The 230,686-nt window shown below is 69.5% G+C and carries 197 protein-coding genes, 2 pseudogenes and 2 riboswitches (1 of these 201 only partly in view); of the genes and pseudogenes, 109 read left to right on the forward strand and 90 right to left on the reverse strand.

Going from position 1 to position 230,686, the window contains the following annotated elements; all coding sequences use genetic code 11:
* Positions 1-673 carry the 5' portion of a dienelactone hydrolase family protein gene (locus DKM19_RS23260; RefSeq protein ID WP_110698325.1) on the reverse strand. The gene continues 62 nt to the left of window position 1, outside the view, so only the first 673 of its 735 coding nucleotides appear in the window; its start codon is at positions 671-673; its stop codon lies beyond the left edge, outside the window.
* Between the two features lie 440 nt (positions 674-1,113).
* Between DKM19_RS23260 and DKM19_RS23265 the strand changes: the two genes are divergently transcribed.
* On the forward strand, positions 1,114-2,049 hold the full coding sequence (locus DKM19_RS23265) for a patatin family protein (protein WP_110698327.1): 936 nt from the start codon (positions 1,114-1,116) through the stop codon (positions 2,047-2,049).
* 268 nt (positions 2,050-2,317) lie between these two features.
* Positions 2,318-2,851 carry a PaaI family thioesterase gene (locus DKM19_RS23270; RefSeq protein ID WP_110698329.1) on the forward strand — a complete coding sequence of 178 codons (534 nt, stop codon included), beginning with the start codon at positions 2,318-2,320 and terminating at the stop codon, positions 2,849-2,851.
* Between the two features lie 78 nt (positions 2,852-2,929).
* On the opposite strand, the gene DKM19_RS23275 is transcribed toward DKM19_RS23270, so the two are convergent.
* The gene (locus DKM19_RS23275; RefSeq protein ID WP_110698331.1) at positions 2,930-4,390 is read right to left on the reverse strand and encodes a PLP-dependent aminotransferase family protein; all 1,461 of its coding nucleotides are present in this window, start codon (positions 4,388-4,390) and stop codon (positions 2,930-2,932) included.
* Between the two features lie 427 nt (positions 4,391-4,817).
* Between DKM19_RS23275 and DKM19_RS23280 the strand changes: the two genes are divergently transcribed.
* Complete coding sequence (locus tag DKM19_RS23280; RefSeq protein ID WP_110705911.1) at positions 4,818-5,774, forward strand: PLP-dependent cysteine synthase family protein; 957 nt, start codon at positions 4,818-4,820, stop codon at positions 5,772-5,774.
* Positions 5,775-5,833: 59 nt separating this feature from the next.
* Here DKM19_RS23280 and DKM19_RS23285 read toward each other — a convergent pair whose 3' ends face one another.
* On the reverse strand, positions 5,834-6,664 hold the full coding sequence (locus tag DKM19_RS23285; protein ID WP_110705912.1) for a hypothetical protein: 831 nt from the start codon (positions 6,662-6,664) through the stop codon (positions 5,834-5,836).
* 146 nt (positions 6,665-6,810) lie between these two features.
* Here DKM19_RS23285 and DKM19_RS23290 point away from each other — a divergent pair, with 146 nt between their 5' ends.
* The 4 genes from DKM19_RS23290 (at position 6,811) to DKM19_RS23305 (ending at position 11,455) form a co-directional block, all read left to right on the forward strand.
* Positions 6,811-7,509 carry a GntR family transcriptional regulator gene (locus DKM19_RS23290; protein WP_110698333.1) on the forward strand — a complete coding sequence of 233 codons (699 nt, stop codon included), beginning with the start codon at positions 6,811-6,813 and terminating at the stop codon, positions 7,507-7,509.
* A 243-nt stretch (positions 7,510-7,752) separates the two neighbouring features.
* Positions 7,753-8,262, forward strand: coding sequence for a PadR family transcriptional regulator (locus DKM19_RS23295; protein ID WP_110698335.1), 510 nt, complete (start codon positions 7,753-7,755; stop codon positions 8,260-8,262).
* A complete protein-coding gene (locus tag DKM19_RS23300; RefSeq protein ID WP_110698337.1) occupies positions 8,259-8,951 on the forward strand; it encodes an ABC transporter ATP-binding protein in 693 nt (230 codons plus the stop codon). Before DKM19_RS23295 ends, DKM19_RS23300 begins: the two co-directional genes overlap by 4 nt.
* On the forward strand, positions 8,948-11,455 hold the full coding sequence (locus DKM19_RS23305) for an ABC transporter permease (protein WP_110698339.1): 2,508 nt from the start codon (positions 8,948-8,950) through the stop codon (positions 11,453-11,455). The genes DKM19_RS23300 and DKM19_RS23305 overlap by 4 nt, the downstream gene beginning before the upstream one ends.
* 33 nt (positions 11,456-11,488) lie before the next feature.
* Here DKM19_RS23305 and DKM19_RS49690 read toward each other — a convergent pair whose 3' ends face one another.
* From DKM19_RS49690 to DKM19_RS23315, 3 genes are all read right to left on the reverse strand, one after another.
* Positions 11,489-11,626, reverse strand: a complete 138-nt coding sequence (locus DKM19_RS49690; protein ID WP_162641694.1) for a hypothetical protein — start codon at positions 11,624-11,626, stop codon at positions 11,489-11,491.
* A 365-nt stretch (positions 11,627-11,991) separates the two neighbouring features.
* Complete coding sequence (locus DKM19_RS23310) at positions 11,992-12,381, reverse strand: cupin (protein ID WP_110698341.1); 390 nt, start codon at positions 12,379-12,381, stop codon at positions 11,992-11,994.
* A gap of 64 nt (positions 12,382-12,445) precedes the next feature.
* Complete coding sequence (locus DKM19_RS23315; RefSeq protein ID WP_110698343.1) at positions 12,446-13,921, reverse strand: MFS transporter; 1,476 nt, start codon at positions 13,919-13,921, stop codon at positions 12,446-12,448.
* A 290-nt stretch (positions 13,922-14,211) separates the two neighbouring features.
* On the opposite strand from DKM19_RS23315, the gene DKM19_RS52770 reads away from it, so the two are divergent.
* Both DKM19_RS52770 and DKM19_RS23325 read left to right on the forward strand, forming a co-directional pair.
* Positions 14,212-15,345, forward strand: a complete 1,134-nt coding sequence (locus DKM19_RS52770) for a sensor histidine kinase (protein ID WP_305000323.1) — start codon at positions 14,212-14,214, stop codon at positions 15,343-15,345.
* Positions 15,342-16,001, forward strand: coding sequence for a response regulator transcription factor (locus DKM19_RS23325; protein WP_110698347.1), 660 nt, complete (start codon positions 15,342-15,344; stop codon positions 15,999-16,001). The genes DKM19_RS52770 and DKM19_RS23325 overlap by 4 nt, the downstream gene beginning before the upstream one ends.
* Positions 16,002-16,156: 155 nt before the next feature.
* Here the strand turns inward: DKM19_RS23325 and DKM19_RS23330 are convergent, their stop codons facing one another.
* Positions 16,157-17,065, reverse strand: coding sequence for an SDR family NAD(P)-dependent oxidoreductase (locus DKM19_RS23330; RefSeq protein ID WP_110705913.1), 909 nt, complete (start codon positions 17,063-17,065; stop codon positions 16,157-16,159).
* Between the two features lie 60 nt (positions 17,066-17,125).
* Between DKM19_RS23330 and DKM19_RS23335 the strand changes: the two genes are divergently transcribed.
* Positions 17,126-18,049 carry an AraC family transcriptional regulator gene (locus DKM19_RS23335; RefSeq protein ID WP_110698349.1) on the forward strand — a complete coding sequence of 308 codons (924 nt, stop codon included), beginning with the start codon at positions 17,126-17,128 and terminating at the stop codon, positions 18,047-18,049.
* Positions 18,050-18,301: 252 nt separating this feature from the next.
* On the opposite strand, the gene DKM19_RS23340 is transcribed toward DKM19_RS23335, so the two are convergent.
* Positions 18,302-18,778, reverse strand: coding sequence for a nuclear transport factor 2 family protein (locus tag DKM19_RS23340; protein WP_162641695.1), 477 nt, complete (start codon positions 18,776-18,778; stop codon positions 18,302-18,304).
* A 13-nt stretch (positions 18,779-18,791) separates the two neighbouring features.
* On the reverse strand, positions 18,792-20,123 hold the full coding sequence (locus tag DKM19_RS23345) for a homogentisate 1,2-dioxygenase (RefSeq protein ID WP_110698353.1): 1,332 nt from the start codon (positions 20,121-20,123) through the stop codon (positions 18,792-18,794).
* A 315-nt stretch (positions 20,124-20,438) separates the two neighbouring features.
* Here DKM19_RS23345 and DKM19_RS23350 point away from each other — a divergent pair, with 315 nt between their 5' ends.
* A complete protein-coding gene (locus DKM19_RS23350; protein ID WP_110698355.1) occupies positions 20,439-21,077 on the forward strand; it encodes a TetR/AcrR family transcriptional regulator in 639 nt (212 codons plus the stop codon).
* 203 nt (positions 21,078-21,280) lie between these two features.
* On the opposite strand, the gene DKM19_RS23355 is transcribed toward DKM19_RS23350, so the two are convergent.
* Positions 21,281-22,759: a GntP family permease gene (locus DKM19_RS23355; protein ID WP_110698357.1), complete on the reverse strand. Its 1,479-nt coding sequence runs from the start codon at positions 22,757-22,759 to the stop codon at positions 21,281-21,283.
* A 262-nt stretch (positions 22,760-23,021) separates the two neighbouring features.
* Between DKM19_RS23355 and DKM19_RS23360 the strand changes: the two genes are divergently transcribed.
* The 3 genes from DKM19_RS23360 to DKM19_RS23370 are packed head-to-tail and all read left to right on the forward strand — an operon-like array spanning position 23,022 to position 26,045.
* Positions 23,022-24,251 carry a CaiB/BaiF CoA-transferase family protein gene (locus DKM19_RS23360; protein ID WP_110698359.1) on the forward strand — a complete coding sequence of 410 codons (1,230 nt, stop codon included), beginning with the start codon at positions 23,022-23,024 and terminating at the stop codon, positions 24,249-24,251.
* Positions 24,252-25,205 (forward strand): hydroxymethylglutaryl-CoA lyase, encoded by a 954-nt coding sequence (locus DKM19_RS23365; RefSeq protein WP_110698361.1) that lies wholly within the window; start codon positions 24,252-24,254, stop codon positions 25,203-25,205. It abuts the gene before it with no gap.
* A gap of 30 nt (positions 25,206-25,235) precedes the next feature.
* Positions 25,236-26,045: an IclR family transcriptional regulator gene (locus DKM19_RS23370; protein WP_110698363.1), complete on the forward strand. Its 810-nt coding sequence runs from the start codon at positions 25,236-25,238 to the stop codon at positions 26,043-26,045.
* A 43-nt stretch (positions 26,046-26,088) separates the two neighbouring features.
* Here the strand turns inward: DKM19_RS23370 and DKM19_RS23375 are convergent, their stop codons facing one another.
* A complete protein-coding gene (locus tag DKM19_RS23375; RefSeq protein ID WP_110698365.1) occupies positions 26,089-26,631 on the reverse strand; it encodes a hypothetical protein in 543 nt (180 codons plus the stop codon).
* A 170-nt stretch (positions 26,632-26,801) separates the two neighbouring features.
* On the opposite strand from DKM19_RS23375, the gene DKM19_RS23380 reads away from it, so the two are divergent.
* Both DKM19_RS23380 and rox read left to right on the forward strand, forming a co-directional pair.
* Positions 26,802-28,154, forward strand: coding sequence for an MFS transporter (locus DKM19_RS23380; RefSeq protein WP_110698367.1), 1,353 nt, complete (start codon positions 26,802-26,804; stop codon positions 28,152-28,154).
* A 381-nt stretch (positions 28,155-28,535) separates the two neighbouring features.
* Positions 28,536-29,963: a rifampin monooxygenase gene (rox, locus tag DKM19_RS23385; protein ID WP_110698369.1), complete on the forward strand. Its 1,428-nt coding sequence runs from the start codon at positions 28,536-28,538 to the stop codon at positions 29,961-29,963.
* An 83-nt stretch (positions 29,964-30,046) separates the two neighbouring features.
* Here the strand turns inward: rox and DKM19_RS23390 are convergent, their stop codons facing one another.
* On the reverse strand, positions 30,047-31,054 hold the full coding sequence (locus DKM19_RS23390) for an oxidoreductase (protein ID WP_110698371.1): 1,008 nt from the start codon (positions 31,052-31,054) through the stop codon (positions 30,047-30,049).
* Between the two features lie 280 nt (positions 31,055-31,334).
* Between DKM19_RS23390 and DKM19_RS23395 the strand changes: the two genes are divergently transcribed.
* Both DKM19_RS23395 and cobF read left to right on the forward strand, forming a co-directional pair.
* Positions 31,335-31,916 (forward strand): TetR/AcrR family transcriptional regulator, encoded by a 582-nt coding sequence (locus tag DKM19_RS23395; RefSeq protein WP_110698373.1) that lies wholly within the window; start codon positions 31,335-31,337, stop codon positions 31,914-31,916.
* A 96-nt stretch (positions 31,917-32,012) separates the two neighbouring features.
* Positions 32,013-32,771 (forward strand): precorrin-6A synthase (deacetylating), encoded by a 759-nt coding sequence (cobF, locus tag DKM19_RS23400; RefSeq protein ID WP_110705914.1) that lies wholly within the window; start codon positions 32,013-32,015, stop codon positions 32,769-32,771.
* Here cobF and DKM19_RS23405 read toward each other — a convergent pair.
* The 5 genes and pseudogenes from DKM19_RS23405 to DKM19_RS23425 form a co-directional block, all read right to left on the reverse strand.
* Positions 32,760-33,458 carry a (2Fe-2S)-binding protein gene (locus DKM19_RS23405; RefSeq protein WP_110698375.1) on the reverse strand — a complete coding sequence of 233 codons (699 nt, stop codon included), beginning with the start codon at positions 33,456-33,458 and terminating at the stop codon, positions 32,760-32,762. The genes cobF and DKM19_RS23405 overlap by 12 nt on opposite strands.
* Positions 33,455-34,003 carry a hypothetical protein gene (locus tag DKM19_RS23410; protein ID WP_110698377.1) on the reverse strand — a complete coding sequence of 183 codons (549 nt, stop codon included), beginning with the start codon at positions 34,001-34,003 and terminating at the stop codon, positions 33,455-33,457. Before DKM19_RS23410 ends, DKM19_RS23405 begins: the two co-directional genes overlap by 4 nt.
* Positions 34,000-35,805, reverse strand: a complete 1,806-nt coding sequence (locus tag DKM19_RS23415) for an ATP-binding cassette domain-containing protein (protein WP_110698379.1) — start codon at positions 35,803-35,805, stop codon at positions 34,000-34,002. Before DKM19_RS23415 ends, DKM19_RS23410 begins: the two co-directional genes overlap by 4 nt.
* Before the next feature lie 2 nt (positions 35,806-35,807).
* A pseudogene (locus DKM19_RS23420) lies at positions 35,808-36,881 on the reverse strand (iron chelate uptake ABC transporter family permease subunit).
* Positions 36,878-38,095, reverse strand: a complete 1,218-nt coding sequence (locus DKM19_RS23425) for an ABC transporter substrate-binding protein (RefSeq protein ID WP_110698381.1) — start codon at positions 38,093-38,095, stop codon at positions 36,878-36,880. Before DKM19_RS23425 ends, DKM19_RS23420 begins: the two are co-directional and overlap by 4 nt.
* A gap of 167 nt (positions 38,096-38,262) precedes the next feature.
* Positions 38,263-38,453: riboswitch (cobalamin riboswitch) on the reverse strand.
* A gap of 94 nt (positions 38,454-38,547) precedes the next feature.
* A riboswitch (cobalamin riboswitch) is annotated at positions 38,548-38,759 on the forward strand.
* 106 nt (positions 38,760-38,865) lie between these two features.
* Here DKM19_RS23425 and metE point away from each other — a divergent pair.
* Entirely contained in the window at positions 38,866-41,094 is a 2,229-nt protein-coding gene (gene metE, locus DKM19_RS23430; RefSeq protein ID WP_110698383.1) for a 5-methyltetrahydropteroyltriglutamate--homocysteine S-methyltransferase, read from the forward strand.
* Positions 41,095-41,254: 160 nt separating this feature from the next.
* Here metE and DKM19_RS23435 read toward each other — a convergent pair whose 3' ends face one another.
* Both DKM19_RS23435 and DKM19_RS23440 read right to left on the reverse strand, forming a co-directional pair.
* The gene (locus tag DKM19_RS23435; RefSeq protein WP_110698385.1) at positions 41,255-42,463 is read right to left on the reverse strand and encodes a HupE/UreJ family protein; all 1,209 of its coding nucleotides are present in this window, start codon (positions 42,461-42,463) and stop codon (positions 41,255-41,257) included.
* A 363-nt stretch (positions 42,464-42,826) separates the two neighbouring features.
* The gene (locus DKM19_RS23440; protein ID WP_110698387.1) at positions 42,827-43,945 is read right to left on the reverse strand and encodes a HoxN/HupN/NixA family nickel/cobalt transporter; all 1,119 of its coding nucleotides are present in this window, start codon (positions 43,943-43,945) and stop codon (positions 42,827-42,829) included.
* Between the two features lie 154 nt (positions 43,946-44,099).
* On the opposite strand from DKM19_RS23440, the gene DKM19_RS23445 reads away from it, so the two are divergent.
* The 3 genes from DKM19_RS23445 (at position 44,100) to DKM19_RS23455 (ending at position 45,924) form a co-directional block, all read left to right on the forward strand.
* Positions 44,100-44,702: a superoxide dismutase gene (locus DKM19_RS23445; RefSeq protein WP_110698389.1), complete on the forward strand. Its 603-nt coding sequence runs from the start codon at positions 44,100-44,102 to the stop codon at positions 44,700-44,702.
* 124 nt (positions 44,703-44,826) lie between these two features.
* The gene (locus DKM19_RS23450) at positions 44,827-45,267 is read left to right on the forward strand and encodes an N-acetyltransferase (RefSeq protein ID WP_162641697.1); all 441 of its coding nucleotides are present in this window, start codon (positions 44,827-44,829) and stop codon (positions 45,265-45,267) included.
* A 93-nt stretch (positions 45,268-45,360) separates the two neighbouring features.
* On the forward strand, positions 45,361-45,924 hold the full coding sequence (locus DKM19_RS23455) for a GNAT family N-acetyltransferase (RefSeq protein ID WP_110698393.1): 564 nt from the start codon (positions 45,361-45,363) through the stop codon (positions 45,922-45,924).
* On the opposite strand, the gene DKM19_RS49695 is transcribed toward DKM19_RS23455, so the two are convergent.
* Both DKM19_RS49695 and DKM19_RS23460 read right to left on the reverse strand, forming a co-directional pair.
* Positions 45,916-46,080 (reverse strand): hypothetical protein, encoded by a 165-nt coding sequence (locus DKM19_RS49695; protein ID WP_162641698.1) that lies wholly within the window; start codon positions 46,078-46,080, stop codon positions 45,916-45,918. The two genes, DKM19_RS23455 and DKM19_RS49695, sit on opposite strands and share 9 nt — an antisense overlap.
* 237 nt (positions 46,081-46,317) lie before the next feature.
* Positions 46,318-47,100 carry an IclR family transcriptional regulator gene (locus tag DKM19_RS23460; protein ID WP_110698395.1) on the reverse strand — a complete coding sequence of 261 codons (783 nt, stop codon included), beginning with the start codon at positions 47,098-47,100 and terminating at the stop codon, positions 46,318-46,320.
* A gap of 94 nt (positions 47,101-47,194) precedes the next feature.
* Here DKM19_RS23460 and DKM19_RS23465 point away from each other — a divergent pair, with 94 nt between their 5' ends.
* The 9 genes from DKM19_RS23465 to DKM19_RS23505 all read left to right on the forward strand — a co-directional run bounded on the left by DKM19_RS23465 (position 47,195) and on the right by DKM19_RS23505 (position 59,686).
* Positions 47,195-48,607: an aldehyde dehydrogenase family protein gene (locus DKM19_RS23465; protein WP_204358965.1), complete on the forward strand. Its 1,413-nt coding sequence runs from the start codon at positions 47,195-47,197 to the stop codon at positions 48,605-48,607.
* Positions 48,604-50,088, forward strand: a complete 1,485-nt coding sequence (locus DKM19_RS23470) for a sugar ABC transporter ATP-binding protein (protein ID WP_110698397.1) — start codon at positions 48,604-48,606, stop codon at positions 50,086-50,088. Before DKM19_RS23465 ends, DKM19_RS23470 begins: the two co-directional genes overlap by 4 nt.
* Entirely contained in the window at positions 50,085-51,095 is a 1,011-nt protein-coding gene (locus DKM19_RS23475; RefSeq protein WP_110698399.1) for an ABC transporter permease, read from the forward strand. Before DKM19_RS23470 ends, DKM19_RS23475 begins: the two co-directional genes overlap by 4 nt.
* Before the next feature lie 92 nt (positions 51,096-51,187).
* Positions 51,188-52,168, forward strand: coding sequence for a substrate-binding domain-containing protein (locus DKM19_RS23480; protein WP_110698401.1), 981 nt, complete (start codon positions 51,188-51,190; stop codon positions 52,166-52,168).
* A gap of 47 nt (positions 52,169-52,215) precedes the next feature.
* Positions 52,216-53,205 (forward strand): sugar kinase, encoded by a 990-nt coding sequence (locus DKM19_RS23485; protein ID WP_110698402.1) that lies wholly within the window; start codon positions 52,216-52,218, stop codon positions 53,203-53,205.
* A 263-nt stretch (positions 53,206-53,468) separates the two neighbouring features.
* A complete protein-coding gene (locus DKM19_RS23490) occupies positions 53,469-56,138 on the forward strand; it encodes a DUF5107 domain-containing protein (RefSeq protein ID WP_162641699.1) in 2,670 nt (889 codons plus the stop codon).
* Positions 56,139-56,211: 73 nt separating this feature from the next.
* A complete protein-coding gene (locus DKM19_RS50830; RefSeq protein ID WP_204358966.1) occupies positions 56,212-56,421 on the forward strand; it encodes a hypothetical protein in 210 nt (69 codons plus the stop codon).
* 44 nt (positions 56,422-56,465) lie between these two features.
* Complete coding sequence (locus DKM19_RS23500; protein WP_110698406.1) at positions 56,466-57,947, forward strand: mucin-5B; 1,482 nt, start codon at positions 56,466-56,468, stop codon at positions 57,945-57,947.
* Positions 57,948-58,567: 620 nt separating this feature from the next.
* Positions 58,568-59,686: an L-dopachrome tautomerase-related protein gene (locus DKM19_RS23505; protein WP_110698408.1), complete on the forward strand. Its 1,119-nt coding sequence runs from the start codon at positions 58,568-58,570 to the stop codon at positions 59,684-59,686.
* A gap of 74 nt (positions 59,687-59,760) precedes the next feature.
* Here DKM19_RS23505 and DKM19_RS23510 read toward each other — a convergent pair whose 3' ends face one another.
* Together DKM19_RS23510 and DKM19_RS23515 are read right to left on the reverse strand one after the other, a co-directional pair.
* The gene (locus DKM19_RS23510) at positions 59,761-60,399 is read right to left on the reverse strand and encodes a nitroreductase family protein (protein WP_204358967.1); all 639 of its coding nucleotides are present in this window, start codon (positions 60,397-60,399) and stop codon (positions 59,761-59,763) included.
* A gap of 237 nt (positions 60,400-60,636) precedes the next feature.
* The gene (locus tag DKM19_RS23515; RefSeq protein WP_110698410.1) at positions 60,637-61,272 is read right to left on the reverse strand and encodes a bifunctional 2-polyprenyl-6-hydroxyphenol methylase/3-demethylubiquinol 3-O-methyltransferase UbiG; all 636 of its coding nucleotides are present in this window, start codon (positions 61,270-61,272) and stop codon (positions 60,637-60,639) included.
* Positions 61,273-61,455: 183 nt separating this feature from the next.
* Between DKM19_RS23515 and DKM19_RS23520 the strand changes: the two genes are divergently transcribed.
* The 3 genes from DKM19_RS23520 to DKM19_RS23530 all read left to right on the forward strand — a co-directional run bounded on the left by DKM19_RS23520 (position 61,456) and on the right by DKM19_RS23530 (position 65,819).
* Positions 61,456-62,052: a helix-turn-helix domain-containing protein gene (locus tag DKM19_RS23520; protein WP_110698411.1), complete on the forward strand. Its 597-nt coding sequence runs from the start codon at positions 61,456-61,458 to the stop codon at positions 62,050-62,052.
* Positions 62,053-62,389: 337 nt separating this feature from the next.
* Positions 62,390-63,745 carry a DUF1996 domain-containing protein gene (locus DKM19_RS23525; RefSeq protein WP_204358968.1) on the forward strand — a complete coding sequence of 452 codons (1,356 nt, stop codon included), beginning with the start codon at positions 62,390-62,392 and terminating at the stop codon, positions 63,743-63,745.
* Between the two features lie 631 nt (positions 63,746-64,376).
* Positions 64,377-65,819 (forward strand): RICIN domain-containing protein, encoded by a 1,443-nt coding sequence (locus DKM19_RS23530; protein ID WP_110705917.1) that lies wholly within the window; start codon positions 64,377-64,379, stop codon positions 65,817-65,819.
* A gap of 174 nt (positions 65,820-65,993) precedes the next feature.
* Here the strand turns inward: DKM19_RS23530 and DKM19_RS23535 are convergent, their stop codons facing one another.
* The 3 genes from DKM19_RS23535 to DKM19_RS23545 form a co-directional block, all read right to left on the reverse strand.
* On the reverse strand, positions 65,994-66,887 hold the full coding sequence (locus DKM19_RS23535; protein ID WP_110698415.1) for a sugar phosphate isomerase/epimerase: 894 nt from the start codon (positions 66,885-66,887) through the stop codon (positions 65,994-65,996).
* Positions 66,888-67,065: 178 nt separating this feature from the next.
* Positions 67,066-70,068, reverse strand: coding sequence for a hypothetical protein (locus tag DKM19_RS23540; protein WP_110698417.1), 3,003 nt, complete (start codon positions 70,066-70,068; stop codon positions 67,066-67,068).
* 205 nt (positions 70,069-70,273) lie between these two features.
* The gene (locus DKM19_RS23545; RefSeq protein WP_110698419.1) at positions 70,274-70,759 is read right to left on the reverse strand and encodes a carboxymuconolactone decarboxylase family protein; all 486 of its coding nucleotides are present in this window, start codon (positions 70,757-70,759) and stop codon (positions 70,274-70,276) included.
* Positions 70,760-70,955: 196 nt separating this feature from the next.
* On the opposite strand from DKM19_RS23545, the gene DKM19_RS23550 reads away from it, so the two are divergent.
* Positions 70,956-71,873: an RNA polymerase sigma-70 factor gene (locus DKM19_RS23550; RefSeq protein ID WP_110698421.1), complete on the forward strand. Its 918-nt coding sequence runs from the start codon at positions 70,956-70,958 to the stop codon at positions 71,871-71,873.
* A 58-nt stretch (positions 71,874-71,931) separates the two neighbouring features.
* On the opposite strand, the gene DKM19_RS23555 is transcribed toward DKM19_RS23550, so the two are convergent.
* Complete coding sequence (locus DKM19_RS23555; protein WP_110698422.1) at positions 71,932-73,071, reverse strand: ROK family transcriptional regulator; 1,140 nt, start codon at positions 73,069-73,071, stop codon at positions 71,932-71,934.
* A gap of 91 nt (positions 73,072-73,162) precedes the next feature.
* Here DKM19_RS23555 and DKM19_RS23560 point away from each other — a divergent pair, with 91 nt between their 5' ends.
* Positions 73,163-74,443, forward strand: a complete 1,281-nt coding sequence (locus tag DKM19_RS23560) for a DUF1479 domain-containing protein (protein ID WP_110698424.1) — start codon at positions 73,163-73,165, stop codon at positions 74,441-74,443.
* 210 nt (positions 74,444-74,653) lie between these two features.
* Here DKM19_RS23560 and DKM19_RS23565 read toward each other — a convergent pair whose 3' ends face one another.
* Positions 74,654-75,244: a TetR family transcriptional regulator gene (locus DKM19_RS23565; RefSeq protein ID WP_110698426.1), complete on the reverse strand. Its 591-nt coding sequence runs from the start codon at positions 75,242-75,244 to the stop codon at positions 74,654-74,656.
* Between the two features lie 100 nt (positions 75,245-75,344).
* Between DKM19_RS23565 and DKM19_RS23570 the strand changes: the two genes are divergently transcribed.
* Complete coding sequence (locus tag DKM19_RS23570; protein WP_110698428.1) at positions 75,345-76,826, forward strand: aldehyde dehydrogenase; 1,482 nt, start codon at positions 75,345-75,347, stop codon at positions 76,824-76,826.
* 102 nt (positions 76,827-76,928) lie between these two features.
* Complete coding sequence (locus tag DKM19_RS23575; protein WP_204358969.1) at positions 76,929-77,375, forward strand: nitroreductase/quinone reductase family protein; 447 nt, start codon at positions 76,929-76,931, stop codon at positions 77,373-77,375.
* 69 nt (positions 77,376-77,444) lie between these two features.
* On the opposite strand, the gene DKM19_RS23580 is transcribed toward DKM19_RS23575, so the two are convergent.
* The 7 genes from DKM19_RS23580 to DKM19_RS23615 form a co-directional block, all read right to left on the reverse strand.
* Positions 77,445-78,887, reverse strand: coding sequence for an MFS transporter (locus DKM19_RS23580; protein ID WP_204358970.1), 1,443 nt, complete (start codon positions 78,885-78,887; stop codon positions 77,445-77,447).
* The gene (locus tag DKM19_RS23585; protein ID WP_110698431.1) at positions 78,880-79,326 is read right to left on the reverse strand and encodes a MarR family winged helix-turn-helix transcriptional regulator; all 447 of its coding nucleotides are present in this window, start codon (positions 79,324-79,326) and stop codon (positions 78,880-78,882) included. Before DKM19_RS23585 ends, DKM19_RS23580 begins: the two co-directional genes overlap by 8 nt.
* Positions 79,327-79,608: 282 nt before the next feature.
* The gene (locus tag DKM19_RS23595; RefSeq protein ID WP_110698435.1) at positions 79,609-80,550 is read right to left on the reverse strand and encodes an ornithine cyclodeaminase family protein; all 942 of its coding nucleotides are present in this window, start codon (positions 80,548-80,550) and stop codon (positions 79,609-79,611) included.
* Positions 80,547-81,680, reverse strand: a complete 1,134-nt coding sequence (locus DKM19_RS23600) for an aminotransferase class I/II-fold pyridoxal phosphate-dependent enzyme (protein WP_110698437.1) — start codon at positions 81,678-81,680, stop codon at positions 80,547-80,549. The genes DKM19_RS23595 and DKM19_RS23600 overlap by 4 nt, the downstream gene beginning before the upstream one ends.
* Positions 81,677-82,330, reverse strand: coding sequence for a transcriptional regulator (locus DKM19_RS23605; RefSeq protein WP_110698439.1), 654 nt, complete (start codon positions 82,328-82,330; stop codon positions 81,677-81,679). The genes DKM19_RS23600 and DKM19_RS23605 overlap by 4 nt, the downstream gene beginning before the upstream one ends.
* A gap of 349 nt (positions 82,331-82,679) precedes the next feature.
* Positions 82,680-84,119 carry an Ig-like domain-containing protein gene (locus DKM19_RS23610; RefSeq protein ID WP_162641700.1) on the reverse strand — a complete coding sequence of 480 codons (1,440 nt, stop codon included), beginning with the start codon at positions 84,117-84,119 and terminating at the stop codon, positions 82,680-82,682.
* Positions 84,120-84,273: 154 nt separating this feature from the next.
* Positions 84,274-85,179 carry a helix-turn-helix domain-containing protein gene (locus tag DKM19_RS23615; protein WP_110698443.1) on the reverse strand — a complete coding sequence of 302 codons (906 nt, stop codon included), beginning with the start codon at positions 85,177-85,179 and terminating at the stop codon, positions 84,274-84,276.
* A gap of 115 nt (positions 85,180-85,294) precedes the next feature.
* Here DKM19_RS23615 and DKM19_RS23620 point away from each other — a divergent pair, with 115 nt between their 5' ends.
* From DKM19_RS23620 to DKM19_RS23630, 3 genes are all read left to right on the forward strand, one after another.
* Complete coding sequence (locus tag DKM19_RS23620; RefSeq protein WP_110698445.1) at positions 85,295-85,993, forward strand: SDR family NAD(P)-dependent oxidoreductase; 699 nt, start codon at positions 85,295-85,297, stop codon at positions 85,991-85,993.
* A 186-nt stretch (positions 85,994-86,179) separates the two neighbouring features.
* Positions 86,180-87,082: a haloalkane dehalogenase gene (locus DKM19_RS23625; protein ID WP_110698447.1), complete on the forward strand. Its 903-nt coding sequence runs from the start codon at positions 86,180-86,182 to the stop codon at positions 87,080-87,082.
* The gene (locus DKM19_RS23630; protein ID WP_110698449.1) at positions 87,079-87,903 is read left to right on the forward strand and encodes an RNA polymerase sigma factor; all 825 of its coding nucleotides are present in this window, start codon (positions 87,079-87,081) and stop codon (positions 87,901-87,903) included. The genes DKM19_RS23625 and DKM19_RS23630 overlap by 4 nt, the downstream gene beginning before the upstream one ends.
* Positions 87,904-87,955: 52 nt before the next feature.
* Here the strand turns inward: DKM19_RS23630 and DKM19_RS23635 are convergent, their stop codons facing one another.
* Positions 87,956-88,432, reverse strand: a complete 477-nt coding sequence (locus DKM19_RS23635) for a hypothetical protein (protein WP_204358971.1) — start codon at positions 88,430-88,432, stop codon at positions 87,956-87,958.
* 255 nt (positions 88,433-88,687) lie between these two features.
* On the opposite strand from DKM19_RS23635, the gene DKM19_RS23640 reads away from it, so the two are divergent.
* Complete coding sequence (locus DKM19_RS23640) at positions 88,688-89,158, forward strand: hypothetical protein (RefSeq protein ID WP_110698451.1); 471 nt, start codon at positions 88,688-88,690, stop codon at positions 89,156-89,158.
* On the opposite strand, the gene DKM19_RS23645 is transcribed toward DKM19_RS23640, so the two are convergent.
* The 3 genes from DKM19_RS23645 to DKM19_RS23655 form a co-directional block, all read right to left on the reverse strand.
* A complete protein-coding gene (locus DKM19_RS23645; protein WP_110698453.1) occupies positions 89,053-89,901 on the reverse strand; it encodes a bifunctional 2-polyprenyl-6-hydroxyphenol methylase/3-demethylubiquinol 3-O-methyltransferase UbiG in 849 nt (282 codons plus the stop codon). The two genes, DKM19_RS23640 and DKM19_RS23645, sit on opposite strands and share 106 nt — an antisense overlap.
* 130 nt (positions 89,902-90,031) lie before the next feature.
* Positions 90,032-90,748, reverse strand: coding sequence for an SDR family oxidoreductase (locus DKM19_RS23650; RefSeq protein ID WP_110698455.1), 717 nt, complete (start codon positions 90,746-90,748; stop codon positions 90,032-90,034).
* Positions 90,749-90,878: 130 nt separating this feature from the next.
* Positions 90,879-91,388 (reverse strand): CGNR zinc finger domain-containing protein, encoded by a 510-nt coding sequence (locus tag DKM19_RS23655; protein ID WP_204358972.1) that lies wholly within the window; start codon positions 91,386-91,388, stop codon positions 90,879-90,881.
* 110 nt (positions 91,389-91,498) lie between these two features.
* On the opposite strand from DKM19_RS23655, the gene DKM19_RS23660 reads away from it, so the two are divergent.
* Complete coding sequence (locus tag DKM19_RS23660; protein WP_110698457.1) at positions 91,499-92,359, forward strand: DUF427 domain-containing protein; 861 nt, start codon at positions 91,499-91,501, stop codon at positions 92,357-92,359.
* Positions 92,360-92,592: 233 nt separating this feature from the next.
* A complete protein-coding gene (locus tag DKM19_RS23665) occupies positions 92,593-93,309 on the forward strand; it encodes an SDR family oxidoreductase (protein ID WP_110698459.1) in 717 nt (238 codons plus the stop codon).
* Between the two features lie 82 nt (positions 93,310-93,391).
* Here DKM19_RS23665 and DKM19_RS23670 read toward each other — a convergent pair whose 3' ends face one another.
* The 6 genes from DKM19_RS23670 to DKM19_RS23695 all read right to left on the reverse strand — a co-directional run bounded on the left by DKM19_RS23670 (position 93,392) and on the right by DKM19_RS23695 (position 98,899).
* Positions 93,392-94,492, reverse strand: a complete 1,101-nt coding sequence (locus DKM19_RS23670) for a serine/threonine protein phosphatase (protein ID WP_239514396.1) — start codon at positions 94,490-94,492, stop codon at positions 93,392-93,394.
* Positions 94,493-94,734: 242 nt separating this feature from the next.
* Positions 94,735-94,929 (reverse strand): ferredoxin, encoded by a 195-nt coding sequence (locus DKM19_RS23675; RefSeq protein WP_089206694.1) that lies wholly within the window; start codon positions 94,927-94,929, stop codon positions 94,735-94,737.
* 38 nt (positions 94,930-94,967) lie between these two features.
* Positions 94,968-95,525 (reverse strand): 3-phenylpropionate/cinnamic acid dioxygenase subunit beta, encoded by a 558-nt coding sequence (locus DKM19_RS23680; protein ID WP_204358973.1) that lies wholly within the window; start codon positions 95,523-95,525, stop codon positions 94,968-94,970.
* The gene (locus tag DKM19_RS23685; protein ID WP_110698461.1) at positions 95,522-96,811 is read right to left on the reverse strand and encodes a Rieske 2Fe-2S domain-containing protein; all 1,290 of its coding nucleotides are present in this window, start codon (positions 96,809-96,811) and stop codon (positions 95,522-95,524) included. Before DKM19_RS23685 ends, DKM19_RS23680 begins: the two co-directional genes overlap by 4 nt.
* A gap of 120 nt (positions 96,812-96,931) precedes the next feature.
* Positions 96,932-98,104: an NAD(P)/FAD-dependent oxidoreductase gene (locus tag DKM19_RS23690; protein WP_110698463.1), complete on the reverse strand. Its 1,173-nt coding sequence runs from the start codon at positions 98,102-98,104 to the stop codon at positions 96,932-96,934.
* Between the two features lie 78 nt (positions 98,105-98,182).
* On the reverse strand, positions 98,183-98,899 hold the full coding sequence (locus DKM19_RS23695) for a GntR family transcriptional regulator (protein ID WP_162641701.1): 717 nt from the start codon (positions 98,897-98,899) through the stop codon (positions 98,183-98,185).
* A gap of 57 nt (positions 98,900-98,956) precedes the next feature.
* Here DKM19_RS23695 and DKM19_RS23700 point away from each other — a divergent pair, with 57 nt between their 5' ends.
* From DKM19_RS23700 to DKM19_RS23740, 9 genes are all read left to right on the forward strand, one after another.
* A complete protein-coding gene (locus DKM19_RS23700) occupies positions 98,957-99,718 on the forward strand; it encodes an SDR family NAD(P)-dependent oxidoreductase (protein WP_110698465.1) in 762 nt (253 codons plus the stop codon).
* A 191-nt stretch (positions 99,719-99,909) separates the two neighbouring features.
* Positions 99,910-101,352 (forward strand): MFS transporter, encoded by a 1,443-nt coding sequence (locus DKM19_RS23705; RefSeq protein ID WP_162641702.1) that lies wholly within the window; start codon positions 99,910-99,912, stop codon positions 101,350-101,352.
* 48 nt (positions 101,353-101,400) lie between these two features.
* Positions 101,401-101,970 (forward strand): amino acid synthesis family protein, encoded by a 570-nt coding sequence (locus DKM19_RS23710; protein ID WP_110705923.1) that lies wholly within the window; start codon positions 101,401-101,403, stop codon positions 101,968-101,970.
* On the forward strand, positions 101,967-103,184 hold the full coding sequence (locus DKM19_RS23715; RefSeq protein WP_110698469.1) for an amidohydrolase family protein: 1,218 nt from the start codon (positions 101,967-101,969) through the stop codon (positions 103,182-103,184). Before DKM19_RS23710 ends, DKM19_RS23715 begins: the two co-directional genes overlap by 4 nt.
* Positions 103,185-103,218: 34 nt before the next feature.
* Positions 103,219-103,887: a DUF4286 family protein gene (locus DKM19_RS23720; RefSeq protein WP_110698471.1), complete on the forward strand. Its 669-nt coding sequence runs from the start codon at positions 103,219-103,221 to the stop codon at positions 103,885-103,887.
* Positions 103,888-103,944: 57 nt separating this feature from the next.
* A complete protein-coding gene (locus DKM19_RS23725; RefSeq protein ID WP_110698473.1) occupies positions 103,945-104,961 on the forward strand; it encodes a dihydrodipicolinate synthase family protein in 1,017 nt (338 codons plus the stop codon).
* Between the two features lie 16 nt (positions 104,962-104,977).
* Positions 104,978-106,003 (forward strand): ornithine cyclodeaminase family protein, encoded by a 1,026-nt coding sequence (locus DKM19_RS23730; RefSeq protein ID WP_110698475.1) that lies wholly within the window; start codon positions 104,978-104,980, stop codon positions 106,001-106,003.
* The gene (locus DKM19_RS23735; RefSeq protein ID WP_110698477.1) at positions 106,000-107,466 is read left to right on the forward strand and encodes an NAD-dependent succinate-semialdehyde dehydrogenase; all 1,467 of its coding nucleotides are present in this window, start codon (positions 106,000-106,002) and stop codon (positions 107,464-107,466) included. Before DKM19_RS23730 ends, DKM19_RS23735 begins: the two co-directional genes overlap by 4 nt.
* A gap of 133 nt (positions 107,467-107,599) precedes the next feature.
* Positions 107,600-108,493 carry a VOC family protein gene (locus DKM19_RS23740; RefSeq protein ID WP_162641703.1) on the forward strand — a complete coding sequence of 298 codons (894 nt, stop codon included), beginning with the start codon at positions 107,600-107,602 and terminating at the stop codon, positions 108,491-108,493.
* Positions 108,494-108,572: 79 nt separating this feature from the next.
* On the opposite strand, the gene DKM19_RS23745 is transcribed toward DKM19_RS23740, so the two are convergent.
* Positions 108,573-109,325: a haloacid dehalogenase type II gene (locus DKM19_RS23745; protein WP_110698480.1), complete on the reverse strand. Its 753-nt coding sequence runs from the start codon at positions 109,323-109,325 to the stop codon at positions 108,573-108,575.
* A gap of 150 nt (positions 109,326-109,475) precedes the next feature.
* Positions 109,476-110,102, reverse strand: coding sequence for a protoglobin domain-containing protein (locus tag DKM19_RS23750; RefSeq protein ID WP_110698482.1), 627 nt, complete (start codon positions 110,100-110,102; stop codon positions 109,476-109,478).
* Between the two features lie 327 nt (positions 110,103-110,429).
* Between DKM19_RS23750 and DKM19_RS52565 the strand changes: the two genes are divergently transcribed.
* Complete coding sequence (locus DKM19_RS52565; protein WP_255415545.1) at positions 110,430-110,552, forward strand: hypothetical protein; 123 nt, start codon at positions 110,430-110,432, stop codon at positions 110,550-110,552.
* A gap of 9 nt (positions 110,553-110,561) precedes the next feature.
* Here DKM19_RS52565 and DKM19_RS23755 read toward each other — a convergent pair whose 3' ends face one another.
* The 3 genes from DKM19_RS23755 to DKM19_RS23765 form a co-directional block, all read right to left on the reverse strand.
* Positions 110,562-110,957: a RidA family protein gene (locus tag DKM19_RS23755; protein WP_110698484.1), complete on the reverse strand. Its 396-nt coding sequence runs from the start codon at positions 110,955-110,957 to the stop codon at positions 110,562-110,564.
* Positions 110,958-111,363: 406 nt separating this feature from the next.
* Positions 111,364-112,818, reverse strand: coding sequence for an SGNH/GDSL hydrolase family protein (locus tag DKM19_RS23760; protein ID WP_204358974.1), 1,455 nt, complete (start codon positions 112,816-112,818; stop codon positions 111,364-111,366).
* Between the two features lie 884 nt (positions 112,819-113,702).
* Positions 113,703-115,286 carry an NAD(P)/FAD-dependent oxidoreductase gene (locus DKM19_RS23765; RefSeq protein WP_110698487.1) on the reverse strand — a complete coding sequence of 528 codons (1,584 nt, stop codon included), beginning with the start codon at positions 115,284-115,286 and terminating at the stop codon, positions 113,703-113,705.
* 148 nt (positions 115,287-115,434) lie between these two features.
* Here DKM19_RS23765 and DKM19_RS23770 point away from each other — a divergent pair, with 148 nt between their 5' ends.
* The 3 genes from DKM19_RS23770 to DKM19_RS23785 all read left to right on the forward strand — a co-directional run bounded on the left by DKM19_RS23770 (position 115,435) and on the right by DKM19_RS23785 (position 117,356).
* Complete coding sequence (locus tag DKM19_RS23770; protein ID WP_110698489.1) at positions 115,435-116,040, forward strand: TetR/AcrR family transcriptional regulator; 606 nt, start codon at positions 115,435-115,437, stop codon at positions 116,038-116,040.
* Positions 116,041-116,058: 18 nt separating this feature from the next.
* Positions 116,059-116,499, forward strand: a complete 441-nt coding sequence (locus DKM19_RS23775) for an SRPBCC family protein (RefSeq protein WP_110698490.1) — start codon at positions 116,059-116,061, stop codon at positions 116,497-116,499.
* Positions 116,500-116,765: 266 nt separating this feature from the next.
* Positions 116,766-117,356, forward strand: a complete 591-nt coding sequence (locus DKM19_RS23785) for an MOSC domain-containing protein (RefSeq protein WP_239514397.1) — start codon at positions 116,766-116,768, stop codon at positions 117,354-117,356.
* A 29-nt stretch (positions 117,357-117,385) separates the two neighbouring features.
* Here DKM19_RS23785 and DKM19_RS23790 read toward each other — a convergent pair whose 3' ends face one another.
* Both DKM19_RS23790 and DKM19_RS23795 read right to left on the reverse strand, forming a co-directional pair.
* Positions 117,386-118,018 (reverse strand): cysteine hydrolase family protein, encoded by a 633-nt coding sequence (locus DKM19_RS23790; RefSeq protein WP_110698494.1) that lies wholly within the window; start codon positions 118,016-118,018, stop codon positions 117,386-117,388.
* A gap of 363 nt (positions 118,019-118,381) precedes the next feature.
* Positions 118,382-119,260 carry a LysR family transcriptional regulator gene (locus DKM19_RS23795; protein ID WP_110698497.1) on the reverse strand — a complete coding sequence of 293 codons (879 nt, stop codon included), beginning with the start codon at positions 119,258-119,260 and terminating at the stop codon, positions 118,382-118,384.
* 194 nt (positions 119,261-119,454) lie between these two features.
* On the opposite strand from DKM19_RS23795, the gene DKM19_RS23800 reads away from it, so the two are divergent.
* Both DKM19_RS23800 and DKM19_RS23805 read left to right on the forward strand, forming a co-directional pair.
* Positions 119,455-120,246 (forward strand): oxidoreductase, encoded by a 792-nt coding sequence (locus DKM19_RS23800; RefSeq protein ID WP_110698499.1) that lies wholly within the window; start codon positions 119,455-119,457, stop codon positions 120,244-120,246.
* Positions 120,247-120,445: 199 nt separating this feature from the next.
* Positions 120,446-121,192 carry an SDR family NAD(P)-dependent oxidoreductase gene (locus tag DKM19_RS23805; protein ID WP_110698501.1) on the forward strand — a complete coding sequence of 249 codons (747 nt, stop codon included), beginning with the start codon at positions 120,446-120,448 and terminating at the stop codon, positions 121,190-121,192.
* Positions 121,193-121,204: 12 nt separating this feature from the next.
* Here DKM19_RS23805 and DKM19_RS23810 read toward each other — a convergent pair whose 3' ends face one another.
* A complete protein-coding gene (locus tag DKM19_RS23810) occupies positions 121,205-122,662 on the reverse strand; it encodes a PLP-dependent aminotransferase family protein (protein ID WP_110698503.1) in 1,458 nt (485 codons plus the stop codon).
* Positions 122,663-122,709: 47 nt separating this feature from the next.
* Between DKM19_RS23810 and DKM19_RS23815 the strand changes: the two genes are divergently transcribed.
* From DKM19_RS23815 to DKM19_RS23840, 5 genes are all read left to right on the forward strand, one after another.
* A complete protein-coding gene (locus tag DKM19_RS23815; protein ID WP_110698505.1) occupies positions 122,710-123,207 on the forward strand; it encodes a carboxymuconolactone decarboxylase family protein in 498 nt (165 codons plus the stop codon).
* Between the two features lie 193 nt (positions 123,208-123,400).
* The gene (locus DKM19_RS23820; protein WP_110698507.1) at positions 123,401-124,171 is read left to right on the forward strand and encodes an MIP/aquaporin family protein; all 771 of its coding nucleotides are present in this window, start codon (positions 123,401-123,403) and stop codon (positions 124,169-124,171) included.
* A 52-nt stretch (positions 124,172-124,223) separates the two neighbouring features.
* Positions 124,224-125,192 carry an SDR family NAD(P)-dependent oxidoreductase gene (locus tag DKM19_RS23825; protein ID WP_110705925.1) on the forward strand — a complete coding sequence of 323 codons (969 nt, stop codon included), beginning with the start codon at positions 124,224-124,226 and terminating at the stop codon, positions 125,190-125,192.
* 358 nt (positions 125,193-125,550) lie between these two features.
* A complete protein-coding gene (locus DKM19_RS23835) occupies positions 125,551-126,423 on the forward strand; it encodes an NAD(P)-dependent oxidoreductase (protein WP_110698511.1) in 873 nt (290 codons plus the stop codon).
* A gap of 88 nt (positions 126,424-126,511) precedes the next feature.
* Complete coding sequence (locus DKM19_RS23840) at positions 126,512-127,957, forward strand: MFS transporter (protein WP_110698513.1); 1,446 nt, start codon at positions 126,512-126,514, stop codon at positions 127,955-127,957.
* 149 nt (positions 127,958-128,106) lie between these two features.
* On the opposite strand, the gene DKM19_RS23845 is transcribed toward DKM19_RS23840, so the two are convergent.
* From DKM19_RS23845 to DKM19_RS23860, 4 genes are read right to left on the reverse strand one after another with little or no spacing between them, the layout of a single operon-like run.
* The gene (locus tag DKM19_RS23845) at positions 128,107-128,874 is read right to left on the reverse strand and encodes an amino acid ABC transporter ATP-binding protein (RefSeq protein ID WP_110698515.1); all 768 of its coding nucleotides are present in this window, start codon (positions 128,872-128,874) and stop codon (positions 128,107-128,109) included.
* A complete protein-coding gene (locus DKM19_RS23850) occupies positions 128,871-129,794 on the reverse strand; it encodes an amino acid ABC transporter permease (RefSeq protein WP_110698517.1) in 924 nt (307 codons plus the stop codon). The genes DKM19_RS23845 and DKM19_RS23850 overlap by 4 nt, the downstream gene beginning before the upstream one ends.
* A gap of 5 nt (positions 129,795-129,799) precedes the next feature.
* Positions 129,800-130,777 carry an ABC transporter substrate-binding protein gene (locus tag DKM19_RS23855; protein ID WP_239514398.1) on the reverse strand — a complete coding sequence of 326 codons (978 nt, stop codon included), beginning with the start codon at positions 130,775-130,777 and terminating at the stop codon, positions 129,800-129,802.
* A gap of 18 nt (positions 130,778-130,795) precedes the next feature.
* The gene (locus DKM19_RS23860; protein ID WP_110698519.1) at positions 130,796-132,364 is read right to left on the reverse strand and encodes an amidohydrolase; all 1,569 of its coding nucleotides are present in this window, start codon (positions 132,362-132,364) and stop codon (positions 130,796-130,798) included.
* Between the two features lie 104 nt (positions 132,365-132,468).
* Here DKM19_RS23860 and DKM19_RS23865 point away from each other — a divergent pair, with 104 nt between their 5' ends.
* A complete protein-coding gene (locus DKM19_RS23865; protein ID WP_110698521.1) occupies positions 132,469-133,356 on the forward strand; it encodes a LysR family transcriptional regulator in 888 nt (295 codons plus the stop codon).
* A gap of 141 nt (positions 133,357-133,497) precedes the next feature.
* On the opposite strand, the gene DKM19_RS23870 is transcribed toward DKM19_RS23865, so the two are convergent.
* Positions 133,498-134,784, reverse strand: a complete 1,287-nt coding sequence (locus tag DKM19_RS23870; protein WP_110698523.1) for a glycerophosphodiester phosphodiesterase family protein — start codon at positions 134,782-134,784, stop codon at positions 133,498-133,500.
* Positions 134,785-135,122: 338 nt separating this feature from the next.
* On the opposite strand from DKM19_RS23870, the gene DKM19_RS23875 reads away from it, so the two are divergent.
* Together DKM19_RS23875 and DKM19_RS23880 are read left to right on the forward strand one after the other, a co-directional pair.
* Positions 135,123-136,046, forward strand: a complete 924-nt coding sequence (locus tag DKM19_RS23875; RefSeq protein WP_110698524.1) for an NADP-dependent oxidoreductase — start codon at positions 135,123-135,125, stop codon at positions 136,044-136,046.
* Positions 136,047-136,339: 293 nt separating this feature from the next.
* Positions 136,340-136,834 carry a cupin domain-containing protein gene (locus tag DKM19_RS23880; RefSeq protein WP_110698526.1) on the forward strand — a complete coding sequence of 165 codons (495 nt, stop codon included), beginning with the start codon at positions 136,340-136,342 and terminating at the stop codon, positions 136,832-136,834.
* Positions 136,835-136,997: 163 nt separating this feature from the next.
* Here the strand turns inward: DKM19_RS23880 and DKM19_RS23885 are convergent, their stop codons facing one another.
* Complete coding sequence (locus tag DKM19_RS23885; RefSeq protein WP_110698528.1) at positions 136,998-139,874, reverse strand: beta-L-arabinofuranosidase domain-containing protein; 2,877 nt, start codon at positions 139,872-139,874, stop codon at positions 136,998-137,000.
* Positions 139,875-140,617: 743 nt separating this feature from the next.
* Here DKM19_RS23885 and DKM19_RS23890 point away from each other — a divergent pair.
* From DKM19_RS23890 to DKM19_RS23935, 10 genes are all read left to right on the forward strand, one after another.
* On the forward strand, positions 140,618-142,474 hold the full coding sequence (locus tag DKM19_RS23890; RefSeq protein ID WP_204358975.1) for a glycoside hydrolase family 127 protein: 1,857 nt from the start codon (positions 140,618-140,620) through the stop codon (positions 142,472-142,474).
* 31 nt (positions 142,475-142,505) lie between these two features.
* Positions 142,506-144,179, forward strand: a complete 1,674-nt coding sequence (locus tag DKM19_RS23895) for an ABC transporter substrate-binding protein (protein ID WP_110698532.1) — start codon at positions 142,506-142,508, stop codon at positions 144,177-144,179.
* Between the two features lie 9 nt (positions 144,180-144,188).
* Positions 144,189-145,145, forward strand: a complete 957-nt coding sequence (locus DKM19_RS23900; RefSeq protein ID WP_110698534.1) for an ABC transporter permease — start codon at positions 144,189-144,191, stop codon at positions 145,143-145,145.
* On the forward strand, positions 145,145-146,134 hold the full coding sequence (locus tag DKM19_RS23905) for an ABC transporter permease (protein WP_110698536.1): 990 nt from the start codon (positions 145,145-145,147) through the stop codon (positions 146,132-146,134). Before DKM19_RS23900 ends, DKM19_RS23905 begins: the two co-directional genes overlap by 1 nt.
* The gene (locus DKM19_RS53045) at positions 146,131-146,931 is read left to right on the forward strand and encodes an ABC transporter ATP-binding protein (protein WP_110698538.1); all 801 of its coding nucleotides are present in this window, start codon (positions 146,131-146,133) and stop codon (positions 146,929-146,931) included. Before DKM19_RS23905 ends, DKM19_RS53045 begins: the two co-directional genes overlap by 4 nt.
* Positions 146,928-147,746, forward strand: a complete 819-nt coding sequence (locus tag DKM19_RS53050; protein WP_110698540.1) for an ATP-binding cassette domain-containing protein — start codon at positions 146,928-146,930, stop codon at positions 147,744-147,746. Before DKM19_RS53045 ends, DKM19_RS53050 begins: the two co-directional genes overlap by 4 nt.
* Entirely contained in the window at positions 147,743-149,008 is a 1,266-nt protein-coding gene (locus DKM19_RS23920) for an alpha/beta fold hydrolase (RefSeq protein ID WP_110698542.1), read from the forward strand. The genes DKM19_RS53050 and DKM19_RS23920 overlap by 4 nt, the downstream gene beginning before the upstream one ends.
* Complete coding sequence (locus DKM19_RS23925; protein ID WP_204358976.1) at positions 149,001-150,308, forward strand: aminopeptidase P family protein; 1,308 nt, start codon at positions 149,001-149,003, stop codon at positions 150,306-150,308. Before DKM19_RS23920 ends, DKM19_RS23925 begins: the two co-directional genes overlap by 8 nt.
* A 35-nt stretch (positions 150,309-150,343) precedes the next feature.
* Complete coding sequence (locus tag DKM19_RS23930) at positions 150,344-151,249, forward strand: dihydrodipicolinate synthase family protein (RefSeq protein WP_110698545.1); 906 nt, start codon at positions 150,344-150,346, stop codon at positions 151,247-151,249.
* 91 nt (positions 151,250-151,340) lie between these two features.
* A complete protein-coding gene (locus DKM19_RS23935; RefSeq protein ID WP_110698547.1) occupies positions 151,341-152,003 on the forward strand; it encodes a GntR family transcriptional regulator in 663 nt (220 codons plus the stop codon).
* Between the two features lie 40 nt (positions 152,004-152,043).
* Here the strand turns inward: DKM19_RS23935 and DKM19_RS23940 are convergent, their stop codons facing one another.
* Complete coding sequence (locus DKM19_RS23940) at positions 152,044-153,255, reverse strand: cytochrome P450 (protein ID WP_110698549.1); 1,212 nt, start codon at positions 153,253-153,255, stop codon at positions 152,044-152,046.
* Positions 153,256-154,075: 820 nt separating this feature from the next.
* On the opposite strand from DKM19_RS23940, the gene DKM19_RS23945 reads away from it, so the two are divergent.
* The 3 genes from DKM19_RS23945 to DKM19_RS23955 all read left to right on the forward strand — a co-directional run bounded on the left by DKM19_RS23945 (position 154,076) and on the right by DKM19_RS23955 (position 160,910).
* A complete protein-coding gene (locus tag DKM19_RS23945) occupies positions 154,076-155,494 on the forward strand; it encodes a glycoside hydrolase family 43 protein (protein ID WP_110698551.1) in 1,419 nt (472 codons plus the stop codon).
* Between the two features lie 105 nt (positions 155,495-155,599).
* Positions 155,600-158,887 (forward strand): discoidin domain-containing protein, encoded by a 3,288-nt coding sequence (locus DKM19_RS23950; RefSeq protein ID WP_239514399.1) that lies wholly within the window; start codon positions 155,600-155,602, stop codon positions 158,885-158,887.
* Between the two features lie 91 nt (positions 158,888-158,978).
* A complete protein-coding gene (locus tag DKM19_RS23955; protein ID WP_110698553.1) occupies positions 158,979-160,910 on the forward strand; it encodes an Ig domain-containing protein in 1,932 nt (643 codons plus the stop codon).
* Positions 160,911-161,013: 103 nt separating this feature from the next.
* Here DKM19_RS23955 and DKM19_RS23960 read toward each other — a convergent pair whose 3' ends face one another.
* The 3 genes from DKM19_RS23960 to DKM19_RS23970 all read right to left on the reverse strand — a co-directional run bounded on the left by DKM19_RS23960 (position 161,014) and on the right by DKM19_RS23970 (position 165,023).
* Positions 161,014-161,880, reverse strand: a complete 867-nt coding sequence (locus DKM19_RS23960; RefSeq protein ID WP_239514400.1) for a glycosyl hydrolase — start codon at positions 161,878-161,880, stop codon at positions 161,014-161,016.
* A 54-nt stretch (positions 161,881-161,934) separates the two neighbouring features.
* Entirely contained in the window at positions 161,935-163,359 is a 1,425-nt protein-coding gene (locus tag DKM19_RS23965; protein WP_204358977.1) for a pectinesterase family protein, read from the reverse strand.
* A 206-nt stretch (positions 163,360-163,565) separates the two neighbouring features.
* Positions 163,566-165,023, reverse strand: coding sequence for an RICIN domain-containing protein (locus DKM19_RS23970; protein WP_204358978.1), 1,458 nt, complete (start codon positions 165,021-165,023; stop codon positions 163,566-163,568).
* Positions 165,024-165,896: 873 nt separating this feature from the next.
* On the opposite strand from DKM19_RS23970, the gene DKM19_RS23975 reads away from it, so the two are divergent.
* The 4 genes from DKM19_RS23975 to DKM19_RS23990 all read left to right on the forward strand — a co-directional run bounded on the left by DKM19_RS23975 (position 165,897) and on the right by DKM19_RS23990 (position 173,473).
* On the forward strand, positions 165,897-166,892 hold the full coding sequence (locus DKM19_RS23975) for a glycoside hydrolase family 11 protein (protein ID WP_110698557.1): 996 nt from the start codon (positions 165,897-165,899) through the stop codon (positions 166,890-166,892).
* 653 nt (positions 166,893-167,545) lie between these two features.
* On the forward strand, positions 167,546-170,371 hold the full coding sequence (locus tag DKM19_RS23980) for a PQQ-dependent sugar dehydrogenase (protein WP_110698559.1): 2,826 nt from the start codon (positions 167,546-167,548) through the stop codon (positions 170,369-170,371).
* 56 nt (positions 170,372-170,427) lie between these two features.
* Positions 170,428-172,518 carry a ThuA domain-containing protein gene (locus DKM19_RS23985; protein ID WP_110698561.1) on the forward strand — a complete coding sequence of 697 codons (2,091 nt, stop codon included), beginning with the start codon at positions 170,428-170,430 and terminating at the stop codon, positions 172,516-172,518.
* A gap of 469 nt (positions 172,519-172,987) precedes the next feature.
* A complete protein-coding gene (locus DKM19_RS23990) occupies positions 172,988-173,473 on the forward strand; it encodes a GNAT family N-acetyltransferase (protein WP_110698563.1) in 486 nt (161 codons plus the stop codon).
* Positions 173,474-173,697: 224 nt separating this feature from the next.
* Here DKM19_RS23990 and DKM19_RS23995 read toward each other — a convergent pair whose 3' ends face one another.
* Complete coding sequence (locus DKM19_RS23995; protein ID WP_110705930.1) at positions 173,698-174,441, reverse strand: cyclopropane-fatty-acyl-phospholipid synthase family protein; 744 nt, start codon at positions 174,439-174,441, stop codon at positions 173,698-173,700.
* 205 nt (positions 174,442-174,646) lie between these two features.
* On the reverse strand, positions 174,647-175,834 hold the full coding sequence (locus DKM19_RS24000; RefSeq protein WP_110698564.1) for an endo-1,4-beta-xylanase: 1,188 nt from the start codon (positions 175,832-175,834) through the stop codon (positions 174,647-174,649).
* Between the two features lie 405 nt (positions 175,835-176,239).
* On the opposite strand from DKM19_RS24000, the gene DKM19_RS24005 reads away from it, so the two are divergent.
* Together DKM19_RS24005 and DKM19_RS24010 are read left to right on the forward strand one after the other, a co-directional pair.
* A complete protein-coding gene (locus DKM19_RS24005; RefSeq protein ID WP_204358979.1) occupies positions 176,240-177,094 on the forward strand; it encodes an ankyrin repeat domain-containing protein in 855 nt (284 codons plus the stop codon).
* A gap of 111 nt (positions 177,095-177,205) precedes the next feature.
* Positions 177,206-178,018, forward strand: a complete 813-nt coding sequence (locus DKM19_RS24010; protein WP_110698566.1) for an aminoglycoside 3'-phosphotransferase — start codon at positions 177,206-177,208, stop codon at positions 178,016-178,018.
* 114 nt (positions 178,019-178,132) lie between these two features.
* Here DKM19_RS24010 and DKM19_RS24015 read toward each other — a convergent pair whose 3' ends face one another.
* On the reverse strand, positions 178,133-178,984 hold the full coding sequence (locus DKM19_RS24015; RefSeq protein ID WP_204358980.1) for a glutaminyl-peptide cyclotransferase: 852 nt from the start codon (positions 178,982-178,984) through the stop codon (positions 178,133-178,135).
* Positions 178,985-179,350: 366 nt separating this feature from the next.
* On the reverse strand, positions 179,351-179,593 hold the full coding sequence (locus tag DKM19_RS24020) for a hypothetical protein (protein WP_204358981.1): 243 nt from the start codon (positions 179,591-179,593) through the stop codon (positions 179,351-179,353).
* A 20-nt stretch (positions 179,594-179,613) separates the two neighbouring features.
* On the opposite strand from DKM19_RS24020, the pseudogene DKM19_RS24025 reads away from it, so the two are divergent.
* A pseudogene (locus DKM19_RS24025) lies at positions 179,614-179,805 on the forward strand (helix-turn-helix transcriptional regulator); the annotation flags it as partial.
* A gap of 121 nt (positions 179,806-179,926) precedes the next feature.
* Here the strand turns inward: DKM19_RS24025 and DKM19_RS24030 are convergent.
* Positions 179,927-180,952: a hypothetical protein gene (locus DKM19_RS24030; RefSeq protein WP_110698571.1), complete on the reverse strand. Its 1,026-nt coding sequence runs from the start codon at positions 180,950-180,952 to the stop codon at positions 179,927-179,929.
* Positions 180,953-181,081: 129 nt separating this feature from the next.
* Here DKM19_RS24030 and DKM19_RS24035 point away from each other — a divergent pair, with 129 nt between their 5' ends.
* On the forward strand, positions 181,082-181,687 hold the full coding sequence (locus DKM19_RS24035; protein ID WP_110698573.1) for a TetR/AcrR family transcriptional regulator: 606 nt from the start codon (positions 181,082-181,084) through the stop codon (positions 181,685-181,687).
* A 115-nt stretch (positions 181,688-181,802) separates the two neighbouring features.
* Here DKM19_RS24035 and DKM19_RS24040 read toward each other — a convergent pair whose 3' ends face one another.
* The gene (locus DKM19_RS24040) at positions 181,803-182,825 is read right to left on the reverse strand and encodes a PLP-dependent cysteine synthase family protein (protein ID WP_110698575.1); all 1,023 of its coding nucleotides are present in this window, start codon (positions 182,823-182,825) and stop codon (positions 181,803-181,805) included.
* Positions 182,826-183,063: 238 nt separating this feature from the next.
* Here DKM19_RS24040 and DKM19_RS24045 point away from each other — a divergent pair, with 238 nt between their 5' ends.
* Together DKM19_RS24045 and DKM19_RS24050 are read left to right on the forward strand one after the other, a co-directional pair.
* Entirely contained in the window at positions 183,064-183,483 is a 420-nt protein-coding gene (locus DKM19_RS24045; RefSeq protein ID WP_089206650.1) for a YciI family protein, read from the forward strand.
* Positions 183,480-184,787 (forward strand): RNA polymerase sigma factor, encoded by a 1,308-nt coding sequence (locus DKM19_RS24050; RefSeq protein WP_369990614.1) that lies wholly within the window; start codon positions 183,480-183,482, stop codon positions 184,785-184,787. Before DKM19_RS24045 ends, DKM19_RS24050 begins: the two co-directional genes overlap by 4 nt.
* 52 nt (positions 184,788-184,839) lie before the next feature.
* Here DKM19_RS24050 and DKM19_RS24055 read toward each other — a convergent pair whose 3' ends face one another.
* Positions 184,840-185,193 carry a hypothetical protein gene (locus DKM19_RS24055; RefSeq protein WP_204358983.1) on the reverse strand — a complete coding sequence of 118 codons (354 nt, stop codon included), beginning with the start codon at positions 185,191-185,193 and terminating at the stop codon, positions 184,840-184,842.
* Positions 185,194-185,407: 214 nt separating this feature from the next.
* On the opposite strand from DKM19_RS24055, the gene DKM19_RS24060 reads away from it, so the two are divergent.
* The gene (locus tag DKM19_RS24060) at positions 185,408-186,988 is read left to right on the forward strand and encodes an RICIN domain-containing protein (RefSeq protein WP_110698579.1); all 1,581 of its coding nucleotides are present in this window, start codon (positions 185,408-185,410) and stop codon (positions 186,986-186,988) included.
* 192 nt (positions 186,989-187,180) lie between these two features.
* On the opposite strand, the gene DKM19_RS24065 is transcribed toward DKM19_RS24060, so the two are convergent.
* A complete protein-coding gene (locus DKM19_RS24065; protein WP_110698581.1) occupies positions 187,181-192,667 on the reverse strand; it encodes a carboxyl transferase domain-containing protein in 5,487 nt (1,828 codons plus the stop codon).
* A gap of 862 nt (positions 192,668-193,529) precedes the next feature.
* Here DKM19_RS24065 and DKM19_RS24070 point away from each other — a divergent pair.
* The 3 genes from DKM19_RS24070 to DKM19_RS24080 all read left to right on the forward strand — a co-directional run bounded on the left by DKM19_RS24070 (position 193,530) and on the right by DKM19_RS24080 (position 196,870).
* Complete coding sequence (locus DKM19_RS24070) at positions 193,530-195,020, forward strand: NAD(P)/FAD-dependent oxidoreductase (protein WP_110698583.1); 1,491 nt, start codon at positions 193,530-193,532, stop codon at positions 195,018-195,020.
* Positions 195,021-195,184: 164 nt separating this feature from the next.
* The gene (locus tag DKM19_RS24075) at positions 195,185-195,796 is read left to right on the forward strand and encodes a TetR/AcrR family transcriptional regulator (RefSeq protein WP_110698585.1); all 612 of its coding nucleotides are present in this window, start codon (positions 195,185-195,187) and stop codon (positions 195,794-195,796) included.
* A 51-nt stretch (positions 195,797-195,847) separates the two neighbouring features.
* A complete protein-coding gene (locus DKM19_RS24080; RefSeq protein WP_204358984.1) occupies positions 195,848-196,870 on the forward strand; it encodes an aminoglycoside phosphotransferase family protein in 1,023 nt (340 codons plus the stop codon).
* A gap of 207 nt (positions 196,871-197,077) precedes the next feature.
* On the opposite strand, the gene DKM19_RS24090 is transcribed toward DKM19_RS24080, so the two are convergent.
* Positions 197,078-197,983, reverse strand: coding sequence for an AraC family transcriptional regulator (locus tag DKM19_RS24090; protein WP_110698587.1), 906 nt, complete (start codon positions 197,981-197,983; stop codon positions 197,078-197,080).
* Positions 197,984-198,142: 159 nt separating this feature from the next.
* Between DKM19_RS24090 and DKM19_RS24095 the strand changes: the two genes are divergently transcribed.
* The 3 genes from DKM19_RS24095 (at position 198,143) to DKM19_RS24105 (ending at position 201,198) form a co-directional block, all read left to right on the forward strand.
* A complete protein-coding gene (locus DKM19_RS24095) occupies positions 198,143-198,448 on the forward strand; it encodes a putative quinol monooxygenase (RefSeq protein ID WP_110698589.1) in 306 nt (101 codons plus the stop codon).
* Between the two features lie 164 nt (positions 198,449-198,612).
* Entirely contained in the window at positions 198,613-199,581 is a 969-nt protein-coding gene (locus DKM19_RS24100; protein ID WP_110698591.1) for an alpha/beta hydrolase, read from the forward strand.
* A 90-nt stretch (positions 199,582-199,671) separates the two neighbouring features.
* The gene (locus DKM19_RS24105) at positions 199,672-201,198 is read left to right on the forward strand and encodes an MFS transporter (protein WP_239514401.1); all 1,527 of its coding nucleotides are present in this window, start codon (positions 199,672-199,674) and stop codon (positions 201,196-201,198) included.
* 110 nt (positions 201,199-201,308) lie between these two features.
* Here DKM19_RS24105 and DKM19_RS24110 read toward each other — a convergent pair whose 3' ends face one another.
* A complete protein-coding gene (locus DKM19_RS24110; protein WP_110698595.1) occupies positions 201,309-201,803 on the reverse strand; it encodes an Lrp/AsnC family transcriptional regulator in 495 nt (164 codons plus the stop codon).
* A gap of 110 nt (positions 201,804-201,913) precedes the next feature.
* On the opposite strand from DKM19_RS24110, the gene DKM19_RS24115 reads away from it, so the two are divergent.
* Positions 201,914-202,993 (forward strand): Glu/Leu/Phe/Val dehydrogenase dimerization domain-containing protein, encoded by a 1,080-nt coding sequence (locus DKM19_RS24115; RefSeq protein ID WP_110698597.1) that lies wholly within the window; start codon positions 201,914-201,916, stop codon positions 202,991-202,993.
* 88 nt (positions 202,994-203,081) lie between these two features.
* On the opposite strand, the gene DKM19_RS24120 is transcribed toward DKM19_RS24115, so the two are convergent.
* Positions 203,082-204,041: an SDR family NAD(P)-dependent oxidoreductase gene (locus tag DKM19_RS24120; protein WP_110698599.1), complete on the reverse strand. Its 960-nt coding sequence runs from the start codon at positions 204,039-204,041 to the stop codon at positions 203,082-203,084.
* A gap of 108 nt (positions 204,042-204,149) precedes the next feature.
* Between DKM19_RS24120 and DKM19_RS24125 the strand changes: the two genes are divergently transcribed.
* Positions 204,150-204,719 (forward strand): TetR/AcrR family transcriptional regulator, encoded by a 570-nt coding sequence (locus DKM19_RS24125; RefSeq protein WP_110698601.1) that lies wholly within the window; start codon positions 204,150-204,152, stop codon positions 204,717-204,719.
* A 78-nt stretch (positions 204,720-204,797) separates the two neighbouring features.
* Here DKM19_RS24125 and DKM19_RS24130 read toward each other — a convergent pair whose 3' ends face one another.
* Complete coding sequence (locus DKM19_RS24130) at positions 204,798-206,018, reverse strand: MFS transporter (RefSeq protein ID WP_110705933.1); 1,221 nt, start codon at positions 206,016-206,018, stop codon at positions 204,798-204,800.
* Positions 206,019-206,083: 65 nt separating this feature from the next.
* Between DKM19_RS24130 and DKM19_RS24135 the strand changes: the two genes are divergently transcribed.
* Positions 206,084-207,073, forward strand: a complete 990-nt coding sequence (locus tag DKM19_RS24135; protein WP_204358985.1) for a DUF5937 family protein — start codon at positions 206,084-206,086, stop codon at positions 207,071-207,073.
* A 77-nt stretch (positions 207,074-207,150) separates the two neighbouring features.
* Here DKM19_RS24135 and DKM19_RS24140 read toward each other — a convergent pair whose 3' ends face one another.
* The 6 genes from DKM19_RS24140 to DKM19_RS24160 all read right to left on the reverse strand — a co-directional run bounded on the left by DKM19_RS24140 (position 207,151) and on the right by DKM19_RS24160 (position 212,140).
* Positions 207,151-209,607 carry a lamin tail domain-containing protein gene (locus DKM19_RS24140; RefSeq protein ID WP_239514402.1) on the reverse strand — a complete coding sequence of 819 codons (2,457 nt, stop codon included), beginning with the start codon at positions 209,605-209,607 and terminating at the stop codon, positions 207,151-207,153.
* 197 nt (positions 209,608-209,804) lie between these two features.
* Positions 209,805-210,200 carry an ATP-binding protein gene (locus tag DKM19_RS24145; protein WP_162641704.1) on the reverse strand — a complete coding sequence of 132 codons (396 nt, stop codon included), beginning with the start codon at positions 210,198-210,200 and terminating at the stop codon, positions 209,805-209,807.
* A 176-nt stretch (positions 210,201-210,376) separates the two neighbouring features.
* The gene (locus DKM19_RS24150) at positions 210,377-210,751 is read right to left on the reverse strand and encodes an STAS domain-containing protein (RefSeq protein WP_110698606.1); all 375 of its coding nucleotides are present in this window, start codon (positions 210,749-210,751) and stop codon (positions 210,377-210,379) included.
* Positions 210,748-210,903 carry a hypothetical protein gene (locus tag DKM19_RS49700; protein WP_162641705.1) on the reverse strand — a complete coding sequence of 52 codons (156 nt, stop codon included), beginning with the start codon at positions 210,901-210,903 and terminating at the stop codon, positions 210,748-210,750. Before DKM19_RS49700 ends, DKM19_RS24150 begins: the two co-directional genes overlap by 4 nt.
* Positions 210,904-211,121: 218 nt before the next feature.
* Positions 211,122-211,394: a GlsB/YeaQ/YmgE family stress response membrane protein gene (locus DKM19_RS24155; protein WP_089209963.1), complete on the reverse strand. Its 273-nt coding sequence runs from the start codon at positions 211,392-211,394 to the stop codon at positions 211,122-211,124.
* A gap of 128 nt (positions 211,395-211,522) precedes the next feature.
* Complete coding sequence (locus DKM19_RS24160; protein WP_110698608.1) at positions 211,523-212,140, reverse strand: MerR family transcriptional regulator; 618 nt, start codon at positions 212,138-212,140, stop codon at positions 211,523-211,525.
* A 94-nt stretch (positions 212,141-212,234) separates the two neighbouring features.
* Here DKM19_RS24160 and DKM19_RS24165 point away from each other — a divergent pair, with 94 nt between their 5' ends.
* On the forward strand, positions 212,235-213,143 hold the full coding sequence (locus tag DKM19_RS24165; protein WP_110698610.1) for a hypothetical protein: 909 nt from the start codon (positions 212,235-212,237) through the stop codon (positions 213,141-213,143).
* A 109-nt stretch (positions 213,144-213,252) separates the two neighbouring features.
* Here the strand turns inward: DKM19_RS24165 and DKM19_RS24170 are convergent, their stop codons facing one another.
* Positions 213,253-213,801, reverse strand: coding sequence for a TetR/AcrR family transcriptional regulator (locus DKM19_RS24170; protein WP_110698612.1), 549 nt, complete (start codon positions 213,799-213,801; stop codon positions 213,253-213,255).
* Positions 213,802-213,920: 119 nt separating this feature from the next.
* Here DKM19_RS24170 and DKM19_RS24175 point away from each other — a divergent pair, with 119 nt between their 5' ends.
* The gene (locus DKM19_RS24175) at positions 213,921-214,862 is read left to right on the forward strand and encodes an NADP-dependent oxidoreductase (RefSeq protein WP_110698615.1); all 942 of its coding nucleotides are present in this window, start codon (positions 213,921-213,923) and stop codon (positions 214,860-214,862) included.
* Between the two features lie 28 nt (positions 214,863-214,890).
* Here the strand turns inward: DKM19_RS24175 and DKM19_RS24180 are convergent, their stop codons facing one another.
* The 4 genes from DKM19_RS24180 to DKM19_RS24200 form a co-directional block, all read right to left on the reverse strand.
* The gene (locus tag DKM19_RS24180; RefSeq protein ID WP_110698617.1) at positions 214,891-215,541 is read right to left on the reverse strand and encodes a class I SAM-dependent methyltransferase; all 651 of its coding nucleotides are present in this window, start codon (positions 215,539-215,541) and stop codon (positions 214,891-214,893) included.
* A gap of 135 nt (positions 215,542-215,676) precedes the next feature.
* Complete coding sequence (locus DKM19_RS24185; protein ID WP_110698619.1) at positions 215,677-216,255, reverse strand: helix-turn-helix domain-containing protein; 579 nt, start codon at positions 216,253-216,255, stop codon at positions 215,677-215,679.
* A gap of 96 nt (positions 216,256-216,351) precedes the next feature.
* Positions 216,352-219,645 (reverse strand): glycoside hydrolase family 97 catalytic domain-containing protein, encoded by a 3,294-nt coding sequence (locus DKM19_RS24190; RefSeq protein WP_110698621.1) that lies wholly within the window; start codon positions 219,643-219,645, stop codon positions 216,352-216,354.
* Positions 219,646-219,863: 218 nt separating this feature from the next.
* A complete protein-coding gene (locus DKM19_RS24200) occupies positions 219,864-220,847 on the reverse strand; it encodes a zinc-binding dehydrogenase (RefSeq protein ID WP_110698624.1) in 984 nt (327 codons plus the stop codon).
* A 131-nt stretch (positions 220,848-220,978) separates the two neighbouring features.
* On the opposite strand from DKM19_RS24200, the gene DKM19_RS24205 reads away from it, so the two are divergent.
* From DKM19_RS24205 to DKM19_RS24220, 4 genes are all read left to right on the forward strand, one after another.
* The gene (locus tag DKM19_RS24205) at positions 220,979-221,644 is read left to right on the forward strand and encodes a TetR family transcriptional regulator (protein WP_110698626.1); all 666 of its coding nucleotides are present in this window, start codon (positions 220,979-220,981) and stop codon (positions 221,642-221,644) included.
* A 270-nt stretch (positions 221,645-221,914) separates the two neighbouring features.
* The gene (locus tag DKM19_RS24210; RefSeq protein ID WP_110698628.1) at positions 221,915-222,814 is read left to right on the forward strand and encodes an AraC family transcriptional regulator; all 900 of its coding nucleotides are present in this window, start codon (positions 221,915-221,917) and stop codon (positions 222,812-222,814) included.
* Between the two features lie 180 nt (positions 222,815-222,994).
* Positions 222,995-223,438, forward strand: a complete 444-nt coding sequence (locus DKM19_RS24215; protein WP_204358987.1) for a nitroreductase/quinone reductase family protein — start codon at positions 222,995-222,997, stop codon at positions 223,436-223,438.
* Between the two features lie 98 nt (positions 223,439-223,536).
* Positions 223,537-224,565: an aldo/keto reductase gene (locus DKM19_RS24220; RefSeq protein ID WP_110698630.1), complete on the forward strand. Its 1,029-nt coding sequence runs from the start codon at positions 223,537-223,539 to the stop codon at positions 224,563-224,565.
* On the opposite strand, the gene DKM19_RS49705 is transcribed toward DKM19_RS24220, so the two are convergent.
* The 3 genes from DKM19_RS49705 to DKM19_RS24230 all read right to left on the reverse strand — a co-directional run bounded on the left by DKM19_RS49705 (position 224,554) and on the right by DKM19_RS24230 (position 226,560).
* Positions 224,554-224,790 carry a hypothetical protein gene (locus DKM19_RS49705; protein ID WP_162641706.1) on the reverse strand — a complete coding sequence of 79 codons (237 nt, stop codon included), beginning with the start codon at positions 224,788-224,790 and terminating at the stop codon, positions 224,554-224,556. The genes DKM19_RS24220 and DKM19_RS49705 overlap by 12 nt on opposite strands.
* Before the next feature lie 74 nt (positions 224,791-224,864).
* Entirely contained in the window at positions 224,865-225,851 is a 987-nt protein-coding gene (locus DKM19_RS24225) for an aldo/keto reductase (RefSeq protein ID WP_110698632.1), read from the reverse strand.
* A 199-nt stretch (positions 225,852-226,050) separates the two neighbouring features.
* Positions 226,051-226,560 carry an SRPBCC family protein gene (locus DKM19_RS24230; RefSeq protein WP_110698634.1) on the reverse strand — a complete coding sequence of 170 codons (510 nt, stop codon included), beginning with the start codon at positions 226,558-226,560 and terminating at the stop codon, positions 226,051-226,053.
* Positions 226,561-226,691: 131 nt separating this feature from the next.
* Between DKM19_RS24230 and DKM19_RS24235 the strand changes: the two genes are divergently transcribed.
* From DKM19_RS24235 to DKM19_RS24245, 3 genes are all read left to right on the forward strand, one after another.
* The gene (locus DKM19_RS24235) at positions 226,692-227,609 is read left to right on the forward strand and encodes a helix-turn-helix domain-containing protein (RefSeq protein ID WP_110698636.1); all 918 of its coding nucleotides are present in this window, start codon (positions 226,692-226,694) and stop codon (positions 227,607-227,609) included.
* A gap of 187 nt (positions 227,610-227,796) precedes the next feature.
* Positions 227,797-228,765, forward strand: a complete 969-nt coding sequence (locus DKM19_RS24240; RefSeq protein ID WP_110698638.1) for a hypothetical protein — start codon at positions 227,797-227,799, stop codon at positions 228,763-228,765.
* A gap of 387 nt (positions 228,766-229,152) precedes the next feature.
* On the forward strand, positions 229,153-229,749 hold the full coding sequence (locus DKM19_RS24245) for a CHRD domain-containing protein (protein WP_162641707.1): 597 nt from the start codon (positions 229,153-229,155) through the stop codon (positions 229,747-229,749).
* Positions 229,750-229,830: 81 nt separating this feature from the next.
* Here the strand turns inward: DKM19_RS24245 and DKM19_RS24250 are convergent, their stop codons facing one another.
* Complete coding sequence (locus tag DKM19_RS24250) at positions 229,831-230,670, reverse strand: CoA ester lyase (protein ID WP_110698642.1); 840 nt, start codon at positions 230,668-230,670, stop codon at positions 229,831-229,833.
* Between the last annotated feature and the right edge of the window lie 16 nt (positions 230,671-230,686).

Raw genomic sequence — 230,686 nt, forward strand, 5'->3', positions numbered from 1 at the left:
CGGAGGGGCTGAAGGCGTCGGTGTCGGACATGGTGAAGCCGTGGACGGTGCCGGGATAGATCTCGGAGGTGTAGTCGACACCCGCGGCATCCAGGGCCTGGTTGAGCTCGCCGAGGACCTCGGGCGTGATGTCGGTTTCGGCGTGGCCGAAGTGGACTTGGGCGGTGAGCCTGGAGAGGCTGTCGGGCCCGTCGGCGCCCACGGGGCCGTGGAATCCGGCGACGGCGGCCACCTGGCCGGGGTGGGCCACGGCGGTGCGCATCGCCAGGAGGCCGCCTATGCAGTAGCCGGTCACCGCGACCGGTCCGGCGCTGACCTCGGGCTGAGCGGTGAGGAACCCGAGGTAGGCGTCGGCGTCGCGCAGAACCCGTTCGGTGGTGTGCGCCTCGATCAAGGGCATCAGCCGGGCGAAGATCGCGGGCCGGACCTCTTCTCCGATGTGCTCGGGAAGTTCGATCACCGGCGCCGGGCCGTGCCGGTAGAAGAGGTTGGGGACGAGCACGTAGTACCCGTGCGCGGCCAGTTCGCGGGCCATCTCCCGCAGTACGGGCCGGATACCGAAGCCGTCCGCGTACATCAGCACCCCCGGGTGCCGCTCGCCATGGTCGGGGAAGGCGGCGAAAGCGTCGGCCTGGCCGTCCGCGGTGGGAATCCGCAGTGTCTTGGTGGGCATGACTTCTCCTGTCGTGGTCGATGTGCAGAACCTGTGATCAACACGACAGGAGGCGGAGCCCGCGCGGCAGCGCGAGATCCTCGATCGAACAGCGGGCCCGCACCGGCCCGCACGGCGCTCAGAAGAGCACCGGGTCACCAATCCGTGTGTGGCGCGACGCCGTCCCGGTAGTCATCGCCGGACAGCATAGCCCACCGGACAAGGTCGACTCCGTGGGTGAAGCCGCGGGTCCGGCCCGTCCCCGACCGGTGTCGAGTTCCCCACCGGAAAGAACTTACCGACGAGTAACCTACTCGTGAGTACGTCTCGCTTCGAGAACTGCTATCGTTAATTATGAAGCTATATGATAGCGCTACTGTTGATGTGGGAGTAGCGGTCCACGGTGCGGTCCTGCCGTCGGCGATCGACGCGATCTTCAAGCAAGAAAAGAAGGCGGAACGGTGACCGACACCGTCCTTCAGCTACTGCGTGACCGCAAGAAACAGGGAAGCGCTCCCGGAGATCGCAGCGACGACGCGCGCCTGGTGCTCCTGGTCGAAGGCGGAAGCTCGCGTGGCGCCTATTCGAGCGGCATGACGGTCGCCATCGAACAGCTGGGGCTGTTGCCGATGTTCGATGCCGTCTACGGCAGTTCCGCGGGAGCGCTGAACGCGGCGTGGCTGCTGTGCGGTCGCGCAGAAAGCACCATGCACGCGTGGTGGGATCCGACCATCATGGGGGCGACCATCGACCCAAGGCGCGCACTGCGCCGGCAGCCGGTCGTGGACACCCGTTTCCTTGTCCACACCGTGTACACCGAGATCATGCCGATGGGGTTCCAGGAGATCCTCGACAGCACCGTCGAGTTCCACCCGATCGCCACGGACGCCCTCACAGGCCAGGCCACCGATCTGCACGAGCAGATCCGTGACCGATCCAGCCTGCAGGCCGCGCTCCTCGCCTCGACGGCGATGCCGCTTCTCGCAGGCGAACCGATCGAGATCGACGGGCGATCGTTCGTCGACGCCGGGGTGAGCGAGTCGGTCCCCGTACGGACGGCGCTCGCCCAGAAGGCCACGCACATCGTTGCGCTTCGCACTCGGCGTATGGACGAGACCACGTCGGCTCCGTCTTTCGGCGAACGTCTGATGCTGTCGCGATGGTTCGCCCGGCGCGCACCGGGAGCCCTCGGACCATGGCTGCGCCGCGAGGCCATCAGAGCGGAGGAAGAGCGGCTTCTGGCGGTGCATCCCGCGACCCTGCAGATCCGCCCACCGATCGGCAGCGCGCCGATCGGCCGTACCGAGCGACGCCCACGCCCCCTTCGCGCAGCTGTCGACACAGGCCGGCAGGCGGCGTTGAACGAACTGGCGGGCTGCGTCGAAGAGCCTCTGTGAGGTTCCCCCGAACGGTGGACATGGTCATATCCGTCTCCGGCCTGACCACCCAGCTGTAGTCCGTCGCTGCCGGACTCCGCCGCCGCGATAGCCGAACAGACTCCCTCCAACGGTTTCGTTCACCACGGTCTGCGACCACGGCGGCCGAGGTTGAATCCGTTTCCGCCGGAGGCAAGACCGACGACCAGCGTGAAGTACTGCCGCCGTCTCCCCTCCGAGAGTCGCGGCCCTCAACCCCTACCGCCGGAAATCCCAAGGAGAAAATGCCATGGACAGGACAGGCACGGAACCGATCAGCCACGTCAACGGCGAATCCGAACGTCGTGTCCGGACCGTTTCCTGGGAGGATCACCTTTCGTTCGCGACCGCGGCCGTCGAGATGAACGGCCTGGAATTCCTCCAAGCCATGGTGCGCGGCGACGTTCCTCCCGCACCGATGATGGAATTGATCGGCATGCGTCTGACCTCGGCCCGGGAGGGCGAAGCGGTGTTCCGCCTCACGCCCGGCGAATTTCATTACAACCCCATGTGGTCCGTCCACGGTGGTGTGTACGCCGCCCTGCTGGATTCGGCGGCTGCCTGCGCCGTGCACACCACGCTGCCGGCCGGAAGCAGATTCAGCACCCTGGACCTGTCCGTTCGATTCATCAGGCCTATCCGGATAGGCACCGGAACCGTCACGTCAACGGGCACCGTCATTCACGCCGGACGAAACGTCGCACTGGCCGAGGCGCGTCTGGAGGACACCGCGGGCACGTTGCTGGCGACCGCGACCGCCAACTGCTTCATCGTCCGACCGTGAGACCGGGTGTGCTTCGAGCGCGAGCGGCCCGTCGCCGATGCTTACCGGGCCGGCCCGCTGAGCAGCCGAGGGCCACGCTCACGTGCCGGTCACGACGCCGGTCTCGGCGCATGCGGCGGCGATGCGGTCGACGCCCTCGGAGATCTCGTCCGTACCGGTGTTGTCGGCGAAGCTGAGGCGCAGGTACGGAGCCGGGGCCTCGGCGGCGAAGTAGGGGCGGCCGGGAGACACGGCGACACCGGCACGGAGAGAGGCGGCCACCAGGGCGGCCTCGTCGGTGCCGTCCGGCAGGCGGATCCACAGGTGGTAGCCGCCGGCGGGTGCGCGGACCGTGGCGGCGAGACCGGGCAGGTCGGCCTGCAGTGCGGCGAGCATGGCGTCGCGGCGTTCACGCAGGCCGGAGGAGATGGTGCGCAGATGGCGTGGCCAGGCGGGAGCGCTGACGAGATCCAGGGTGGCCTCCTGGAACGGGCGGGGTACGAAGAAGCTGTCGACGATCTGGATGGCACGCAGTCGCTCCATGACCGGTCCGCGGGCGATGAGCGCACCGACCCGCAGACTGGGCGAGGTGGGCTTGGTCAGTGAGCTGATGTGCACGACGGTGCCGTACGGGTCGTCGGCGACAAGCGGCGACGGGAGCTGTCCGTCGTGCCCGAGCCGGCGCGCGAAGTCGTCCTCGATGACAAAGGCGCCCGCGGCGTGTGCGATCTCGATGATTCTGCGACGCCGGTCGGGGGCGAGGACCGTGCCGGTGGGGTTGTGGAAGAGCGGCTGGCAGTAGAAGACACGGGCTCCCGTGGCGGTGAAGGCCCGGTCCAGAAGGTCGGGGCGTACGCCGTCGTCGTCAATGGGCACCGGTACGGGGCGCAGCCCGGCGGCGCGGGCGACGGCCAGCGCGCCGGGGTAGGTCGGCGATTCCACGAGCACCGGTGAGCCCGGCGCGGCGAGAGCGTGCAGCGCGGTGGTCAGTGAGGCCTGGCCGCCCGCGGTGATGAGCACGTGCGCGGGGGTGATGTTTCCATTGGGCCCACCCACTTCCCGGGCGAACCAGGCACGGAGCGCGGTCAGCCCCTCCAGCGGAGGCTGCTCCCACGCGCCGGGGCGCCGGGCGGCACGGGCGAAGGCCGCGCCGAGGGCCTGTGCGGGCTGGAGCGAAGGGTGCAGATAGCCGCCGTTGAAAGCGATCACGCCGGGATGAGGGACCGCCAGGCTGGCGGCGACACCGGTGGCGTCGACGATCCGCGGGGCGGACTCACCATGTTGCTGGTCTTCGGCGGTAAGCGCGATCTGCTGCCAGGACGTGTCGACGGCCCTGCTGTCAGAGACGCTGTCGCGCGCGCGGTATGCGCCGGCGCCGGGCCGGGTGACCACCAGCCCGTCGGCGGCGAGAGTGCTCAGCGCGCGTGAGACGGTAACCGGACTCACTCCGAAACGCTCCACGAGAGCCCGGCTGGACGGCAGCTTCTCCCCCGGAGCATAGGACTGGAGCTCGCCGCGTAGGGTTTCAGCGAGATCTCGCGAACTGCTACCGTTCCTCATAAAGAGAAATAATAGCGCTACGCTTCATATTGTGGTAATGCTCGACGGCACCTCCTCCTGAACGCGCCTGGCATCGCCGGCGGCCCCATTTGGGCGAGTTGCGGCCAACTGTTATCATAGATTATGAGAGCAAAGAGAAGCGCTACTGTCGCGATGCGGGTAACGGTTCCCGGTTCACCGCGATCTCCTTCCGATACGGGCAGGGTCCATCACGCTGCTCTTCCTCAAACGCCCTGGGCGCTCTGACCGCACCCGCCTCACGACGGTGCGCGCCCGCGTGGCCATCGTCAGGCACAGCCGAACACCTCATATGGTGCGGCGCCGGACCCGGATCAAGGCCCGGCCGGAGACAGGTCGAAACCAGAACGCCGAAGGCGGCGGTCGCCTCATCCACGGCGACCGCCGCCAGGCGGAAAGTGATACCGGTATGAGCAAGGTCCTGCAGTCCGCGGTCGATGCGATCGGCGGCACACCCATGGTCAGACTTGACCGTCTCACCGCCGACCTGGAGGGAACGATTCTTGCGAAGCTGGAATACTTCAGCCCCGGCGGGTCCAAGAAGGACCGAGTGGCCAAGCGCATCCTCGAGGACGCCGAGAAGGCCGGCCTGCTTCTCCCCGGCCAGCCCGTAGTGGAACTCACCAGCGGAAACACGGGTGCGGGACTCGCAATCGCCTGCGCGGTCACAGGCCATCCCTTCGTGGCGGTGCTGTCGAAGGGCAGCTCCGCCGAGCGCGCGCGGATGATCGTCGCTCTGGGAGCCGAAGTCGTACTCGTGGACCAGTTGCCCGGCTCGGTCCCCGGCCGGGTATCGGGAGGCGACATGGAACTCGTCGAACTGGAGGCTCGGAGAGTCACCCGAGAGCGCGGTGCGTTCCGTTCAGACCAGTTTGAGAACCAGAGCAATGTGGCTGCCCACTACACGGGCACGGGACAGGAGATCTGGGAGCAGACGGGCGGCAGGATCGACGCCTTCGCCGATTTTGTCGGGACAGGGGGGTGCCTGGCGGGAGTGACGCGTGCTCTCAAGGAGCACAAGCCGTCCGTCAGGTGCTTCGCCGTCGAGCCCGAGGGCGCCGCGGTGCTCGCGGGGGAAGCCGCCTCCCAGCCCAACCATCCGATCCAGGGTGGTGGTTTCTCCCGGGCCGACCTCACGCACCTGCTTGACGTTCCCATTGACGGTTACGTGCAGGTCACCGGCGAGGAAGCACGGTCGACGGCTCGCCTGCTCGCCATGCGCGAAGGCATCTTCGGCGGATTCTCCGCGGGAGCCAATGTCGCCGCCGCTCTGCACCTGTTGCGGAATGAAATGGCCGGAGCCACCATCGCGGTGCTCATTCCCGACTCGGGCCTGAAGTACCTGTCCACGGATCTGTGGGAGTAGTCCGGTCGCTGCGTCGCGCTCCGGCAACGCGGTGACCGAAGCTCGCGGATCGGCCGCGATCAGCGTAGTTGCCCGTACGTCCCGGCCGCGGTGAACGCGTCGTCGATCGGCGTGATGAGCGAGGCGAGGCGACGGGCGCCCGCGTCGCCGATCGGCGCCCACAGCGCGGCGCAGTGCTCGTCGGTCTCGACCTCGATCTGCTCGCGCGCCGCGGTGCCGGCATCGGTCACGGTGCCGTCGGCGTTGAGCCAGCCGCGCGCGACAAGACGTGCCGTCGCCGCGGCCCACTCCTCGTCGTCCCACTGGCGGGTCGCACGCATGAGCACCGTCGGGAGGCGACCCGTCGCGGTCTGAATGACGGTGCAGTCGCACGGCCCGAGGCGATTGTCGGCGAGTACGACAAGATGCGCGTCGCCGCGCCACTCACGCAGCACCGTGATCTGCTGCCACAGCGCGACGAGCGGATCGGACGGGAGCGCGACCGACGCGTTCGCGGCGGCCAGCGTCTTGCCGGCGTAGTCGGCACCGGCGACGACCCGGTCGATCAGTGACCGTGCCTCCGCGATCCGATCGGCCGTGAGACGCACGCCGCCGCGCCGCAACGAACGATCGGCGACCACGAAGCGGGCGGCCTGCCACTGCTCGGGTGACGCGGCGTCCCACACGCCCGTCATGGGCTGCACCGATCGCGGGCTGAAGTTGTAGAAGGCCGCGAGCGCGACCTGCCACGGGACCGCGCCCATCGCGGCCGACCGGAACGCGAAGTACGCCGGCCCGCGGTCGGTCACGCCGAGCTTGGCGGCCTCCTCCACGGCCTCGGGGGCGAAGTAGATGAACCGGTGGGTCGCGTTGACGGCGAGGCTGACCTCGCGGACGGCGTTCAGGTCCATCCGCCGGCTGCTCGGGTGGGCATGATCAGGGAGGTCGGCGAGACGCATTGCGGTTGTTCTCCTAGCGAGGGACATGGTGGGCGATTGCTTTTCATCGACTATAGCTTAAATAATCGATTATTAGTCCAATCGTCTATGCTGACGACATGACACAGGCAGCCGCCGCCCCCACCTCGCCGGGGAAACAGATGCTTTCCGAGCAGGTCTACGCCCGCCTGCGGGATGCGATCATGCGTGGGGACTACGCCCCCGGTGAGGCCCTCAAGCCGCAGGACCTGGCCGGGGAACACGGCGTGAGCCTGGCCGTCGTGCGCGAGGCGCTGGTGCGGGCGGTCGGCGACGGTCTCGCCGACCGGCTGCACAACCGCGGCTTCGCCGTCCCCGCCTTCTCCGACCAGCGCTGGCAGGAGATCGCCGAGGCCCGGCGGACGATCGAGCCGGTCGTCCTGCGCATGTCCGTCGAACGCGGCGACGTCGACTGGGAGGCCCGTGTACGGGCCGCCCACCACCGCCTGGCCCGCACCCCGGCGTACGCACCGGAAGAGAGCAAGTACTACAGCGACGCCTGGTCCGAGGCCCATCGAATCTTCCACCGGACCCTGCTGGAGGGCTGCGGCAACCCCGTTCTGCTGGAGACCTTCGACCGGATGTGGACGGCGAGCGAACTGACCCGCCGCTGGTCGGCCCAGCGCGCTCCCAACCGGGACTTCGCCGACGAACACCGCCGGCTGGAGGAAGCGGTGCTGGCCCGCGACGCCGACACCGCGGCCGCAACACTGGTCCGGCACCTCACCCTGACCGCGACCGGTCTGACCGACTCCGCTCACCCCGAAACCGGGTCATAACGCCACCTCACACGGCGACCTGGCTTCGCCGCGCGCCAGTAGCACGGCGGTCTCGGGGCGACGTCGGCGCTGCGCTCCATGCTGCCGCCGACGCGCGACCTGCCTTCGGGCCAGGTGATGGCGGCGTGTCCCCAGGAGTGCCGTCGGGGCCGGGGGCGGCCTTGATCGGAGCTGGGGCCATCTGACGTAACGCTGCGTCGACCCCCTTGAGCGATGCATACTTCGTATGCATACTTAGTACTCATGCCGGTCAGACACGGGCTGCTCGCCCTCCTCAGCAAGGGGCCTCGGCACGGCTACCAACTGCGGGTCGAGTTCGAGGCGTCGACCGGGGCGACCTGGCCGCTCAACATCGGCCAGGTCTACACAACGCTGTCCCGCCTGGAGCGCGACGGCCTGGTCAAGCCGGGCGAGTCGGACGAGCAGGGCCGGGTCGTCTACACGATCACCGCGGCCGGCCGGGAGGAAATGGCGCGGTGGTTCGCCACCCCCGTCATCCACTCCGACCGGCCGCGGGACGAGCTGGTCATCAAGCTGGCCATGGCCGTCGCGGCCGGGAAGGTGGACGTCGCCGAGGTCATCCACCGGCAGCGGACGGCGACCATGCGCGCCCTCCAGCAGCTGACCAGGGCCAAGCGAGCTGCCACGGAAGGCGCGGCCCAGCGGCTCGTACTCGATTCCATGATCTTCCAGGCTGAGGCCGAACAACGGTGGCTGGACCACTGTGAGGCCGTTCTCAAGGAGGAAAAATGACGTTCGTACGGCTGGTTGAGGTGGCCAGAGTCCATGGCGAAGGAGCGACAGCCGTACACGCTCTGAAAGGTGTGAACCTCGAGGTCGGCGCGGGAAAGCTGGTCGCGGTCATGGGCCCTTCCGGGTCCGGCAAGTCGACCCTGCTCAACCTCGTGGGCGGGCTCGACCGGCCCACGTCGGGGACGGTGCACATCGACGAGCAGGACCTGGCCACCGTGCGCGACCTGGCGGCGCTGCGGCGCCGCAGCGTCGGCTACGTCTTCCAGGACCTCAACCTGATCACGTCGCTGACGGCGGCGGAGAACGTGATGCTGCCGCGCGAGCTCGACGGCCTGCGCTCAGGCCTGGCCCGGGAGGAGGCCATGGCCGTGCTGGCGGAGGTCGACGTGGGGCACCTGGCCGACCGCTTCCCCGACGAGCTGTCCGGTGGCCAGCGTCAGCGGGTCGCGATCGCCCGCGCTCTGGTCGGCGAGCGGCGCCTGCTGCTGGCCGACGAACCGACCGGCGCGCTCGACACGCGCACCGGCGACGAGATCCTGCAAACATTACGGGCTCGCTGTGACGCGGGCGCGACGGTCCTGCTGGTCACCCACGAGCCGCGCTACGCCGCCTGGGCCGATCGTGTGGTGTTCCTCCGCGACGGGATGATCGCGGACACCACGGACACGTCGCTGGTGAGCGCCCGATGAGCGCCTTACTGGTCGCGCTGCGCCTCGCCCGCCGAACCGCGTGGCGTTCCCGGGGGCGAAGCGCGCTCATCATGGTGATGATCGGCTTGCCCGTCCTGGTGATCACGGGGGTCTTCACCCTCACCGAGACCATGAGCATCACTCCGCGGGAGGGGCTGGTGGCCGAGCTCGGCACGGCCGACTCCCGCCTCGTCCAGACACCTGAGGGTACGGTGCTCCAGCAGCAGCCGAACGGGGCGAGCTGGAACACGAGCGGCGGCGACTACGAAGCGGCCTATCCCAAGCTCGGCGCCGCCGAGGTGGCGGCCCTGCTCGGACCGAGCACCCGGTTGATCCCCTTCAGCACCGGCGCGCTCCGGTTGGGCACCGAACGGGTCGACGCGCTGGAGACCGACCTGCGCGATCCCCTCACCAGGGGGATGCTGACATTGAGCGAGGGCAGATTTCCCGCCGCCCGCGAGGTCGCGGTGACACCCGCGCTCGGCCTGCGCCCCGGCGATCTCCTGCGGCCGTCCGGCGAGGCGCCGCTGACGGTGGTGGGCGTGGTCGAGCACCCGTACCGGCCCTCGCTTCGCGAGGTGGTGGGTCCGGATCTGCCGCTGGCACCCCCGGATGGCTTCTTGTCTCCAACCCAGTACGGCCCCGGCTGGCTCGCCGACACCGCGAAGCCCGTGACCTGGACCGACGTGCCCGCGCTGAACACGGCCGGCCTGTACGTCACCTCCCGCGCCATGATCCGGGACTTCGAGCCGCGCGCCCCGGTTGGTCTCTCCTTGTTGGACGTCCGGCACACGGTCGGGCTCGGCGCCATGGTGATCATGGTGGTGCTGGAGACCGTGCTGCTGGCCGGGCCCGCCTTCGCGGTCGGGCTCCGGAGACGGCGCCGGGAACTGGCCGAGATCGCGGCGCAGGGCGGCTCGGCCGGGCACCTGCGGATGATCGTGCTGGCCGACGGGCTGGTTCTCGGAGGTGCGGCCACCCTCGTGGCGACGGTGCTGGGCATCGGGGCCGGAGTGCTGGGCGCCTCGATCGTGGCGCGCTGGGGAGGGCAGGTCGGCCCGCCGGGGGTACCGTGGCCGCCGGTTATGGGCATCGCCGCGCTGGGACTGCTCACCGGGCTCGTGGCAGCGCTGGTGCCCGCCGCACAGGCGGCTCGGCAGAACACCGCGGCCGTGCTGGCCGGCCGCGCTCCCGCGGTGGCCGATCGGCCGGGATGGCCCCTGCTGGGGGCCGTGCTGGTGCTGGCCGGACTGGGGGCGACCGTGGTGGCGCGGCGCCAGCCGGACTCGATGTGGGTGTTCGCCTCCGCGGTGCTGATCCTGCTCGGGCTGGTGGTGTTGATGCCATGGCTCGTCCGCTGCACGGGATGGCCGGCCGCGCGGTTGCGCCTCCCGCTGCGGGTGTCCGTCCGTGACGCGGTCCGCCACCGGTCCCGGACGGTGAGTGCCGTGGCGGCCGTCATGGCGGTCACGGCCACGGTCGTGGCGGTGGGCATCGGCACCCACAGCGAATACATGGATCGGCGCAACGCCTACACCTCGGCGCGCCCGACCGGCACGCTGGCGATCTGGGGCGGCAGTATCAGCGACGCGGCCTGGAACGGGCTCCGCGCCGAAACGGCCCGCCGGCTGCCGGGCGTGCCACTGGCCGCCGGCTATCAGGTGAGGGACGCCCAGGGCCGCCGCTACGCGTTGCGGTACACGGTGCGATGGAACGGGACACGGACGCGCCGTACGGTGGCCGTCGGAGACCAGACTCTGCTCAGGCTCCTGCAGGGGCGCCACGATCCGCAGGCGACCGCGGCGCTGGCGAGCGGCAAGGCCGTGGTGTTCGACGCGTCCGCGGTGCGAAATGGCAAGCTGGCGCTGCGGGCGGGCTCCACGTCCGGCCCCGCACGCAAGCTCGAAGTGCCGGCGGTGCTGGCCACACCCGCCGACGAGTACCAGGGCGGGGCCCTGCTGCCGCGCACCCTGGTCGAGCAGGCGGGATTCTCGACGGCGGAGCGTCAGCTCTACGCCATGTACCGGCTGCCGGCCGACTCGACGCTGTCACGCGATCTGGCCAAGGTGACCCCCCGCGTGACGGTCGCCTCCGAGGAGGGCTATCGCAACGTGCCCGACCCCGGCCTGTGGGGCTGGCTCGTCGGCGCTCTTGTCCTCGTCGTCGGTGGCACGCTGGCCGCCACTCGCCTGGCGGCCGCCGACATGCGGCCTGAGCGGGTGACGATGATGGCCATCGGCGCACCGCCGGGGACGTTGCGGATGGTCGTGGCCTGCCAGGCCCTCTACATCTCCGGGCTCGGCGCGCTGGTGGGGCTGGTCGCGGGAACGGTGACGGGCGTGGCGCTGAGCCGGCCGATGACGACACACGGCGCCGGAGATCCCGCCACGATCGCCATACCGTGGCCGTTCGTGATCGCCGTGGTGGTGGGGCTGCCCATTCTGGCGACGGTGGCGGCGCTGATCACCCGGACCAGACTGCCCCTCGCCCGCCGGCTCCTGTGACACGGTTCCCTGGCTGCTCGCGACCACCGCGCCTCACCGGTCGATCGGTGCGAACCTGAACGCGATCTCGTCGGGGTGGGACTTGCGAGCGGCCAGGGAGGCCTGGGCCGCGGAGCCGACCGGGATGCGCAGTGGCGGGTCCCGCAGTTCGATGGCGTCGCCGATCGCCACGGCAGCAGCGCCTGGGTGACCCGCAGCGCCCCCACCGTGTTCAGCTCGACGAGGCTCGCAGCGGCCATCCGATGAGTTCGTCTCGTTCGATCCGAGGCACCGGAAGCCCCTGACCCGCGGTGCCTCGGATCGAACGGAGGTGGCGAACCTGATCGCCCATGTCGCATCGGACCCGGCCTCGGCCACGACCGGTGGAGCCCTGAGCACTGACGGCGGCCTGGTCCCGACGGTCATCCCCGGAGTTTCGCCGCGGTCGATCCCTTGATGAGTGCCGGCCGGCTTTGGGCCACCGGGGTGGCACAGATACGCGACTACTCGCCACGCACCCGCGATCGTCGTCATGGGTGAGGACAGGGTGCGAGGGATTATGCTCCGGCCCGCTTCTCCAGCCGGCTGCCGCGTGGCAGGGTGACGGCCATGATGTTGCTGGGGATGTCCAGCTCGATGCGGTGCCAGCGCCCGCGCGGGACGATGACGGCGGTTCCGGCCATCAGCCTGATCTCCTCCTCCTCTTGTCCCGGCCGTTCCGGACGGAGGTAGAGGCGTATCTTCCCGATGAGGCAGGACACGACCTCCTCGGCCTCGGGGTGGATTTCCCAGTGGTCGGCGTGGACGTCGGCGCCGGTCTTCGCATGGAAGGCCGTCAGCTGCCAGCCGTCCTGGCCCGCGTCGTCCGCTCTTCTCACGGCGTGAATCTCGCCGCCCTGGTGAAGGTGGATGGAGGAGGCCAAGAGATCGATCGGGGTAACGGTCATGCCTGGACGACCTTCCTATGGTGATCTTTCATCTGGCGGGTTGTGGGGTGGGGCGGATCGCCGGTCAATCCCGGGCGAGGAGCGCGTCGCGGTCGTCGGCCTGCTCGGCCCGTGACGGTGAGCCGGCCCGCGGCAGGACGGTGAGGGCGATGAGGACGGCGGTGGCCAGGAGGGCGGCGCCGAGTGTCAGGCCGAACGCGTATCCGTCGGTGAGGGCCGAGGGTGTGGCGGTCTGACCGGTGCGGTTCTGGGCGGCGGCGCCGAGGACGGCCAGACCGATTGAGGCGCCGATCTGTCGTGAACTGTTGAGCAGGCCGGAGGCGGTGCCCGTCTCGTGGGGCGCGACCCCCGCGGTGGCGATGGAGACGACCGGTCCGAGGCAGAGCCCGAACCCGACGCTGGCGACGATCGACGGGCCCAGGACATCGGTGATGAAGGCGCCCTCGGAGCTGATCAGGCCGAACCAGGCGAACCCGGCCGCGGTCAGCAGCCCGCCGGCGACCAGGAGGGTCCGCGGCGCGAGACGGTAGCCGAGTTTGATGGCGAGTACCGAGCCGACGATCACCCCGAGGGCGAACGGCAGGAACTCGAGCCCGGTCAGGGCCGGCCCGGTGCCGAGCACGCGCTGGAGGTACAGCGACATGAAATAGAACGACGAGGCCATGGCCCCGCCGACGAAGAGGTTGTAGATGTTGGCGCCGGCGACCGAGCGGTTGGCGAACAGGCCGAGCCGGATCAGCGGTTCGCGCGTGGTGGTCCGCTCGACGTAGATGAAGGCGGCCAGCAGCGCGGCGGCGACCGCCAGGGTCGTCAGGGTGACCGGGGAGGTCCACGGATACCGGTCGGTGCGGACGACGCCGAACACCAGCAGGGTTATGCCCGCGGTGGACAGGACGGCGCCCGGCACGTCCGGGCGGCCGCCGCGAACCGGGGGCGGGCCGGCGGCGACAGCCCGCCAGGTCAGGGCCAGCGCGCCGGCGGCCATCGGGACGCTGACGAACATCACCCATCGCCAGCCGGCGTACTGGGTGAGCAGGCCGCCGATCAGGACGCCGAGGGCGCCTCCGGCGGCGTTCACCGCCGCCCATACGCCGAAAGCCCGGACGCGGGCCTTGCCCGTGGGGAACGTCGAGGTCAGCAGTGCCAGCGCGGCCGGGGCCACCGCGGCGGCCCCGATGCCCTGTACGGCACGGGCGGCCACGAGATAGCCGGGCGCCTGGGCGAAGCCGCCGACGAGTGAGGCGAGGCCGAACAGGCCGAGCCCGAACAGCAGTACCCGCTTACGGCCGTACCGGTCGGCGGCCTTGCCGCCCAGCAGGAGCAGCCCGCCGAAGGTGAGCGCGTAGGCGTGGATCACCCAGGTCAGCCCCACCGCGCTGAAGCCGAGGCCGAGGCCGATCTGCGGGAGTCCGACGTTCACCACCGACAGGTCCAGCGACACCATGAACTGCACGACGGCCACCGCGGCGAGGGTAAGACCTGGCCGGGCATCCGCATCAATGATCGATTTCCTGCCTGCCGATTCCGTACGTGTCACCATGACTCAGTCCTCGTGGCTGATGACCCGTTCGTTCCGGGTTGTGGCGCGGGGGGTGATGGCCGGCGGCTCTCCCGGCCCATGGGGCGGAACCCGCCCTTGATTCGGATCATGTGCATGCCGGACATCGTGGTACTCGGGCCGGTCAGCGGTCATCATGCCCAGGGAGGCTCCTCCGCCTGGCACCCGGGGAGCAGAGTCGGCCTCACTACATCGCGGGGAGTAGTGATTTATTACGACATACGGCGGACGACCCCCGGCGGGAAAAGCCCTAACCTACACAAATGATGTTCATGGACCGGTGGCGGCCGCTCGCCCAGGACGGCCTGCTCGCCGCGGTGATGGCCATCCTGCTGTCGGTCATCGTGTTCTACACGCCGAACGCGGGCGCGCTGGATTTCGCGGCCGTCCTCGCCGGCTCACTCGCGCTCGTCGCCTGGCGGCGGGCTCCCCTGGTGGCGTTGCTCGTCAGCACGGCCTGCATGCTCGTGGTCACGGCGCACATCCAGCCCGGCCTGCCGGCCGCCTTCCCGGTGATGGTGTCGGTGTTCGCCGCGGTCGGGGCCGGCCACCGGCTGGCCGGGGCGCTGGCGAGCCTGGCTTTCCTGGGTACCGACCTGGTGATTCACCTGCCCGGCGTCGACGGACCCGTGAAGGATCTCCAGAACACCGCACTGCTGATCGGCTGGTTCGTGGCGGCCGGCGTGGCGGCGACGGTGACCCGGCACCGGCAGGCGTACCTGGAGGAGGCCGAGCAGCGGGCCGCCGAGGCCGAGCGCACCCGCGAGGAGGCGGCCCGGCGCCGCGCGGGCGAGGAGCGGCTGCGCATCGCCAGGGAGCTGCACGACTCGCTCACCCACAGCATCTCGATCATCAAGGTTCAGGCCGGGGTGGCCGTCCACCTGGCACGCAGGCGCGGCGAGGACGTGCCCCCCGCGCTGCTGGCCATCCAGGAAGCCAGCGGCGACGCGATGCGCGAGCTGCGCGCCACCCTGGAGGTGCTGCGAGACCCCGGCGGCTCCGACTGCGAGACCCCGGCCAGCGGCCTCGACCGGCTCGACGACCTGGTGGAGCGGGCCCGCTCGACCGGGCTGCCGGCCACGGTGACGATCTCCGGCGCGCGGCGGGAGCTGCCGGCCGAGGTGGACCGGGCCGCGTACCGGATCGTCCAGGAGGCGCTCACCAACGTCTCCCGGCACGCCGGCGGGGCGGCCGCGACGGTGCGCATCGACTACGCGGACGAGGAGCTGATCGTGCAGGTCGACGACGGCGGCACGGCCGACCCTGACGCGCCGCCCGTGCCCGGCACGGGTCTGCTCGGCATGCGCGAGCGCGTCGCGGCGCTCGGCGGCCGGCTGCGGGCCGAGCCCCGCCCCGAGGGCGGCTTCACCGTACGCGCCGAGCTTCCCCTTGGAGAGCCCTCGTGATCCGCGTGCTGCTCGTGGACGACCAGGCGCTCATTCGCGGCGGCTTCCGGGCCCTGCTGGAGATCGAGGACGACATCGAGGTGGTGGCCGAGGCCGCGAACGGCGAGCAAGGCGTCGCGCTCGCCCGCGAGCACCGGCCCGACGTCGCCCTCGTCGACATCCAGATGCCGGTGATGGACGGCATCGAGGCGACCCGGCTGATCGCCGCCGACGAGCGGCTGAGCGACGTCCACGTCGTGATCCTCACCAACTACGGCCTCGACGAGTACGTCTTCAACGCGCTCCGCGCCGGCGCCTGCGGCTTCATGGTCAAGGACACCGAGCCCGCCGACCTGCTGCAGGGCATCAGGGTCGCGGCCCGCGGCGACGCGCTGCTGTCCCCCGCGATCACCCGCCGCCTGATCGGCGAGTACGTCGCCCGCCGCCCCGAGCCCGCGCCCGAGGGGCTCGACGTGCTGACCAACCGCGAGCGCGAGGTCACCGCGCTGGTGGCCCGCGGCCTGTCCAACGACGAGATCGCCGCCCACATGGTGATCAGCCCGGCTACCGCGAAGACGCACGTCAGCAGGGCGATGACCAAGCTGCATGCCAGGGACCGCGCCCAGCTCGTGGTGTTCGCCTACGAATCCGGCCTCGTCACCCCGCGGCGCGGCTGATCGCGTGCCGCCCGGCGACGTCTCCCCTCGACCCGCACCGCCGACTCGGTCAGGTGGTCGCCCCACCGTGGGGATCGGCCCGGCCGCGCCGGTGGAGGCACCGCCCTCGCGGACAGTTTGAGCGGCCTCAGGTCGCTCCGGCGACGAGGGCCCGGTCAGCGAGCCGCCGTCGCTGTGAGCGCGTAGTCCCAGAGGCGGTCCGCGGCGGCCGGGTCGACCGACCAGGCCGCGACGCCGGCGGTCACGTCCGGTCCGCCCGGCACCACCTCGGCCTCCTGGTTGTCCGAGAAGAACCGGCCGGTCACGCCGTCCAGCAGCGGGGACGCGGCGAGCAGCACCGAGGTGGCGGCGCCCTGCTCCGGGGTCTTGTAGTAGTCCGGGGTCACGAGGTTTCCCTCGTCGTCCATCGCGCCCACCGCCCGCATGGTGGCGGCGTCGAGGTGCCGCTGCAGGTTGGTGTGGATGTAGCCGGGCTCGAACGCGTTCGCGGTGACGCCGTCGGCGGCCCGGTGCCGGGCGAGGCCGACCGCGAGCAGCACGTCGGCCGTCTTCGACTGCGCGTACGCGGCCCATGGGTCGTACGGGCGGCGCTCGAAGTGCGGGTCGTCGAAGTCGAACGGCGCGCGCAGCTGAGCGCCGGAACTCACCATGACCACTCGCGCGTCGGCGGCCTGCCGCAGGTTCTCGTGCAGGCCGGTGATCAGCGCGAAATGCCCGAGGAAGTTCGTCGCCAGCTGCAGCTCCCAGCCGTTGGCGGCGACCTGCCGGGTGGGCAGCGCCATGATCCCGGCGTTCGCGACGATCGCGTGCACCGGCCCGGTCCAGCCGGCCACGAACGCACGCACCGAGCCGAGGTCGCTCAGGTCCAGGGCCCGCTGGTCGCCGGTGGGGTTGCGGGTCGCGACGGTGACCTCGGCCCCCGCCCCCCGCAGAGCCCGGACGGTCTCCAGGCCGATCCCGGAGGCGCCGCCGGTGACGATGATTCGCCGCCCGGTGAGGTCGACTCCGACGAGGATCTCCGCGGCCGTGGTCTTGGCGTTGAATGGAGTGTTGATGCGTGTCATGACCACAACGGTAGGAACCGGCGGTTGGACGTGGAATGGTTCAGAGTCCAACATAGTTGAGTGAGCGTCCAGCAGACCGATCCCCTCGAAGATGTCCTCACCCTCGTCGGAACGACGAGCCACCTGTCCGTCGGGCTGGTGGCCGGCGGCGAGTGGGCGCTGTCGTTCGAGCCTCCGCCTGCGGTCAAATTCAACGCGGTGCGCCGCGGCCACTGCCTGCTCACCGTCGACGGCGTGCCGGAGCCGATCGAACTGGCCGAGGGCGACTGCTTCCTGCTCACCCGGCCGCGGGCCTTCACCCTGGCCAGCGGGCCGGAGGTACGGCCGATCCCGGCCGGCCCGGTCTTCGAGGCGGCCGTCGACGGCAGGGCCCGGGCGGGGACCGGCGAGGACGTGATCTTCATCGGCGGCCGGTTCGACTTCGGCGAGCGGGCCCAGGAACTGTTGCTCGACGCGCTGCCACCGGTGATCCACGTGCCCGGCCGCACCGCCGAGGCCGCGACCGTGCGCTGGGCGCTCGATCAGATCGACGCCGAGCTGCGTGACCGGCCGATTGCCTCGGCACTGGTCACCGAGCATCTCGCCCTGGTCATGCTGATCCATGTGCTGCGCCTGCACCTTGCCGGGCCGGGCTCGGCGTCCGGCTGGCTGGCCGGGCTCACCGACCCGGTCGTGGCCCCGGCGCTGGGGGCCATGCACGCCCGGCCGGCCCATGCCTGGACGGTGGCCCAGCTGGCCGAGGTCGCGGCGGTGTCCCGGTCGACGCTCGCCGCCCGGTTCAAGCATGCCGTCGGGCAGGGCCCGCTCGACTACCTGACCGGCTGGCGGATCGAACTGGCCGCCGAGCGCCTGCGCCGCGGCGACGAGACGATGGCGGCGATCGCCCGTGAGGTCGGCTACGGCTCGGAGAGCGCGCTGAGCAACGCGTTCAAGCGGGTCACCGGCGCGTCCCCGCGCGATTACCGCCGCCGGATCAGCCCGTGACCTTCCCGCCGGCGATCTCCAGGTCCTTGCCTGCGAGGGCCGACGAGGACCTGGGTTCGATCGTGGCGGCCGCTTCGCGGCGATGGAGGTACCGGACGAACCGGTCGCTGCCATCCGCGCCATCTTCCGTACCCTCCGATAACCAGGACTCGGGCCCGGGGCGGGCGTGTGCTCACCGCCCACGCCCACCGCTTTCCCTCTGGTCTCCACGGCTGGGACCTGCGTTGAAAACCGGCTCCAGCTCGTTCGCGGTCAGAGCCCGACGACCGGCAAGCTGTGCATGACGTCAAGACGGGTGAACTTCCACGCACCGTCGCTCCTGCGCAGGGCCGAGTCATAGAAACCGATCATGATCGGTGCGATGCCGCCCCTTACTCCGGGCGGGCCCGGCCACCGGCCGTCCGGGGGTTCCGGCTCGGCGACCGCCGACCACACAACAAACTGGGCGTTCATCGTCGCCTCCCCGCCATCGACCTCGATGATGTGATCGGTGGTGACGTGGTGCAGATACGTCCGTTCCCGGAGGCGCCGGTTCTCGACGGAGTGCCGGATGTCCGTCGCCCCCACCAGCGGCTCACCAGCCTGCAGGTACTGCCCCGTCCCGGACCTGCCGAAGAACCGGATCATCCCCTCGTCGGTGAACAGCTTGGCCTGGGCCACACCGTTTCCCTCGTCGGTGGCGCGGACGTACCGGGAGAGAACGTCCTGGATCTCGTGCCTGTCGCTCATGACCATCCTCCTGTCACCGGCCGAAACGGCGCTCGAAGCCCTGCCAGAGGCTGTCGTAGTCCGGGTGACGCCGCTCGGAGTCGAGCGCCTGGCGGGTGAACTTCAGGGGTAGCCGCGTCTCGTAGGCGCACATGAGGTGACCGTCGATCCGTTCGGGGCGCAGCTCAGCCTGGGTGGCGGCGCTGTCGGCCTCGGGCACCACCCCGTGAGGGGTCATCATGTTCTGCACGCTGATGCTGCCCGGCGCACCGTACACACCGGTCCTACCGGGCGGCGCCTTGATCACACCGTAGATTTCGGTGCTGATGTTGCGGTGGTAGTACTGCGGCCGGAAGGTGTCCTCTGCCACGCTCCACCGCCAGTTGGGGGCGAGAAAGTCCATGTTCGGCACGCCGGGGGTGTCGGTCGGTGAGGTGAGGATCGTGAAGACGGACGGGTCGGTGTGGTCGTAGGTGAGAGTGCCGACGGTCTGGAAGCGATTCAGGTCGTAAACGTAGGGCACGTGGTTTCCGTGCCAGGCCACGACGTCCAGCGGCGAGTGGTCGTAGACCGAACCCCACAGCTCACCGCAGTACTTGACGATCACCTCAACCGGCCGCTCCACCTCGTCGTAGGCGGCGGTCGGGGCCCGGAAGTCCTCCGGGTTCGCCATGCCGTTGGCACCAAGCGGACCGAGCTCGGGCAGGACCAGCGGACGCCCGAAGTTCTCGGCGACATAGCCCCGAGCGGACACGTCGAGCAACTCCACCTGGAAACGTACGCCGCGCGGAATCAGCGCGACGTCTCCCACCTTGACGTGCAGCGGCCCGAACTCGGTGTGCACCAGCAACTCCCCCGCCTGCGGGGTGATCAGGAGTTCGCCGTCGGAATCGCTGAACACCTTGTCTTTCATGGAGGTGTTGGCGGCATACAGGTATACGGCCATGCCGGTCCGTTCGGCGGGATCCCCGTTACCGCCGAGGGGCCACATGCCGGAGACGAAGTCGGTGCCGGGCGCCGGGTCGGGCAGCGGGCTCCACATTGAGCGGTTCATCTCGATCTCGGCATCGGCGAGGCCGTGGAAACCGCCACCGCCGATGCGGCGAAAGGCGCCGTGCTGCGCCGAGGGCCGGATGCGATACATCCACGAGTGGCGGTTGCCGCCCCGCGGCTCGGTGAAGGCACTGCCGCTGATCTGCTCGGTGTAGAGGCCGAGCGGCGGTCGTTGCGGTGCGTGGTTACCGTCTGGCAGAGCGCCGGCCATCGCCTCGCTGGAGTGCAGGTTGCCGAAACCATGGAGGTAGCTCAGCGCTTCGGCCGTCTTCCGCGCCAGGTCCCTGTCTTCGTGCGGAGTATGGGTGGACATCTAACTTCCCTTTCTGAAGTCCCACGTCCGAGCCACCCTGCTGACGCCTCGGCCATCGGCGCGTCCGAACGGAACCGGCCCGACCTGGGCGGTGTTCTCCGGGCACGCCGACGTCGCCGGTCAGCAGTGCGACCCCGACTTCAACCGCCTACAGCGCGGCTGTTGACAGGTGTCAATTAATCCCGACCGCGTGACAGATGTCAACTATCCGCCGACCTGCGGCTTCTGAACTTTTCGTTAACGCAGGGACCTGTGGCAGAGTTGCTGAGCGCACGAGACTGAGCTCGGGGGCCCCTGGCGTGAGGATTGCAGGCGATGACAGCAGACGAGCGGCTCCCGGGGAGGCCCAGCAAGAACGAGGCCCCGATCCTTCAGCGCGGACTGGAGGCGTTCGCCGAGCTCGGGTACGAGGCCACCACCGTGCGCGAACTGGCCACGCGACTGAACGTCAGCCACAACTACATGAATCGTCGCTACGGATCAAAGCTCGACTTCTGGAAAGCCGTGGTCGACGCCGTAATAGAGCCGGGGGCAGAAGAACTCCTACGACTCAGCGAGAGCGACCTCTCGGACGAGAGCAAATTCACCGCGGTGGTGACTGCTTTCTATCGATCCGCGACAAGGTCGCCAGAGATGAACCGCCTCATAGCCTACGAGGCCGTCCGCGACTCCGAACGCCTTGATTACCTGTACGAAAAGTTCATCGCGCCGTTCTGGTCCCGGGTGGTGCCCATCGTCGACAGGCTCATGAGCGATGGGCGGATGCCGAACGCCCCGATTGACGCCGTGTTCTTCGCCATCACCGGCCCCGCGCTGGCCGTAACCCAGGGTCCTTTGACGCAACGACTCAAAGGCTCTCCGGCCGTCCCCGTCCAAGACAACTCAAATACCGTGGAGGCTCTCATCGAGCTATCCCTGAGCAGCCTTCTGCCGCAGAGACGAGCAGATGCATAAGGCGACTTCCGCCGCGTGCAACCGTAGGCCGTCGAATGCGGCCCTGAATATGCACGAAATCTTTCAGGCCGGCCCTGTCGCACAGCGGTCCGACAGATGAGAAGGGCTCGACGCCTATTACTCCGTACGGCTTCCGGGCAGAGCACGTCGCGAGCCGGCCGTTTCTCGGATCAACCGCGGCGCGCGGGTGCGGGGGCCGGTGCTCAGAACAGCAGGCTGAGCGGCAGGAGCAGGAGGATGCCCACGACCGAGGCCAGGGAAACGGCGAGGGTGCAGGTCTTGAGCGTGCCACGGGTGGTCTGACCCAGCAGCGACTGCAGCAGCCAGAAGGTGTTGCTGGTGACGTGGACGGCGAACAGCGAGCCGGTCCCCGCGGCGAGTGCGATCAGCACCGGGTCGATGCCGAGCGCGGGCGCGACCGGGGCGAGGATGCCCGCCGCCGTGATGGCCGAGATGGTGACCGAGCCGACCGCGATGTGCAGGGCCGCGGCGACCAGCCAGACCAGCAGCAGCGGCAGAAAGGTGTGGGCGGTGAAGTATCCGCGGAGGATGTCGCCCAGGCCGCCGGCCGCGACCACCGCCGCCAGGGAGCCGCCGACCGCGGTCAGGGCGAGGATCTGACCGCTCTCCCTGAAACCGTTGGAGATGGCCGTCTCCACCCGCTTCCTGCCCATGACGACGCGGCCGACGATCAAGGTGCCTATGAGTCCGATCAGCATGGCGAACACCGGGTCCGCGATGAATTTCAGCACCGCGTTCTCTCTGCCCACGGCATCGGCGACGGCACCGACGGCGATCATCAGCAGTGCGACGAGGAGCGGGGCGAAGCAGGCGAGCAGGCCCGGACCGCTCGTCTCGCCGCCCGCGGTGTCGTCGCCGTCGTTTCCCTTGGGGACGTCCGGACCGCTCGCCGGTGAGACGTCCGGCCAGGCGGGCGCCTGATGCGCCGTCCGCGTCGTCCCCGCCGTCCCCGCGGCCGGCACGGTCTGCGCGGCCGGCACGGTGGTCAGGACCTCGGCCTTGACCTCCTCGACGGCGGCGACCTCGTCGGTGGCACTGTTCCAGAATCCCCGGCGGAACAGGAAGGTCATAATCGACACCGAGATGAGGATGGTCGGGATGATCAGAACCAGCCCCCAGAGCAGCATCGCGCCCAGCGGGACGTGCAGCAGCGCCGCCAGGGCCAGCGTGCCGACGCCCGGCACCATGAGGACGATGCCGCACTCGAGCCCGATGGCCATGGCGGCGGCCATCCGAGGCGTACCCAGCGGGCCGATCCGGCGTGCGGCGGATCGGGCCAGCGGGGCCGAGATCACCAGCAGCACGTCCAGGTAGATCGACTGCAGCAGTGTGCCGATGGCCAGCGACATCGAGTACGGCAGCCGCTTGGGGCCGAAGATCTGGAGCAGCCGATTGACCAGCCGCTCGATGGCGCCCATCTCCTGCAGTATCGCGCCCATCAGCACGCCGAAGACGATCAGAAGCCCGACCTCGGCCATGATGTCGCCGAAGCCCTTGGTGATCGTCCCGATGGTCTTGGCCAGGCCGAGGGGGGTCATCAGTCCCAGACAGAGCGAACCGAGCACCAGCGAGATCACCGGGTTCACGCGGAAACGAACGATCAGCACCACGATGCCGACGATCGCCACCGCGGTGCTGGCAAGGACTGCGATATCTGACATCTCGTTCCTTCGATGGAGACGGCGGTGAAGGTGAGAGCTCGTCGCCGCTGTTCTGTGAGACCGGCCCGTAACCGAATTGTGGGATGCCAAGTCACCGCGAGGGTGACCGACGGGCAGGTCAAGGATCCTCTGCAGACCAATCTATGGGCAATTTGCCCTGTTTATCCATGAAGATGCTCATATATTACATTTTGACCTGTATGGTAGGAAACCCTCATCTTGGGATGCGAACCCACGATGTGGGTTTCGAGAGGGGCCTGCGATGGTCGAACAGAGTCCGAGCGGAAGGGACGCACCTGGGCCGCTGAGTGGTCTGCGGGTGCTTGAGCTGGGCAACTTCATCGCCGCGCCCTCGGCCGGCCGCCTCATGGCGGACTTCGGGGCAGATGTCATCAAGGTGGAACGCCCCCCTGGCGGAGACGAGCTGCGCCGGTGGCGGCTCCATGAAGGCGAGACCTCCCTGCTGTTCCGCGTGATGAACCGCAACAAGCGGTCCCTCACGCTGGACCTGAAACATTCCGAGGGCCGTACGGTCGCCCTCGACCTGATCCGCCGTTCGGATGTGGTGCTGGAGAACTTCCGGCCCGGCACCCTGGAACGCTGGGGGCTCGGGATCGAGCGGATGCGCGAGGTGAACCCGGGTGTGATCCTGGTCCGCATCTCGGGATACGGGCAGTACGGCCCATACCGCGACCGCCCCGGCTTCGGCGGCGTGGCGGAGGCCGTCGGCGGGCTCAGAAACCTCACCGGCTATCCCGATCGGCCCCCCACCCGGGTCGGCATCAGTCTCGCCGACTCCGTATCCGGCCTGTACGCCGTCATCGGAGCCCTCGCCGCCCTGCACCGCCGCGGCGTCACGGGGCAGGGAGAGGTGGTGGACGTCGCCCTGTACGAGACGGTCTACTCCCTGATGGAGTCGCTGACCCCTGACCACAGCGCCTTCCAGGTCGAGCCGGAGCGGGCCGGCAGCTCGCTGCCGGGGATCGTGCCGTCCAACACCTACGTGTGCGGTGACGGGCGCTACGTCGTGATCAGCGGCAACGGGGACTCCATTTTCAAACGGCTGATGCGGGTGATCGGCCGTTCCGAACTGGCCGAGGACGTGCGGCTCGCCGACAACGCCGGCCGGGTACGGCACGCCGAGCAACTGGACGCCGCCATTTCGGCCTGGACCCGGGAACTGCCGCACGAGGAGGTGCTGCGGCGGTTGGAGGAGGGCCAGATCCCCTCCGCTCCCATCTTCACCGCGGCCGACATCGCCAAGGATCCGCACTACGCGGCCCGCGGCATGCTGGAACGGCATCCGGTGACCATCGCCGCGGGCCGGGAACGGGAGGTGGTCTTCCCCGGCATCGTGCCCAAGTTCACCCGGGAACCCGGCCGTGTCCGGTGGCTCGGTCCGGAGCTGGGTGAGCACACCGACGAGGTGCTCGCCGAGGTGGGGATGGACGAAGCACACCGCGGGAAACTGCGGGACCTGGGAGTGATCTGAGTGAGTGATGCTGCGAAGAAGGTCCTGATCACCGAGGTTCTGCTCCGTGACGGCTTCCAGATAGAGCCGATGATCGTCTCGACCGCCGACAAGATCCGGCTGGCCGACGGGCTGGTGGACGCCGGGCTGACCTCACTGGAGATCGGCTCGTTCGTGCACCCGGAGAAGGTGCCGCAGATGGCGGACACCGATCGGCTGGTCCGCGAACTGCGGCCCGGAGCGTCGGTGGCGCTGCACACCCTGGTCTTCAACGAGCGGGGAGCGCGCCGTGCGGTGGAGGCCGGAGCCCGCCACGTCCGGCTCATCGTCTCAGCGAGTGACGGCCACAGCCGCGCCAACGCCGGAGTGTCCACCCAGGCGGCCCTTGCCCGGCTGCGCCCCGCCGCGGAGCTGCTGACGCAGGCGCGGGTGGGGATCGAGGCCACCGTCGCCACGGCGTTCGTGTGCCCTTTCGACGGCGAGACCGATCCCGACACGGTGGTGAACGTGGCCAGGGAGCTGACCGGGTTCGGCATCGAGGTGCTCCATCTCGCCGACACGATCGGTGCGGCCAGCCCCTGGCACATCCGAAGAACGGTCTCCGCCGTACGATCGGCGTTTCCGGAGCTGCCGCTCGGGCTGCACCTGCACAACACCTACGGCATGGCCTCGGCGAACGCCTGGGAAGCGCTCCGGCTGGGCATCCGCCGCTTCGACGCCTCGCTGGGCGGAGTCGGCGGCTGCCCGTTCGCCCCCGGGGCGGCCGGGAACATCGCCACCGACGACCTGGTCAACCTCTTCCATCACGTGGGGGTCGCCACCGGGATCGACCCCGGGAAACTCGTCGCTCTCCGGGACGACCTCCGGGCGCTGCTGGGCCGCAGGCTCGACTCCGCCCTCTCCGCCGTGCCCGCCACGCCGGTGGCCTTGCGGCGTACGACCACCCCGAACCTGACGTACGCCATGCCTTCGTAGGCGACCGGTACGGCCAGAAAGGCACGGGTGATGAGCGGCAAGAGCGACGAGGCGGGCACGGCATCGGTGCTGGTCCTCCGTAAGATCCGCCAGATCCTGGAGTGCTTCACGGTCGAGCGGCCCGAGCTGACCCTTCAGCAGATCACCCGGGCCACGGGTCTGCCCGCCAGCACCTGCCAGCGGCTGGTGAACAGCCTGCTGAGGGAGGGCTTCCTGGACCGAAACGAGGACACCTACCGCATCGGTCTCGCCCTGGTGCGGTGGTCGGCTCCGGGAACCTTCGGCCTGGACATCGTGCAGCTCACCCGTCCGGTGCTCCGGCGACTGCGTGACCGGACGGGAGAATCGGCCTGCCTGCACGTGCGGGACGGTCCCTTCCGCACGGTGGTGGGCCTGGCCGAGACCCGTCACGTGATCATGCGGATGTTCATGGTGGGCATGGTGATGCCCCTGCACGCCGGCTCGGCCGGCAAGGTTTTCATGGCCTTCGATCCGATGGCGCGCCGCGCGGCGGTCAGCCACGGTCTTACCCGGCACACGGCCCACACCGTCGTCGACATCGACGAGCTGGACCAGCAGCTGGAGGAGGTCCGCAGACGCGGTTACTCGGCGACGTTCGAAGAACGCGACATCGGCGCGGCCTCGATCAGCGCGCCCGTCTTCGGAGCAACCGGTGAGCTTGTGGCGGTCCTGGGCATCGTCGCTCCGACGCAGCGGCTGACTCCCGCCGATACGAGCCGTCTCGCGCCTGCGGTCGTGGAGGCCGCCGAGGAGGGATCGCGCCGCCTCGGGTACCGCCCTGACCTCCGCCTGGCTTCCCAGGACTCGGTCACCGAGTGACACGGCATACGGCCATGCCGCCCGGCCCCCTCACCATGAGAGGTCAGAGCCCGAAGATCACCAGAACGGTGAGGCCGAGGCTCAGCGCCACGAAGGGGAGCGTTCTGGGGTGCTGAGCGGCCTCACGCCGCGAGGAGATCACCAGCGCGGCGCCCACGGCCAGAGCCACCAGCAGGTGCAGGCCGTACCACCAGGGAACGGGCAGCTTCGCCAGAACGGTCCCGGACAGCAGGTCGTCGGCGGCCGCGTAGCCGGAGAGCCCGCCGAGCAGGCCCAGGCCCAGCACCGCGAGTGCGTACCGGAAACGGCCGAGCAGGGCCCAGACGACGGTCCCGATGACGAGCAGGACAGCGGAGCTGTGATGCAGCTGCCGCATGAACAGGCCGCCGCGCACCTCAAGGCTGATCTTCAGGATCGAGGTGTAGGCGGCACTCACGGGAGTGCCCCGCAGCTGCTCGTAAGCGCCGTCGTAGGGCACCATCCGGCCGCCGGGCGTGTAGAAGAACGTCAGGAAGCCACCGGTGAGCAGGACGACCACAAAACAGTGGACCAGCATCTCGCCCACCAGCTGCCTCGCCCGCTCCATCCGCATATTCCACCACAGAGAGCAGACCAAGATCGCGGTATGCGAGCACCATCCCGACCGCGGCAGCCGCCTACCCGTGCACGCCGAGCGCGGGCAGAACCTCGCTCACGGTAAGGATCGGGCATCGCCTCATCGACGCGTCCGCCCGAAGACCTCGGTAGCGTCCGGCTGTGGCCGCTGATGAGGGGGAAACCCCGGCACCGCCGGAAAAGATCGATGACGGTGACCGTCCTTCGTCTCGGCCGTGGTCGGTCCTCCGGCGGTATCCCGACTTCCGCCGGCTCTTCGCCGGCAACTGCACGTCGCTGCTCGGATCGAGCGTCACCATGGTGGCGCTGCCGTTGACGGCGGTTGTCTCCCTGAACGCCTCGCCCGCCCAGATGGGACTTCTCGGTGCGGCGGCGTTGCTTCCGCACCTCGTTCTGGGGCTGCCCGCCGGGGTGTGGGTGGACCGCGTGCCCTACCGGCGGATACTCGTCCTGGCGGATCTGGTGCAGGCCCTGCTGCTGGGCTCGGTCCCGATCCTGGCCGTGCTCGGGCTGCTGCAGATCTGGCATCTGTACGCCGTGATGGTTCTCGCCGGCGTCTGCGGCCTCTTCGAGACCGTGACCGCCCAGTCCTTCACTCCCCTCCTGGTGCCACGTGAGCAGTTGCTGCCGGCCAACAGCGCGCTCATGCTGAGCAACGCGACCGTCACCACGACCGGCTCGGCGTTGGGCGGCGTGCTGGTTTCGCTGCTCACCGCACCCATCGCCATCGCCGTCGACGCCCTCTCGTTCCTGCTCGCCGGAGTGTGCAAGGCGCGCATCCGCACCCCCGGCCCCGCCGTCGTCTCCACCGAACGGCGTCAACGTCACCTCTGGGCCGACATCCTCGACGGGGTGCGCGCGGTCTTCGCCCATCGGATCATTCGCGCCGTGACGCTGGCGGCCACCCTCGGCGCGCTCGGCGGACAGATCCAGAACGTCGTCCTGGTGCTCTATCTGGTCAGAGATCTCAAGCTCTCCCCCGCTTTGATCGGCGTGGTCATCGCGATCGGCGGCGTGGCGGGGATCCTCGGCGCTCTGGTCGTGACCCCGATCACCCGTTTCATCGGCCCGGGCCGCTCCTTCATCGCGGGGATGTTCCTCGCGGCCATCGCCGGCCTGGTACTCGCAGCCGCGCTCAGCCCTCTGTCGCCTGTGCTCGCCATCCTGGCCGTGGCGCAGGTGCTGCGGGGAACGGGGCCGTCGCTCTACAGCGTCAACCAGCAGACCCTCCGGCAGGTTTTGATCGCCCCCGCTCTGCTCTCTCGGGCCAACGCCACCTGGAGGTTCCTCGTCTACGGAACGCAGCCCCTTGGCGCGCTTCTCGGCGGGGTGCTCGGATCGGTGCTCAGTCTCCGAGCCGCCCTCGTCATCGGCAGCGGCGTGATGCTCCTCGGCACCGCGATCGCCTACGCCTCACCGCTGCGCTCGTTGCGAGAGCTGCCCGCCCCGGAGCGCGACGACGAATCGACGCCCTCCGAAGTGGCACCGCCATGACCGGTGCGCGTGGATCCGGAAACCATCGGCTGCCTGCCGGGCATCACCGAAAAGGGCAGGCGCGGAAGAGGGCGCTGCGGACGGAAAAAGACAGAGGCAAGGAGATCGCCACTCCCTGCCACTCTCAATCTATAGCGCGCCCGGGGGCTTGCGGCAAGACCCGGGTCATGCCGCAGAATCTCCGACCGAGGCCGGAACCTGCGGAGATCAGGGGTTCGCGAAGTGCTCGCGCTTTCTGTCGACGTGTGGGTTTCGCGGAACGTCGAACCGCCGGTGGGACCTGCGGTGCGGTTGCGGGCGCTCGGCGCGGAGGTGCGGGTGTGCCCGCCCGACCGCGCGGAGCGGCCGGCCGAAAGGCGATCTTGTTGAACGGGGGGGTTCATGATTGACGTGATCATTACCGGCGGCGGACCGACCGGCTTGATGCTGGCCTGTGAGTTGCGGCTGCACGGCGTGCACACGCTCGTGCTGGAGAAGGAGGCGGAGCCGACCCGGGTTGTCCGCGCGCTCGGCCTGCACGCGCGCAGCGTCGAGGTGATGGATCAGCGCGGTCTGCTGGAGCGGTTCCTCGCGCTCGGCCGGAAGCACCCGGTCGGTGGTTTCTTCGCCGGCATCCCCAAGCCGTCGCCGGACCGGCTGGACACCGCGCATCCGTACGTCCTCGGCATTCCGCAGACCATCACCGAGCGGCTGCTGACCGAGCACGCCGCCGAACTCGGCGCCGAGATCCGGCGCGGCTGCGAACTGGCCGGGCTGAGCCAGGACGAGGACGGGGTGACCGCCGAGCTGGCCGACGGCACGCGGCTGCGCTCGCGCTACCTCGTCGGCTGCGACGGCGGCCGCAGCACGGTGCGCAGGCTGCTCGGCGTCGGCTTCCCCGGCGAGCCCTCCAGAGTCGACACGCTGCTGGGCGAGATGGAGCTGACCGAGGACCCGGCGGCGCTCGCCGCCGTCGTCGCGGAGATCCGCAAGACCCAGCTGAGGTTCGGCGCCGGGCCCCTCGGGAACGGGGCGTACCGCGTGGTCGTGCCCGCCGCGGGGGTGGCCGAGGACCGTACGGTCCCGCCGACCCTGGAGGAGTTCAAACAGCAGCTGCGGGTGACCGCGGGCACCGACTTCGGTGTGCACTCGCCGCGCTGGCTCTCCCGGTTCGGCGACGCCACCCGGCAGGCCGAGCGTTACCGGACCGGCCGGGTGCTGCTGGCCGGCGACTCGGCGCACACCCACCCGCCGATGGGCGGGCAGGGGCTCAACCTCGGCATCCAGGACGCGTTCAACCTCGGCTGGAAACTGGCCGCCGAGATCGGCGGCTGGGCGCCGGAGGGGCTGCTGGACAGCTACCACACCGAACGGCACCCGGTGGCCGCCGACGTGCTGAACAACACCCGCGCACAGATGGTGCTGATGTCCACCGAGCCGGGGCCGCTGTCGGTGCGCCGGCTGATGTCGGAGCTGATGGACTTCGAGGAGGTGAACCGGTACCTGATCGAGAAGATCACCGCGATCGGGGTCCGCTACGACTTCGGCGAGGGGCACGAACTGCTCGGCCGGCGGCTGCGGGACGTGGAGCTGAAGCGGACTCGCCTCTACGAGTTGATGCACGGCGGCCGCGGGCTGCTGCTCGACCAGACCGGCCGGCTCTCGGTGGCGGGCTGGGCGGATCGGATCGACCACGTCGTCGACGTCAGCGAGGAACTGAACGTGCCCGCGGCGCTGCTGCGGCCGGACGGCCACGTGGCGTGGGTCGGCGAAGACCAGCAGGAACTGCTCAGCCGACTGCCCAGGTGGTTCGGCGCCGCCGCCGGCTGAGCGCGCGGTTGTGGCTCGAAAGGGCGGAACCCGTCTGCGGCCGAGCTCCTTGGGTGACCGGGTCCTCGAGCCGGTGGGCGTCGTCACGCGTCGAGGCGCGCTCCCGTGAGCTGCTCGCTGAGGTCCCACAGCCGGATCGCGGAGCGCGGATCGATCGAGTAGGGCATGACGCCGAAGAAGGGCGAGATCCCCCGTTGTCCTTCGCGTCGGGCGTCGGCCGCGCCCTCGGGGGCGAGCGGGGCGATGTCGGAGTTCTCGCAGTAGACGCCGCCGTGCCCGTCGAGTTGCCGGGCGGTGGCGCACCACACACTCGTCGCGGCGCCCTGCTCGGGTGTCTTCAGGTTCCGCGACGGGTCGATGACCGGTTCGCCGTCCTCGCCGATCACGCCCATCCGCCGGAGGTCCTCCGTGCTGGTGTGGCGGGCGAGTGGGGTGACGATCGCACCTGGGTGCAGGGCGAACGCCCGGATGCCGTGGTCGCGTCCACGCCGGTCGAGTTCGACGGCGAACAGGTTGTTAGCGGTCTTCGACTGTCCGTACGCGTTCAGCGGGTCGTAGGGGCGACGCTCGAAGTGCACATCGTCCCAGACGATGCCGGACCGGCGGTGTCCCGACGACGACACCGCGACGACCCTGGCGCCCTCGGCCCGCAGCAGCGCGGGCCAGAGGCGGAGCGTCAACTGGAAGTGACCGAGGTGGTTGGTCGCGAAGTGGGACTCGTAGCCGCGCGCGTCGCGGGAGAGCGGGGCGGCCATGATCCCGGCGCTGTTGACCAGCATGTGCAGCGGCCGGCCGGTGCCGAGGAAGCCGTCGGCGAACGCGTCGATCGACGTGGGGTCTGTGAGGTCCATCGGTTCGAGCTGGACGCCCTCGGTGCCCGCCAGGGTCTCGGCGGCCTTCTCGTGGTCCCGTACGGGAACGACGACCGACGCTCCCGCTTCGCGCAGCGCGCGGACCGTCTCGACGCCGAGGCCGGAGTAGCCGCCCGTGACGATCGCGGTTCTGCCGGTGAGGTCGACGCCGGCGAGGATCTCACCGGCGGTCGTCGCGGGACCGTGTCCGGTGCCGAGCGGGGTCTGGGGTGTGGTCATGTGATCGCCTCCGTGGTCGAAGTGGGTGTGGAGCGGGCCCGTGCCCGGTCGGGTGGAAAGGGAGGAGCGGCCGGTCGGCCGCGATGGCGGAGAGGTGGTTTTCGAGCGGGAGAGCTCTCCGCGGTGCCGGCGACGGCTTCGTTCCCGCGCATCGTTTGATGTGGCGCAGGGGTTCTCCTACGATGGCCACACAGGAACGGAGAACTCTCCGTTTCAACGGGATCGACGGTAACGGAGAATTCTCCGCTTAGCAAGCGCGTCGTATTTTTCTGGAGGCACCTTGGCCGAGAGCCGGCACGAACCCGTACGCTCCGACGCGCTGAAGAACCGGGAGCACATCCTCCAGGTCGCCCACGAGGCGTTCGCGGAGTCCGGGGCGATCTCGCTCAACGTGATCGCCAAACGGGCCGGGGTCGGCGCGGGGACGCTCTACCGGCACTTCCCGAACCGGGAGACGCTGATCCTCGCCGTCTACCGGCGCGACGTCCAGCGGCTCGTCGACTCGGTGGGGCGGCTGCTCGCCGATCGTGAGCCGCTCGACGCCTTCCGGTTGTGGTTCGAGACGCTGGCCGACTACGTACGGCTCAAGCACGGCCTGGGCGAGGCGTTGCACACGGCCGCCGTGCGAGATGCCGTGAACGAGACCTACGCCCCGGTCACCGCGGCGGTCGGCGAGCTACTGCGGGCGTGCGAGGAGGCGGGCAGTGTTCGCCCCGGGCTCGACCCCGCCGACGTGCTCCTGCTCATGGGGTTCATGTGGCGCGTCGGGCCGGACGAGGCGGGCAGGGCGCAGGCGCGCAGGGTCATGGCCCTGGCCGTCGAGGGATTCCTGCCGACGAGATCGACGGGACTGACGGCATAGGCCCCGGCCACGAGGATGCGAATGCTCGTCCGGCCACTCGGCACCTACACCGGGCCGGCGGCCCCTGCCCTCCGCCGAGAGGGCAGACTTTCCTGCGTGAAGCGAATCCTCATCATCGGCATCGGCGCGGGTGACCCGGACCATCTCACCCTCCAGGCGGTCAAGGCCATCGGCCGGGCCGACGCGTTCCTCGTCCTCGACAAGGGCGAGGCCAAGCACGACCTGATCGAGCTTCGCCAGGAGATGATCGAGGCGCACGCCCGTGAGCCGTACCGCCTGGTGCGGGCCCGTGACCCCGAGCGGGACCGGAGCACCCCCGCCTACGCCACCGCCGTCGAACAGTGGCGGTCGCGGCGCGCGGACCTGTACGAGGCGTTCATCCGCGACGAGCTCGGCGACGACGAGACCGGCGCGATCCTCGTCTGGGGTGACCCTGGGCTGTACGACAGCACGCTGTCCGGCATCGAGGAGGTCGTCGAGCGGGGCACGGTCATGTTCGACTACGACGTCGTCGCGGGCATCACCAGCGTGTCCGCCCTGACCGCCCGGCACCGCACCAGCCTGACCAGGGTGGCCCGGCCCGTGCACATCACCACGGGACGCCGCCTGGCCCAGGAGGGCCCCGGCGCGGCCGACGACATCGTCGTCATGCTGGACGCGCACTGCTCCTTCGCCGATCTGCGCGAGGAGTTCCACATCTACTGGGGCGCCTACCTCGGCACCCCCGACGAGATCCTGGTGGCCGGGCCGGTGCCCGAGGTCGCCGACCGCATCCGCGAACTACGCGCCGAGGCTCGCGAACGCAAAGGCTGGATCATGGACACCTACCTGCTGCGACGCCTCTCACCGTCGTGACCTCTCCAGCGAGCAGTCCCCGCATTTCCCGCCGCCCGGGACGCGATAATACAGGCAGCAGCTACGCCGCCGGAAGGTCAGATCCGGCCCGGTGAACTCGCCGGTGCCGCGTAGTCCTCCGGTGTCGAGCAGCCGGTCGGCGAGGGAGGTGAGGGACTCGCGTAGGCCGGGGCGGGCCCGCAGGAGGGTGCGCGCCGCCTCGGCCAGGGCGGAGCCCGCGTTGCCGCGCAGCAGTCCCGGGGCGACCTTGACGCGCAACCCGGCGCCCAGCGCGGCCAGGTGCCCGTCCATGACGAGGCGGTGGATGACCTGGGAGACGTCCTCATCCTTGGGGACATACCAGCCGCGGGCCTCGGGCAGCCGGAGCGCGGGTCCGTCCACCTGCTGCTGGAGGTCTCCGAGGTCGGGGACGACGCCGTGCGCGACGACGCAGCCCAGCACGATGGACCACAACCGGGCGGCGTGGCCGAGCTGGACGACCGAGGCCGCGATGCGGTGCTCGGACGTGCCGTACCGGGCCACCCGATCGGCCACCAGATGGGCGAACCCTTCCGCGTAGGCGTCTGCGACAGGCCGCCAGACGCCGTCGGCCTCGCCGACGGCGAGGGTGAAGAAAGGGCCCAGGTCGGCGAGGTCGGCCAGTGCGGCGGCGACCGCTTCGGGCGGGGCAGGCCGTAGGAGGGTCATGCGTGCTTGAACCCTTTGCCGGTGCGATCCAGCGGATCGGGTTCCAGCCCGAGGTAGGCGGCCCGGAGCTCGTCCCAGGCGGTGAGGCGCTCGTAGTCGGGCGGGTCGAGGATCTGCTGGCGGTCGGTGAGGAAGGGGTTGGGCAGCAGCACGGTCATCAGCTGGTCGCCCTGGCCGTTGAACATCCGCACGCCCCACGAGACGGGATGGCCGTCGGAGCTGATGGAGCGATACAGCTCGGCGCGGGCGCAGCGGCGGATCCGCCCGAGTTCGGGGCCGCCGGCGGTGTGCTCGCCGATGCACAGGTGGAAGTGCCAGCGGCCGAAGTCGACGGTGACGTAGCCGTCGTACAGGCTGATCCGCTCGGGCGCGTTGGGTGCGGCGACCTCCCAGGCGGCGCCTTGGACGATCACGCCGAACCAGATGTGCTCCCAGTGTTTTTCGAAGATGCCGGTGACCAGGGCCAGCAGGGTCTGCTCATCGGTGGGCAGGGCCCACACATGTAGGGTGCCGGTCCCGTGTTCCTCGACGACGGTGTGACTCATCCCTCTCCTCCTACGGCTTTCGTCCACTGCTCGCGGCGGGTCGGGGGGTCGATCAGGGCGCAGTCGCCGCACTTGCCGCCGTCGGGCAGGCGGTAGTACAGACAGCAGCTGCGCCGGACGAAGAAGGGGTGTCCAGGGGCGGGTTCGACCAGCTCACCGCTGCCCTCCAGGAGCCCGACGGAGAGCAGTTCGCGTCCCAGCGCGCTCACGCGGGACGCAAGCTCGGGGCGCCGGCGGGCGATGGTGCGGACGGTTCCGGCCAGTGCGGAGGCGACGTTGCCCCACAGCAGTCCCGGGGCGATCTTGGTGATCTCCTGGACGGTCTGCGCCAGCGGCTCCAGCAGCTCGGTGACCACGTTGCGATACAGCGGCCCGGCGACCCGCTCGGGGTCGACGATCTCCCAGCCGGTCAGGCAGGCGGCCCGCAGCGGAAGCGGACCACTTGGCGAAGGCTGCCAGAACACCTGAGCCGGTGCCAGATCGATGAGCACCTCACGGGCGACGACCGCGCCGATGACCGGCGACCACAGGCGGGCGGCCAACCCCTGGAACAAGATGGAGGCGGCGACCCGCATCTCGGTGGTGTTCAGACGGTCCGCCACTTCGGTGACCTTTCCTGACAGTGGGTCCGGGTCAGTGAGCAGATCGGTGAGCGGACGCCACCCGAGCTCAAGCGGTCCTGGTTCGATGTCGAAGTAGGCACTGATCGTCGCCACGTCGGCGAGGGCGTCGGTGACCGTGCGGGCGGTGGCGGGGCGCAGCCCCGGTTTCGGCCCGTCGGCGAGCTGGGTGGCCCATTGCCGCGCCCAGGGGGCGAGCTCTCCGGGTGCGGCGAACCAGCGGGTCTGGCCGTCGAAGGCGCTCTCATAGCCGTCGCCGGTCCATCGCACGGCCAGCTCGGCCGGTCCCTCATTCGCGGGGCGCCACCCTTCCCTGGCCAGTGCGCGCTCCAGCAGCGGGCGGTGAAGGCCGTCGGCGATCACTCGCGCCGCTCCAGCGGTTCCGCCCTGGAGCACGAACACGCCGGAGGCCGCGTCGAAGGACAGCTCATCGCCGTCGAACGAGGTGGCGATGGAGCCGTCCAGGGTCAGTTCCTCGGGGGTGCCGCAGCGCAGGGCACCACCGGAATCGATGAGCCAGATGCGGTCGGCGACACGTAGCGCCAATTCCAGGTCGTGGGTGGAGACCACGACGGTCAGGGAGCGCTCGCGGGCCAGGCGGCGCAGCAGGCCCATCAACGCGACCCGGGAGGTGACGTCGAGGAAGGCGGTCGGCTCATCCAGCAGGATCACGGTGGGTTCCTGGGCCAGGGCGCGGGCGACCAGCACCCGCTGGCGCTCGCCGTCCGACAGCTCGCTCACCGGCCGCTCAGCCAAGTGCGCGGCCTGGGCGGCCTCCAGCGCCCAGGTGACGACCGCGTGGTCGGCGGCCGACAGTCGGCCGGTGAACCCGGTGTGCGGGTGGCGGCCCAGCCCGGCCAGCTCGCGGGCACTCAGCAGGGGCGGCAGGTCGCGTTCGGTCAGCACGACGGCCAGCCGCCGGGCCAGTCCGGCGGCGTCGACGGTCGTGATGTCGGTGTCGTCGATGAGCACCTGGCCGGCCAGCGCCGGCTGGAGCGCGGCCATGGTGCGCAGCAGCGTGGACTTGCCGGTGCCGTTCGGGCCGATCAGGACGGTCAGCTCGCCCGGCGGGGTGACGGCGTCCAGGCCGTCGAGGACCCGCCGCTCCCGATGCCCGCGCCGCGCCGGATAGCCGGCGCACAGCCCCCGAAGGCGCAGCCCCTGCCGGGGTTGTTCGCTCATCGTCACATCCCCAGTCCGGTCCGGGCCGCGCGGCTGCGCAGCAGTACGGTGATCACCACGGGTGCGCCGAGGAGGGTCGTCACGGCGTTCAGCGGCAGTACGACGCCGCTGCCGGGCGCCTGGGTGGCCACGCAGCACAAAAGCGCCACCACCGCGCCGAGCAGCACGACTCCCGGCATCAGCACCCGGTGGTCGGCGGTGCCCAGCGCCAGCCGTGCCAGGTGCGGCACGGCCAGGCCGAGGAAGGCCACCGGGCCGCAGTAGGCGGTGACCGATCCGGCCAGCACCGAGGCGGTCAGCAGGGTGAGGATGCGCACCCGCCGTACCCGCACCCCCATGGTCCGCGCGTAGTTCTCCCCCAGCAGCAACGCGTTGAGCGGTTTGACCCCGGCCAGCGCCGACACCAGGGCGGCGGCGCAGACCGGCGCGAAGATCCCCAGATCGCCCCAGGTGGTGCCGGCGAAGCTGCCCAGGCCCCAGCTGATGAACTGCTAGGCGCGCTGCGGGTCGGTGTAGACCAGCAGCAACGTGATGAGCGAGGTGGCGGCCGAGCCGACCATCACCCCGACGACCAGCAACGTCACCACCGACTTGACGCGCCGCGACAAGATCAGCACCAACGCCAGCACGATGGCCGCCCCCACCGAGGCGGCTACCACCACCCCGGCGCGGCCGAGCCCCGCGACGCTCGCGGTGAACGCACCCGCCGTACCGCCCCAGCCGACGATGACCAGGGCCACCCCCAGGCTGGCGCCGGAGCTCACGCCCAGGATGTACGGCTCGGCCAGCGGGTTGCGAAACAGCGTTTGCAGCTGCACCCCGGCGGCCGACAGCGCGGCGCCGGCCAGCGCCGCGGTGATCGCACGCGGTAGCCGCACCGTCCATACGATCACCTGCGTGCCCGCATCGGCGCCGGCGTCGCGCAGCAGCGCGGGCAGGAGGTGGGCCGGCGGGATCGACGTCGAGCCGAGCATGATGGCCAGCGCGAAGGCGGCCGGCACGGCCACGGCCAGCGCGGTCAGCACAACCGTCCGGCGACTGAGCGCCGGGACGGCTACGCCGGCCAGAGCCGTCACGTGGTCATCTTCTGGTAGAAGACGAACGCGTGGCCGGGAGCCAGCTCGGGGTGCAAGATCGCGACCAGGTCAGCCAGGATCAGGTCGGGGCGGCCGACCCCGCGCTCGTAGAAGTCGTTGCCGCCGCCGGGGCCCAGGGCCTTGTTGGCCGACCAGAGGTTGCCGGATTCGAACGCGCCGAACTTGGCGTAGCGGGCGTCGGTCTTCTCCGCATCCGCCAGGGTCTTCCACTCGTTGACCGTGGCGAGCCAGACCTTGGCGTCCTGGGCCTTGGCCAGGACGGCCTCCAGGTCCAGGGTCGTGCTGCCCGACCCGGCGGTGCCGGCCCAGGGGTAGGTGCCGCCGGCGTCCTTGATCAGTCCGGCGACGTAGCTGCCGCCGTTCGGCATCGACCACTGCCCCTCATACATCTGGCCGGGCAGCACCGTGACGGGGGTGGCGGCCTCGGCCTTGGCCGCCAGGGCGGTGTAGTCGCTCTCGATCTTGCCGAAGACGCCGGTGGCCTTGGCCTCGGTGCCGGTCAGCGCGGCCATCAGCTTGATCCACTCGGCGCGGCCCAGCGCGGTGGACTCCAGCCACTCGGCGTTGGCCACCACCTTGATCCCGGCCTGACGCAACGGGCCGTAGGCCTTGTCCTCGGTGCCGCCGCTCATCAGCACGTCGGGCTTGGTCGCGATGACCTTCTCGGTGTCGACCTCCTGGCCGGCGGCGTACTCGGTGATCGCCCCGGACTTCACCCGGGACAAGACCTCGGCCGAGGTGATGTACCCGGCTGAGGAAACGCCCTTGAGAGTGTCGAGCACGCCGAGTTCGGTGATGAGCGGCAGGTGGGTCGTCGCGGCGGAGAACAGTGTCGTGATGGGCGTCTCGACCGTCACCGCGCCGGCCAGTTCACCGGTCAGCGGTGGGGCGGGCGTGCCGCAGCGCACCAGCACGTAGGTCTCCGGCTTCGCCCCGGGCGCGGGCTGCTTGACGGTGGCGACCTGGTAGTTCTTGGCGTAGGTCAGCGTGAGGTTGGTGGCGTACTCGAGCGTCTGCTTGACCGGGAAGTAGTCCTTGGCGGCGTCGAAGCCCGTGACGCAACGACCCTCGGCCCCGGCTGGGGACGGTGACGCCGAAGCACTCGGTGAGCCCTGCGACGCGGGAGCGCCACAGGCGGTGGCGGCGAGCAGGACGGCGAGTAACACGCCGGCGATCGGGCGGGGGATGCCCATGGATGGTCTCCTGGAAACTGGCCGCGGCCACCGTTCCTCGACGGCCGCCGCGACGGGCGAGAGGCCGGATCACCAGGAGAGTCCTGCACGCTGGGCAGGCTGAAGGGCGCCATGGCAGGAGAACCGCATGACGGTCACCGTTCCTCTCTTGGGGAGATCCGCCCCATTTCGTGAGGAGGCGACAGCGTGAGTCTCCTGGCTCTCGGGTCGATGCTCCTCCCGGCCTTCCCACCCGCGTGCGGGCAGTGGCCTGTTCGGGATTCGCTCGCCGATCACAGTGGCGGGACCGCACCGGATTCACACCGGTTTCCTCGTTCCGCCGTCGCCTTCACCGGCCATGGTCGCACAACCACCATCAAGGACAAAGCGGCCCCTGCCCTGACCGGACGCATCTGACGAACAGAGGAACTCTGGGCGATGGCGCCGTCGTGGGTGGGAGCGGGGCTGAGGATATGCTTCCGAGCGCGGTTGGTTCTTCCGGCGTCCTGTGGACACCGGAAGTCGTAAGAGGGAACCCGGTGTGAATCCGGGACTGCCCCGCAGCGGTGAGTGGGAACGAACGCCGTCATCGGCACTGGATGCGCGTCATCTGGGAAGCGACGGCCGGTAGGAGCGAGCACGACGCCCACGAGTCCGAAGACCTGCCAATCGCCCACGCGCCGTCCGGCGCGTGGTGGTCCATGGTCTCGTGGGAGGACCGGGGATGCGTCTTTTCGCATGCCTTCCGCGCGAGCGTGGACCGACATGGCATGAGCCGAGGGAAAGACGCCATGAATCAGGTCACCACGACCATCCTGGGTTATCCGCGCATCGGGGCCCACCGCGAACTGAAGCGGGCGACCGAGCAGTACTGGGCGGGACGGATCGACGCAGGCAGCCTGCGGCAGACAGCCGCCGAACTACGGCGGCAAACGTGGCGGGAACTGTCGTCCGCCGGGCTGGACGCCGTCCCGTCCAACACCTTCTCCCTGTATGACCACGTGCTGGACACCATCGCACTGGTCGGCGCGACCCCCGAGCGATTCGCCGGCGCCGCGGATCCGTACTTCGCGATGGCCCGCGGCGCCGAGGGCGTGGCGCCGCTGGAAATGACCAAGTGGTTCGACACCAACTACCACTACCTGGTCCCCGAGCTGGGGCCGGAGACCCGGTTCCAGCTGGACTGGAGCAAACCGCTGGCCGAGTACGGCGAGGCGCTCCAGATGGGCATCGAGACCCGGCCCGTACTGCTGGGACCGCTGTCGTTCGTGCTGCTGGCCAAGGCCACCACACCGGATTTCGCACCGCTGCAGTTGCTGGACGGTCTGGTCGAGCTCTACGCCGAACTGCTGGAGCGCCTGGCCGCGGCCGGGGTGGCGCAGGTGCAGTTGGATGAGCCGGTGCTGGCCGCCGACCGCACGCAGGAGGAGTTGGCCGCACTGCGCCGCGCCTATGCCCGGCTGGGCTCGCTCAGCAGCCGCCCGCGATTGCTGGTGGCCACCTACTTCGGGCAGATCGGACCCGCGCTGGAGATCCTGGCCCACTGCCCGGTCGAGGCGATCGGCTTGGACTTCGTCTCATCTCCCGCGAACCTGGAGGCGCTGGCCGCCATCGGCGGGCTGCCCGGCAAGACTCTCGTCGCCGGCGTCGTCGACGGCCGAAACGTCTGGCGGACCGACCCCGCGCGAGCGCTGGCGACCTGCGCGGCGTTGCTCGGCCTGTGTGATCGGCTGGTGGTGAGCACCTCCTGCTCGCTGCTGCACGTCCCGCTCGACCTGCGGGCCGAGACCTCACTGGAGCCCCGGCTGCGCCCGCGGCTGGCCTTCGCCCGCCAGAAGGTCGACGAGGTCGTACGGCTCGGCCGCGCCCTGAACGGCGAAGAAACCATCACTGCCGACAGCGGGGCCACCGAGAGGTTCCTCAACCCCCGGGTGCGCGCCCGGCTGGACGCGCTGGGCCAGGGCACCCCGCGCGCGCCACACGCCGAGCGGCTGGCCATCCAGCACGCCGGCCTGGTACTGCCGCCGCTGGCCACCACCACGATCGGCTCCTTCCCGCAGACCGGCGAGGTGCGCCAGGCCCGCGCCGACCTGCGTGCGGGCAGCCTCGATCAAGCCGCCTACGAGCGGCGGATGGAGGCCGAGATCGACCGGGTCATCGAGCTGCAGGAGGACATCGGCCTGGATGTGCTGGTGCACGGTGAGCCCGAGCGCAACGACATGGTGCAGTACTTCGCCGAACAGCTCGACGGATACGCCGCCACCGAGCACGGCTGGGTGCAGTCCTACGGCACCCGCTACGTGCGCCCGCCGATCCTGTTCGGCGACGTGTCGCGCCCGGAGCCGATGACGGTGCGCTGGGCCGCCTACGCCCAGTCCCGGACGAACAAGCCGGTCAAGGGCATGCTGACCGGACCCGTCACCATGCTGGCCTGGTCCTTCGTCCGCGACGACCAGCCGCTGGGCGACACCGCCCGGCAGGTGGCGCTGGCCCTGCGTGATGAGATCCACGACCTGGAGGCGGCGGGCATCAGAATCATCCAGGTGGACGAGCCCGCACTGCGCGAGCTGCTGCCGCTGCGGCGGGCCGACCGCGAGGCCTACCTGGCGTGGGCGGTCGCCGCGTTCCGGCTGGCCACCAGCGGGGTGGCCGACAGCACGCAGATCCACACCCACATGTGTTACTCGGAGTTCGGTGAGATCATCGGCGCGATCGGCGACCTGGACGCCGACGTGACCAGCGTCGAGGCCGCCCGATCGAAGATGGAACTGCTGGGCGACCTGCGCGCCTCCGGCTATTCGCGTGGAATCGGGCCCGGCGTGTGGGACATCCACTCCCCCAGGGTGCCCTCAACCGAGGAAATCGAGAACGCCCTGCGCACGGCCGTCGCCGCCGTCGACCCTGCCCTGCTGTGGGTCAACCCTGACTGCGGCCTGAAGACCCGCGGCTATCTCGAAACCGAGGCCAGTCTCAGAAACATGGTCCAGGCTGCTCTACGCGTCCGCCGGGAAACAGCCTGAATCACCGTGACGGCCGGGGCGCGATCCAGATGATCCACCGATCGCACCCCGGCCGTCACGTGCGGGTGGTAGTCGTTCGGCCGTCAGGCGCTGCTGTCGCGGGCTGAATCGTGTCCACAGGTCAATGCACGTTGCGCTTGCCGTGGTCGCGTAGGCGGCCTCAGACGCCGAGGATTCGCTGTACGAACCAGACCAGGCCCATGACCGCCACCCCGGTGGCGATCGCTCCGGTCGCCCACAGGCCCGCGACCGGCCGGCGGTGGCGCAGCAGGGCGAGCAGCGGGAAGACGATGATGATGATCGTCAGCTGGACGGTCTCGATACCCACGTTGAAGACGAGCAGCGACCACAGCAGGGTCCACGACAGGGGCTGGTCGATGCCCAGGGCCGAGGCGAAGCCGAGGCCGTGGACGAGGCCGAAGCAGAAGACCACCGCGAGCCGGGTCCAGCCCGCGCGGTCCAGGCTGAAGTGACCGCGGCCGAGGTCCTCGATGTCGGTGGCGTGCGAGCGGCGCCGCCACAGCCGCCACAGGTGCCAGCCGGCGACGACGGCGATCGACAGGGCGATGATCGGCTCGACGATCGCCGACGGCACGTCGACGAGGCCGAGAGCGGCCAGGATGAAGGTCACCGAGTGGGCCAGCGTGAAGCTCGTCGCGGCCAGCACGATCTCGCGCAGACGGCGTGAGCCCGCGATGAGCGCGAGCAGGAACAGGATGTGGTCGATCCCGGTGAGCAGGTGCTCGGCGCCGAGCTTGAAGAACTCCCCGAACCGTTCGGCGAAGGACTGCTGGGTGGAGAACGAGGGGTGCTTGGCGTCGAGGGCGGCGCTGCCGGAGGTCAGGTCGAGGTCGTAGGTGACCACCGTCTTGGTGTCGCGGACGAACTGCTCGGTGTCGGGGAACAGCGCGCTGCGCACCTCGTGCGCGCCCGCGGTGGGGCAGGTGTAGTCGAGCGTGAGCTTGGCGTATGAGACGCCGAGGCGCTGCTCGATGGTGAAGCCGCCGTCCTTGGCCGGGGTGCACGCCTTGCCCTCGGCGGTGACGCCGTAGCGCTTGGTCACGTATGCCAGCACGCTGTCGGTGTGCGCTTCGAGCGCGGCGGCCTGCTCGGTGAGGTCGCCGTCCTCGAACGCGGCGGTGCCGTCCTTGAACAGCGGTTCGTCTTTGGCGGAGTCGGCGGCCGAGACGACGAGCAGGTCGTACTCCAGGCCGAGCACGGAGCGGACGTGCCCGGCGCCGGGCGAGGTGAGGTCGGCGTACACGACCGAGGTAAATCCATGGGCGAAGGCGGGCGCAACGCCGAGCAGAACCAGTGCGGCCGCGGCGATGACGATTGCCCCGGCACGAAGCCGAGCGACGTTGGACATGAGCCTTCTCTACGTTCGATGGGATAAAGCGGACAAAATCTGCTTGACCCGGATGAACGAAGGGTGGCCCGCGCACAAACCGGCGACGAAACCAACCAGGCGAAACAAAAATGACGCAATTGCAAGTCAGGGGCGATAAGTCACCGTAGGTGACCCCGAGGGCGGTCATTGGTCGATCTCGGCCGGTGTCAGCGGGAGGCCTCACGCAGCATGATCGACCTGAGCCGGTTATGCGGCCCCGGACACAGCGCGGCCACGCGCCGGCCGTGACGGCGATACGGTCCCAGCGCTGTGCCTGCGTGCGGATGGGTGGCCGACCGCCAGGACGCCGGCGGAACCGCGGCCCGAAAACTCGCGCCCGCGTCAGGTATCGGCGTCGGCCGGGCGGACGTCGGCCGACCAGCGTTGTTCGATGCGGCCCAGGCGCCACACCGCCAGCGCGACGATCCAGGTGGCCACGAACAGGGCGACGATGGCGTAGCCGACGTAGTTGAGGTCCAGGGCGGCGATGGCGGCCAGCGGCCCGGATTGGATGTGGAGTTTGTCGGCGAGCAGGCCGATCAGCTCGATCGCCCCGATGAGCACCGCGACGGCGACCGACAGGGCGGTGATGGTGATGTTGTAGTAGATCTTGCGTACCGGCTTGGAGAAGGCCCAGCCGTAGGCGAAGTTCATGAAGCAGCCGTCGATGGTGTCCAGCAGGCTCATCCCCGCGGCGAACAGCACCGGCAGGGTCAGCACCGCGTACCACGGCAGGCTGAACGCCGCCGCCCCGCCGGCCAGCACGAGCAGGGAGATCTCGGTGGCGGTGTCGAAGCCGAGTCCGAACAGCAGCCCGATCGGATACATGTGCCACGGCTTGCGCACCGCCCTGGTGGCCCCGCCCAGGATGCGGTTCATGAAGCCCCGCTTGTCCAGTTGCGCCTCCAGGGCGGCTTCGTCATAGGCGCCGCGGCGCATCTTCCGGAAGACCTTCACGATCTGCCACAGGACCACGGCGTTGATCGCCGCGATGATCATGAGGAAGACGCCGGAGACCAGGGTGCCGACCAGTCCGGTGACGGTCTGCAGGGTGGAGGCGTCGTCTTCGACCTGGCCGGCCAGGGTGCGCACGCCGAGGCCGAGCAGCAGGCACAGGACGAAGACGATGCTGGAGTGGCCCAGGGAGAACCAGAATCCCACCGAGACCGGCCGCTGGCCGTCGGCCATGAGCTTGCGGGTGGTGTTGTCGATGGCGGCGATGTGGTCGGCGTCGAAGGCGTGCCGCATGCCCAGGGTGTAGGCGGTCAGGCCCAAGCCCACGGTGAAGGCCCCGGCCTGGCCCAGCTGGTAGTTGTGCGGTGCGATCAGTGCGATCAGCGAGAACCAGCCTGCCACGTGCAGCGCGGCGACGAAGAGGGCCATCCCGGCGATGCGACTCCACTCCCCGCCGGACAGGGGGTTCCTGCGCCGTGAAGGCGAGGTGGCGGCGGATGAGCTCATGCGATCACTCCATCAAAAAGGGACAAATGCCCCAAAAACTTACTCTTCTTGCGAAAGACTCGCAAGAGCAACCCCTGTGCGAGAAGACTTTCTTGCATGATTATTGTTGTTGCGAATAGATCGCGATAAGGTCTGGCACGACAAGGAGATCACTGTGGGTCAATACACGCTTCCGGATATGCCCTACGACTACGCGGCCCTGGAGCCGGCGATCACCGGTGAGATCTTGGAGCTGCACCACGCCAAACACCACGCCGCCTACGTCAAGGGCGCCAACGACACGCTGGAGCGGCTGGCCGAGGCCCGCGACAAGAGCGAGTTCGGCGGCCTGGTCGGACTGGAGAAGACCTTCGCCTTCAACCTGTCCGGGCACGTGCTGCACTCGATCTTCTGGCAGAACCTCTCCCCCGACGGCGGCGACCGCCCCGACGGAGCGCTCGGCGAGGCCATCACCGAGAACTTCGGCTCGTTCGAGGCCTTCAAAAAGCAGCTCACCGCCGCCACCGCGACCGTCCAGGGATCGGGCTGGGGCATCCTGGCCTGGGAGCCGCTCGGCCGCCGTCTGGTCGTCGAGCAGGTCTACGACCACCACGGCAACGTCGGCATGAACTCCACCCCGCTGCTGGTCTTCGACGCCTGGGAGCACGCCTACTACCTGCAGTACCGCAACGTGCGCCCCGACTACGTCGAGAAGCTGTGGTCACTGATCAACTGGAACGACGTCATCGCCCGCTTCACCGCGGCCAAGGGCGCCTGACCCCATGACCGCGGCGCCCGCCGTCCGGCCTTCCTTATCCGATGGTCCAACCGGACGGCCGGGCGCCGCATCCTCACGCATCCAGATCGTCGGCCCGCAGACCCTCCCGGGCTTTCTGGTGGCCGTGGCCGATGTGGGTGAAGAGGTCTTCACCCGGCCGCCGTGGCGCGAGCCGGTCTCCCGCGCCCGTGGCGTCGCGGCGCGCCTGCTCGCCGACAGCCACCGCCCCGGCTTCGTCCTGGCCCTGGCCCGCGACGATGACGAGGTGTACGGCTTCGCCTACGGCCACCGCTGCGCGAAACTGGCAACGCTGGCCTCCCGTCTCCCCGGTGATGACTTCACCCTCAGGGAACTCGCCGTCCTGCCCAGCCGCTGCGGACGGGGACTCGGCGCCGCCCTCCACGACACGGTCCTGGAAGCCGCGGGAGACGGGCCGCGATGGCTGGCCACCCACCCCGCGGCGACAGCGGCGCTCGGTCTCTACCGCAGCAGGGGATGGCGGACGATGACCCTGCACGCCTCCCACGGACAGACCCGTCTGATCATGCGCAAGTCGGCCCGGTGACGATCCGACGAGGCGACGGGGCCGGGTTCCACCTGATCGACGTCGCGGCACGCCAGAACGCACGCTCAGCGTCATAGCCGTTAAGGAGATCCCGTGGACCGGCTCGATGGGGCGCGCACGCTGGCGGTGGCCGCCGACGTGAATGCCCTTTACCAGGTGTGTTACAGCGCGCCGCCCTGGTCGGAGACCCCTGAGCAACTCGCCGCCTACGGCGGCCAACTGGCCGGCGCCACAGGCCGGCCGGGGTTCACCGCGCTGACCATCCGCGACCATGACCGGCTGCTGGGCATCTGCTACGGCTGGCCCACCCCCGAGGACCTGTCCGGCAACACCATCTACGACGGCATCATCGAGGCGTACGGCGCGGCCAGAGCAATCGCCCTGACCCAGGGCGCGTTCGAGGTGGCCGAACTCTTCGTTCACCCCGATGCCCAAGGCCAAGGCCTCGGGCGCCGCCTACTGCGGGCCATGGTGGCCGGCCGGCCGACAGCCTGGCTGATCACCTCCCCGCAAACACCCGCGGCCCGGCTCTACCGCACCCTGGGCTGGCAGGAAGAAGGACCGCTGCCCGCCGACCTCTACCCCCAGCTACGGCTCTCGGTCTTCACCTCCCCCTCGGCCGAGGTAAGGCGGCACTACGGGGCTCGATCACGGTAATCCGCGCCACGCGGCGACCTCTTTGGCGACGGCCTGGCCGAAGTTGTGCCGCAGGTGCCAGCGGTCGCCCACCTGGATGGCGTGCGGCAGCGCGCGGCGGATCGCTGTCGAGGGATCGGCGATTGCGATGCCCAGATCGCCGGATTTCAGACTCATCGAGCACGGCAGCCACAACGAACCGCTTGCCGTCGACGGCCTTTACTCCGAGCTCTACAACGTGCAGGCGAAGACCTGCCGATAGCGTCGGCGGGCCTATCCCGGCGATCAGGGTCGGGTGTGGGCTGATCGAGGAGGCGCTTGCCAGGGCGACTCCTCCAACCGCACAGCCATGATCGTCACTTCACGGCAGCGCCTCGGCGGCGTGTCTTCGGCAGATGTCTCTGAGCCCCGCTATCAGAGAAGTTTCGTGAGAGAGGCGACGGCCGTTTGCAGAGCGGGGGCGAAGGCGAGCAGCTCCTCGCGGGGCAGGAGAAAGGCGACCGTCGAGATGCTGACTCCGCCGACGACCGTACCGGTCCGGTCGAAAACAGGGGCGCCGATGCACCGTATGGTCTTCTCGTTCTCCTCGTTGTCGATGGAATAACCCTGTTCGCGGATTTGCGCCAGCTCCACGGACAGCCGTTCGAGGTCGGTGATCGTCTCCGACGTCTTCGCGGGCATTCCCGCGCGGGAGAAGATGGACTCCAGCTCGTGCTCCGGCAGGTGCGCGAGGATGCTTTTCCCGATCGCCGTGCAGTGCAGGGGCAGACGCATGCCGACGCGGGAGGCCATCCGGTAGGGCTGGTCGGCCTCGACTTTGTGGACGTAGACGGCATGGTCGCCGCTGTGCAGCGCGAGATGGACGGTCTGGCCCACGCTCCCGGAGAGCTTGGTGAGGACTTCGCCGATGCCGGTCGCGCCGGCGGCCTTGACCTCCTCGGCGAGGGCAAGCATGCGGATGCCCGCACGGTATCTGCCGCCACCCTCGCTGGCGACGAATCCTAGGTCGATGAGCATTGCGAGGATGCGATGCACGCTGGCCTTCGGAACGCCCGAATCGGTGCAGATGTCGGTGAACCGGCGCGGTCCGTCTCCGGCGACGGCGGCCTCCAGCACGTTGAGCGTCTTGGTCACCGCGTTGCCCGCCGAGGAGGCTCGGCCGCCATTACGTACGTTTTCGGTTGATCCGTAACCCATTGACACTCCCGTCCCTTCCGTCTTAATCTTCCGTCTATTCCACCGTGCGAAGCATTGTTCTACATAGTGGAACGAACTGGCAAGGAGCTGGACGTTGAAGAATCCGCTGACCGACGGACGAGCTCTACTCGTTCACAACCCTGGGACCGGCGCCGTACTGGGCGAGATGCCTGTCGCGACCGAGGACGAGGCGCGCGCGGCGGTCCGGGCTGCCCAGGACGCCCGGACCGCGATGGCCGCGACCCCCGCGCACGAGCGAGCACGGCTGCTGGCCAAGGTCGCAGACGGGATCGCCGCGCGAGCCGAGGAACTGGCCCGGGATCTGGCCGCCGAGAACGGGAAGCCGATCCGGCAGACCCGCGAGGAGATCGCGGCCGCGGTCCGGATCTTCCGCGGGTTCGCCGGAGAGGCGACCCGGATCTTTGGCCGGCAGATCCCGTTGGACGCCGTCCCCGGTCTTGAGAACCACCTGGCGGTAACGGTCCGGGAGCCGATCGGGGTGGTCGCGGCGATCGTCCCGTTCAACTACCCGGTCGAGTTGTGGGCGCACAAAGCCGCGGCGGCATTGGCGGCGGGCAACGCGGTGATCGTGAAGCCGCCGGAGAAGTGCCCACTCACACTGATGGAGATCGGCCGGATCATCGAAGCGGCCGGGTTCCCCGAGACGGCGCACCAGATCGTCCCCGGCGGGCCGGAGCTGGCGCGGTTCCTCGCGTCCACCGACGGCGTGCAGATGATCAGCCTCACCGGCAGCACCGCCGCCGGCAAGGCCCTGGCCGAGCTCGCCGCCGGCACCCTCAAGCGGACGCACCTGGAGCTCGGCGGCAACGACGCGCTGATCGTATGTGCGGACGCCGACGTGGAACGTGCCGCCGAGGCCGTCGTGCTCGGACGGCTGGCGCGCGGCAACGGGCAGATCTGCTGCGCCGTCAAGCGCGTCTACGTCGAGGACGGTGTGTACGACGCGTTCGCCGAGGCGCTGGAGGCGCAGGCCGGGAAGCTGGTCGTCGGCGACCAGCTGGACGAGGCCACCGATGTCGGCCCGCTGATCACGGAGCCTGCCGCCGCCGCCGTGGACCAGGCGATTCGGACAGCCGTAAATGACGGCGCGCGCGTCGTGGTCGGCGGTCCCCGGGATGGGGCGTTCGTGCCGCCGACCGTGCTGGTGGACGTCGCGCCGCACGCGGAGGCCGTGGCCGAGGAGATCTTCGGGCCGGTCGCACCGCTGTTGCGGGTGTCCGACGCTCTGGAGGCGGTGCGACTGGCCAACGATTCCCCCTACGGGCTGCAGGCGGCGATCTTCACCAGGGACATCGGGCGGGCCTTCTCGGTGGCCCGGCGCCTCCAGGTCGGGGCCGTCGTGATCAACGGCTCCACGGCACTGCGCGCGGAGAACCTTCCGTTCGGCGGCGTGAAGCTGACCGGCGGGGCCCGCGAGGGACTGCACGACACCCTCCTCGACATGACCGAGCAGAAGACCATCATCGTCATGGACGGCCTGGCGTGAGGCTGGAACTACGGGGCGTCCGCAAGGGATACGGCGGCGTCGAGGTCCTGCACGGCGTCGACCTGACCGCCGAGGGCGGGCAGGTTCTCGCCATCGCGGGCGCGAACGGCGCCGGCAAGTCGACCCTGATCAAGGTGCTGGCGGGGGCCGCCCCGCTGGACGGCGGGACGATCCTGCTGGACGGCGAGCCGCTCACCCTGCGCGGCCCCGAGGACGCGCAGGCTCTGGGGTTCCGGACCGTCTACCAGGAGCTCAGCCTCGTACCCCAGATGACGGTGACAGAGAACGTGTTGCTGGGCGCGCTGCCCACCAAGCGCGGGCTGGTCGACTGGCCGGCGGCGCACGCGCGGGTGCGGGCGCTGCTGGAGGAGATCGGGTTCGCCGACATCGATCCGCGCGCTCGTGCCGGGAAGCTGTCGGTCGCGCGCCAGCAGATGGTGGAAATCGCCAAGGCGCTGGCGGTCGAGCCCCGGATGCTCGTCCTGGACGAGCCGTCCGCCGTGCTCGCAGGCACCGACCTAGACCGGCTTTTCGACCTGATCCGCAGGCTGCGGGAGCGTGGCGTCGCGATCCTGTACGTCTCGCACCGGCTGGCCGAGGTGATGGAGATCTCCGACCGGATCACCGTCATCAAGGACGGCCGGGTGGTGGACACGCTCACCCCGGCCCTCACCAGCGAGGACGAGATCATCGCGTTGATGGCCGGGCGCCGGCTGGAGCAGATCTACCCGGACCGGGTGCCCGAGTCCGGTAAGCCGTTGCTCAGCGTGCGGGGCCTGAGCCGGGACGGGGCGTTCGACGACGTGTCGTTCGACCTGGCGGCGGGCGAGATCGTCGGCATGTTCGGGCTGGTCGGCAGCGGCCGCAGCGAGGTCGCCCGGTGCCTGTTCGGCGCCGACCGGCAGACGTCCGGGACGGTTGAGCTGGACGGCGCCGTTACGCGATTCCGCACACCCGGCGACGCCATCGGCGCCGGGGTCGCGCTGGTCACCGAGGACCGCAAGCACAGCGGGCTCGTCCTCGGCATGGACATCACCGACAACACGATGTTCGCGACGATGCCCCGGATCTCACGCGCGGGCCTGCTGAACACCAGGCGGCGGGCCGCGAACGTTCAGGACATGATCGAGCGGCTGGGCATCAACCCGCCGCGTCCGGAGATGCCGGTCCGCCATCTCAGCGGCGGCAACCAGCAGAAGGTCGTGCTAGCCAAGTGGCTGCTGACGCGGCCGCGGGTGCTGATCCTGGACGAGCCGACCCGCGGGGTCGACATGGCCACCCGGGTCGACATCTACCGCATGATCGACGAGCTGACCCGGGAGGGGGTGGCGATCCTGTTGATCTCCTCCGACCTGGCCGAGGTCCTCGGCGCCACCGATCGCGTGCTGGTGATGCGCGGTGGACGACTGGTCGCCGAGGTCGGCTCGGCGGACACGACCGAGGACGAGGTTCTCGCGCACTCGGTGGGGGTCGCGGCATGACAGAGCAACAGACTTCGACGGTGCGGGACACGGATTCGGGTAAGGCGCCGGAGGCTACGGCACCGGCGTCCGCCCGGTGGCGCGCGGCCGTCCCGCCGCCGACCATCCTGGTGCTGATCGGCGCCGCGATCGCGATCGTCGTGGTCGCGGGCATCACCAACGACTCGTTCCTCACCGAGGGGAACATGACCAACCTGCTCCGGCAGATGGTCACCACCGGGCTGCTCGCCCTCGGCATGCTGCTGGTCATCCTCACCGGAGGGATCGACCTGTCGGTCGGATCGGTGGTCGCGCTGACCGGCATCATGTCGGCCGGCCTGGTGAGCGGGCTTCCGCTGCCACTGGCGGTCCTCATGGCGATCGTCATCGGCGTGCTGTGCGGAACGGTCAACGGCATCATGGTCGCGCGGTTCTCGCTGGCTCCGTTCGTGGTGACCCTCGCGTCCATGACAACGTTCCGAGGCCTCACCTACGTCTACTCCAAAACCCCGATCACTCCCACCACGCCGGACTTCCTGACCCTCGGCTCGCAGAATGTCGGCCCCATCCCGATCGCGGCGATCATCGCGCTGTTGATGTTCGCACTGGGCTGGGTCCTGATCAACCGGACATCGGCGGGCCGGGCGCTGCTCGGCATCGGCGGCAACCGGGAGGCGGTACGGCTCGCGGGCGTCAAGGTACAGCGTCACCTGGTGCTCGCGTACGCGCTGTCCGGGTTGTGCGCCGGAGTCGCGGGCGTCATTCTCGCCTCCCGGGTCGGCATCGCACAGCCGAGCCTCGGTCAGGGCTTCGAACTTGACGCCATCGCCGCTTGCGTGATCGGCGGAGCCAGCCTGTCGGGCGGACGCGGCACCATCGGCGGCACCCTCGCCGGCGTCGTTCTGCTCGGGCTCATCGACAACCTGCTCAGCCTCTACGACGTGCAGAGCTACTGGCAGCAGGTACTGAAGGGGCTCATCATCGCGGTCGCGATCCTCGTGCGGCGAGGCGAACGGCAGAACACCTAGCTCCCCCACCGCACCGTCCCCCACCCCCTCATCCCCCCATCGCCTCGTTCGCCGTGTCGTGAGGCGTCCCATCCCACCCCGAAGGAAGAACCATGAAGAAGATCGCCGGCTGTGCCCTCGTGGGCGCGCTCGCACTGTCGCTCGCAGCGTGCGGAGGCTCCGATGGCGGCGGAGGCGATGACGCCGGAGGCACCGCGAAGAAGACCCTGACCATCGGCATCGCGAACTTCAGCCTCCAGGCGCCGTACTTCATCGCGATGGACAAGGCCATCGAGACCGAGGCCAAGGCTTACAGCAACGTCAAGGTGATCAGCACGGACGCGCAGGGGGACGCGGCCAAGCTGACCACGAACGTCAGCGACCTGCTCACCCAGAACGTGGACGGGATCATCATCTCCGGCGGCCCGCTGAACGCCGCGCCCGCCGCGATGAACGCGGTCGCGCAGAAGAACATCCCGTCGATCCTGGTGGACCGCAAGTTCTCCGGCGGCCAGTACACCAGCTGGATCGGCCCCAACAACACCCAGATCGGGCAGGGCAACGGCCAGTACATCACCGATCGTCTGAAGGGCAACGGCACCCTCGTTGTCATCACGGGCGGCCCGGCCGACAACACCATCGGTCTGGACCGGACGAACGGCCTGCTCGGTGTGGTCAAGCAGTCGCCCGGTATCACGGTCGTGACCGCCCCGGACTTCGGGGGGTGGAGCTCCGACGGCGGCCTGAAGGTGATGGAGAACGTCCTCGCCAAGAACAAGCACATCGACGCGGTGTTCTGTGAGAACGACGCGATGTGCCTCGGCGCGCAGAAGGCGATCTCCGACGCCGGGCGGACCGACGAGATGTTCCTCGTCGCGGCCGACGGCCAGAAGGAGGCGTTGGCCGCCATCAAGAGCGGCTCGAACTACGCCGCCACCGCGGTCAACAACGCCGACACGATCGGCCGCTCGGGCCTGGACCGGATGATGGCGGTGCTCGCGGGGGCCGAGCCCAGCAAGGACACTCCCTTGGATGCCCCGCTGGTCACCAAGGACAACGTGGACAAGTACAGCAACCCGGACAGCATCTTCTGATCCGCCCGCCACCGTGCCGTACCGATATCGGGAGTGAGGAAGCCTGCGTGATCCAAGACAACACCGATCCCACGAGCAGCGAAGGGACGCCCGTCCTCGTCGCCGTGGGCGAGGGGCTGCTGGAGGTGGGCATGCGTAACGACCTTCCCTCCGGCTACCTCGGCCGGGGCTTCGGCGGGGACGTCGCCAACGTGGCCGTCATGGCGGCCCGGATGGGCACCCGGGCCAGGCTGCTGACCCGCCTTGGCGCGGACACCCCGGGCCGCCTGCTGCTGGACTTCTGGCGGCATGCGCACCTGGACGTCGACCGGATCACCGTCGATCCGTCCGCTCCCACCGGAATGTATGTCAACGCGGTGCGGCACGGCGGGCACACCTTCGACTACTACCGGTCCGGCTCGGCGGCAACGCGGCTCAGCGAGGCGGACGTGGACGAGCACCTGCTGGACGGCGCCGGGGCGCTACACGTCAGCGGAATCTCGCTGGCGATCTCCGGCAGTGCCGCCCGGGCTGCCGAACGGGCTGCCGAACTGGCCCGTGACAGTGGCGTCATGGTGACCTTCTGCGTCAACCACCGCCCGATGCTGCGCCCCGACACCGACCGGAACCTCGCGTTCGCCCGCGCCGCCGACATCGTGATCCTCTCCAGCGAGGACGCCCTCGCGATGCTCGACACGGACCGTCTCGACCGGATCAGGGCCATGCTGGGCGAGGGGCCACAGGAGATCGTGCTGACCGACGGCCCGGCCGGGGCGGTGGTGCTGAGCGACGGTGAGATCCATCGCGTCGCGGCGCCCTCCGTCGTGGTCGTCGACACCGCGGGCGCCGGCGACGCATTGGCCGGCACCTACCTGGCCGGACGGCTCGCCGGGACGGCGCCGCCCGACGCGCTCGAGCCGGCCGTGATCGCCGGGGCGCTGTCGTGCCGATGGCCCGGCTGCGCCAGGTCCTACCCGAGCGCGGAGGAGATCGCGCGGGTGCGGGCGGGCGCGTCCCCGGACGTCGAGCCGCAGCCGTTCTCCAGCGAATCCGCCTGACCGCCGCACCCTCCGTTCACCGGCCGCCCTTCTACCGAACCGCCGGCCCTGATCCGTATCCCCCGGCTCGAACTTCTTCAGCGGACGTGCTCGGCTCCGGTGCCCGTCAGGTCTGGACGAAGTCGTGCCGTTGCACTTCCCGCCCCCACGCGACAGGACGGGCGCGGAGATCACTCCAGATCCCGAAGAAGTCGGCCGAAAAAGCCACCGGAGCCCGGTCTGCACACCGGGCTCCGGGATCACCCCTCATTGGAGAGGACTACATGAATACTCAGTTTAACCGGACGCGCCCGCGCGGCGCGGCCCTCGCCCTGGCGCTGGCTCTGGCCACGGCGGGCGGCGCGGTCGTGTCGATGCCGCAGCCGGTGCTGGCCCAGTCCCAGCAGTCGGCGCAGCCGTCGCTGCGCGTCAGCAAGGTGTCCTCGGTCGACGACAAGTCGATCGACATCACCTTCAACGAGGCGCTCGGGTCGGACATCCTGCAGTTCACCGCGGCCAACCAGGCATACGCGGCCCAGTACATCAAGGTCAGCGGCGGCGTTGCCGGCGGCGCGGACGCGGCGCTCGACGGCCGGCCGCTCTCGCAGGTCGCGGGCACGACCGTCCGTCCCGTGGACACCCCTGACCACCGGACACTGAGGGTGGTGCTGGGCGCCGACGCCACGCTGGACGGCCACACCTACGAACTGTGGTTCGACGGCGGAAGCGACAAGCTCGGCGACCTGTTCTTCCGGTCCGCGGACGGCGGCGTGCTGCCCGGCTCGTCGACGAAGCAGTCCACGTTCCGCGGCACCACCCAGGACGCCGCGCTCGCAACCGTCTCCTCCGCCAAGCAGGTGGACTCGCGCACGGTGGACGTCACGTTCGCCGGGACGGTCTGGTCGGGGATGCCGGTCGGGGCCTACACCGGATCGGACATCACACTCAAGAGCGGCGAATCGTCCGTCCACCCGGTGTACGTGGAGAGCCTCACCGGGACCAGCCAGCGCAACTACCGGCTGTACTTCGGCGCCGACCTGAACAGCGACGCCTCCTACCAGTTGACCCTCGGCACCGGCCTGAAACTGACGACGAACGCGGGAGCGGCCACCGCCGAGGTCGGCGCGACCGTCGCGGGCGGCAGAGGCGCCTACGCGGCTCCGGAGATCGCCGGTGCCGAGGTCGGGGCGTCCGGCGACAGGATCGAGGTCCGGTTCAGCCGCCGGATCGCCAAGGCCGGCGACCTGGCGGTGAAGGAAACCCTGACCGGCGTGAGCGGCACCAACGTCACGGCCGACCAGGTCCGCGGACTGCTGCGCTTCACCGGCCTCACCACCACCTCGGGCCAGGACGTGAGCCAGGCGCTGCGCGACGACGCGGCGTACTTCCCCGACGCGTCCACCCTCGTGATCAAGCTGGACAGCGGGCAGACCCTCAAGGCCGGCGCGCGCGGCAGGGTGGCACTGGCCCAGGGGTCCGTCACCGACATCACCGGCGCCACCAGCACGAACACCTCGCCGGTGTCCGTCCGTGCCCCGCGGCACTTCACCTCGCCGGGTGCCGGCTTCAACCCGAACGGCCCGGACTACCTCAAGGTCAACACGCACGCCACCACCGTCTTCGATCACTACGACTACCAGGTCAGCGACGACGGTGTGTCCGTCCGGTCCGACGGCGTGGCCAACAAGGTGGTCGGGCAGACCATCAAGACCGTCGAGGTGGAGAACAAGTACATCAAGGCGACGTTCGCGCCCGGCTACGGCGGCCGTCTCCTCTCGATGATCTACAAGCCGACCGGGAACGACCTGTTCTACACCAACCCCGTCGGCACCCCGTACGGATTCTCCAGCAAGGCTCCCGGAACGCCCGGCAACTCGCCGTTCTACCAGAACTGGCTGATGGTGTACGGCGGCGTGTTCCCGACGCTCACCGAAGCCGAGCACGGCAAGTACTGGAACGTGCCGTGGGACTACAAGATCGACCAGCGTAACGGCAAGTTCTCGATCACCGTGACCAAGACCGACGACGTCGACTATCCGTACAAGCCGTCCAAGTACGTGCACGGCGCCACCGGCATCAAGACGGCCGTCACCTACTCCGTGGACGCGCACAAGCCGACCCTCGACATGGCGGTCAGCCTGAACAACCCCAGCGACCAGGACAAGCAGTTCGAGTACTGGACGTGCACGACGCTCGCGCCGGGCGCCCCGACGACCTCGGGATCCCCGACGATGTCGGTCGTCTCGCCGGTCAAGACGGTCTACCGCGACCCGGGCTACGCCTGGATGGAGGGCGTCGAGCAGCCCGCCGGCCCCGCCGGCTCCGGCCTGCTCAAGCTGGACAAGCTCAAGCAGATGTCGAACTGGACCCGGGACGGCATCGCCTACGGCCAGGACCTGGCCACCATGCAGCAGGGCAACTGGTGGGGCGTCGTCAACCACGAGAACAACGAGGGCGTCGTCCGGGTCGGCGACAACACCAAGACTCCCGGCATGAAGTTCTGGGAGTGGGGCCAGAACAAGTCGTTCGACACCAACGTCTACACCAAGGGCAACTCGGCCCGTCCCTACATCGAGCTGTGGGCCGGCGCGTCCATGAAGTTCTTCAGCCCCGCCACGCTCAAGGCCGGGCAGACCCTGTCATGGACGGAGACGTACCTGCCGACGATGGACCTCGGCGACGTCACCAACGCCAACACCAACGGCGCCGCGGAGGTCAAGGTGGACGCGTCGGGCAACGTCACCAGCCGGCTGTTCTCCACCGCGATCGGGCAGAAGCTGCGCGCGACCCTGGTCGACGCCACGACCGGCAAGACGCTGGACCAGAGCTCCTTCACCGGTACGGCGAACACCGCGGTCAAGCTCAAGGGCAAGGTCACGCCCGGCGCGCAGGCCCGGCTGGTACTCACCGACACCCACGGCACCACCCTGCTCACGGCCGAGTCCGGCACCTGATCGGGGTCGCCCGCCGCGCGACCCGCGGCGGGCGGCACGCCACCGGCAGCGGGAGATCCAGGTCGTCACCAGGTTGAACAGCGTCGACCAGATCGGCCGCCTCGGGCTCGACCGGGCCATCGAGGTGCTCGACGGCAAGGAGGTGGAGAAGGACACGGTGGTCGAGTCGCCACAGATCACCACGGAGAACGCGCACGTTCCAACGGTTGTGCCGGACCGGGGCGGCAGTCACCGCGCCGGCAGCGGTACGGCGGAACGGGCACTGATCAAGGCAGGCATCTGAACCTGAGGCTGCACGACAACAAGCAGAATTTTCTAGGAGATGCAGTGCGTAGTAAGCGAACACTGAAGACCGGTATCGCCGGACTCGTCACCGCGGCGGCTGTGATCCCGGGCATGAGCGTCGCGGCCACCGCGGCCACGCCGACCACGCCGGCCGCGCCGCCGGCGGCCACGCCGGACAGTAAGCCGCCGGCGGCAACGCCGGACAGTAAGCCGGCCGCGGCCGCCGGCTGGAAACTGCAGTACTCGGAGGACTTCCAAGGCAGCGAGAAGAACCTGAACACGGACTCGAGTCCGTGGATCCGCTTCACCGGTGACCAGCCCTTCGACACGAAGATGGACGACTACGGGGACTGGTGGAAGAACGACTACGGCCCCGCCATGCAAGCGGCGCTGGACAGCTACGCGACATACCGCAAGCAGGTGGAATTCGGCAAGGACGGCTGGCTGACCGCCTCATTGTCGGCCCGCGACTGGGATAAAAACGGCACTCCGGAGCGACCGCCGACAATCTCGACCGAGAAGGCAAAGGGCGGCAACGTTCTTAAGCTCAGTTCACCGGATTCCTACGACGGCGCGTTGATTACCACCTCGAAGAAGCTACCGCCCGAATACCGTCTCGAGTATCACCTCAAGACGCTCGACTTCGGCGGGGAGCGCAACGGCAGCATCTCCTACGACGGCAAGGAGAACGGCTACTCGACAGTGGCCGGCGAGTGCAAGACGCAGTTCCCGTACGCGGAGGGCATCGGGACCCGTGGGTGGAACAGCGAGATCACGACGGATCCGTGTGACTGGCAGAGCGTGACGAACGGTCCCTTCGGATATAACGCCTTCCACCTGCTCGGCATCGTCGACTTCACGAACCCGCAGCCGGCGAACCTGCACTTCTGGCACTACCGGCGGAAGATCCTCATGGACTCGTTCGCCCAGCACCCCGACCGGATCGGCACGGGAAGCGGCGGGCGCGTCTGCGACCCGGAAACCAACACGTACTACCCGTACCGCGACAGCACCAAGAACGTCGTGGACATGTGGATCAACGGCCTACCGAACTTCAACCCTGGCAAGGGCGGAATCACCGGCAACTCGCAGTGGTTCATGACCACCTGCTCCGACGGTGTGGCCTCGGCGGAGGCGTCGCCGTCCGCGGCGGCAGAGATGATCCCCGAACTGAAGCCGAACAGCGACTACGTCTTTGCCGTCGAGCGGGACAAGACCGGCTACACCGAAGAGGTCACCGGAACGTTCCTGCGCGGCGGGCACCGGACGATCCGCTTCCACCGGGACTTCGTCGTCGACGATGTGCCCATCTGGCACTACAACAACACTCCCGATCAGTACGACGGCCGCTACAACGACACTCTCGTACAGAACGGCGTCTACAACCAGCAGGAATGGCCGGACCAGTGGCCGGCCGGCTCGGGTTACCCCGACTTCCCCGTGATCGGCGACCCGTACACCGACGCCGGTGAGGGCACCGCGACGATCGACTCGATCAAGCTGTACGTCCCCAAGAACAAGTAGAACCAACAAGGAAATCGAGGAGGAGGGCCGGGTCGCCCGACCCTCCTCCTCACATCACCGGGCACGCGGGCCCCGTACCGCTTCAAAACCCATCACATACGGCTTGATCCAGGCCCAAGAAAAGCCGACAACGGGCCCATCGCGCCGTGTAGCCCGATGGAAGCCCTCGCAACCCCTCTTCACGCGTTCCCTACGGCGAACGGGGAGATCGCCGCGACGTTGACGCCATGGCCACCGGGAACCACTCCCGCGCAGGTTCGGAACTCCTCGCCATTCCCTGTGGACTCCGTGGCGATCGTGTCGGCGGCTCCCACTTGGCTGCTCACGCCAAGTGCGCCCCGCAGGATTCGAACCTGCGCCCGCCGAACTGAAGTGGATCGCCATTTCCCTGCCTGGTGGGTGCAATGACCTGCCGCGAACCTGAGTGATCTCCCCTGAGGAGGGGAAGGCGTTCCCCGTACGCTCCGAATCTTGGTTTGCGTCAGGGGCGAGGCCGCCATCCGCATCTCGCCCGAACGGGCGCGGGCGGCCTTCCGCGCCGCGATGTCGCTCCCAGGACCACCTCGCGACGTTCCGCAGCGAAGCGTCAACCTGTCCTGAGCAGAGGGGGAACACCGATCATGACGGCAAACGTTCACAAAGACGCCGGAGAGCAGACCGACCAGCCTTTCGGCACGCTGGAGTTGGTGCACGCCTTCAGGGAAGGCCCGATGCCGACCGGCGTCACGGTGTCGCACACTGGCCGGATCTTCGTCAACTACCCGCTCTGGGGCGACGACGTCGCCGCCACCGTGGCCGAGCTGCGTGACGGCGAGGCCGTGCCGTTCCCGGATCAGGCGTGGAACGCCAGGTCCGGTGACCTGTCCAGGCGGCTGGTGTCGGTGCAGAGCGTGGTGGTCGATCCGGCCGACCGTCTGTGGATCGTGGACACCGGCAGCCCGCTGTTCACACCGGCCGAACCGGGCGGCCCCAAGCTGGTCTGCGTGGACCTGCGGAGCGACACCGTGGTCCGGGTCATCACCTTCGAACCCGACGTGGCGCCGAGCACCTCCTATCTCAACGACGTCCGCTTCGACCTGCGCAAGGCGGCCGAGGGCGTCGCCTATCTCACCGACTCCTCCGGCAACGGCCCCAACGCCATCGTCGTGGTGGACCTGGCGACCGGACAGGCGTGGCGGCGACTGGACGACCACCCCAGCACCAAGGCCGAGAACCCGAGTGCCTACCTGCCGATCGTCGAGGGCCGCGTCTTCATGGAACGCCCTCAGGACGGCCCGCCCAAGCCGGTCCTGATGGGCGCCGACGGCATCGCCATCTCGGCCGACGGCAAGCGGCTGTTCTACTGCCCGCTCATGTCACGGCACCTGTACAGCGTGTCGGCCGACGCCCTGGCCGACCGCTCGGTCAGCGAGGAGGAGGTGGCGGCCACCGTCGTGGACGAGGGAGACAAGGGCGGCTCTGCCGACGGCCTGGAAACCGACGACGCCGGACGCGTCTACATCACGAACTGGGAGCACAACGCCATCATGCGCCGCCTCCCGGACGGAACCTTCGAGACTCTCGTGCACGACCCGAGACTGCTGTGGCCCGACACCATGTCGGTCGCCCGGCAGCACCTTTACGTCACCTCCAACCAGCTCCACCGGCAGGCGGCCTACCAGAACGGACAAGACCTGCGCCGCTATCCCTACGCGCTGTTTCGCACGCCGATCGACGCCGGCCCCGTCCGACTGCTCTGAACGAGGAGGCTCCGCCGCCGCGGAGGAGGATCAGCCCGTCCGCCCTGCCGGGTCGGCGCGGTGTCCGATGGAGTTCACCAGGTGTCCCAGTGGATCACCTGGTCGGGTTCCGGGCGGGCAGCCGGGCGGAAGTCGGTGCCCTTGGTGTAGGCGAGCGGCGTCAGCACCGCCTGCGCGACGGTGTCATACGGGATGCCGAGGATCTCGGCGACCTCCTGCTCATAGACCAGGTGCATCGACGTCCAGGCGGTGCCGAGCCCGCGCGCCCGGGCCGCCAGCATGAAGCTCCACGTCCCCGGGAGAACGTTGCCGATCCCCGCGACGGCCGAGGCCCGGTCCCTGCCCTCGTTGCAGCCGATCACCAGCACGGGAGCCTCGCCCATGTGCTCGCCCAGGTAGTCGGCCGAGCTCGCCACCCTGCCCTGGATCCGGTCACGCTCGGCATCACCGGTCGGCCTGCCGGGGTAGCCGGGCGAGGCCTTGTATTTGGCGTACACCCGCCCGTACACGTCACCGATCGCGCGTCGTTTCTCCTCGTCCTGGACCACGACGAACCGCATGGTCACCAGGTTCGATCCCGACGGCGCCTGCAGCGCCATCGCCACACACTCTCTGATCGCCTCGTCGGGAACCGGGCGCGTGAAGTCGAGACGCTTGCGCACCGCGCGGGTGGTGGAGAGCAACTGGTCTGAGTTGAGGTCAAGCAATGTCATACCGACGAGCTTATTAATCCACGCCGAGTACTCGGCCCTGTGGGCTGCCGGAAGGACCGGCTGTTCCCGGGTGACGCGACCCCGACCAGGATCGTACGTCGTTGTCGTGGGTCCCGAATGGTCGGGTCGGGGGCTCCCGCGTCTGAGGGGCGGTGTCCGTACTCATGGGATTCCTTTCAAGCGGGCAAGGGGAATCGGCGCCGGAGCAGCGGGCCCCGGCGCTGTCGGACGGTGTGATTACCGGCGTCGGGTGGCGCGCACGACGACATCCTGGAGGGGGGCCGCTCGGTCTCCGTGGCCGGTGAGCGTGCGGAGGCGCTCTTCGGCGGTGACGATCTCCCATTCCGTGTCGTCCAGGCGCGCGGTGACGGCCGCGGAGGTGACCGACGCTTCGGCAGGGGGGTGGTGCCCGTGGCCGGGAGAGTCCGGGGTGTGCAGGTGCCCCACGATGAGCAGCGTGCCGCCGGGAGCCACCCATCCGGCGATGCGGTCGTAGAACTCCAGCTGGGGCATCGCCGGGTGGGCGTAGTGGGTCATGACCAGGTCGAACTGCGCGCCCGGGGTCCAGGCGCCCAGATCCGCCTCGACCCACCGCAGGCGCTCGGGGGCCCCACCCGCCGCCGCGCGCTCGGCGGCGCGAGCAAGGGCCGCAGGCGAGATGTCGGCCGCGGTGACCTGCCAGCCGTGGGAGGCGAGCCAGATCGCCTCGGCGCCGCCACCGCACCCCGCATCCAGCGCCGTGCCCGGTGTCAGACCGCTGGTCTCACGAGCGAGGTACGGGTTCGGCGGGTTGCCGCCCATGGATCCGGTGCCCCCATCTTGTCCCTGTGTCCAGTGCCGCTCCCAGAAGTCCTTGTCGAATCCGTGCGTCACAGGTCGTCCTCCTCGTTTGCGATGATCTCTCCGTCGTGGCCGGTGACCTCGTCGCGGCCACGTGCCGGCGGCTCCGCCGGCTCACCCGCGCCGACGGATCGTGCACCCTACGGGTGCGTTCCTCATGGTGCTGACAGAGAAGGCGGATGTGCAAACCTTGTTGCCGAATGGCAAAATCGAAGGATGGACGGAGCCATTGATCGCACTCTCGACGCTGTCGGACCGAGGTTGAAACGCCTTCGGCTGCAGCGCGACGTCACGCTCGCCGACCTCGCGGAGGAGACCGGCATCTCCACCAGCACCCTGTCCCGGCTCGAGGCCGGCCTGCGACGTCCCACGCTCGAGCAGCTGCTTCCGCTTGCCCGCGCCTACGGGGTCACACTCGACGAGCTCGTCGACGCGCCGCCGACCGGCGACCCCCGCGTCAATCTGCGTCCCATCCCCGGCGGCGACGGCTCGATCATCCTGCCGCTGACCCGGAGGCCCGGAGGAATCCAGGCCTACAAGTTCGTCCTCCCGACCGGAAGCGACGACGCCGAACCCGACCTGCGCACCCACGAGGGCTACGACTGGGCCTATGTCCTCAACGGAACGCTCCGCCTCGTACTCGGGGAACACGACCTCATCCTCAAGCCCGGGGAGGCCGCGGAGTTCGACACGCGCACCCCGCACTGGTTCGGGGCCACCGGTGCCGGTCCCGTCGAGTTCCTGAGCCTCATCGGGAAACAAGGCGAACGCGCGCACGTCCGTGCAGCACCGAGACAAGGGCCGGCCGAGTAAAAAGCTCGGAGACCTCACAGGAAGCAGCGACCTCTCACCGCTCATCCCCGCCCTGGCCAGGCCGCGGGGCTCCCGCGCACCGGCCGTCGCCGTCTCCGTCCGCACCGCCACCGCCGGCAACGTCATGCCTCGATCAGGCTCCCCCGCGAAGGGTTGACAAGAGTCATGGGCGGGATCATCCTTACCCCGAGAGCGCTCTTTTCACGGCTAAAAATAAGCATTAAGCCATGGGTGAAGGATGTTCCGGAGAACCCTGGCGCCATTTCGCTCTGCCCTGCTGGCGGCGGATATGCCGGTTGTCCCCTGCCCGGGCCCCCCGTGTCCGGAAGGAATCACCGTGCGAAGACCACAGTTCCCGCTGCGCGCCCTACTGACGGTCGTGCTCACCGCCAGTGCCGTCGCCGCTCTCCCCCACCCCGCCGCGCAGGCCGCCACCGGTGTCGTCCAGGCGGAGTCGTACGCCGCCCAGTCCGGCGTGCAGGTGGAGACGACCGCCGATACGGGCGGCGGTCAGAACGTCGCCTACCTCGCCGCCGGTGACTGGATGCGCTTCGACGGCGTCGATCTGGGCACCGGCTCGCTGACGGTCTCCGCGCGGGTCGCCTCCGCCGTCGGCTCGGGCACGGTCGAACTGCGCACCGGGTCCCTGACCGGACCACTGCTGGCCGGCTTCCCGATCACGGCGACCGGTGGTTGGCAGAGCTGGACCACCGCCACCGCCGTCGCCGCCGCCACGCACCCGGCCGGCGCGCAGACGGTGTTCGCCGTCATGCGCAACACCACGACCGGCGACTTCGCGAACATCAACTGGTTCTCCTTCGAGACCACCGCCCCGGCCGGCACCGGCTGGATCAACGTCGACCAGGCAGCGTGGAACGCCCAGCTCGCGGCGTTCAGGGCGATGACCCCGGCGCCGGTGCCCGCCAACGCGGTGCGGGTACCGGAATTCAACGCCACCTGCACCTACAGCCACTCCAGGCCCGACGACCCGATCATCTTTCCTGGGCTGCCCGGCGCCTCCCACATGCACAGCTTCATCGGCAACCGCAGCACCGACGCCTTCACCACAACGCAGACCCTGCTCGGCAACGCCGGAACGAGCTGCGCACCGGCCCAGGACCTGTCGGCCTACTGGATCCCGACGCTGTACGAACACGACCGGCCCATCGAACCCAAAGGGGTGATCGTCTATTACGGCTCGCGCCTGTCGGACTCCTCCAAGACGGTGCCGTTCCCGCTGGGCTTCCGCATGATCGCCGGAGACGCCAGGTCGCAGGCGCCCACCCCGCGGGGCACGGTCAACCAGTTCTACTGCGCCGGGCCCGGCGGCGAGATCGGGCGCAGTGCCGACGGCAACTGGCCGGTGTGCGCCCCGACCGCCAACCTGTTGTTCCAGCTCGTCTTCCCCGACTGCTGGGACGGCGTGCACCTGGACAGCCCGGACCACAAGTCGCACCTGGCCTACACCTACAACGGCGCGTGCGGCGGCGACCACCCGGTGGCCATCCCCTCCGTCTCATTCGTCATCGCCTACCCGGCCAGCGGCACCGCCGACGGCTTCCGTCTGGCGTCGGGAATGGCCTCCTCGATGCACGGTGACTTCTTCAATGCCTGGGACAACAACGCACTCGGCCACCGGGTCAAGGACTGCGTCGTGCAAAGAGCCAAGTGCAACACCGCCGGAACCTTCTGAACCACATAACGAAAACACCACCCGGTCGAACCCCTGCCGAGGCCGCGGGCAGGGGTTCAAGACTGGCAAGAGTCGCCATCCGCCGGATCGGGTAGTCGCACAAGGCCGGTGAGCACGGCCCAGGCCGATGACTCCTGAACCTTTCAGAGGGACGAGCAGTAACCCCAGCCGCCCGTTTCAGCTGTTCAGCGGTACCGCTGTCGCCGCCTCGGCGGAATTACGACTGCACCGAGATGGATTTCCCGTAGCCGGGATTTTGACATCTCGCCTGCAAACGCGAACACTTTGCGGAAATACAGCACAAGCAGGAATGCGACCTGATCGTCGGCCCTTCGTCGCGAATCAATCACTTTATTTCCAGGCTCACAGGGTCGGGATGAGCGCAGAAACGTTGGCGTGAACAATTCTTCGGGCGCTCGTCGATGCACGTCGTTTCCCTTGACGCCTCGCCGTGAGGAGACAGTTGATGATCCGAGGTCACGTCTCTTGCAGGACGTCGCCGGGGATGAGCTTCCCTCCGTCCAGGACGCCACCTTCCACGTGACGTATGAGACGGCGGCGGGGTGACCCGCATCCCGTGCTCGGCGCTTCATGGTCCCCGCTCTCGAGCAAACGGAGGTTGATCGGCACCATGGACTCACGCCGTGCAATCGCAAGCCTGTGCCGGGCGGTTGCGGCCGTCATCCTGCTGGCCGGTGCCCTCGTCGCGACACCGGCGCAGGCGGCTCCGGTGACCGTCACCAACGGCACCCAGTTCCGTGACACCGGCGGCAACGTGCTGCACGCCCACGGCGGCGGCGTGCTCAAGGTGGGCGCCTACTACTACTGGTTCGGGGAGAACCGCAATCCCAACAACACCTTTCGCGCGGTCTCGGTCTACCGGTCCACCGACCTCACCAACTGGGAGTTCCGCAACGATGCGCTGACCCAGTCGTCGAACGCCGAACTCGGCGTTGCGAACATCGAACGACCGAAGGTCATCTACAACAGCTCCACCGGCAGATACGTCATGTGGATGCACAAGGAGAACGGCACCGACTACGGCCAGGCGCGTGCCGCCGTCGCCTCCTCCGCGACCGTGGACGGCGACTACACCTACCACGGCAGCTTCCGCCCGCTGGGACAGCACATGTCGCGGGACATCACGCTCTACAACGACAACGGCACCGCCTACATGATCTCGGCGGCGGCCGAGAACTACGACCTGCACATCTACCGGCTCACCTCCGACTACCTGAACGTCGCCGCGCTGGTGGGCAACTTCTGGCCCGGCGCCCACCGCGAAGCACCGGCGATGTTCAAACGAGGAAGCACCTATTTCCTCCTGACGTCGGCGGCCACCGGATGGAACCCGAACCAGGCTCAGTACGCGACCGCGTCGAGCGTCTCCGGCCCCTGGACCGGGTGGACCAATGCCGGCGACAGCACGACGTTCGGCTCTCAACCGGCGTACGTGCTGCCCGTCCAGGGCTCGTCGACGACCAGCTACCTCTACATGGGAGACCGCTGGGCCGGCGCATGGGGCGGCGCGGCGAACGACTCCCAGTACGTCTGGCTGCCCATCGCGTTCCCCTCCGCCACCGGCATGAGCCTGAGCGGGTATCCGCAGGTCAGCATCGACACCGCCACCGGCGTCATCTCCGGCGTCGGTTCCACGCCGTACTACCGGATCACCGCCCGTCACAGCGGCAGGGTGATGGACGTGGTCAGCGCGTCCACGGCCAACAACGCCGAGGTCAAGCAGTATCCGTGGAACGGCGGCGGCAACCAGAGGTGGCAGTTCCAGGACGCCGGCGGCGGCTACTTCCGGCTGGTGAACTCCAACAGCGGCAAGTGCCTGGACGTGGCCTCGGCCTCCACCGCCGACGGGGCGAACATCCTCCAGTACACCTGCGGCGGCGGCACCAACCAGCAGTGGCAGTGGGTCGCAACCGGTGGCTACTACCAGCTCAGAGCCCGTCACAGCGGCAAGTGCCTGGACGTCGCCAACGCCTCCACGGCCGACGGAGCCGACATCCAGCAGTACACCTGTGGCGGCGGCACCAACCAGCAGTGGACCCGCACCCAATCCTGAGCCCTGGGCTCCGCACGAGCACCGGGAGCGGACGACGCGCTCGCAGCGTCCGCTCCTTCTCCACCGGCCCCGACGGCCCGCACCGGACTGATCCGAACCGTTCCCTCCCGCCTTCCGCATCACCGGCCGAACCGGGCCTCGAGTGGTCGTATCCGGTGCGTGACCAGACGGAGGTCACGACGAGAAGCGGGCGACCCACTCGCGGGCTCCGGGAAGGATCTCCTCCACCGGCGCCACCTGCGGATACCAGGTGCGCTCCCATTCCAGGGAGACCCATCCCCCGAAACCGCGCAGCAACTCGCCGCACTCGTCGAGGGGAACCCCGCCCTCCCACATCGGCACCGGGGTCGTGTCGACGGCCGAGATCGCGTCCTTGACCTGCACGTATGCCAGGTGCTCGCCCAGCGCCTCCAGGGTCTGGGCAGGCTCCTCGCCATGACGCCACGGGTGCAGCACGTCCCACAACGCGCCCGCCGCCCCGGGCACGCCCGCCGCATCCAGTAGCCGTCCGACCGCCGCACCGGTCGGCATCGCGTCATGGGTCTCCACCAGCACCCGGACCCCGGACTCCGCGCACAGTCCCGCGACCGCGCGCAGCCGCCGCGCCCCCGCCTCGACGTCCTCCCCACCGGGGAACACCCGCACGGCGGGAGCGCCCAGGTCGGCGGCGAGCAGCAGGTCCTCCCGCAGCGCCCGCACGACGGGCTCGTCCGGGCCGGCCACAGCGATCCGCACGTACCCGGCAAGAGCCGAGATCTCCAGCCGGGCGGCCTCGGCCGGGACACCGGCGGTGGAGGGCTCGGGACTCCGGCCGCCACCGGACTCGGGCCCGGCCTGTACGCCACCGGCGGAGAACGCCGGGTTCCCGGCCTCTCCGGGGTCAGCGCCCGGCGCTCCGCCGACGGTCGCGCGGATCGCCGCGCGCCGCTGCGGAGAGAGCCCGGCGTGCACCCCTGTGTCGGGGTGAAGACGGAGTTCAAGCCCGGCGCACCCGTACTCCACGGCCGTCGCGATGGCCTCGTCCAGGCCCTGCCCCGGCATGCCGAGCGTGCTGAACGCCAACCTCATCAAGGCGCCTCTCCTCCGCTGAACCGCTCCAATAGACCAACCACGCTGGAAAGCGCTTCCCGAAAAGCCCATCATAGGGTTCGTACCGTTGGCCCAGAACGCTACGTGAACCTCGGCAGACCTGTGGGTCTGACAGGTCTGCCGTCGGGTGTACCTCAGCGCTTCCCAGCGCTCTCCCCTACCCGTTGAGCTGGTCGCGCAGCCGTGCGCACGCCCGCGTGAACCGGCTGCGTCCCGGGCCCGCCGCCAGTGCCGTCACCTCCGGGATCGGGCCGCGCGCGCCCGCCCAGGCGGCGACGTCCGCCGCGAGCGTCATCGCCTCGACGTGCACGACGGACGGCCGCTGGCCCGGGCCGGGCAGCAGGACGGGCAGCAGGCTCGTCAGCATCCGCCACACCTCCGCGTACGCGCCCTGCCGGGCGGCCTCGGCCAGCACGGCCACGACCGGACGCGGCTCGACATGCGTACGGCGCATCAGCAGCGCGAGCTGCCGGCCCACCGTCTCGGCCGGCAGCCCGCCCCTGGCCGCCATCCGCACCAGCAGCGAGGCGGCCTCCGGATTCCGTGCGGCCACGACGTGGGCCAGGACGATCGCCGTCGCGTCGCCGGCGGGCCCGTCGGCGTCGATCAGCCCACGCACGCACGCCGCGTAGACACCGAGGTGCGGCAGGTAGTTGACGGCCACGACCTCCCGGTGCGAGGGCAGGATCGCCGGCCACCAGCCCATCGCCTGGCCGTGCCCGTCCCAGCTCCAGCGCAGCGGCTCACGCAGCAGCTCGTCGAGAAGATCGTGCCCGGTGGGCGCGGCCCGCAGCACCGGCTTGAGGCGGAGCTCCCAGACGCGGTACCCCGGTTCGCGCTCGTCGAAGAAATAGTCCGTGGCGCCCTCCAGATAGGCCCACCTCAGGCCCGCTTCCGGGTCGGGCAGCCCGTCTCCGGCCATCCATCCGGCGGCGGTGGCGGCGGCCCGCGAGCCGAGCCCGGCCGCTCGCGCGGCCGCGCCGGAGTGCGCGCCCCTGGGCAGCCGGAGCAGCGCCTGCAGCAGGTCGGCGGGCAGTGGCTCGACACCGGCCGTCGCGCACGCCGCCAGCCGGTCCACGAGCACGTCCGGATCGAGGTGGCCGCTCAGCGCCGTGGGCGTGGCCAGCAGCACGGGCGGCAGCGTGCCCTCCCGCAGCGCCAGATAGAGCTCACTGAACCGGTGCAGCAGGAAGAAGTGCGGCGGCGAGACCTGGCCGGGGTGCGGGAGCCGGTTCCTGCGACGGAACTCCGCCGCAGGGTCGGGCGGCTCGGGCTTGTGAAACAGCGGGCGCGGCCCGGAGTAGGTGAAGCCGACCCGGAACGCGCGGGTTTCGCCGGGCCCCGGCTCGGGGGCCGGCGACCCGTCGCGCATGGCGGCCACGCGTTCCTCTGACACGCCGATGCCCAGCAGCTGCTCGAAAATCTCCTCGCGCACGTGCTCGGGGAGCTGCGCGAACGCCGGCTCCGGCGCCCGCTCCTCCTCCGCCGACTCCTCCGGCTGTCCAGGCTCCCCCGGTTCCTGCGGCCTCTCGGGTTCTTCGGCTTCCCGGGGCGCCTCCTCGTCGGTGTCCGGCACGGCCATGACGCGCACCTGAAAGCTCGTCCCCGCCCACGGATCGACGGGTTCGGGCTCGGGCAGCCCGGGGTCGGAGCCGGGCGCGATCAGCTCCCTGGCCAGGCCGGCGATCCACTTGCCGGGGTCAAGCCAGCGGGTGTAATGGAACAGGTCGGGGTAGGCGCCGCCGAACTCGGCTACGAGCGTCCGCCGCAGCTCCTCGCGGTCACCGGCGGCCTGCGCGACGAACGCCGCCAGCCACCGCTCGCCCTCCGTCCACTCGTACACGCTCCATCCCAGCCGCACGGTGGGCTCCGGGAACGGCTCAGGCACGAAGGGCGTGAGCGGCGGCGGGGTGAACACCTCGACTTTCTCCGGTTCCGCCACGTCACCGCCGAACACGGCGGCGACCCGCGACCCGAGGGCCGCCGGGAGCAAGGGCACGGCCTCGGCGAGGATCTGCCCGGCCGGGGCGAGGGTGGTGGCGTGCCGGAGCGCGAGGCGGGCGGCCCGCCCCTGGACCTCGTACGAGGCGTGCCCGAACGCCGCCGCCAGTGCGGGTGCCGCCTCGGTCGCGGGCGGCGGCTCCTCCTCCAGCCAGCGCAGGCCCGCCAGCGCCAGTTTGGCCTCCGGGCGGAAGGTCAGCGCGCCGATGGCCTCGGCCACGTCGGCGCTCTCGTGAGGGCCGACGAGCCGGAGCTGCGCGAGCGCCAGCTCGGCGACCGTGCCCGGGGCAGCGGGCAGCAGCCGCAGGTAGTCGCGTGTCCGCGCGGCGACCTCCTGCGGCGTAGGGTCCAGCATTCGGTGCAGCCGGACAAAAAAGCGCAGGCCGGCGGCGTCCCCGCCGCGCAGGAAGCGGCGCAGGCAGCCGTCGAGCAGGTCCGCGCGCGAGACGCGCCCGGCTACCTGCAACCGCCCGATCAGGGCCAGCCAGCGGGTGGGCCGGGGTTCGAGCCGCTCCTCGCGCAGTATGCGCCCGACACCCTCGGCCTCGAAGATCCGCGGCAGCAGCGGGCCGACCAGCGGGTCGTCGGCACTCGGCCGGCCCCTGAGCCAGGCGCCCACGAGCGGGTCGTGCTCAGGCGGTGTGGCGCCGCAGGCCCGCAGCAGCGCCAGCGCGAGCGGGGCGTTGCGGTCGTCGGCCGTGCGGATCCGCCCGGCCAGCCGGGCGGCCGCGTCGGCCTGCCAGGCGGCGGGGCGGGCGCTCAGCACACGGAGCACCTCGTCCGTCCCGCTCTGGGGGCCGGTGAACTCGCGGCGGGTCAGCCAGGCGACCGCGGCTGCGACCCCGGACAGGGTGCCGGCACCCGCGACGCGCAGCACCTCGCCGTACCCGCCGATCCCGTCGCCGGACTCCAGCTCCCCCTCGTCCCACTCCGTCTCCTCCCCCTCGCCCTCGTCGTCCAGGTCGAGCATCCACTGCCTGGCGCGGCGGTCGGCGGCCTCGCGCAGTTCCCTGCGCAGCTCGGGAAGCCGGCGCGCCACCTCGGCGCGCCGGTCCTCGCTCAGGCCGAGCACGTGGTCGGCCAGGTCGCGGGTTCTGCGGGCGGTGACAAGGTCGCGGACCCGGTCGTAGTCCGTCGGGGAGTCGGAGATCACGGTCATGGACCGCATCCTAAAGATCAACTCCGACAAATTCGGGCACCGCTCCTGATCGCGACTCGCGACGATCCCCGGCGAGCAAGGCGTCATCGGGGCCGGGAGGACATCACCCCGGCGAGTCGCCGGGAAGACCACCGCGCTCGCCATCGGCGCCTCGGGCCCGGCTCGGGATCGAACGATCCCGAGCCGGGCGCGATTCTCCCTCCGATCAGCTCGTCAGGCCGGCGAACATACCGGGCTCGTAAGACCCCCCCTGGTTGCGCACGATCACGCCGAGCCGGTTGGCCGCGTTGATCATGGCGATCAGGTAGACCAGCGCGGCGATCTGGTCGTCGTCGTAGTGCTTGCGTACCTGAGCCCAGGTCTCGTCGGACACGCCGTGGTAGGCGTCGGCGAGCCGGGTGCCCTCCTCAGCGAGCGCCAGCGCGGCCCGCTCGGCCTCGGTGAACACGATGGACTCGCGCCAGGCGGCGACCAGGTGGAGCCGGACCGCGCTCTCCCCGGCGGCCGCGGCCTCCTTGGTGTGGTAATCGAGGCAGAAACCGCAGCCGTTGATCTGGCTGGCGCGCAACATCACCAACTCCTGGAGGTCCCTGGGCAGTGGCGACTGCTGGATCGCCAGGCTGACGCCGGTGAAACGCTTACCGATCTTGGCACCGATCTCGTTGGTCATCAGGTTGAAACGGGGTTCCATGACGTCGTCCTCACTCGTGGGCCGGCGCCGCGCGAATCGTTCGCGCGGCGTCCGACGGACAAGAGATGCCGGTGACCCGATCCCTGTGACGCTGCGGCAATGTGACGTGCGCCACCGATCACGGGTGTCACAGAGCGGTGAGGACCGGCGTCTTGTGCGTATGGCACGATCGAGAGCGAACGGGCAGGAGCCGGCTATGAGCGAGCGAACAACGGACACCGGCGAGCGGCTCGCTCGCAGCGGCCCCATGGACCGCGCCACCGAGGCGTTCGTCGCCCACCGCAACCTGCTGTTCACCGTCGCCTACGAGATGCTCGGCTCGGCCGCCGACGCCGAAGACGTCCTGCAGGAGACCTGGCTGCGGTGGACGAACGTCGATCTGGGCATAGTCCGCGATCAGCGCGCGTACCTGGTCCGGATCACCACCAGCCAAGCGCTCACCCGGCTGCGCACGCTCGGCCGGCGCAAGGAGTCTTATGTCGGCCCCTGGCTTCCTGAGCCGCTGCTGACCTCGCCCGACGTGGCCGAGGACGTCGAGCTGGCCGACAGCGTCTCGATGGCGATGCTGCTGGTGCTGGAGACGCTCGCACCGACCGAGCGGGCGGTGTTCGTACTGCGCGAGGTGTTCGACCTGGCCTACGACGAGATCGCCGAAGCCGTCGGCAAGAGCGCGGCCGCGGTCCGCCAGATCGCCCACCGGGCACGGGCCCACGTCGCCGCGCGCCGACCACGCGGCATCGTCTCCGCGGCCGAGACCCGAGATGTGCTCGAGGCGTTCCAGCGGGCGGTCGAAACGGGCGACATGCAGAGACTGCTCGACATGCTCGCACCGGATGTCGTCTTCCTGGGTGACGGTGGCGGCGTCGTACAGGCCGCACCGGCGCCCGTCGTGGGAGCCGAGATGGTGGCCCACGTGCTGGGCAGGATCGCCGCCGCGGTGTCGCCGCAGCCGGCACAGGTCAACGGCTGTCCGGCGCTGGTTCTCCGGCTCGAAGGCGAGATCGACACCGTCATCGCGGTGCGCATCGACGACGGCCTCGTCACCGGGCTCTACGCCGTCCGCAATCCCGAGAAGTTGTCGCGCATGGAGCGGGAGACGGCCCTGCGCCGCTGAGTGCGTCTCGTGGACGCGCGAGCCGTCAAGCCGGCCTCGAGAGCACAGTGCCCCGAGGTCAGCTCGGGCCCGGGCGTGCGGAGGAGGTGAGAATCGATTGAAGTTCCTCGACGGCCCGGATACGGGCCCCGGCCAAGTCGGGCGCGGGCACCAGAGCCGCGGTGACGGGAACGCTTCGCGGGCTGCTTCCGAAGTGCTCGGCGATCGTTGCGATCATGCCGGGGTCCAGGCCCCAGGTTCCTCCGATCACCACGAGCTGCGGGTCGGACAGGGAGACGGCCGCCGCCAGGACGCCGCCCACCGCTCGGGCCAGTGTGCCACGCGTTCGAACGGCCTCCACGCCGTCGCCCGCCGTCGCCGCCCGCAGAGCCTCGACGTCGATGGCGGTCGACCCCTGGCGCCGTAGCCCGAGGACGGCGAACACCTCCGTCAACGGCACCGCGGCACCGTCCGGCCCCGCGGTGAGCAGATGGGCGATCTCGCCGGCCAGACCGCGGTGGCCCCGCCGGATCTCGCCGTCGCTGACCACCGCGCAGCCCAGGCCCTCGCCGAGATGAACGTAGACGAAGTCCGCCACGCCCGCGGCGCACCCTTCCCGGCCTTCGGCGCGCGCGGCCCAGTTGACGTCGTTGTCCACCAGCACCGGCCCCTCGACCAGTGACCCCAGGACGGCCACCGGGTCCAGGTCGCCGACAAGGAACGGCGCGTCGGGCAGGTGCACGAGCCGGCCGGTGCCGCGGTCGACCGGGTCCGCCGCGCTGACCACCGCGGTGCGCAGCCCGCCCCCGACCTGCCCCCGTACGGCCCGGGCCACCTCGGCGAGCGTCCGCGCCGCCCGATCGCGGCCCGCGGCCCTGCCGAGATGGGACTCGGCCCGACCGACCACCTCACCGAAGACGTCGACCGCCTCGCCCACCACGCCCCGGGGGCTGATGCTCACCACCAGTGCGATGGCGATGTCGCCGGCGAGCGCGTAGTAGGAGCCGACACGTCCACGGCCGGTCGTCCGCTCCCCGGTGTCCACCAGCAGGCCTGACTCGCTCAGCCGCCGCACGCTTTCGGAGATCGTCGTCTTGGAGATCCCGGTGTGCACCGCGATCTCGGCGCGGGTCATCCGCCGCCTGTCCATCAGCGCGCGGAGCACATGCTCATCGGTGATCGACCGCAGCAGCTCCAGCGAAGGCTTGTCAGCAGACATGCCCCAGAGTTTAGTCAGGAGTGTTGCCTAAACATCTGGAGCCTGGTTATGGTGATTCTAGTTAGGAGTCCTGACTAAAGAGGGATCAGAGATGACAGCCACAGCCGCACCGGCCCTGCCCTCCTGGCAGACCGTTCCCGAGGACCTGCCCGCCGCGATCCGCCAGATCAAACGAGCGCTGCGCGCCCGGATCGAGGCCTCCGGCCGGAGCGTCCACGATGTCTTCGCCGTCGTGGAGCGTCGCATCGCCGATCGGACCGCCGAGATCGACGCCGACCGGAAACGCGGCGAGAGCGTGTGGCCGGTCATCGACTACGCCGACATCGCGGACGGCAGCGTCACCCCCGAACAGCTCGGCAAGCTCAAGCGGCGCGGCTGCCTGGTCGTGCGCGGCCACTTCGACCGCGACCAGGCCCTGGCCTGGGACACCGACATCGTCTCCTACGTCGAGCGGAACAGGTTCTTCGAGAACTACACCGGCCCCGGCGACGACTTCTTCGGCAGCGTCGGATCCAAGCCCGAGATCTATCCCGTCTTCTGGTCCGGCGCCCAGATGCAGGCCCGCCAGAGCGACCGCATGACCCGCGTCCAGTCCTTCCTCAACTCCCTGTGGAACAACGAATCCGAAGGCGTCCGCTGGTTCGACCCCGACCGCGACGCGATGTACCCCGACCGGATCCGCCGCCGCCCGCCGGGCGTCGACTCTCGCGGCCTGGGCACCCACTGCGACCCCGGCACGCTCGACCTGTGGATGACCCGCGAGTACCAGCGGACCTTCCGGCACCTCTTCGACGGAACCGTCGAGGACTACGACCCCTGGGACGCCGCCCACCGCACCACGGGACCCCAGTACCCCGGCACCACGATGTGCTCGGCGTTCCGAACCTTCCAGGGCTGGACCGCCCTGTCCGACATGGACCACGACCAGGGTGTCCTGCACACCGTCCCCATCCCCGAGGCCATGGCCTACCTGATGCTCCGCCCCCTCCTGGACGACGTCCCCGACGACGACATGTGTGGCGTCACCGTCAACCAGGTCTTCCCCGCCGACCGGAAATGGCACGCCCCCCTCCTGGACACCCTCACCGGCATTCCCGACGTCCGGGCCGGCGACTCGGTCTGGTGGCACTGCGACATGATCCACAGTGTCGCCCCCGTCACCGACCAGAAGGGCTGGGGCAACGTCATGTACATCCCCGCGGCCCCCTGGTGCCCTCGCAACGAACGCTACGCCGACCGCGTCCGCGAAGCCTTCCTCACCGGCTCCAGCCCCGGCGACTTCCCCGAAGAACACTACGAACGCACCTGGCCCGACCGCTTCGGCCCCGACCGGCTCAACGAGACCGGCCGCCGGAGCATGGACCTGACCTGACCTGTACGACCGCTCACGCGGACTGCCCCGATCAGCCTTCTGCGGTAGTGCCGAAGCACGCGGGCCCGAGCCGCTTCTCCGTCGTCGAGAGGTCTTAGTCCACTGCGAATGATCTTGAATTCAATCGAATGCCTTTACAATGTAGATTGATAAGACGACGCCCGTTCAACCGCGCCCAGACGAGGACCCGATGGCGCGCCCCCCGGCTCTTCATCGTGGCGCCGTGCCGGGGGCGCCTTCAGGGACGAAGGCGCGTCGTACGGCGGTGGCGAGGCCGGCGCGGCGGCGGTCGTGGTCGGCGTGGGGGTCGGCGGCCGTGGCGGCGTAGGTGAGACTGACCGGCGACCAGGTCATGGCCATGGAGATGACCATGGAGTGCACGTCGGCCGGAGGCAGGGCGGGATCGATGTGCCCGGCGTTCTGCGCCTCGGCGATGGCCTGGAGCTTGGGGGCCTCGTCGGCCTCGGTGAAGAGATGGCCGACGGAGGTGCGTTCCAGGCGTGCCCAGCCGGCCAGGCGTACGAGCTGCGGGTGGACGAGGTAGGCGTCGTAGAGGCGGACGGCGTAGCCGGGCAGATCCTCAGGCGTCAGCGGTGCGGCGTCGAGAATGCCTTCGACCTGGTCGGTGAGGACGGCGTCGAACAGCTCTTCCTTGCCGCCGTAGTAGGCGTACATCTGAGCCTTGCTGACCTTCGCGTCGGCCGAGATGCGGTCGACGCGCGCGCCCGCGATGCCGTGAGCGGCGAATTCGACGGCGGCCGCATCAAGGAGGCGCCGCCTGCTGGCCTGTCCCTTGTCCATGACCCCATCCTAAACGAACTGGTTCGTTTGCAGAACGGAGCGACAGGGGTTACGGTCGAAAAACCAGAACGAACCAGTTCGTTTTCATAGGAGATCACTCATGACCCGTCCCCTCACCCTGGACGCCTCCGCGCGTCCGGCTCCGGCGTTCCTCGACGGCCCGGCCAAGAAACTGCTGATCGACGGCGTGTGGACCGCCGCGCGCTCCGGCGAGACGTTCGAGACCGTCGACCCCGCGACGGGGAAGGTCCTCACCTCGGTCGCCTCGGCCGGGGCGGAGGATGTGGATCTGGCGGTGGCCGCGGCGCGGCGCGCCTTCGAAGCCTCGTCCTGGGCGGACATCACCCCTTACCAGCGCAGCAAGGTGCTGCTGCAGATCGCCGACGTCCTTGAGGCACACGCCGGGGAGCTGGCCGTGCTGGACTCGCTCGACATGGGCGGCCCGCTGTGGATGACGCGCTGGCTGGTGGACCACTCGGTGGAGGTCTTCCGGCACTACGCGGGCTGGCCGACGAAGATCTACGGCCAGACCGCTCCCTCGGACCCGTCGGCGTTCCACTACACCCTGCGCCAGCCGCTGGGCGTCGTCGGCGCCATCACCGCGTGGAACGGTCCCGTTCTGCAGCTGGCGTGGAAGCTGGGCCCGGCGCTGGCGACCGGCAACACCGTGGTCGCCAAGCCCGCCGCGTGGTCGCCGCTGTCCGCGCTGCGAATCGGGGAACTGCTGCTGGAGACCGACCTGCCGCACGGCGTGGTCAACATCGTCACCGGCGACGGCGCCCTCACCGGGGAGGCGCTGACCAACCACCCGGACGTGGACAAGATCTCCTTCACCGGATCGCTGGCCGTGGGCAAGCGCATCCTGGAGGTCTCCAGCAAGGACCTCAAGCGGGTGACCCTGGAACTGGGCGGCAAGTCCCCGACGATCGTCTTCGACGACGCCGATCTGGAAGCCGCGGCCAAGGGCGCGGTCGCCGGATTCGCCCAGGGCAGCGGCGAGGGCTGTGTCGCCGGCACCCGCATCTTCGTCCAGGAGTCAGTCCGCGAACGGTTTCGCGAGTTGCTGCTGCGGGAGATGAAGGCCTACACCATGGGAGACCCCTTTCACCCCGACACCCGGATGGGGCCGCTGGCCTCGGCCCAGCACTTCCAGCGGGTCGCCTCCTACCTGGACGTCGCCCACGCCGAGGGCGGCACCCTGGAGATCGCCGGCGAGAGCGAGGGCCTGTACATGCCGCCCGTCCTCATCGAGAACGTCGGCGCCGACGCCCGCGTCGTACGCGAGGAGATCTTCGGTCCCGTCGCGTCGCTGATGACGTTCACCGACACCGACGACGCCATCGCGCAGGGCAACGACACCATCTACGGCCTGTCCGCCTCGGTGTGGACCACGAACCTGGAACGCGCCCACCGCACCGCGAGCGGCCTGCGCGCCGGAACCGTGTGGGTCAACGCCTACGCCGACATGAGCGCGGGCACCGTGCCCTTCGGCGGTTTCAAGCAGTCCGGCCTCGGCCGCGAGCACGGCATCGAGGTTCTGGACGCCTACACCGAGACCAAGACCGTCATGGTCCACCTGTGACCTCCACACCGATACCCCACCACCTCCCTGTCCGCAGGGCATGACGCACCGGTCCGGTGGCCGAGCCCTCGGCCCGGCCACCGGACCGGCCAGGAGACGACAGTGCAGGAGACGACAGTGCAGGAAGCGATCCGCCAGGCCCTGGCCCTCACCCGCCGCTCCACCGCACGCGAACGGACCGTCGACATCACCACCACCGGCCGCCGCACCGGCCGGCCCCGCCGCATCGAAATCTGGTTCTACCGTGTCGGTGAGACCAACTACCTCAGCGGTCTGCCCGGAGAACGAGGCTGGTACGCGAACCTGCGAACCCACCCCGCTTTCACCTTCCACCTCAAGAACGGCGTACGCGCCGACCTGCCGGCCACCGCCCGCGTCATCACCGATCCCGCCGAACGGCACCGCATCCTCGGCGAGATCGTCGACGACCTCAACCAGCCCCACAACCCCGCCCGAATCACCCAGCCGACCCGCCTTGAGGACTGGGAGAACGGCAGTCCCCTGGTCGAAATCGTCTTCGCCCGTCAGGCCACACCAGACGACGCCTGAGCCCTTCCCCAGCCGGAAGCCGGAGTGCCGAGGTGGTGACAGCCTCGCGGCGTGGAGCCCCGGGGTGATCTACGGCGCCTGCGGCGTATCGGCAGGGGGGTCCCCCGGCGCACGGCCGAGAGTGCGGTCGAAGACGTTCAGAAGGAGGTAGAGCACGCCTGCGCCGAGCATGATCCAGGCGAGGTGGTGCATGCCACCGGTGTCCGCGCGCTGCCCGAAGGAGGCGGCCGCCGTGGAGGAGGCGACCATCGAGCCGATGTAGGCGAAGGTGCGCAGCAGGCCGGCCGAGGAGGCGATGCGCTCGGGATCGGCCTGGAAGTAGACGGAGTTCTGCAGGCCCAGGCTGTTCAGTCCCTGCGGGACTCCGAAGATCAGGGCGACGAGAACCAGCATCCACACGGGGCTGTCCCCGGTGAGCGTCAGCATCACCGCACAGGCGACAACCTGCCCGAGCGCGCCGACGAGCAGCTTGCCGCGCACGCCCTTGCTCCGCCCGGAGACGATCGAGACACCGATGGCCACCAGGAACATGGGGATCTGCACCAGCCCGGCGTGGAAGGGCGAGAGCCCGAAGCCCTCCTCCGTCCACTGGGTGAACCCGTAGAGGAAGGCGTAGGCGACGACGTAGGCGACCAGTGCGCGCCCGTAGGTGACCAGCAGCGGCGTGTTGCCGCCCAGCACCCGCAGGTCGATGAACGGGGTGGGGGCCCGTAGCTCCCGCGCCGCGAACGCGGCGCTCGCGGCGGCGGCGATCACCAGCAGGTACCAGTCGCGCAGGTGCAGGTTCATCAGGAACAGCAGCAGCGAGATGAGCGTCACGGCGAACAGCGCCATGCCGGGCAGGTCGAGTCGGGCGGCGAGGCCCCCACGCCGCGGGGACTCCCCCGCGCCGGCCTCCTCCGTACGGGACTCCTTGGGCAGCCGGAGCAGCCCCAGCAGCACGGCCGCGACGGCCAGCGGCACGTTCAGCGCGCAGGTCGCGCGCCAGCCGCCCAGCCCGATCAGCAGGCCGCCCAGCAGAGGGCCGATCACGGCGATGGTCTGGTTGGCGACGGCCAGGGCGGTCAGCACCCCGCCGGGACTGTCCTGCCCGGTGCGCTTGGCCTCGCTGCGCAGCAGCGCCATCGCGGCGGGATAACCGGCGCAGGTGCCGAACCCGAGCAGGACCCGCGAGGCGATCAGCACCCCCAGGTTCGGCGCCAGGGTGCCGACGACACCGGCGACCCCGACAAGACTCGTGCTGACGAGGAAGAGCCTGCGCGGCCCGAAGACGTCGATGAGCCGGCCCACGACAGGCTGCCCGAGAGCGGTGGCCAGGTAGAGGGCCGAGACCAGCCACGCGGTCTGCGAGGGCGGCGCGCCCAACGCGTCGCCGATGGGTACGAGCGTGACGGCGATGATCGTCGAGTTGATCGGGTTCAGGACCGAGCCCAGCAGCATCGGCGGCAGCAGCCGCCGGTCGAAGCCCGCCGTCGCCGTCCCGCCTCGCCCCTCTGCTTTCTGATCAGTCATGGGTGAGGCGCTCCAGTACGGCCATGGCCGCGATCACGGCCCGCCGTTCCTCTTCCGTGCACTTCTCCTGTAACTCACCGGCGAGCCATTCCTGCCGGGCCTGCCGCCCCTCCTCCACCCGCCGGTGCCCCTCCGCGGTCAGCGCGATCAGCAGACGGCGCCCGTCATCGGGGTCGGGCCGCCGTTCCACCAGCCCCAAGGCGGCCAGCGACGCGACCGTCGCCGTCATCGACTGGTGGCGCACTCCCTCGGCCGAGGCGAGCTCACTGGCCGTGACGCCTTGTTTGCCGGACAGGCGGGTCAGAACGGACGCCTGCCCAAAAGTGATGTCCTCGGCTTCGGCGGCGTTCAGGATGCGGCGTCGCAGGCGGCCGATGACCGTACGGACCTCTCGCGAAGCCTGAACCGCCGAGGGAGACAGACGCGGGCTCTCATTCATGCGTTCCACACTAGAACCCGCAGCTTAAGTTGTACAGTTTTATCTGTACAGTTTTAGCTGCGCGATGAACCAACTCTGCGAGCCGTCTCAGGCGTCTGGTCACGCGCCGCCGGCGGTCCCTGTCGCGCAGGGGCCACAGGCTGCCAGGCGGGTCAGGGAGCTCGAAGGAGCGACGGCCCAGCACGTCGATGTGGTGGCGGACGACCTCGCCGTACGCCTTCGGCACCGGCGCGTCGCCGAGGTCGAGCCGCTCGGTGAGGTCGTCGACAACCTCCGCCGGGTCTACCGGGTCAGTTCGCGCAGGACCGCCGAGGCGACGGCCGCGTCGAGCGCGCCGACACCGGTCAGGTCCGCGACGGTGATCGCGTCATCCGGCCGCTCGATAGGCTTTTCGAGCAGGAGGCCGACGGGGGTGTCGTCGTCGGCGGTGACGGTTCCGGCGCGAACGGCGTGTCCGAAGTCGCCGTGGTGCAGGCACTGGTCGTGGTCGTCGGTCGCGATCAGTGCCGCGCGGCCGAAGAGCGCCGGGGGGAGCTCGTTCTTGTGGGGCATGTCGGTGCCGATCCCGGTCACGTGCGCGCCGTCCCGGACGTGGGCGGACTCCAGCACCGGGGCCGACGCGGGGGTGGTGGTGACGACCATGTCCGCGCCCGCGGCCTCTTCGGCGGAGGCGGGCCGGGCGTGCTGCCCGCGCGCGGCGAACTCCTCGCACAGTGCCCGGGCCCTGTCCTGGCTGCGTCCGTGGACGAGTATCGCGGTGATCGGGCGGAGCCTGGCGAGCCATTCGACCTGGAGACGGGCCTGTTCTCCGGTGCCGAAGACGGCCAGGGTCGTCGCGTCGGGGCGGGCCATGGCGTGGGTGATCAGGGCGCCGGCGGCGGCGGTGCGCCAGGCGGTGAGCAGGCCCCGGTCGTCGAGGACCGCGCGGACCTGACCGGTCTGGGCGCTGACGACGCAGACCAGACCGTGGTTGGTGGGCAGGCCGGCCGCGGGGTTGCCGTAGAAGCCGGTTGCGATCTTGACGGTGAAGTCGGGGGCGCCCGTGACCCAGCCCGCCTTGACGTGGCAGTCCCCGTCGGCGTCGGGGAACTGCAGGTGCAGCGGCGGTGGCACGGTGGTACGGCCGTGGGCGTGGGCGATCAAGGACTCTCGGACGGCATCGAAGACCAGGTCCGCGGTGGCCGCCCGTTCGATGGCGGCGGTGTCGAAGACGGGCATGATCATCGCTGCGCTCTCATCCACCGTGCGAAGGCGGCCAGGCCCTCCTCGGGGTTGGCGCGGCCGATGCCGATCCGGAAGCGGTCGGTGGGGGTTGGGGTGAGTTCGGAGCGGTAGATGCCGGCGGGCAGCAGCAGGACGCCGGACTCCTCCACCAGGCGGGTGCAGAGCCGCTCGACGCCTTCCGGGCCGAGGTAGCGGGGGTAGGCGACGCAGCCGCCGTCCGGTGCCCGCCACTCGAAGGCGTCCGCGAACTCGGCGAAGAACGCGTCGAAGGCCGGCAGATTCGCCGAGATCAGGGCCCGGTTGCGGTCCAGGATCGTCTCTCTGGCCTTGATCGCGATACGGGCCAGAACCTCGCTGGGGGCGGAATTGCAGATGGTGGTGTAGTGCTTGGCCCGCTCCAGCCGAGACAGCAGGTCCCGGTCACGGCAGGTGATCCAGCCGATCCTCAGGCCCGGCAGGCCCAGGGACTTGGAGGTCACGTTCAGCGACAGGGCCCGCTCGGACAGGTCCGCGGCCTGCGGCAGGGTGCGGGCCGGATCGCGCTCCAGCCCGCGGTAGACCTCGTCGCTGAACAGGTGGATGCCGTGCTCGTCGCACAGCCGTGCCAGCTCGGCGAAGTCGGCGACGTCGATGATCTTGCCGGTGGGGTTGTTGGGGAAGTTCACCGACACCACCCGGGTGTTCGGCCGGATCGCCGCCTTGATCTGGTCGAGGTCCAGGGCCCAGTCGCGATCCGGGTCGAGGGCGACGCCGGTGACCTCGCACAGCGCGAGCGGCACGGTCTCGGCCGCCTGGTAGTTCGGGGTCACCACCACCGCGTGGTCGCCCGCGTCCAGCAGGACGTTCATCGCGAGGTACAGGGCCTCCTCGGCGCCCGCGAAGCAGATGACGTCGGCGGCGTCCGCCCGCTCGTAGGACTGGGCGATCGCCTCGCGCAGGGCGGGATCGCCGTAGGTCTCGGTGTATCCCAGGGACAGGTTCTCGAACGCGGCCCGGTCCTGATCGTCGGCCAGGGCGAGCAGCTCGGTGAGCGTCATGGTCTGGGCGTCGGAGGCGGTCAGGTGGTGGCGCGCGGTGAACTCCCATCGGGAGAAGTACGTTTCCAGCCGGAAGTCGGGCAGGCGGGTCATGACGTCTGATCCTTTGCGTTCGGTGCTCTGAGCTCGGCCAACAGGCCGTAGAGGGTCGATCGGGAGACCCGCAGGGCGCCGGCGACGACGGGAGTGGCACGGCGTACGGCGAAGACCTTCGCCTCGTCCAGGCGGGCGAGGACGGCCAGGCGGTCCTGGCGGGTCAGACGCTCCACCGGACGGCCGCACTCGCGCACGTATGCGCCGACGATGTGCTGGACACGCTCGCTCCAGTCCTGCTCGAACAGCGGCTCCGGGCGGGGCACGGTCGGGGCGCCGAACGCGGACAGCACCGCCGCGGCCTGCTCCAGCGGCGTGCGGTCGAGATTGACGCACAGCACCGCCGAGGCCTTCCCCGCCTCGTCACGCAGGACCGCGCTGACCGATGACAGGCGCCGGCCGTCCGCGAGCAGCTTCTCGTACGGCCCGAACACATCCCGAGCCGACGGATCGAGGGTGTCCAGCTCGCCCAGCAGCGACGGGTCCCCGGGGCCGCGCGAGCTCATCGAATTCCAGATGGCCAGAATCCGGTCGGTGTCCGGATCGTGAAGCACCACCTCGGCGTACGGACCGAGCAGCAGCGCCACGGCCTGGCAGGCCGGTGCCCACATCCGCACACGAGCGTCGACGCCCTTCTCCGCAGATCCCATGGCGTGGACTTTACGTCCAACTCGGACAATATGTCCAATCCCTAAGCGTGCCGGAGGGCGCACAGGCGACACTCATAACGGGTGATCGGGGTGCCGGTGGGAACCACACCGCGCAGGTCAGGGTGCCCGCCTCGGAGCCGGCGCCGGACGAGTGGCCGGGCTCGACGATCGAGCACCCACGAAGATCCCTGGCGGTGACGCTCCCGTGCGGCAAGGGGTCGTGGTGACCGCCCTGCCGTACCGGAGCTCTCCCGTCCGCGCGTTCCCTGGCCGGGCGTTGTGCGACGCTCAGGGACCCGAGCGGTTGCGGGTCAGCGGTCGATCAGTTCGCAGTGGGCGTATCCAGGGTTCAGCCCGCCTTCACCGCGCTCGTGGTCATGGGCCGGCAGGGCGGCGTCTGGAAGGTCACGCCGTCCAGGAAGTTGCCGACCCCCTGGCCGCCCGTGGCCGACACCGATTCGAAGGCGAATCGTGTGGTGGTCTGTCCCGGAGGTACGACGTACACCCCGGTGTACTGGCGCCAGGCGGTGTTGTCGTCGGAGATGTCCGGGGAGGAGGCCCCCGCGGGGACCTGCGCCGCAGTCGCGCCCGGTGCGCCGATGAGCACCCGCATCACGTCGGTACCGAGGCGGCCTCGGTGATACAGCGACCAGGTCATCGACGTTCCCGGAACGGTGGGCAGGTCCTGGTAGAGCGTGGAGACCTGGTTGGCGTTGAGCTCGGCGAACTGCTGGCCGTCGGCTGCCGGGACCCCGCTCGCGCCGCCCCGCCAGAACTCCAGCTTGTTGTCGGTGGCGGTGGTGTGCCAGCCGACGCCCGGGTTGGTGGAGGCATCGGGGATGGACCAGTCGATCGTGGCCACGGGCGGCGCCTCGAAGCCGCCGTTGACCAGGTTGACCGAAGCGGAGACACAGGTGACGGCGACGATGACCGTGGCGGTGCTGGTTCCGCAGGCAGTGGTGATGGTGTAGGCGAAGGTGTCGGTGCCGCTGAGGCCCGCGGCGGGGGTGTAGATCACGGTGCCGCCGGAGATCGTCGCGGTGCCGTGGGCGGGCTGGGTGACGCTGCTGATCGTCGGTGCGGTCGCGGTGTCGTTGGCCAGGACGGGCACGCTGACGGCGGTGTCCTGCTTGGTGGTCGCGGTGTCGCCGACGGCCGTGGTGGGTGAGATGGACTGCCCGTTGACGATCTGGATCGCGGGGGCGGGCGTGTTGTTCCCGAGCTGACCCGGAGAGGCGATGACGCTGCTGATCCCGGTCGGCCGGATGGTCATGCTGTTCCCGACGGTGCCCTGCCTGACCTGGAAGGTGATGACCTTCGCCGGTGGGTCGGTCTTGGTGCCCGATGAGGGGATCGTCAGGGTGTTGCCGGAGATGGTGCCGGCTCCGGACTGGCTGACGACATCGGCGCCGGCCAGCAGGGACGACAGGTCCCACGTGGTGGTGTAGCTCCTGACCAGCAGCGGCCACTGGGCCGTGCGGTGCGCCAGCGTGAGGGTGAAGGTGCCGCCCGGCGTGATCTGTCCGCCCCACAGGGCCGGGGAGCTGTCGACCGGGACCGACCCGCTGCCCAGCTGCATGCCGAGCACGTTCTTCCAGTAGTAGCTGACGGGGTAGGTCGCCTGCCCCTGCCGGACACAGGGCGTGACGGCGGCCCGCGTGACGGCCTGCCGTACACCGCCGGCGGCGTGTTCGTCGGCGGCGGCCGCCACCGGCGTTCCCCGTACGGCCAGCAACGCCAAGAGGGCGCAGGCCGACGCGGTGAGCGCGGATCTGGATCGTTGTGACACCAACGCTGAACTCCCATTCGTCGCGAAGGATGACCTCGTAGATCAACTTCACAACGGAGGTTACTCTCTGTAGTCAATCCGCTGCGCCAGGCGGGCCTGTGATCTTCGTGTCGCATCCCGCGCACACCCGCGACCACCGGCAGCTCACCACCCGCTACCGCAGCCTCGACTGCGCCGCCTCCCGCGGGACGGGCGAGCCGTCCGGAGTGACCGGCGGACCGGCGACCACGGCGAGCCGCAGCCTGGTCTCGTCCGCGCTACCGGGCACGGTGCTCATGATCACGATCTTGCACTCGGAGTCGCCGTCGGTCAGCACGTCGCAGTCCACCGTGACCGTCCCCACCGAAGGGTGCTCGATCGTTTTGTGATCCTCACGATGAGCGGCCACCGTACCGACCGCCCAGAGTTCGGCGAATCGCCGGTTGCCCGTACTCAGGTCGTGAATCAGCTCTGCCAGGCGCGCGTCCCGAGGAAAGCGGCCGGTGGCGCGGCGCAGGTCGGACACGACGGCGGCGTCGGTGGTGTCCCTGTCCAGCTCGGTCACCGGCCATCGTGCGAGGCGAGCGGGGCCCGCGTCCACCGGGAACCTGTCGCGGGCGAAATTGCGCAGCCGCGGTGGCGACGACGAGGGGTCGCCCAGCAGCGCGGCCCAACCGCGGTTCCACCAGATCAGCTGCCAATCCGCCGCGAACACCGCGACCGCGACGTCCCCGAGCCGGGTGAGCACGCGGTGAACGCCGGGTGGGACGTGGTCGGAGATCGCAGCGTCCGCCGGCGGGATGAGACGGGCCAGCCGGTACAGATGGTCCCGTTCGGTGACGGTCAGCTGCAGGGCACGCGCGAGGGACGCGATCACCTGGGCCGAGGGCGTCGTGGCCCGCCCCTGCTCCAGACGCACGACGTAGTCGACCGACACGCCGGCGAGCTCGGCGAGCTCCTCGCGGCGCAGCCCGATCGCGCGGCGTGCCCGGCCCACCGGCAGCGCCGCGGCCGACGGAGGCAACCGTTCCCGCCAAGTACGGATCATCGCACCTAGTCCGGTCCCGGGCGTCGTCGTCATGACACCCATCTTCCTCCATCCCCGGTCCTCGAACGCGAGATCGATGGTGGTACTGCTTCTCCTACCGTTGAGGCGTCCCTGGCCGGATGCCGCAGGTGAACCGAACAATGGCCACATGACAGTCACCTTCATCACCGGAGCCAACAAGGGGCTCGGCCGCGAGACCGCCCGCCGTCTCGTCGAGCTCGGTCACACCGTGCTGGTCGGGGCCCGCGACCCCGAACAGGGCGAGCGGGCCGCCGCCACGCTCGGCGCGCGGTTCGTCCCCATCGACGTGACCGACGACGCGTCCGTCAGCGCCGCGGCCGCGAACGTCGCCGAGCACGAGGGCTCGATCGACGTTCTGATCAACAACGCCGGCATCCACGGCCCCGCCGGTGATCCCAGCGCCCTGACCGGTGCCGACGCCCTCGGCGTCTTCGACGTCAACCTCGCCGGTGTGGTCCGGACGACCACCGCGTTCCTGCCGCTGCTGCGCCGGTCGTCAGACCCGGTCATCGTCAACGTCAGCAGCGGAACGGGCTCGCTCGCCCACACCCACGACCCGTCGCGCCCCGAGTCCAGGGTGATCGCGCCGCTCTACACCGCCTCGAAGGCGGCGCTCACGATGCTGACCACCCAGTACGCCAAAGCGCTGCCGGACATCCGCGTCAACGCCGCCGATCCCGGCTACACGGCGACCGATCTCAACGGCCACAGCGGTCCCCAGACCGTCACCGAGGGCACGGACGCGATCGTCGGCCTGGCAACGGAAAAGCCCGGCGCGGGCTCCGGGCGCTTCGTCGACCGAACCGGTGAGATCGCCTGGTCCTGAGACTGGGGACCGCCGGGAGCGGTGCCGGTCGGAGACCCCCGGCCGCTGCCACCGCTCCAGGCGACGCGGGCAGGTCCGTCCGGAGTCGAATCCCGGCTCGGGCGGCAGCGGTTGCCAGGTGATGTCGTTGTGCGGGTGACCGATCCGGAAAAACTTCCGGCCCGGCTGTCACAGCCGGGAGCAGGCATGTGTCCAACCCAGTGCAAGCACCGAAAGGACGGACACATGCCCACCATCGACGTCAACGACTCGTTCATGGCCTACACCGAAGCCGGCGAAGGCCGGCCGGTGGTGTTCCTGCACGGCAACCCCACCTCCTCCTACCTCTGGCGGAACGTGACCCCGCACGTCCAGGACCGGGCCCGGGTTCTCGCGCCGGATCTGATCGGCATGGGTGACTCCGGCAAGCCGGACATCGGCTACCGGTTCGCCGACCACGCCCGCTACCTCGACGCCTGGTTCGGCGCCATGGGCCTGGACGACGTCGTGATCGTCGGTCACGACTGGGGCGGCGCCCTGGGTCTGGACTACGCGAAGCGCCATCCGGGCAGGGTCCGGGGCATCGCGTTGATCGAGACGTTCCTCCGCCCGTTGCGCTGGGCCGACTACCCACCCAACGGAGCCGAGATCTTCCAGGCCATCCGTTCGCCGAAGGGCGAGGACATGATCCTGCGCGACAACAGCTTCATCGAGTTCAACCTGCCCGCGGGCGTCCTCGGTGGGCTGTCGCAAGAGGACCACGACGTCTACCGCAGGCCCTATCCCGACCCGGAGTCCCGGCTGCCCACGCTGGTGTGGCCGAGGGAGATCCCGATCGACGGGCAGCCGGCCGACGTCCACGAAAAGATCCTCGGCTACATCGACTGGGCCGGCGACACCCCGGAGGTGCCCAAGCTCGTGCTGACCGTCGAACCCGGTACGCCGATGGGATCGCCGGACGTGATCGCGTGGGTGAAGGAGACCTACGCGGGCGTCGAGATCGAGTCGGTCGGCCCCGGCGGGCACCATGCCCCGGAAGACCAGCCGGACGCCATCGGCCAGGCGGTCGCGCGCTGGCTTACGCGCCACGGGCTGACAATGCACCCATGAGCGAAGAAGAAGAGCTGGTGGCAAGGGCCGTCGACGGGGACAAGACGGCCCTTGCCGAGGTCGTCCACCAACTGCAGGACCCGCTTTACCGGCTGGCCCTGCGGATGGTGTGGCGACCGGCGGACGCCGAGGACGCGACCCAGGAGATCCTGATCCGCGTCATCACCCGGCTGGCCACCTGGCGCGCCGAGGCGAAGCTGCTCACCTGGGCCTACCGGGTCGGCGTGAACTACCTGCTGAACCTGCGCCGGCAGACCCCGCAGGAGGCGCACGGGGTAAGCCTGGACGACTTCCGGGAAGGCCTGGCCGACGGGCTGGCCACGGCGGACTACACCGGTCCGGAGGCCCGGCTGCTCGCCGAAGAGGTCCGGCTCAGCTGCTCGCAGGCCCTGCTGCAGTGTCTTGAACGCGGTGAGCGGGTGGCGTTCGTCCTCGGCGAGGTCTTCGAGCTGCCGTCCCCGGACGCGGCGTGGATCCTCGACACCACCCCGGCCGCGTACCGCAAGCGGCTGGAGCGAGCCCGGCAACGCATCCGGGCGTTCATGGAGTCCACGTGCGGGCTGGTGAACCCGGAGGCGTTCTGCCGGTGCGCCAGGCGGGTGGACAAGGCCGTCGCCGTCGGCCGGATCAACCCGAAGCGGCCGGCCTTCGCGACGCATCCCGTCAACGGCCGTACCGTCGCCGAGGCCGCCGAGCAGATGTACAAACTGCACGGCGCCGCGGGAGTGCTGCGCGCCCACCCCGACTACGCCGCGCCGCAGGCCAGAACGGACGCGATCCTGGCCCTGCTGCGGTCCGGCCGGTTTCCCATGCTCGAGTGATTGCCTCTCACCTGAGCGCCGACCTCGCCCGGATGCTCCACCGCGACGTTGATCAAGCGCTGTCCGTTGGATTTTCCACCGTTGCCGCCGAGACCCCGTCATCGGGCGACGGCGTACCGCCCCGCCCTGCCGGGCGCCTGTGCTCCCACCAGAGCGCGGCCCCGGTGACCACCGCGCCGACTCCCTCCCAGATGCCGACACCGACGAACCGGGCGGGGGCGGCGCCGGTCACCACCAGGAGGGTGAAGACCGCGAACGTCAGCAGGCGGAACGGCACCGTCCACAGGAAGAAGGGCCGGTAGTCGGCGGCGGCGGCCAGGAGGTAGTAGACGCCCATGTTCACCGCGGCCATCGAGGAGGCGGCGAGATACACCTTCGTGTAGTCGCCGGGGTCACGCGTCTGCAGCACCTCGAAGCCGAGGAGGGCGAGCATGGTGTCCGGCGACACCAGGCCGACGACGCCGAGCGCCACGGCGAGGAAGCCGAAGACGGCCATCGTCCAGCCGGAGAGGGAACGCGGGAGTCGCATGGTGGATCCTCCGGATGCCCGATCAGCGATCATGTGGGGGGTGGCCTCTCAGTGATCTTAGGATTACCACATATGCCAGCAAGCACCACAGAGTGCGCAAAAACCCCAACCGCCATATCGGCCAGGCGACTCCTTCACCCCAGACCCGACGATTACTTATTTGACCATTTCGGTCATTTAGTGTCGGATCCTTCGGCAGAATGATCAACCGTTGATCCCCCGGAAAGCGGGGGACGGTTGAGAAGGGATGGCTGAATGCGCGGGGCCACAAAGACGATCCTCCTCACCGCGGCACTGTCGATCGGAGGGATCATCACCAATCCTGCGCACGCGGACGCCTCCGCGCTCACCCCGGAGCGGGTGTGCGGTTCCGGCTTCGCCCGGGTCGCCCACAGCAAGCAGGCCGCGAAGACCCCCTCCGGAGACGTGTTCGGTTACGTCTATCTGCTGTACAACCGCAGGACCGGCTACAACTGCGTCACCACGATCAAGACCTCCGATGTCGGCGTCGCCACCTTCGTCTCGGCCACGGTCACGACGCAGACGCGGGGGGCGCACTCACGCACGGGCGGCAAGAACGAGGGCCGTCAGGTCAAGCACTACCTGGGTCCGCTGAAGACCTACGGCAAGGGCCGGTGCGTCAAATACTCCGGCACGATCTGGGATGACGGGCGCGATGCCGCCGTCGCCACGGCCCGCTGGAAGTCCTGGGGCAACTGCGGCTGAGCCGGGTCCGGCGGAATGCGGTAGACGGACACGTGGGAACGCGACTCGGCGGTGAAATCGGCTCCGGCCCAGTCGGCATGCCTGGTCTCCAGCTCGAACCCGGCCAGCTGAGCCATGAGGTCGAGCTCGGTCGGCCAGATGTAGCGGTGCGGGCTACGGAACAACTGGGCCTGTTTGCTCTCGCCAAAGCGGAAGTGGTGCGATACGACGTGCTGGCGCAGCACGTCGTAGGTGTCCAGGCCGATGTAGCCGGGCTCGCAGTGCCAGACCATGGCCTGCTGACCAGGTGGGAGCTTGCGCAGCTCAGGCACCCAGAGCTCGATCACGAACCGGCCGCCGGGTGTGAGGTGGCGGGCGGCGTTGCGGAAGCACTCGACCTGCTCGGCTTGGGTGAGCAGGTTGGAGATCGTGTTGAAGACGAGGTAGACGAGGGTGTACTTCCCCGGGGCGAGGGCGGTCGCCATGTCGCCGGCGATCACCGGGATCGTCGCCTCGTCCGCCTTCGTTCGCAGTTGGTCGATCATCGGGGGTGACAGCTCGATGCCGGTTACGGGCACCCCTCGCTCGGCGAGCGGCACGGCCACGCGGCCGGTTCCGATGGCGAACTCGAGCGCCCGTCCGTCACCGGCGAGCTCGGCGAGGCGGTCCACGGTTGGCCCCAGGACCTCGGGCGCGAACATGCCGGTGCCCGGTGTGTCATAACCCCGGGCGGCGTCGACATCCCAGATCTCCTCCTGTTGCATGCCGCCAACGATGGTCGTGGGTGCAGGCGTTGTCCAACGATTTTGTGACCTCGCGCTCGCAAACGGGTTCGTACCGCCGGCCGCGTGCTGCTGTATCGCCGCCTGCGCCGTCGGTGGTTGCGGCGGTGTCTCAGGTCAGTGGTTCGCCGCCGTCGACGCGTAGGGTCACACCGGTGAGGAACGGGCTGGTCATGGCATACAGAACCGCGTCTGCGATGTCTTGTACGGTTCCGATGCGACGGGCCGGGTTCCGGGCGCGTAGGTCGTCGAAGTAGGCGCGCTTGCCCTCTTCGCCCAGTGAGTCCCAGATGCCGGTGTCGATCACGCCGGGCGAGATCGCGTTGACCCTGATCGGCCCCAGTTCAAGTGCCAGAGACCTGGCGAGGAAGTCCACCGCCCCGTTGGTGATCGCCACGCCGAGGTAGCCGACGACGGGCTTGAAAGCCGCGACGCCGGAGAAGATCACGAAGGAACCGCCGTCGGCGATGCGCGGCGCGAAGTGCTTGGCGAGCATGACCGGCCCGATGACCTTGGTGTCGAAAGAGCGCCGCAGCGCTTCCCGGTCGAGGGCGGCCAGGACCCCCCGGGCGCGCGCCGAAGCGGTCGAGACGACGTGATCTACCTGGCCGAGCCGCTCCGCGAGCGTCGCGATGGTCGTGTCGTCGTTGAGATCGACGGTCTCGGCCACGATCCCGGGATCGTCGTAGGCGGCCCCCAGCGCTGCCCGGTCGCGTCCGGCGACCACGACGCGGGCTCCTTGCTTGCGGGAGGCCAGGGTGATGGCACGGGCGATCCCGCTACCTCGGCCGATGACAAGGACGGTGCGATTTTCCAGCGAGAGCGTCATTTCACATGCCTCTCTGTCCGCTTTTATCCCTAAAGTCGATTTTATCAACCGGCCGGCGCGGGCTCCCCCCGGCCGATATCGGGCCACAGCTCCCGCTCGGCGCCCGCGAGCCCGTCACGCCCGCCCAGGGTCAGTCAACCGATGGCTGACGCGCCCGCAGGTAGTGCCGCCGGGCCTTCATCCTGTTCCCGCACACGGCCATGGAGCACCAGCGGGCCCCGTTCGTCTTGCTGCGGTCGAGCAGGAAAAGGCGGCACTCGTCGTTCGCGCACGGCCTCAGCCGTCCGGGCTTCGTCCTTTCCAGGGCACTCCAGGAGAGAACGGCCCTGACCGCCGGCCCGCGCTCCGCCGGTACGTCGAGGGACCATTCCACCCCGTGCTCGGACACGGTCGGACGGTAGCCGACACCTTCGAGGAACGGCGCCAGAACCGTCGGCGGCCGCTCGCCGCGGACGACCGACTGCAGCGCGTCCCGCGCCTGCCGCGCCGTGTCCCGCTCCCCCTGCGACCCGCTCCCCCCTCGCCGCCGGAGCCAGGTGCGGGCCTCGGCCGCGTCACCCAGGTGGTCCTGCTGGACGCCGTCGACGAGCGGGGTGCTGTTGAGCAGATCCAGCAGGGCGTCCTCTTCCTCCCGCGTCATCGCCATGAACATTTCTAACCCCTCTCCGTCATTTGACAGGTTACACCTTCCTCTGATTCAGTCTAACCATCGAAACGATACAAAGGGGTTAGGCAAGAAGGGAAAAGATCATGGGTCTGTCATGGCAGCAAGGTCCGCTCGCGGCAGGCGCGATCGGGAGATTCCTGACTCCCGATCCGCTGCCGGAAAGACTGCTGTTCGCCGAGCGTCTTCGCCGGAGGTTGCGTGTCCGGTTCGGAGGCGAGTGGATCGCCGACAGTGAGGACGTGGTGCTGTTGCACGAGCCGGGCCGATATCCGGTGGCCTACTTCCGCCTGGAAGACGTGAGGCCCGGCGTGCTTCAGCGGACCGACCGCGTCACACACCATCGCGACCTGGGCGCCACCTCCTGGTTCACGGTCCGCGAGGGAGACCACGAGGCGGAGCGCGCCGCATGGCAGTACGTCGAGTTGCCCTCCCACGCCGGGGAGTTGGAGGGGCGGGTCGCTTTCGCGTGGCGTGCCATGGACGCGTTCTACGAGGAGGACGAGCGGATTCTGGGGCATGCGGCCGACGCCTACCACCGGATCGACATCCGCCGGACGTCACGAGAGCTGGAGGTTCGCGACGGCGATCGTGTCGTGGCCAGGTCGGCGCACCCGGTCGTCCTGTACGAATCCGGCTTCGCGCCTCGCTGGTACGTCCCCAGGACCGACATCGACGAGAGCGTGCTCACGCCGGTGGAGGGACAGACGTTCTGCCCCTACAAGGGGCTGGCCGCCTACTACGACATCGGCGACTCCCAGCGCGCCGCCTGGTCATACCAGGACGCCTACACCGAGGTGAGTCCCGTCTCCGGCATGGTCTCGTTCGAACCGGACAAGATCGCGGTGTTCCTTGACGGCAGGCGGCTGAAACTCGAACCCGGGCAGACCGTGCTACCCCATGGCGTCGACCGAGGTCTGGACGCCGACGAGGTCCGCACACGCTGACCGCGGGCCGCGCCGCTCTCTCGTGTCACGGCAACGCCACAGACCCTGGCGGCAGCGGGCGAACGGGCGGGCGGTGCTCCACCAACGGCGGCAGGGCCGCGTTCCACAGACACCGCGCTCCACAGGCGTTCGCAGAGCCCTGCCGGAGCAGCGAAAAGATTCATATCCGAAATGTTCCCGTTCGAGGGCGCGGCGACCTGGCCTCACTCTCGGACGACCCGAAGGAGAACCGAATGTCAGCGAATCTGCAGGACAAGACCGTGCTCGTCGTCGGCCGCGGAAGCGGCATCGCCCGCGCGATCACCGTGGCGGCCCGGGCGGCCGGCGCCCGAGTCGTGGTCGCGGGACGCGACCGCGAGGCCCTGGCGGACGCCTACGACGACGCCGGTGTCACCGCCGAGGAAGTGGATCTCACCGACGAGAGGTCGATCGCGGCACTGGCCGAACGGATCGGCGAGGTCGATCACGTGGTGTCGACCGCCTCGGCGCGGGCTCGGGGTCGCGTGGAGGACCTCACCCCGGACACGTTGCTGCTGTCCTTCGGCACCAAGGTGATCGGGCCGATCATGCTGGCCAAGCACTTCGCGCCGCGGGTCCGTACGGGAGGATCCTTTGTCCTCTTCTCCGGGTCGTCGGCTCTCAGGCCGACCGTCGGAACCCTGGGCGTCGCGGCCACCAACGGGGCCGTGGACGTCGTCACCAGAGCCCTCTCCCTGGAGCTCGCGCCCATCCGGGTCAACGCCATCTCACCCGGAACCGTCGACACCGGCGCCTGGGACGGGCTCGGCGAGCAGAAGAAGGCAGAACTGTTCAGGCAGCGCACCGCCCACAACCCCGCACGACGCATCGGAACGGCCGAGGACATCGCGGACGCCGTGCTGTTCGCGATGACCAGCACCTTCATGACCGGCGTGTCGTTGCCGATGGACGGCGGCGAACCCCTGGCCTGAGCGGCGGCCGGCAGGAAACCGCCCAGGAAATCCAGGAAACCCAGAAACCCTGGAAACCCTGGAAACACGGACACGCAGCGGATCAGCGCATCGCGCTCAGGCCATGTTCGACCTTCTCGCCCGGGTACGGCGTCGCCCGATCGACGCCGAACAGATCCCAGTAGAAGTCGTTCAGGGCCGCCGCCACGGGTGCGTACCGGCGGATCACCGCGGCGACGGCCGGCGGAGCACCGGCGGGGTCCGCGCCGGCCGCGCACGCGCGGATGTAATCGTTGCGCCGTACCGGTCCGCCTTCTCGTGGCATCGCCACCCCGCAGACGTTGGTGACGAGCCAGTTGACCAGCCGCATCAGCGCGTAACCCATGTCGTGGGTCCGGTTGCGCTCCAGGAATTCGATCTCCTGCTTGGACAGGTCGAACCGAGGGGAGGTCGCCAGTCCGAGGTCGGCGATGTACAGGCGTTCACCATCGGTGAGGATGTTGCCGAAGTGGCCGTCGAAGTGCGTCAACCCCTGGTCGTTCATGAACGCCACATCGGTCAGCAGGCACGACTCGACCATGGCGCACGCCGCTACCGCGGCGTCCTGGCCGGCGGTGAGCTGAGCGGCGAGCCAGGTGTCGAGGGTGTAGGGGATGAACTCCTGAAACAGCACGATGCCGGCCGAGGCGCGGGCAAGGGCGTGGAGACGGTCCCGTACCTCTGGTGATCCGTCCCAGTACCGCACGACCGCCTCGATGTCGGCGTGCTCCTCGGTGGGCGGCGGTGCTCCCGGCAGCACCCGCCAGTGGTACAGCAGGGGAAAGGCCGCGCTGCGCCCGGCCAGGACCCAGTTGGTCGCCATGACGTTGGCCGCGAGTTCACGCCAGGCGCCGAAGCCCGGTCCGGCGAACTCGACGAGTCCGTACTGGCAGAACGCGGGCACCCCGAACAGGTTCGCGGTGGACATCACGTTGTCCGCGTGGCGCTCCAGGTCGGTCAGCGGTACCCGCTTCGCGAAGACCGGTACGCCGGCGATGTCCAGCAGCACCGAGGTGCCGCCTATCCCCGAGCCCAGAACCCGCCCCTGCTCCAGCGACTCGGCGAGCTGCCGGTCACTGAGCAGCGCCAACGCGCTCGCCACCTCGCCGTACTTGCCGACACGCTCACCGTGAGACATGTCCACCCGTGTATCTCGCAGCTCCAACAGCGGGCACCCTTCATGATCGACTCGCCTGGTTAGACGCTACACCCGCGTGCCGACCGGTCGGCTCGCGTAGAACCAGGCGGCACGATCAGCCGCCGATCGTCGGTTTTCGTCGAGGAGCGCCTCATCCCCGTCGATCGTTCGACGGCACCGGACCCGCCCCGCCACCCGCCTGGCTTCGGGGGTGGCGTGGGCGCGTTCCGTACGTCCGGTTTCTCCCGCCGCTCACGCTGGGATGACGGTCAGCCCTCAAGGATGAGCGCCTGGACGGGACAGCTGCGGACGGCCTCTTCCACGACGGCCCGGAGATTCTCCGGAGGGTTCTCCTGGAGGATGATCGCGATGCCTGACTCCTCGTCCAGGTCGAAGACCTCGGGAGCCGTCAGCAGGCAGTTCGCATAGGCCTGGCAGTTCTGGGTGTCGAGTTTGACGTGCATGTGCTGGGTCACTTTCGGAGTGCTGGTCGGGAGTTGGCTCAGAAGAAGATCGCAAGGTTTTTCGTGCCGAGGGTCGACTGGTCGAGGATCACGCGGCGGCGGGCGATGGCGATCCGATCGGCCTCCAGCCTCAGCAGGTCATGCCGCTCTCCGGAGATCAGGTCATGGGTGCCGCGGTCGCCGCGGCTGCGGTAGAGCAGCAGGTAGCTGCGTATGGCGAGCTCGCCTTCCCGCTCGCCCCAGGCGACCCTGACGTTCGTGACGAACCGCCGGGTGAAGGAGGGCGGGTCCTCCGCCCAGGCGACGTTGGTGCCGAGACGGCGGACCCGCAGGCCGAGGCTCGCCTTGTTCTCGTCGAAGTGGAAGATGTCGTCCACCACGTCGGGGTTGCCGATGCGACGGGTGATCCGCACGGGGACGCGATACTCCACGTCGTCGGTGAACAGCGCCAGCCACTCGTCGAAGCGGCGGGAGTCGAGCAGCTCGGCCTCGTCGATGAGGAAGTCCTGCACCGCCAGCCGCACCTCGAACGGCACCGGGCCGGCGGGCTGGAACCGGAACGCGGACAGGAGGCCGGGATCGATCACCGCGGTCACTTCTCCTCCCCCGCCACCGTGTCGAGCCAGCGGCGGTAGAAGGAGCGGGCCGCCGCCTCGTTGAACTTGCCGTCATAGACGGTGCCGAGGCCGGGGAAGTCCTTCATCGGCTCGCGATCGAGCCCCATTCCGTAGTGCAGCACAACCGGTTCCTCCAGGGTGAGAGCCACCTGGGAGTTGCGCGTCTGCGCCTCCCAGTTCTCCGTGTCGTCCTGTTCCAGCATTCCGGAGGTGCCGAAGGTCTGGACGTAGGCTTTGCGTCCCAGTTCCTTCCACCACTCCGGTGCCTGCTTCTCCACCAGGTGCCAGGACCACGCCTGGATGCGGTCCGGCCCGATCGGCTGCCACTGCCGCAGCGTCATGCCGGTGACCCGGCGCCCGCCGAACTCGATGACGTTGGGGATCAGGAAGGACAGGTTCGGGAAGACGTTGCCGTGAAAGTTCTTGATCCGATCCAGCAACGCGAGCTGGTCCTCGGAGAGGTTTCGCTCATACTCCGGGCGGAGTTCGGCCGGATACCACGGTCCGTCCTCCTGCACCCCGATGCCCAGCCCGTGGCCGTTGCCGGCGTCGACGTGATAACCGACGCGACCGAAGTCCACCCCGCTGACCAGGCCGAGCTTGGCCAGAAAGGCGTGCGTCGTGGCGGTGTGGTAGGCGTCGGAGGCGAAGTTCTCCGCGGGAAGCTTCCAGGCGGTCGGAACGATCCAACGCTGCGGCGTGCCGACGACCTCGAACTCGGCCCTGCCGACCAGGATGTCGAGATACCACGCCATGGAGCCGAGGAAATCGACGAGCGGCTCGGAGGCCCGGTTCCACGTGGCGAAGATCAGCCCTTTGTAGGACTCGCTGCGGGCCTCGAGGAGCCGGAGTGATTCGCGTTCGAGCCCTTCGGTGTAGGCGAACCGCTGATACGGAGCACCGAGGAACGAGCCGTCGTTGCGGAAGGTGAAACCGTGGTACGGACAGCGCCAGGACGGGCCGTTGCCCATGTCCTCGCACGCGAGCTTCATGCCGCGGTGCCGGCAGGAGTTGAGGAACACCCGCACCGTGCCGTCGTCGCCGCGCGAGACGATCACGTTGGCCTCGCCCATGTCGCGGACGACGAAGTCCCCGGGAGCGGGGATCTCCGATTCGTGCGCGACGAAGAGCCAGGTCCGCCCGAACAGTCGCTGCATCTCCAGCCGGTAGACGTCCGGGTCGGTGTGTATGTATGCCGGGATCAGGCCTTCTTCCGGCAGAACGGTCTGGTGGAGTCGCTCAGCGGTCTCCGGGAGAGTTGTCATATCAGTCGCCTGCAGTCATAGATGTCGAAAAGTGTATTCAGGTTTATCGCATCTGCCGGGTGCTACTGAAACGCGGTCGCGTCACCCGTCCATTCCACTCATGGCTCCCTCCGTCCCAGCTCACAGGGCCGGAACACGTTGTGGGTGGGTCAGCCGGCGCCGGTAGGCCAGCAGCGCGCGCGGCGCTCCCGCGACGACCGCCCCGACGAGCTCACCCGTTCGGAAGAACTCCGCGACAAAACGATCTCCCGCCGGATCTCCCTCGATCACCCTGGTTTCGTCGGCGAGCGCGGGAAGGCCGACCCCCTGAAGCCGGATGCCGAACTGGTCGCTCCAGAACGAGGGGACGGGAGCGCACGGCCCCGCCGCGGTCCCGTGCAGCAGCCGCCGGGCCGCGATCACCGCCTGTTCCGCGGCGTTCGTCCAGTGTTCGAGACGTAACGGTGCGCCGCCGAACCCCGGGTGCGGCCAGCGGGCCACGTCGCCGGCGGCGACCACCCCGGGCAGGCCGACGACGCCGAGCCCGGCGTCGCAGATCAGCCCGTTGTCGAGCCGGGCCCCCGAGTCGCGCAGCCACTCGGTCGCAGGCACCGCGCCCACCGCCACGACGAGCACGTCCGCCGGAAGCGTCCGGCCGTCGCCGAGGACGACCTCTTGCACACGGTCGTGGCCGCGCACTTCGGTGACGGTCGCCGGATGGATCACCGTGACCCCGTGATCGGCGGCACGAGCGGCCGCGCCCGCGGAGAGCGGGCCGAGAGCACGGGCGAGCAGGGGATCCGCGGTGACCAGCGTGACGTCGAGGCCGAGCGTCCGGCAGCTGGACGCCACCTCGGTCCCGATGAAGCCGCCGCCGAGGATCACGACCGACGGCCGGCCCGTCAGTTCCCGCCTCAGCGCGATCGCGTCGTCGAGAGTACGCAGCGTGATGACCCCGGCGAGGCCTTCCGGCACGGTGGGGAGGCGCCGGGCCGTCGCCCCCGTGGCGACGACGAGCCCGTCATAGGGAACGCGTCGCCCGCCGTCGAGCAGGACTTCCCGGTCGGCGGCGTGGAGGGCGACGGCGCGCTCGCCGAGGCGCCATTCGACCGAGAGATCAGGCTGCTGCCGCAGGGTCACCGCCGACAGGTCGGTCGCTCCGGTCAGCAGTCCTTTCGACAGCGGCGGACGGTCGTAGGGCGGGTGCGTCTCATCACCGATCACCACGATCCGGCCGTCGTATCCTTCCCCGCGCAACGCTTCCACGGCGCGGAGTCCGGCTAGCGACGCGCCGACCACCACTACGGAATCCATGTGGAAACTGTAGACACTTATGGGCGAAGTTGGCAACGGTGACCCTGTGCCTTGCGGAGGTCACCCTCCGCAAGGCTCTCAGCCCGCCGGCTCCACGATGGCCTTGGGACGCTGGTTGCGATACATCCGCACGGCCTCGTCGCGGGTGTGCAGGATGTGCTGCTCGACCTCGCGCCGGGCGGAGGCGACGTCGCCGTTGCGGACGTATTCGAGGATCCGCTCGTGCTCCCGCGTCGCCTCGGCGTTGCGGTGGATCCCCTGCCCCTCGCTCCACATCCGCAGGTAGCGCTCGGCCCGCCCGCGCAGCTGGTTCGCCAGCTCGAGCGCCGTCGTCGCATCGGAGGGTTCGTACAGGGCCTGGTGGAACTCCGCGTTGAGGGACAGCCACGCGTTGTGGTCCAGCGGCTCGTGCATGAGCTCGATGAAACCGGCGAGCTGGGCGATGACCTTCTCGTCGATGTTGGGCATGGCCTTTTCCACCAGGTAGCCCTCGATCATCGCGCGCAGGTCGAAGATCTCCATGACCCTCTCCAGGGTCAGGCGGCGCACGATCGGACGGCGGTGCGCCTCGGCGCTGAGCAGCCCCTCCGCCTGGAGTTGCCGCATCGCCTCCCGCACCGGCACCCGCGAGACGCCGAAATGCTCGGCGACCGCGACCTGGTTGAGGATCGCGCCGTCTTCCAGCGATCCCTCGTAGATCGCCTCGCGGAGCACGGCGACGATGTAGTCCGGTGCCGTACGGCGTTGCTGGAGCTCTTCGCTGACCCTCAGGGGGAGGACGGTCTTCTTTCTCACCACGGAGCTTAGTGTATACAGCTTGGCAGTTATCGTGAGAGAAATGAGGGTTCCGGGATGACGGATCTCGAAGACGGCAGTGGCCCGACAGTACCGCTTTCCGATGGCGTGGCGATCGTCACGGGCGGGTCGGGCGGCATCGGCAGGGGCGTGGTCGCGGCGCTGAGCGGGCGCGGCGTCCGGACCGCCGTGCTCGACCTCGCCGCGTCCGGCTCCTCCGGACCCCGTGGCGCGGCGCTCGCCCTGGACTGCGACGTGCGCGACCCGGCGGCCGTCGCGGCGGCGGTGACCCGGGTGAACGCCGAGCTCGGCCCCGTCGGATATCTGGTCTGCGCCGCCGGGGTGGTCTCGGAGGCGCCCGTGACCGAGCTGGATCCGGCGGAGTTCCGGCGGGTGGTCGAGATCTCGCTGTACGGGACCTTCCACGCGCTGCGGGCCGTCCTTCCGCACATGGTCACCCGCGGCCGGGGCAGCATCGTCGCGATGTCCACCGGCTGGGCGACCAAGGGATATCCGAACGGCGCCCACTACGCCGCCGCCAAGGCGGGGGTGGAGGCCCTGGTGAAATCGGCGGCCCTGGAGGTCGCCGCCGCCGGCGTACGGGTGAACGCGGTCGCCCCCGGGCCGGTGGAGACGCCGATGCTCACCGACTTCCCCGACTACCACGCCCGCGCCGCGGACCGGGCGCGGGCGATTCCGATGGGACGGGTGGGCGAGGTCGGCGACGTCGTCGGCCCGGTCATGTTCCTCCTCGGACGGGACAGCGAATACATGACGGGCCAGGTCGTCCAGGTCAACGGCGGCCTGCTGATGCCCTGACGATCGAAACCGCGGGCCACGGGCCGGAATCCGGGGGCAGGGGGTCCCCGATCAGGGATCTTCCAGCCAAGGCCGTCCGGGGACAGGGACATCCATACATGTGCAAACTGCCCATTGACGCGACATAAAAAGTGGATACAGTTTCCGTAATTCAGAACATGCTTCGGTGCCCGTCACCCCCTGGAGGGTCAATGGCCACGATGGCTTCCCCGTCCCCTGTCCCCTCATCCCCCTCGGTCACCGAGTCGAACGGCAACGCCGCGGTCGGCGTGCTGTCGTATCTCGGCTTCACCGTCCTGCTCCTCCAGGTGGGCATCGTTCCGATGCTGCCCGCCATCGGCAAGCAGCTCGGCCTCTCCCCCGGCGACGTGGCCTGGGTGCTTACCGCCGAGCTCCTGGCGGGCGCGATCGGTCTCGCCGTCTTCACCCGGCTGGCCGACCTGCTCGGAAAGCGCCGCATCATGGTCGTCTGCCTGACCCTGGCGCTGGCGGGAGCGCTGCTCGGCGCGCTGACCCACGACATCGTCATGCTCTTCGTCGCACGGGCGCTGATGGGCGCCCAGGCGCCGATGCTCGCCCTGCCCGAGGCGATCGCCAACGACACGATGCACCCGAAACGCGCCCGCCGGACCATCGTCACGATCCACGCGGGCAACAGCGTGGGCGTGGCCGGCGGCCTGCTGGTCGGCGGGCTGGTCGGGGGCGTCGGGCACGACTACCACGTCTACTTCTGGCTGGCCGCGGTGACGCTGGCGCTGGGCCTGGCGAGCACGCTGCTGGTGCTGCGCGAGTCTCCGTACCGGGCGGAGGGAGGGTTCGACCTGCCGGGCGCGCTGCTGCTCGGGTTGAGCCTGGTGAGTTTCCTGCTGGGCACCAGCAAGGGCCCGACCTGGGGCTGGAGCTCCCCCGAGGTCCTCGGCCTGATCATCGGCGGGCTGGTCCTCCTCGGTCTGTGGGTGCTGGTGGAACGACGCTCCACGCACCCGCTCGTCGACCTGACGGTGATCACGCACGCGGCGACCCGCCTGCCCACCCTGGTCGTCTTCCTGATCGCGTTCGGCATCTACGGAGCGATCTCGGCGGTCACCCGGTTCTCGCAGACCAACCCGCAGGTGGCGGGGTACGGCTTCGGGTGGACCCCGCTCCAGGCCTGCCTGTTCGCCATCCCGGTGGGGATCGGCGGGCTGGCCGCTGCGTGGGCGCTCCAGCCGATCGGCAGACGGATCGGCTTCGCCGGCGCCGCCTCGGTGAGCGTGCTGTGCTGCAGCGTCGCCTACTTCGCGCTGGCCGCGACGCACAGCATTCCCGCCACGATGATGGTGAGCCTGGCCATCTACGCGCTCGGCAACACGATGGGACTCGCCGCCGCGCAGATCATCGTGCTCCAGGCCGTACCGCCGTCCCAGTCGGGAGTGGCGCTCGGGGTGACGGCCATCCTGTACGCGGTCGGCAACTCCCTGGGCAGCACCGTCGTCGGGGTGCTCTTCTCCTCGAACACGTTGCCCGGCACCCAGCTTCCGGCGAGCGGCACCTACACCGCCGCCTTCCTGGTCTGCGGGGCCTGCACCACCCTGGCCGCCCTGCTGGCCTGGCGCGTGAAGCGGGTCCGGGTCGGCGAGCTCGGAACGCTTTAGTAGAGTAAGTGAATACAGTTTATAGTTTTGATCGAGAAGGCAGGGAAGATGGAGCTGCACGTCCGTAAGTGGCTGACGGTCGTCGAAGAGATCGCGGACGACGGAGGACCCCAGGTGAATCCGCCGCTGCGCAAGGCCGCCGTGGCCGCGGTGATCGCCAACCCGTACGCGGGCCGCTGGTCGGAGACCCTGGACGAGCTCACCGAGCCGTCCGGAAAGCTGGCCGTCGAGCTCGTCACCCGTGCCAAGGAGGCGCTCGGCGTCGAGGCGGAGAGCTGCGGCAAGGGCGCCATCGTCGGGGTCTCGGGCGAGCAGGAGCACGGCGTCGCCTGCCTGACGACCCCGTTCGGCGACGCGCTGCGGGACGGGATCGGCGGCAACACCTGGGTCACCTCCAACACCAAGGTCGCCGCCGCCGGAACGACGATCGACATCCCGCTGGCCTACAAGACGGCACTGTTCGTCCGCGAGTTCTACGACACCGTCACGGTGTCCGTGCCCGACGGCCCCCGGCCCGACGAGATCGTCGTCATCGTGGCCCTGGCCAGCCGCGGCCGCGTGCACAGCCGCCTCGGCGGGCTGGCCAAGGCCGACGCCAAGGGGGACGGCCTGCAATGACGGGATCCGAGGCGGAGGTCGCGGAGGGAGGCCGCACCGCGATCGTCAACATCGGCGACTCCCACGCCGGAGACCTCGCCGGCTCGCCCATCGACGGTGACGCGATCATCTGCCGGAACGGCCTGATCACCTGGATCGGGCCGAGCGGCCAGGTCGACCCGGACGGCTGCGATGTCGTCCTGGACGCGGCCGGCGCCGCGGTCGTCCCGGGGCTCATCGACTCCCACGTGCACGTGACCTTCGGCGACTACACGCCGCGGCAGCGGACCGTCGGTTTCCTGGAGAGCTACCTGCACGGCGGAATGACCCGGGCGATCAGTGCCAGCGAGGTGCACGTGCCGGGCCGGCCGACCGACGTCGTGGGGGTCAAGGCGCTGGCCATCGCCGCGCAGCGCTGCTTCCGCGACTACCGGCCGGGGGGCGTCACCGTCCACGCCGGTTCGGTGATCCTGGAGCCCGGGCTCACCGCCGACGACTTCGCCGAGCTGGCCGCGGCCGGCGTCGGGCTGGCGAAGGGCGGGTTCGGAGCCTTCGACGGCCCTCGCGGCTACGTGCCCGTGGTGCGCGCCGCCCGCGAGGCGGGCCTCATCGTCATGGTCCACACCGGCGGCGGATCCATCCGCGGCAGCCTCGAACTCATCGACGCGGACGCGCTGCTGGAGATGCGGCCGAACGTGCTCGGCCACGTCAACGGTGGTCCGACGGCCCTGTCCCCCGCGGAGAACGAGGCGCTGGTCACCCACGGCCACGGCATGGCCCTCCAGCTCGTCCAGGCCGGCAACCTGCGCTCGGCGATCCACATCAGCGAGCTGGCGCTGGAGGCCGGCTGCCCGGAGCGGCTGCTCATCGCCTCCGACACCCCCACCGGCACCGGGGTGATCCCGCTCGCGCTACTGCGCACCATGGCCGAACTGGTCTCCCTGGGCCCGCTCGACCCCGCGCAGGCGGTGGCGGCGGCGACCGGGAACGTCGCGGCGACCTACCGGCTCGACGCGGGCCGCATCGAGGTGGGCCGTCCCGCCGACCTGGTCGTCATCGACGCTCCGCTGGGGTCACGGGCCTCCGACTGGCGCGGTGCGCTGAAGCTCGGCGACCTGCCCGCCGTCGCCTCGGTGATCACCCAGGGCGAGGTCCGCTTCGTACGGAGCCGCAACACCCCGCCACCCCAGCGACTCGTACGCCTGTCGGCGGGCGTGTCCCGACCGCTTCCCTGATCGCGGAAACCGTGATCGCAGAAAGGAGAGAGCCGTGAAAGGCCTGCTGTTCTCGCAGATGGAGCCGCCTCCCGGGCAGGAGGACGACTTCCACGACTGGTACGAGACCGAGCACATTCCCGTACGCCTGGCCCTGCCGGGTTTCTCCGCGGCCGTTCGCTACGAGGCCCTCGAAGGAGAGCCGCGCTTTCTCGCGTGCTACTTCATCGACGACCTGGCCGCGCTGGAAACGCCCGGCTACCAGCGGCTCAAGACCGACCCCGGCGAGCGGACCGCGCGGATGCTCGGCAGCGTCCGGGGTTTCACCCGTCACATATGCGAGGAGATCTCCGACACCGGGGAGAACACCGAGCCGTCCGGCTACCTCTGGGCGGTCGCCTTCACCGTGCCCGAGGAGGCGCGGCCTGCGTTCGAGGGCTGGTACGGCGAGGAGCACGTTCCGATGCTCATGAAGGCCGACGGCTGGCTGCGGGTGCGCAGGTATGCGGTCCGCCCCGGCAGCGCCGGCCCCGAATGGACCCATATCGCGCTGCACGAGCTGCGAGACCTGTCCGTTCTGGACGCCCCGGAGCGGGCCGCGGCCCGCGACACTCCCCGCCGGGCGGCCCTCGCCACGCAGGACTGGTTCGGTCACTCCGGGCGCTGGCTGTACCGCGCCATCCACGCCGCCGGTGACGCCCGCGTGGACGTGCCCGTCTCCTGATCCGTCCCGCGTGGACGTATTCGCCTCTTAATCCGTTTCGATGAAAGGACCGTCGTAGTGAGCCTCCCCTACACCAGGGCCGAAGTGAAGGACCGGGCCCGCACCGAATGGCGCGGCCTGTGCAACGTGACGCTGCCGTCCTTCACCTCCGATTTCAGCACCCTCAACGCCGCGGGCATCGCGCACGATGTGCGTCTCGCCGCGCGGTACGGGTTCTGGGGCACGCTGGTCGCCTCCGAGAGCGGCACCACGCTGGAGGAGTATCTCCGCTTCATGGAGATCGCGGCCGAGGCCGCGCCCGAGCGCTTCCGGCTCGTCGCCCACCTGAGCTTCTCCACCGTCGAGGAGGAGCTGATCGCCGCCAAGGCGGCCGAGGCACTGGGCTACGAGGCCGCGCTGCTGTCGTACCCGCCCGGCTTCCGGCCCGGCTCGGCCTCCGACATCGTGGACCACACGAAGTACGTGGCCGAGCGCACCGACCTCGCGCTGATCATGTTCGCGGTGATGACCTGGGGATTCTCCCCGCTGCACCCGTCGGGTTTCCCGCCGGAGGCGATCGAGGAGATCGCCCGGATCGACACCGCCGCCGCCCTGAAGTACGAGGGGGGCGGCTCGGCCTCGATGACGGCCTTCGCCGACATCCACCGCCGGGTCGGCGACCGGCTGATCGTGGAGAACCCGATGGAGCAGAACCTCCCCGCGCTGGTGGAGAAGTTCGGCGTTCCGTGGTTCGGCACCAGCGCGTACGAGTCCTTCGGCGACCGGGTGCCCCGCGTCTACGAGCTGGCCTCGGCCGGCAAGTACGACGAGGCGATGGACGTCTTCTGGTCCTACCAGGCGGCGCGGGCGGCCAAGGGCGCGTTCCACGCGAGCTTCGCGGGGGCGGGGCTCATCCACCGGGTGGGCTGGAAGTATCTCGGCTGGCTGCAGGGCTTCAACGGCGGTCTGCTGCGCATGCCGCAGATGCGGCTGAATCCCGGCCAGATGAAGTCGCTGCGCGCCGGGCTCGCGGCCTCCGGATTCGAACTGCCCGCCGGTGACGACGACTTCTACCTCGGTCGCAACCCGGCCTGAATCAGGAAGACAACAGATGACCCTGCATTTGTCCGCGCACGACATCCGCGCGCTGGCCACCGACGACGTGGTGCTGGCGGCCGCCCGCTCCGTGCTCGACGCGGAATCCCTCGGGCGCACCGAGCTACCGCCCCGCATCGACGTTCCCAGCGGCTCGGGCTTCCTGCGGGTCATGCCCGCGGTCCTCGGCGACGTCATGGGAGTGAAGGTCATGACCCTCGCCGAGGGCCTTGGCACCCGATACCTCGTCCTGCTGTACGACGTGGCCTCAGGGCGTCTGCTCGGCCTGTTCGACGCCGACGAGCTGACCCGGTTGCGTACCGCCGCCTACACGGTGGTGGCCGGAGAGCTGCTCGGCGCCGACGGCCACCAGCAGGTCGGGCTGGTCGGCTCGGGTTTCGAGGCGACGGGGCACCTGCGGCTCATGGCACGCCGCTGGCCGGTGAAGCAGGTGCTCGTGTACAGCAGGTCCGCGACGCGGCGGGAGGAGTTCGCCGCCCGCATGACCGAGGAGCTGCAGATCGACGTGCGGGCGGTGGACACCGTACGCGAGGCGACCGGCACTCCCCTGGTCGTGCTGGCCACCAAGTCCCGGGAGCCGGTCGTGAACGGGGCGGATCTGGCTCCGGGCGCCGTGGTGCTGTCGATCGGCTCCACCCGCCCTGACCTGCGCGAGCTTGACCGCGCCACGCTGGCCCGAGCGGGTACCCTGCTCGTAGACGACGACCGCCAGGTCCGTCTGGAGTCCGGCGACGTGATCGACGCGATCACACACGGCGCGCTGCCCACCGACCGCATCGTGCCCGCGGCCCGCGCGGCCGCCGACGCGGGTGCCGTACGCCGGGGCGATGACCGCGATCTGCTCGTGTTCAAATCGGTCGGCACCGCGTTGCAGGACCTGTCGCTGGCTCGCAGCCTGCTCAACGCGGCCGGCGCCCGCGGGAGCGGGCGCGAGCTCGACGAGATCTGCGAGCTGAAGCCGTTCGCGGGCGCCGCTGCGACGCCGGCCGCCCGCGCGACCCTGGAGGGGACCCCATCATGAGCACAGACGTCACCCCCGAGCGGGTGCTGGCCGAGATCCCGACCCGGCTGCGGATCGGGGACGGCTGGCGGGAGGCCACCGGCGGGCGGACCTTCCCCGTCGCCAACCCGGCCGACGGCACCGACCTCGCCTCGGTCGCCGACGCCACCGCGGCCGACGGCCTGGCCGCGCTCGACGCCGCGGTGGCCGCCCAGGCCTCGTGGGCGGCCACCGCTCCGCGCGAGCGCGGGGAGATCCTGCGCCGCGCGTTCGAGGAGATCCATGCCAGGCGCGAGGAGCTGGCCCTGCTCATCACGCTGGAGATGGGCAAGCCGCTGGCGGACGCGTACGCCGAGATCGACTACGGCGCCGAGTTCTTCCGCTGGTTCGCCGAGGAGGCGGTCCGCATCGACGGCGGGTACACGGTCTCGCCGAACGGCCGAGGACGGATCCTCGTCATGCGGCAGCCGGTGGGGCCGAGCCTGCTCGTCACCCCGTGGAACTTCCCGCTCGCCATGGCCACGCGGAAGATCGGCCCGGCCCTCGCGGCCGGCTGCACCGTCGTGGTCAAGCCGGCCGAGCAGACCCCGCTCACCACGCTCGCGCTGGCCGCGATCCTGGAGGGCTGCGGCGTTCCCGCCGGAGTGGTCAACGTCGTCACCACGTCGGACCCCGCCGCGGTCGTCGGCTCGCTGCTGAAGGACTCGCGGCTGCGCAAGCTGTCGTTCACCGGCTCCACCGAGGTGGGAAGGCTCCTGTTGTCGCAGGCGGCCGGGGGCGTTCTCCGTACGTCGATGGAGCTGGGCGGGAACGCCCCCTTCCTGGTGTTCGCCGACGCGGACCTGGACGCCGCGGTCGAGGGGGCTCTCCTGGCCAAGCTGCGCAACATGGGGGAGGCCTGCACCGCGGCCAACCGGTTCTACGTGCAACGCCCGGTCGCCGCGGAGTTCGCCGACCGGCTCGCCAAGCGGATGGCGGAGCTCCGCGTGGCTCCCGGACTCGCCGAGGGCAGCCAGATCGGCCCGCTGATCGACGAGGCCGGCCGCCAGAAGGTCGGCACCCTGGTGGACGACGCGGTCCGCAAGGGCGCGCGGGTGCTGACCGGCGGCGCCCCCCTCGACGGCCCCGGATATTTCTATCCCCCCACGGTGCTCGCCGACGTCCCCGGCACGGCCGACCTGCTCACGCAGGAGATCTTCGGGCCGGTGGCCCCGGTGCTGGCCTTCGACACCGAACAGGAGGCGGTCGCGCTCGCCAACGCCACGGAGTACGGCCTGGTGGCGTACCTGTACACCCGCGACCTGGGCCGGGCGCTGCGTACGGCCGAGGCCCTGGAGACCGGAATGATCGGGCTCAACCAGGGCGTCGTCTCCAACGCCGCGGCGCCGTTCGGCGGGGTGAAGCAGTCGGGCCTCGGCCGGGAGGGCGGCCGGGTCGGCATCGACGAATACCTGGAGACCAAGTACATCGCGATCGCCGTCTGAGGTCGCTGTTGAGAGGAACACCGGTCGATGTCCGAGAGGGGCGCCAGTCGATGCCTGAGCTGAGCACCAATCAATATTCGAGAGGGCAGCTGATGTCCCATAGAAGCGGCGATCGATGCCTGAGAGGAGCGGCATGAGCCCCGACCACGAGAGCACCCTCCCGATCCGGCTGGGCTCGGTCACCGTGGCCGTGCCCGACCCGGCGGCGACCGCGGCTTTTCTCCGTGACGGCCTGGGGTTCCACGTCACGCCGCGCGGCGACGGCGGCATGAACGCGACGACCTCGGGAGAGTACGCGCAGCCCGCTCCCGGCCGCTATCTCACCCTCCTGCCGGGGGACGCGACCGAACTGCGGGAGATCACCTTCGATGTGACGGACGACTATCCGTTCGAAGAGCTCGAACGCCGGGCCGCTTCGTACGGGCTGGCCGCGGACCGGCTGCGGCCGGACGCGGACGGCGGTGCCGGAGTCGCCGTCGTCGACACGTCCGGGCTGCGGCTGGTCTGCCGCCCGGCGGGACCGCCCATCGCGACACCGCTGCCCGCCGCTCCGCTGAGGCCACGGCGGCTCGGCCACATCAACGTCAAGGTGCCGGACGCTCCGACGACGGCGGCGCTCATCTCCGGCATGCTGGACCTGAAGCTGTCGGAGCAGATCGGGACGGGCCTGTTCTTCTTCCGGGTCGGCACGGAACACCACAACTTCGGAGTCAGGGGCGGATCGGCCCGCCCTGACGCACACCATCTGGCCTTCGAGGTCGCCGGCTGGGACAGCTACCGCGTGCTCTGCGACCACCTCGCCGAGCTCGGCCACAAGGTCGAGTACGGCCCCGGCCGGCACGGCCCCGGTCACAACCTCTTCGTCTACCTGCGCGACCCCTCATCCGGACTGCGCCTGGAGCTGTACAGCGACATGGCGCACATCCACGACGAGGCCTCCTACACTCCGCCGCGCTGGGAGATGAGCGATCGGGGCAACACGGTCAACCGGTGGGGCCCGGCGCCCCCGGAGAGTTTCCTCGAGTGACACCGGCGGGCGGCGCGAAATCGGGTCAGCCCTGGGCCGCTTCGGCCCAGGGCTGACCCGATGACTTCACCCGCACGGTTCACGAACGCCGCCAGACCCGGGCGAGTTCGGTGGCCAGGGCCGGCAGATCCGGTACGACGAGGTTGGGCTGCGGCAGGGAGTGGACGGGCAGTGGAGCGTTGCCCGGCCGGGTGATGAGGCCCGCGGTGTAGCCGGCGCTCTGCGCCCCCACGGTGTCCCAGACGTGCGCGGCGACCATGAAGCAGCTGGACGGCGGTACGTCCAGCTCCTGGGCCACCATGTGGTACACCAGCTGGGCGGGCTTGTAGGCGCGGACGGTCTCGATGGTGAACTGCCGCTCGAAGAAGTGCGCGAGACCGGCGTGCTCCAGCGGGCTCTGCCCGCCGGGGTTGGACGGGGAGTTCGTCAGCGTCACCAGACGAAAACCCGCGTCCTTGAGCCGGCTCAGCCCCTCCTGCACGTCGGGATGGGCGGGCATGGTCAGCATCGCCTGCCGGATCTCCTCGATGTCGTCGTCGGAGACCCGCACCCCGTGGATGTCGCCGACCATCTTGAGCAGCCCCTGTCCCAGGGTGAAGTACCCCTCGTACAGGCCGGACAGGGTGATCGTCATGGAGTACATGATCAGATGACCCAGCCACTCGCGCATGACCCGCTTGTCGCCGAAGATCTTCTCGAAGAGAGGATTCATCGACTCGAAGTCGATCAGCGTTTCATTGACGTCGAACACCAGCACCGAAGGCTCCCCGCCGATCCACTCGGCGCCGTTCGACCTCTGCTGAATTGTGGCTGTCGCCAGGTTGCGGTTCATGGTTTCGCTTCCCTTGTTGAGTGATCTTCGAGGTTGAGTGGTCTTCGGGCGGTCAATCCCCCCTTCTCCGCTGCTCGGTGACCGGATCGGCCGTCGCGGGCATCGCACGCGCCCCTGAAAACGAGGCCGGTACGTGGCCCCGGGCATCCGTCACCAGTCCGCGGCGTCCACGTAGGGCCGGGTCCAGACCGTGACGTGCAGCATGACGGACTTGGTGAAGGCGGCGTGCATGCGGTCGACCTGCTCGGCCGAGGCACCCTGGGTAGCCAGATACTCACGCGCGGTGGCGATGACGACCGCGGTGAAGGCGAGCAGGTAGCGCATCGGAATGTGGTCGAGGGAGTCGGCGTGGTCGGTGGCGTTCTTCTTCGCGCGGGTGTGGCGCAGCCCGATCTCGTGCTGGTAGTTCAGCCAGTCCTGATCCAGCGGGCGGGTGCAGGCGTCGATGATGAACCGGTCGAAGCGCGGCTTGGACGCGGCACCGTACTCGGGGTTGGACGAGCCGTCGGGGTGGCCGGAGTAGGCCCGCATGAACGGCAACTCCCCCAGCCGCTTGCGGTAGGCGGTGACCATGTCGTCGGCCTGGTCGGCCAGGACGCGGGCGGCCTCGATCAGGGTCTCCTCGTCCTGCCTGGTCAGCCCTACCACGGCCTTGAGCCGCTCCAGGTCCTCCAGCGTCAACGGTGAGACGGCGGCCTCATCGGTGCCGTAGGTGTAGCCCGGAATCTTCTCGGAATGCTCGGTGACCAGTTTCGGTGTCGGCGTGTGGTCTCTCATCGCAAGGTCCCCTTGGTCAATATGGGCGACTTGATCGATACGGGCGACGCAGATCGCACCTCGAAGAGCCACGGCGCGGCGGGCGCGATTGTCGACACCGCTTTTTCGATCTGCACAACTCGCACATCTACCGGCACGACCGGGAAACCGCAGTACAGGCCATGGACCGGTCGCGATCCAGCCCCCCGGAGGCGCTCGGCCTTGCAGGGGCTGTCATACCCCGACGCTAACGGCGAAACGCTTCGATGGCAGTCAAATCGAGGCGGGCTTGACCAGGTCATATGAGACAGCCGGAATCCACGCTCCCGGCGGGCTGAGGCACCGACCATGCCGGGCATCCAGGTCTGGCAGAGCCGTCTCGGCGGGCCCTGCCGCCCGGCGGCCATGCCGGTGATCGCGCACCACGCCGACGTGGCGGGTGCGCTCGCGCGCCGCCTCAGCCAGGCGTGATGGGCGACGCTACAGGGTGGCGACGCAGTCTATTTCGATGTCGAAAGGTCCCGGCCAGGCCGGAACGCAGACGAAGATCCGCGCGGGCGGGTCCTGAGGAAAGTAACGGGCGTAGATCACGTTGACCGCTGCGAACTTCTCGACCGACGTGCAGTACACGTTGCACTTGAGGACGTTCGCCAGGGACGAGCCGGCTGTCTCGAGGCAGAGTTTCATCTGCTCCAGGACGAGCTCCGTCTGACGCTCGATCGAAGCTCCCGCGGCCACCTCCCCGGTATCGGGGTCGAACGGCGGGAATCCCGAGACGTAAACGGTGTCGCCGCTTCGGGTGGCGGCCGAGGTCGGGGCCTTCCAGTTCTCCAGGTAGGTCGACAGAGGCTCAACGCGGATGATTTCTCTGGTCATTGCCGTTCCCCGATCGCCGGATGCGTTTCAGTTCGACGGAGACACACGCTCGGTCGAGACGTTCGTCGCTCTGCCCCGGCCGGGCAGCCCTTCGGTGTCCGTGTCAGGCACCTCACCGATGCCGTCCGCCATCGGTGAGGTGCGCGGCCCCCCGCCGCTCCCGGGCCGGGAAGACCACCTCACACACTCACGATATGGCCGACCGGCTTCGATTCCCATCGAACTGTCCTTTGCGCGTCCGTGTCACCGGAAGGCGCGCACCGAGGCGGCGGCACGGTACGGCCGGCATCGGGGAGCCGTGCCGGTCCAGGCGGGGGTCGCCTGGACCGGCACGGAGTCGGGACCGGCTCCGGGTTGTGCCTGGCCGCCTCTGGGTGGCCTGGCCGTTGGTGCTATGTGGTGCGGGTCAGTTGAAGCCGAAGCCCCGCGGAAGCGGCTCGTCTCTGAACAGGCGGGTGGGGACGGCGTCGGCGAGTGCCTTGTAGCCGGCCGGGTTGAGGTGCAGGTGATCGCCGACGTCGTAGGCGGGCAGCAGCTGCCGGGGGTTGGCCGGGTCGCGGGTCGTCCTGTCGAAGTCGATCACGGCGTCGAACCGGCGGCTGGTGCGGATCCACTGGTTGACCGTCTGCCGGGCCGCTTCCCTGTATCCCTGGGCGTCGTCGTACGCCGTGTTGGCGCCGAACGGCGTCAGCGTCGCGCCGTACACCCGGATGCCCTGCGTGTGGGCTCGGGTGATCATCTGGTCGTAGGCGGCGATCAGGTCGGCCGCGGCCTTCTTCTGGGCGGCTTCTGTGGCCTCGGCGGTGCCGATGTCGTTGACGCCCTCGAAGAGGATCTGCCACTTCACCCCGCTCTGCGCGAGGACATCGCGGTCCAGCCGTGCGAGGGCGTTGGGGCCGAGCCCGTCGTTGAGTACGCGGTTGCCGCCGGCCGCCTGGTTCAGGATCGCGATCTGGCCGGTGGAGGAGTGGGACTGCAACCGGTCGATCAGCTGGTCGGGCCACCGGTTGTTCATGTTGGTGGTGGAGCCCCTGCCGTCGGTGAGTGAGTCGCCGACGATGACCGCCGCCGCGGTGGTGTGCCTGGACCACACCTCCAGGGCGCTGAGGAAGTACCAGTGATCGGCGGGGGTCGCCCCGGGCAGGTCCCCGGCGTCGACGTGGTCACCGGACAGCATGTACGAGGTGGTCCGGGAGCCGGGGTGGGAGGTGATGGCGTTGGAGCTCTGCCCTTCCGCCAGGTAGATCGTCACCGTGAGGTTCGACCGGGGGGCCAGCTCGAAGTTCAGCGGATCGGAGACGGCCTGCGCCCCGACCGGGATGACCACGCCGGGCTGCCCGTGGAAGGTCACCGGCTGGGAGGTGCCGGCCTTGATGGCGCTGACGCCGGCCTGGCCCCCGGCCGGGAGCGCCACCGAGATCCGGGTGATGGGCAGGGCCGTGCCGCCGAAGGCGTTGGAGAAGCGCAGCCGCATCTGCCGTCCACCGGTGGAGGTGTGGATCGTCTGCCGCAACGTGCTGTCGGCCAGGACCAGGTTGTCCTGGGTGAACGGAGCCGGTGGCATGTTGCCCGGCTCGGTCAGCTGCGGCATCGACACCCAGGTGCCGACCCAGTGCCCGTCCATCTTCGGGGTCACCGGGGCGGCGGAACCGGGCGTCCCGGGACCGCCCTGCGCGCCCATGGCCCCGAGCGCGGGGGACGCCGCGGCGACGGCGACCGCGACGGTCGCCACGGCCGCCATCCTGAGCACCAGGGAAGTGCCCTGCGAGATCGATGCCACCGCGAACGGCTCGGACCTGCTCGGCTTACGGCGGCGGAAGCCGGCCCTTGCCGTGAGCAACAGGGACATGAAGCGTGTCATCAAAAGGTCTCCCATGGGCACGGGTACTGATTGGGGGGTGTTCGAGATCTTTCGTCGCATCTTCGGAGCCGTTTCACGGCCGCACCGCCATAGCGATCAACCTGTCGACGCCTTCCGCCACCTCCGGGCGGGTCCCCGAAGGATCGGATCGCGGAGGTCTGGCACCGTGGGCCCTCCCGTGGTCGACGTTGGCGGACGGTACAGCTGGCAAGTGAAGTCGGTCCGGGTGAGCAGGCCGAGACGTGCTGGTGATGACCAAGCTTCGTATGAATGGCAGCAGAGCAGGTCAGGGCGTCATTTGCGTTACCACCGTCCCGCGACTTCGAACGGAGCCTCTTGTCACGGTTGGTGCTAGCCGCTCGTGAGGCGGAGCAAATCCGACGTGGCGGGTCACGTCAAGGCGCCGAAATCCCCGTGCCGGCGCCTGCGCGCCGATGTCGGCCCTCAACTGCGGCTTCGCCGCCAGACGTCCACCGTGAAGCATCACGACCGATGAAACTTTCACCGCGAAGAGCCGGATGAAGCCCCGAAATATATCGGTCGAGCACCCTTGAATGCCCTCAATCACACCGCCAGTAGCAGCTTTCCGATAGTTTCGGGACTCGAGCAGAAAATATGCGCAGGTAAGAGGCGGTTTCGCCAATTCCGATAGCAAAAACATTCGGATAGATCATTGACATGTTTCGTAGGTCTTCTCACGCTGAGTCCCGGGCGGGCCCGACGCATCTGCTCCGTCGGTGAGCGGCAGACCGAAATACGTCGGCGCCACTCCGCCGGCGGGCTCGGTGCCCTACGCGGTGCCCGGGGCTTGCCATGACAGACAGCGGCTAGGTACTCCCGCGAGGAGGCGACCGCGGCAGGCAAATGATCCAAGGGACGAGGACCTAAGTCCACACCGAACGGCCGCGGCGGGTCAGCCGCCGGGCGACGTGGTCGCCGGACAGGCCGTTGACCCCGCCGCCCGGCCAGGTGGAGGCGCCTATCAGGTAGAGGTGCTTGACCGGCGTCTCGTAGCGGGACATGCCGGGGAACGGCCGGAACACGAAGTTCTGCCGTAGGTGCATCGAGCCCGCGATGCTGTCGCCGCCGACCAGGTTGGGGTTGCGCCGCTCCAGGTCGAGCGGGCTGAGTACGGCGCGGCCGAGAACGCGCCCGCGCAGGCCGGGCGCGTAGCCCTCCAGGCGGTCCAGAACACGCTCGGCGTACGGCTCCGCGGCCTCCTCCCAGTCCGTTGCCGTGATCTCGGCTGCCTCGTCGCCCCTGATCTTCGAGGGCAGCGTGCGTACCTGGACCCACAGCACGTGTTTGCCCGCCGGCGCGCGCGTCGGGTCCACCACGGAGGTCTGGCCGCAGACCAGCATGGGGTCGCGGGGAAGCAGGCCGTTCAGCGACGCGGTGTAGGTGCGGGCCAGGTCCTCGACGTAGGGGGCGATGTGCACGTAGGCGTGCCCGGCCACCGCTTCGCCCGCGCGCCAGGGCACGGGGCCGTCGAGGGCGAGGTGCAGCATCATGGTCGCGGGGCCGTATCCGAAGTGCGCGGCGTCCTGCCGCGTTCTGGCGGGCGCGCGGTCGAGGAGCCTGCCGAACAGCGCGGTCGGTGTGGTGCCGGCGATGATGGCGCGCCGGGCGGTGAAGCGCCGGCCGTCGGCGAGCACGACCTGCCTGGCCGTGTCGCCCGAGGTGATGATCCGTCGCACCTCGGCGTCGGTGCGCAGCTCGCCCCCGTACTGGTTCAGCAGGCCCACCAAGGCCTCCACCATGCGCGAGGCGCCGCCCTCGACGATCGACATGCCCTGCCGCTGATCGGTGAAGAGTTCGAGGAAGGGGAACATCGCGCCTCCCGAGACGTCGGGTCCGAGGTCGAGATGCATGCCCCAGCAGGCCACCATCGCCTTCGCCTCGGGGGTGGCGAAGAAGTCGTCGCCCAGCTCCCGCGTGGAACTGAGCAGGAGCCGCCCCAGCCGGGTCAGGCCGCCGGCGCGCAACCGCAGCGCGGCCTTGGCCATCCTCGACGCCATCGTCATCGAGGGCGCGGGCGCGGAGTACAGCGAGAACAGTGTGGGGCCGAATCGGTCGTACAGCTCCTGCAACCGCAGCCAGCCGTCCGCGTCCGCCCTGTCGCGCTCGCCCAGACTCGCCAGGGTCCGTCCCAGGTCCTGCTCGACTCCGAGCGCGGTGCCGTCGGGGAAGGCGTTGGCGTACGGCTTGCGCCCCACCGCGTACTTCAGCCCGTGCCGGGCCAGCGCCGAGGAGTGCTCCGCGTAGAACGGTGAACCGAGCAGCAGGTTCTGGTTGGTGGAGAACACGTCATGCGTGAAGCCGGGAAGGGTCAGCTCCTCACTCAGCACCGCGCCGCCCGCTCTCGGCTCCCGTTCGAGAACCAGCACCGACCATCCCGCCTTCGCGAGCTGTATCCCCGCGATCAGGCCGTTGTGCCCCGCTCCCACGATCACCGCGTCGTAAGCCACATCCTCACGCTACGCGCCTGATCGCAGCCATCGGGCAAGGGGTGTTCCGCAGGTCATGGACGGGGCACGGAGCCGGATTCCGATCGAGGAACGGCCGAGCGCCTCGTCCCCCTGGCGGTCAATATGGTGAGTGAATACTCTCTCACCTATGGTGGCAACGCGGGAGCGCATCATCCGGGAGGCTCTTCGCCTGTTCGCGGAGCGTGGTTATGCCCGCACCAGCGTGGCCGACATCCAGGAGGCGGCCGGTCTCACGTCGGGATCGGGAGCCCTGTACAAGCACTTTCCGTCCAAGCGTGCCGTCCTCGAGACGGCGGTCGACCTGCACATCCAGGCCTATGAGGGCGGCAGTCAAGCTCTGTTGCCCGCGCTGCCGGAGGACCCCGTCCAGGCGCTCGAACTGATCGGGCGAGGCCTGCTCGCGCGGCTCGACGAGGATCGCGACGTGGTCCGGGTCATCCTGCGCGACGTGGACCAGTTCCCCGATCTCGCCGAGCGGGTGATCGGCGGACTCCTTCGCCCCATGTACGGCGGGGCGGCCGGCTGGCTCCGGACCCGGGTCGCGCACGAGCAGATGGCCGTGCGCGACAGCGATGCCACGGCGGCCGTCCTGCTGGCCGCGATCACCTACTACCGCGTTCTCGACGCGCTGCTCGGGGTGGTCCCCGGAGACGTCGACGAGGAAAGCTTTCTCCGGGCCTGGCTCGAACTCGCCGCAGGCCTCAGGCCCGACCCCCCTCAAGAGACTTCCTAGCCGTCACAGGAGATCCTCATGGCTCATGGTGAAGCAAGTGTCCTCATTCGTCGCCCCGCCAAGGAGATCTTGGATTTCGTCATGGATCTTCAGCGCTACCGGGAGGTCGACGACAAGATAGGCCCCATTCGCTGGCTCCAACGCGAAGGCGACACCGTGACGTTCCGCTTCCGGCCACGGTTGCTGGGGTTGCCCGGGCCCTCCACGACACAGCGGGTCGTCCGGACGGGCGACGAGCGCATCGACATCACGCCGGTGCCCTCCTGGCAGGATCGCATCCTGCGCTTCAAAGGCACGTTCACGTGCGCCGACCATCCCGACGGGACCGTCGTCACCAGGCGATTGGACTTCGACTTCAGCCGCCCGCTCGCCGTGGCGCTGGACTCCGTCGTCACCCGCTGGCTCGGCGGTGACGTGCCCAGGGAACTCGCGGCCGTCAAAGCCCGCCTGGAAGGGTGACCATCGACCAGATGACCGACTCCACGGAGCTCAGCGGTCGTAGGCGGTCAGTGCGCGCATGACCGGCCGGCCGGTGTGGTCGTTGTGCCGGATGGCCGCGGTGAGCGCGAGGATGCGCCGCAGGACGCGGACGGCCACGCCGTGGACGCGGCAATGGTGGAGAAAAGGTGTCGCTTGAACGGGCAACGGACCGTACCGTCGCCGCTATGAAGCTGCTCTCCGTCAATATCGGTCGGCCCCGCCCCAACCCGCATAAGGGTTTGAGATTGACGGGCATCGACAAGCGGCCCGTTGACGGCCCGGTCGCCGTCGCCGCCCCCGGCCCCAAGGGCACCGGCGCAGTCGGCCTCGCCGGTGACCGAGCCTATGACGTCAAGCACCACGGTGGTTTCGACCAGGCCGTCTACGCGTATGCCCGCGAGGATCTCGACGGGTGGGAGGCCCGGTTGGGCAGGTCGCTCGCGAACGGCGTCTTCGGAGAGAACCTCACGACCCTGGGGCTGGACGTCAACGGCGCTCTGATCGGTGAGCGTTGGCGGATCGGGCCGGATGCCGTCCTGGAGGTGTCGTGCGCGCGTATCCCGTGCGCGACGTTCCAGGGCTGGCTGGAGCGTGAGGGCTGGATCAAGCAGTTCACGCAGGCCGCCCGGCCGGGCGCGTATCTGCGCGTGATCGAGCCCGGCGAAATCCGCGCCGCCGACCCGGTCGAGATCGTGCACCGGCCCCACCACGACGTGACCGTCGCGCTCGTCTTTCGGGCGATGACTTTGGAACCGCAACTGCTGCCGCGGCTGCTGGTCGCCGAAGCGCTGCCGGAGGAGGGAAAAGAACTGGCCCGCCGGCGCACCAGCCCGTAGTCGCCGGCAATCTGCGACCGAGCCGTTGATCACATGGACCCGTTCCGGATGCGATGGATGGCCGAGTCGACCGACAGCACCTCACCGAAGCCGAAGGCCAGGGTGGCCAGCACGGCGCGTTGGAGATCGTCGGCTTCGACGGGGCCGGTTCCGGTACCGGGGAGCGAGAAGCAGGCGGTGCCGTCGGAGAGGAACAGCACCTTGAAGTCGCGGGCGGTCGCCTCCCGCGCCGTGGTGTCGCAACAGACATGGGTGGCGATGCCGCCGATGAGCAGGGTGTCGATCTGTGCCGTGCGCAGAATGAGTTCGAGGTCCGTGCCGTGGAAGGCGCCGAAGCGGGGCTTGCGGACGAGGATGTCCTCGGAGCGGAAATCGGCCAGGGGATGCAGTTCGGCCAGCGGATTGCTCTCATCGATCAGCCCGTCCGCGATCAGGGGCACTATCTCGCGCATGATGCCGGTGTTGCTGCCGTCGGTGCGGACGACATGCGCGGTGTGGATCACGGTGATGCGGTGCTCTCGGCAGATGCCGGCAAGCCGGGCGAGCCGTTTCGCGACCGCGGGACCGTCTGGAGCCGCCCACGGCGTCCCCTCCACGAACACCCTCTGCAGATCGACGAGTAGCAGGGCGGTACGAGTCGGTTCGATGGGGAAGCGAACCATACCTCGGTCCCTCCTGAGCGTCGGTGTGGCATCACCTTGGGAATTGGCGCTCGGCCCCGTCCAAGATCGCGATGCATGAGAAGGCTTGCCCTATGTGCCTGCTTGATCAGATATAGCGATAATTCTACCTTTTACGCCCTGACCTGGCCTCGCACAGCTGGTCGCGGCAGGCCGGGCTTGACTGACAGAACGGCCATTTAGCATCAATCCCGAAAAATCTGAAAAATCATCCTCATTGACATCATTGGTGCTGCCATAGAGGACTGTTTCCGCGTTGTTGGCTCGATCTCCACCGGCGGAAGAGAGACCTTCAGGATTCTGATGACGCGAGCGACCGGTGCCCTGCGGGAGGACGTCTGATCGTCAGGCGTCGTGCCAGTGCTGCTGCCGCAGCAGGTCCAGCAGGGCGGTCTCGGCCGGACCGGCGTGCTGACGGACGGCGGCGATGACCGGCTGGGACAGCGGCGGTTCCAGGGTGCGCGCGTGGTCCTCGCACCCTGGCGGTACGGCCGCGGCCGGCACGATGGTGATGCCGACGCCTTCGGCGGCCAGGCGGACCGCGGTGACGATCTGCGAGGCCCGGGCGACCGTGGTGACGGTGACGCCGGCCTCGCGCAGAGCGCCGGACACCAGATCCTCCAGAACGCTGCCACGGGTGAACCGGATCCACGGCTCGCCGGCCAGGTCCGCCAGGGTCAGCGTGGCGGCCGCCAGCAGCGGGTGCCCGCCGCCGAAGATCGCGACGTAGGGTTCGACGCCCAGGCGATGCTCCTCGAACCCGCACCGCTGCGGCGCCGCGTTGACCAGGGCGAGGTCGAGCCTGCCCTGGCGGGCCATGCGTTCCACGTCGGCGGGGTCGGACTCCTCGAACAAGGTCACCGCCAGGGCGGGGTAACGCCGGCGCAGGGCCCCGAGCGCGACCGGCAACTGGCGCGATCCCAGCCCCATCTGCGCCGCGACCACCAGCTCGCCCGCGAGGTCCCCGGACTCCGCCCGGGCGGCGGCACGGGCGCGCCGCGACGCGGACACCGCGATCTCGGCCTCTTTCAGGAACGCGCGACCGGTCACCGTCGGCACCAGCCCCTGTGGCGTGCGACCGAACAGGGTGACGCCGAGCTCCTGCTCCAGGGCCCGGATCTGCTGGGAGATCGACGGCTGAGCGACCCGTAGCCGCTCGGCCGCCGCCGTCACCGACCCCTCCTCGGCGATGGCGAGGGCGTACTCGTACTGGCGCAGGCTCATCGCATCTCCCGATATAAGGCTCTATAGGCAAATCCTATCAGCCCTGCTGGATTTCGCTCTTTGCCCCTAACCCCGACCAGGCATAACGTCTCTCACAGAGCGTCCCGCACCGTGATGCGGAGGGCGCCTCCACTCACCTCTCCGTGCCTTCCCACGCCGGGATCACGGTGTTCAGCGACCCCAGGAATCGGATCATGACCCAGCAGACAGCCGCCCACGTACCCGACGAGCACACCCGGATCGACCTGTCGGGCAAACGCGCGATCGTGACCGGTGGCACCAGAGGCATCGGCCTGGCCATCGTGCGGCGGCTCGCCCGCGCCGGAGCCACCGTCGTCGCCGCGGCCCGCAAGGAGGCCGGTCCGCTGCCGGAGACGGCCACGTACATCGCCGCCGACCTCGCCACCGCCGGCGGCGTCGCCGACCTGGCGGCCCATGCCCTCGACCGGCTCGGCGGCGTGGACATCATCGTCAACAACGCCGGCGCGACCGCCCCGCACCTGGGCGGCGTGCTCGACATTCCCGACGAGGACTGGCTGCGTGACCTGGAGATCAACTTCATGGCGGGCGTACGTCTGAACGCCGCCCTGCTACCGCACATGTACGGGCAGGCCAGCGGCGCGATCGTGCACCTGTCCAGCGCCGTGACCCAGAGCCCGCCGCCCACGATGCTGCACTACGCCGCCTCCAAGGCGGCGGTGACCACCTACGCGCGCGGTCTGGCCGCGGAGGCCGGTCCCCGCGGGGTGCGGGTCAACGTCGTCTCCCCCGGCAACACCGCCACCCCGGGAGCCGACGAGATCCGCGAGGCCTTCGCCGCGCTGGGCACCGCGGGTGCGGAGGCCGGCACCACGTTCACCCCGATGGGCCGCGAGGGCCGGCCCGAGGACATCGCCGAGGCCGTGGTGTTCCTCGTGTCGGAGGCGGCCCCCTGGATCACCGGAAGCGAACTCGTCGTCGACGGCGGCCAGTTCAACGTCGCCTAGCCGCGGGGAGGGCGCCCAGGGAAGATCCACGATGACGCCGGACCGATTTCCACCGCGCTCGCGGATGCGCTGAGGGCGCGCGCCGGGCGCGCGCGCCTGCCGGGCATCGGGACCGAGAGCCGGCACCCGGGGTTTTCCCCATCAAAAAATCACATCCGTCATTGTAACAAAATCAGTTACCTCAAAGATCGGAAGGCACATGGGCAAGCTCGACGGGAAAGTCGCCGTCATCACCGGAGGATCACGCGGAATAGGGGCGGCCTCGGCCCGGCTCCTGGCCGCCGAGGGGGCCGCCGTCGCGATCAGCTACTCGGCCTCCGCGGACCAGGCCAGGGACGTGGTCGCCGGCCTGGAGAGCAGAGGCATGCGTGCGGTCGCGTTCCAGGCCGACCAGGCGGACCCCGTACAGGCGGCGGGCCTCATCGACGCGGTGGTGGATCACTACGGAAAGCTGGACATCCTGGTCAACAACGCCGCGGTGACGGTTGCGGGACCGATCGACGGCGAGAACGCCGACGCTGCGGCATTCGACCGTCAGCTCGCGATCAACTACACCAGCGTCGTCGCCGCGATCCGGGCGGCCTTCCCGATCCTCCCTGAGGGCGGCCGGATCATCAGCATCAGCTCCGGAGTCGGAACCCGCGTGGGCTTTGTCGGAATGACCGACTACGCGGGCACCAAATCGGCCCTGGAGGGGTACAGCCGCGGCGCTGCCCGGGATCTGGCACACAGGGGCATCACCGTCAACGTCATCCAGTCCGGATTCACCGACACGGCCATGAATCCGGCCGACAGCCCCATGGCGCCGATCTTCCTCCCCACGACCGCGATGGGACGTTACGGCAGGCCCGAGGAGATCGCCGCGGGCGTGGTGTTCCTCGCCAGTCCGGAGGCGTCGTACGTGACCGGTGCGGTACTGCGGATCGACGGCGGGTACGGCGCGTGAACCGCCGCCCGTCTACGGCATCACCCTGCACAGCGCGTCCAGCGCGCCCGCCCACGCGCTGTCCGAGGGAGCCGCGTAGTTGACCACCAGCGCGTCCTGCTCGGGCAACCGCCAGCCGGAGTCCGCCACCTCGTGGCGGAACTGCGTCATCCCGCTGACCGCCAGGCCCTGCCGGGCCGCCGCCTCGACGACCGAGCGCTCGGTCCCGCGCGGGAGTTCGAGGACCGCCTGCAGCCCGGCGGCCATGCCGGTCACGTGGACGCCGGGAGCCCTCTGTGCCAGGGCCGCGACCAGTTGGTCGCGGCGGCGCCGGTAGCGCAGCCGCATCGAGCGCACATGACGGTCGTACGCGCCCGACGCGATGAACTCCGCGAGCGTCAGCTGCTCCAGCGCGCTCGACATGTAGTCGGTGTGCCCCTTGGCCGCCAAGATCTCCGGGACCAGTTCCTCCGGCAGCACCATCCAGCCGAGCCGCAGCCCCGGCGCCAGCGACTTGCTCGCGGTGCCGAAGTAGACCACCCGCTCCGGGTCGAGACCCTGCAGGGCGCCCACCGGCTGGCGGTCGTATCTGAACTCCCCGTCGTAGTCGTCCTCCAGGATCAGCCCGCCGGTGGCACGCGCCCAGTCGACGGCCGCCGCGCGCCGGTCCGGGCGCAGCGCGACCCCCGTCGGATACTGGTGCGCCGGTGTCATCAGCACCGCGCCGACTCCGCGCAGCCGCGCCAGATCCTCGGTGCGCGCGCCGTACTCGTCGACGTAGAGGGGCGGGATGCGCAGGCCGGCGCCGGTCAGCAGATCGCGGTAGATGTCGAGGCCGTACGACTCGACGGCCACCGCCCGCACCCGCCGCGCCCTGAGGGCCTGCGCCATCAGCGTCAGACCGTGGTGGAAACCGGAGCAGATGACGACCCGATCCGGCTCGGCGTACACCCCGCGGGCCCGCGCCAGATAGCCCGCGAGGGCGGTGCGCAGCTCTATCCGGCCGAGGGTGTCGCCGTAGCCGAAGGCGTCGTGCGGCGCCGCGGTCAGGGCGCGGCGGGCCGCGGTGAGCCACTGCGTGCGGGGAAACTCCGCGAGGTCCGGCGAACCCGGCAGCAGGGCGTACGTGGGACGGTGCCGGGCCGGGCTCGTACGGGGCGCGGCGGACACAGCGGACACAGCGGGCGCGACCCTGCGCGGCTCGGCCCGCCTGGCCACCCGGGTCCCGGAGCCCTGCTGGGCGGTGAGCCAGCCCTCGGCGACCAGTTCGGCGTAGGCGTCGGCCACGGTGTTACGGGCGACGCCAAGATCGGCGGCGAGCGAACGGGACGACGGCAGCCGGGTGCCGGGCACCAGACGCCCCGTGCGCACGGCCTCCCGCAGGGCGTCCGTGAGCCCGGCGCGCAGCCCGGATCCGTGCAGCTCCAGATGCAGGTCGGCGCCGAACGCGGAGGGTGGGGCAGTCTCGGAAGTGGCCCAGGAATCCGTCATGGAAATGGACCATATCCCAGGGCCATCGGGCGCGTAGCGTTGCGGGTATGACGAACGACGCAAACACAAGCATGGAACGCCTCCCGGAACACGCACCGCGCCTGGACTGGGCGAAGCTCGCCCCCGAGGCCTACAAGGCCATGATCCGTCTTGACACGGTCGCGAGGCAGGGCGTCGAGCCGGCCTTGCTCAACCTGGTCAAGATCCGCGCGTCCCAGATCAACCACTGCGCCTTCTGCCTGGACATGCACAGCAAGGACGCGCTGGCGGCCGGCGAGTCGGCGGAGCGGATCATCCAGCTCAACGCGTGGACGGAGTCGAAGCACTTCTACACGGCGAAGGAGATCGCCGCGATCGAGCTGACCGAGGCGATCACCGTGCTCACGGACGGATTCGTCCCGGACGAGGTGTACGCGAGGGCCGCGAACGAGTTCGACGAGACCGAGTTGGCCCGCCTCATCGTCGCGATCACGACGATCAACGCGTGGAACCGCTTCGGGGTGTCCACCCGGCTGGTCCCCGGTCACTACACGCCGAGCGCCTAGCGCACCGGCCGAAAGGCCCGCGATCTGGAGGACCCCGAGGAGCACATCACGCTCAGGGGTCCTCGGCGGCACGCGGATCGGCCGGCCGGGTACGGGCGGAGGCGGGTGACGCCCCCTTCGACGACCCGGCCCTGCCGTTCGGCGAGATACCCCGGAATCGCCCCTGCTTCCGGCACGCCACCACTAGGAGATCATGGTGAGTACCGCTTCCTCTCTTCCCCGTCGGCTACCCCTGGCGCGTGCCGTCGACGAGTTCGCGCTCACCACCGTCCTGCTGTTCCTCGCGGTGACCGTCGTCCGGTGGCTGCGCGATCCGGGCTCCACACTGTGCATCGCCGACCTGGACGTCGCACTCGCCGTCATCGGCGTTCTCAGCGGGACCATCCTCACCGGGCTGATCATCACCCCGCCCGGCAGACGCAGCGGGGGGCACATGAACCCCGCCGTGACGGTCACCCTGTGGTTGATGGACGTCTTCCCCGGTCGCAGCGTCCTGCCCTATGTGCTCGCCCAGCTTGCGGGTTCCGCGGCGGGGACGGGTCTCGCGCGTCTGGCGTGGGGGCATTCGGTCTCCCTCCCGTCGGTCGCCTACGCCGCGATCAGGCCCGCGCCCACCTGGCAGCCCGCGTCCGTCTTTCTCGCCGAGGCGGGCTACATGATCGCCCTGGTCCTTGTCGTCGGGTTCTTCCTGGCCCATCCCGGCTATGCGCGCCTGCTGCCGTACGCCATCGGGCTGTCCGTAGGGCTGCTGATCGTTCTCCTCGGTTCCCGTAGCGGGGGCTCGGTCAACCCCGCCCGCCAGTTCGGTCCTGCCGCGCTCTCCGGGCAGACCACCGACCTGTGGATCTATCTGGTCGCGCCGATCCTGGGAGCGATTCTCGGAGCCTCGCTCCACCACCTGATCATCCGGCGGTTCCACACGCGCCGGCATGCTCCGCGTGGCCGGCTCCCTCACCCCGGGTGAGGCCCGCGGCCTGATCTTCTCCCATCACTTCTCTGAAGGAACGAAAAAGCTCATGACACTCATCACTACTCCTTTCGCCGCACGGGCCACCGCGGCAGAGGTTCTGGCCGGGGTCGACCTGACCGGACGCCGCATGATCGTCACGGGAGGAGCATCGGGGTTGGGGACCGAAACGGTCCGCGCTCTCGCCGGTGCCGGAGCGCACGTCACGATCGCCACCCGCGATCCCGCCCTCGCCAAGCCGATCGTCGATGAGTTTGCGAACACCGAGGTCGCCGCCCTCGACCTCGCCGACCTGGAGTCCGTGCGTGCCTTCTGCGCCGCGTGGAACGGTCCACTGGACGCCCTCGTCGCCAACGCGGGCGTCATGATGCTTCCCGAGCGCCAGGTCAACGCGCAGGGCTGGGAGATGCAACTCGCCACCAACTACCTCGGCCATTTCGCTCTGGTAACCGGCTTGCATGCGGCTCTTCGGTCCGCGGAGCGGGCGCGCGTGGTCACGGTCAGTTCCGGTGCGCAGCTGCTCATGGGCTTCGACTTCGACGATCCGCAGTTCGAGCGGCGACCGTACGACCCTCTCGCCGCCTACGCGCAGTCGAAGGCGGCCACCGTGCTGCTCACCGTCGGGATCAGCCGCCGATGGGCAAAGGACGGCATCCACGCCAACTCCTGCGCTCCGGGGACGATCCACACGAACCTGGGACGCCACCTGGACACGGCCACCCTGCAGGTGCTCGGCGCCCGGGACGCGGACGGCAACGTGGCCACTCCGGACTACTACAAAACGCCCGAGCAAGGGGCCGCCACCACCACTCTGCTGGCCGCGTCACCGCTCCTCGAAGGCGTGACCGGACGTTACTTCGAGGACAACCAGGAGGCCGAACTCGTCGAGGACGGCCCCGCGCTCATGGCGGCAGGCGGCCCCGGGGCGATGGTGGGCGTGGCCAGGTGGTCCGTCGACCCCGCCGCCGCGGACCGCCTCTGGGAGTACGCGCTCACGGCCACACGAAACGCCATGTGAGAACACCCACGATCCAGCCGGCCTCTGGCCTCGGCGCGCTCGCGCTCCTGGACATCGCGGCCGGCGACGTGCTGGTGCAGGTGATCGTCAAGGGGGTGCTTCCCCGACCGGGCCGGTACGAAGGCCGGGGCCTCTCCTCGACGGCCCTGGCCTTCGGCGCCGCCATCACGGTGACCGCGTCCAGGACGGACGCGCGGGCCGAGCGCGGAATTGGCCCGGGAATCCATCATGGAAATGGACCAAACTCCAGGGCCACCGGGCGCGTAACGTTGCCGGTAGGACGAGGAACGAAGCAGGTGAGGGCATAGAACGCCTCCACTGCGAGGCCGGTTTCCGAGTCAGGTAGAGGGGGGTTGTCATGCGTGTTGTGGTTGCGGGGGCCACCGGTGCGGTTGGCCGGCTGCTCGTTCCGCTGTTGTTGGAAGCGGGACATCAGGTCACGGGAATCTCCCGCACGCTTGCGGGGGCCGAGCAGGTGCGGCGTCAGGGGGCGTCGGCCGTTCAGGTGGACGTACTGGATCGGGACGGTCTGCGCCAGGCGGTGGCGATGGCCGCCCCGGAGGTGGTGATCCACCAGCTCACGGACCTGTCGGACGCCGACGGGGAGGCGACCGACCGGCTGCGGCGGGACGGGACGCGCAATCTGGTGGACGCGGCCAGGTCCGCCGGCGTGGAGAGGATCGTCGCGCAGTCGATCTCCTGGGCGTACGCGCCGGGAGAGAGTCCGGCCGACGAGACCGTACCGCTCGACCTCGGGGCCGCGGGGCCGCGAGGAGCGATGGTGGAGGGTGTCCGGTCGCTGGAGGAGACGGCGGCGGAGATGGACGTGGCGGTGCTGTTGCGGTACGGCATTCTGTACGGCCCCGGCACCTGGTACGCGCCGGGTGGCGCTGTGGCCGCGGCCCTGGCCGGTGATTCAGAGGTACGTTTCCTCGGGAGCATCGAGGCGGATCTTTCGGTGATGTCGTTCGTGCACGTCGCCGATGCCGCGAGGGCCGCCGTTTCCGCCCTCAACTGGCCGGCCGGGCCCGTCAACATCGTCGACGACGAGCCGGCGCAGGCTCGCGAGTGGCTGCCGGTCCTGGCCGCCGCTCTCGGCCTGCCCGCACCCGAGGCCAGCTCGGGACGGCAGAGCTGGGCACGGGGAGCCTCCAACGCGCTGGCCCGCTCCCGAGGATGGAAACCCAGGCACACGACCTGGCGATCCGGCTTCGCGGCACAACGGCCCTGACCGAAGACGGGACACCGTACGCCGCCGGTCCGTGACGGGTCAGCGGCGCGTCGTCGACCCGACCTTCCGGTCGTTGGAAAGAGATGTCATGACAACCGAGGCCGGACGTCCTCATCACCACGTCACCTTCGCGGTCCTCACGGCGGGCATCGTCACCTACTCCCTGCTCCAGTCACTGGTCACCCCCGTGCTGCCCACGATCCGGAGCGAACTGCACACCGGCCAGTCCACGGTGACCTGGGTGCTGACCGCCTATCTGCTCTCCGCCTCGATCTTCACGCCGATCATGGGCCGTGTCGGCGACATGATCGGGAAGAAGCGGGTCTTCGTCGCGGCCCTGATCGCGCTGTCGCTGGGCTCTCTGCTGGCGGCTCTGGCGACCGACGTCACGGTGCTGATCATCGCCCGGGCGATCCAGGGCATCGGCGGCGGTGTGCTGCCCCTGGCCTTCGGTATCGTCCGGGACGAGTTCCCCCGGGAGAAGGTGTCCGGAGCGGTCGGCGCCATCGCCTCGCTGACCGCGGCGGGCGGCGCCGCGGGGATCGTGCTCGCCGGTCCGATCGTCGGCGCGCTCGGCTACACGTGGCTGTTCTGGCTGCCGATGATCCTCACCGCGGCCTCCGCCGTCGCCGCGTGCCTCCTGCTCCCCGAGTCGCCCGGCCGCTCCCCCGGCCGGATCGGCCTGCTGCCCGCCGTCCTGATGTCCGGGTGGCTCGTCGCGCTGCTGGTGGCGGTCAGCAAGGCACCCGACTGGGGCTGGGGTTCGGGCGAGGTGATCGTCCTGCTCGTGGTGGCCGTCGTGGTGGCGCTCGCCTGGATCCGGGTGGAGAAACGGTCGGCGCGGCCCCTCATCGACATGGCCATGATGCGGCAGCCGGCGGTGTGGACGAACAACCTGATCGCGCTCCTGGTCGGCGTGGCCATGTACGCCCTCTTCGCCTTCGTGCCGGTGTTCGTCCAGACTCCGACGTCGGCGGGGTACGGGTTCGGTGCGAGCGTCACCCAGTCGGGACTCATGGTCCTGCCGCAGCCCATCAGCATGTTCCTCGCCGGCATGATCACCGGTGGGCTCTCACGGCGACTCGGCGAACGGGCCGTGGTGATGCTCGGCCTGCTCGTCAGCCTCGCGTCCGTGGTGATGCTCACCTTCGCCCGCAGCGAGGAGTGGGAGCTGTACCTCGCCACCACGATCATGGGTGCCGGCTTCGGCTTCGCCTTCTCGGCGATGTCCAGCCTCATCGTCAGCGCGGTCCCGCCCGCCCAGACGGGTGTCGCGAGCGGCATGAACGCCAACATCCGCACGGTCGGCGGATCGATCGGGACGGCGCTGATGGCCGGTGTCGTCACGGCCGACCTCCGCTCCGACGGCCTGCCCGAGGAAGCCGGGTACACAAACGGTTTCGGAATGCTCGGCGTGGCGCTGGTCATGGCCGCTTTCGCGGTGCTGCTGGTCCCCCGGGGCCGGGGCGTCTCCAGCGCCGGGCACGGACCCCCGGGCGCCGCGACGGCCGCGACGGCCGACCAGGCCCGGTGACCCCGCCCGGCGCCTGTCCGATCGCCTCGCGCCCACCGTCGTGACCGCGGCGGCCATGATCAACGGCGAGACAGAGGTACGGTATCCCGTCTCCTGTCAGGCGTGTCGTGCCGCGGAGCGGATCGCCACGTCACGTGTGCCGCCTCGGGTCAGATCACGCTGGACAGGAACGCCTTCGTGCGGGCCTGCCGGGGGTTGGCCAGCAGCTCGCCGGGAGTGCCCCGCTCGACCACGAGGCCGTCGTCGAAGAACGTCAGCGTGTCTCCGACCTCGCGGGCGAACCCGATCTCGTGGGTCACCACGACCATGGTCATACCGTCGAGGGCGAGCCTCTTGATCACTTCGAGCACCTCGTCGACGAGCTCCGGGTCCAGCGCGGAGGTCGGCTCGTCGAAGAGCATGAGCGTCGGGTTCATGGCCAGCGCCCTGGCGATCGCCACCCGCTGCTGCTGCCCGCCGGACAGCTGGTGCGGCCGCTTGTGCACGTGGTCGGCGAGCCCCACCTGGTCGAGGTGCTCCATGGCCGTCTCGCGCGCCCGGGCGGCGGACATGCCGCTGACGTGGACCGGCGCGCAGGCGACGTTCTCCAGCGCGGTCTGGTGGGCGAACAGGTTGAAACGCTGGAACACCATGCCGATCTTCGTACGGAAGGCCGCGAACCGCTTGGGCGACCAGGGGTGATACCTGCCGTCGCGCAGGTCGTAGCCGACCTCTTCGCCCAGGACCCGCAGGCTGCCGCCGAGCACCGGCTCCAGTCCGTTCACGCAGCGCAGGAACGTCGACTTGCCCGATCCGGACGGGCCGATGACGCAGCTCACCTCCCCGGGAGCGACGCTGAAGTCGACGCCGTTGAGCACCTGGGTGTCCCCGTAGCTCATGCGCACGCCGCTGGCCGCGACGACCGGAACGCTGTTCATGCGGTCACCTCTGGTTTCGACTGGCGGGGCAGGACCCTGGCCGCCAGGCCGCCGCCGCGGACCAGGCGTACGGCGTCGGAGCCGAACCGCTTCTCCAGCCTGCTCTGCAGGAACGTGGCGACGGCGGTCATGAGCATGTACCACAGGCTGGCGACGATGAGCAGTTCCATGATGAGGTTGTTGGCCTTGTAGATCTGGCTCGCGTTGGTCATCAGGTCGTGCCCGGCGACGATGTAGACCAGCGAGGTGGTCTTCAGCATCGAGATGAACTCGTTTCCCGTGGGCGGGATGATGATGCGCAGCGCCTGCGGCAGCACGATCACGCGCATCCGCTTGGCGGGCGTCATTCCGAGCGCGTACGCCGCCTCCGTCTGGCCCCGGTCGACGGCCTGGATCCCGGCGCGGACCGTCTCGGCGAAGTAGGCCGCCAGGTTCAGCCCGAGCCCGAGCATGGCCGAGGTGAAGCCGGTCATGACCTGGTTGGTGTCCCACTTGAGCCCGATCATCGTGAACGGGACTCTCAGAACCAGCTCCGGGAACAGGAATGCGAGGTTGTACCAGAAGATGAGCTGTACCAGGACGGGTGTGCCGCGGAAGAACCAGATGTAGAGGGTCGACAACCACCGCAGCACCGGGTTGTGCGCCAGCCGCATGACCGCGAGCAGCACGCCGAGCACCAGCCCGATGATCGTGGCCAGCACCGAGATCTCGATGGTGACCAGGACCCCGCTGAGGATGTTCCCGTCGAACAGGTAGCGGCCGACCACGCTCCAGTCCAGGTTGGGGTTGATCACGATGAGACCGGCCAGCCAGCCGAACACGGCGAGCGCGAGGGCCCCGGCGAGCCAGCGCCCCCAGTGCCACGTCCGCACGACGGGGATGGCCGTCCCCGATGGGCCGGTGAAGGGTTCCGTTCGCACGTCGGCTACTTTCCGCCGTTGATCACGGCGGACTGGACCGCCAGCTTGTCCAGGTCCCAGGCCTGCAGGATCTTGCCGTACTCACCGCTCTTGATGAGCGCGTCGAGCGCGCCCTGGACGGCGCCGATCAGCTCCTTGTTCTCCGGCTTCATGGCGATGCCCCACGGGCTCTCGGTGCCGTCGATCGCCAGCGCCTCGACCTTCGTGTCCAGGTCGGCGGCCTTGTAGGCGGCGACCACGTAGTCGGTGATGTTGGCCTGCGCGCGCCCGTTGTTGACCTGGAGCAGCGCCTCCTGGTCGCCGGGGAACTTGATGATGTCGAGCCCCTTCTCGCCGTTCTTCCTGCAGTCGGCGTCGTAGGTGGTCGCCAGCTTCAGCGACGAGCCGTTGTCGACCACGGAGACCGTCTTGCCGCACAGGTCGGCGGGGGCGTTGATGCCGTCGGGGTTGCCCTTTTTGATCAGCATCCCGGCGCCGGCCTGGACGTAGTCGACGAAGGTGACCTTCGTCTGCCGTTCCGCGGTGTCGGAGAGGGAGGACATCATGATGTCGTAGCGGCCGGTGATGATGCCGGGGATCTGCGAGTTGAAGTCCTCGTCGGTGATGGCGAGCTTGACGCCGAGCTTCCTGGCGATCGCCCGGCCGAGCGACGGGTCGAGCCCGACGGGCGTCTTGCCGTCGGAGCCGAACATGTCCATCGGCGGGTAGCCGAGCGAGCTGGTCATCTTCAGGCCGCCGGTCTTGATGCCGGCGGGAAGCCGGGCGGTCAGGGCCGGATCGGGGGTGATGGCGTTGATCACCGCCGCGGCCTTGTCGTCGGCGGGCGCCTGGTCGAGGGCGACCGACTGGGTGGGCTGCGTGCTCTCGCCGGCCGACTCGGGGGTCAGCGACTGGGCACCGCAGGCCGTACAGGCCAGGAGCATGAGGACGGCGATCCGGATCTTCAAGGTGGGGGGCTCCTCGGGAGCGTTGCCGGTGGACATCTCCACCGGCGACGGTGGTCAGGATCGTTGCCAGCGGACCTCTCCACCGACGACGGTGGTCAGGACCTCGGTGTGCTGGATGGATTCGGGTTCCGCGGTGAAGGGGTCGGTGTCGACGGCGATGAGGTCGGCGAGCCGCCCGGGCGTGAGCAGCCCCTTGCGGCCCTCCTCTCCGGCCGCGTACGCCGAGCCGACGGTGTGTGCGAGGAGCGCCTCGCCGATGTTCAGCCGCTGCTCCGGCTGCCAGCCACCGGCGGGAGTGCCGTCCGGCCGGGTACGGGTCACCGCGGCGTGCAGCGCGGCGAAGGGGTTCGGGTGCTCGACCGGCGCGTCCGAGCCGAAGGCCAGCGGAACGCCCTCATTCAGCATCGTGCGCCAGGCGTAGGAGGCCAGGTCCTGCCCGGCGAGCAGGGACGAGACCAGGTCGATGTCGCTGGTGCAGTGGACAGGCTGCATGGACGCGACGACGCCGAGCCTGGCCATCCTGGTGATGTCCGCCCGGCGCATGTGCTGGGCGTGCTCGATGCGGTGCCGCAGGCCGGGAGACGATCCCACCGCCTCGTAGGCGTTGACGACCAGGTGGTTGGCCCGGTCGCCGATGGCGTGGGTGGCCACGGCGATCCCGGCGGCGGCGGCCGTACGGATCAGTTTCTCCAGGTCGTCGTACGGCGTGACGGCCATTCCGTGGTTGCCCGCGTCGCCGGCGAACGGCTCGCTCATGTGGCAGGTGTGCGAGCCGAGCGCCCCGTCGCTGTACAGCTTGACCGGGCCGGTGCGGAACCAGTCGTCGCCCTGCCCGGTGTGGCGGCCCTCCTCGATGGCCGCCTCCAGATGGGCGACCGGGATCGCCTTGTGCACCCGCAGTTTGAGCTCGCCCGCGCCGTACAGCTCCAGGTAGGCGGCGCGACAGTCCTCGCCGTCGATGTCGTGCACGCTGGTCAGGCCGAGCGCGAGCAGTTCCTCCTGGGCGGCGCGCAGCTCGGTGCTCAGGTCGCCGGCGGTCATGAGGGCGCGCAGCGGGTAGGAGGCCGACTCGCGCAGGATCCCCGTCGGTTCGCCGTGCTCGTCCCTGACGATCCGGCCGCCCACCGGGTCGGGGGTCGTGCGGTCCACGCCGACCATTCGCAGGGCCTGCGAATTGGCCCACACGGTGTGGCCGTCGACGCTGGGCAGCGCGACGGGCCGATCCGGGCACACCGAGTCCAGCGCGTGGCGGTCCGGTTGCACCGGGCGATCCCACAGGTTGCTGTTCCAGCGCCCGCCGAACAGCCAGGCTCCGGGCGCCAGTCGTACGGCGTGCGCGGCGACCCTCGCCAGCGCCTCCTCCAGAGAGCCGGCGTCGCGCAGGTCGACCTCGCTCAGGCCGCGCGCGTAATTGGCGGTGTGGATGTGGGCGTCGTAGAGACCGGGGATGACGGCCTCCCCCACCAGGTCCACCAGCTCGGCGCCCGCGCCGACCGCCGCGCGTACTTCGGCCTCGCCGCCCGCCGCCACGATCGTCTCGCCGTCCACGGCCAGCGCCTGGACCGTCGGCCGCGCGGGATCCCCCGTGTGAATCCTGGCGTTGCGGAAGATACGGATCGTCATGCGAGCCCTCTCGAGCGACGGTTGTCAACACTGTAAAGGATCACCTTGGATTCTGAACCCCAGTAAAATGCGACATTTCATGCTCCTGAGGCGAAGGACTTCTTATGCTCAAGCCGGAACACCTGCGGACCCTGCGCGAGGTGATCCAGTACGGTTCCTTCGCCGCGGCCGCCAACCGGCTCGGTTACACCGCCTCCGCGGTCTCCCAGCAGATGGCCGCGCTGGAGCGGGAGACCGGGGTCCGCCTGTTCCACCGGTCGGCCCGCAAGGTGCTGCCGACCAGCGCGGCCGAGGTGATGGCGCGGCACGCCGCGATCGTGCTGGCCGACATGGATCGGCTGGTCGCCGCCGTCAGGCAGGCGCACAGGAACACCGAGCAGGAGGTCCGCCTCGGCGTCTTTCCGAGCTTCGGCCTGAACGTGCTCCCCGGCCTGCTGCGGGAGCTGGGGCCCGAGGACCGGGCGGGTTTCAGGGTGTCCGTGGCCGAGCCGTCGCAACTCATCCGGCACCTGGGCGCCGGCGGGGAACTCGACGCGGCGATCGTCTACCAGGTGGGCAGTTCCGGCCTGTCCTGGCCCTCCTCGGTGCACCGGCGGTGGATCGCCGAGGACGCGTTCAAGCTCGTGCTGCCGCGAGCGTGGCCGGACCTCGCGCCGTATGCGGCGGAGCAGCTCATGGACCTGCCGTGGATCATGCATCACCCCTCCAGCAGCGACGCCTCCGTCCTGGACGGGCTGTTCACCCGCTGGAACCTGCACCCGCGGGTGGTCGGCTACTCCGACGACTTCAGCGCGACGCTGGCCATGGTCGGCGCATGCGTCGGGGCCGCGCTGCTTCCCGAGCTCGCGCTGCGTCACCACGACCAGGACGTCGTGGTCGCCGACGTCCAGTGGCTGAACGTCAGCCGCAGCATCTTCGCGCTCTATCTTCCCGACCGCGAGAGCGCCAGGCTGCGCCTGCTCCTGGACGCTCTGGCCGCCGCACGCGTCTGACTCCGGCCTCCGGCGCCCGGCTCTTCCGGGCCTCAGCCGCGGAACGCGGCGCCATCGGGTGGGACGAGGAATTCGTCGACGGGTCGCAAAAAACGGGGGCGCTCACCGCGTACACGGTGAGCGCCCCCGCTTTGATCCGGCTCAGTGGTTGCTCGGCACGAACTTCCCGCGGGACGCGTGCACGGCGCCGTCGCCGGCGAACGACATCGACGAGCCACGCCAGTTCACGGCCGGCACGGTCGCGCAGCCGCCGTCTCCGGTGACCAGGTCGATCGACTTCTTGCCCTTGCCCTTGGCCAGGCTCACCGTCTTGCCGGGGAAGCCCAGGCCGTTGTCGGCGTTGACCAGGCAGACCTCATCGCCGTGGCCGTTGTCGCCGTGACCCTTGTCACCGTGACCCTTGCCGCTGCGGTCGTCGCCGTGACCGTTGTCGTCATGGTCCTTGCCGCCGCGGACGACGAGCTTGGAGTCGACCGCCTCTCCGGCCGCGGCCACGATGAGGGCGGGCTGGTTGGTCTGGACTCCGTCGGCGCCCATCGAACGAGCGAGGTTGAACTGGGCCACCTCCTGGTCGGCGCCGGCGTCGTAGGCGTGCGGCATGACGACCGCGCACGCGTCATGGGCCGCGGCGATGGACTCGGGCGAGTACTCGGCCAGCGTCGAGCCGTACACCTTGGCGACCTGCCCGATCTCGTAGATCAGGAAGCCGGGCTCCCAGGTGTCGCGGTTGTAGATGATCCGGGAGGCGGGCTCGGCGACCAGGATCCGCGGGTCGCCCGAGTTCCAGATCGACTCCTCGGTGAGGCCGTACCTGCCCACCAGTTCGGCGACCTTGCCCTCCTCGGTCACCGACCCCTTGACGTCGAGCTCGACGCCGCGACCGGCCCGCTTGGCGAGGGCGAGGATCTCCTCCAGCGAGGCGATCTGCGCCGGGTCGTACTCGCCGCCCTTCCAGGGCTCGTAGTCGGCGGCGTTGAGGGCGCGCACCTCGTCGAAGGTCAGGTCCGCGATGTTGCCGGTGCCGTTGGTCGTGCGGTCGACCGTGGAGTCGTGCAGCGCGACGAAACGCCCGTCCTTGGTCTGCTGGACGTCGACCTCGACCATGTCGACACCGTAGGCGAAGGCGTCCTCGTACGACTTCAGGGTGTTCTCGGGAGCGAGGGTGTTCGCTCCCCGGTGAGCGGAGATCAGCACGTTGGCGGAGCCCTTGTCCGGGGTTCCGGCGTTGACCCAGCGCTCCGGTTCCGGTACCTGGTCACACACCGGCTGCTTCACCAGCGGCTTCAGCGCGGCTATCAACTGCCGGACCTGCTCGACCCGGGGGTCGTCCTCGGCGTGGGCGCCGGCGGTGCCGGCGGCCAGGCCTGCCGTTATCACGGCGACGGCGACCAGCGACCGCACGGCTCGGCGTGCAGTGGGGAACGTCATGTCCGATCCTCTCGACGATCTCAGTGGCGCGTCGAGTATTCAGGCGCCACTCCACCCCCCGGTGAATCCTTCCTGGCGATCAGAAGGCATGTTTCCTACTTTTTGATCTATAAATATGACTTATCCCGTTATGTGTCGCTCCGTCCTCATCGAGTTCGACGGCGGGTCTTCTCCCAGACCACCGCGGAGGGAAACACCGGGGAACGCCCTACGCCAAATCCACCACATCCGCAGGTCCGCAGAGGTTTACACGGCGTTCCGGGCCGGATGTACGACCCCTGGTCGATGCCCTGTACGTTCGTCCTGTTCGATATCTCCACCAACGGCAAGGATCTGTTATGCGAGCCATCACCGTCCGCGACCGCGCCGCCGGTCTGGCTGGGCTCTCCCTGACAGAGGAGCCATATCCCCACGCCGCCGAGAACGACGTCATCGTTCGCGTGTGTGCCGCGGGGTTCACCCCCGGCGAGCTCGACTGGCCGGGAACGTGGTCCGATCGCGCGGGCCGCGACCGGACGCCCAGCGTGCCCGGGCACGAGGTGTCGGGTGTCGTCGCCGAGTTGGGGTACGGAACCACCGGCCTGACCGTCGGCCAGCGGGTGTTCGGGCTGACCGACTGGGCCCGCAACGGTTCGCTGGCCGAGTACGTGGCGGTGGAGGCCCGCAACCTCGCGCCGCTGCCGGCCGACGTCGACCACGTCGTGGCCGCCGCCCTGCCGATCTCAGGGCTGACCGCGTGGCAGGGCCTGTTCGAACACGGCCGCCTCGCCACCGGGCAGACCGTCCTGATCCACGGCGCCGCGGGCGGCGTCGGTTCCATCGCGGTGCAGCTCGCACGCGAGGCAGGAGCCCGAGTGATCGGCACCGGCAGGGCCGGCGACAGGGACACGGCACTCGGTCTCGGCGTTGACGCCTTCCTGGACCTGCAGGCCGACTCCCTTGAAGACGCCGGCCAGGTCGACGTGGTGCTCGACGTGATCGGCGGTGACATCCTGGACCGCTCGGCCGCGCTGGTACGCGCCGGCGGCACGCTCGTCACCATCGCCTCGCCGCCCACGGTCCGGCCCCGAGACGGGCAGGCGATCTTCTTTGTCGTCGAGCCCGATCGCGCCCGGCTCGCGGACCTGGTCCGGCGGGTCCGGGAAGGACGACTCCGCCCGATCGTCGGGGCCGTGCGGACGCTCGCCGAGGCGCCCTCCGCGTTCGCGCCCACCCAGCGCACCCCCGGCAAGACGATCATCAGGGTCGCGGAAGGGGAATAACCGCCGCGTAGCTCTCCTCCGCCGCCGCCGGCAGGGCGATGAGAGCCCCTGTGGCCGGCCGGGTGCTGCTCACCGGCGTTGACGCGTCGCCGCTCGGCCATGGGTTTCGGTTCGGGGCCGCCCTTGTTGAGGACTTGGGCGGACCATCGCCAAGGCTTGGATTCGCCTGTGGTTAGGCACCGAAATGCCTGGACAGGGATACACCAGCAGCGACGCGAACCCTTCGGGCGGAAGCCGGGGCGCCTCGCGACTTCCGTGCGCCTCAAAGGTCCGAGCAGGATAGGAGAGCCGTCATGATCCGGGTACGGATTGCCTGTGGCTTTCTCGCCGGCGGCCTGGTGGCCGCGGCCACCGCGTGCGCTCCCGCGGTGGAGCACGCGACCGGCGCGTTACCCGCTGTCGCCACGGTTTCGCAGTCACCGTCTTCGCCGTCGCCGTCTTCGCAGCCACCGTCCGACAAGCTGTCCCCCATCCTGGAACAGGCGCTTCCGAATGTCCCGGGCAAGACGTTCACCTCGGCGATCGTGGACTTCCCGCCTGCCGCACGCGCGGTGCCGCATCGGCACGGCAACGCCTTCGTCTACGCCTACGTGCTCGAGGGCACCGTGCGCAGCCAGCTCGGTGGCGAGCCGGCGCGCACGTACCGCCAAGGCGAGAACTGGGTCGAGCCGCCGGGCGCCCACCATCTGCTCGCGGAGAACACCAGCCGGACGCAACCGGCGAAGCTGCTGGTCGTCTTCATCTCCGACACGGGAGACAAGATCAAGGTCGACGATCCGCCAAGATAGAGCATCGGGCGAGCACGGCCGGGCGACCTGTCCGCAGCGCGTGTGCCGCCTCCTCGATGACGCCCGGCCGGCTTGCCTGACACTTCTCAGTCCGTGAACGAACTGCCTTCTCTCAGGGGGGCATCCCCGCGACCGGCTCCGGACCGGGTCGCGAGAACACGGCTCAGCGGCGCAGCTTGGCCTGGGCGGCGGCGGCGACCACCTTTTTCCTCTCGTCGGGTGTCATGAGGCCGGCGCGGACCCATTCCCCGGCGGTGCGGTCCACCGTGGACCGGAACCGTTCGCGGTTGTCGAAGGGGGCCTTGGCCCAGACCGCGTCGAGGAACGTCACCGCGTCGTCTCGCTCGTAGTTCGGCACGCCGGAATCCACCGCCCCGAAGACGATCTTCGGCTCGACGCGATGGAAGTAGGCGTGGTAGCGGTTGGTGTCATTGACGTAGAGGGGGATCAGCGGCAGACCGTTCGTCGTGAAGTTCATCGGCGCGGTGGACGTGATCGCGTCCGTGAGGTCCCCGGACAGCGTGAAGTCCTTGTAGAGGGAGAATTCCCGGTAGGTGGTCTCGTTGCTCGCGGCGGCCAGCGGAACGGGGCCGTAGGCGATGCTCTGGGTGGTCGGGATGTCCAGTGCCTTCTCGACGCGCAGGGTGAACGGCATCGATATCTTGATCTTGTCGCCCCGGCTCCAGCGCCGGTTGAGCGTGACGTAACCGCCGGGTTTGGCGTTGAGCCTCTGCTCGTCCCCGTTGACCCGCACCGTGAAGCCCTTCTCCACCCAGTAGGGCACCCGGAGCTTCACCGTCAGCCGGCCCGAACCCTGCACCGTGAGCGTCGTCGTGCCCGTGGGGTCGGTCGGATAGTCCGTCGACTGCTTGATCGTGAAGCCCTTCTCCGGCCAGCTCAGCACCGAGGCCATGTAGAGGTTCACGTACAGTGTCGAGTCGTCCGCGGACCGGAAGTAGATCGAGTCCTGGAACTTGGTGTGGCTCTCCAGCCCGGTTCCGCCGCAACAGGTCCCGAGGTTGCCGTAACTCCGCGAGGCGCCCGGCCGCATGGGGATGAAGTAGGTCAGCAGCGGGTCCGTGGCGCTGTCGACGTTGCGGCGTGAGGCGAGGATCTGACCGTAGAGGGCCCGTTCGTAGTACTGCATGTACTTCGGGTCCGCGGTGTGGAAGAAAAGGCCCCTGCTCAGCTTCAGCATGTTGTAGTTGCAGCACGTCTCGGCGTTGTTGGTCCCCAGGGAACCCACGATGACATCGCGCGCTCCGAAGAGTTCGCCGTTGTCGCTCGGGCCGGCCAGGCCGCCGTCGGTGAACGTGCGATGGGGGACGACCATGTCCCAGAAGTTGACGGCGGCGGTGTAGTAGTCGCGTTCCCTGGACTGTTCGAAGACCGACAGGTAGCCGATGAACTGGGGGATGTGCTGGTTGGCGTGTTTCCTGTCCAGCGTGTCCTGGTTGGCGACGGTGGCCGTGAAGAGCGCGGTGTTGTCGAAGCACTTCGCCGTCGCGAGATACTCCTGCTTGCCGCTCAGGGCGTGGAGGTCGGCCATCACCGCGTTCATGCCGTTGTACTCGCCGGCGATGTAGATGCCCCACATGCGATCCAGCTGCGCCCGGGGAAGATGGCCCAGCCTGCTGTGAACCCAGTCGCCCATCTTCATGACGATGTCGAGCGCCTGCTCGTTGCCGGCGAACTCGTGGGCGTCGAGCAGCCCTCTCATGATCATGTGGCAGGTGTAGTAGGGCGCCCAGATGGTGGGGTAGGTGGCGTACTGCTCCAGCAGGATGAACTGCGTCTCGGGGTAGGCGGCCAGGAACCCGGGGTGGCTCGGGCCGGGGTGCCCGCCGCCTTCGGAGACCAGCCGGGCGTCCTGCCCCCTCCCGGAGGAATCGGCCGCGGTCTCCCCGCTCTCCTCCTCGAACCGGTACCAGGCTGTGTTTCCGCCGTTTCCGCCGTTTCCGCCGTTTCCGCCGCCCGGCCCTCCCTCCGCGTCCGTCATCAGGGCCCGCACCTCGGCCTCGGTCAACGCGCGGTCGTAGATCTGGAACTCGTCGACGGAGGCCCTCAGGTACGCGTCGCCGTACTGGGACTTTCCGATCCAGTTGTTGCCGGTCGAGCCGAGGCTGGACGGCTGGAGGGTCATGGCGGGGTTCGTGCCGACCGGCGCGCCGTCGACGTAGAGCGTGCCGGTGCCTCCGGACAGGGTGACCGCGACATGGGTCCATCGGTCCGCGGCCAACTGGCCGGTGCCGTTGATCCGCTGCTCGCCACCGCCACCGCCGGTGGTGATCGCGAATCTCGGCGCGGAGCCCGCGCTCACGGCCAGGAACATGTTGCGGGTGGTGCCGGTGCCGAAGTCGAAGATCCTTGACCAGGTGCTGATCGCCGCCGGGTTCAGCCACAGGGCGATGGTGAAGTCGCCGAGGCCGCTCACTATGCCGGTGGGCAGTGACACGTACTGGGACCCGTCGAGTTTCACCGCCTGGCCGAACTTCCCGCTCACCCTGGCGACGGGCGGGGCGGGAGGAGCCGGTTGCCCGACCGTGGCGGCGAGCGCGTCCTGGCACTGGCCCAGCGCCGTGACCATGTAGTCGAGCTTGTCCTTGTAGAAGTCGTCGCCGGAGCCCGCGTAGGCCAGTGCCAGGGCGCTGAGAAAGTGCCCGCTGTAGTGACCGCGCAGGTTGCCGGTCGCGTCGTCCCAGCTGCCGGGCGGCTGGGCGCCCAGCGTGTCCAGCCCGGCGTTGGCCCGGAAGTTGGCCAGCATCCGGTCGGCCGGATAGGCCCTCAGGAAGTTCAGAATCCGGTCCCGGTTGGCGGCGAACAGGCTTTCGTCCAACGTGACCTGACTGTTGGCGAACGGTTTCACGACCCAGGCGGCGGGTGTCGCGGGGGCGCTCCGCGGCGGCGGAACCATGGCGGCCACCGCCGTACGGGTGGCGGCCTGTGCCGTCCCCGCTCCACCCAGGGCGAGTGCGGACGGAGTGGCGGCCGCCAGTGCGGCCAGGCGCAGCACATCACGCCGGAGCATGGGATTCGTCATTTCACTGTCCTCGTCTGTGGCTCGAGATCTGGTCTGAGGTTTCTCATCCGGCGGTGTCCGCGGAAATGAGGGATCGAGGTCGGCCCGTGTTGAAGATTTATTGTTAGCGTTAACATTTAGCGACCGTTAAAGCCCCTGCGAATACGCGCTCACCGGCGTCTACCGATTGGACCCAACCGCTTGTCGACGGGACGGCGAAAAGCGGAAGGAGAACATGAAACACCTGCTCATAGCATGTTTGCGACAGGAAATGATCTACGACATCGAATCACCGCATCCATTGAACGGCCGATGCGCGACCAGGTTCACATCTCATGGTCGAGAGTGTTAACGATCTCATAATTCTCGTCAAGGGCTGTGATGAAAGAAGTCAAGGGCCGCGACGGGAGAGCCCGCGCGATGCGAGCCGTACGGCGGTCTCGTCCATGGCGCTCCACGCCGTCGGCCCGCCCGAATACGGTGGACGACCCTGCGGATGGGCGACGATCTTGACGGCGCCGACCTCGAAGAGGCGGGAGAGTGATCGCACAGGCCGCGTCATGGCCGCCTCGGCGGCCTGACCTGCTCTTCCCCGAGCACGGCCCGCGTCGGCGCCGGCGATCCGGACATCACGCTTTGGTAACCGTTTTGATACGGATGAGCCCTAAATATTCCGCTCTATTGGCGGTCCGTTTACCCGGCTCTAAGGTTCAGTGCCATGCTACATAGTACAGGTGAAATGCTACATGGCATTGAGGGCCCTCATGACGTTTGAGCAGGTCAACGTGCAGATCACCGGTGGTCTGCTCCGTCAGTGGCAGGTCCGCAACAGCACCGCCACGGTCCCGCACACCATCGAGCAGCTGCGCGCCGCCGGCAACGTGGACAACCTGAAGCGCCTCCTCGTGACGGACGCTCCGCCGTACCGTGGCCGCTACCCGTTCCTGGACACGGACCTGTACAAGACCCTCGAAGGGGTGGCGTACGAGATCGGCGCCGGCACCGCGCAGGACGGAGCGCGGGAGTTCTTCGACGAGGTCGTCGAGCTGCTTGAGCGCGTGCAGGCCGAGGACGGCTACCTGAACTCCTACTTCCAGGATCCGGCGAACGTCAAGAAGCCGTGGGAGGACCTCTCCTGGGGCCACGAGCTCTACAACCTGGGCCACCTCATCCAGGCCGCGGTCGCCGCGCGACGGCGGATGGGCGACGGGCGGCTGCTCGCGGTGGCGGTGAGGTTCGCCGATCTGGTGGTGGAGCGGTTCGGGCCCGGCAAGGAGGAGGGCACCTGCGGCCACCCCGAGGTCGAGATGGCCCTGGTCGAGCTGTTCAGGGAGACCGGCGACCGCGCCTACCTCGTCCAGGCGGGCCTGTTCGTGGACCGGCGGGGCCAGGCCAAACTGAAACACACGATCTTCCCTCCCGAATACTTCCAGGACCACCTGCCCTTCCGCGAGCTGCCCTCGGTCATCGGGCACGCCGTACGGATGGCCTACCTCGCGGCGGGCGCGACCGACATCTACCTGGAGACCGGCGACCGCTCGCTGCTTGCGGCGCTCGACCGGCTCTGGGACGACATGGTCGCCACCAAGCTCTACATCACCGGCGGTCTCGGCAGCCGCCACTCCGACGAGGCGATCGGCGACCGCTACGAGTTGCCGTCGGAGCGCGCCTACGCCGAGACCTGCGCCGCGATCGCCACCATGCAGTGGGCGTGGCGGATGTTCCAGGCGACCGGAGGCGCGAAATATCTCGACGTGTTCGAGCGGGTGCTGTTCAACGCGTACGCCGTGGGCCTGTCCGCCGACGGCAGGGCGTTCTTCTACGACAACCCGCTGCAGCGCCGTCCCGACCACGAGCAGCGCAGCGGCGCGGAGACGGGCGGCGAGCTGCTGCGCCGGTCCTGGTTCGGCTGTCCCTGCTGTCCGCCGAACATCGTCCGCTGGATGGCACAGCTCGGCGACCACGTCGCCGCCGAGCGTGAGGGCGCGCTCCACATCACGACCTACACCGGAGCGCGGATCGAGACCGGTTCGATCGCCCTGACGATGGAGACGGACTACCCCTGGGACGGCGACGTGCGCATCGTCGTCGAGCGGGCGCCGGACGAGCCGTACGCGATCCGGCTGCGCGTCCCCGCGTGGGCCCGCTCGGTGACGGCGTCGGTGAACGGCCGGCCGGTCGAGGGGGCCGAGGACGGCTGGCTCACCGTCGAGCGCGTCTGGGCGGCGGGCGACGAGCTGCGGCTCGGCATCCCGATGCCGGTCAGAGCACACGGCTCACACCCCTATCTGGACGCGACCCGCGGCGCGGTCGGCGTCGCGCGCGGTCCGCTCGTCTACTGCGTCGAGCAGCAGGACTGCCCGGTACCGGTGGACGACCTCGTCGTCTCCCCCGAGCAGGTCGCCGGCGCGACCGTCGAGCGGTCGCAGGACGAGCTGCCTGGCGCGGTCGTCCTGCGGATGACGGCCGGGGCGGCCGCGCCGCCCTCCGCCGAGCTCTACCCCGAGTTGCCGGCGGAACGGCCGGCGCCCGGCAGGACGGTTCCGGTGACCTTCGTCCCCCACTTCCTCTGGGGCAACCGCCGGCCCGAAGCCATGCGCGTATGGGTCAGGAACGCATGACCCCCGAGTTCACCCATCGAAAGAAGGCGCAATGAGGAGATCGGCAGTTCTCGCCACTGTTGCGGTGTTCACCGCCCTGGCGCTCACCGGGTGTGGCGGTGCCTCCGCCCCCGCCTCCGGAGCCGGCGGGTCGGCGGCGGCTTCCACGGGGGGCACCGTCCACGTCCTGCTCGCCGCCGACTACTCCCACCTGGACCCGGCCCGGGGCTGGGACGGCGGCGTCAACAACTTCTACCGGCTCATCTACCGGGGCCTGACGACGTTCGGCGCGGGTCCGGGAGCGGAGGGCACGAAGATCGTTCCCGACCTCGCCACCACCACCGGCACCGGCAGTGACGACAACAAGACGTGGACGTTCACCCTCAAGGACGACATCTTCTTCGAGGACGGCACGCCGATCACCAGCGAGGCCATGAAGTTCGGGGTCGAGCGCGCCTGGGACCCGGAGGCCGGGATCGGCTCGCCGTACGCCAGGCTGCTCATCGACACGCCCAAGGACTACAAGGGCCCGTACGTCTCCGGTGACCTCGACACGATCGAGACCCCGGACGCCAAGACGATCGTCTTCCACCTGAAGAAGCCGTTCGCGGACTTCGCCAGCGCGCTCGCGCAGCCCAACTTCGTGCCCTTCCCGAAGGGCTCGGGGGCGGCCAACGCCTTCGACACCAAGCCGATCGCGTCGGGACCGTACAAGGTGGAGAGCTACCAGCGCGGGGCGTCGCTGAAGCTGGTCCGCAACCCGTACTGGAAGGCCTCCTCCGACACCCTCCGCGCGGCCAAGGCGGACGGGTTCGAGTTCACCTTCGGGCTCGACGGCGCGACCATCGACGAGCGCATGCTCGCCGGGCAGGGCGCCGACGCGAACGCCACCGCGGGCGCGATCCAGGCGGCGACGGTGGCCCGGATCCAGACCCCGCAGATCAAGGAACGCACGCTCTCCGGCTACATGGGCTGCACCACCTACATGAGCCTGAACACCACCAAGAAGCCCCTCGGTGACGTACGGGTCCGGCAGGCGATCAACTACGCGGTCAACAAGGACACCGTGGTCGCCGGAGACGGCGGGACGACGCTCGCGGACAAGGCGACCTCGATCCAGCCGCCGACCATCGTCGGCCGGGTGGACTACGACCCGTACCCGACCGACCCGGCCAAGGCGCAGCAGCTCCTCACCGACGCCGGACTCGGCGACGGTTTCGACCTGACGCTGGACGTCCGCCCGGATCCCCGCCAGCAGGGCATGGCGGTCGCGATCCAGGAGGCGCTGAAGCCGCTGAAGATCAACGTCAAGATCAACAACATCGACACGTCCACCTTCTACGAGGTGATCGCCACCCCGGCGCAGCAGCACGACGCCGCCATCACCGGCTGGTGCCCGGACTGGTCGTCCGGCGCCACCTTCCTGCCGCCGCTGTTCGACGGCCGCAACATCTTCGACAAGGGCAACCAGAACCTCGCCCAGATCAACGACGAGGCCATCAACAAGCGGATCGACGAGATCGGCGCGATGACCGACGTCAACGCCGCCAACGCCGCGTACGCCGAGCTGGACAAGCAGATCATGGAGCAGGCGCCGATCGTGCCTCTCGTCTACGAGAAGAACGTGACGATCGTCGGCGGCAACGTCGCCGGTGCCTATCTGAACGACGCGTTCTCCGGCGGCATCGACTTCATCTCCCTCGGGCTCAAAGACCCGAGCAAGTAGGCGTACGCCATGACCACCGCCGCACCCTCGCGCGACGCGAAGGCCGGCCCCGGGGCGGGCACACCCGGTGTGCCCGCCACCTCGGGACGCCGGATAGCGGGCGCGCTGCTGCACGACTGGGCCGCCGTCCTCAGCACGGGCTTCCTCGTCCTGGTCGTCCTGATGGCGGTCTGCGCACCGCTGATCACCGCCCTCACCGGGCACGGGCCGAACGACTTCGACGCGGCGGCCATCGACACCAACCTCGGCGGCCTGCCCAGGGGCTCACTCGGCGGCGTCAGCGCCGAGCACCTGTTCGGCGTCGAGCCGCAGAACGGCCGCGACGTCCTGGCCCGCATCATGTACGGCGCTCGCGTGTCGTTCCTGATCGCGATCTCGGCGACCGTGCTGACCACCCTGCTCGGCGTGGTCTTCGGCATGCTCGCCGGGTTCTACGGAGGCTGGGCCGACCAGGTGATCTCCCGGGTCATGGACTTCCTGATGGCCTTCCCCTCGCTGATCTTCATGATCGCGATCCTGTCGTCGCTGCCGTCGGGGAACCGGGCGGTCCTGCTGGTCGTGGTGATCAGTGTGTTCGGCTGGCCGTACCTCGCGCGGGTGGTGCGCGGGCAGACGCTGACGCTGGTGAACCGGGAGTTCGTCGAGGCGGCCCGCGCGTCGGGCGCCTCCACGGGCGCCCTGGTGTTCAAGGAGATCCTGCCCAACCTGCGCAGCTCGCTCATCGTCATGACGACCCTGGCGGTGCCCGGCTACATCGGCACCGAGGCCGGGCTGTCCTTTCTGGGCGTGGGCGTCACCCCGCCGACCCCCTCGTGGGGACAGATGATCGCCAGTTCGGTGAGCTGGTACGCGGTGGACCCGATGTACTTCGCGATCCCCGGGCTCTTCCTCTTCCTCACCGTGCTGTCCCTCACCGTGCTCGGGGACCGGATCCGGGCCGTCACCGACGCGGGAGAGGCCTCCTGATGGCCCGTTACCTCGCAGGCCGGATCGCCGGGCTCGTGCTGATCCTCTTCATGGTCTGCCTGTTCACCTACCTGATCTTCTTCAAGCTGTCGCCGGACCCGGCGGTCATGATCTGCGGCAAGACCTGCACCCCGGAGCGGATCCTGCAGATTCGCACGCTCCTCGGGCTGGACCAGCCGTTCTTCACGCAGTTCCGGGACTTCCTGAGCGGGCTGTTCGCCGGGCGGGATTACGGATCGGGCGCGAACCTCATCCACTGCCCGGCGCCCTGCCTCGGCTACTCCTTCCAGACCAGCCAGTCGGTGTGGGAGATGATCCTGGACCGGCTCCCGGTCAGCGCCACCGTCGCGGTCGGCGCGGCCGTGCTCTGGCTGGTCATCGGCATCGGCGCCGGTCTGCTCAGCGCGGTCAGGGAGGGCACCTGGTGGGACCGGACCACGATGGGCCTGGCCCTGGGCGGCGCCAGCATCCCCAACTACGTGCTCGCGCTGGCCCTGCAGTACGTCCTGGTGGTCAAGCTGCAGATCCTGCCGTTCCCCTCGGCCGTGGCGTTCTCCGACGGCCCCCTGTTGTGGTTGCAGTCGTACCTGATGCCGTGGATCGTCCTGGCGACCGGATACGCCTGCCTCTACGCGCGGCTGACCAGGGCGAACGTCATCGACACGCTGGCCGAGAACTTCATGCGCACGGCCCGGTCGAAGGGCCTGGCCCCGGTGCTCACGATGCGCCGGCACGCGCTGCGGCCCGCGCTCACGCCGATCACCACGATCTTCGGCATGGACTTCGCCGCGCTGCTGGGCGGAGCGCTGATCACCGAGACCGTCTTCGGCCTCAACGGCGTCGGCAAGATGGCCGCCGACTCGATCGCCAAGAACGACCAGCCGGTGATCATGGCGGTCACCCTCCTCGCGGCGTTCTTCGTGGTGGTGGGCAACGTCGTGGTCGACCTCGTCTACACCGGCCTCGACCCGAGAGTGAGGATCCGATGAGTGAGCTGCTTGTCGTGGAGGACCTCACGGTGACCTTCCCGACCACGCGCGGCCTCGTGGACGTGGTCAAGGAGGTGTCGTTCACCGTCGGCAGGGACGAGACCGTCGGCATCGTCGGCGAGTCCGGCTCGGGCAAGTCGATGACCAGCCTGGCCATCATGGGCCTGCTGCCGCGCGGGGCCGTGACCAGGGGAAGCATCCGGCTGAACGGCGTCGAGCTGCTCGGCCGCACGGACCGGCAGATGCGCGCGATCCGGGGCGAGCAGGCCTCAATGATCTTCCAGGACCCGCTGTCGTCGCTGAATCCGTACTACACGGTCGGCCTGCAGATCGAGGAGATGTACCGGGCCCACCGGGGAGGCTCGCGCGGGGCGGCCAGGAAGGTCGTCGCCGAGGCACTGGCGCAGGTCGGCATCCCCGAGCCGGACCGGCGGGCGGGCTACTACCCCCACCAGTTCTCCGGCGGGCAGCGCCAGCGCATCATGATCGCGATGGCGCTGGTCTGCTCCCCCGCGCTCCTCATCGCCGACGAGCCGACGACCGCCCTCGACGTCACCGTCCAGGCGCAGATCCTGCGCCTGCTCGCCGGGCTCCAGAAGGAGACCGGGACCGGGATGGTCTTCGTCACCCACGACCTCGCGGTGATCAGCTCGATCGCCGCGCGGGTGCTCGTGATGCGCCAGGGCGAGCAGGTCGAGTACGGCACCGCCGAGCAGGTCTTCTCCGAGCCACGGCACGAGTACACCCGGATGCTCCTGGAGAGCATCCCGCGGATCGACGACGAGGTGGTGTCATGAGCGAACCTCTGCTGCGCGCACGGGAGTTGACCAAGCGGTTCACCGTGCGCGGCCCGTTCGGGCGGAGAACGGAGTTCACCGCCGTCGACGCGGTGAGCCTCGAGGTGCGGCTCGGCGAGACCCTGGCCGTGGTGGGCGAGTCGGGCAGCGGCAAGTCCACCACGGCCCGCATGGTGGCCAGGCTGATGGAGCCGACCGCGGGCACCCTGGAATTCGAGGGCCGGGACGTGACCCACGCGAAGGGCGCGGACCTGGCCGGATTCCGGAGCAACGTCCAGGTGGTCTTCCAGGATCCCTTCTCCTCGCTCAACCCCCGGCACACGGTCGAGCGCATCCTGACGGCGCCCCTCGTCTATCAGGGGATGGAGCCCAAGGGGGGTAAGCGGGCGCTCGCCAAGGAGCTGATGGCGCGGGTCGGGCTCAACCCCGACCACTCGCAGCGCTATCCCGCGCAGTTCTCCGGCGGGCAGGCGCAGCGCATCGGCATCGCCCGCGCGCTCGCCGTCAACCCCAAGCTGGTGATCTGCGACGAGGCCGTCTCCGCGCTCGACGTGTCGGTGCAGGCGCAGGTGATCGAGCTGCTGCGGCGCCTGCAGCGGGAGAGCGGCTTCAGCTACGTCTTCATCGCCCACGACCTCGCCGTCGTCCGCCAGATCGCCCACCGGGTGGCGGTCATGAGCAAGGGGCGGATCGTCGAGGAGGGCCTGTGCGAGCGGGTCTTCGCCGACCCCCAGGACCCGTACACCAGGACGCTGCTGGCCGCGATCCCCCGGATCAACCCCGAGTGGGACCGCAGAAGGAGGGCCGCCGGATGAACTACACGATCCCTGGCATGCACGTGCGCGAGCACGTGGTGGAGGTGCCGCTCGACTGGGCGGACCCCCGGGAGACGATCTCCGTCTTCGCCCGCGAGCTGGTCGACCCGGCGCGGCGGGGCGAGGATCTGCCGTGCCTGCTCTACCTGCAGGGCGGCCCCGGCGGCAAGGGGCCGCGCCCGCTCAGGGCCGACGGGTGGATCGGGCAGGCGCTGCGCACCCACCGGGTCGTCCTGCTCGACCAGCGCGGCACCGGCCGCAGCACCCGCGTCGACGGCCGCGGGATGGGCAGGTTCGACGACGCCGCGAAGGCCGCCGACCATCTTGCCCGCTTCCGCGCCGACTCGATCGTGGCCGACGCCGAGCACCTGCGGAAGACCGTCTTCGGCGGGCGGCGCTGGGCCACGCTCGGGCAGAGCTACGGCGGCTTCCTCACGATGACGTACCTGTCGCATGCGCCCGAGGGCCTGAGCGCGTGTTACGTCACCGGCGGCCTGCCCAGCCTGAACCCGGACGCGGCCGAGGTCTACCGGCGCACCTATCCCCGCGTCGAGGCGAAGAACGCCGAGTTCTACCGGCGCTATCCGCAGCACGTGGAGCAGGTCGCGCGGATCGCGGACCGATTGGCCGAGGGCGGCGTCCTGCTGCCCGACGGCGACGTGCTCACGGTGCGACGGCTGCAGTCGCTCGGCATCGACTTCGGGATGAAGCCCGGATACGAACGCATGCACTGGCTGCTCGACGAGGCCTTCAACGCGGGCGAGCTGTCGTCGGTCTTCCTGTACCAGGTGCTCGCACGCTCGTCCTACAGCGACGACCCGCTGTTCGCGGCGCTGCAGGAGGCCATCTACGGGCGCGGCTCCTGGGCGGCGGCCGAGCGGGAACGCGCCAGGCACCCCCGGTTCGCCGAGACCTCCAGGCCGCTGCTGTTCACCGGGGAGATGATCTATCCCTGGATGTTCGAGGAGATCCGCGAACTGCGGCCGTTCCGTCCCGCGATGGAGGCGCTCGCCGGACGCGACGACTGGGCGCCCCTGTACGACGTGGACCGATTGGCCGCCAACGAGGTCCCGGTCGCCGCGGCCGTCTACTTCGACGACATGTACGTGGACGCGGGCCTGCAACTGGAGACGGCGGCCCGCGTCGGCAACACCCAGATCTGGGTGACCAACGAGTACGAGCACGACGGCCTCGGCGACGATCGCGTCTTCGCCCGCCTGACCGGGCTCGTTCAAGACATCGGAGGAGCAATACGTGAATAGCCATCCCAAGCTGACGGAGATCCCGGCGTTCAACGCGTACATGGGACAGGGATGGGGGACCCCGGACCGGACGCCTCCCGTCGTCGCGGGCGCGCCCGAGGCGGCCGCCGCGCACCGGGCGCGGCTCGCGGCCGCGCTGCCCGGCGTGGACGTGACGGTCGCCGCGGGGCACGCCCCGATCCGGAGCAACGACACGGCGTACGACTTCCGGCCCGACAGCGACTTCTACTGGCTCACCGGCTGTCCCGTCGAGGGCGGCGTGGTCGTGATGCGCGGCGGCGACGCGACGCTGTATCTGCCGCCTCCGGCGTACCCCGGCGAGCCCGGTTTTTTCAGTGACGTCATGCACGGCGAGCTGTGGGTCGGCGCCGCGCCGGGACTCGCCGACTGGTCGGCCGCGCTCGGCATCGAGGTGCGCCCGCTCGACGAGGCGCCTTCCGTGGAGAACCCCGAGGAGCTGCGCCGCGTCCTGGCCGAACTACGCATGATCAAGGACGACTGGGAGATCGGCCGGCTCCGCGAGGCCGTGGACCGCACGGTCGAGGGCTTCGCCGCGGTTCTCGCGGAGATTCCCGCGGCCGTCGAGGGCCGGGGCGAGCGCTGGTTGCAGGGCACGTTCGACCGGCACGCCAGGACGTACGGCAACGGCCCCGGCTACGCCGGCATCGTGGGCAGCGGCGCGCACGCCCCCACGCTCCACTGGGTGCGTTGCGACGGCCCCGTCCTGCCGGACGAACTGCTGCTGCTCGACCTCGGCGTGGAGGTTCGCAGTTTCTACACCGCCGACGTCACCAGGACCTTCCCCGCGTCCGGCCGGTTCTCCCCGGCGCAGCGGCAGGTTCACGACCTGGTGGAGAGGTCCCATCGTGCGGCCCTCGCCCAGGTGGCTCCCGGCCGCCGGTTCAGCGACTTCCACCACGCCGCGATGGAGGTCATCGCCCGGGGGCTCCACGACTGGGGCCTGCTGCCCGTCTCCGTGGACGAGGCGCTGTCGGATCACGGTCAGCACCACCGCCGCTACCTCGTCTGCGGCATCGGGCACCACCTGGGCCTCGACGTGCACGACTGCGCCTCCTCCCGCCCGGAGGCCTACCACGACGCGCTCATGGCCCCCGGCATGGTGCTCACCGTCGAGCCCGGTCTGTACTTCCACGCCCACGACCTGACGGTCCCGCCGGAGCTGCGCGGCATCGGCGTCCGCATCGAGGACGATCTCGTGGTCACGGAGGACGGCGCCGAGGTGCTGTCCGCGGAACTGCCGCTCGACGCGGACGGTCTCGAACGCTGGATGCCCAACTAAGCAGTCGATATAGCCCTTTTTCTCAGGAGAGTTGCATGAGTGCATCCGCCCGACCGTGGCACGGCGTCAGCGTCGCCACGGCACTGCCCCTCAACGACGACCTGTCCGTCGACTACGACGGCTTCGCCGATCATGTGCGGTTCCTCGCCGACAACGGCTGCCACGGCGTCACGCCCAACGGCTCGCTCGGCGAGTACCAGACCCTGTCGGACGAGGAGCGCGCGCGCGTCGTGCGGACCGCCGTCGAGGCCTCCCCCGAGGGCTTCCACGTCATGCCGGGCGTGGCCGCCTACGGAGCGCCGCAGGCCAGAGGCTGGGCCGAGCAGGCGGCCGAGGCGGGCGCCGCGTCCGTGCTGCTCCTTCCGCCCAACACCTACCGCGCGGATCGCCAGGCCGTGGTCGACCACTACCGCGAGGTCGCCAGGGTCGGGCTGCCGATCGTGGCGTACAACAACCCGGTCGACACCAAGGTCGACCTCACCCCCGACCTGCTCGCCGAGCTCCACGGCGAGGGCCTGATCGTCGCGGTCAAGGAGTTCACCGGCGACGTGCGCAGGGCCTATGAGATCCGCGAGCTGGCCCCCGATCTCGACCTTCTCGTCGGTTCCGACGACGTACTGCTCGAACTGGGCCTCGCCGGGGCCGTCGGCTGGATCGCCGGATACCCGAACGCGATCCCGAAGAGCACCGTCGAGCTCTACCGGCTCGCGACCTCGGGCGACCCCGACGACATCGCCCGCGCCCTGCCCATCTACCGTGACCTGCACCCGCTCCTGCGCTGGGACTTCAGGACCGAGTTCGTCCAGTCGATCAAGCTGTCGATGGACCTCGCCGGCCGTAGGGGAGGCGTCTGCCGTCCGCCGCGCTCCCCGCTCTCCCCCGAGGTGGCCGCCCTGGTCACCCGTGACACCAAGGCGGTGCTCGCGAAGGGCTACCGGTGAGGTCTCACCTGAGGCCTCACCGCCCGCCGCACCTCACCGGCCGCCGCCCTCCGCCCCGACCCGGCCGGCCGTTTCCCGCCGGGTTCCTGCCGTGACGCGCCTGCGCCCCCTGGGGAGGCAGGAGACGTTCAGGGAACAGGTGAGGGGAGCCCTGCGGGCCGCGATCATCTCGGGCGAGCTCCGGCCGGGAACGGTCTACTCCGCGCCGGCCCTGGGCGCGCGGTTCGGCGTGTCCTCCACGCCTGTCCGCGAGGCCATGCTCGACCTGGCGAGGGAGGGCCTGGTCGTCTCCCGGCGGAACAAGGGCTTCCAGATCACGGAGATGTCGGAGGAGGACCTCGACAACCTGACGGCGGTGCGGCTGCTGATCGAGCCGTCGACCGTGCGCGACGCCGTGCCCGTCATCCCCGAGGCCGACCTCCCCGCGCTGCGCGGGCTCGCGCAGGACATCGTCGACGCGGTCGAACACGCCGACCTGATCGCGTACATCGAGGCGGACCACGTGTTCCACCTGGCGTTGCTCGCCTACAGCGACAACAGGTTCCTCGTGGACGTGGTGGCGGGGCTGCGCTCGCAGACCCGGCTGCCCGGCCTGACCCCGCTGCTGCGCGGCGGTGCGCTGGGCCGGTCCGCGGCCGAGCACCACGAGCTGATGGACCTCATCGAGGTGCGCGACTCCGCCGGGGTGGAGGCGCTGATGCGCCGCCACATCGGTCACGTGCGCGGGCTGTGGGCGCACGGGGCGGAGCGATGACGCAGACGGTCATCGCTCCGGCCGGGAGTGGCGGTTCCGGTCACCAGCGGACCGGGACCGTGCGCAGGCCGCCGACGGCCAGCCCTTCCACGCGCTCCAGCTTCTCCACGGGCACGGCCAGTTCCAGGGTCGGCAGTTTGCGCAGCAGTACCTCCAGGACGACCTGCAGTTCGGTGCGGGCCAGCGCCTGACCCAGGCAGGAGTGGGCGCCGACGCCGAAGGACAGATGCGAGTTCGGGCTACGGCTCAGGTCCATCTCGGCGGCGGACTCGAAGACGCTCTCATCGCGGTTGGCCGCGGCCATGCTGCACACCACGGTCGTGCCCCGGGGCAGGACCGTGCCGCTGACCTCGGTCTCCTCACGCAGGTAGCGCGGCAGACCGAAGCCGGAGTTGGCGTCGAGCCGCAGCGTCTCCTCCACCGCCGTGCGCACCAGAGAGGGGTCGGCCAGCAGCCGCTCCCACCGGCTGCGGTCGGCCAGCAGCATGGAGACCATCTTGCCGATCATGTTGGCGGTGGTCTCGTGCCCGGCGATCAGCAGCGCCATGCCGGTGACCAGGATCTGGATGTCGGACAGCCCTCCCTCCTCGGGACCGCCGGCCGCGATCAGCTCGCTCAGCAGGTCCTCGCCCGGCTCGGCGCGCTTGGCGGCGACATGCCCGGACATGTACTGGAAGAACTCGCTCTGAGCGGCCTCGATCTCGGCCTGACCGTAGCGGGTGAGGTTGAGCATGGCGTCGGACCAGTAGGAGAACCGGTCCCGGTCCGCGGCCGGCACGCCGAGCATGTCGCAGATGACGTACACCGGCAGCGGGAAGCCCAGACCTGCCTTGAGGTCACCGGGCCGGCCGCGCTCGACCATGTCGTCGATGAGCCGCTCGGCGATCTGGGCCATCGCGGGACGCAGCGCGGTCATCCGCTTGGCGGTGAACCACTTGCCGACCAGGCGCCGCCAATGCTGGTGTTCCTCGCCTCCGTCAGGGATGATCTGCGCCATCTCGCCGCTGAACACCCCGTCTCCCTCGGCCGACAGCCGGGCCGCGTCAGGGGCGTTGAGCTGGCGGGTGAAGCGCGGGTCGGCAAGCACCCGCTTGACGTCCTCATAGCGGGTCAGCAGCGTCGCCTGGTCACCGCTGGGCAGCCTCACGTGCGCCACCGGGCACTCGCCGCGCAGCTCGGCCCATTTCGCGGGCGGCTCCAGCGCCGCGTCGTTGGGGATCGGGTAGCTCAGAACCTGCTCGTTGACGCTCATACGGCGTCTCCTTTCGAACGAACGGTTGGCCGCCCGCGAACAGGCGGCCGATCGGCTCATGTACCGCGGACTGCTCCTGACCGCCGTCACACGGGCGCCGGTGCGACGGCGGGCCCACCAAGCACGAACTCCGCGTGCGAGGCCTCCGGCCGCGCCCGGTCACGGGACATCACGCAGGTGGAGGGCGGCGGCCCGGCTTACCCGCATCCGCATGTGTCGCGCCTCTTCGATCATCCCGCCTCCCGCGCTCTCCCGCCTCGACGCCGACAGGCTTACCCGAGACCGGGCTCGAAAACCGGTGTCGAGGCGAGGACTGCTCCCGCGCGAACGGCCTGGTGCGCGTGGCGCCGTGGTGACACCGTAGGAGATGGCGCCGGCGGAGCCACGGCGGCTCTCCGGGGGATGGACGCACGGGCGGTGGTGGCGCGGCCGTCCACGGCGCTCCGGCATTCGCCTCCGGCAGACGAGCGCGGAGACCGCCGCGGATGGGCGGACCCGTTCAGGTCGGCATGAAAGCCGATATGCCCCGAATAATGTTAACGTTAACAGTTTGTCGGTTACCGGCAGTGAGCAGCGAGAATCACCTTTCCCAGCTCACAGCGTTGACAGCCGAGTGTGAACATTAGGGCTTGACAGAGTTTCTGTTATCGCAAACACTCAGGAAACCTCGCCGAAACAGAGCCGAGAACCCCGCACAGCTTCAGAAAAGCCCCTGGTCATCCCGGATGTTAGCGCTAACAGAAGCAGCTGCCAGGTCAGGTAGTTGCGTGTTCGGCACCGTTTTCCCGTGTTCAGGCACCCACCCCCCAGGAGTAACGCCATGAAACGACGATGGACGGCCGCCCTCGCCACGGTCGCCGCGTTCGGACTCGTCCTCACCTCGGCCGGACCGGCGCCCGCCGCGAGCCCGATCACCACGGCCATCTACACCGCCGACCCCGCCGCGCTGGTCGTCGGCGACACGATGTACCTGCACACCGGTCATGACGAGGCCGCCGCCGGCGGCACGAACTTCGTCATGCGTGACTGGCACGTGTTCTCCTCCACCGACGCCGCCACCTTCACCGATCAAGGGGCCAGGCTGTCGCTCTCGAACTTCAGCTGGGCCGGAGGTGACGCCTGGGCCGGAGAGGTCGAACCGCGAGGCGGCAAGTACTACTGGTACGTGCCGGTCAACGGCAGGGGCGCGGGCTGGATGGACATCGGCGTCGCGGTCGGCGACTCCCCGCTCGGCCCGTTCACCGACGCCAAGGGCGGACCGCTGATCAGCGACAGCACCCCGAACTCCTCGCCCCTCAACATCGACCCGACCGTGTTCACCGACGACGACGGCCAGGCCTACATCTACTGGGGTTCCTACAACGGCGTGCGCGCCGCCAAGCTCAAGCCCGACATGATCAACCTGGACGGCCCCGTGATCACCCCGCAGGGGGTGAGCAACTTCTGGGAGGCCCCCTGGATGTTCAAGCGCAACGGCACCTACTACCTGGCCTACGCCGCCAACGACTCCGGCTGCTCCTCCCCGGGCTACGCCTGCATCCGCTATGCCACGGCGAGCAACCCGATGGGCCCCTGGACCCACCGCGGAGTCGTGCTCGACCAGGTCACCTCGACCACCAACCACCCGGCGATCGTCGAGTTCAAGGGCCAGTGGTACATGGTCTACCACAACGCCGCGGCCCCCGGCGGCGGCAACTTCCGCCGCTCGGTCACCCTGGACAAGCTCTACTGGAACGCCGACGGCACCATGCAGAAGGTCGTGCAGACCACGGGCCCGATCGGCGGCGGCGGGGGCGGCGGCCAGCCCCCCACCGGCACCAACCAGGCCCTCGCCGCCACCGCCTCGACGTCGTACGTCTCCGCGTGGGAGACACTCGGCGCGATCAAGGACGGCTACGTCCCGACGAACTCCGCCGACCACAGCCACGGCGCCTACGGCAACTGGAACCACCAGGGCACCGAGTGGATCGAATACCAGTGGCCCACCGCACGCTCGATCAGCAAGGTGGCGACCTACTGGTTCGATGACAACCAGGGCATCGACCTGCCCGCGTCCTGTCAGGTGCAGTACTGGAACGGCAGCGCCTACGTGAACGTGCCCGGCCAGTCGGGCTGCGGCGTCGGCGCGAACACCTACAACATCACCACCTTCACCCCGGTCTCCACCACCCGGCTGCGCATGAACATCACCTCCAGGACGGGCTACTCCACCGGCGTCCTGGAGTGGATGGCGCTCTAGCCGCTCCTCCCCCACCGCCGGTGGCCCGCGGGCCACCGGCCTCGTCTCCGGTATCCGCCTGTCGCACCCGGTCCACCCCCCGACCCCCCGAGGGACTGTGACACCATGTCGATTCCCGTACCCGCCTGGCGGCGACTGACCGCCATCCTGACCGCGGCGCTTCTCACCGTCGGCACGCTCATCCTGGGCATCCCCGCGAACGCCGCGCAGACCATCGGATTCCCCACGTTCAGCGGCCCGGCGATCCCGGCCCCGCCGGTCTCGTACACCCCTGGCAACATGATGCAGTCCATCTACAACGCCGAGAGCTCCGGCACCGACTTCTGGATGGACCGCCTGCTGGCCCGTACCGGCAACGACCCGGCCGGAACCTGGCTGATGAGCAGGGGGCGCGCGGTCTTCATGAAGACCCACAACCCCGCGGTGCTCGGCTTCGGCGGCCAGGTGGCCTACTGGGAGAGCATCAACAACAACAACGCCTACACCATCGCCGTCACCCCCGGCACGTTCACCGAGCAGGTGAGCCAGCGGCGGCAGGTGCCCAGCCACTGGAAGAGCGTGCACACCAGCGGCTCGGTCACGGTGACCCAGACGAAGTTCATCACCGACAACAACGTCGCCGTGACGAACCTGTCGATCACCAACGGCGGCAGCGGCTCCACCACCCTGCAACTGCGGGCGACCTCGCCCTACGCCACCTCCGGTTCGGGCAGCGAGCTGACCGGACAGGTCAACGCCTACAACAACCTCACCACCATCTACCCGCGGCTCACCGGTGACGGCTTCGCCGCCTCCAGCGGCGGGCTCAACAGGTCCGTCACCATCGCGGCCGGGGCGACCGTGACCGCCAAGGTGGTGATGGGTTTCGTCACCAACGAGATCCCCGCGTCGCTCACCGAGTACAACGCCTACGCGGGCTACTCCGGCGCGACCGCGTTCGCGACCCACGTGCGCGCCTACAACCTGTGGTGGGCGCAGAACGTGCCCTACATCGATGTCGCCGAACCGGCGATCAAGAAGAACATCTACTACCGCTGGTGGCTGATGCGCTTCAACAACCTCGACGCCGACATCCCCGGGCAGACGTTCCAGTTCCCCACCTCGACGGAGGGCGTGCTGGGCTACAACAACGCCATCGCGCTGACCCAGCCCATGCACATCGACGACCTCAAATACCTGCGCAACCCGGTCTACTCCTACGGTGACTGGCTCAGCGTCGGCCAGACGTCCAAGAACGGTCGCTTCCTGGACAACCCAGGCGACCCGGAGAACTGGTCCAACAGCTACACGCAGTACATCGCCGAGGCGGCCTGGAAGAGCTACCAGATCCACGGCGGCCAGCCCGGCATCGCGGCCAACCTCGCCCGTTACGCCGAGCAGGACGTCAAGGGCCAGCTCGCCTACTACGACCACGACAACAACAAGCTCATCGAGTACGACTGGGGCGCGCTGACCGGCAACGACGCCGACGCCGTCTCCTTCCACTGGAAGCCCGGAAACATGGACCGCGCCGAGTCGGCCTACCAGTACAGCGGCGCGCTCGCCGCCGCCCAGGCGTACGAGGCGATCGGCAACACGGCCAAGGCCACCGAGATGCGCACGCTCGCCACGCAGATCCAGAACGCCATCGTCAACGTGCTGTGGAACCCCAACCGGCAGCTCTTCGAGCACCGGCTGAAGTCGACCAACGAGTGGGTGCCCTGGAAGGAAATCAACAACTACTATCCGTTCGCGGTCGGCGCCATACCCAACACCACCACCTACAAGCAGGCCCTGCGCCTGTTCGACAACCCCGCCGAATACCCGATCTTCCCCTTCTACACGGCCAACCAGGTGGACAAGGCCGCCGCGGCGGCGGCGGGCAACCCGGGCTCGAACAACTTCTCCACCATCAACTCCACCGTGCAGTTCCGGCTGTACTCCTCGGTGCTGCGCAACTATCCCAACTCCTGGATGAGCGCGAACGACTACAAGAAGCTGCTGTACTGGAACACCTGGGCGCAGTACGTCGGCGGCAACACCGCCTGGCCCGACGCCAACGAGTTCTGGGCCGACTGGAACGGTTCCTCGGTCAACTACCGCTCCTGGATCCACCACAACATCCTGGGCAGCAGCAACTGGACCGTCATCGAGGACGTCGCCGGGCTCCGGCCGCGTAACGACGCCAAGGTGGAGCTGTCGCCGATCAACATCGGCTGGACCCACTTCACCATCAACAACCTGCGCTACCGCAACGCCGACCTGACCATCGTCTGGGACGACCCGGCCGACGGGATCGTCCGTTACCCCGGCGTGCCCGAGGGCTACTCGATCTACATCAACGGCGCCCGCGCCGCCACCGTCAGCACGCTGGTGCCCTTCACCTGGGACCCGGCCACCGGCGCCGTCACCACCGGCGGCACCGTCACCTACAACACCGCCGTCTCCGGTCTGCAGGCCCCGAACCAGGTGGCGCAGAGCAGTCCCCGGATGGTGGACATGCTCGCCAAGGCCGGCGTCGACCTGACCGCGAACCTGACCAACCTCGCGGCCGGGGCCACGGCCACCGCCTCCACCACCGCCTCCGGCAGCAACCTCGCGGGCGCCATCGACGGGTTCCCCACCAACGAACCGTTCTGGGGAGGCACCAGCACCGGCCAGGACTGGTACGAGCTGAACCTCGGCGCCACTCGCACGCTCAACGAGGTACGGCTCTACTTCAAGGACAGCCGCCCGGCCAACGCCACCTACCGGGCCCCGTCCTCCTACGACGTCCAGTACTACAACGGCAGCGCCTGGGTGAGCGTGCCGAGCCAGGCCAAGACCCCGGCCGCGCCGCGGGCGAACTACAACCTGGTGCAGTTCTCCGCCGTCAGCGCCCAGCGAATACGGGTGCTGACCACCAGCGCCTCCGGAGCCAGGACCGGCCTCACCGAGGTCAAGGCCTACAACCGCGGCGGCACCCAGCCGCCGCCCACCGGCTCCGGCAACCTGGCGACGTCCGCGACTCCCTCGGCCTCCTTCACCTCCGCGTGGGAGAGCGTCGCCGCCCTCAACGACGGCATCCAGCCACCCTCCTCCAACGACACCGCCAACCCCCGCTGGGGCTGCTGGCCGCAGACCGGCCAGCAGTGGACCGACCTCACCTGGTCCTCGGCCCAGACCCTGAACAGGGCCGAGGTGTACTTCTTCGACGACGAGGACGGCATCGACATGCCTGCCTCGTGGAAGCTGCAGTACTGGAACGGCACCGCCTACGCCGACGTGCCGGGCGCGAGCGCGTACGGGCTGGCGAAGAACCAGTTCAACAACGTCACCTTCACCGGCGTCAACACCACCCGGCTGCGGGTGCTGCTCACCGGTAACGGAACCGCTTCGGTCGGCCTGCTCGAAGTCAGGGCCTACGGGACCTGACCCCGCTCCACGCGAGGGGCGTGCCGTCCTGGCACGCCCCTCGCGGCCTGAGGCGAGGGGCCGTCCCCCTCCATCGAGAAAGGCGCAAGGAATGAAGAGACCGCTGGTCGCGACCGCCCTCGCCGCGCTCGCCGTTCCGTTCCCGACCCACACCCCGGCCGCTCAGGCCGCGCCCACCGTGCAGGTCGTCGACATCTTCGGCAGGACCGTCAACGACTACGGCGTCAAGCTCGTCGACTGGGAGGGCTACATCGCCAACCCCTACGTCGAACTGACCGTCAGGCCCCCGCAGGGCGTGACCTACCCGGTGACGGTCAACCTCAAGGCCGAGGGCACCTCCCGGCTGATGATGGACCTGCCCAGCCAGCTCACCGCCACCGGCGCTGCAAAAACCCTCACGTTCGCCAACGCCTCCGAACAGAAGATCTTCCGGCTGGCGATCCACTCCAAGCGCGCCCCCGGCGCCGACGAGCTGTACACGCTGAGGCTCACCAGCAGGGACGCGAGCAACACCACCTACCAGCAGAGCCTGCCGATCAGGGTCCAGCAGGACCAGAAGACCGCCACCGAACCCGGCATCCCCATCAAGTTCGACTACCGCTACGACACGATCACCGGTTACTTCAACGCCCCGGCCTTCCGCACCGCCGCCGAGGAGGCCGTCAAGGACTGGTACCGCTTCTTCGACACCCAGCCGTTCGACACCGTCGCCGCCGGCGCCGAGACCAACCACCTGCCGGGCAACGACTGGGCCGGCAACGTCAACGTCACCAACGACCAGGCGTACAACGGCATGTGGGTCTACTTCCGGGGCATTCAGAGCCCCTACTCCACCGGCTACCCCGCCGCCAACGGCAGGTACAGCACCAGGAACGGCCAGCAGCTCCCCGGACCGCTGCACCGCTCCACCGCGATGATCTTCGAGTACGACGAGGCGGGCAAGCAGCTCTTCACCTCGCTGGCCGACGAGGACTGGTACAGGACCGAGATCCAGGGCTCCGTGCTCGACGTCTACGGCCTGGTCATGCACGAGTACGGCCACGCCGTCGCCTACCACAGCGACTGGGCCGGCATGCGTAACTACGTCAGCGCCTCGGGCGCGAACGACGCGGAGGTCATCGAGTATCAGGGCCGGACCGTGCCGCTGGACACCAGTTACCACATCCCGGGCACTCAGCCCTACTGGGACCGGCTCAGCGGGCAGAGCGGCGGCTGGACGCACCTGTTCCCCACCCGCAGGTGGATGCCGACCAAGCTGTCCCTGCTGATCGCCGAGAACGCGGGCTGGAAGCTCAACCGCAACCTCACCCCGTTCCTCAAACCCTCGATCACCACCGCGAGCCTGCCGCAGGCGACGCCGGGGCAGGCCTACCGGCAGACGCTCGCCGCCAGGGGCGGCGTGCCCTTCTACGACTGGCGGGTCACCGGGGGCGCCCTGCCCGCCGGGCTCAGCCTCGACCGCTTCACCGGCGAGATCAGCGGCCAGGTCACCGCACCGGCCGGCTCCTACTCCCTCACCGTGGAGTTGCGCGACTACGACAGGCTGAGCGCGCCCGTCTCGAAGACCTTCCGGCTCAACGTCGGCACAGGCACACCCCCGCAGGTCAACCAGGCCACCGCCGCCACCGCGTCGGCGTCCTTCACCTCTGCCTGGGAGAGCGTCGCCGCGATCAACGACGGCATCGACCCGCCCCGGTCGAACGACGCCGTCAACCCGCGCTGGGGCACCTGGCCCAACACCGGTGAGCAGTGGGCCCAGCTGACCTGGCCCACGGCGAGGACGCTCAGCTCGGCCGACGTGTACCTCTTCGACGACAACGACGGCGTGCGCGTGCCCGCCTCCTGGAAACTCCAGTCGTGGAACGGGAGCGCCTACGTCGACGTGCCCGGCGCGAGCGGCTACCCCAGGGCGCTCGACCAGTACAACCGTGTCACCTTCTCCCCCGTCACCACGACCCGCCTGCGAGTCCTGATGCAGAGTGGCACGGCCTCGGTCGGGCTGCTGGAGGTGAAGGCCTACTGAAACCGACGGTGGATCGGGCCCCGGTCTCGCTCCTGGGACCCGATCCTCGGGTGTCACCTCCCGTGGCCGGCGGAGCGGCTCGGATGCGGCTGGTCGCAGGCGGTCACATTCCGTTTCCGATGAAGACGCTCGGATGCGGAGGCTGGTTGTAGGCGGTGTTCTGCCCGGCGATCGCCTCGCGGTACATCACGTTGTGCATCAGGGTCGTGATGCGGCGGTCGGTGAGGTTCGGGGTCGAGTAGACGCGCAGCGCGGTGTTGTTCGTGGTCGGCCAGATGACCTCCTCGCGCCAGTCGCCGAACAGGTCGGCCGACAGCGAGGGCGTCGACTTGGTGGTGTTGTTGGAGTGCACGTCGGCGGCGGTGAGCAGGCGGGTGTCGCCGCCCGTGCCGTACTTGTCGATGTGGGTGCCGTCGAGCAGTTCGCGGACGGGGTCGCCGTCCCACCAGATGAGGAAGTTGCTGGAGCCGGGCTTGCGGCCGATGTTCTGTCCGCCGGTGTCCAGCAGGCCGTCGACGGCCGAGGACCAGGATTCGGCGCCGGGGCTGCCTGCGTAGACGTCGTCGGAGACGCCGCGGCCGTTGTCGCAGCCGCAGGAGGCGTTCTGCCAGATGATCTGGCCGGTCCTGGCGTCGGCCATCCACGCCGCCGGCTTGCTCGTGTCCTCATCGGTCTTGAATTCCTCCAGGCCCGCACGGCTCGGGATGAGGTCGCCGACGTGCATCGCGTCGCCGTGGCCGAGACGGGTGTTCCACAGCGGCGCGCCGTTGTCGTTGATCGCCATCGCGCCGAAGACGATCTCGTCCTTGCCGTCGGCGATGGACAGCTGGTGGTTGCCCTGGCCGGCGTACTGGGAGCCGGAGACGTTGGAGTCGAACGTCCAGCGCTTGGTCAGGCTGCCGTTGCGGAAGTCCCAGGCGGTGGGGATGCCGACTAATCGGCGGACGGTGACTGTGAAGTGCGAAACCATCGTGAATCGCTTTCTGAGGGGGTGTTCGGTGGGGTGCCGGACCGTGGGCCGGGGTCAGCCGGCGGGGTTCCAGCCGTCGGAGCCGGCCAGGTATTTCTGCGGTGTGTAGTTCGCGGCCTGGGAGTCGCTGAGCTGCGGCCGGTTGGAGTTGACGGTCGCGCCGGCACCGGTGTTCCGGTATTCGAGGAAGCGGGCGTTCTGCCACGAGTTGCTGGACATGTTCGTCCACGGCTGCGCGGTCGCGATCGTCGCGCTCAGCGTCGACTCCCGGTACAGAACCTGCGCGTCGGGGTACCACGGCCGTCCCAGCGACGTGGTGTTGTTCGTCGCGCCGGTGATGCGGGACTTGTAGAACAGGAAGCCGTACAACTTGCCCGCGTCGGTGCTGCCCGCGGTGATGGGGCCGCCGGTGCTGCGCTTCTCGTAGATGTCACAGCTGTGGAAGACGATGGTGCCCCCGCCGAAGATGAAGTCGACCGTGCCTTCGACGTAGGAGTTCTTGACGTACGCGCGGGCCGAGTCGTTGACGAGCAGGGTGTCCTGGTCGCCCAGCACGCGGACGCTCGTCAGGGTGGTGCGGTCGCTGTCCAGCCGGAGCGCGACGGCCTGCTGGCCGCTGGGGATGGAGTTCTCGTCGAGGTCGTTGGAGATGGTCAGGTTGGTGGCAGTGACATCGCGGGCGGAGATCAGCGCGGTGTAACTGCCCGACGTGCCGCTGGTGTACGCCGACCGGTTGTTCACGATGAGCGTGTTCGACGGCGCGGCGCCGAGGCCCTGCAGCGTGACGTAGGGCTTGTTGACGTTGACGATCTCCCGGTAGATGCCCGGCTTGATCGTGATGACGACCCGGCTGCCGTTGCCGGACGGCACCGCGTCGATCGCGGCCTGCACGGTCCGATACCGGCCGGTGCCGTCGGACGCCACCGTCGGGGTCCCCGTGGGAGGTGGGGTCGTCGGCCCGGAGAGCTGGTTGAAGGTCCACTGCATGCGGGCGACGTCGGAACAGGTCTCCTCGACGATCGGGTTGTTACCCGCCGTCGAACCGTCCCTGTTGGCGACGCACAGCCCGGAGACGACGCTTCTGACCAGATACTTGCCGGACGCGGCCGAGGAGGGCGCGAACGTCCACTGCTGCGGCGGCTTGGTCCCGTCGCCACATCCCCACTGCTGAAGCTGGGTGCCGGAGACGGTGGAAGAGCCCGGCACGTCGACACACCGGCCGCTGCCGACGTTGGCCAGGGTGAACGCGCTCCCCTGAGCGGTGGCCTTCCACTGCTGGTCGGTGGCGGCGGCGTTGCACGCCACCTGCACCAGCAGGGCGCCATCGGCGGACGAGGCACCGGCCACATCCACACACTTGCCACTGGAACCCGAGGCCAGCGTATAAACGCCGCCGGCGACCGGGGCGGCGGCGGCCAGGCCGGGCCCGGCCGTGAGGGTGACGACACCGGCGAGAACCGTGAGGACAACCGCGATCACACCGACGGGCCTGATCCTCGGTACGTGTGGCGAAATGGGTGGTCCCTGGCGCATGACGCGTCCTTTCCTGGGGGTGGGGAAGTTCCCGGGGGGTGGGAAAGTCGAGTTCTGGTGGATCGCGGAACCGTCGCGTTCCCGCGCGGACGTCCGAGGTGGCGGCACTCGGGCCGGCCGAACGCTCCTCTCCGGCCGGCCCGAGGCGTCGGTCACACGCCGATGTTGGCCTGCGGTCCCGCGTAGGTGCGCAGCAGCGAGGGGACCTGCGAGGCGGGGTCGAGCGTGTAGGAGTAGAACGAGCTGGGCGTGAACGCCGACCCGCCGGTCCCCTGCTGACCGGTCGAGTTGACGACGATGCTGCCGCTCTGGCGGAGTTGGGCGGCGGCGTCCCGGTAGTACGGGTCCTTGACGTTGTCGAAGTAGCTGTTCTCCAGCACCATCTTGGTCGCGCCGCGGGCGTAGTTGCCGTACGAGGCGATGTTCTGCAGGTAGTTGTTGTACAGGTGGGCGTACGCCACATTGTCGGTGCTGGGATTGCGCTGGTTGTTGTCGTGGATCCAGTTGTGGTGGATCGTCATGCGCGACGTCACATTGGTGGTCCAGCCGATGCCGAACGCCTTGTTGTTCTCCGACAGGACGTTCCAGGACACGGTCAGGTAGGTGGTGTCCAGGCGGCTGTCGATCAGGCCGTCGTTCATGCGGGTGATGGTGTTGTGGTCGATCCAGATGTGGTGGGCGGTGTCCATCTGGATGCCGTCGTAGTCGAAGTCCTTGTCGTCGGGATCGTCACTGGTCATCCGGGTGTCACGGATGGTCAGGTTGCGGATGATCACGTTGTGCACGCCGCTTCCGAGGAAAAAGCCGCCGTTGACGATGTGGCCCCTGGTCCCCACGCCGACGATCGTCTTGTTCGAGGCCACCTTGATCTCGGTGCCGTACGGCGTGACGGTGATGGCGCCGTTGACCTTGATCACGTAGGGCGTGGCGGCGGTCGCGTACCTGACCAGGTCGGCGTACGTCGAGACGGTGACCGTGGTTCCGGCCGCACCGCCGGTCGTCGTGGTGTCGCCCATGCCGCTCGTGGCCGCGAAACCGTCGGCGTTGTTCGACCAGACCCGGCCGGTGGGAGGGGTCGTCGGCCCGGAGACCTGATTGAAGGCCCACTGCATGCGGGCGACGTCGGAACAGGTCTCCTCGACGATCGGATTGTTGCCCGCCGTCGAACCGTCCCTGTTGCTGAGACACAGCCCGGAGACGACGCTCCTGACCAGATACCTGCCGGAGGCTGCCGAGGAGGGCTCGAACGTCCACTGCTGCGGCGGCTTGGTCCCGTCGCCGCAGCCCCACTGCTGAAGCTGGGTGCCGGAGGCGGTGGAGGAGCTCGGCACGTCGACGCACCGGCCGCTGTTTGCGTTAACAACGTTGAACGCACCACCTCGGGCGACGGCCTTCCACTGCTGGTCGGTGGCGGCGGCGTTGCACGCCACCTGCACCAGCAGGGCGCCATCGGCGGACGAGGCACCGGCCACATCCACACACTTGCCACTGGAACCCGAGGCCAGCGTGTAGACGCCACCCGCGACCGGGACGGTGGCCGCCTGCGACGGCCACGCCACCACCATCAGCGCGGTCGCGGCGACCAGGATTCCGGTAGCGGAGATGCCCATCAACCGGGCCCTGGACCGTCCCCGACGGTCGGTGCGTGTCGAGCGTGAATCCATTGTTTCTCATCCTCAGAGTTCGGTGGGGAGGGTTTTTCCGGGTCGACGAGTCAACTGCGCCAGGGCGGCGGTGCGCCCTGGCGACGGCGGTCCCGCGAGCCGGAGCGGCAGCGGTCGATCAGTGCCCGTAACATAAGTAGGCCTAATAAGTTTGTCAATCATACAAACTAACTGCCATGCTCACCCTGCTCGAACGCATGAAAGTAAGCGCTTTCCGGTTTCATCGACCGTTATGAGAGCCGAGAGCCATGACCCCTGTCGAATACCTGCACCATGGCTCCCGAGTGCGACCCATCCGGCCATCTCTTCGCGGCGACGAGCCCTGCCAGACAGCCGGCGCGTCCGCGGAGATATCCCTGGAGGCGGCCCCCATCTCACGGACGCGGAGCCGGGGCATGAAGCGTTCCGCGAGAAGCACGCGATGACGTTCCCGAGGCGGCCGGCGTGGACATCACACCCCGCACAGCATGTTTCGGAATAAGTACGAAACTTTCATCGACCGACCCCGCAGGCGATCGGCCAGGAATGGCCGGCGACCAGGCCGAATACCTTTCTAAGACCTTCGGGATCTTTCGGGAATCGTTGACAACTCGTCAGGCCGGACGAACACTGTCGCCATCGACAGACCTCAGCCACTGTCGATCCGGGTCACCCACCGCAGCCTGGTCCTCCGGTCGTCGACCACACGACGACGGCCAACCTCCGCCGCGTTGTACGACGCCGACGCGCGGCGGCCCTCACCCTGGCCACCGACAGCCCCGCGAGTCGTATCGCGCTGCCCGGCCTCCCGGCCGGTCTTCACGAGGAGGAAGCACGCACATGAACGATGCCCCCGCCCGCCTGAAGAGCCGCAGACGCGGCCGCAGCAGGCTGTTCATCAGCCGCGCCTGCGCCGTGGCCCTGGCCGTGGCCCTGGTGATACTGCCCGGCCCCGCCCATGCGGCCATAACCTCCAATCAGACCGGCACGAACAATGGCTACTTCTATTCGTTCTGGACAGACAGCCCTGGGTCGGTCTCCATGGAACTGGGCTCAGGCGGTAATTACAGCACCTCATGGAGCAACACCGGGAATTTCGTCGCCGGTAAGGGCTGGAGCACCGGCGGGCGTAGGGCCGTCAGCTACTCGGGCAGCTTCAATCCGTCCGGAAATGCATATCTGACCCTCTATGGGTGGACGAGAAACCCGCTGGTGGAATACTACATCGTCGACAACTGGGGCACTTATCGGCCCACGGGAACGTACAAGGGCACGGTCACCAGCGATGGCGGCACGTACGACATCTACCAGACGACGCGGACCAACGCCCCCTCCATCGACGGCATCAGAACCTTCAATCAGTACTGGAGCGTCCGGCAGTCAAAGAAAACGGGCGGAACCATAACCTCCGGAAACCACTTTGACGCCTGGGCCCGCAATGGAATGAGCCTGGGCAATCACGATTACATGATTCTCGCAACAGAGGGATATCAGAGCAGCGGGAATTCCAACATAACGGTGGGCGGCACCTCCGGTGGCGGAGGAGGTGGCGGCGGCGGCGGTGGCGGCGGTGGCTGCACCGCGTCGCTGTCCGCGGGTCAGCAGTGGAGCGACCGGTACAACCTCAACGTCTCGGTCAGCGGCTCCAGCAACTGGACCGTGACGATGAACGTCCCCTCCCCCGAGAAGATCATCGCCACCTGGAACATCAGCGCCGGCTACCCCAGCGCCCAGGTGCTGACCGCCAGGCCCAACGGCAATGGCAACAACTTCGGCGTGACCATCCAGACCAACGGCAGCACGACCTGGCCGACGGTCTCCTGCAGCGCGAGCTGACCCGAACCCGAATCCCGAACACCTGAACGCCCGAAACACCACACCTGTGGCGCGGCGGCCCATGGCCGCCGCGCCACACTGCTTTCGACCGGTGACCGCCGCGCGGGTCAAGGGGATCAGCCGCGGCCAGGAGGCCGGCGGCCGACGCCTCCCGCCCGAGCGGGCGGCGCGACTCGCCCGCGCGGACGTCGACGTCGTCCCAGGCCGGCGCCGGGGAACCACCCGATGATCTCGTACGGCCAGGGCGAGATCGAATCGGCCGGCTCCGGGCCGATGCTCTTCACGCTCCCGGGACCTCAGAACCACTTATGTTGCCGTTGAACAAAAGTTTCGTAGCCGATTAAAGATGTTACGTCGACTATCTTCAAAAGAGGGGGGATTTATGTCTTGACGGTGATCGATCCCCATGGCACCGTGGCGTCCACCTCAGCTCACGGCAGTAGTACGCCGATGGGACACGGCAGACTCATCGACGCGTTCGGCGCAAGCGTCCGGTAGCTCGAAAGGCACCCTGCGCCTATCACCACCGGCCTGCCGTACCGCAGGCCCGGTGGAGCTCAGCTGCACGACCACCTGACAACCCACCCCCCAGCCGAGCGGCCGCGCACTCCGTGCTTCCGCCTGGCGCACCGTCAGGAAAGGACATCTCCCCGATGTCAGTCTTGGATCCCCTCGGCTCCGCCCTCCGGCGGAGAGCGGCGGGTGTCGCCCTCATACTCGCGACCACCTCACTCGCCGTGATCGCGGGCCCGGCAGGTCCCGCTCAGGCCCAACCCATCAACCAGGCCGACTACCAGCAGGTCACGCTAGCCAAGGGCGTCGCGGAGACCGGCGAGCCGATCTCGCTGGCGGTGCTGCCTGACCGGTCCGTGCTGCACACCGCGCGCGACGGCGTGCTGCGGCGCACCGACGCGGCCGGCAGCACCTCCGTCGTCGCCACCATCCCGGTCTACTCCCATGACGAAGAGGGCCTGCAGGGCGTCGGCGTCGATCCCGGCTTCGCCACGAACCGGCAGATCTACCTCTACTACGCCCCTCCCCTGTCGACGCCCTCGGGTGACGCTCCCGCCACGGGCACCGACTGGACCGCGTGGAAGGGAGTCAACCGGCTGTCCCGGTTCACCCTCAACGCCAACTACACGGTGAACATGGCGAGTCAGGTGAACGTGCTCGACGTTCCCGCCGACCGGGGTATCTGCTGTCACGTCGGCGGTGACATCGACTTCGACGCCGCGGGGAACCTCTACCTGTCCACCGGAGACGACAGCAACCCGTTCTCCTCCAGCGGATACTCTCCGATCGACGAGCGGGCCGACCAGAACCCCGCCTACGACGCCCAGCGGACCGCGGCCAACACCAACGACCTGCGCGGCAAGATCCTGCGGATCAAGGTGAACGCCAACGGCACGTACACCAGCCCGTCGGGCAACCTCTTCGCGCCCGGCACCGCGGGTACCCGTCCGGAGATCTACGCGATGGGTTTCCGGAACCCGTACCGGATGAGCGTGGACAAGACCACGGGTGCCGTCTACGTCGGCGACTACGGGCCGGACGCGGGTTCGTCCAGCGCCACCCGCGGCCCGAGCGGCCAGGTGGAGTTCAACCGGATCACCGCGCCGGGCAACTACGGCTGGCCGTACTGCACCGGCACCAACACCTCCGCGGAAACGTACAACGAGTGGAACTTCGCCACGGGCGCCAGCGGCGCCAAGTACAACTGCGCGGGCGGACCGGTCAACAACTCCTTCCGCAACACCGGCCTGGGCACGCTTCCCCCGGCCAAGCCCTCGTGGATCCGCTACGGAGGCGACGCGGGCACCCCGCCGGAGTTCGGCGGAGGCTCCGAATCGCCGATGGCGGGCCAGGTCTACCGCTACAACGCCGCGAACACCTCGGCCACCAAGTTCCCGCAGAGCCTCGACGGGCAGTTCTTCGCCTCCGAGTTCGGCCGCGGCTGGATCAAGCCGATCCAGATCACCGCCGGCGGCGGCCCCGGCGAGATCTCCGCCTTCCCGTGGGTGGGCAAGCAGGTCATGGACTCGGCCTTCGGCCCCGACGGTTCCCTGTACGTCCTGGACTACGGCACCGGGTACTTCAACGGTGACGCGAACTCCGCGCTCTACCGGTTCGACTACGTCGCGGGCGGCAACCGTGCTCCCATCGCGAACGCGACCGGCACCCCGACCTCCGGCCAGGCTCCCCTCACGGTGGCGTTCTCCTCGGCCGGCTCGTCCGATCCCGACGGTGACGCGATCACCTACGCGTGGGCCTTCGGGGACGGCGGCACCTCGACCGCGGCCAACCCGTCGCACACCTACGCCACGAACAGCACCTACACCGCGACCCTGACGGTGCGCGACTCCAAGGGGGCGACGGGCAGCGCGAACGTGATGGTGGGCGTGGGCAACACCGCGCCGACCGTCACCATCAACAACCCCGGCAACGGTCAGCTGTTCTCCTACGGCGACGTGGTGTCCTTCCAGATCTCGGCGTCCGACCCCGAGGACGGTACGGTCAACTGCGCCCGCGCCAAGATGACCTACGTGCTCGGGCACGACAGCCACGGGCACCAGATCACCTCCCAGAACGGATGTTCCGGGGCGATCAGCGTTCCCGTGGACGGTGAGCACGACGAGGCCGCGAACATCTTCGCCGTCTTCGACGCCGAGTACGCCGACAGCGCCGGCCTGATCACCCACAAGCAGGTCATCCTCCAGCCCCGGCACCGGCAGGCGGAGCACTTCAAGACCTCCTCCGGCGTCGCCCTCATCACCAAGCCCCTCGCCGAGGGCGGCAGGACGGTCGGCGACATCAACAACGGGGACTGGATCTCCTTCGACCCCTACAAGATCAACAATGTGAGGTCGTTCTCCGCCCGCGTGTCCTCGGGCGGGGTGGGCGGCACGCTGCAGATCCGGGCGGGCTCGGCGACCGGCACCGTCCTGGGCTCGGCGACGGTGCCGGTGACCGGCGGGTGGGAGACCTTCACCCAGGTGACGGGGACCATCACCGGCGCTCCCGCCGGAACCACCACGCTCTACCTCACCTTCGCCGGTGCGGCGAGCGGAGCCCTCTTCGACCTCGACGCGTTCACCTTCGTCACCGGTGGTCCGGTCGTGGGCCTGTCCGGCAAGTGCCTGGACGTCCGCGCCGCCAACCCCGCGGACGGCACGCAGGTGCAGATCTACACCTGCAACAACTCCGGGGCCCAGACCTGGAGCCGCGACGGCGGCGCACTGCGCGCTCTGAACAAGTGCCTGGACGTCTCGGGCGGGGCCACGACCGACGGCGCGAAGGTCCAGCTGTGGACCTGCAACGGCACCGGCGCGCAGAACTGGGTGCCGCAGGCCAACGGAACGCTGCTGAACCCGGCCTCGGGCAAGTGCCTGGACGTCAGCGGGGCCAATCCGGCCGACAGCACGCCCGTGGCGTTGTGGACCTGCAACTCCGGAGCCAACCAGAAGTGGACCCTGACCTAGGTCCCCGGCGGGGGCGCCCGGAGAGGCGCCCCCGCTCCCCCGACAGGGAGACGATCATGAACAGGATTCTCCGTACAGCCCTCGGCGCGGCCGCCGCGGTCGTGCTCGCGTGCACCGTTCCCACGGGTCCGGCGGTCGCGGCCGTCGCGGCCGACACCCCCTACGACGTACTCGTCTTCTCCAAGACGGCGGGCTTCCGGCACGACGCCATCCCGGCCGGCATCCAGGCGATCCGCGACCTGGGCACGACCGGCTCCTTCACGGTCACCGCGACCGAGGACGCCGCCGCCTTCACCACCGCGAACCTCGCCCAGTACGAGGCGGTGGTCTTCCTCAGCACCACCGGCGACGTGCTCAACGCCGCCCAGCAGACCGCGTTCGAGAGCTACATCCGCGCGGGCGGCGGTTTTGTCGGTGTGCACGCCGCCGCCGACACCGAGTACGGCTGGCCCTTCTACGGCCAGCTCGTCGGCGCCTACTTCTCCTCCCACCCCGCCATCCAGCAGGCCAACGTCAAGGTGGAGAACCGCGGGCACGCGGCCACCGCCACGCTGCCGCAGACCTGGACCCGGACCGACGAGTGGTACAACTACCAGTCCAACCCACGCTCCACGGCCCGCGTGCTCGCGACCCTCGACGAGTCGTCGTACTCGGGGGGAACCATGGGCGCCGACCATCCGCACGTCTGGTGCAAGACCTTCGAGGGCGGCCGCTCGTTCTACACCGGCGGCGGCCACACCGCGGCCTCCTACACCGATTCGGTCTTCCGCGCCCACCTGCTCGGCGGCATCCGGTACGCCGCAGGCCGCGTCAAGGCCGACTGCCGGCCGGAGGCCGGCTACACCTCTCTCTACAACGGGTCCACCGCCGGCTGGTCGCAGGCCGGGCCGGGCAGCTTCACCAACACCGACGCCACGCTGACGTCGACGGGCGGCCTCGGCCTCCTCTGGTACAGCGCGAAGCAGTACGCCTCGTATTCGCTGAAACTCGACTGGAAGATGATCGGCGACGACAACTCCGGCGTCTTCGTCGGCTTCCCGCCCTCGACCGACCCGTGGTCGGCCGTGAACAACGGGTACGAGATCCAGATCGACCCCACCGACGCGGCGGACCGCACCACCGGCGCGGTCTACACCTTCAAGAGCGCCGACCTCGCCGCCAGGGACGCGGCCCTGAACCCGCCCGGGGAGTGGAACGCCTACGAGATCCTCGTCGAAGGCGAGCGGCTCCAGGTCTTCCTCAACGGAGTGAAGATCAACGACTTCGTCAACACCGACCCGGCCCGCGGCCTGGCCGGGCACATCGGCCTCCAGAACCACGGCACCGGGGACGACGTGTCGTTCCGCAACGTCCGGATCAAGGAGCTGGGCACCGCGACGCCGACGGTGCAGGCGGAGTCGTACTCGTCCCAGAGCGGAGTGGCGCCGTTCACCAAGGCGGGGGCCAACAACGGGCAGACCCTCGGCAGCATCGATCCCGGCGACTGGGCCTCCTACAACGGGATCTCCCTGGCCGGTGCGACCACGTTCAAGGCGCGGGTGGTCTCCGGCGGTCCCGGCGGCACGATCCAGGTCCGCACGGGATCGGCCACCGGTCCGATCCTCGGCTCGGTGGCGGTGCCCAACACCGGAAGCTGGACGACCTTCGCCGACGTCTCGACGCCCCTGTCCAACGTGCCGGCCGGTAACGCGAACGTCTACCTGACGTTCACGGGCACCGGCGCGGGCCTGTTCGACGTCGACGACTTCACCTTCGGCAGATCGGCCTCGGCCGCGGGCACCGTGGTCGGCCTCGGGGGCAAGTGCCTGGACGTACGCGCCGGCGCGACCGCGGACGGCACCCAGATCCAGATCTACGGCTGCAACTCCACGAGCAGCCAGACCTGGGCCCGCAACGGCCAGACCCTCCGCGCCCTGGGCAAGTGCCTGGACGTCTCGGGCGCGGGCACGGCCGACGGGACGAAGGTCCAGCTGTGGACCTGCAACGGCTCCGGCGCGCAGAACTGGACCCCCCAGTCCAACGGCACCCTGCTCAACCCGAACTCCGGCAAGTGCCTCGACGTGCAGGGCGCCAACCCTGCCGACAGCACCCCGGTGCACCTGTGGACCTGCAACACCAACGCCAGCCAGAAATGGACCCTGAGCTGACCCCGGCTCACTGACAGCAGCCGTTAAGAAATACGTCACCAGCCACAAATGGCAATATCTCCACAGGTCAGGCCAAGTGTCTTCCATGGGGCACCGGCTCACGGGGACCGCCGTGAGTCTCAGACGCTCACGTAGTGGAGGCCGGGCCCCCAGGCAGCAGGAGGGTGTCGAGATCTGTCGTCACAGACGGATCATCGACACCCTTCGCCATACTCGGCGACTGGCCGGCCGCCTGCCGACGGGCTGGACCCCTCGTCGAAATCCAAAGACGGCCCAAGTCCGTTTGCCGCCATCGGCAAGGTGCCAAGTGACGTGCTTGCCTCCTTCTATGAGATCGGTGACGACCGGCGTCTACCGGTCGACGTGCGTGACGAGAGTTCTGCCCCGCCCAGCCAGACGCGGCGCGCTTGAACGACGGAGCCATGCGAAGATCAACTGATGGCAGTGTCACGGACGACGGAAGGTGATCATGCTGATCAGGGCAGCGCGGGCGGACGAAGCCGAGCTCCTGAGCGAGCTGGCGATTCGCTCCAAGGCTTACTGGGGCTACGACGAGGCGTTCATGGCAGCCTGCCGAGACGAGCTGACCATTCCGGCATCGGAGGTTGAGAAGCTGCGAACCACAGTGGCTGAACATGACGGTCGCATCCTGGGTTTCGCCACGTTGGAGGGAAACCCGCCGGAAGGAGCCTTGGACGGGCTCTTCGTCGAACCGGATGCCATCGGCCAGGGTGTCGGCCGACGCCTGTTCGAGCATGCCACCGCTGCAGCAGCAAGCCTCGGCTTCGCGCGTCTCACCATCGACGCAGATCCGAACGCCGAGCCGTTCTACGTGGCCATGGGCGCCACACGCGTCGGTGCAACCCCATCAGGCTCCATCCCGGGGCGGATGCTACCTCTGCTCGCGATCACCATTACCGAATGCCACGTCAAGGGCGAGATTCCCATCCACTGATCCGTCTTCCCAGGCCCGGGTGCCCGACAGCCGTCGCTCACCATGACGCACGAAGAAGGTCTTCCCGGCAGCGACGTCGAAGATCAGATTAACCCTGAGAGAACTCCTGATCTGCGCGGATAGCAGATCGGTTGAGACACTCTCGTGAGCGTCTCTGCGGGCGGCGGCGATCGACGACAGGTCCACCCCGCAGTCGCCGCCGACGGTGAGCCGCCGACGGTGGATCAGCCCAGAGTGAGGTAGGCGAAGCCCCACACGCTGCGGTAGCCGCGTAGCCAGTAGGAGCGGTGCTGGTCCACCTTGGCGCGGGTCGCCTCGGCTCCGGGGTGGTCGGGGTTGGCGGCGAGCCATTCCTCCACGTCGGCGGCGTAACCCGACTCGAACTCCTCCCACTCGCCCTGGCTCGCGGTCTCGATGCGCAGCGGCCGGAATCCGGCGGTCGTGGCCTGGTCCACGAGGCCGGCCAGGTCGGTGCAGCTGTCCACGGAGGTGTCCGGCCACATCCCGGCCAGTTCGTCAGCGGTGGGAGTGCGTTCCCAGAACTCGGCGGCGAACAGCAGGCGGCCGCCCGGGTTGACCAGGGGCCGCAGGGCGCGCAGGGTCTGCAGAGTGCTCGGGACGGCGCCGAAGGCATGCCAGGCGCCGACGTTCAGCACCAGGTCTGCTGCACTGAGGTGCTCTTCGGCCCGGCCTTCGACAAAGGTGACACGGTCGGACAGGCCGCGAGCCGCGGCATCGGCTCGCCCGCGCACCATGTCGGGCCCGTGGATGTCGACGCCCGTGCCGTGGGCTTCCGGTACGGCCTCCAGGACGCGGAGCAGCAATCGGCCCCACCCGCAGCCCAGATCGAGCACGGTCGACGGTTTGGCCGCGGCGAGGTCGGCCGTCAGCCTGTCGGCGCGTTCGGCGGACAGCGGCCCGTGGAAGTCCAGCTTGGTGCCCGTTCCCAGCGAGGGAGGATTTGTCATGGCGCGCACTGTAGGGGGTTGATCACGATTGCCGCGAGGGGTTTTCCCGCACCCCGGGACAGGCAGCACCGCAGGTCGGGCGGCAAGGTCTCATGCCCATCCTCCATCCCCGCCAACCAACCCGAAAACGGTGGTGCCTGGCCTGGTGTACTCATGCCACCGAGTGGCACCGGGGCATCCGCGTCGGCGGATGCCCCGGCGTCGCTCATCGTCGGGGCTTCTGCGTGACCCTCGGCAGGACGTAGGGCGGCCCGGAGAAGGCCAGGTCGGCCTTTACCGCGTTATAGGCGCGCTTGGGCTGGTAGGACTCGTCGTACAGGGTGGCCATGCCCTCCGGGGGGTTGGAGAACCAGCCGGGCACCCAGGAGTGCTTGTCGGTGAATCCCCAGACGGTGTAGGACAGGCAGCGCCGGTTGGCCAGGCATGCCTGCAGGAGCACGCTGTAGTTTTCGGCCGACGCCTGGAGGCGGGGGTTGATCTCGTTGGAGTCGCCCGCACGCACGCCGTCGGTCATCAGGCTGCGCACGTCCACCTCGGTGAACGCCGTGGCGAGCCCGAGGTCAGAGAAGGCGTCGAGCACTTCGAGCACCTGGAAGGCGTCGTAGTTGCCGTACTGGGTGCCGAGGTGCCCCTGGCTGCCCACGCCGTCGATGGGGACGCCGCTCGCACGCAGTTGCTTGGCCATGTTGTACGTGTACCAGGTCTTGTCTGAGGGGCCGCGGTCGCCGAACGCCTCGATGTTGTAGTCGTTGTAGAACAACAGGGCGTCCGGGTCTGCGGCGCGGGCCCAGCGGAAGGCGTCGGCGATGTAGCCGGGGCCGAGGTGCTGCGCCCAGAAGCCCTTCAGGTGGATCGACGACGGGCTGTCCCACGGGTCGCTGACCGCCTCGTTGACGACGTCCCACTGCCAGATCTTGCCCTTGAAGTGCTTGACGACGGCGGTGATGTGGTTGCGCAGGATCGTACGGAGTTGCGTGTCGTTGATCGTCCCGTCGGTGACGCCCTGGGTGAGCCAGGTCGGCAACTGGTTCTGCCAGACCAGCACGTGACCGCGGACCTGCTGCTTGTTCTTACGGGCGAAGTTGATCAACTCGTCGGCCGGACCCCAGTTGTACACGCCCCGGGTGGGTTCGAGCTCCTCCCACTTCATGACGTTCTCAGCGGTGACGGTGGAGAACTGCGACGCGGCGATCGCACGGTACTGCGGATCGGCCGTGTCGTTCAGGACGTCCATGTCTACCGCGGTGCCGATGGCGAGGTTGTGGCGGGCGGCGAGCGTGCGCAGGCTCTGCCCCGCGACCGTGGGGTCCCGGTCGTTCGCGAGAACGGGAACGGCGTTCAGCGCACCCGCCAACATGAGCACGGTGGCACCGACGATCAGAAAACGCTTCATCGAACTCCCTCGGGATCGACCCCCGAAAATTTTCGGTTCAATAACGAAATGTAACGTTAGCAAAGCTCTCCATGAGAGAAAAGACCAATGTTGCAACACCGAAATATTTCGGAAATCACTCAAATTGGGAGCCGTGAACGCCTCATCCCGCTCGGGGAAAGAAAGGCAGGTGAGAGCCGATATGACACCCGACGGCGCCGAGTCGGCCCCGGCGCAGCGGACGGACGCAGTCGGTTGACAGGTCATTCACATTGCCCGTCACACCCAGGGCCGCCATGGCATATGTCGGAAATAAGGTGAATATGGCCAATTTGCCTTTCAGTCCACCCTTGTGGATCTTCGTTGGTGGCGCCCTATCGGTGCCATGCTGTGTCTTCGTGTCACCTTTTTGAGGGAGTTAAGGGCATGTATGACGCAGAAACGTCGTTACACGACGTGGCCGAGAGCGGCTCGCCCGAGGAGATCGCGGAGCTGGCCAGGCACGTGGAGGATGTCGACGCCGAAGACGAGGGCCGTACCGCGCTCTGGGTCGCCGTGTACGAGCGCCGCCACGACAACGCCCGCGCCCTGGTCGCCGCCGGAGCCGACCCGTGGAGGCCCATGATGAGCGGCTGGTCGCCCGGACGCCTCAGCCTGGCCGGTCCGGAACCCGACCTGTTCCACCGTCCCGCCGAAGTGGACGGCCTGACGGATGACGAGGCCTCCGCAGTGGCGGAGGCCAAGCGGCTGACCGCGGCGCTGGGCGATGTGGAGTGCACCGGCCTGGGGCTGGCGTGCGTGGCCGGGATCAGCGCGGCCGAGGCGGCGCGGCGGCTGGAGGCCACGGTCGAGGCCGTCGATCCCGGGAAGTTCCTCGACGAGATCGACCCCTTCGACGAGGAGAGCAGGGCCTTCATAGGTGTCACCGACGTGCCCGGCGGCTGCGTCGTCACCCAGCCATGGGGGTACATACCGCAGACGCCCGGTGTCACCAAGCGCCTGTCCGCGGGCACCGTCTGCTACGGCCTGTTCGACAACCCGATGAGCGGCAGCCAGGGCAGCATCCTCCGCGACGGCGAGATCGTCGGCTGGGACCTTCACCCGGGCGGAGAGCCGTGGGAGGACGACGAACCCCTGGAGGTCTTCTTCTCCTACCTCTACCAGGGCGACGCGGTGGCCTACTCCTGTGCCTACGCGGGCCTGCGGCTGACCGACGCCCGCGCCGTCACCGGCCCGCCCGACGTCTGGCTGCGTCTGCCGGAACGTGACTACTGGCGCTGATCTCGGCCTTCTCGCAGAACGCGTAAGGATTCGCGGAGCGAGCCGAGGGTGAGGGGATCTCCGCTAAAACCATTCGCGCCGGCGCCACTCCCCTGGGAGGATCATGTCTCCATGAGCCGCCCCGCCATCTCCGAGATCCCGACCGGCCCCGTGGCCGTCCCCGACATCGTCGCGACCCTCGCCGGTGGGGATGTCATCACCCCGGTCTGGCACAACGAGCTCGGCGGCCTGACGTTCCGCCTCGAGGACGGGCGCGGCGGCATCAGGTACGCCAAGTGGATCGCCGCCGGCACCCCGGAGATCAACCTTCCCGACGAGGCGGAGCGCCTGGACTGGGCGCGGCGGTGGGTGAACGTCCCACGAGTCATCGAGCACGGTACGGACGCCGCCGCCGCGTGGCTGGTCACGGCGGCGGTCCCCGGCCGCTCGGCGGTCGACCCTCGGTGGGTCGCCGACCCGGCGACCGCGGCGGCCGCGGTCGGCCGGGGGCTGCGCCTGTTCCACGACGCCCTGCCGGTGGACGAGTGCCCCTTCGACTGGAGCGTCGATCGACGGCTCGCACGCGCCGACGAGCGCCTCGCCGACGGTGAAGGACCCGCCGACTGGTTCCCCGAGCACCGGCGCCTCGAACTCACGCAGGCCCGGGCGCGCATCGGCGAGCCGCCCGCGATCGACCGTCTCGTCGTCTGTCACGGGGACGCCTGCGTCCCCAACACCCTGCTGCACGACGACGGCACGTTCGCCGCGCACGTCGACCTCGGCTCACTCGGGGTGGCCGACCGATGGGCCGACCTCGCGGTCGCGGCCTGGAGCACGGAGTGGAACTACGGCCCCGGCTACGACGGCGTCCTGTACGACGCGTACGGGATCGCCCCCGACCCGGAGCGCATCGCCTACTACCGCCTGCTCTGGGACATGGCGTAAGGATCGCGGCCGGGACCGTACCCGGGAGAGCGATCTGATCTCTGCTGAGGTCGCCGTTTCTGCGGGTCCGGTGGCTGCCCGCACTACGCGGGCAGCCACCGGCCGTGGCCTCCGTCAGAGTCTGTCGTCGGACGAGCGCGTGCCGGAGTCGGGGACGAACCGCACGCGGAACGTCTTGGGCCACAGCTTGCCGGTCAGCAGGAACTCGTCGGTTCCGGGGATGGCCGCGATGCCGTTCAGGACGCCCGCGTTCTGGCGTTCTGAACGGGTGAGCAGGCCCGCGGCGTCGATGCCGCCGGTCACCATGCCGGTGCGGGTGTCGATCCGCACGATCCGGTCGGTCCAGTAGACGTTGGCGTAGACGGTGTGGGGACCCGCGCATTCGAGCTCGTTGAGCCAGGGGACAGCATGGCCGTACTCGGTCACGGTGAGCGTGCCGGTGGAGGCGAACGTGACGGGATCGCGAAAGGTGAGGCGGGCGGAGCCGTCACTCATCACCAGCCGGTTGTCCCGTCGCCGGTGGCACAGCCCCCAGCCTTCCCCGGTGTAGGGGACGCGGCGGCGTTCGGCAAGGGTGCGGCTGTCCCGCTCGACGGCGATGCCGTCGCGCCAGGTGATCTGCCACAGCGTCGGCCCCACGACGGTGATCCCCTCACCGAACATCAGGGCCGGCAGTTGTGCACGGGCGGTGGGCGCCTTCCCCGCGGGCCCGGCCGTGACCGCCGACTCGCCGTACCCGCCGGTGCTCTCGTACAGCCTGCCGCCGGCCATCTCCAGCCCCTGGGTGGAGGCGCGGGGGTCGTGCGGCAGGCTCTGAAGAACCTTGACCCGCAGCTGCTCCACCGGCAGACGCCTGCCCGTGCTCGACACGGCCGAGGTGTCTTCCAGGCCGGGAGGACGGGCCCCGTGGCCGCTGAGGAGGAGAAGCGCGACCGCTCCGGTGGCGACGGACATGACGCAACGCATGGTTTCTCCTGCATGACGTTGTCTGAATGATTCGACAGGAACCTTCGGCGGGATGTGGCACCTTGACCGGCGACTCCAGCGCTCCCAGCAGGAACTCCGGGGGCACCCGTTCACCGTCCGTGACCGCCGTCATCACACGACATCACGAGTTCGACCTCAACTGCTCGTCCCGGGCGACAGCGGGCGCTGAACAGCGGGCAAAGATAGGTTTCCGGTTCTGTCCGATGCCGATTTCGCCCCGTTCCGTGTCGCCCGACCGGCCCGGGGGCTCGATGCCTCCCCATCCGGGAACGGGCGAAGGAGAATGACCACGCGGTCAGCGAGCGAGGTCGAATTCCCTCAAAAGTCAGAGGCGAAAGGCCCGCACTACACCGAGGGGTCGGCGACGGGTTCCGGCTGTGTGGCGACCGGCGGCTGGTCGGTGGCCGCGTCGGGCATCTTGGGCTCGTTCAAGGTGCGCAGGAGAAGCCAGCCGAGGGCAGGCAGTGCGATCAGCGGTGCGAGGGCGGTCTGCAGGGAGGTGGTGTCAGCGACGGCGCCGATGAGCGGGCTGGCGATGCCGCCGATGCTGACGGCCAGGCCCAGGGTGACGCCGCCGGCGACGCCCACACGATGGCCGTCTCTTCCGCCGCGAACTAGGCATGACCTTCCCTCAGTGGCGCACCCAGCTACGCCTCTACCACGCCCTGCGCATGCTGGCCGACGACGTGCCGGTAACCGCCGTCGCCCACCGCTGCGGCTGGTCCTCCACCAGCGCCTTCATCGACGTCTTCCACCACGCCTTCGGCTACACGCCCGGCACCCATAACCGCCGTCCCTGACCTGTTCCACACTCGACGCCCTCTTCCGGCAGGCCCCGGCGGGGTCCACCACGTGACCGGCGGCCGATCGCCGGCAGAGTTGTATGAGGACCACCACCCACCCAGGGCGGTTTTCGCCGTCTCAGTGCTCCCGGTAGTAGTCGGCGAGGGCGGTGAACGCGACCTTGGGTTCCCAGGGCATGTCGGGGTAGGTGGCTCCGAGGCGGTCCTCGTAGACCTTGACGATGCCGTAGCTGGCCAGGTCCAGGTCCTCGCGGGGGTCTCCGTCGGGGCGGTGCGGCTGGTCGTACAGCGCGAAGGTGAACACGAAGGCGCCGTCGATGCCTCCGGCGTCGAAGGCCTCCAGCAGCTCGCGCAGATACGCGGCCTGACCGGCCTCGTCGCGGGCGTACTCACCCTTCAGCCGAACGGGTGCACGGGTGTCCTTGTCGTACTCGACGATCTCCAGGCCGCGAGCGCCCCTGTCACCCGCACCCCGGTAGCAGGCCGAGCCGAACTCGGTGATCGCGACCGGCTTTCCCTGCGCGACGAGGGTGCGGACGCCTTCGGCGAAGCGGTCGGCGATCTCGGCCGACCGGTAGAGATCCATGGACACGATGTCGAAGGGTGTCCAGTCGACGTTCTCAAGCGGTACGGAGGCGTAGGTCACCTTGCCGCCGAAGCGCTCACGGACGAGTGCCACGGCCCTGCCGAGGAAGTCGTTGACACGTGTGCTGATCTCGCCGATCTGCTCGCGCACGCGACCTGGCCGGCTCAGCGACTCGACCCGCTCGTCGGTGCTGTCGCCGGGCAGGAATCCCTTGTTCATCAGGCTGAGCTCGGCGCCGGTGACGAACACGACCTCGGCTCCCCGCTGCCTGAGCCGCTCCGCGCGCACGGCGCAGTCGGCGAACAGCGACAGAATCTCGTCGGTGGTCAGCTCCAGCGGGTAGGGAGAGAACCAGACCTCGAGGCCGAGGTCGGCGGCGTGCGCCGCCGCGAGCTCCATCCGTTCCGGATCGCCGCCCATGACGCGGACCGCGGTGCAGTGCAGGTCGTCACGGATGATGCGCAGCTCGCGCCTGACCGTCTCCGAGTCGAAGAGCTCGTGGCCGATCGCTCCGTTGTAGACGAAGCCGGTGTCGTAGCTGATGCCTCTGGCTCGCATGTCAGGCCTTCTTCCAATGAGGTTTTTAAGGTACTCGGCGTCCCTTAAAGGCCGAGACGCAGGCGCGGCAACCAGATTGGAGGGTACGATCGGTACCGCTTGCGGGAAGGTGCCATGACAGGGGATCCGATGGGGCAGCCAGGTGCCGGACAGACGCGGAGGCGCGGAGCCGCCCTGGAGGAGGCGATCCTGCGCGCCGCGGTGGACGAACTCACCGAGTCCGGATACGCCGGGTTGACCATGGACAAGGTCGCCGCCCGCGCCGGTACCAACAAGAACGCCATCTACCGCCGCTGGCCGAACCGCCTCGCACTCGGCATCGCCGCCTATCGGCAACTGGCCACGACGGCCCCGCTCCCCGACACCGGCGGTCTGCGCGGTGACGTCCTTGAGTGGCTACGGCAGGCGAACCGCCACTGGAGCTCCCCCCTCGGGGCGGTCCTGGGCGAGCTGATCTCCGCGGCCGGCGGCGCGTCGGAACTCCTGGCGCAGCTGCAAGAACGGTCCGGCGACGCCGCGGCCGCCCCCTGGTTGACCATCCTGGGGCGCGCGGTCGCACGTGGTGAGGCCTCCCCCGAAGCGCTTCATCCACGGGTCGCCACCGTGGCCATGGTCCTGCTGCGCAACGAATTCGTCGTGCGCGGGGTCCCCACCGCGCCCGACGACGTCCTCGTCGAGATCGTCGACGAGGTGTACCTGCCTCTGGTGCGGCGACGTGGTCCGGCCTCAAGCTGATCTTCCGCCTGCCATCTCCTGCATGGCTGACCTGACGCCGGTTCCGCGGCTCGGCCACGATGATGACCGCAGCGCTCGTCGTGCTCGCCGCCGTCCTGGCTCTGACCCCGGACGGCTACGCGTCGAGCAGGTGTGCCAGCCGTGCCGCGTACGGCCTCCAGTCCAGTCCTCTGCCCTGCGCCCAGGCGTCGTCGTGGCAGGTCCGCAGGTGACGCTCGCCGGCGTCACCGATCACGGTGACCATCTCGCCGCGGACCTCCCGGTCCCGCATGCGGACGGCGAGCTCCAGCGCGCCCCACAGGTTCGTCCCGGTGGCGGCACCGACCGCCAGCCCGGTCGCCTCCCGTACCCGGCGGGCAGCGGCCACGCTGGCGGCGTCGGGCACGGGAACGACCAGATCGACGAGGGAGGCGACAAAACCCGGCTCCATGCGGGGCCGGCCGATCCCCTCGATCCGGGACGGCATGCCGGTGCCGTAGTCGTCGGCGCCGCTCGCCCAGCCGGGAAAGTAGGCGGAGTTCTCCGGATCGACCACGGCCAGCTTGCCGGGCAGACGGTGAGCGCGTAGATGGCGGCCGACGGCGGCGGAGGTGGCACCGGTGCCCGCGCCCACCACGATCCACGCCGGACACCGGTCCGCCTGGCCGAAAAGCTCCTCCGCCAGGCTCCCGCCGCGCCAGTCGACGGTCGCGGCCGAGGCGTAGTGGTCCAGATAGCAGCCGCCCAGCCGTTCGGCCAGTCTCGCGGCCTCGTCGTAGATGGCCAGCGGCGGGTGGACGTATCGACAGGTCCCGCCCAACTGCTCGACGCCCTCCCCCCGGGAGCCCTCCGGCATGACAACGGTGTACGGCAGGCCGAGCAGCCGGGCGAAGTATGCCTGGGCGACCGCCATCGCGCCCCCTGCGGCCTCCACCACGGGGGTGCCCTCCACGATCCGGCCGGTGGCGATCGCGGTTGTGAACAGGGCCCGTGCCAGCCGGTGCTTCAGACCACCTGTCGGCTGGACCGACTCGTCCTTCAGCCAGAGCCGTACTCCCCAGTCGTCGGGCAGCGGGAACGGCCGCAACGGGGTGGGCCCGACCTGCGCCATCTCCTCATCCAGCCGCTCGATCGCCTCTGTCGCCCATGCGCCGGTCATGAGGAGAAACCTACCTGCCGGGAGGCATCAAAAATCGGCGGAGGCTCAGGAGCCGGCAGGACCGGGGACGGGCGGTTCTCCGTCGCGCCGGAGAGCTCGCCGGCCGGAATCGCGGGGGCGGAACGCCCGGATGCAAAATGGTCCGCATCCGTCTGCCGGCCGTGTCGATCCGCGGCTGCCCCGTTCGACCTGAGAGTGAGAGGGGCGAGAGGCGGCCCCGATGGCAAGGAGATCGAAGATGGCGAAGTACATGCTGATCATGCGAGGCACGGACGAGTCCGTCGCGAAGATGATGGAGACGCCCTTCGAGCAGATGCTCGAGACGATGGGTCGCTTCAACGAGGAGATGATCCGGGCCGGCGTGCTCGTCGCCGCCGAGGGTCTGGAGGACCCGGCCCAGAGCGTGGTGGTCGACTTCAGCGGCGAGACGCCGTTGGTCACCGACGGTCCCTACGGCGAGACGAAGGAACTCTTCGGCGGCTTCTACGTGATCGACGTGGCCTCGAAGGAGGAGGCGGTCGAGTGGGCCAAGCGACTCCCCGCGGTCACCGGCACGAAGTGCGAGATCCGACGGGTGCCGAGCATCGACGAGTTCCCGCAGGACGATGAGTGGATCATCAAGGAGCGGGCGTGGCGCGAGCGGACCGGCCAGCTTTGACACCCACGGCCGCCGGCGGCCCGCTGAGCACCGAGTCGGCGCGGCGGGCCGTCGAGGCCGTCTGGCGGATCGAGTCCGCACGGATCGTCGGTGCGCTGGCCCGCTACACCGGGGACTTCGAGCTCGCCGAGGACGTCGCGCAGGAGGCGGTGGCGGAGGCGCTCGTCACCTGGTCGCGCGACGGCGCGCCGACGAGCCCGGTGGGCTGGCTGCTCGCGACCGCGCGGCGGCGCGCCATCGACGGCTTCCGCCGCCGGTCGGCACTCGACGAGCGGTACGCCATGCTCGCCGGCCGGCTCGCCGAGGGTGAGACGAGCTCGGGTGCGACGGCCCCGCGGGACCGGTCGGACGACCTGCCGTGGGATCCCGACCGGATCGACGACGACGTCCTCGCGCTGATGTTCGTGGCCTGCCATCCGGTGCTCTCGCCCGAGGCCCGCGTGGCCCTGACGCTGCGCGCGGTCGGCGGCCTGTCGAGCGAGGAGATCGCCCGGGCGTTCCTCCTGCCCGTGCCGACCCTCCAGGCACGAATCACGCGCGGGAAGAAGACGATCGCCGCGGCGGGAGTGCCGTTCGAGCTGCCGCCGTCCGAAGAACGGCGCGAACGGCTCGGCGGCGTCCTGAGCGTGCTGTACGTGATCTTCACGGAGGGATCGACGGCAACCACCGGTGACCGCTTGCTGCGCTCCGATCTCGCGTACGAGGCGATCCGGCTGACCCGGACGCTGGCCGCGTTGCTGCCCGATGAGCCGGAGGTACACGGGCTGCTCGCCCTGTTCGAGCTCACGGCCGCGCGCTTTCCCGCACGCACCGGGCCCGACGGCGAAGCGGTGCTCCTGGAGGATCAGGACCGGCGCCTGTGGGACCGGTCGGCGATCCGTCGCGGCCTGGCCGCGATCGGCCGGGCCGTGGCCGTCGGACGCGGCCTCGGACCGTACGGACTGCAGGCGGCGATCGCCGCCTGCCACGCGTCGGCCGCCTCGGTGCCGGAGACCGACTGGGAGCGTGTCGTGCTCCTCTACGAGGCGCTCGGCCGCGTGGCTCCGTCACCCGTCGTCGAGCTCAACCGGGCCGTCGCCGTCGCGATGGCGAACGGACCGCGGCAGGCGCTGTCCATCGTGGACGAGCTGGTCGCCTCCGACCGCCTGTCGGGGTCGTACCTGCTCCCGAGCGTGCGCGGCGAGCTGCTCGCCCGGCTCGGCCGGACCGCCGAGGCACGGGCCGAGCTGGAACTCGCCGCCCGGCTGTGCCGCAACGTCCGCGAGCGGTCGGTGCTGCTGCGCAAGGCGGCCGCGCTGGCGTGATGCCGGATGCACATCACAACGCGTTGAAAGGACGCCATGACTCACGGCCCGCTCAGCCCCGCCCGGCCGGTTCGGCCCCGCGCGCCCCGGGGCCGAACCAGAAGAGCAGCGCCACCACCAGGGCCAGCGCCATCTCCGCGCGGGCCCAGGCGAACACCGACGAGATGCTCTCCGCGATGCCGCCGCCTTCGGTGAACGGGATCAGCAGGGCTGCCCGGCCCAGCGACCCTCCGACGGTCAGCGCCGTCTGCAGCAGGCCGGCGGTGACGCCCGCGTGCTCGGGCGGGGCGGTGGTCAGGATGATCATGTTGAACGGGATGACGGCCACGCCGACGCCGACCCCTATGACAACGAGCGCCGGGAGCACGCCGATCAGGTAGGTGCCGTCGGCGTCGAGACGGGTCATCAACGCCGCTTCCCGATGAAAGTTTCACGACGCATTGACACTCGGAAAGCGCTTTCCTATGGTGGTTTCACATCCACCAAGATGGACGTGAACTCAGAACGCGAAACGCATCCATCTTCGTGGACGAGTTCATATATGTGAACGGCGCGCGTGCTCGCTGGGGGGATCCCGAACCCAGGTCCTGTGACCTGCCGGACCAGCAAGGAGCTCAGCTGTGAAGAACGGATTCGACAGGAAGGCCGCCACGATCGCGATCGCCGGTGCGGTCGCCTTGGGTGGATGGGTGGTCGGCGCCTCGGCCGCCGCGGCCGCTCCGGCGCCCGGCGCGTACACGATCGTCAACGCGGGCAGCGGGCTGTGCCTGGGCGTACCGGGCGCCGGCGCCTCCGACGGCGTGCAGCTCGCCCAGTCCGGCTGCGGCGCGGGCGGCCAGACCTGGAACCTGGTCGCCGCCGGTGGCGGGTTCCAGTTCAAGGCCGTCCACAGCGGTAAATGCGCGGGCGTCCAGGGCGCGAGCACCTCCGCGGGCAAGGCCGTCCAGCAGGAGACCTGTTCGGGCGCCTCCTCCCAGACCTGGAACCTGACCGAATCGGGATCCAACTACCGGGTGGTCAACGCCAACGGCGGCAAATGCCTCAACACCAAGGACAACTCCACCTCCTCGGGCGCCCTCGTCCAGCAGAACTCCTGCGACTCGGTGACCTCCAAGCAGTGGCGGTTCGTCCCCGCGGGAGGCCCGCAACCGACTCCGACCGTCACCCCCACGGTGACGCCCACCCCGACCCCGACGCCCACCGTGACGCCGACCGTCCCGCCGGGCAACGCAAGCGGCCTGGTGGGTTTCGCGACCCTTGACAAGTACGGCCGCCGCGGCACGAACGGCGGCACCGGCGGCCAGACGGTGACCGCCGCCAACTACGCGCAGCTGGCGGCGGCCGTCGCCGACGACACCCCCCGGATCGTCCGCGTCTCGGGCACGATCACCGGCAACGGCGCGGACATGCTGGACGTCGGGTCGAACAAGACCATCATCGGCGTCGGCACGAACGCGACGATCAGCGGGTTCGGGCTCGACGTCAACGGGTGGGGCCCGGAAGAGGTCGCCTGGGGCGGCGACCTCTGCGACCCCGCGGAGAAGGACAGGTTCACCCACGTCCAGAACGTGATCATCCGCAACCTGTCGTTCAGGAACTCCCCGGACGACTCGGTCAACGTGCAGTGCTACTCCCACCACGTGTGGATCGACCACAACACGTTCTACCCCTCCTATGACGGCTCGGTGGACGTCAAGCGCGGCTCGGACCTGGCGACGGTCTCCTACAACCGCTACATCGGCACCGACAAGTCGATGCTGCTGGGCCACAGCGACAGCAACGGCGCCCAGGACACCGGCTACCTGAACGTCACCTACCACCACAACTGGTTCGACGGATCCAACACCCGCCACCCCAGGGTGCGGTTCGGCTACGCCCACGTGTTCGCCAACTACGTCGACGTCGGCGACTACTTCATCGGCCTGGGCGTGAGCGGCAGGATCTACGCCGAGAGCAACCACGTCAAGCGCGCCAAGACGATCACCCAGGACTTCGGCGACGCCAAACTGACGTGGACGAGCAGCAACTTCTACGACATCGCCACGATCACCCGGGCCAACAGCAGCGGCAGCACCATGAGCGACTGGCTCCGCGCCGACGGCGGCGTCTCGCCACCGCCGTACGCCTACTCGGCCGGATCCGCGTCCTCCACCCCGCCCGCCGCGGGCGCCGGTGCCGGCGGCGCGGAGATCATCCCCTAGGTGAACCGTCCCGGTTCCGTCGGAGGTCCTCCGCCGGAACCGGGGCGCGCCACGGCTGCGGGAGACCGGTTACGCACTCCGTGCCTCGACGGTCTCGGCGGGCGCCGATCGGACAGCCCGCCCGGACGCCTCCGTGGAAAAGCCCGGACGCCCGCGCCGGAAAGGCGCGGGCGTCCGGGCTTCAGGACCGGGTCAGACCTGTGGGGCGAGGCCCTTCTCGATCGCCTCGATGATCTGCGGCCGCAGCTCGGCGCAGCTGATGATCGCGTCCACCGAGCCGACGTCGACCGCCCGCTGGATGCTGTGCACGCGGTCGAACTCGGTGGCCACCTCGGTGAGCTTCTCGGCCCGTACGGACGACCGCAGCTCGGCCAGCTCGGCGGCCAGCGCGGCCCGCGTTGCGGCCGGCGCCTCCGCGACCCGGGCGGCGAGCGCGAGCACGCGGGGGTCGTTGCCGGTCCGCTTGTCGACGTCGCGCGCGAAGACCACCGCGGCGGCCGGAGCACCGCCCAGCACCGAGGCGAACGAGCCCTCGACCGCGAGCACGGTCATGTTCGGGTTGAGCGCCTTAGAGAACACCACGAACGCGCCGCCGTGGTACCGCGAGATCACGCAGAACACGATGGGACCCTTGAAGTTCACCACCGCGCGGCCGATCTCCGCGCCGTACTCCAGCTGCAGCTTGCGCATCGACTCGGGCGACCCGTCGAACCCCGACAGGTTGGCCAGCACGACCAGCGGACGGTTCCCGCTGGCGGCGTTGATGGCCCGGGCGGCCTTCTTGGACGACCGCGGGAACAGGGTGCCCGCGGTGTAGGTGTCCGGGCCGTCGGTGGGAGGGAACCCGCGGCGCGGCACGGACCGGGACTCGATGCCCAGCAGGCACACCGGCCGGCCACCGAGGTGGACGTCCCAGGCCGCGGCGGTGTCCGCGTCGGCCATGCCCGCCCACCGCTCCAGCACCGGGTGGTCCTGATCGGACAGCGCCCGCATGACGGTGCGGATGTCGAACGGCTTCTTGCGGTCGGGGTTGGACTCGACGGAGAAGATCTGACCCACCGTCGTGAACTCGCTGTCCGGTACGGCGTGCGGGAACGTCGACACGTCACGGTCCACCGGGTCGCCGGTGACCGTCTTGCGCGGCCCGCTCTCCCCCGGCGCGACGTAGCTGTGGTCGTAGTGCGACATCAGGACTTCCCGCGCACCGCGGATGTCCGGCGCCCAGTACTGCGCCTGGCCGTTCGGACCCATAATCCGGTCGTACCCGCCGATGCCGTGGTTGTCCTCGGCCGACACGCCGCCGGAGAAGTCGAGCGACTGCTTGCCCGTCAGCACCATCGCGGAGTCCGGCGTCATCACCAGGATGCCCTTGGTGTGCATGAGCATCGTGGCCTCGGCGTTCCAGTACGGCTGGGCGCCGACGTTGATGCCCGCGACCACGATGTTGATCTCGCCGCCGTCCTGGGTGAAGTTCACGATCCGCTTCAGCGCGGCCGCCACCCAGTCCATGTTCTCGGTGCCGGACGACATCGAGATCCGGGCGCCCGCGGAGAGCGCGAACCACTCCAGCGGCACCCGCATCCGCTCGGCCAGGTCGAGGGCGGCGATCACCCGCGCGCACTCGGGCTCGGACAGCGCGCCGAGCGCCTTCGTCGGGTCGCCCAGCAGCACGACGCGGGTCATGCCCTCCGGGTGGCGCGACGTGGGCGTGCTGACGACACCCGCGACGAGCGCGGCGGTGTTGCGCCCCTTGGGCCGATCCACCGGCACCAGCTTCGAGTTCTCGTCCAGGTCGTACTCGGTGAACGAGCCGGACGGCCCGGCGAGCATGTCGGTCAGCTCGTACGGATAGTGCGTGCCGCGGCTGTGCGCGCGCAGCACTTCCTGGCGGTAGTCGTCCAGCGGCTCGATGGGCTCGGTCGGCGGCGGCACGATGGACAGCTGCACGCCGGAGCCCACGTCGTAGCCGATCCGGACGGCGATGTCGACGAGCTCGCCGGTGACGCCGTCGCGGCGCCTGCCGAGGAACAGCACCTCCTCCAGCCCCGCGCCCGCCGTCGTCGGCAGCACGCGCTTCGCCAGGGTGTTCAGGTCGTCCGGCGAGAGGTCGGTCGGCGGCCACACGTAGATGACGATCCGGTTCGTGGCGGACGTCTTCGCGCCGGGCTTCCTGCCCCGGCGGATCGCGTCGAGGCACGCGGCCAGGATGTCCTCGGCCGCGGGCAGCGCGACGAGCCTGCCCTCGTCGTCGCGCAGCGGGGTCAGGTCGCGGACCTGCCCCAGGGCGACGAGGCGCTCGTCGGACGGGTTCTGCCGTGCCGCGGCCCGGAAGAGGTAGACCTCCTCGTCGGGCGAGGGCAGCCGGGTGAGGTCGAAGTCGCGCAACCGCTCCAGCTGCATGCGCTCGGCGATGCGCGGGTGCAGACCGCGCAGCAGCCGTTCCTCCGCGAAGCCGTCCGCGGACGGCCGGAAGGTGAAGTGGTGGTGCACGGCGCCTCTGTTGCCCGCGACGGTCGTGGTGATACGGCCGACCCGGTTCGACGGCTGCTGCGCGACCAGGACCTCGCGCAGGCGCGTGGCCATCTCGTCGGGGTCGCTCGGACCGTCGGACCAGGTCAGGTAGACGTCCGCCACCAGCTCGCCTTCGCCGGCGAGCTCGTCGACCGCCTTGACCGCCTCGGCCAGCGCGGGGAAGTCGACCGCGGTTGTCACGACGCGGCCCTTGCCGGTCTCGGTGTGGTGGTCGGCGACGACAAACGTGCAGCCCGCCACCTCGCTCACCCGGATGTCGCCGAGCGCGCGGTTGCCGTAGTAGCGGCGGCTCAGCACCTCCAGCAGAGGTACGGGGTCCGCGCCTTCGCGGCCGATCCGCTGGCCGACCAGCCGGACGAGCGGCTCCGCGCTGGCGACCATGGCGGAGATCCGCTCGGCGCGGTCGGGCGCGTCCGGGTGCCGGTCGAGGTGGCGCAGGTGCTTGCGCACGGCCGTGTAGACCTTGGCGCGGGCGCGGCGCAGCAGCGGCTGGGCGAACCAGGCGAACACGATGCCGCGCGCCAGGTCCGCGACGGCCGGGAACCGGACCTGGGTGGCGGCGACCAGGTGCTCCAGTGCCAGGCCGACGGTGACGCGGTCCGCCTCGGCGGGCGGGGCCTCGTTCACCCACTGGCGCAGCAGGGTCGTCACCACGGCGACGTCGGCGGACGCGCGCCGCTGAGCCAGGAAGATCCGGAAGACCGCGTCCTCCAGCTCCGGTGTGCGGTCCAGGCCTTCGACGCCGTAGCGGGACAGCACGTGCGTGAGCCGCTGCCGGAAGCTCTCCGACAGCCCGGACCGGTCCGGGTCGAGGTACTGCAGGTAGGTGTGGAAGTACTCGCGGGGGCTGTGCACCGCGGAGTTGGACTTCGTCTCCTCGCCGGCGGGCCGGTTGCGGCTCAGCTCGCTCAGGTCGGCGAACAGGCGCAGCAGCTCGACCTCACCGGCCGGCTCGTGTGCGCCCTCCGCGACGAGCTCGGCGCGCGCGGCCAGGTAGCCGGCGAGCAGGCGCTTCTCGTCCTGCGAGTCGATGTCGAAGCCCAGCAGGAGGCTGCGCAGATCCTGCAGACCACGCGCGGCCCGCTCGGCCGCGGGCACGTCCACCGGCTCGGACGGCAGGTCCAGCTCGACGGCCGGTCCCGCGGCCGCGGGACCGGCCGCCTCGTCGCCGTCACCCACCGGCTCCAGGCGGAGCAGGCGGGCGCCCACCTCCACCTGGCTGCCGACCGACACCGCGAGCTCCCGCACGCGGCCGCGGAACGGCGCGCGCAGCACGGTCTCCATCTTCATGCTCTCGACCACGAGCAGCGGCGCGCCGGCCTCGACCTCGTCGCCGGCCTGCAGCGGCGTGGCCACCACGAGCGCGGGGACGGGCGAGCGCACGATGCCGCCCTCGTCGCGGCTGATCCGGTGCGTGATGCCGTCGACCTCGACCAGGTGGATCGGGCCGTGGGTGCTCGTGACGACCTTGAAGCGGACGCCGTTCACGGTGATCTGGCCGCTGTGCTCGTCGAAGCGCTCGATGTCGACGTCGGCCGCGTGCTCGGGGCCGCCCGCCGAGATGCCGATGCGGAACCGGTGGCCGCCGGTGCGGGCGACCTGGACGCGGTAGCCGACGTCGCGGAGCTTGAGCTCCAGCGCGCGGCCGCTCTCGTGCTGCGACTGCGGACGGCCGCCGTGCGCGGTGGACAGGAAGCGCTGCCGCGTCACGGCCTCCTCGTCCTCGTAGGCCTCGATGGCGGCGGCGATCAGCGCGATCGCGGAGTGCCGGTGCGACACGAGGGCGCCCTGGGCACGTACGCGGTCGATCCAGCCGGTGTCGGCGGACCCGTCGATCACCGCGGGCTCGTCGAGCAGCATGCGGACGAAGCCCTTGTTCGTCACACCGCCCTCGATGATGACGGTCGTCTGCGTCATCGCGCGGCGCAGACGGGCCAGCGCCTCCGCGCGGTCACGTCCGTGCGCGATGATCTTGGCGATCATCGAGTCGAAGTCGGCGGGGATCACGTCGCCCTCGCTGAACCCGGTGTCCACCCGGATGCCGGGGCCGCTGGGCAGCGCCAGCCGCGCGATCCGGCCGGGTGAGGGTGCGAAGTCGCGGTCGGGGTCCTCGGCGTTGAGGCGCGCCTCGACGGCGTGACCCCACTCTTCGGGCGCGTCACCCTCGAGCTTGCCGCCCGCCGCGACGTGCAGCTGGGCCTTCACCAGGTCGACGCCCGTGGTGATCTCGGTGATCGGGTGCTCGACCTGCAGGCGCGTGTTGACCTCGAGGAACGCGAACAGCCGCTCACCGGGGTGGTAGAGGAACTCGACGGTGCCCGCGCCCTGGTAGTCCACCGCGAGCACGAGCCGCTCGGCCGACGCCTTCAGCTCGGCGACCTGCTTGGCGTCCAGGACCGGGGAGGCGGACTCCTCGATGATCTTCTGGTTGCGGCGCTGCACGGAGCAGTCGCGCACGCCCAGCGCCCACGCGGTGCCCCGCCCGTCCGCGATGACCTGCACCTCGACGTGCCGGGCGCCCGTCACCAGGCGCTCCAGGAACACGACGCCGCTGCCGAACGCGCGCGCGGCCTCCTGGCGCGTCAGCTCGTAGGCCTGGGTCAGATCGTCGGCGTTGGAGACCATCCGGATGCCACGACCACCGCCGCCCGCGGTCGCCTTCAGCATCAACGGGTAGCCGATCCGGTCCGCCGCCGCCTTCGCGTCCTCCAGCGTCTCCACCGGACCGCGACTCCACGGAGCGACGGGCACGCCGACCTCTTCGGCGATCAGCTTCGAGCCGATCTTGTCACCCAGCTTGCGCATCGCCTCGGCGCTCGGGCCGACGAACGTCACGCCGATCTCGGCGCACAACTCGGCGAACGCCGGGTCCTCCGCCACAAAGCCCCAACCGACCCAGGCCGCGTCCGCACCGGTCTCGACCAGGGCCTTCCTGAGGACCGCGTGGTCCAGATAGGGCCGGTTCGCGGCGAGTCCCAGGTCGTAGGCGATGTCCGCCTCGCGGACGAACGTGGCCGTCCGGTCGGAGTCCGTGTACAGAGCGACGGTCTCGATCCGTGTTCCCGTCTCCGCGGCTAGGTCCCGAACGGCGTGGATGAGCCGCATGGCGGCTTCACCGCGGTTGACGATGGCGACACGACTGAACACTGAGCGGGCCTTTCGAAGAGGGTGAACACGGCGGGCGTCCCCGCCCCAACCGGGTTACATACTCTCGGCTGTCCCCGGATACCGGAATGGCGGGGACTAAGCGTGTTTCGCGGCCGGAGTTGTGGGGCTCGCACAAACGTACCCGTCGAGGCGGTGTGGCATGCGGCTGGTGTAATCTTGGCCGCGCAGCAGCTCGTGGACTCGGGGATCCCTTCGGACCGATCACGGGCGAGGGTGATCCGCTTGTCACGCAGCGACAAAAACAGCAGGTGGGTCCACTCCGGTGCCGGACACGCTCCGATGGTGCTAGGCGGGTCTTCGGAGGGTCCAGACCACGTAAGCCCAAAACCCACACCGAGATTATCTTGAGGGCTGCGGCTGAGCAAACAGGGCCCCTTACCGTGTCGGCCATCCTCCACCCGTCACGTCGCGCGAAGGACCCCGATCCCGGCCCGGCTGCCGCGGTGGCCGACGCCGACCGTGAGCGGCGTTTCCCGGTGCGGGCCCGCCGGGCGCGCCTGCCAGGCGACCGGTGGCACGGTGGTCCGCCGGACGGGCTGACCGACTGGACAGCCCACCCGCTCGGAGCGATGACACGGTCTTCGGCACTTCCGGACATCAGGGCCGGTGCCAGGCACATGGGGCCGGTCGTCACCGACCGGCCCCATGTGCGGGAAGGCCGTCGACGCGGCACGTGCCGCCCACGACCACAGGTCCCACCCGCCCGGTAGGTCGGCTCTCCTTCTTGCTTAACGGGCGTTCGTTAAGTTACGGTGAAACCACTTAACGAACGCCCGTTCAGTGAACGTTCTCGCTGGGGCGGTCGCCGCGACGAAGACAGCTCCTGAGAGGACCTCAGCCCATGAACACCACCGCACGAATCGCCATCGTCGGCGCCGGCCCCGGCGGCCTGCTGTGCGCTCGCGTCTTGCAAGAACACAACATCGAGGTCACCGTCTACGAAGCCGACGCCTCGGTGGACGCCCGTGACGCGGGCGGCACCCTCGACCTGAAGGCCGACTCCGGGCAGATCGCCCTGGAAGACGCCGGCCTGCTCGAAGACTTCATGGCGCGCGCCAGGCCCGAAGGCCAGGCCAAGAGCAGGCTCGACCAGCACGGCACCGTACTTCTCGCGTTTGTCCCCGAAGAGGACGACCTCGCCGCGTCGGAGATCGACCGCGGGCAGCTCCGTACCCTGCTTGCCGAGCATGTGCGGCCCGGCACGGTGAAATGGGGGCACAGACTCCAGGCCGTGACCCCGCTCGGGAACGGCACTCACCGCCTCGAATTCGGCAACGGCACGGTCGCCGAGGTGGACCTGGTCATCGGTGCCGACGGCGCCTGGTCGCGGGTGCGCCCTCTCATGAGCCGGGCCGTGCCGCAGTACAGCGGTGTCTCGTTCGTCGAGGTCCGTTTCGAGAACGTCGACGAACGCCACCCCCGGGTGGCGGCGCTCGTGGGTGACGGCCACATGTTCGCCGGCGACAACAATGGGAGGGGCATCATTCTGCAGCGCAACGGCAACGGTCACGTGCGCGGCTACGTGGCCATGCGCGCCGAGCTGGACTGGCACGACAAGGCCGGCCTCGATCTCGACGACCAGATCGGCGTCCGGCGGTTCCTGCTCGGGGAGTTCAAGGGCTGGGCCGATGAAATGCTGCGCTTCATCGATGACAATGACGGCGCCTTCGTCAACCGGCCGCTGTGGACCCTGCCGGCCCCGCTCACCTGGGAGCGCACCGCGGGCGCGACGCTACTCGGCGACGCGGCCCACCTCATGGCCCCTTGGGGCGGATTCGGCGTGAACCTCGCCATGCTCGACGGCGCGGAACTCGCCCGCGCGCTCGCCGAAGAGCCCACCATCGACTCGGCCGTCGCCCGATACGAGGCAGGCATGCTGCCCCGCTCCGGGGAGCACGCCGCCGGCGCCAACGACGCGCTCGAGCGATTCTTCGCCACCAGGGATTTCGATCCCTCCCAGATCCGGGACCACGCGGCGGAACACCGGGAGTCCGTCGCCGCCGCCAACGAGTACCGTCGCCGGAACCCCGCCAAAGCACCGGGAGAGACTCCGGGCAGCGCCTGGACGCTGAAATTCCAGACACCCCGCGGCGAGCAGCTGGCGGAACTGTTCCTCGACATGACCGCGAGCGCTCTGACCGGAAGCCTCAACGACGCCCCGATCGAGGGCGGTCAGATCAACGGCGGTGAGATCAGTTTCAGCGCCCGGCTCACCTCACCGTTCACGATGAAGGTCAGGTGTGCCGCCTCGATCGACGGGGACACGATGACCGGCAAGGCGAAGTCGGCTCTGATGACGATCGCCTTCACCGGCACGCGAGAGGCCGCATGAGCACCCCGCTCCCGCAACGGCAACTGTCGCGCCGAGAGATCATGCATATCGACACGCTCCCCGGACACCTCTGGTGACCTGCTCCGCGAAAGCGCGCTGGGCAGGCCGGCCCTAACTGAACGGTCGATCGTTCAGTTAGGGTGACGGTGACGAAGGGGGCACCGATGGCGACCACCAAGGGTACGGGCCGGCGCGACGGTAGCGGCACGCGTACGGAGATCCTGCGTGTCGCCCTGAGGCTTTTCACCGAGAAGGGTTTCGAGGCGACATCCACCCGAGACATCTCGGAGGCGCTCGGCCTCACGAAGTCGTCGCTCTACTACCACTTCCGCAACAAGGAAGAGATCCTGGGGAGTCTCGTCGTAGAGCGCCGCCATGATCTGGACGAGCTGGTCGAATGGATCACCGCGCAGCCCCGCACCCCCGACCTACCGTTGCAGGCGGCGCTGCGGTGGATAGAGGGCACCACACCCGAGCGCCTCCACGTTATGCGCCTCGCACAGGCCAACCAGCCGATCATGCGCCGGCTGGCTGCCGGTGACCAGGATCCCCGTGCCGCGTTCGAGACCGTCATCGACCTTCTGGTCGACGACGACGCCGGCCCGCAGGACCGCCTGCTGCTGCGGATGACCTTCGACACCGCGAGCGCCGCGCTCCTCGCGTCACGAGGAACCGGCGTCGGCCCCGACGACATCATCGAGACCGCCCGCCGTGCCAGCCTCGCGCTCGCGCACGCGTACACCCAGGCGAACGCTTCCGGCGCCTCGGCGCCCTGACCGGCCGGCCCGAACCAGGTAAGTCGCCAAAAATGTCGATGACCGGCACTGATGCCCAGCGGCACCGCGCCGTCTCACCGAAGCCGGCGGCATAACCCGCAGGCACCTCACGCGGTCGAAAACACATTGCGACAGCAGGCCGGGACGCGGAATGATCCCGGCGTGAAGATGCACGCCAACCAGCTGACGGTGTCACCCGAGACGGTGCGCACGTTGGTCGATGAGCAGTACCCGCAGTGGCGGAGCATGCCCATCACGAGCGTCGCCGCCCACGGGACGGTCAACGCCATCTTCCGCGTCGGCGACCGCTTCACCGCTCGGTTCCCTCTGCAGCCCGGGCACGCCGGCTCGACGCGGCGCCGGCTGGAGTCCGAAGCGGAGGCGGCCCGCGAGCTGGCAGGTCACACGCGGTTTCCCACTCCCGAGCCGGTCGCGCTCGGCGAGCCCGGGGCGGGATACCCACTTCCGTGGTCGGTGCAGACGTGGCTGCCCGGCGTCGTGGCCACCGACGAGGATCCGGGCGAATCGGTCGCGTTTGCCCACGACCTGGCCGAACTCATCAACGACCTGCGTGCCGTCGACACGCGTGGCCGCACGTTCGCCGGCAGAGGCAGAGGGGGCGACCTTCCAGCTCACGACGCGTGGATGGAAACCTGCTTCAAGCACAGCGAACACCTTCTGGACGTTCGCCGGCTTCGCCGAATGTGGGAAAACCTTCGAAGTCTGCCGCGCGAAGCAGCCGACGTGATGACCCACAGCGATCTCATTCCCGGCAACGTGCTCGTGTCCGCCGGTCGGCTGACCGGGATTCTCGACGTCGGCGACTTCGGACCGGCCGACCCCGCTCTAGATCTCGTGAGTGCCTGGCATCTGCTGGAGGCCGGGCCTCGGCAGGTGCTCCGCCTGGACCTCGGGTGCGACGACCTTGAATGGGAACGAGGCAGAGCGTGGGCCTTCCAGCAGGCGATGGGGCTCGTCTGGTACTACCTCGAATCCAACCCGGCCATGAGCCGGATGGGCCGACGCACCCTGGAACGCCTCCTGGCAGACAACTCGCCTTTGGTCGCGTCGTAGCCGATGCCGACGTCGACACGCTCGCTCCCACGCTCATCGGGGCCGGGCACATGCTGTTCGCCGACCGGAGGCACCCCGCCGGAGGCCGGAGCCGTCCGCGATGTCGTGACCGCGGTCATCGCCGGCGTCGTGCGAGAACCGCCGCCGTGAACGGCCCGGCAGGCGCATCGGATCGTCCGCGGCGATGTCCGTCCCGAGAACGTCCTGTCAAACCAGGGCCGGCGTGGCGCTGAGTATCGAGCCGCGCAGGCGGGCGGCGTCCTGGCTGGGGGGCGCGCCGAACTGGCGGCGGTACTCGCGGCTGAACTGCGACGGGCTGTCGTAGCCGACGCGGTAGCCGACGCCGGTGACGTCGTTGGGATGGGTGGCGAGCAGGAGCCGGGCCTCCTGCAGCCGGATCTGCTTCTGGAACTGGACGGGGCTCATCGCGGTGACCGCCTGGAAGTTGCGGTAGAAGGCGGACACGCTCATGCCGGACAGCTGCGCCACGTCTTCGACGCGGAAGGACTGCGTGTAGTGGTCGCGGATCCACCGGACCGCCCGGGCGATGTGCGTGAGGCTGCTGTCGGCGAGGCCGAGCTGGCGTATGACGGCGCCCTGTTCACCGGTGATGAGCCGCCACAGGATCTCCCGCTTGATCAGCGGTGCGAGCACCGCCAGGTCGCGCGGCTGGTCGAGCAGGCGCAGCAGCCTGATCACCGCGTCGACGAGCGCGTCGGGCGCGTCGCTGACGGCCATGCCGGACGGCGCGCCGCCGCCGGCGGGCGGGAGGTCTCCGGGGGCCGCCTGCAGCAGCAGCTCGGCAACGGTGGCCGGGTGCAGGAGCAGGCCGAAGCCCATGGCCGGCGACTCGGGGCTGGCCTCGGTGAAGTGGCCGGTGATCGGCATGTCGACCGAGGCGACGAGATACTGCCCGGCGCGGTATTCATACACGCGGTCGCCCAGCGCGATCCGTTTCGCGCCCTGCGCGATGAGTGCCACCACCGTGCCCGACATCGACGGCGACGGCGGAGTCGACTGCTCGACCTTCGAGACCAGGACACCGTCGATGGCGGTGGTCATGTCGGGCCGGGCATGTCGGGCCAGCAGGGTGCGCAGCTCATCGAGGTCCATGTCCCCGATTAAAACACGGACCCGATGCTCCCGGCAATGAGAGGATCAGGCAAGAGCTTGGGAGCATCGTTCTACCATTTCCGCAGCTCAGGGTGATTACATGAACTCGTCGATATCCCAGGAGCGCACAACTGCTCCCACGATGAGAGAGATTCCCCCATGAGCGTCAACCACGGTTTTCACGCCACCATGACCGCGCAGCCCGGAAAGGGTGACGAGCTGGTCGAGTTTCTGCTCAACGCGCCGTCCCTGTCGAACGAGGACTGCGTCGTCTTCCTGGTCGGCCGCTCGGCCGGCAACCGGGACGTCGTCCACGTCACCGAAGGATGGACCAGCGAGGAGGCCCATGGCAGGTTCTTCGCGACCGAGGAGGCACAGGCGCTGGTCGCGAAGCTCCAGCCGCTGCTCACCGGCGAGTCCCAGTACGTCGACGAGGTGCCGGTCGGCGGCAAGGCCGCCTTCTGAGACCGCCGATCACCACGCCGATCCGTTGCCGACTCGACCCGGCGGCGCCCGCCGCCATCGTCTCCCGGAACGCCCGGCGGACAAGGGCCGACCGGCCGCGGCGGCTGCCGACCGGCCCTCCCCTCCCCTGATCACCCGACAGAACCTCAGCAGAAGGAACCCCCGTGACTCTGGCACGCCCCGACCTCGACCCCCAGCTGCGCGCGCTGCTCGCCGACATGCCGCTCATGTCCGAGCTCAGCCCCGAGATGCTCGCCCAACTGCGCCAGTTCCCGTCGACGCCGATCGACACCCTCCTCGAAGGTCGCGCGGTCGACCGGCGTGAGGTCACCGTTCCCGGTCCGGACGGCGCGCGGATCCCCCTGTCGATCCTCAGCCCCGTCGGGACCGACCGCTCCACGGCGGCACCGTGCGTCTACTGGATCCACGGCGGCGGCATGATCATGGGAGATCGTTTCTCGCAGATCGACATCCCCCTCGACTGGCTCGACCTGCTCGGCGCCGTCGTGATCTCCGTGGACTACCGGCTGGCGCCGGAGGTCACCGGCACGACCCTGGTCGAGGACTGCTACCACGGTCTGCTCTGGGTCACCGAGCACGCCGACGAGCTGGGCATCGATCCCGCCCGCATCGTCGTTGCGGGCGCCAGCGCCGGCGGTGGCCTCGCCGCCGGCGTCACCCTGATGGCACGCGACCGTGCCACCCCGGCGATCGCCGCCCAGGTGCTGATCTGCCCCATGCTCGACCACCGCAACGTCACCGCCTCCAGCCGGCAGTACTCCGGCGACCCCGGAGTCTGGACGCGCGAGATGAACGAGTTCGGATGGCGGTCGGTTCTCGGTGACCTCGCCGGCCAGGACGTGCCCGGCTACGTCTCACCCGCGGTGGCCGGCGACCTCTCGGGCCTGCCGACCACCTACATCGACGCGGGGTCGGCCGAGGTCTTCCGCGACGAGGACGTCGACTACGCCACCAGGATCTGGGCGGCCGGCGGCCAGGCCGAACTACACATCTGGGCGGGCGGCTTCCATGGATTCGACGCGCTGTACCCGCAGGCACGGGTTTCGGCTGCGGCGCGCCGGACGCGCAGCGACTGGCTCACTCGGGTCCTGAGCCCGGCTTCTGACGCGTAGGCCCCGATGCCGGTGCGGCCCGAGCCGCACGCCTGGATACCGGCATGCGGCTTGACTTCGAGCATGCTCTAAACCCTAGCGTCCGTGGTCATGACCACTTCAATGCCGCTGAAGACCACGCCCGGCGAGCTCAGCCGACGCCGCCGGCTCCTGGTGCTCGCCATCTGCTGCGCCAGCATGGTCGTCGTGGTGATGGACATCTCCATCGTCAACGTCGCGCTGCCGGCGATCCGCCTCGACCTGCGCGCTTCGGTGTCCGGCCTGCAGTGGACGGTCGACGCGTACACCCTGGTGCTCGCCGGCTTCATGGTGCTGGCCGGGTCCACCGCCGACCGGGTGGGCCGTCGGCGGATCTTCCAGGTCGGCCTGGCCGTCTTCGGGCTCGGCTCGCTGCTGTGCAGCCTGGCGCCGAGCATCGGCTGGCTGATCGCGGCGCGGGCGCTGCAGGCCGTCGGTGGCACGATGCTCAATCCGGTGGCGATGGCGATCGTCGCCACCACGTTCCCCGACCGGGCCGAGCGGGCCAGGGCCATCGGCGTGTTCGGGGCGACGTCCGGCCTGTCACTGGGGCTGGGTCCGATCCTCGGCGGCGCCCTGGTCGACGGCTTCGGCTGGCGCTCCATCTTCTGGATCAACGTGCCGATCGTGGCCGTCGCGATCGTGTGCACTGCTCTGTTCGTGCCCGAGTCCCGTGCCGCCCGAGCGCGCCGGTTCGACCCGGTGGGTCAGGTCCTGGTGATCCTGATGCTGGGCGGCGTCGTCTACGCGATCGTCGAGTCCGGCAGGCTGGGCTGGACCTCACCGGTCATTCTCGGTCTGCTCGCCGTCGCCGTGCTCTGCGCGCTCGGCATCCTCGGCTACGAATCGCGCCGCGTCGACCCGCTGCTGGAGCTGCGCCTGTTCCGCAGCGTGCCGTTCAGCTCGGCGATCCTGATGGCGCTCTTCGCCCTGTGCGGGTTCGGCGCGTTCCTGTTCGTGACCACCCTGTACCTGCAGAACGTGCGCGGCATGTCGGCGCTGACGGCCGGGCTGTGCCTGCTCCCGGTCGGGGTGCTGATCGTGGTGCTCTCCCCGCTCACCGGCCGGCTGGTCGGCAGTCGCGGTCCTCGGCTGCCGCTGGTGGTCTCCGGGGCCGCGCTGGCGCTGGGCGGCGGCGCGTCGATCTGGCTCGGACCGGCCACCCCGCTGCCGGCCGTACTCGCGGTCTATCTGCTGTTCGGCGTCGCCCAGGGCACCGTCAACCCGCCGATCACCAACTCGGCGGTCTCGGGGATGCCCGCCTCGATGGCCGGGGTGGCGACCTCGTTGGCCTCCACCGGCCGGCAGACCGGCATCACCCTGGGCGTCGCGATCTCCGGAACGATCGTGGGATCGGCCCTGGGCCGCGGCGGGACGGCGTTCACCGGCGCGGAGCGGGGCGTGTGGTGGCTGGTGCTCGGGCTCGGCGTCGGCGTCCTGGTCCTCGGGCTGCTCAGCACCGGGCGCTGGGCCTTGGGCACAGCCGGGCGGGCGGCGGAGCTGTTCGAGGAAGTTGAGCGGGGCGCGGACACCTCGCGCCACGAAGGCATACGGCACCACACGGATCGACATGCGCACCCATCTGGACCCGGGGGCTGACCGCCCGGCATCTCCGTGGAGCGACGGAGGCGCCCCTTGTCGCGCGGTGCGCGAATGCCACCGGCCGCTGTCTGTGCCGTCGGCGCCGGTCAACGGCCCCGGCCGAGGGGTCAGGTCGTTGATGTGTGCGGTTCCCCGGAAGGTGATGGGTCGGGGAGCCTGGAGGGGGCGATGGTGTGTTCCTGCTGAAAGATCACCGAGGTGCGGAAGCCCGCGATCTCGCGGCGTTTGCTGAGCCGGTCGAGGAGGAAGGCGTGCAGGTGGTCGAGGTCCTGGACGGCCACGTGCAGGAGGAAGTCGTCGCCGCCGGCCAGTACGAAGACGCTGAGCACTTCGGGCAGGGCGCCGGCGGATTCCTTGAAGGTGTCGATGACGGTGCGGCTGAGTGGTCGCACCTGCACGGAGACCAGAGCCTGGACGCCGCGGTTGAGCGCGGCAGGATCGATGTCGGCGTGGTAGCCGCGGATGACGCCTCGGCGGGTGAGCGCTCGGACGCGTTCCAGGCAGGTGGAGGGAGCGATGCCGAGCCTGCGGGCCAGTTCACGGTTGGACTGCCGCGCATCTGTTTGGAGAAGCCGGATGATCTCCGAATCAAGTTCGTCCATGACTGGCAGTTTGCCAGCCGTTCCGACCGTTCGTTCGATCAGGACCCTTCCTGACAGCCAGATGCACGATTCTGAAGCTCTGATATTGCTCAGATGAAGGGAACCAGGGCATGTTCACGCTCGACCACGAACAGGTCGTGATCCGCACGGGACCACGCTCGGGCCTGCCGGTCATCGTCGCCGTCCATTCGACGGCGCTCGGCCAGGCCGTCGGTGGCTGCCGGCTCTGGCACTACACCGACTGGCAGGACGGCCTCACCGACGCGTTGCGCCTGTCAGCCGGCATGACGTCCAAGTGCGCGGTGGCAGGGCTGGCCAACGGCGGCGGCAAAACCGTCATCGCCGTGCCCGAGGGGGTCAAAATCGACGCGGCCCTGCGCCGTAACGTGCTGTACGACGTTGCGGACGTCGTCGATTCCCTGGGCGGCCTGTACGCGACCGGACCGGATGTCGGAACCACACCGGCGGACATGGCGGTCATCGGCGAACGCACCACCCACGTGTTCTGCAAACCAGCGCAGTGGGGCGGTAGCGGCGACTCCTCGCCGCACACCGCGGTCGGGACGCTCGCCGCGCTCCGCGCCGTCTGCCGGCGGATCCACGGCACCCCGCACCTCGCCGGCCGGCGCCTGGCCGTGGTCGGCCTGGGCAGCGTCGGCGAGAAGCTCACCCGCCTGCTCGCCGCCGAAGGAGCCGAGCTTCTGGTGAGCGACATCGACCCCGGCAAACGGGCGCCGGCCGAGGAACTCGGCGCCACCTGGAGCAGCCCCGAGCAGGCCGTCGCCGCGGAGGTCGACATCCTGGTACCCGCGGCCCTCGGCGGCATCCTCACCGAGCAGTCGGTGCCGACTCTGCGATGCCGCGCCGTTGCCGGGCCCGCGAACAACCAACTCGCCACCCCGGACATCGCCGGCCTTCTGCACCGCCGTGACGTCATCTGGGTGCCCGACTACGTCGTCGGCGCGGGCGGAGTCATCTACGCGCTCACCACGGAACTCCATCGCGGCACCGCCGACGACGCCCTCACCCGCGTCCAGGCCATCGAGGGCACCGTCAGCGATCTCCTGCACACCGCGGAACGCCTCGGAACAGCCCCCGCCCAGGCCGCACTCGAACTCGCCCAGACCCGTCTTCGCGCCGCCTCCACCGCACAGGCCCGCCGCGCCGTTCCGTCGCCGGCGCATCACTGAAAAGGCAGGACCCGCCTACCGGCCGTCCCATGGACGGACGGGCTCGGCCGGCCCCGCGGCGAGCCACGCCCTTTCTCGCCCCTGCGTGTCAGGCGTCCCCGCTCCGGGCGGCGTTGTCGATCATGTCGAGGGATATCCGCCAGAGGCGTGCGGCAGCGTCGGGGTCGACGGCGTACGCCGCGAAGCCGCGCCGGAGTCCGGGTGTGTGCGGGGCGGCTTCGCGGCAGTCCTCGAAGTACTTTCCGGTCACGCCGTCGACGAGAGGTGAGGCGGCCAGGAAGGTCGAGGTGGCCGCGCCCTGGAGGGTGTCCTTGACCGACACGCCGTCGCTGGATTCGGGCTCGAACGATGCGGGCGGGGCCGCCATGTGCCGGGACAGGCCGGTGCTCCAGATGCGGCCGGGATTGAGGGCGTTGACGGTGATGCCGTCACCGGCCCAGCGACGGGCGGCCTCGACGGCGAACAGGATATTCGCGGTCTTGGATTGGCTGTATGCCTGCCATGCGTCGTAGGGGTTCTTCTCGAAGTGGATGTCGTCCCAGATGACGTCGCCGTTGACGTGGCCCACGGAGCTCACGACGACGACCCGGGCGTGCCCGGCGGCCGCGAGGGCGTCGTGCAGTCCGAGGGCGAGGGCGAAGTGACCGAGGTGGTTGGTGGCGAACTGCATCTCCCATCCCTCGGTGGTGCGCCACTCGGGCGTGGCCATGATGCCGGCGTTGTTGACCAGGATGTCGAGCGGACCGTGCCATGAGGCGACGAAGGCGTCGATCGAGTCGGGGGCCGACAGGTCCAGGGGTGCGACGTGCACGTGCGCGTTGCCCGTGGACTCCACGATGCCGGCGGCGACCTTCTCGCCCTTGGCGGTGTCACGGACCGCGAGGGTGACGTCGGCGCCGGCCTTGGCGAGCGCCCGGGCGGTCTCCACGCCGATTCCCGACGACGCTCCGGTCACGACGGCCCTCTTGCCGGACAGGTCGAGGCCCTCGACGGTTTCCTCGGCGGTCGTGGTCGGTTCGAAGGGGATCGTGACGCGTTCCGTGTTCATGCTGAGGCGCCTTTCGCATAAGATAAACGGAGCCGAGTCCGGTTGGCGTCACTATAAGCGGACCCGGCTCCGATTGCAACGCGAGTGGACTCCTGGAGGAAGCGGCCCATGGACACGAAGGACTCCAGACAGCCACGCGCCGACGCCCGGGCGAACCGCGAGCGACTCCTCGAGATCGCGACACGCGCGTTCGCCCGCGAAGGCCCCGGAACCTCGCTGAAGGGCATCGCGAAGGAGGCGGGCGTGGGCATCGGGACCCTCTACCGGCACTTCCCGACGCGTGAGGCCCTCATCGAGGCCGCGCACGCGAGCGAGCTCGCGCGAGTCTGCGATTCGGCGGAGGAGTTGCTCCGCACGACGCCTTCGGACGAGGCGCTGCGTGTCTGGCTGGGACGCTGGGTGGACTACCTGACGGCCAAGCACGGCCTCGCGCAGGCTCTGCGCGCCACGGCGGTGACGGATCCGAACGCCGTCGCCTTCCCCGGCGCCCGGGCTCTCGCGCTCGACGCCGTGGGCCGGCTCCTCGACGCGGGGGTGCGCGACGGCGTCCTGCGGAAGGGCATCAAACCGCTGGACGTCCTGGTCGCCTCGAACGGCGCCGCCATGGCGGCGCTGGACCCCGACCAGGTCAACCGCCTGCTCGACTACCTCATGGACGCCTTCCGCGCACGGGAGTAAGCGATACCGGAGAAAGCTCTTCTCGGTTCGGTCCCCGGCCGAGACGTTCCGCGTCGGCGTGGTCTCGCCCTGACGCGATCATCGGTCGCGCATGGCGCGGATCAGTACGGGCATCGCGACCAGCAGGGCGATTCCTCGCAGCACACCCGCGACGGGGTACGGCGCGCGCAACCCGAACGCGTGCGCCACCAGCCCGCCGGCCAGGGCCCCGAGCGGGATCAGCCCCCAGCCGAGCATCTTGTAGACGCTGTTCACCCGCCCGAGCATCTCCGAAGGCACGATCTGCTGCCGGAGGCTGACGGTCACGATGCTCCAGAGCGTGATGACAGAGCCGTTGACGGCCAGCAGGGCGCCGAGCACGATCGCGTTCGGGCTCAGCCCGATCCCGATGAAGACGACGACGTTCACGGCGAGCGCGGTGAGCAGTGAGGGAAGCGCGCCGACTCTTTTGACGACGCGCGCACCGACCAGGCCGCCGAGCAGGCTGCCGATCGCGGCACCGGCGAGCAGCAGGCCGTAACCGCGCGCGTCGAGGTGCAGCGTCCGGGTCGCCAGCAGGACGAGTGTGACGTTACCGAGCTGACCGCAGAAGGTGTTGACCCCGAGCAGGACCGCGAGGGTGCGCAGCAGCCGGTGACGGGCCAGCCGGCGCAGACCGTCCGCGATCGCCGTGCGCATCGGTGGGTGCTCGCTCTGCCTGCGCCCCCGCCTGGGCAACGTCGCCAGCAGCGCGGCGGACAGGGCGAAGGAGGCGGCGTCCATCCCGAACGGCAGCGCCACGGCGACCGCGAAGAGCAGGCTGCCGATCGGTGGTCCCAGGAACTGGTAGCCGATCACTGTGATCGTCTGCTGATAACCGTTCGCCCTGTGCAGCAGGGGCTTCACGACGATATCCGGCAGGATCGACTGCGCCGCGTTGGCGAAGACGACCTCGCATGCCCCCAGCCCGAAGGCCATGATCGCGAGCACCGGGATGCCGATCTGGCCGAACGCGGCGATGACGGTGAGGACGCTGACGATCACTGCCTGGATCGCCTGCGAGCGCCACATGAGGCCGACGCGGTCGTACCGGTCGACGAGCGCGCCGACGGGAAGGGAGAGCAGCAGCCAGGGCAGGTACGTCGCCGCGGAGATGACCGACACGAGCCGGGGGTCGTGCGTGATCGTGACGGCCAGCAGCGGAACGACCGCGGCGAACGCCCCGTCCCCGACGGTGTTGACACCCGTCGCCCACCACAACCGCCGGTAGGCCGCGGACAGGCGTGGCTCGGCGTCGCTCGGCGTCGGTTCCTGTTTCATGCCGGGATCCTCCGGCGCCGGGTGCCGCCGCGACAGCATTTAGGTCATTGCTACATAGTCGGTCCATGGCTCTGACGATCGATCTCGGCGTGGCCGAGCTGGCGGCGACGCGATTCGCGATCTCGCCGCTGTCCGAGACGGTGGCCGGCCTGCAGCAGCTGGGCGACATCGATCGGCACCCGATCAACCTGCGGTGGCTGCGGTGGGCGGCGGACGAGCTCGCCGGGAATCCACTCGACCTCTCGCGTACCCTGCCGCTGCTCGTGAACGGCCGATCGAGCTGGCCGGAGTTTCTCGTCCCCGCCCCGCTCGGCGCGGGGACCTCCATCGAGGAGGATCTGGCGGCGTTGCGAAGGACGACCGCCCGTCAGGTACGGGCCAGCCTCCGGCGCGTGTTCGGCGAAGAACTCCCCGACGACGCCGCCGCGCTCGCCGCGCGGCCGTCGGCGGGCCTGCGGGCGATCGCCGCGGAACTCCGGGCGGCACACGACCGGCTCATCGCGCCGCACTGGTCACGGATCCGGGCCGTACTCGACGCGGACGTCATCTACCGCGCCAGGCAGCTGGCCGCGGGCGGCGCCGAGAGGCTGTTCACCGACCTGCACCCGGATCTGCACTGGCGCGACGGCCGGCTGAGGCTGGAGGGAACGCGCTGCCGGACCGAGCGCGCCGTGAACCGCGGTCCGGGCGGGTTGGTCCTCATCCCCGTCGTTCTCGGCTCGCCCTACGTGCTGATCAAGAAGAGCACCTCCACGCAGACCACGGTGCGATATCCGGCACGGGGCGTCGGGGCGCTGTGGACCGCGGGGACGCGGGCCCCCGCGGGTAGCGCGGTCCGGTTGCTCGGCCGGGTGCGGGCCGAACTGCTCGAGGCGCTGCGCTCCCCCGCGACGACGACGGACCTGGCTCGTGCGCTCGGCGTCACGCCCAGCGCGGTGTCGCAGCATCTCGGCGTGTTGCGCGAGAGCGGGCTGGTCGTACGCGAGCGATCCGGACGCAACGTCCTGTACATGACGACTGCTCTCGGGGCGTCCCTGAGCGGGACACCTACCTAGGCCGCCGACCGGTTCACCCGCGGTCGGCCCATGGGAGAAGCGCCCGCCCCCAGGGGGACGGGCGCTTCTCTGCGGGGTTACTGGTCTACGACGGGGCTGCCGGGGAGGCAGCGGACGGGAAGGGGGGTCACGTCGCAGCCGGTGAGGATGCGGACGATCTGGGGGTCGTGGTCGCTGGCCTGGTCGGCGAATTCGGCGTTGATGTGGACGACGCCGTAGGAGTAGCCCTTGATGGCGGGGCTGATGAGGATGTGGTCGAGGACCTGGGAGTTGCCGTCGAAGACGTAGCTGTAGCGCTGGTCGGCGGGGAGGGTGTCGATCAGGGTCTTGAGAAGGGTGCCGTTGCCGGTGATGGTCTGAAGGGCGGGGCTGAACTGGTAGTCGTTGAGGTCGCCCAGGACGATGACGCGGGCGCGGCCGGCGCTCTTGTCGGAGAGGTCCTTGACGAAGTCGTGGATCTCGGTGGCCTGCTTGACGCGCTGCACCTCGCTGCTGCGGACCGGGGGCTGCACGGCCGCGGTCAGCGGGTAGTCGCCGCCCTTGGAGTTGAGGTGGTTGGCGATGACGAACAGCTGCTTGTTGCCGTCGTAGAGGAACTCGCCGACGAGCGGCTTGCGGCTGGAGGACCAGACGGAGCTGGTCGGGTTGATCCGGCCGGGCGAGACCGACAGGGAGATCTGGTTGCTGGTCGGCCGCTCGCGGACGACGGAGACGGCCGTGTCGGCGTCGCCTCCGGGACGGTCGACGAACGTCGCGCGCGCGGGGTTGAACAGGAACACCTGGCGGATGTTGCCGCCGGGCTCGCCGCCGTCGGTGCCGTCGTTCGGGTCGATGGAGCGCCAGGCGTACGTGGGACCGCCCGCGGCCTGGATCGCCGCGATGAACTTCGCGACGGTCTGGTCGGCCGCGACGACACCGTTGTCGGTGGCGCCGTTGTTGTCCTGGATCTCCTCCAGGGCGAGGATGTCGGGCGTGCCGAGGTTGGTGACGACCGCCTCGGCCAGCCGCGCGAACTTGGCGGCCGGGTTGTTGGCGGCGAGGTTCTCGACGTTGTAGGTCGCGACGGACAGGTCACCCTGCTTCTTCGGCGGGAGCACCTTCTGGCGCTTGAGGCCGCCCTCGGTGATCGTGCCGAGCTGGGTGGCCTGCACGACGTAACCGCCGAACGACTGGTAGTCGAGCGGTCCGGTGGTGCCGGCGGCCAGCGTGGAGCCGACGTTGGCGGCGGGCGCGCCGTTCAGCGCGAGAATCATCAGCCGGCCGCTGTTCGGGTCGTCGTAGCCCTTGTAGAGGGAACCGCCGCGCGGGGTCGGGTTCTGACCCGGCTTGAGCGTCACCCACAGCTCGGAGAACTCCGTGTTGACCGGGCTGATCAGGCGGGTGTCCTCGGCGAGGGTGATCCGCATGCCCTCGTGGACCTCAAGCCAGTCCAGCACGTAGGAGGACGGCTCCAGCGGCTGGGCCTCGAGGCTGCCGCTCTTGGTGAAGGCGTCGGGGAAGGCGACCGGGACGGCCGCGGGCAGCGCGTTGCCGCCGCTGAGCCTGACGGTGTTGATCGCGCCGCCGAGCTCGGTGAGGGCCTGCGCGCCGGTGGCCGGACGATACTCGGTGACGCGACCGGTGACCAGGACGGAGTCCCCGCTGACAACCGTCGGCGACGTCGAGCCGGTGAAGACGAAGAGGCCCTCGCTGGTCAGGGGGTCGGCGTCGGCGCTGGGGTCCTGGAACCAGAAACCGCGCGAGTTGCCCGTCACCCGGACGGCCGTGACGATGCCGGGGACGTTCGTGACGTTCTGCCCGACGATCGGGGAGATCCGGCCCGAGCCCTGGATGTCGTGGATGCGGGTGGTGCCGGGGGTCGGGTCGCCGGGGTCGCCCGGACCGCCGGGGTCGCCCGCGCTGACCGTGGTGCCCGCGGAGTTGGTGGCCTTCGGCACGCCGGAGACGAAGTCGACGGCGTTGTTGTCGGTGTCGGCCAGCGTTCCGGTGCGGGCGTCGGCCGTGGTGTTGGTGAGCGCGGGCGCGGCGAGCGTCTCGACGTTCGCGGTCGCGCCGTAACCGACCAGGTCCTTGACGTTCGGAGCGGTCGAGCAGGAGATGCCGCAGGCCACCAGCGGGATCTGGTTCGTGACCAGGGCGACGACGCCGGAGGTGCCCGACATGGGGATCGTGCCGACGGCGTCGGGCGTGGGCAGCGCGGCGGTGCCGCCGGCGCCCGCGGCCTGCTGGACGAGGTACCTGCCGTGCGCGGGGATGCTACCGGTCAGCCTGGTGAGCTGGAAGACGGTGCCCGCGGCGGAGGCGTATTGAACGCTCCAATTTGAGACGTCGACGGCGCTGCCGGTGGTGTTGGCCAGCTCGATGTAGTCGTTCTTGAAGAACGCTCCGGAGTTGCCGCCGCCGCCGTACACGGCGGAGATGACGACGTCGGACGAGAGGGCGTTCGCACTGCCGGGCAGTGCGGCCGTGGTCGCCGCGACCATCAGCGACAGACTCGCCGCTGTGATCAGCCGGCGTGTTCTGGGGGTTGCCACAGAAGGTTGCTCCTAGATCGATAGAGGTCTACCCAGGAGCATGGTGGTACGTATGATCGCTTGAAAAGTAGCGTTATCGGCTGTTTGCCTATTTGGCATCTTTCTCTCGTACTTAGCAGCTCAAATCATGCATCGTGAGACTGCGGTTCCCGGTGAAGGTCGCCGTCCTCGCCGGCGGGCCTCGCCGCGGTACTCGCCTACGGGGTGGGGTGCAGGCGCATCCGGAGCCGGACGTGGGATCGTCCGCGTTCTTGATGGATGGTGAACTCATCGCACAGCCGGCCCATCAGCCACAGTCCGAAACCCCGCTCCGCCCGGGGAGAGGGAGGCCGGCGGTGGACGTCGTGGGCGGTGAGCCGGCCCGCGATGTCGACGACGTTGACGGTCAGATCCCGCTCGTCGTGCCAGAGGGTCACGGTGCCGCTGCCGCCACCGTGTTCCAGGACATTGATCGCCGCCTCGTTGACAGCCAGCAACAGGTCATCGCGCCGTGTTCCGGTCAGCCCCGCCTGAGTCGCGTAACGGTGGACCCGTCGCCGCAGAGCGGCGAGGTCGGTGCTGATCGGCCAGTACGTTCGCTGGTCTGGGTTCACCCATGGCCTCCCGTGTGAATGCCGTTTCTGGATCTCACCGGGGGGCTACCGACTCGCTTACCAGAATCAGAGTTGTCGCTGACGGATTGCGCAGTAGGTCACTGCCCGTCCTGAGCTGCTCAATCATCGGCCTTCGGTGGGAGTGCTCCCACCGCGCCGTATCCGGGAGGCGGGATCTATGAGGCGCTCGGCTGGTCACGCAGGATGGCCAGGGCATCGGCGCGGCTGGAGTGCACGGCGAAGAACTGCACCAGGCCCGTCATCTGAAAAATCCTGACGAGGCGGGGATGCAGGTCGGTCAGCGCGATGATCCCGCCGCGGTCGTCGATCAGCTCACGCAGAGCCAGGAAGATTCTGATCCCGGTGGAGTCGCAGAACGTCAGCTCGCTCAGGTCCAGGACCAGGCAGCGGTAGTCATCGTCCAGCAGGGCCAGAAACCTCGTGCGCAAGGCTTCGGCGTTGTCGTAGTCCAGCTCACCGCTTAAGGTCACGATGAGCGTCCGCGGCAACGTGCCGTCGGGGTGCAGGGCGAGCTGAACGGCGTCGGTCACGAGGGCACCTTCGGCGACGAGGGCGGGACGGTCAGGGCCGGGACGTCGGTGCCGTCGGTCAGGCCGGACCGGAAACCGGACGGCACCCGCGCGATGACGCCCCCGTCACCCCCGCCGGCCGGCATCACGTCGTTTCCACTCCTCACACCCATGTCACGCATCTTTCCATCCACTGTGGCCTCGACCTGAGATCACACCTTGCCATCGATCCCGGATGGAATGCGAACTCACCGGCACAAGTCATGGTGACCGGGGTCCGGACCGCTGCTCGGGCCTTGAAAAGCCGCAGGCCTCGCCCTGTCTGTCAGGGCGAGGCCATCACGGGCACCGCATGCTCATCGCGCAGGCGCGCGGGCGCTGATGAACGCGTTTATCGGACGCCGCGCCTGCCGTACAGGCTCACCGCTGCGATCACGCCGACGGCGGCCACGATGACCTGCAGCAGGAGTTCGATCCAGTCGATTCCGCCGGTGCTGGCGACGCCGAAGGCACTGGCGATGGCGGTGCCGATGAGGGCGGCGACGATGCCGATCACGATGGTCAGCCAGATCGGGATGCCCTGGCGGCCTGGCACGACCAGCCGGCCCAGGGCTCCGATGATGGCTCCGATGACGATGGCGGTGATGATGCCGGTGACTGTCATGTTCCACACTCTCTGTTTGCTTGGCTGACGGGCCCTCTGCCCGGGGCGGCGGACACCACACATCACAAAATGATCACTGTCGGCAGCCGCGTGCGGGTCCCAGCGGAACGTCCGGCCGGCGCCGTTCCTCAGGTGTAGAGCCGCTCGCCGACGGTGGCCTGCGCCAGTCGTCGCAGCGTGGCGATCAGGGTGTCGCCCACCGAGGTGCCGATGACCACGATCTCCACCGCGCGCTCGCGGTCGCGCACGTCGCCGATCAGGCCCACGTCGATCTCGGCGATCCGCTCGGCGGCCTCGGCGTAGTCGTCGAGGACGTCGAGCATGTCCTGGCGGCCGACCTCGTCCAGGGCGGCCAGCACGCCGACGGCGGTGCGGTAGGCGGGGTCGCCGGTCCTGATCCGCCAGCCCCGCTTGGCGAGCAGGTCGTGCAGGCGGCGCTCGGCGCCGTCCTTGTACGGCCCCGGCCGCGGGTCCTTCACCTGGGTCACGGTCTTCTGTGCCGCGCCGAGCAGGTCGAACGCCTCCAGTTTCGGATTGTCGACCTGAGCGATCAGATCGCGGATGACCGCGATGGACAGCCCGCCGTACTCGACCAGGGCCCGCACGAGCTTGAGCCTGCGCACGTGCTCCTCGGTGTAGTCGGCCTGGTTTCGTCCGGTCGGCTGGCCGGGCGCGACGAGGCCCTCCCGTATGTAGTACTTGATCGTCGGGATCGGGATGCCCGTCGTCTCGTTCAGCTCCGCCATGCGCACGCTTTCGAATCCCCTCTTGTCGTATGCGGATAGTTTAGCTATTGATAGTGGTAAGCATTAGTATCCACTATCCACATCGGAGACCCCCATGCTGCGATGGCACCGCCCCCTCCTGTTCCTGTCCGCCGTCATGGCGGTGCTCGCCCTCGTCTTCCTGATCCTCGTCTTCGCGGACGGCCGCACGCTCGACGGCCTCCCCATCTGGATCAAGCCCATGAAGTTCGCGATCTCCTTCGCCCTGTACTCGTTCACCTGGGCCTGGCTGCTCTCGCTCCGCCACCGGGCCGGGCGGACGAGCTGGTGGATGGGGACCGCCCTGGTCGTGGCCGCGTTCGCCGAGGTCGCTCTCATCACCTACCAGGCCGCCAAGGGCCGCCACAGCCACTTCAACGAGGCGACCCCGCTCGACGGATCGATCTGGGTCGCGATGGGCGTCACGATCGGCGTGCTCATGCTCGCCAACCTGATCGCCGCGATCTTCGTGATCGTCGATCGCCAGACCGACCGCGTGAGCACCTGGACGGTACGGCTCGGCCTCGTCATCTCCGCGCTCGGCATCGCCTCCGGCGGTCTGATGGTGACCGGGGTGCCCGGTCAGACGTGGGCCGAGGACTTCGCCGGCGCCCACAGCGTGGGAGTGGCCGACGGCGGGCCGGGGCTGCCCGTGGTGGGCTGGAGCACCATCGGCGGCGACCTGCGCATACCGCACTTCGTGGGCATGCACGCCCTGCAGTTGCTGCCCCTGTTCGCGCTGCTGCTCGTGGCCCTGTCCGCGCGTTTCGCCGTCCTGCGTCACGAGGAGGTGCGGCTGCGCCTCGCGCTGATCGCCGGCGGCGCCTACGGCTGCCTGTTCCTCCTGCTGCTGTGGCAGGCCCTGCGCGGCCAGCCGCTGATCCATCCCGACGGCGTGACCCTGACCGTGCTGGGCGTCCTGGCCGTCACCGCGATCGGTGCGGCCGCGGTCACGCTCTCCCCGAGGAGAGAGCCCGCCCGATGACCCCGTTCCTGTTCGACCCGAGCTTCTCCGCGGCCGCGGCCGCACCGATGATCCTGGTGGTCGTGGGTGTCCTGGACGCCCACGGTCACCGGGGAATCCGGGTGAAGGCTCACGATCCCCGTTGCGACAGACCGGCGAGCAACAGGTTCGCCAGTCTCCGGACCGCCGTGTTCGCTCTCTCGGGTGGAAGAGCCCGGAAAGAGGCGATGGCCATCAGGCCGATCCGCACGTCTTCGACCGACACCTCGGGACGGACAGCCCCCGCGCTCCGAGCACGCTCGACGAGTTGCTCAAGCGCTCTCCCGTGAGCGCGGCGCTGCTCGGTGAACGCGAGTCCCGCCGCGTGGGAACCGAGCAACGCCTCGTTCAACCCCCGGTCCCGGATCTGGCGTTCGGAGAATCGGTGAATGGTTCCGCACAACGCACGCCAGGGGTCGGAGTCGTCCAGGGCGGCCTGCATCTCCGCGCCGCAGACGGCTACCTGCTCGACGAGCACGGCGCCGATGAGATCCGGCCGCGACGGGAAATGCCGGTAGACCGTCGCGATGCCCAGACCGGCGCGCCGAGCGATCTCACGCATGGGCAGCTCCAGCCCGTCCGTGGCGAACGCGGCACGCGCGACCGCCACGATGTGCTGCCGGTTGTGCTCCGCGTCCATCCGAGGTTTCCGAGTCAATGTCGTCCGCGCGCCTCTCACTTCGTGCGATCCGAAACAGCCGCTCCGTTTCCCCGCCTACGGTAGTGCGCGGTCTTGTCCGCCAAACCAAGAAGGTAATCGTGTTCGCAGTCCAGTTCGACCGGTTCGGTCCTCCCGAAGTGCTCACCGTCGGCCGGTTCCCCGAGCCGCACGCGGGTCCTGACGAGGTGCGAATCAGAGTCAGAACCGCTGGGGTCTCACCCGTCGACGTCGCGCTGCGCGCAGGCCTGTCACCGTCGAGCAAAAAGGTCCCCCTGCCCCATGTCCCGGGCGTCGACGCGGCCGGAGTGATCGACGAGGTCGGCGCGGACGTCATCGGGTTCGCCGTCGGGGACGAGGTATTCGGTGCGGTCGACGTCTCACGGCTGGGCGGCGCGAGCGCCGAATTCGCCGTCCTGAGGTTCTGGACCCCGAAGCCGCCGGCGATGTCGTGGGCGGAGGCCGGCGCCGCCGGCACGAGTATCGAGACGGCCACCCGGGCACTCGACCGGCTCGACGTGCGCGCGGGAACGACGCTCCTGATCGACGGTGCCGCAGGCGGCGTCGGAAGCGTCGCCGTCCAACTGGCGATCGCACGCGGCGCCCGCGTGATCGGCACGGGACGCCCGGAGAGCCGGACCTTCATCGCCCGGCTCGGCGCGACCCCCGTCGCCTACGGGCAGGGGCTGGCCGGGCGAGTCAGCGCTCTCGACGTCGAGCGGGTCGACCTCGCGCTGGACGTTGCCGGTGCCGGCTCGCTCCCCGAGCTCATCACGATCACCGGCACGGCGGCATCGGTCCTCACGATCGCGGACTTCACCGGTCCGGAGCTCGGGGTCCGTATCTCGGTCGGCGAACTCGGCGGCGAACCCGACGGTCGGCACGGTCTCACGCTCGCGGCCGCGCTCTCCGAAGAAGGGCGTTTCCGCGTTCCCGTGCGGGAAGTGTTCCCCATGGCCCGGGCGGCCGACGCCCACGCGGCCGCCGTGCGAGGACCCAGGCAGGGGAAGATCGCTCTCACCGCTCCCGGCGATCACCGCTGACGCCGGTCGGGCGCCTCTCCGGGGCGGGCTAGGCCGTACGGCGGGCGAGAAGGTGTGCCTGCGGGAAGCCCCGCCGGGGGTCCTCGCCCGGGGCGATGACCAGCCGGGCCACCTCGGTGAGCCCGGCCTTGAGCAGCAGCTCGGCCACGCGGTCGGGCGAGTACCGGTAGGCGAGGGACACCTTGTGGTCGAACGCCTCGGCGAGCTCGGCGGGGTCGTCGTAGGCCTGGAAGGAGATCAGCAGGTGGCCGCCGGGCGCGAGCACGCGGTGAAACTCGGCGAGTATCGCGGGGAGCCGCTCGGGCGGGGTGTGGATGATCGAGTAGCTGGCGAGAACCCCGGCGAGGGAGGCGTCCTCCACCTCGAGGGCGTCCATCAGCCCCACCTCGAAGCGGAGCTCCGGATGGGCGTCGCGGGCGAGTGCGATCGTCTCCGGTGACAGGTCGACGCCGAAGGCGTTCACGCCGAGGGATCGCAGATGGGCGGTGACGTGACCGGGACCGCACCCCACGTCCGCCACCGGGCCGTCACCGGCGGATCGGACCAGCTCCGCGAAGACGGAGACCATCGCGTGGTGGAGCGGGTTCGAGTGGTAGCTCGGGGGGATGCTCTCGGCGTAAAGGGCGGCGACGGCGTCGTAGGCGGCACGGGTGGCGGCGAGGAAGTCCGGCTCGGTCATGGGCGACCATGCTAGATGAGCGATGAAGAGGTCCGGCCGGCCGATGACGCACCGGATAACGCGCACGGGTCGTGCGCCGTCCGCGACCGGGGTCGCCGGTGCGGCCGCGATCGTCTTCCTCCGCCGGCGTCTCCGTCAGCTCTTGGCCCGGGGCTGGGCGCGGACGTGCATGCGCTCGCCCTGGGGTCCGAAGAGACTGAGGATCTCGACGGCCCCCGACCCGGCGCTGCCGAACCAGTGCGGGAGCCGGGTGTCGAACTCGGCGACCTGGCCCGCGGCCAGGACGAGGTCGTGGTCGGCCAGGACGAGCCTCAACCGGCCGGACAGCACGTAGATCCACTCGTAGCCATCGTGAACGCGGAGCTCGGGCTCGGTCTGGTCGGCGGGGACGAGGATCTTCCAGGCGGTGATGCCTCCCGGCTGGCGGGTGAGGGGAACCACGATCCGGCCGTGCGCGCTACGAGGCGTGAGACGGATCCTGGGATCGCCCACCTCGGGCGTGCCGACCAGCTCGTCCAGCGGTACCTGATGGGCCTGGGCGATGGGAAACAGCAGCTCCAGGCTCGGCTTGCGCTGTCCGGACTCCAACCGCGACAGCGTGCTCTTCGAGATCCCCGTCGCCTCGGACAGGGCGGCGAGGGTGATGTCACGCTGGGTCCTGAGCCGCTTGAGGCGAGGACCGACCTCGGACAGAGCCTGAGCAATCTTGTCCATGGGGCCAATTGTTGCAGAAACGGCAACTGGATTTGCCGGCGCCCGTCCCCGCGCGATCAACCGATCGCGCGGGGACAGTGATCCTGGTGTTGCGGGTTATCGGTGGATGACGCCTGGGTTGGGTTCGAGGCTGATGGAGTCGAGGTTGACGTTGCCGTTGTCGCTGGGGCCGTACACGAAGGTCAGCGGGGTGGTCTTGGTGAGGCGGAGGCTGACCTGGTGCTCGGACCAGGTGTCCCAGTTCTGCAGGGCGGGTAGCCGGAGCTGGAGGGACTGCGTTCCGCCGGAGAGGGTCATGGTCTGGGTGGCGCCCATGCCGTTGGCGTAGCGGAGGCGGACGGTGTACAGGCCGTCGGCGGTGACCGGGGCGTTGAAGCGGAGGCCGCTGTCCTTGGTCTTCAGGCAGGCCACGAAGCCGGTGCCGGTGTAGCCGGTGTGGTCGGTGCGCAGGCACGCGCCGCTGACGAGCTGTGCGGACTCCGCTTCGACCTTGCGGGGGCCGGTGGCGAAAAGCCCGCTGACGGACAGTAGGTCGGCCGCGACGTCCGGGGCGATCGGCTCGGCGTTGACCAGGGCGTTGAACCGGTTGAGGGCTTCCCGCATCCCCGCCGGGTCGTTGGCGACCGCCGCGGTGATCGCGGCTCTGACCTCGAGGGCGAGCCTGCCCGACAGGGCCGGGCTGAGGGCGCCCGTGTCCGTCGCCAGCCGCACCCTCAGGGCGAGGGAGAAGAGCGCTTCCGGTGCGTCGAGCCGGGTGGTGAGCTGTTCGTCGACGGCGGTGCGGGCCTGCGCGGTCACCTCGGCGAGGGGGAGACCGTAGAGGGCGAGGCGTACTTCCTGGAGGGCCAGGAGACGGCCGGTCGGGTCGCCCTGGCGGAGCAGGGTCTCGGACCTGGTGATCGTGGGCTGGAGGAGCGCCATCGCGGACGAGGTCACCTCGCCGGACTTCCGCAGTTCCCGGACGAGGCCGAGCAGCGAACGCGTCTGTGCGGTGAGGACCGGTTCACCGCGCTCGCCGGTGGGTGCGCCGACCGCGACCCGGAAGTCCTGGTCGGGCACCTCGGAGGCGGGCAGCGTCCACTCGACGGTCCGGGCTCCGCCGCCCGCGACGCGGACGTGCTGGGCATCGCCGGCGGCGCGGCCGTCGAGGAACACCTGGGTCGGGAACTCCGCCACGGTGCTGCCGGTGTTGGTGAGCTCGGCCTTCACGGTGAGCCGCTGGGTGGCCGGGTCCAGCACGACCTCGGGGGTGCCGTAGGAGGCGCGGGGCGTGGCGTACCAGGAGAGGTCGCCGAGGTCTTCGGCGGTCGCGGGCCTGATCCTGACCGCCTGGCCGCCGGCGGCGACCAGCGACATCGACAGCCGGGTGGACGATCTGACCAGGGTCCTGCGGATCTCGACGGGCAGCGGGTCGCCCTTCCAGGTGGTCTCCTGGGCGTCGGCGTAGGTCTCCGCCACGAAGGTGCCGTTGGGGAGGAACGACAGCGGCACCTGGAGGGTCCGGTCGTTCTCGTCGGTGATCGCGCCGAGGTACCAGGTGTCGCCGTTGCGCCGGGCGGTCGTGGTGTAGTCGCCGATGACGCTGTCCAGGACGCGGGTCTCGTCCCAGGTGGCGGGCATGTTCTTGAGGAAGGCGAATCCGGGGTGGGCGGCGTAGTTCTCGGGGGTGTCCGCGAGCATCTGCATCGGGCTGAAGAACGTCGGGTACAGCGCGAGCTGTGCGGCCGAGGTGGTCTGGACGCGGGTGCCGAGCCGGGCCGGGTCCCACGTGACGTTCAGGACGCCGGGCGTGTAGTCGGCGGGTCCTCCCATGAACCGGGTGAAGGGGAGGATCGTGGCCTGTGCGGGCGGGTTGCCGTTGACGCCCATGTAGTTCTGCATCTCCATGCCCGCGACGCCCTCGCCCGTCATCATGTTCGGGTAGGTGCGCGCCAGGCCGGTGGGCTTGATCGCCTCATGGGCGTCGATCGTGATGCGGTGCCGGGCCGCCGCGTCGATCACCCGCTGGTAGTGGCGGACGGCCTCCTGGTCGTAGTGGCTGCGGTTGACGCCGCCGAGCACGAACTTCGTGGCGTAGCCGGTCTTGACCGCGTGGATGCCGAGTTCCTCGTACCTGGAGAAGATCTTCTCCAGGTTCTGGTCGTAGTCGTCGATGTTGCCCCGGGTCTCGTTGTGCGCGATGTACCCGATGCCGTTGTCGGCGGCGTAACGGAGGACTCCGGGGAGGTCGAAGTCGGCCTGCGGGGTCAGGAAGTCCTGGCCCGCCCAGCTGCCGCCGGAGTTGGTGTTCCAGCCCTCGGCCAGCACGAACTTCGCGCCCGCCTCCTTGGCCAGGTCGATGTACTGCTTGACCCGTGCGGTGGTCGCGCCGTGCTTGGGCCCGGCGTCCCAGGTGGTCTGCCTGCGCTGGAGCTCCCACCAGACGCCCGTATACGTCGCGGGCTTGATCCAGGACGTGTCATCGCAGATCGTGCACGGGTCGTTGAGGTTCTCGATCAGATGGGACTCACCCAGGTCGCCGGGGCGAGTCCCCACGGTCAGGGTGCGCCAGGGCGTGGAGAACGCGCCGTTCAGCTTGGCCTTGGTGCCGTCGGGGAGGGCGATCAGGTCGCTGGAGAACCGGCCGGGCCGTCCCGGCACCGCCTTCAGCGTCATGCTGGGGTAGTCGGTCAGGTCGGCCTCGTGCACCACCACGTAGGAGTCGGCGGCGGAGGAGGCGGTGATGGGGGTCTGGGCCGTGGAGACGCCGGACAGGGGCAGGTCGCGGTAGTGCTGCTCGTCGGCGGACCAGGTCTTGCCCGCGGCGATCGACCAACTCCGCGAGGCGGGGTCGAGGGCGAACTCGGTCTGCTCTGCGGTGACGGTGTAGGCGTCCAGGCCGGGCTGGTCGGGGAAGTGGTAGCGGAAGCCGACCCCGTCGTCGAAGACCCGGAACACCATGTCGAGCTTGAACCCCGTACCGGCCTGGAGGGCGTGGACGGTGAGCTCCCTCGCGTGGTTCCCGACCTTGCTCGACGTCCCCCAGACGGGCTTCCACGTCTCGTCGATCGTGCGCCGTTCGACGGACTCGATGGCCATGCCCTGCGTGAGGCTGGGTCGTCCCGCGAGATCCACCCCGAGTCCGGACGCGCCGACGAGCGTCCTGTCATGCTTCGTCACGCTGTAGGTGAGACGCCCGCCGACGACGGTGACCGCGACCCGCAGGTCACCGTCCGGCGACTCGACGACCTGAGCGCTCTCATCGGCGACCTCGGTGAGGGCGCCGGAGGCAGGTGCGGGCTCCTCGGCCAGCGCCGGCACCGCCGCGATCCCTCCGGAGAGCACGACGGCCGCCGTCATCGCGAGCAGTCCCGTCCGCCTTCTTCTCCACGCGGCTTTGTTACGTTCCATTCACGCCTCTTCTAACGGGGTAGTAATGCGACGGAAAAGACTCCGTGACATCTTCCGTGACGGTAGAGGGCAAAAAAGACTCCGGTCAACACCTTGATCGGATCCGGGCTGATCTTCACAGGCAGCCGGTACATCGGGCACTACGGGATATCAGGGGAGATCGGGAACACACTGCTCCAGGGGTGCGGGACACCGTGCCGTTGCGGGCAGCGCGGCGGTCAGGGCGTCAGCAGAATCCGGCCGCCCACCGCTCCGCTCTCGATGCGGCGGTGCGCTTCGGCGGCCTCTGCCAGCGGCAGGGTCTGAACGCGGATGTCGACCAGGCCCTGGCCGACGGCCTTCAGGGCGGCCTGGGCCGCGGGGCGGGCCTGCTCGGGGTGGGTGGGCAGGTAGAAGCCGACCGCGAAGCCGAGCATGGCGACGTTGCCGCCCCACAGCTCGTTGGTCTGCACGGTGTGCTGCCAGTCGCCGCTGGCGTTGCCCACCAGCAGCATCCGGCCCATCGGCGCCATCACCCGCAGGGTGTCCGTGCGCAGCCGGCCACCGACCGGGTCGACCACCACGTCGAAGCGCCGGCCGCCGACGGACTCGGCCAGGTCCTCGCCGGCCACGACCTCGTCGTAGGGCAGGGCGGAGGCTTTCGCCTCGGCCAGCGCGGCGCGGCGCACGGTCCCGACCACGCCTGCGGCACCCAGAACGCGGGCCACGCCGGGGAAGGCGGAGGCCAGCCCGCCCAGGGCCCCGTGCACCAGCACCCACTCACCCGGCTGGAGATGCGCCACGCCGGTGAGCGCCAGGTACGCGGTGGCGGCGTTGGGCACCGCCGCCACCGCCAGCGCCGGGTCCACCCCGGTGCCCTCCAGGCTGGTGGTCATCGCGGCGTCCACGACGCTGACGGAGGCGTAGCCGCCCTCGGCCCCGGTGCCCGACAGCGTCACCACCGGCTCCCCGACCCGCAGCCCTTCCACGCCTTCGCCCAGCGCGCGGATGGTGCCGGCCACCTCCAGGCCGGGCACGTACGGCGGCTGCGTCAGGCCCTGCCGGTCCCTGTACAGACCCTGGCGGATGTAGACGTCGACCAGGCCGACGGCGGCGTGACTGACATCGATGGCGACCTGTCCAGGCCCCGGTACGGGATCCGGCAGCTCGGTGAGCTCGAAGACCCCGGGGTCCCCGAAACGGGTGACGACTGCGGCATGCATGAGCGATCTCCTTCTGCCGGTGGGTCGCGGTGCGCAGAGGCGACCGCGCCATTCAACGCAATCGGATTGCGTTATGGCGACGCTAACACGCCCCGGCGCTTAACGCATCCAGAGAGCGTTACAGTGAGGGCATGCACCGCCGAGCCCGCTCGCAGGAGGCCAAACTCCGCCGCGCCGAGGACCTCCTGGACGCCGCCCGCACCCTGGCCGCCGACTGCGGCGGGGTCCGCCACCTCACCCTCGCGGCCGTCACCGAAGCCGCCGGCCTGCACCCCTCCGCCGTCAGGCGCTACTTCGCCAGCAAGGAAGAACTCCTGCTCGAACTCGCCGAACGCGGCTGGGACCAGTGGCGCGACACCCTCACCGCCCACCTCGCCGGCGCCCGCGACCTCACACCGCCCGAGACCGCCGCCGCCGTGAGCGCCACCCTCGCCTCACTGCCGCTCTTCTGCGACCTGCTCACCCACGTGCCGCTCAGCCTCGAAGGCGAGGTCGACATCGAACGCGCCCGCCGCTACAAGACCCATTCGTTCGCGGCCTACGACACCCTCGTCGACACCCTGACGGCTACCGGCACCATGACCACCGGGCAGGTCCAGGACCTCATCACGACGGCGCTGGGCCTGACCGCCAACCTCTGGCAGATCTCCCACCCCACCCCGACCCTCGCCCGGCTCTACGTCCAGGAACCCCGCTGGGGCCACGCCGCGCTCGACTTCGAACCACGCCTCACCCGTCTCCTCCAGGCCACCGCCACCGGCCTCACCGCGGCCACGCCCAGCGGCCCGTCCGCATAACCGTCCTCCCCTGCGGCCAGAGACCCGGTTCTACGGATCACCGATCGCGGTGTGAACGGTGTCGGCGCCGACACCGGAGCGCCGCCTGCCGACCGTGCTCCGCCGGTCCCGTTTTCCGCACGTGCCGCGTCATCGCAGGGCAGCAGCTCTACGTGATCCAGCGCTGTGGGTACGCGAAGCGGGGTGAGGTGGACTTGTCCCCGGTCAGCGTGGACTCGTGTTCGTGCACCTTCCTCTGGCCATCGGCGGCTCGCGTGCTGCAATGGTGACATGTCTCTGGACGAGCTTCGTGACCTGCTGGAACGACATGCGCGGCCCGGCTTGACCACTGCCATCGACGGCGTCCGGGTCTGCAAGGTCGACCACGCCGTTTCGCCGGAGTCCTCGATGTCCGGCACGGTGCTGGCGGTCATCGCTCAGGGCAGCAAGCGCCTGGCGCTGGGAGACCGCGTCTACGAGTACGGTGCCGGCCAGTACCTCGTCGCTTCCGTCGACCTCCCGGTGACCGGGCATTTCGTCGACACCGCCCGCCCCTCGCTCGGTTTCGGGATGACCCTGGAACCTGCCGTCATCGCGGAGCTGCTGCTGCAGACCGGCCCGGGGGAGCTGCCGCGGTCCACCGGCACCGCACCGCCGGGCATCGCGGTCAGTGACGCCCCGGAGGAGTTGCTCGACGCTGTCGTACGGCTGCTGCGCCTGCTCAACCGGCCAGGGGACCGGAAGGCTCTCGTACCGCTGGTCAAGCGGGAAATCCTCTGGCGGTTGATGACCGGTGAACAGGGTGACGCCGTCCGTCAGCTCGGCCTCGCGGACAGCAGCCTGAGCCACATTGAACGTGCTGTGCGGTGGATCCGGGAGAACTACACCCAGCCGTTCCGGGTCGAGGAGCTGGCACAGCTTTCGGGGATGAGTGTCTCCGCTTTCCACCGGAACTTCCAGGTGGTGACGGCGATGAGCCCGATCCAGTTCCAGAAGCAGATCCGGCTACAGGCGGCGAGGTTGCTGCTGGCGAACCGTCCGAACGACGTCACCGGCGTCGGCCGGCGCGTCGGGTACGACAACTCGTCCCAGTTCAGCCGGGAGTACCGGCGCCAGTTCGGTGCTCCGCCCAGCGTCGACGCGGTACGCCTGCGGGGTGGAGCCGGTCCCGCTGCGGCGGCGCTGCCGTGACTCCCACCTGAGCGAAGAGGATTGTGCAACCACGCGAAAGGATCGTGAAGGCCCGGCGCTCGCCGCGTTGCTTGCATGGATGTACCGGAACGAGCCACGGATTCCGAGACAATCACCACCAGGCAGGAGACCGGTAATGAACGGCGACATGCCCCTCGACGACGAGCGGCAGACCAAACTGTGACTCTGAACGTAGCCATCGCCCGTGCCCTCGCCATCGGGCCGGACTCCTCTGCGGCCGAGCGCACGATCGACATCACGACCCTGGGCGCACGCAGCGGCACCCCGCGCCGCATCGAGATCTGGTTCCACCGCGTGGACGGTCGCTGGTATCTGACCGGCATGCCCATGCCCCGCAGCTGGTACGCGAACTTGCGGGCCAATCCGCGGTTCGTCGTGCATCTCAAGCACGGGGTTCAGGCCGACCTGCCCGCGACCGCGGTACCGGTGGATGAACTGACACGGCTACGAGTGATCGCTGCGGTTCTCGACCTGCAGAACCGGCCCGAGATCGCGGCGCGGGTCGGCCGGCGTCAGAGCCTCGACGAGTGGCTCGCGCACAGCCCGCTGGTCGAGATCGTGTTCGACGACGAGCGATTGCGGACGCAGCCGGCGTCCGAATAGTCCTTCAGTGATCGGCGGCGCCGCACCTCGACACAGGGCCAAGCGTCACCATGCCGATCACTCACCGAACGCTCCACGAACGATTCCAAGGGGGAATCATGAAGTATCGCACGCTGGGCCGGACCGGAATCGAGGTCAGCCCGTACTGCCTGGGCACCATGATGTTCGGGGCCATGGGCAACCCCGACCACGACGACTCGATTCGGATCATCCACAGGGCCCTGGACGCAGGGATCAACTTCGTCGACACCGCCGACGTGTACTCCGCCGGAGAATCCGAGGTGATCGTCGGCAAGGCGCTCAAGGGCCGCCGCGACGATGTCGTGCTGGCCAGCAAGGTGCACTATCCGATGGGCGGCGATCCGAACCACCGGGGTAACTCACGACGCTGGATCATGACCGCCGTCGATAACTCCCTGCGCCGCCTGCAGACCGACCACCTCGACCTCTACCAGATCCACCGCCCCGACCCGGCGGTCGACGTGGAGGAGACTCTGTCAGCCCTGTCCGACCTGGTCCGCAGCGGCAAGGTGCGGGCGATCGGTGCGTCGACCTTCCCCGCCTCGGAGATCGTCGAGGCGCAGTGGGTCGCCGAGCGGCGCGGTTTGGAGCGTTTCCGGACCGAGCAGCCGCCGTACTCGATCGTCAACCGGAGCATCGAACGCGAGGTGCTGCCGGTCTGTCAGCGCTACGGGATGGGCACCCTGGTCTGGAGCCCGCTGGGCCAGGGCCTGCTCACCGGCCGCTACCGCAAGGGGCAGCAGACGGACACCCACCGGTCCGGTGGCATGCCGCAGCACTTCACCGACCAGCGCAAACTCGACGTCGTCGAACAGCTCATCCCGCTCGCCGAGAAGGCCGGCCTGCCGATGACCCACCTCGCGATGGCGTTCGCGATCGCCCACCCGGGCGTCACCTCGGCGATCATCGGGCCGCGCACCATGCAACAGCTCGACGACCTGCTGGCCGGCGCCGACGTCACCCTGGACGACGAAGTCCTCGACCGGATCGACGAGATCGCTCCGCCCGGTACCGACGCCGGCCCCAACGACGTGTCCTACACCCCACCGGCCATCTCGCACGTGAACCGGCGCCGCCGCCCGGTCGCCGAGCGCTCAGCGGCCTGACGGACCGTCGAAGGAGAGTTGTTCGGCGCGGCTCGCGCGTTCGGGCTCGGCGTCACCCCCTGGAGCGAGGCCGGCGAGGTAACTCTCAGGGGTCTTGGTTCTGGCCGAGGTGAATCCCGGCAGCGTCGTGGTGAGCCCGCGCGGTGGTGGAGTCCACGCTGACCAGGGACGCAGGCAGGGCTCGATGAGCTCCCACTCCACGTCCGCCGGTTGCACTCGCGTCACGCAAAACGATCTACCGGATCAGGCCCCCGAGACGAGGGCTGGTCCCGCAGATTGATCACAACCAAATACGCGCCCTAGTGGACCGAGTCCAGACGGGTCCGCTGGTCCTCGGTCAGTTCCAGGTCCACCGCGGCGAGGTTCTCCTCCAGTTGCGCCACCGACGACGCCCCGGCCAGCGGGATCACCGGGAACCGGCCGCCGATCTGCCAGGCCAGCACCACCTGGTTCACGCTCGCCCCGCTCTCCTCGGCGACCTGGCGCAGCACGGCCAGCCGGGCAGGGGTTCCCGGGTGGTCGTAGTCCGGCGGCACCGGCTTGTCCTCCCTGGTGTACGCGCCGCCCAGCAGCGGCGAGTAGGCGACCAGGGTCAGGCCGGGCTCGGCACGCAGGTAACTCAGCAGCTCGGCTCCGGCATGCCCGAGGCTGCCGTCCTCGAAGATGGATTCAGGGACGTCGAAGCGAGGGCGCAGATGGCTGTGCTGGTACTGCAGCACCTCATATCCGGCCACCCCCGCCGCGGCGGCCAGGGCTCGGGCCCGCTCCACCCGCCAGATCGCATGGTTGCTCACCCCGAGCAGCCCGACCGTGCCCTCCGCCACCAGCTCGCCGAAGCCCTCGACGGTGTCGCTGAGCGGCACCGTCCGGTCCTCGATGTGCGCGTAAAGCAGGTCGATCTTGTCCACGCCGAGCCGTTCCCGGCTGCGCTCGGCCGACTCCCGGATCGTCTTGGCCGACAATCCCTCGGCGTTGTCGGCATAGCCGGTGCCTGGCGCGAGCGGCCGCGCCCCCAGCTTGGTGGCGATCACGATCTCCTCGCCGACGCCCCGGCTGCGACGCCAGCGCCCGACGAGCTCCTCGCTCTGCCCACCCTGGTCGCCGTCGATCCAGAAGGCGTAGTTGTTGGATGTGTCGATGAACGTCCCACCGGCCTCGACGTAGCGGTCGAGGATCGCGAAAGACGTCTTCTCATCGGTCACCGAGCCGAACAGCATCGCGCCGAGAGCGAGCACACTCACCTCGCGGCGAGTTGTTGGGTCAGTACCGATCGTCCGGTATTTCACGTTGCTCCTCCAGTTCGGCCCGCCGTATCCGGGCCCCGACGAGAGTCTGCGTGATGGAGTGGACTCCAGGTCAAGCCGGACAGGCGTAGGAGAGTCGGCTACGGGCGCACCGGGCGATGGTGACGAGGCCGTTCGCTGAATTCCCCGGGAATCCGGCCCGGCGGGAACGACGGAAACGAAACCGAGGTCGCCCGAGTGCTCAGCGGGTGTGGTGGCCGGCGATCCACTCTGCCAGGGCGAGCAGAGTGGACTCCGCGCTGTCGGCCATGTGGTCGTGCAACGCCTGCACGTCCTCGCGGGTGTCGCCCAGGACCGCATCGGCGCGCAGCAGTCGCCAGGACTGCTGGACGATGCTGCCCCTGCCCTGCTCGCGAAAGTGCCAGCCCCAGCGCACGATGCCGTGGTCGGCTCCGCCGACGACAAAGGCGAACGCGGCGCCCGGATCGGCCTGCACCACCTCGGAGCGGGTGACCCATTCGCGCCCGTCTCGGCGGTTGCGGCCGCTGAACCAGGCGCCGACCCATGGGCCGTCGCCCGGCGCGTAGCTCACCCCGCCGGCGCTCGGACTCCACGTCTCGATCAGTGACACGTCGCTGATGAGGCGGTAGACGGAATCCGGTGTCGTGTCGACCCAGCACCGCCGGGTGAAGGCGAAGGGAGTCAGATCGAGCCCGGCGAGCGGGTTCTGCGAGTCGCGGGTGGTGCTCATGAATTCTCCTATGGAGCGATGAAGAGGAACACGCTCATCCTGGAGACCGGGGCCCGGGCGGGCCAGACCCTGCCGAGGCCTACCCCAGCGGGGTGAGGCACAGGTCGCCGGCGGTACGCATACTTGGGTCCATGAACAAGCACGGGCACCTCGCCGACTTCCTCCAGGCACGCCGGGGCCAGCTACGGCCCGAGGACGTCGGGCTGCAGACCTACGGCGAGCGGCGCCGGGTGCCCGGGCTGCGGCGGGAGGAGCTCGCGATGCTCGCAGGCATCAGCGCGCCCTACTACACCCGCCTGGAGCAGGGCCAGTCACGAAACGCCTCACCCGAGGTGCTCGACGCCATAGCGGGCGCCCTGCGACTGGACGAGTCCGAGCGTGCCCATCTGCACGCTCTGGCCCGTGCACCGAAACGGGGCGGATCCGCGGCCCGTCCACGACCCGAACGCATCACCCCGGCGACCAGCGCCCTGCTGGCGGCCTTCGAGAGCACACCCGCCATCGTGATCGGCCGCCGCAGCGATGTCCTGGCCTGGAACCGTCAGGGTCACGGACTGTTCGCCGGCCATCTCGATCCTGACAGCCCCGGCGACCCGGGACGACGGCCGAACATGACCAGATTGGTGTTCCTCGACGCGCATACCCGTGACCTGTACGCCGACTGGCCCGCCAAGGCCGGGGCCGTGGTGGGCAACCTGCGCCTGACGGCTGGGCGATACCCAGACGATCCGCTGCTGGCCGGACTGATCGGCGAGCTGACCATGCGCAGTCCGGAGTTCTCCGCGATGTGGGCCGATCACCGGATCCTCCCCTGCGATGTCGCCGACTACGAGATGCGCCACCCCCTGGTCGGGACGCTGACCGTCACCCAGCAGACGTTGCAGAGCCCGCAGGGAAACGGCCCGGTCCTGGTGGTGGCCACCGCCGATCCCGGTTCCCCCTCCGCGACAGCCCTGACCCTGCTCGCCCATGTCACCGCGCCGCGGGAAGCGAACCAGCCGCGGGAAGCAACCCAGCCGCGGCACGACGCCGACATCCGCGACACCTGATCTGAGCCCCTCCCCCGGCTGAGGGCGCAGCGCGTATCCGCCGCGGCGTCCCGCTGCCGGGCTGCCCCCATCGCCGGCCGCTCCCCCACCCGCCGGTCGGCAGCACGATCGCGACCTCCCTCCGAGGCGCCCCTCGACCACGGCACCGCACCGCGGCTGCCGCATGCCCGAAAACAGTGAAGGAATCATGTCCAAGCGAAGCATCAAGATCACCATGTCGGCCGTTCTGGCGGCCGCCGCCCTGACCGCGACCGCACCGGCCAACGCGATGTCCGCCAAGGCACCGCTGACGGATGTCCGGATCGCCACCCACTTCAACCTGTCCGCGGGCCAGATGCCGGAGAACATCACCCTGCTGCCCGACGGCACGGCGGACGTCACCTTCGCCGCCAGCCGCCAGGTGGCCCAAATTGATCCCCGGGGCACGACGCGCATCCTGGCGACGCTGCCCGCGCCCGCCGACGGCGGAGTCAACACACCGGTCCTCGGCTTCGCCCTGGCCACCGGCATCGTCCGTACCTCGGACGGCACGGTGTACGTGCTGTACGCGACCGGCACGGCCGATCTGACGGGGCTGTGGCGGCTGCGCCCCGGGCAGGCCCCGCAGCGCATCGCCGCGCTGCCCGCGAACGGCCTGCCCAACGGGCTGGCACTGGACGCGCACGGCAAACGGCTCTACATCACCGACTCGGTGCTCGGCACCGTGTGGACCGTCCCCGTCACCGGCGGCACACCCACCGCGTGGTCTGCCGCTCCCGCACTCGCCCGGGCCGGCTTCCTCGGAGCCAACGGCGCGAAAGTACACGGCGGCGCGCTCTGGGTGACCAACCTCGACCGGGGCACCCTCCTGCGCATTCCGATCCGCTCCGGAAACCGTGCGGGAGCACCGCAGGTCAAGGCGTCGGGCCTGGCCGGTATCGACGATTTCGCCTTCACCGGCCGCGGCGACGAGATCCTCGCCGCCCTCAACGGACCCAACACGGTCGTGCGCATCAAGTCCGACGGCACCGGCACCACCGTTCTGGACGCCACCGACGGGCTTCAGAATCCCACCTCGATCGCGCTGCGCGGCAATGACGTGTACGTGCTCAGCGCCGCCTACACCACGGCCGCCGACCCCAACCTGCTGCGCGCACGCCTGAGCGACCACCGGTAGGAGATTCTCGGCCGGGCCGCCGACCCCAACGCGCCTGTCCTGCCCGCCACTTCGCGGGACACGGCGCGCGGGAGGCGGAACACAGCGGCAGCTCGTTCGGCATCAAGCGGTGAGCCTCACTCGACCGGCTGCGAAATCCGGTTGGTCCACAACCGCGGCCCCCTGGTCATGTCCCGGGGGCCGCGGACCCAACAGCGGACAGGGGCAACACGGTGCCATTCTCCGGCCCCCACATCGCCACCCCTCCAAAGGAGCTTCAACGGCGCTGTGTGTCGTTGTGCACGTTGGGCCTTTGTATGGATTCGTACGCATAACATCGCAAATGCCTTCCCTAATGTCTGCGGTGTCGGAAAAGAGCGGCACGGGAAACTTAGGAAAGAGGCCATGATGAATACTTCTCAGCAGGTTGACAGCGGACGTATCTCGCGGCGGCGCATGATGGGCCGGGTGGCGGCAGGAGCCGCGATCGCGGCGCTGGCCGCCACCGCGGTGGCCGTACCCGCCGGGGCCGCCACCGCTTCGGCGGCCGCGCCCGCCGGGGTGAGCGCCGCTCCCGCGGCCGCACTCAGCGGTGCCGCGGTCGCCAGTACGTCCAAGAGTTACTACTTCGCCAGTGTGCTCCTGGGCAGGAACGAGGTGCGGGAGGCGGGTAAGAAGGTCAACGACAGGGACGGCCTGGCGGTCGCGAAGTTCCGCATCCAGGGCAACCGCATGTACTACTTCGTGCAGTGGAAGAACGTCACCAGGCCCACCGCTTTCCACATCCACCGCGGCAAGGCGGGCACGAACGGCGCCGTCGTCATCGACCTGCTGTCCAGCGGCAAGATCCGCGGCAACACCAGCTCCGGCTCCGTCCTCGTCAAGGACTCCAGCGTGCTCAAGGGAATCAAGAGCAACCCGAAGAACTGGTACGCCAACATGCACACCAAGCAGTTCCCCGATGGCGCGGTCCGCGGCCAGGTCCAAAAGGGCGGTCGCTGGTAGTCGCTCCGTTCGCAACCCGAAGCTGCCGAAAACAGCCGGCCTCATGGGTCGGCATGCCGGCCGGTGACCTCCAGCCCGATGTCAGGGTGCGGGACACCGGCCGGTCGGCGTGGGGGTGGTCGCCGGAGTGCGTAGGGCGTCGGCGAGGACGCTTCTGGCCTGACGGACGACGGCCTCGTCGACGAAGCGGCCGTCCGGGAGCGCCACGGCACCGACTCCGGCGGCCGCCACGACCTCGTTGGCGGCCGTGACCTCCTCTTCCGTCGGCCGGTAGGCGGCCTCGATGACCGCGAGCTGGGCCGGGTGGATGGCGGCCCGGCCGCGGAAGCCCATGGAACGGCCGACGCGGCACGACTCGGCCAGGCCTTCCAGGTCGCGGAAGTCGGTGTAGACCGACTGGACGGGCGCCGGCAGCCCGGCCGCACGGGCGGCGACCACCACCCGCGACCGCGCCCAGGCCAGGCCCGCCTCGTCGCTGACCCCCAGATCCGCGCGCAGGTCCGCCTCGCCCAGGCCGATGCTCGCCACCGCCGGATCGGCCGAGGCGATCTCGTAGGCCCGTTCGAGGCCGAGGGCCGACTCGAGGAGCGGGTGCAACGCGACGCCCGGCACGGCTCTGGCCACGTCACGAACGTCGTCGGCCGACTCGACCTTCGGCACCCGGATGCCGGCCGTGTTCGAACACAGGGCGCCGACGGCCCGCAGGTCCGCCTGGCCGCAGATCGTTCGCACGTCGTTGACCCTGACCTGGACGCGCGGCTGAGGGGAGGCGAGCAGCCGCACGAGCTCCGCCCGGGCCTGGCCCTTGCCGTCCGCCGCGACGGCGTCCTCCAGATCGACGATGACCACGTCGGCGGGCCCGGCGAGCGCCTTGGCCACAAGCGCCGGCCGGTCGGCGGGCGCGTACAGAAAGGTCAGCACGGCCCGGCTCCCCCCG

Origin of the sequence: Streptosporangium sp. 'caverna', assembly GCF_003203775.1 — a bacterium.
GTDB classification, from domain to species: Bacteria; Actinomycetota; Actinomycetes; order Streptosporangiales; family Streptosporangiaceae; genus Streptosporangium; species Streptosporangium subroseum.

Coding starts and splice junctions, on each gene's coding strand:
- DKM19_RS23875 (WP_110698524.1), top strand. CDS start 135,123: ATGCGAGCCATCACCGTCCGCGACCGCGCCGCCGGTCTGGCTGGGCTC.
- DKM19_RS23700 (WP_110698465.1), top strand. CDS start 98,957: ATGACGGATCTCGAAGACGGCAGTGGCCCGACAGTACCGCTTTCCGAT.
- DKM19_RS23705 (WP_162641702.1), top strand. CDS start 99,910: ATGGCCACGATGGCTTCCCCGTCCCCTGTCCCCTCATCCCCCTCGGTC.
- DKM19_RS23975 (WP_110698557.1), top strand. CDS start 165,897: ATGAACGATGCCCCCGCCCGCCTGAAGAGCCGCAGACGCGGCCGCAGC.
- DKM19_RS24055 (WP_204358983.1), bottom strand. CDS start 185,193: ATGACCCGTCTCGACGCCGACGGCACCTACCTGATCGGCGTGCTCCCG.
- DKM19_RS23545 (WP_110698419.1), bottom strand. CDS start 70,759: ATGGAACCCCGTTTCAACCTGATGACCAACGAGATCGGTGCCAAGATC.
- DKM19_RS23565 (WP_110698426.1), bottom strand. CDS start 75,244: ATGGACAAGGGACAGGCCAGCAGGCGGCGCCTCCTTGATGCGGCCGCC.
- DKM19_RS23985 (WP_110698561.1), top strand. CDS start 170,428: ATGAACAGGATTCTCCGTACAGCCCTCGGCGCGGCCGCCGCGGTCGTG.
- DKM19_RS23940 (WP_110698549.1), bottom strand. CDS start 153,255: ATGAGCGTCAACGAGCAGGTTCTGAGCTACCCGATCCCCAACGACGCG.
- DKM19_RS23480 (WP_110698401.1), top strand. CDS start 51,188: ATGAAGAAGATCGCCGGCTGTGCCCTCGTGGGCGCGCTCGCACTGTCG.
- DKM19_RS23880 (WP_110698526.1), top strand. CDS start 136,340: ATGATCCGGGTACGGATTGCCTGTGGCTTTCTCGCCGGCGGCCTGGTG.
- DKM19_RS24200 (WP_110698624.1), bottom strand. CDS start 220,847: ATGCATGCCGCAGTCGTCACCCGTTTCGGGGACCCCGGGGTCTTCGAG.
- DKM19_RS23665 (WP_110698459.1), top strand. CDS start 92,593: ATGTCAGCGAATCTGCAGGACAAGACCGTGCTCGTCGTCGGCCGCGGA.
- DKM19_RS23390 (WP_110698371.1), bottom strand. CDS start 31,054: ATGACCACACCCCAGACCCCGCTCGGCACCGGACACGGTCCCGCGACG.
- DKM19_RS23625 (WP_110698447.1), top strand. CDS start 86,180: ATGTGTCCAACCCAGTGCAAGCACCGAAAGGACGGACACATGCCCACC.
- DKM19_RS23375 (WP_110698365.1), bottom strand. CDS start 26,631: ATGGAGCGGGCGAGGCAGCTGGTGGGCGAGATGCTGGTCCACTGTTTT.
- DKM19_RS23580 (WP_204358970.1), bottom strand. CDS start 78,887: ATGACTGATCAGAAAGCAGAGGGGCGAGGCGGGACGGCGACGGCGGGC.
- DKM19_RS23350 (WP_110698355.1), top strand. CDS start 20,439: ATGACAGCAGACGAGCGGCTCCCGGGGAGGCCCAGCAAGAACGAGGCC.
- DKM19_RS24110 (WP_110698595.1), bottom strand. CDS start 201,803: ATGGACGAACTTGATTCGGAGATCATCCGGCTTCTCCAAACAGATGCG.
- DKM19_RS23760 (WP_204358974.1), bottom strand. CDS start 112,818: ATGACACGCTTCATGTCCCTGTTGCTCACGGCAAGGGCCGGCTTCCGC.
- DKM19_RS23990 (WP_110698563.1), top strand. CDS start 172,988: ATGCTGATCAGGGCAGCGCGGGCGGACGAAGCCGAGCTCCTGAGCGAG.
- DKM19_RS53045 (WP_110698538.1), top strand. CDS start 146,131: ATGAGTGAGCTGCTTGTCGTGGAGGACCTCACGGTGACCTTCCCGACC.
- DKM19_RS24230 (WP_110698634.1), bottom strand. CDS start 226,560: ATGAGCACCACCCGCGACTCGCAGAACCCGCTCGCCGGGCTCGATCTG.
- DKM19_RS23410 (WP_110698377.1), bottom strand. CDS start 34,003: ATGAGTCACACCGTCGTCGAGGAACACGGGACCGGCACCCTACATGTG.
- DKM19_RS23300 (WP_110698337.1), top strand. CDS start 8,259: ATGACGTTCGTACGGCTGGTTGAGGTGGCCAGAGTCCATGGCGAAGGA.
- DKM19_RS24120 (WP_110698599.1), bottom strand. CDS start 204,041: ATGAACACGGAACGCGTCACGATCCCCTTCGAACCGACCACGACCGCC.
- DKM19_RS23435 (WP_110698385.1), bottom strand. CDS start 42,463: ATGTCCAACGTCGCTCGGCTTCGTGCCGGGGCAATCGTCATCGCCGCG.
- DKM19_RS24075 (WP_110698585.1), top strand. CDS start 195,185: ATGGCGACCACCAAGGGTACGGGCCGGCGCGACGGTAGCGGCACGCGT.
- DKM19_RS23490 (WP_162641699.1), top strand. CDS start 53,469: ATGAATACTCAGTTTAACCGGACGCGCCCGCGCGGCGCGGCCCTCGCC.
- DKM19_RS24155 (WP_089209963.1), bottom strand. CDS start 211,394: ATGACAGTCACCGGCATCATCACCGCCATCGTCATCGGAGCCATCATC.
- DKM19_RS23895 (WP_110698532.1), top strand. CDS start 142,506: ATGAGGAGATCGGCAGTTCTCGCCACTGTTGCGGTGTTCACCGCCCTG.
- DKM19_RS24000 (WP_110698564.1), bottom strand. CDS start 175,834: ATGAAGCGTTTTCTGATCGTCGGTGCCACCGTGCTCATGTTGGCGGGT.
- DKM19_RS24180 (WP_110698617.1), bottom strand. CDS start 215,541: ATGACCGAGCCGGACTTCCTCGCCGCCACCCGTGCCGCCTACGACGCC.
- DKM19_RS23885 (WP_110698528.1), bottom strand. CDS start 139,874: ATGACGAATCCCATGCTCCGGCGTGATGTGCTGCGCCTGGCCGCACTG.
- DKM19_RS23340 (WP_162641695.1), bottom strand. CDS start 18,778: ATGAGCGACAGGCACGAGATCCAGGACGTTCTCTCCCGGTACGTCCGC.
- DKM19_RS23305 (WP_110698339.1), top strand. CDS start 8,948: ATGAGCGCCTTACTGGTCGCGCTGCGCCTCGCCCGCCGAACCGCGTGG.
- DKM19_RS23835 (WP_110698511.1), top strand. CDS start 125,551: ATGCGTGTTGTGGTTGCGGGGGCCACCGGTGCGGTTGGCCGGCTGCTC.
- DKM19_RS24015 (WP_204358980.1), bottom strand. CDS start 178,984: ATGCGTTGCGTCATGTCCGTCGCCACCGGAGCGGTCGCGCTTCTCCTC.
- DKM19_RS23550 (WP_110698421.1), top strand. CDS start 70,956: ATGAGCGAGCGAACAACGGACACCGGCGAGCGGCTCGCTCGCAGCGGC.
- DKM19_RS23560 (WP_110698424.1), top strand. CDS start 73,163: ATGACAGCCACAGCCGCACCGGCCCTGCCCTCCTGGCAGACCGTTCCC.
- DKM19_RS24070 (WP_110698583.1), top strand. CDS start 193,530: ATGAACACCACCGCACGAATCGCCATCGTCGGCGCCGGCCCCGGCGGC.
- DKM19_RS24035 (WP_110698573.1), top strand. CDS start 181,082: ATGGGGCAGCCAGGTGCCGGACAGACGCGGAGGCGCGGAGCCGCCCTG.
- DKM19_RS23370 (WP_110698363.1), top strand. CDS start 25,236: ATGAGCGGCAAGAGCGACGAGGCGGGCACGGCATCGGTGCTGGTCCTC.
- DKM19_RS53050 (WP_110698540.1), top strand. CDS start 146,928: ATGAGCGAACCTCTGCTGCGCGCACGGGAGTTGACCAAGCGGTTCACC.
- DKM19_RS52565 (WP_255415545.1), top strand. CDS start 110,430: ATGCCGGGCATCCAGGTCTGGCAGAGCCGTCTCGGCGGGCCCTGCCGC.
- DKM19_RS23860 (WP_110698519.1), bottom strand. CDS start 132,364: ATGACGATCCGTATCTTCCGCAACGCCAGGATTCACACGGGGGATCCC.
- DKM19_RS23870 (WP_110698523.1), bottom strand. CDS start 134,784: ATGACGTTCCCCACTGCACGCCGAGCCGTGCGGTCGCTGGTCGCCGTC.
- DKM19_RS23585 (WP_110698431.1), bottom strand. CDS start 79,326: ATGAATGAGAGCCCGCGTCTGTCTCCCTCGGCGGTTCAGGCTTCGCGA.
- DKM19_RS24125 (WP_110698601.1), top strand. CDS start 204,150: ATGGACACGAAGGACTCCAGACAGCCACGCGCCGACGCCCGGGCGAAC.
- DKM19_RS24045 (WP_089206650.1), top strand. CDS start 183,064: ATGGCGAAGTACATGCTGATCATGCGAGGCACGGACGAGTCCGTCGCG.
- DKM19_RS23955 (WP_110698553.1), top strand. CDS start 158,979: ATGAAGAGACCGCTGGTCGCGACCGCCCTCGCCGCGCTCGCCGTTCCG.
- DKM19_RS23645 (WP_110698453.1), bottom strand. CDS start 89,901: ATGCAACAGGAGGAGATCTGGGATGTCGACGCCGCCCGGGGTTATGAC.
- DKM19_RS23425 (WP_110698381.1), bottom strand. CDS start 38,095: ATGGGCATCCCCCGCCCGATCGCCGGCGTGTTACTCGCCGTCCTGCTC.
- DKM19_RS23815 (WP_110698505.1), top strand. CDS start 122,710: ATGACGAACGACGCAAACACAAGCATGGAACGCCTCCCGGAACACGCA.
- DKM19_RS24095 (WP_110698589.1), top strand. CDS start 198,143: ATGAGCGTCAACCACGGTTTTCACGCCACCATGACCGCGCAGCCCGGA.
- DKM19_RS24190 (WP_110698621.1), bottom strand. CDS start 219,645: ATGGAACGTAACAAAGCCGCGTGGAGAAGAAGGCGGACGGGACTGCTC.
- DKM19_RS24220 (WP_110698630.1), top strand. CDS start 223,537: ATGAAGTATCGCACGCTGGGCCGGACCGGAATCGAGGTCAGCCCGTAC.
- DKM19_RS23505 (WP_110698408.1), top strand. CDS start 58,568: ATGACGGCAAACGTTCACAAAGACGCCGGAGAGCAGACCGACCAGCCT.
- DKM19_RS23795 (WP_110698497.1), bottom strand. CDS start 119,260: ATGAGCCTGCGCCAGTACGAGTACGCCCTCGCCATCGCCGAGGAGGGG.
- DKM19_RS23650 (WP_110698455.1), bottom strand. CDS start 90,748: ATGACGCTCTCGCTGGAAAATCGCACCGTCCTTGTCATCGGCCGAGGT.
- DKM19_RS23415 (WP_110698379.1), bottom strand. CDS start 35,805: ATGAGCGAACAACCCCGGCAGGGGCTGCGCCTTCGGGGGCTGTGCGCC.
- DKM19_RS24130 (WP_110705933.1), bottom strand. CDS start 206,018: ATGAAACAGGAACCGACGCCGAGCGACGCCGAGCCACGCCTGTCCGCG.
- DKM19_RS23845 (WP_110698515.1), bottom strand. CDS start 128,874: ATGAACAGCGTTCCGGTCGTCGCGGCCAGCGGCGTGCGCATGAGCTAC.
- DKM19_RS23510 (WP_204358967.1), bottom strand. CDS start 60,399: ATGACATTGCTTGACCTCAACTCAGACCAGTTGCTCTCCACCACCCGC.
- DKM19_RS24235 (WP_110698636.1), top strand. CDS start 226,692: ATGAACAAGCACGGGCACCTCGCCGACTTCCTCCAGGCACGCCGGGGC.
- DKM19_RS23685 (WP_110698461.1), bottom strand. CDS start 96,811: ATGACAACTCTCCCGGAGACCGCTGAGCGACTCCACCAGACCGTTCTG.
- DKM19_RS23275 (WP_110698331.1), bottom strand. CDS start 4,390: ATGAGGAACGGTAGCAGTTCGCGAGATCTCGCTGAAACCCTACGCGGC.
- DKM19_RS24165 (WP_110698610.1), top strand. CDS start 212,235: ATGCTGCGATGGCACCGCCCCCTCCTGTTCCTGTCCGCCGTCATGGCG.
- DKM19_RS23360 (WP_110698359.1), top strand. CDS start 23,022: ATGGTCGAACAGAGTCCGAGCGGAAGGGACGCACCTGGGCCGCTGAGT.
- DKM19_RS23600 (WP_110698437.1), bottom strand. CDS start 81,680: ATGACCCGCCTGCCCGACTTCCGGCTGGAAACGTACTTCTCCCGATGG.
- DKM19_RS23945 (WP_110698551.1), top strand. CDS start 154,076: ATGAAACGACGATGGACGGCCGCCCTCGCCACGGTCGCCGCGTTCGGA.
- DKM19_RS23755 (WP_110698484.1), bottom strand. CDS start 110,957: ATGACCAGAGAAATCATCCGCGTTGAGCCTCTGTCGACCTACCTGGAG.
- DKM19_RS23530 (WP_110705917.1), top strand. CDS start 64,377: ATGGACTCACGCCGTGCAATCGCAAGCCTGTGCCGGGCGGTTGCGGCC.
- DKM19_RS23605 (WP_110698439.1), bottom strand. CDS start 82,330: ATGGGATCTGCGGAGAAGGGCGTCGACGCTCGTGTGCGGATGTGGGCA.
- DKM19_RS23295 (WP_110698335.1), top strand. CDS start 7,753: ATGCCGGTCAGACACGGGCTGCTCGCCCTCCTCAGCAAGGGGCCTCGG.
- DKM19_RS23615 (WP_110698443.1), bottom strand. CDS start 85,179: ATGACGACGACGCCCGGGACCGGACTAGGTGCGATGATCCGTACTTGG.
- DKM19_RS23660 (WP_110698457.1), top strand. CDS start 91,499: ATGGGTCTGTCATGGCAGCAAGGTCCGCTCGCGGCAGGCGCGATCGGG.
- DKM19_RS23745 (WP_110698480.1), bottom strand. CDS start 109,325: ATGAACCGCAACCTGGCGACAGCCACAATTCAGCAGAGGTCGAACGGC.
- DKM19_RS23675 (WP_089206694.1), bottom strand. CDS start 94,929: ATGCACGTCAAACTCGACACCCAGAACTGCCAGGCCTATGCGAACTGC.
- DKM19_RS24170 (WP_110698612.1), bottom strand. CDS start 213,801: ATGGACGCGGAGCACAACCGGCAGCACATCGTGGCGGTCGCGCGTGCC.
- DKM19_RS23900 (WP_110698534.1), top strand. CDS start 144,189: ATGACCACCGCCGCACCCTCGCGCGACGCGAAGGCCGGCCCCGGGGCG.
- DKM19_RS23840 (WP_110698513.1), top strand. CDS start 126,512: ATGACAACCGAGGCCGGACGTCCTCATCACCACGTCACCTTCGCGGTC.
- DKM19_RS23355 (WP_110698357.1), bottom strand. CDS start 22,759: ATGTCAGATATCGCAGTCCTTGCCAGCACCGCGGTGGCGATCGTCGGC.
- DKM19_RS23770 (WP_110698489.1), top strand. CDS start 115,435: ATGGTGGCAACGCGGGAGCGCATCATCCGGGAGGCTCTTCGCCTGTTC.
- DKM19_RS23270 (WP_110698329.1), top strand. CDS start 2,318: ATGGACAGGACAGGCACGGAACCGATCAGCCACGTCAACGGCGAATCC.
- DKM19_RS49695 (WP_162641698.1), bottom strand. CDS start 46,080: ATGAGTCTGAAATCCGGCGATCTGGGCATCGCAATCGCCGATCCCTCG.
- DKM19_RS23810 (WP_110698503.1), bottom strand. CDS start 122,662: ATGACGGATTCCTGGGCCACTTCCGAGACTGCCCCACCCTCCGCGTTC.
- DKM19_RS23520 (WP_110698411.1), top strand. CDS start 61,456: ATGGACGGAGCCATTGATCGCACTCTCGACGCTGTCGGACCGAGGTTG.
- DKM19_RS23790 (WP_110698494.1), bottom strand. CDS start 118,018: ATGGTTCGCTTCCCCATCGAACCGACTCGTACCGCCCTGCTACTCGTC.
- DKM19_RS24245 (WP_162641707.1), top strand. CDS start 229,153: ATGAATACTTCTCAGCAGGTTGACAGCGGACGTATCTCGCGGCGGCGC.
- DKM19_RS23735 (WP_110698477.1), top strand. CDS start 106,000: ATGAGCACAGACGTCACCCCCGAGCGGGTGCTGGCCGAGATCCCGACC.
- DKM19_RS23290 (WP_110698333.1), top strand. CDS start 6,811: ATGACACAGGCAGCCGCCGCCCCCACCTCGCCGGGGAAACAGATGCTT.
- DKM19_RS24115 (WP_110698597.1), top strand. CDS start 201,914: ATGTTCACGCTCGACCACGAACAGGTCGTGATCCGCACGGGACCACGC.
- DKM19_RS23825 (WP_110705925.1), top strand. CDS start 124,224: ATGACACTCATCACTACTCCTTTCGCCGCACGGGCCACCGCGGCAGAG.
- DKM19_RS23690 (WP_110698463.1), bottom strand. CDS start 98,104: ATGGATTCCGTAGTGGTGGTCGGCGCGTCGCTAGCCGGACTCCGCGCC.
- DKM19_RS24185 (WP_110698619.1), bottom strand. CDS start 216,255: ATGGACAAGATTGCTCAGGCTCTGTCCGAGGTCGGTCCTCGCCTCAAG.
- DKM19_RS23540 (WP_110698417.1), bottom strand. CDS start 70,068: ATGACCGTGATCTCCGACTCCCCGACGGACTACGACCGGGTCCGCGAC.
- DKM19_RS23950 (WP_239514399.1), top strand. CDS start 155,600: ATGTCGATTCCCGTACCCGCCTGGCGGCGACTGACCGCCATCCTGACC.
- DKM19_RS23405 (WP_110698375.1), bottom strand. CDS start 33,458: ATGACCCTCCTACGGCCTGCCCCGCCCGAAGCGGTCGCCGCCGCACTG.
- DKM19_RS23905 (WP_110698536.1), top strand. CDS start 145,145: ATGGCCCGTTACCTCGCAGGCCGGATCGCCGGGCTCGTGCTGATCCTC.
- DKM19_RS23730 (WP_110698475.1), top strand. CDS start 104,978: ATGACCCTGCATTTGTCCGCGCACGACATCCGCGCGCTGGCCACCGAC.
- DKM19_RS23800 (WP_110698499.1), top strand. CDS start 119,455: ATGACCCAGCAGACAGCCGCCCACGTACCCGACGAGCACACCCGGATC.
- DKM19_RS23555 (WP_110698422.1), bottom strand. CDS start 73,071: ATGTCTGCTGACAAGCCTTCGCTGGAGCTGCTGCGGTCGATCACCGAT.
- rox (WP_110698369.1), top strand. CDS start 28,536: ATGATTGACGTGATCATTACCGGCGGCGGACCGACCGGCTTGATGCTG.
- DKM19_RS23865 (WP_110698521.1), top strand. CDS start 132,469: ATGCTCAAGCCGGAACACCTGCGGACCCTGCGCGAGGTGATCCAGTAC.
- DKM19_RS23960 (WP_239514400.1), bottom strand. CDS start 161,880: ATGGTTTCGCACTTCACAGTCACCGTCCGCCGATTAGTCGGCATCCCC.
- DKM19_RS49700 (WP_162641705.1), bottom strand. CDS start 210,903: ATGGGTGTGAGGAGTGGAAACGACGTGATGCCGGCCGGCGGGGGTGAC.
- DKM19_RS24240 (WP_110698638.1), top strand. CDS start 227,797: ATGTCCAAGCGAAGCATCAAGATCACCATGTCGGCCGTTCTGGCGGCC.
- DKM19_RS24090 (WP_110698587.1), bottom strand. CDS start 197,983: ATGGACCTCGATGAGCTGCGCACCCTGCTGGCCCGACATGCCCGGCCC.
- DKM19_RS24010 (WP_110698566.1), top strand. CDS start 177,206: ATGAGCCGCCCCGCCATCTCCGAGATCCCGACCGGCCCCGTGGCCGTC.
- DKM19_RS23460 (WP_110698395.1), bottom strand. CDS start 47,100: ATGGGTTACGGATCAACCGAAAACGTACGTAATGGCGGCCGAGCCTCC.
- DKM19_RS24005 (WP_204358979.1), top strand. CDS start 176,240: ATGTATGACGCAGAAACGTCGTTACACGACGTGGCCGAGAGCGGCTCG.
- DKM19_RS23595 (WP_110698435.1), bottom strand. CDS start 80,550: ATGATCATGCCCGTCTTCGACACCGCCGCCATCGAACGGGCGGCCACC.
- DKM19_RS23285 (WP_110705912.1), bottom strand. CDS start 6,664: ATGGACCTGAACGCCGTCCGCGAGGTCAGCCTCGCCGTCAACGCGACC.
- DKM19_RS23620 (WP_110698445.1), top strand. CDS start 85,295: ATGACAGTCACCTTCATCACCGGAGCCAACAAGGGGCTCGGCCGCGAG.
- DKM19_RS23475 (WP_110698399.1), top strand. CDS start 50,085: ATGACAGAGCAACAGACTTCGACGGTGCGGGACACGGATTCGGGTAAG.
- DKM19_RS24105 (WP_239514401.1), top strand. CDS start 199,672: ATGACCACTTCAATGCCGCTGAAGACCACGCCCGGCGAGCTCAGCCGA.
- DKM19_RS24210 (WP_110698628.1), top strand. CDS start 221,915: ATGTCTCTGGACGAGCTTCGTGACCTGCTGGAACGACATGCGCGGCCC.
- DKM19_RS23535 (WP_110698415.1), bottom strand. CDS start 66,887: ATGAGGTTGGCGTTCAGCACGCTCGGCATGCCGGGGCAGGGCCTGGAC.
- DKM19_RS23630 (WP_110698449.1), top strand. CDS start 87,079: ATGAGCGAAGAAGAAGAGCTGGTGGCAAGGGCCGTCGACGGGGACAAG.
- metE (WP_110698383.1), top strand. CDS start 38,866: ATGAATCAGGTCACCACGACCATCCTGGGTTATCCGCGCATCGGGGCC.
- DKM19_RS23740 (WP_162641703.1), top strand. CDS start 107,600: ATGAGCCCCGACCACGAGAGCACCCTCCCGATCCGGCTGGGCTCGGTC.
- DKM19_RS24135 (WP_204358985.1), top strand. CDS start 206,084: ATGGCTCTGACGATCGATCTCGGCGTGGCCGAGCTGGCGGCGACGCGA.
- DKM19_RS24205 (WP_110698626.1), top strand. CDS start 220,979: ATGCACCGCCGAGCCCGCTCGCAGGAGGCCAAACTCCGCCGCGCCGAG.
- DKM19_RS23710 (WP_110705923.1), top strand. CDS start 101,401: ATGGAGCTGCACGTCCGTAAGTGGCTGACGGTCGTCGAAGAGATCGCG.
- DKM19_RS23280 (WP_110705911.1), top strand. CDS start 4,818: ATGAGCAAGGTCCTGCAGTCCGCGGTCGATGCGATCGGCGGCACACCC.
- DKM19_RS23310 (WP_110698341.1), bottom strand. CDS start 12,381: ATGACCGTTACCCCGATCGATCTCTTGGCCTCCTCCATCCACCTTCAC.
- DKM19_RS24160 (WP_110698608.1), bottom strand. CDS start 212,140: ATGGCGGAGCTGAACGAGACGACGGGCATCCCGATCCCGACGATCAAG.
- DKM19_RS23345 (WP_110698353.1), bottom strand. CDS start 20,123: ATGTCCACCCATACTCCGCACGAAGACAGGGACCTGGCGCGGAAGACG.
- DKM19_RS23330 (WP_110705913.1), bottom strand. CDS start 17,065: ATGACACGCATCAACACTCCATTCAACGCCAAGACCACGGCCGCGGAG.
- DKM19_RS52770 (WP_305000323.1), top strand. CDS start 14,212: ATGGACCGGTGGCGGCCGCTCGCCCAGGACGGCCTGCTCGCCGCGGTG.
- DKM19_RS23890 (WP_204358975.1), top strand. CDS start 140,618: ATGACGTTTGAGCAGGTCAACGTGCAGATCACCGGTGGTCTGCTCCGT.
- DKM19_RS23315 (WP_110698343.1), bottom strand. CDS start 13,921: ATGGTGACACGTACGGAATCGGCAGGCAGGAAATCGATCATTGATGCG.
- DKM19_RS24080 (WP_204358984.1), top strand. CDS start 195,848: ATGCCCAGCGGCACCGCGCCGTCTCACCGAAGCCGGCGGCATAACCCG.
- DKM19_RS23970 (WP_204358978.1), bottom strand. CDS start 165,023: ATGGGCATCTCCGCTACCGGAATCCTGGTCGCCGCGACCGCGCTGATG.
- DKM19_RS23750 (WP_110698482.1), bottom strand. CDS start 110,102: ATGAGAGACCACACGCCGACACCGAAACTGGTCACCGAGCATTCCGAG.
- DKM19_RS23640 (WP_110698451.1), top strand. CDS start 88,688: ATGCGCGGGGCCACAAAGACGATCCTCCTCACCGCGGCACTGTCGATC.
- DKM19_RS23820 (WP_110698507.1), top strand. CDS start 123,401: ATGGTGAGTACCGCTTCCTCTCTTCCCCGTCGGCTACCCCTGGCGCGT.
- DKM19_RS23715 (WP_110698469.1), top strand. CDS start 101,967: ATGACGGGATCCGAGGCGGAGGTCGCGGAGGGAGGCCGCACCGCGATC.
- DKM19_RS23440 (WP_110698387.1), bottom strand. CDS start 43,945: ATGAGCTCATCCGCCGCCACCTCGCCTTCACGGCGCAGGAACCCCCTG.
- DKM19_RS24040 (WP_110698575.1), bottom strand. CDS start 182,825: ATGACCGGCGCATGGGCGACAGAGGCGATCGAGCGGCTGGATGAGGAG.
- DKM19_RS24030 (WP_110698571.1), bottom strand. CDS start 180,952: ATGCGAGCCAGAGGCATCAGCTACGACACCGGCTTCGTCTACAACGGA.
- DKM19_RS23635 (WP_204358971.1), bottom strand. CDS start 88,432: ATGCGACTCCCGCGTTCCCTCTCCGGCTGGACGATGGCCGTCTTCGGC.
- DKM19_RS23920 (WP_110698542.1), top strand. CDS start 147,743: ATGAACTACACGATCCCTGGCATGCACGTGCGCGAGCACGTGGTGGAG.
- DKM19_RS23570 (WP_110698428.1), top strand. CDS start 75,345: ATGACCCGTCCCCTCACCCTGGACGCCTCCGCGCGTCCGGCTCCGGCG.
- DKM19_RS23805 (WP_110698501.1), top strand. CDS start 120,446: ATGGGCAAGCTCGACGGGAAAGTCGCCGTCATCACCGGAGGATCACGC.
- DKM19_RS23930 (WP_110698545.1), top strand. CDS start 150,344: ATGAGTGCATCCGCCCGACCGTGGCACGGCGTCAGCGTCGCCACGGCA.
- DKM19_RS23775 (WP_110698490.1), top strand. CDS start 116,059: ATGGCTCATGGTGAAGCAAGTGTCCTCATTCGTCGCCCCGCCAAGGAG.
- DKM19_RS23980 (WP_110698559.1), top strand. CDS start 167,546: ATGTCAGTCTTGGATCCCCTCGGCTCCGCCCTCCGGCGGAGAGCGGCG.
- DKM19_RS23855 (WP_239514398.1), bottom strand. CDS start 130,777: ATGTCCACCGGCAACGCTCCCGAGGAGCCCCCCACCTTGAAGATCCGG.
- DKM19_RS23995 (WP_110705930.1), bottom strand. CDS start 174,441: ATGACAAATCCTCCCTCGCTGGGAACGGGCACCAAGCTGGACTTCCAC.
- DKM19_RS23655 (WP_204358972.1), bottom strand. CDS start 91,388: ATGACGCGGGAGGAAGAGGACGCCCTGCTGGATCTGCTCAACAGCACC.